The sequence below is a fragment of the Bradyrhizobium sp. USDA 3650 genome (assembly GCF_054057395.1).
The window spans coordinates 4827768-5053625 of sequence record NZ_JBSRZG010000001.1 but is presented as its reverse complement, the minus strand read 5'-3'; the positions used below and the strand labels follow the sequence as shown (position 1 = coordinate 5053625).

The following is a 225858-nucleotide window of genomic DNA, read 5'->3' as shown; positions in this document are numbered from 1 at the left end:
CGTCGAACGGCATGACCGAACCGGCCGCTACGCGATCGGCAACCAGGTGCCGGAGCTCGCGCTCGCACGGGCCCGGCCATCGCGGCTGCTGATCGCCGCCAATCCGTCGTTGCAACGCGCCTCCACCGAGATCGGCGACACGCTGTTCCTGACGGTGCGGACCGGCAACGACACGCTGTGCGTCGATCGCAGGATCGGAATCTATCCGATCCAGGTGCTGTCGATCGAGGTCGGCGCGCGCCGACCGCTCGGCGTCTCCAGCGCGGGCGTCGCCATCCTCGCCGCGATGCCGGCCCAGGACGCGCGAAAAATCGTCGCGGCCAACGAGAAGAGACTGGAGGCGTACCGGACCGACGCTGCGACGGTGCTGGGCCAGGTCACCGCCGCAAGACGGCTGGGATATGGCATGAGGGAAATTGGTCTCGTGCAGGGCACGAAATCGATCTCGACCTGGATCAAGACCCCCGACGGCCGCCCCGCCGCCGCGATGACCGTCTCCGCCGTTCGGACGAGGCTCGGCCCGCGCCGCGAACAAGAGGTCGCGGAGATCCTGCTGCGGGAGGCGCGGATCATCGAGCAGGCGATCCGGGGTTAGACAACGCTGTCAATGGGGCTGACGGTGCCGCTTCACCTCTCCCCGCTTGCGGGGAGAGGTCGGATCGCTCTTGCGATCCGGGTGAGGGGGTACAGGTCTCTCGACCATCTCGCGTGCGGAGAGAGGCCCCTCACCCCAACCCTCTCCCCGTAAGAACGGGGCGAGGGAGCGCACCGACGATACGGCGCTGTCAATGGGCTGACGTGGCACTCCGTTTTGTGGCACAAGAGCCGCCTCCCGCCGACCGAGCAACGAGGCCACGCATGCCCGCGCCAAAACCGCCCGCCTTCGAGACCCTGAGCCTGCATGCGGGCCAGCATCCGGATCCCGCGACCGGCGCCCGCGCGGTGCCGATCTACCAGACCACGTCCTACGTGTTCCAGGATTCCGATCACGCCGCCGCGCTGTTCAACCTCGAGCGCGCCGGCCACATCTACACGCGCATTTCCAACCCGACCACGGGCGTGCTCGAGGAACGGCTCGCGGCGCTGGAAGGCGGCGTCGGCGCGATCTGCACCGCGAGCGGCATGGCCGCGCTGCATCTCGCCATCGCGACGTTGCTCAATGCCGGTGACCATATCGTGGCGTCGAGCTCGCTCTATGGCGGCACCATCAATTTGCTGGCGCACACGCTGCCGCGCTTCGGCATCACCACAACGTTCGTGAAACCGCGCGATCTCGACGCATTCCGCGCGGCGATCAAGCCGAACACGAAGCTGGTGATCGGCGAGACCATCGGCAATCCCGGGCTGGAGGTGCTGGACATTCCGAAGGTCGCGACGATCGCGCATGACGCGAAGATTCCGCTGCTGATCGACAACACCTTTGCCACGCCCTATCTCAGCCGTCCGATCGAGCTCGGCGCCGACATCGTCATGCATTCGGCCACCAAATGGATAGGCGGCCACGGCATCGCGATCGGCGGCGCCATCGTCGACGGCGGCCGTTTCGACTGGCGTTCATCCGGAAAATTCGGCGTGCTGACCGAGCCCTATGGCGGCTATCACGGCATCGTCTTCGACGAGCAATTCGGCACCGCCGCCTTCATCATGCGCGCGCGCACCGAAGGCCTGCGCGATTTCGGCGCTTGTCTATCCCCGACCAACGCGTTCCAGCTGTTGCAGGGAGTGGAGACGCTCGGCGTGCGCATGGACCGCCACATCCAGAACACGCACCTCGTGCTGGAAGCGCTGAAAGCCAACAAGGCGGTCGATTGGGTGCTGCATCCCTCGCTGGAAGATCACGCGGACTACCAGCTCGCAAAACAGTTGCTGCCGCGCGGCGCCGGCTCGATTGTCTCCTTCGGCATCAAGGGCGGCCGGCCTGCTGGCCGCAAGTTCATCGAATCGCTGCGCATGATCAGTCATCTCGCCAATGTCGGTGACGCCAAGACGCTGGTGATCCACCCCGCCTCGACCACGCATCAGCAGATGGACGCCGAACAGCTCAAGGCCTCCGGCATCGGCGAGGAGCTGGTGCGGCTCTCGGTCGGCATCGAGACCGCAAGCGACATCATCGACGATCTCGCGCAGGCGCTGCGCATCTCGCAAAAGGTCTGACACCATGAAGCTCTCCGTCAACGGCGCCGAGGTGCTGGTCGCAACCGGCGGCCGCGACTTCGACAGATCCCTGCCCGCGGTCGTCTTCCTCCATGGCGCCGGCTTCGACCATTCGACCTGGGCGCTGCACACGCGCTGGTTCGCCCATCACGGCTTTGGCGTGCTGGCGCCTGATCTGCCCGGCCACGGCCGCTCGCCCGGACCGTCGCTCGGCAGCATGGCCGAGATGGCCGACTGGACGGCGGCGCTGCTCAATGCGGCCGGAGCGACGAAAGCGCATCTGATCGGTCATTCCATGGGATCGCTGATCTCGCTGGAGACGGCCGCACGTCATCCCGACAAGGTGTCCGCGCTCAGCCTGATCGGCACCGCCGCGACCATGACAGTCGGCCCGGATCTGCTGAAAGCGGCAGAAGCCAATTCGCAGGATGCGAACGACATGGTCTCGATCTGGGGCCTCGGCTTCAACGCCGAGCTCGGCGGCAGCCTCGCACCGGGCCTGTGGATGCATGGCGGGGCGCAGGCCGTCTTGAAACACTGCGAGCCGGGCGTGCTGTTCCGGGATTTGTCCGCCTGCAATGCTTACGCGAATGCGCTTGCCGCCGCCGGGAGCGTGAAGGTGCCCACGACGCTTATCCTCGGCGAGCGGGACATGATGACGCCGGTGAAGGCCGGCAAGGCACTCGCGGCGGCGATCCCGCATGCGAAGACCGTCGTGGTGCCGGGCGCCGGCCACATGATCATGGCCGAACGCCCGGATGAACTGCTCGCTGCGCTACGGAACTGACAGGATCAATCGTCCATCTTGCGCGTTGCGGTCAGATATCCCTGTGAATTCCAGAGGGAACTGGACCCATGCCAAGACAGGAAGTCATTCGCAAAGCCAGGCGAGACAAGCGTGCCGGCAAATCGGCAAGCACGCAGGCCGGCGAATTCGTCAAGGACCAGATCGACAAGATCCGCAAGGGCAAGCATGGCGCGCGCTCGACGAAACAGGCCATCGCCATCGGCCTCTCGGAGGCGCGCCGCGCCGGCGTCGATCTGCCGCCGCCGCGCAAGGGACGCGTCAAGAAGGCGACGCGTCGCAGCGCCAAATATGCCTATGAAGTCGGTCAGGGCAAGCGGCACCGCGAAACGCCGGCCGCGCGTGTCGCGGGCGGTCGAAAAGGTTTTGAAGAAGGAGCCGCGTTCGACCGCGTCGCGTAGCGCACTGTCGAAACAGGGCAAGCGTGCCGCGAGCCAGCGATCAGCCGCGTCGCGTTCAGCCACCGCGCGCAAGGCGAGCCGCACCAAGGGCGCCAAGGCCCGCTCCACCGCCGCGAAGAAGGCGGCACGCACCAGGGCGCCCCGCCGGAGTTGAGTCTCGTCCTGCTTAGGAACCCGGCGTCCACTTCCAGACGATGTCGGACACGTTGACCGGCCTCGGGATCAGGCCCAGTTTTGCAAAATGATCGGCGACCGCCTGCTGGCTCTTGGTCACCTCTGCATCCAGCGGCACCACACGATAGGTGGAGCGGTTGACGAAGCGCCTGACAGCTTCGATGTCGACGCCGGTTGCCTCGGCCTGGGCCTTCGCTACCTCCTGATGGTGAGATTCCGCCCACACGCCTTCGGAGGCGAAGCTCGCGTTGAGTTTTGCCACCAGTGAAGGATACTTCTCCACGAAGTCCGTGCCGGCGATGTAGAAAGCGTTCGGCTTGTGGACCTCCTTGTCGAAGACGATGACGCGGGCGCTCTCCTTCAACTCAGCGAGCGCCAGATACGGATCCCAGATTGACCAGGCATCGACCGAACCCTTTACAAAGGCGGCCGTCGCATCGGCCGGGGCGAGCGGAGCCGGCGTAATGTCGGACCAGGAGAGACCGGCCTTCTCGAGCGACGCGACGAGGAGGTTGTGCGCACTCGATCCCTTGGCAAACGCAACGCGCTTGCCCTTGAGGTCCGCGAGCGATTTGATCGGCGAATCCTTCGGAACGATGATCGCCTGAGTGTCGCCTTCCGACTTCACCGCTGCGACGTAGCGGATCCTGGCGCCGCCGGCTTGGGCGAAGATCGGCGGCGTATCACCGACGAAGCCGAAATCGACACTGCCGACATTGATCGCCTCCAGCAACGGCGGACCGAACTGGAAGTCGATCCATTTGATCTCGATGCCGAGCGGCTTAAAGGCGCTCTCGAGCGTTTGACGCTGGCGAACCGCCGGGAAGAAGCCGCCCTTCTGCGTACCGATGCGGATTTCCACCGGCTTGTCCTCCGCGCGCGCCGGTGCGGCTAAGGCGGTCGCGAGCAGCACCGTCATTGCGAGAATGTGTCGACGATTGATCATGACGTGGTCCTTTCGGTGGAATCAGTTGGCAAGCAGTGGAGAATTCGCGCGCCGGCTCCGCTCGGAGAATACGGCGCGGGCGGCGCGCTCCGCCTCGCGCGCCGAGCGGAACTGGCGACCTTCGAGGCTGTCGAACAGACGCTCGGAGGAGAAGAAGCGGAAGCCGCGCGTATCCTTCGTGACGATGCCGGCGGCGCGGTCGTGGATTTCGATGATGTAGGCATTCGATTGAATTCGGGACATGACTGCTCGTTCGCTGGGATCTCGGCGTTCCTGTCTCGGGATTGCTGGGTGAGGTGCTGCTAGGAGTCGGCGGTCAGCAACAACAACAGGCGCCGGTGGCCGCCGAGAAACAGCGCCACGTCATGCACGCAAGCATGTCGTTCCCGTTGCGCTGGTGATCGGTTCTCATATCGCGGCTTTGACTCGAGGAGCAGTTTCGATGCGTCGAATATCGAGCGTTTAGCGCGATCGGTCAATGAAATGGCTATCCATAATTGCCAGTGGCGCGCATCGGCACGTCTCCGGAGGGAAGCGACGGCAGACGGATTCAACTGGCGGCAAGTTCTTCCCTTCTCCCCTTGTGGGAGAAGGTGGCGCGAAGCGCCGGATGAGGGGTTGCCTCGGCGAATCCTGAAGCAAGAGAGTCGCGTGCGGAGAGAGACCCCTCACCCGTCTCGCCGCTGTTGCGGCGAGCCACCCTCTCCCACAAGGGGAGAGGGTAAGAGAGAGCTACCACATCGTCGCGGCGGCGCGCTCCGGCCAGGCGCGGTCATACTCCGCACCGCCGACCTTGTTCTCGCTCATCACGGCGAGGATCTGTCCGGGTGTCGGCAGCGTCTTGGAGTCGATGCGCTTGTCGGGATTCCAGAGGTCGGAGCGGACGATGGCGCGGGCGCACTGGAAGTAGATTTCGTCGACCGTCATCACCATGACGCTGCGCGGCGCCTTGCCTTCGACCTTGAACGAGGCCAGCAGCTCGGGATCGATGGAGAGATGGGCGCGGCCATTGGCGCGGACCGCGTTGCCGGAGCCGGGGATCAGGAACATCAGCGACACCCTGGGATCGCGCACGATGTTACGCAAGGAATCGACCCGGTTGTTGCCGCGGCGGTCCGGCAGCATCAGCGTCTTCGGGTCGTGAATGCGGACGAAGCCGGAGAGATCGCCGCGCGGCGAGCAGTCGATCCCCTCGGGCCCGATGGTGGCGAGCGCGGCGAACGGGGCCTTTTCGATGAAGACGCGATAGAGCGGGGTGACGTGATCGGCGACTTTCACGGTTGAGGCGTCATTGGTGACGCCGTAGATGGCCTCCAGCTGCTCGACCGTTTCGATCACCGACATTCCAGTCTCCTTGTTGCGCCGGCTATTCGTGCCAGCCCTGATTCTTGATCACGCGCAGAAGCTGGCGGCCGTGATACTCCGCATTGCCCGCGTTGAGGATGGTGACATCGGCCTGCGCCGATGCGTCTTCGACGCTGCGCGTCAACCGTTCCGCGATATTGCCGTCGCTGTGCCGGGCGCGGGCGGCGAGCCGCTGCGCCAGCACATCCGGCGGCGCCGTGATCGCGACCACCACGACGTTTGCATAGGTCCGGCGTAGCGCGCCGATCACCGTGCGCGAAACATTGGCCACGACGGCGCGTCCGGCACGAATATCGTCGTTGAGGTCGAGCGGCAGCGCGTAGGAATGCCCATGCGCCTCCCAATGCACGGCGAATTCGCCATGCCCGCGCGCGCGACGGAATTCGTCAGGGCTCACCGCGATATTGTCTTCGTCGGCCGAGGATTCGCGGGTCACGACACGGCGCGGGAAGACGATGTCCTGATCTTCGATGCATGCTGCCCGCGCCAGCCGCAGCAGCGTGTCCTTGCCGGCACCGCTGGGACCGACCACGAGCACGAGCCGTCCGGGCCCGATCGCGCCCTTCTGCGCTCCCGCCACGGTGACGGTCTCGCTCATGCGACGCGGCTCCCTTCGCGCCAGACGCTGCGGACCGCAGGGACGCTGCCCGCAACATGCACGCGGATCAGATCGGCACGCTTGCCGACCGCAATTTCACCGCGGTCGGACAGGCCGACGGCTTCCGCGGGGGCCTTCGTCACCGTGCGAATCGCCGCCGCAAGATTGATGGCGGGCACATGCTCGGGCAAATGCAGGGCGGCCATCAGAAGGCTCGAGGGAATGTAGTCCGAGGACAGGATGTCGAGCAGGCCTTCGCGGGCGAGATCGACCGCGGCGATGTTGCCGGAATGCGAGCCGCCGCGCACGACGTTCGGCGCGCCCATCAGGATGTCGATTCCGGCCTCGTGCAGGCCGCGCGCGGCCTCCAGCGTGGTCGGGAATTCCGCCACCGAAACGCCATCGCGCACGGCGTCCACGACGTTCTCCTCGGTGGTATCGTCATGGCTCGCCAGCGGGATCTTGTACTTGTGTGCCAGCGCCACGATCTCGCGCATGTTGGTCGCGGCATAGGCCTTCTGATACTCGAAACGCTTCGCGAACAGCTGGTCGAGCTCGGCATCGGTCTTGCCGCCGCCCTTGCCGCGATAATAGTCGCGCAGCTTGCCCTCGTCGCGGAACTGGCGCTGGCCGGGGGTGTGGTCCATCAGCGACATCAGCCGCACGTCGGGACGGTCGATCAGCTCCCTGGCCTCCTCGACCACGCTCGGCATCGGGATTTCGCAGCGCAGATGCAGGAAGTGATCGGCGCGCAGCAAATTGGCATCGCGCGCGGTCGTGATGGCGGCGGCGAGCACGCCGGCGCGGCCGTCAACTTCCTCGGCGCCGTCCTCGCGCCAGACCCGGAGCGAGTCGAACACCGTGGTGATGCCCGAGGTCGCGAGCTGGCCGTCATAGGAGACGACGGCGGCGACCGGATTCCAGAACACTTTTGGCCGCGGCACGTAATGCGCCTCGAGGTGATCGGTGTGGAGCTCGATCAAGCCGGGCATGATCAGATCGCCGCCGGCATCCTCGGCCCCCGCGGGCGCCCTGCCCTCACCGATCTCGGCAATACGTCCATCGGCGAGAGCAAGCCAGCCCTGCTCGATCACCCGCTCCGCCAGCACGATCCTGGCGTTGGCGATCACGATGTCCTTCTTGGCGTTCATGTCCATTTCCTTCAGGCCGCGGCGGCGAAGCTGGTGACGTCGACGATGCGGTCGGCAATCTGATGACGGATTTCGTCGTCATGGACAATGGCGACCATGGCGACGCCCTGGCGCTTCTTTTCGGCGACCAGCTCGACCACGACGGCGCGGTTGGCGGCGTCGAGCGAGGCGGTGGGCTCGTCCAGCAGCAGGATCGGCAGATCCGAGATGAAGCCGCGCGCGATGTTGACGCGCTGCTGCTCGCCGCCGGAGAAGGTCGCGGGCGGAAGCTGCCAGAGCCGCTCGGGGATGTTGAGACGATGCAGCAGTTCGCCGGCACGGGCCTGCGCCTCCGCGCGCGCCAGGCCGTTGACGATCAGCGGCTCCGCGACCACGTCGACGGTCGCGACGCGCGGCACCGCGCGCAGGAACTGGCTGACATAGCCGATGGTCGCGCGGCGGATGTTGAGGACCTGCCGCGGCTCGGCGGTGGCAAGATCGACCAGCGCGCCGCGATGGCGGATGCCGATGCGGCCGGAATCGCAACGGTAGTTGCCGAAGATCATCTTCAGGATCGAGGATTTTCCGGCGCCCGATGGCCCCGACAGCACGACGCATTCGCCGGGATCGACGTGAAAGGTCACGCCGCTGACGACAGGCAATTCGATGCCGCCCTGCAGGTGCATCGTAAAGGTCTTGTTGGCGTCGGCGACGTCGATCATGGCGGTCATTGGAAAACTCTTCTTGCAAGGCTCATGGCGTTGAAGCCTCATGGCGTTGAAGCCTCATGGCGGCAGAATCGAGGAGACCAGGAGCTGGGTGTAGGGCTCGCGGGGATCGTCGAGCACCTGGTCGGTGAGGCCGGTCTCGATGACGCGGCCACCCTTCATCACCATCACGCGGTGCGACAGCAGGCGCGCAACCGCGAGATCGTGGGTCACGATGATGACCGCGAGATGCAGCTCGGCGACGAGGCTGCGCACGAGGTCGAGCAGGCGGGCCTGAACGGAAACATCGAGGCCGCCGGTCGGCTCGTCCATGAACACCAGCCGCGGCTCGGTGACGAGATTGCGGGCGATCTGGAGCCGCTGGCGCATGCCGCCGGAATAGGTCCGCGGCGCATCGTCGATGCGTGCGATGTCGATCTCGACGCGGGTCAGCCAGTCCGACGCGGTATCGCGGATGCGGCCGTAGTGATTCCAGCCCACCGCCATCAGCCGCTCGCCGACATTGGCGCCGGCTGAGACCGCCATGCGCAACCCCTGCGCGGGGTCCTGGTGGACAAAGCCCCAATCGGTGCGAAACAAGAAGCGCCGCTCCGCCTCGCCGAGCGTGGCAAGATCGCGGGCGACGCCGTCGCGCATCCGGTAGGACACCTGGCCGCCGCTGGCCGCGAGCTGACCCGACAGGAGCTGCAGCAGCGTCGACTTGCCCGAGCCGGATTCCCCCACGATCGCCAGCACCTCGCCGGGATAGAGCGCAAAAGACACGTCGCGGCACGCCGCGATACGGCCATAGGACTTGCTGAGGGATTTTGCGACCAGCAGCGGCTCGTCGTTCTCGAGCATGTCTTGATCAGCCATTCGATGCCTCCTGCGCCTTGTCCTTGTACGGCGCGGCGCTGAGGCTGCCGTGATGGCCGGCGGCTTGGCGGCCCTCGCAATAATCGGTGTCGGAGCAGACGAACATGCGTCCGCCCTTGTCGTCGGTGACGATCTCGTCGAGATAGGAATTTTCCGCGGCGCATAGCGCGCAGGGCGCGTTGAAGCGATACGGCTCGAAGGGATGGTCCTCGAAGTCGAGCGACACGACTTGCGTATAGGGCGGGATCGCGTAGATGCGCTTTTCGCGGCCGGCGCCGAACAATTGCAGCGCCGGGCAATTGTCCATCTTGGGATTATCGAATTTCGGCGTCGGCGATGGGTCCATCACGTAGCGCGCATTGACCTTCACCGGGTAGGCGTAAGCCGTCGCGATGTGGCCGAAGCGGGCGATGTCCTCATAGAGCTTCACATGCATCAGGCCGTATTCGGCGAGCGCGTGCATGCGCCGCGTCTCGGTCTCGCGCGGCTCGAGGAAACGTAAGGGTTCCGGGATCGGCACCTGATAGACCAGCACCTGATTCGCGTGCAGCGACGTCTCGGGAATGCGGTGACGGGTCTGGATCACGGTCGCATCTTCAGTCGCGGTCGTCGTGGCGACGCCGGCGGTCTTGGCAAAGAACTTCCGGATCGAGATCGCGTTGGTGGTGTCGTCGGAGCCCTGGTCGATCACCTTCAGCACGTCCTCGGGCCCGAGGATCGCCGCGGTGACCTGCACGCCGCCGGTGCCCCAGCCATAGGGCATCGGCATTTCACGGCTGGCGAACGGCACCTGATAGCCCGGGATCGCGATCGCCTTGAGGATCGCGCGGCGGATCATCCGTTTGGTCTGTTCGTCGAGATAGGCGAAATTGTAGGCGGGCGCGTTCATTCCGCGGCCTCCTTCATGGCATCAGGCGCATTGGCTTCAGTGAATTCCTTGCGCAGCTTGCGCAACAGGCCGAGCTCGGACTGGAAGTCGACATAATGCGGCAGCTTCAGATGCTCGACGAAGCCGGTCGCCTGGACGTTGTCCGAATGCGACATCACGAATTCTTCGTCTTGCGCAGGGGCGAGTGCCTCTTCGCCGAGCTCGCGCGCACGCAACGCGCGGTCGACCAGCGCCATCGACATGGTCTTGCGCTCGCTCTGGCCGAAGGCGAGACCATAACCGCGCGTGAAGCACGGCGCTTCGGTCGCGGAGCCCTTGAACTGGTTGACCATCTGACACTCGGTGAGTTCGATCGAGCCGAGCGGCACGGCGAAGCCGACGTCTTCCGCCGAAAATTCGACATCGACCTCGCCGAAGCGGATTTCGCCGGCGAAGGGATGGTTGCGGCCATAGCCGCGCTGGGTGGAATAGCCCATCGCCAGCAAGAACCCTTCGTCGCCACGCGCGAGATTTTGCAGGCGCAGGTCGCGGTCCGCCGGGAAATTCAGCGGCTCGCGGGTGAGGTCGCCAACATTGGCGCCCTCTTCGGCCTGCGGCGAGGGCTCGATCAGGCCGTCGCGGCCGAGAATATCCGTCACGCGCGGCGTGGGCACCGTGGAGGCTTCGGCCGTCGCCGGCGCCTCCGGCACGAAGCCTTCGGCGAGCGAGGGATCGAGCAGGCGGTGGGTATAATCGAAGGTCGGGCCGAGGATCTGGCCGCCGGGAATGTCCTTGAAGGTCGAGGACACCCGCCGCCGCACCCGCATCGCGCCGGTCTCGACCGGCTCGCTGGCGCCGAAGCGCGGCAGCGTGGCGCGGAAGGCGCGGACCAGGAAGATCGCCTCGATCAAATCGCCGCGCGCCTGCTTGATGGCCAGCGCCGCGAGCTCGCGGTCATAGAGCGAGCCTTCGCTCATGACGCGGTCCACGGCGAGGCCAAGCTGCTCCGAGATTTGATCGAGCGTGATTTCCGGCACGCTTTGGTCGCCACGCCGTGCACTGGCGAGCAGGCGATGGGCGTTCTCGATGGCGCGTTCGCCGCCCTTGACTGCGACATACATGCTTAGCTTCCCTTGCTCACGAGGCGCGTGGTGCGCGGGATCGCAACCACGGCATTGTCGGCGACCAACACCACATCGATGCCGCGCGGAAACAGCGTTTCGTTGACACGCAGGCGCTCGAACAGGTCAAACGGCTTGATCGACGCCTGGAGCGTGGCGACGCCGTCGATGCCGGGACCGCGCAGCTCGAAGCTGCGTCCGGAATCCAGGCTCTCGACCTGAAGGATCAGCGTGGTCGACCGATCCGGATATTCGCTGGTGCCCAGCGCGAAGCGCTCGAGCGAAGGCAGCGCCCCACCGTCGCTGATCAGCGCGAAGCTTGCGATGGAAGAATCCTGCACCACCGGCGCGCCGGTGTGGAATTTCAGCCATTTCACGACGTCGGAACTCTCCGCCATCCGCCCATCGAGCCAGAGCGGTGTGTCGTGGTCGAACAGCGTCAACGCGATCGCGGCCGTGCCGCGCATCATCGTTTGAGGCGCTCCTGATGTCGGCACGATGCGCTGGACCGATCCCGGCCGCGCCATCGCGTCCATCACCGAACGAAAGGTCGATTGCGCCGACAGCACCTTATCGGCGAACCCCGGCGGCAGTTCCGCAATCGTGGTCATGAGCTCACCCCTCACCGCGCACCATGGTGTAGAAATCAACCTTCGTCGCAGCGGTCTCGGCCGCCACCTGTTCGCGCCTGACCATCAGCTGCTCACGCAACGGCCCGATGATTTCCCGTTCCACCGCGGCGCCGAAATCGCTGGACTGCACCAGCGCATCGCACAGCGCGATCAACCGCGCCTTCTCACCGTCGCGACCGAGCGTGTAACCGAAGCCGACCTCGCCGCTCGCGAGCCTGACAGCCGCGCGCGACACCGCGGCTTCGCCGAGGTTGAACGGCGCACCGTCGCCGCCGACCCGGCCGCGCAGCATCACGAGGCCGTTTTCCGGCGCGCGCAGATCCTGATGCGCCGGTAGGGCTAGAGCGCGGAGGCGAGCGGCGATCTCGCCCGCCTCCGCGTGCGCCAGCACGGCCATTGCGGCCTGGCGCTGGGCTTGCTGATTGTTGTGCTGGGTCACCACATCCACCGACTTTTCTGCAGAACTTGCCGAATCCAAGTTGTCTATGATACTAGACAACTTGATACCGGAGCGCCATGACTGTTTCGTGACAAAGGCGTGATTTCTGGAGTAGCTTCCAGGCCACATGAGCATGCAGGACACAGCCTCCTCCGGCGTCGCGTTGTGGCGCCTCGTTGCCGACGGCATCGAGCGCGGCATCGCCGACGGCCGCTTTGCGGCCGGCGACAAGCTGCCGGGCGAGGTGGAGATCGCCGAAACCTATCGCGTGAACCGCCACACCGTGCGACGCGCGCTGGCCGCGCTTGCGGAGCGCGGCATTGTGCGGGCCGAGCGCGGCAGCGGAACCTATGTCGAGGCGCAGAAGCTCGCTTATCCACTGCGCTCGCGGACCCGTTTCTCCGAGATCGTCGGCGCGGACGGCCGCGAACCGCATGGCCGGTTGATCGAGGCGTCCGATGATGTCGCGACCCGCGAACTCGCGCGGGAGCTCGGTCTCAAGGCCGGCGCACCATTGGTGCGCATCGAGGCGATGCGCCTCGCCGACCGCACGCCGATCTGCGTCTCCACGACGTGGCTGTCGGCGCAGCTATTCCCGGGTGCGGGCGACGTCTTTGCCGCGACCCGCTCGATGACGAAACTGCTCGAGCATTACGGCGTCCGCGACTATCGCCGCGGCGCGACCCGGATCACCGCCGGCATCGTCGACGCAACCGACGCCGCACGGCTCGATCTGGCGCTGGGACGGCCGATCCTGGTGGTCGACGCCACCGACCACGATCTCGACGGCAAGCCGCTGGTGACCAAGCATTCGCGCTTTGCCGCGGAGCGGGTGGAGTTTCTGGTGGAGAACGGGTGAACGGCTGCTCTCTGCCCCTCTCCCCTTGCGGGAGAGGGTGGCTCGCCGCGTTAGCGGCGAGACGGGTGAGGGGTATGTCTCCACACGCACTGAACTGAATCTGCGGATGCAGACCCCTCATCCGGCGCTTCGCGCCACCTTCTCCCACAAGGGGAGAAGGAAGAAAGTTACGCCACCGCCCTTCGGCCGATGATGGCGAAGCGGCGAGTTTGCCCGAAACAAAATCGATCGCCGCAACAGCGATCAGGATCATCAGGATCAGGAACGAGACCTTCTGCCATTCCAGCACGCGGATCTGCTCGGCGAGCTGGAGGCCGATGCCGCCGGCGCCGACGATGCCGATGATGGTGGCCGAGCGCGTGTTCGACTCGATGAAATAGAGCACCTGCCCGGCGATCACGGGCAGGACCTGTGGTAGCAGACCGAAGCGGATCTCGTGCAGCGCACTGCCGCCGGAGGCGCGGATGCCTTCGACCTGCTTCTGGTCGGCGCCCTCGATCGCCTCCGAGAACAGTTTTCCGAACGCGCCGAAATCCGACACGGCAATGGCGAGCACGCCGGCAAACGGCCCGAGCCCGACCACGTTGATCCACACCAGCGCCCAGATCAGCGTGTCGACGCCGCGGATCGAATCCAGGAAACGCCGAATCGGGAAGCGCAAAATGCTCGACGGCACGACGTTACGCGCGGCAAGAAGACTGACCGGCAGCGCGAACAGTGCGGCCAGCGTCGTGCCGAGTAGCGCGATCGACAGCGTCTCGCCCAGCGCCTTCAGATAGACCGGCAGTGACGAGCCGGGATCCGGCGGGATCATCATCAGGCTGATCCAGCCGAGCTGGCTGAGGCCGGCGACGAAGCGCGAGGGCGAGAAATCGAGATCGACCAGGCCATAGACCAGGATCGCGAACGCCGCGACGATCATCGCCGGCATCGCGAGCCGGGCCGAGGCCGGCCGGTCGAACACATCAGGGTAGCGCGCGCGAAGCGCGGCGGTGTCGATCTCCCGCGGTCCCGTCACGTCCGCGCCTCCTTGCCGAACAGACGGCCGCGCAGCCAGCCGGTGCTGATGTCAATGATGAAGACCGTGACGATGATGGTGAGCAGGATCGCGCTGACGTCGGAGTAATAGAACTTGCGGATGGCGACGACGAGCTCCTGGCCGATGCCGCCGGCGCCGACGAAGCCCATCACGGAGGCCTCCCGGACATTGATCTCGAAGCGCAGCAGCGCGTAGCTGGCATAACCCGCGGTGACCTGCGGCAGGATAGCGAAGCGCATGCAAGCGAGCCAGCTCGCGCCGGTCGAGCGGATGCCTTCGACCGGCTTCATGTCGGCGTTCTCGACGATCTCGGAGAACAGCTTTCCGAGCGCGCCGGTGGAGTGAATCGCAATCGCCAGCACGCCCGCCATCGGTCCGAGCCCGAAGGCGATCACGAAGATCAGCGCAAACACGATGCCGGGCACCGTGCGGGCGAATTCGAGCAGACGCCGCACCACGAAGCGCAGCCAGGGCGCGGGCGAGGTGTTTTCAGCCGCGAGGAAGTTCAGGCAGAATGCAAAAGTCGCGCCGATCAGCGTGCCGACATAGGAGATCAGCAGGGTCTCGCCGAGCATCTTCAGCCATTTCTGCCAGCCCCAGAGCCACTCGCCGACATCGGTCCAGACGCGCTGGCCGGTGTCGAGTGTGAGGATGCGGTCGAAATAGCTGATGAAATTGCCGTAATGGGTGAACAGCGTGCGCAGATTCACTTCGGCGCCGATCGCCGCCAGACACAGTGCAGCGGCGAACACCACGGCTCCGAACAGGAGGCGCCATCGCTTGCGCGCGACCGCCTGGCGATAGGCGGCGTTGAGTACGGCGAGCTGCTGCTCGGGGAGGATCGAAACCGCGACGGTCATCTGATCAGGAAAGGTGGTCGATCAAAGAGAAAGAGCCGGGTCCATCGACCCGGCTCCAGTGGCATCGTCCCGAAACTCAGGACGCCTTCTTCTTACGCAGCGCATCGACGAACTTGATCAGCTCGATCGTGCCATCCCAATCCTTGGTGGTCGCGGGATGAAAACCCTTCTTCTGGCCGTCCTGGAGGCGGTCGAAGGCCGCCTTGTCCTTGGCCGGCGCGTCGAAGAACGCCTTCGCGATCGCAGCTTTGGCGTCTTCCGGCAGGTCGGAATTGTAGGCATAGGGGCCGTTGATGATCGGCGCCGACTTGTGGATGATGCGGAAATCGTCCTTCTTCATCGCCGAGCCGTCGGCATTCTTCAGCATGCCCTTGGTCAGCATCTGCGCCAGGGTCGAATCGTCATCGCTGGTCCACTGGTTGGCGGCGACGTCGACCGTGCCCTGCGCCAGCGCCAGGATCGCGTTCTCGTGGCTGCCGGTGAAGACGACCTTGCTGAAATAGGTGTCGGCATCCGTGATGCCCATCTTGTCGAGCTCGAAGCGCGGCACGTTGTTGCCGGAGGTTGAGTTCGGGTCGACCAGGCCGAGGTTCTTGCCCTTGAGCTGGTCGATGCTCTTGTAGGCGCTGTTCGCCTTGACGAAGAACACCGAGTAATAGCCGGTCGAGCCGTCGGAATTGATGTCGTTGGCGAAGGCGTCGGTCTTGACGCCGGTCAGGCGGGCGCGAGCGAACGAGGCAGAACCGTAACTCGCGATGTGGATATTGCCGGCGCGCTGGCCTTCGATCACGGCCGCGTAGTCGTTGGCGATGCGCAGCGTGACTTTCACGCCCAATTCCTTGGAGAGATAGTTCATGAACGGCGCCCAGCGCTCGGTGACGCCCGAGGCGTTTTCCGCCGGAATGACCGCGAAGGTCAGTTCGGGATATTTGGTTTTCCAGTCCTCGGCGGAAGCCGAAGCCGTGAACGCGAGCGCGGCGGCGCCGGCAAGAATCAATCTGCGAGTAATCATGATAGCCTCTTCATGGGTTGAGGTCGGTTGACGCAAAACTGGTGGGTCCTGATGCGGCGCGGCTCAGGCGGCGGCCGCCGTTCCAAGCGCCGGAATGCCTTGTCGCACCGGTGCAGGCGTGCCGCCCATGACATCGGCGGCTTCGAGATCGTAGAGCTCGCGCGCAACGTGCTCGGTCAGCTCGGCTGGCGCGCCGTCGAACACGACGCGCCCCTGCGCCATACCGATCAGGCGGTCGCAATAGCTGCGCGCCAGGTCGAGCGAATGCAGATTGCAGAGCACGGTGATGCCGAAATGCTTGTTGATGCGCAGCAGCGCATCCATCACGATCTTGGTGTTGCGCGGATCGAGCGAGGCGATCGGCTCGTCGGCGAGGATGATGTCGGGCTGCTGCACCAGCGCGCGGGCGATCGCCACGCGCTGCTGCTGGCCGCCCGAGAGCTGGTCGGCGCGCTGGGCTGCGAGCGGGGCGATGTCGAACTGCTCAAGCGCGGACATCGCCAGCGCCTTGTCCTGCTCGGGCCAGGTCTGCGACAGCGAGCGCCAGGCCGGCATCGTCGCGAGCCGTCCCATCAGGACATTGGTGAGAACATCGAGCCGGCCGACCAGATTGAACTGCTGAAAGATCATCGCCGAGCGCGCCCGCCACTGCCGCAGCTCCTTGCCGCGCAGCGCCGTGACGTCGAGGCCGTCGAACAGGATGCGGCCCTGCGAAGGGGTCGCGAGACGGTTGATGGTCCGCAGCAGGGTCGACTTGCCGGCTCCGGACCGTCCGATCACGCCGACGAAGCCGCCGGGAGAGACTTGAAACGAGGCATCGTCCACCGCGGCTTTCACGCCGAAGCGACACGTCAGACCTTCAACCACCAGCATGCAGGGCTCCAGAGTAGCTGGGACCCACCGCTAACGCCGGCGCTTGACACTTGTGTGACACGGACGTTGCGGTGCGGCGATCCTACACACCTCATCCCCTGTCATCACGTCGTCATGACATTGTCATCAAGCCGCTCGAAGAGAAACGCCCGCCCTCTCGTTCGGATGCAACATGGCCGCCAAAGCTCTTTCGGTCCAGCCGACCATCGATCCCTCGGCGAAGCTGCACGACACCAGGCTTGGGGCCTATACCGAGGTCGGCGCGCGCACGATCCTGCACGAGGTGATGATGGGCGATTACTCCTATGTCGTGAACGACGCCCAGATCACCTACACCACCATCGGAAAATTCTGCTCGATCGCGGCGATGACGCGGATCAATCCGGGCAATCACCCGATGCACCGCGCCACGCAGGCGCACTTCACCTATCGGTCGAGCGCCTACTTCGAAGGCGAGAGCGACGACACGGAATTCTTCGACTGGCGGCGCCAGCATCACGTCCATATCGGCCACGACGTCTGGATCGGCCATGGCGCGATCGTGCTGCCGGGCCGCAACATCGGCACCGGCGCGGTGATCGCGGCCGGCGCCATCGTCACCAAGGACGTGCCGGCCTACACCATCGTCGCCGGCAATCCGGCGCGCATCGTGCGCCGCCGCTTTTCGGAAGACGTCGCCGGGCGGCTTGCGAGGCTCGCCTGGTGGGATTGGGATCACGACAAATTGCGTGCAGCATTGCCCGGTTTGCGCAAGCTCGGGATTGAAGATTTTCTCTCGACGTATGAAGCACGAGGAAGTTCTCTCAACAATTCTGTTGGCAGCAAATCAAGCGCGGTCGCGTGACAGACATTCTTCTTGAGGGCGGTCGGACCCTGATCGGCTCCGAGTTCGTCGAGACGTCCCTTGCCCTGTCCGGACAAGACATCGTCGAGATCGATGCGTCTCTCGGCCGGGCGCGGCTTGCGATCGACGCGCGCAACCTGCTGGTCCTGCCGGGCATCGTCGATCTGCATGGCGATGCCTTCGAGCGGCAGATGATGCCGCGCGCCGGGGTGGACTTTCCGATCGACGTGGCGCTCGCCGACAGCGACCGCCAGGCCATCAGCAACGGTATCACCACGGTGTTTCACGCCACGACCTGTTCGTGGGAGCCGGGCCTGCGCAGCGCCGACAATGCGCGCGGCCTAATGGAGGCGATCGAACGGCAGCGCCCGCAGTTTGCCGCCGACACCCGCTTTCACCTGCGCCATGAGACTTACAATCTCGACGCCGAAACCGAGATCAGCCAGTGGCTCAGCGAGGGCCGTGTCGACCTGTTCGCCTTCAACGACCACATGGACGGCACGGTTGGAGACATGGCCAAGCCGCGCAAGCGCAACCGCATGGTGGAGCGCACCGGCCTGTCGGGCGAGGAATTCGACCGGCTGGTCGGGCGTGTGCTCTCCCGCGCCGGTGAAGTGCCGGCTTCGGTGTCGCGGCTCGCCGCTGCGGCGCGCGCCGCCGACGTGCGGATGCTCTCGCACGACGATGCGACGCCGGTGATGCGCCAGGGCTTTCGCGCCATGGGCGTGGCGATCGCAGAGTTTCCGATCAACGAGGAGACGGCGCGGGCGGCGGCAAGCCATGGTGACGCCATCGTCTACGGCGCGCCGAACGTCGTGCGCGGCGGCAGCCACACGGGCTGGACCAAGGCATCCGACATGATCGCCAAGGGGCTCTGCTCGGTGCTGGCCTCGGACTATTACTATCCCGCGCAGCTGCTCGCTGCGTTCCGCCTCGCCGCCGATGGTGTGCTGCCGCTGACCGAAGCCTGGAACCTGGTCTCCGCCGCGCCCGCGCGCGCGACCGGCCTTGCCGATCGCGGCGTGCTCGCGGAAGGACGACGCGCGGACATTCTGCTGGTCGACGACAGCGTGCCGCTGCGGCCGCGGCTGATCGCCGTGATATCGGGCGGCAAGCTCGTGCATCTCACCGACGCGACACGGTTGCTTGGCATGGCAGCTACCCCGCGCGAAGCTGTCGCCGCGGCATAAACCCGTTATGCTCGGACGATGACAAGTTTCCCCCGTTACGCCATCTATTTTGCTGCAGGCAGCGACAGCGCCCTCTCCCACTTCGGCGCGGAGTTGCTCGGCTACGATGCCTATACCGGCAACGAGCTGCCCTTTCCCGCCGACGCATCGCATCTCGCGCCGGACTGGCGCGACATCACCGCCGATCCCCGCAAATACGGTTTTCACGGCACGCTGAAGGCACCGATGGCGCTCGCGCCAGGCAAGACCGAAGCGGAGCTCTTGGCGGCCTGCGCAGCCTTCGCCGGCGAGGCGCGGACGATCCCGGTGATCCGCCCGGTCGTCGATGCCATCAGCGGCTTCATCGCGGTCATTCCGGCCGAGCCGGTCGATGCGCTCCAAGAGCTCGCCGCCGATTGTGTCCGCGCGTTCGATGGCTTTCGCACCGCCCTGACGGCGGAAGATCGCGCGCGACGCAGGCCCGAGAAGCTCAGCGAGCGGCAGCGCGACTATCTCGATCGCTGGGGCTACCCGTACGTGATGGAGGAATTCCGCTTCCACATGACGCTGACGGGGCGGCTGGACGCGGAGCGTCGCGGGCCGATTCTGGAGATGCTGCGCGCGCGGTTCGCGGCGCTCCGTCTCGACAGGCTGGCAATCGATCGCATCGCGCTGTTCAGGCAGGACGAGGTCAACGCACGGTTTCGCATTGTCGGCGAGTCGATGCTGGCGAGATAGGCGAACGCTCGCGCGTCATATTCAATGTCGTCCCGGCGAAGGCCGGACCCATAACCCCAGGGAGGGGTTATGGGGCGGGCTGGTAACTCCGAGTCGTCGTCAAACTCTATTTCGCGGTTATGGGTCCCGGCCTTCGCCGGGACGACGGAGGGGTTACTTCCCCCACCGCAACGCCAGCGCATCACGCTCCTTGGCCAACTCCAGCAGCCCGGCCCGCGTCGCCGGATGCAGCGGTTGCAACGGATGCCGCACCGTGTCCGACTTGATCACGCCGCCGGCCTGCATCATCGCCTTGCAGGCGATCAGGCCGCATTGGCGGTTTTCGTAGTTGATCAGCGGCAGCCAACGTTCGTAAGCGGCTTTGGCCTCTTCACGCTTGCCGGCGAAATAGGGATCGACGATCTGGCGGATGCCGTCGGGATAGCCGCCGCCGGTCATCGCGCCGGTGGCGCCGGCATCGAGATCGGCGAGCAGCGTGATCGCTTCCTCGCCGTCCCAGGGACCCTCGATATCACTGCCGCCCGCCTCGATCAGGCTGCGCAGCTTTGCAGCCGCGCCCGGCACCTCGATCTTGAAATAGCGGATGTTGGAGAAGTCGCGCGCCAGCCGCGCGAGCAGCTCGACCGACAGCGGCGTGCCGGCCACAGGCGCGTCCTGGATCATGATCGGAATCTTGATCGCGCCCGACAGCACCTTGAAGAATTCGACGACGCCTTTCTCCGGCACGCGGAAGGTTGCGCCGTGATAGGGCGGCATCACCATCACCATGGCGGCACCGGCCGCCTCGGCCTGCTGGCTGCGCGCGGCGCAGACGGCGGAGCTGAAATGCGTGGTCGTGACGATCACGGGAACCCGGCCCGCGACATGCTCCAGCACCGCATGCATCACGGTCTCGCGCTCGGCATCCGTGAGCACGAACTGCTCGGAAAAATTGGCGAGGATGCACAGACCGTTCGAGCCTGCGTCGATCATGAAATCGATGCAGCGGCGCTGTCCGTCGAGGTCGAGCTCGCCGCGCGCGTCGAAGATGGTGGGTGCGACCGGGAACACGCCGCGATAGGGGCGCTGGGCCTTGTGTTGGGGCGTGACCGGCATCGAACTCTCCATCCCTGATATCTCTTACACCTGCCGCGACGCTCGCGCAGCGTCACAGATGTACCCGCCGCGTGCATCGGCAGCAATGCCGATCGCGCGACGGTGGGACGGAAGATTGTCGAAGTTATGCGGTCCTCACCGCGCCCAAAAAGCCCTCGACCGCCACGCGGAGACGATCGGCATCGGCCGACATTTTCGTCACGGATACCGACAGCACCGAACCGGCATTGCCTGTCTCCTGGTTGAGCCTGGCGACGCTACCGATGGTGTCGGTGACCTCGCGGGTTCCCTGCGCGGCCTGCTGGAAGTTGCGGGAGATCTCGGTGGTGGCCGCGCGCTGCTGTTCGACCGCTGCCGCGATCGCCGTCATCTTCTCGTCGATGCCGCTGATCGCGCCGCCGATCGCGCGGATGGCAGTGACCGCCTGGCCCGTCGCGCCCTGGATCTCCGCGACCTGGCGGGAGATCTCTTCGGTCGCCGTCGCCGTCTGAGAAGCGAGGCTCTTGACCTCGCCGGCAACCACGGCGAATCCGCGGCCAGCCTCGCCCGCACGCGCAGCTTCGATGGTGGCGTTCAACGCCAGCAGATTGGTCTGGCCTGCGATGGCGTTGATCATCTTCACGACCTCACCGATGCGGCCAGCGGTCTGATCGAGGATCTCGACCGTCGCATTGGTCTGCGCTGCCTGCGACACGGCTTCACGGGCCTCGCGGGCGCTGGCTTGCACCTGCGCGGAGATCTCGCCGACGGACGCGGAGAGTTCTTCGGTCGCGGCTGCGATGGTCTCGAGATTGTTGGTGGCCTGCTCGGCGGAGGACGAGACCGCCGCGGTCTGGCTGCTCGATTCCGACACCAGCGAGCGCACGTCGGTCGCGGTGGCATCGAGCTCCTTCGTCGACGCCGCAACGCTGTGAATGACGGCTTGCACGGTGTCGTCGAAACTGCGGCAGGCCGCATCGACGGTGCCGGAGCGGGCGAGCTGCAGCGCCTGCTGCGATTCGCGTTCCCGGCCCAGGCGTTCCGCGGTCGCCGCGCTCTCGCGCAGGCTTTCGAGCGCGGCCGCCATGGTGCCGAACTCGTCGGGATATCTGGATTGCGGGACGGGCGTCGCGTAGTCGCGGGCGCTGATCTTGGCGATGGCGTCCAGAATGGCGCGCACCGGGCGCATCAGGCGGTTGCGCACCACGTACACGCCGGCCAGGGTCACGGCCAGCGCGAGCAGGAACGCGAGCGACTGTACGACGAGATTGGTGAGCGCCTTAGCCTGCACCGTTTCGGCCCGGACGATCGACTGGTCGAGCGCCTTGTTCGCTACGGCGACAATGGACGCGAAGGGTGCCTGACACAGCGTATTCCATTCCGAGGCGGGCATCGCGGGCTTGCCGCTGCCGTCGAAATTCTTCGTGAGGTCCCCGATCTGCTTGAGGGCCCCGTCGGTCTTGGCCTTCGCGTCCGTCGCTGCCGTCACGAGCTCCGCCGCCACGTCCGGCGCAGCCAGCAAGTCGGACATGCCCGCCCAGCCGGAGGTGATGGTGCCATCCCATTGCGCCACTGACCGCTTCTGAGCGTCGTCGAGCGGCTTGCTGCCGTTGACGTTGGAGCGAAGGGACGAACAATGGATTCCATAACGGTCGCGCACCTGCCAGGCGAAGCGCCGGACCTGGATCATGCGGGCGATGAAGGGGTCGTTCGTCCAGGCACGGTTCGACACCGCGGTGGAGGCGAGGTTGGCCGTTTCGATCACCTTGGTGACGGCATCATACCAGGAATTGGTCCGCTCGATCTTGCGCTCCGCGCGCGGGCGCTTGGCTTCGTCGTAGAACAGCTGGAACTGCGGTGCGGCGGCGCTCCAGCCCTGCTTCAATGTGCCAGCGAGTTCGTCGCGGCGGGCGAAATCGACGGTGGCGAGCGCGGCGCCGATGGCGTCATAGCCGCCCTGCTCGGCCTTCTCCGCTGCCTCGAGTTTGGCACGCGGATCATCCTCGCCGAGGATCGCGCTCTGCGCATCGCCGCGATTGTTGCGCAGCGCCAGCACGCCATGGAAGATCGCCTTGTCGGCGGCGGCAAGCCGCGCGGTCTCGAGGCTGTCGCTATAGCGGCCGAACGCTCCGACCATCTGGATCGCCGTGGAGGCCAGCGCACCCGCGGCCAGCAGGGCCATCAAGGTCAGGAGAAGCGAACTTACCGATTTCTTAAACATTGCCATGGTGTCGGGGCCTGGGTCGGGGGCCTATTTTTTCGAGCGCCACCTTGCCCGCGACATGCCAATGTTCCGTTAAGGTTTTAATCGAATTGCGGTGAGTTTCCCGGCCCGGCAAACCTTCCTGCAGCCCCGGATCTCACGCAACCTTGGTGAAATCCGGCGGGCGGCGTTCCGCGAACGCCGTGAAGGCCTCACGCGCCTCGGCGGTGCGCAGGCGCAGTCCGAACTGCTCGCCTTCGGCATTCATCTGCGCGACCAGCGCCTCGCCATTGCGCATCAGCTTCTTGGTGGCGGTGAGCGCGCCGGCCGGCTGACGGGCAAGACGCTGCGCCAGCGCGAGCGCTTCGGCATCGAGCTTGTCGAGCGGCACCACGCGGTTGGCGAGCCCCCATTCCAGCGCGGACTTGGCCGGCACGGTCTCGCCCAGCGCGAACATCTCGTAGGCCCGCGCGTAGCCGATGCGCGCCGGCATCAGCAGGCTGGAGGCGGCTTCCGGCACCAGCGCAAGGCTGACGAAGGGCGTCGACAATTGCGCGTTGTCGGCAAGCACGACGAGGTCGCAATGCAGCAGCATCGTGGTGCCGACGCCGACGGCGCGGCCCTGCACCGCCGCAACCAAGGGCCGGGTGCAGCGCGCCAGCGACTGGATGAAGCGCACGACGTTGCGGCTTCCTTCCGACTTGCCCGCTGCGACCGCGGCGAATTCGCCGACGTCGTTGCCGGCGGTGAACATGTCGCCCTCGCCGCGGATCAGGATCACGCGGGCCGGCGCATCGGACTCGGCGGATTCGATGGCATCGGCGAGCTTGCCGTACATCGCATCCGTCAGCGCGTTCTTCTTGTCGGGGCGCGCCAGCGTGAGCGTGAGAATTCCGCCGTTGTTCTCGATCCGGACTTGGTCAGTCATTCGTACGCTCCTCTTGGGAATTTATCCTGAATGCTCGTCAGCCAGCGCGCGACGATGTCGATCTCCGCGCCGGTAAATCCTTCCGTCAATGCCGCATTGACCTTTGCTGCGCTGGCCTTCGCCTGCGCCAGCGCCGTTCGCCCCTTCGGCGTCAGCCAGACGCGCCAGGCGCGACCATCCTCGTGATCCGCGCGCCGCTCCACCAGTTTAGCCGCCGCCGTACGGTCGACCAGCCCCGAGATGCCGGCCGGCCCCATGTCGAGCGCCGCGCCGGCCTCGCCCATCAGGACGCCGTCCTGCTTGCCGAGGATGAACAGCAGGCCCGCTTGCGCCGGCGTGACCTCGCTCGAAGGCTGCGCCGCCATCCAGCGCTGCAAGCGCCGCTGTGCAACGCTCAACAGGTAGATCAGCCGATGATGCCCCGCGCCGGCTTCCTTATTTCGCATGCGAAATATATAATCGAAGCGGCTCGGACTGTCAAAGGAGGGCAGCTGGATCGATGTGCCGCGGCAGTCGTCGAGCAACAGGGCCGCACCGGGGCACCAGAACCTCACCCACCAATCGCAATTACTCGCCGCCGCGACCCTTGACGGCCGCTCCCATTTATGTTCCCTATTCGTTCTATTCAATCATAGATTGTCCCGGAGACCTTTCGTGATGAACAGTACGCGTGGCGAGAACCAGCCGACCCAGCTCGTAATTCATAATGACGATGATACGCCGGACCAATTCGTGATGGATTTGCTTCGGCAGGTTTTCGGCAAATCAGACCGTGAAGCGACCGCGCTCATCACCCAGATCGAGCAGAAGGAAAAAGCGGTTTGCGGACCGTACCCACAATCCGTCGCCGAAGCCCTTTTCAAGTCTGCGCAACAATCCATCAGCTTGGCCGGCCATCGACTTCAGGTCACGCTTGAGGAGGTCAAGACTCCCTGTGAACTCTGTGGCAAGCCGGAGGGACAGACCGACGTGCGTATCGGCGACCGAACGGTCTGGCTGTGCAGCGACTGCATGCGTGCGGCGGATGAACCCTCGAACGAACAAGAGGAAGATTTCGACTTTGCTTGCGACGTTCTCGATTGGCACCTTGCCAGCACCGCGCGCAGCAAACTCGTGACCACGATCCGCCAATTTCCCGGCCACATGCGGGTCGATCTTCAAGCCGCGGTCGATCGGCTCTTCGGCAAGGCCTTCCGGCTGGTGGGACTGAACGAGGAGCAGCGCTACGAAACGCTGTCGATTCCACGACTGCTCAAGGAGGGGCGCTATGCGATCGCGATTGCGCCGCTGCAATATTCCGACGTCGACGTCGGCGAGAAGAGCCCGGTCAAGTGTCTGGATAACGGACTATGGCTGTGTGAGCAGGATCATCTCCGCTACGCGGTTTTGCTCTGCGCACACCGCGAATACAGTCGCGAGCCCGGAATTCGGATCGAGATCCTGGTGCCTTCAGGTTCCGCAGGCGCGGCTCTGGTCCAGCAATGCTTCAATGAATTGGAAGAAGCCGTACAGGCTGCGCGGACCTATCGCGGCAAGATCCTGTCCCTCGATGCCGACTCCGACTATCGCGGTCGCTCGCGCGGCATCACGGTGCATCGCTTGCCGCAGGTCGCGCGCGACGAGGTGATCCTGCCGGAGCAGACTCTGCGGCTGCTCGATCGCAATGTTCTGACCTTCGTCAACACCCGAGACCAATTGCGCCGGCTGGGTCAATCGACACGCAAAGGCATCTTGCTGTACGGGCCGCCGGGCACCGGCAAGACCCACACGATCCGCTATCTCGCAACGCATTTGCCCGGGCATACGACGCTGATCATCACGGCCGAGCAGATCGGTCTGCTCGGCGCCTATATGAGCCTGGCACGGCTGCTCCAGCCGTCGATGGTGGTGATCGAGGATGTCGATCTCATCGCCCGCGACCGCGATGACATGGGGCCGTGTGAGGAATCCATGCTGAACAAGCTGCTCAACGAGATGGACGGGCTGAAGGAAGATGCCGACATCCTGTTCGTCCTGACCACGAACCGGCCGGAGGACCTCGAAGGAGCTCTCGCGGGTCGCCCCGGCCGCATCGATCAAGCCATCGAAGTGCCGCTGCCCGACGAGACCGGCCGCGGCAAGCTGGTCCGTCTCTACGGCAGGGGATTGCCGCTCGAGGGGGCGGTGATCGCGGAGGCTGCCCGGCGCAGCGAGGGCACGAGCTGCGCCTTCATTAAGGAGCTGATGCGGCGGCTAGCGCAAGGAAGCATCGCACGGGACGGCGGCAACACCGTGATCTCCGCCGATATCGACGAAGCCCTTGACGACATGCTGTTCTCCGGGGGCCGGCTCAACGCGCAGCTGCTCGGCGGCGCGCAGGCAATGGCCGCCGGGTGACGCTCCGAAGTGGCGCGCCTGCTACGGCGCGCAGGTGAAGCTCGACGCCTCCGTTACCGGACCGCTCTTGTAGTGCGGCCAAGCCGGCCAACGGCACAGCGGCAGCGCGCGAAGCGTTGCGAACGACGGCGCCTCGATCTTCTGCTCGGCGACTTCCAAATCGCCGGGCGCCTTGCCCTTTTCGACCCAGTCGACCAGCGCGCTCAGCATGTCGACATTGGCCGGCGCGCCGGAGCCGACATGGTCGACCCCGGGCGCGGTGTAGAGCCGCGCGAACTCGGCCGTCTCGGCCTTGCCGAGCTTGCGTTCGACGTTCTCGAAATAGCGGATGCCGGCATAGGGGCTCTGCGCATAGTCGGCCATGTGTTCGAGCATGATCAGCCGGCCGCCGCGGGCGCGGAAGCGGCTGAGGTCGGGGTCGGTGGAATCCATCAGGTTGGAGACCTCGAGCAGCCGCGCCTTGTGCTGTTCGGGCTTATACGTCGTCACGTCGAGCTTGGGATCGCGCGCGAACACATATTGGATGCCGCCGGCACCGTAGATCCAGGCGATGCCGTTATTGGGCGCAGGCGGCTGCGCGGGAGGCGCCGTGCCGAGCCACCACGCGACCCAGCCGCCGGTCGGGCCAACCGCCGGCGTATCCTCGCCCGATACGCCCCATCCTGGATAATCGTCGAGGCCGTTGGCGAGCGCGAACGGGAATTTGTAGGTCGCATGCAGGGTCTCGATCGCCTTGATCTGTGCGTCGGTGAGGCACTGATCGCCGGTCTTGCCGCTGGTGCAACGCAGCGTCTCCGCCTTGAACGCAGCCTTGCAGGAAACGGGATCCTGCACCAGCGCGTCATCGGAGCCATCGGCCTTGTCGCAAGCCGCTCGCACGGCATCGCCCACGAGCTTCACCTGCGCCGGGTTGATCCAGCCGTCACCCATGGTCACGAGCCCCGAGCGCGTGCCGGCATGCTGAAGGCCGACCCAATTGATGACGGGCACGCGGGCAAAGATGCCGTCGAAATCATCAGGGTAGCGCTGCGCCATGGTGAGGCCTTCGCGGCCGCCTTCGGACGACCCCATGAAGTACATCTTCTCAGGTCTCTTGCCGTAAGCGCGCTGCATCAGCGCGACGGCGGCATCGCGTACCTTCTTGTAGGCGCGATGGGCGAAATTCTCGAAGGCTTCGTCGTTGAGCGCGAACAGTTGCGGCGGTTCGCCCGGCTTGGACTCATGACCGGAATCGGTGCCGTAGGTGACGAAGCCGCGCGCGAGCGGCGACGGCTTGTCGAAGGGATAGGCCGGCGGCAGCGTCAGGCCCGTGATCAGCACGCCGTTGAATCCGCCACCGCCATATTGCAGCGAGCGGCCGTTCCATTCGACGGGAAGATTGACCTGAAATCTGATCGGCGGCGCCTTGGGATCGGTGGGATCGATATGGCCGAGCACCCTGCAGAAGCCGGGATTGGCGGGCGTGACGCGCCCCGACGGCGTCGGGCCGCGTTCGGCGACGGCCAATTGCGATGGCGCCAGCAACGTCGCCGAATCGATCTTCACGGCGTCAGCGCCGCCGACCAAGACCTTGCAGACGGCGTCCGCATCCTCAGGCAATGTCACTGCTAAAGCGGAATTCGCGCTCAGTGCAGTCACTGCGCCCACGAGCAATACACACAGCTTCGCACGCACTTTCGCCATCGTTTCCCCCTGCACTTTCTGTTCTCGTTCGTTCCGCCAGGAGGCTGTATTCAAGGCGCCTTCCGACCGGCCGTCAATGACGCTAGTGCTCAAACACCAGCCGCGCGCCGACGGTGCCCTCGAGGCTACGAATCTGCGCAAGCAGCGCGCCTGAATCCTGGCCGCCGAGGTCGGCATCGAGCACGACGTAACCGAGGTCGCCGGAGGTCTCCAGATATTGCGCGGCGATATTGATGTCGCGCTGGAGGAACACTTCGTTCAGCCGGCGCAGCATTCCGGGCACGTTGCGATGGACGTGGCTGAAGCGCGCGCCGGAGGGGCGCAGATGCAGCTGCACCTCCGGAAAATTCACCGCCCCCGTGGTCGAGCCGGTAATGAAAAAGTCGACCAGCTTGCGCGCCACCTCGCCGCCGATGCGCTCCTGCGCCTCCTCGGTCGAGCCGCCGATATGCGGCGTGAGGATGACGTTGCCGAGGCCCTGCACCGGGCTCTTGAAGCGGTCCGAATTCGAGGACGGCTCGACCGGAAACACGTCGATCGCGGCGCCCGCGAGATGGCCGTCGCGCAGAGCTCCCGCCAGCGCATCGAGATCGACGACGGTGCCGCGGCTGTTGTTGATCAGGAGGGAGCCGGGTTTCATCGCCCGCAACTCCTTCTCGCCGATCATCCCAGCGGTCTCCGGCGTCTCGGGCACGTGCAGGCTGACGACGTCGCTCTGCGCCAGCAGCTCTTCCAGCTTCTCGACCGGCTCGGTGTTGCCGTGGCGGAGCTTGTCGGTGCGGTCGAAGTAGATCACGCGCATGCCGATCGCCTCGGCCAGCGTCGAGAGCTGCGAGCCGATATTGCCGTAGCCGATGATGCCGAGGGTGCGGCCCCGCACCTCGCGGCTGCCAGTCGCCGACTTGTCCCAGCCGCCCTCATGGGCCGACACCGAGCGCGGGAAGATGCGGCGCAGCAGCATCACGATCTCGCCGATCACGAGCTCGGCGACGCTGCGCGTGTTGGAGAACGGCGCGTTGAACACTGGAATGCCGCGCTTGCGCGCCGCCAGCAGATCGACCTGGTTGGTGCCGACGCTGAAGCAGCCGACGGCGAGAAGCTGGTCGGCCGCCTCCAGCACCTCATCGGTGATCTGGGTCCGCGAACGAATGCCGAGCAGCGACACGCCCTTGAGCGCCCGCCGCAAATCCTCCCCGTCCAGCGCCTTGGTCAGGCGCTCGACATTGGTGAAACCCGCAGTCCTGAACAGGTCCACGGCGCTGTCGTTGACGCCTTCGAGCAGCAGCGCCTTCGCGTTCCGCTCAGGGCTTTGGCCTGGGGCTGGCATGAAATCTCCGTGGGTTACAGCTTCGCCGCAGCTCATAGACCGCGGGGGATGCGCAGCACAATAGGGTTTGGATACGGGGAGAACATGGCGGGGCGGTCGTCAGATCACGTAAAACCCGTGCGTTCCGTCAAGCCGCAACTGATCGACGAGGCCGTATTCCCAGTCGAGATAGGCCTGCATCGCGCGTTCGTCGACGCCGGTGCCTTCGTAGGGGCGGCGGTAGCGGTGAGCCGGGTCGAGCCTGGGCAGGACGCGCGGCGGACCGATTTCGAGCGCGCCGTCATAGCCACCTTCCTGCACATAGACCTCCCAGCCCATCTGCGCGAGCCAGGACGCCGTCATGTCGGCGCGGACGCCCTTGTCGTCGGTCAGCACGATGCGCGCGCCGCGCACCGGCGCCGCCATGTCCGTCTCCTGCACGAGCTGGCCGCCGGGATAGTGGCGGAAGCCCGGGAGATGGCCGGCTTCATATTCCCCGGCGTCACGGACGTCGAAGCGGTAGAGCGTGCGATCGGTCTGCGCGACAAGCGCAGCCATCTCGCTCGCGTCGATGTGGCGCACGCCGGCGCGATAGGCGACGTCGCGCGCATTGGCCGGGCCTCCCTCGAACGGCCCGATCGCGCCACGCCTGTTAGCACCATGGTCGAGCGTATGCCGCGCCAGCGTCCAGCCGATGGTGCCGTTGCGCAGTGAGCGGACCTTGTTCGGGACGCCGGCATTGATCAGCGATTGGGTGCCGATGATCGAGCGGGTGCGGCCGGCGCAATTCACGATGATGGTAGTGTCGGCATCGGGTGCCGCCTGCCCTGCCCGCAGCACCAGCTCCGCGCCGGGCACGCTGACCGAGCCCGGGATGTTCATGGTCGCATATTCGTCGAAGCGGCGAACGTCGAGGATGGCGATGTTGGCCTTGTCCGCGACGAATTTTGCCACCTCGTCGGCACTGAACGACGGCGTGTGCCGGCGCGACTCGACAAGCTCGCCAAAGGCTTTTGAGTAGGAGTTGACGTCCTCGAAGATTTGGTAGCCGGCGTCGCGCCACGCTTTCAGCCCGCCATCGAGCGCGCGGAGGTTGGTATAGCCGAGCGCGGCGAGCCGCTCGGCGCCGGCAGTGACGAGGCCCTCGCCGTCGTCATAGAGCACGATCGGCACATTCTTGCGCGGCAGCCTGACCTCGGCTTCGATCGCGATCCGGTCCGCGGCCATGTTCGCCGCGAAGAGCGGATGTCCCGTCGCAAAACCAGCCTCGTGCCTGAGATCGAGCAGCGCGATCTCCTCGCGGAGCAGCAGCGCGCGGCGGATGTCGGCGGGGCTAACGGTCGGGAGCGTCATGGCATAAACTCTAAGAAGTGGCCAAGAGCTTTTGAACCATTGTTGCGGCATTGGCTAGCCATGCCGCGCACAATCAAATTCGACAGCCCTTGTCAGACACATCATGGTCGAGGAGGAAGATCCTGCGCGCGAACGCCTCTCGACCCGGTCGCGAGTTCATCACGTCGGCGTCACCTCAATCACATTCGTATGTAGCGACCACCTTCGCGAAGTCGAGCCGATCGAGAGCATCGCGGTCGATCCAGAAATGAAGCGTGCATCCGATGTTGGCGTGCCAGTCAAGAAACGCGAGATCACCTTGCATCTGGAGCAATAATATATCCTCCAAGTGCTGCTCCGTCGCATCTTGCGGGCCGCTGCCATATCCCAGCATCTGATGCAGGGCGGTGTTGAAGTGGCGATATTGACCGTCTCTTAGGGTCGGGGTCTTCCAATGATTTCGACGCGCGAAATTCTTCAAATAGCTGAGAGGAACTTCGTCGGACACTTCGACGCTCTGCTCCGCCATGCATCGGATCGTATGATTGATGGCATTGCCGAGGTCCGACGCGATTGTGGACGAATACGTATAGACGTATTGTCGGATACTCTCGTAGGTGCGCACGACGTCGATCCACCAAGCCCGAAAGATCGCTCTTGTGTCCGCATCCACGTTATCCATCGGCGTCAGCGCCCGACAGCGCTCGAGCCATCCGATTGCGCCAGCCCGAAGGCGCTTCAATTCCGCGACTCCCTCGTCGGAGAGCGGCTTGTAGGAATATCCGGGTGTCAGGTCGCGAACGACGTGCGACAGCACAGACCGAACCACGTGATTGATCAGGAGCCAGTTGAAAGGCCATTGATCGTCCTTCTCGTATTCGGACGCGAGTCTGAATTGCAGCAAATCAGGTCCTTGCGGCTCACCGGGACCCAATGCCTTGCACAATTCTGCGATCATGAGTTCGCCGCCGACGTCGTCCTCGTGAAAATAGAAGTCCCGGAATACCTGGAAAGAAAGTGGATATTTGAATTCGACCTTGGAATGAAAATCGAGCGCCGGATCGAGCCATTTGACCTGGGCGTCACCGTCGGTCCCCGCCAGCGGCATCAAATCGGACGGTGGCGCGCGGTCGGGATATGCGTCACCCGCAGCAGTACCGTAGAGAACGCGACAAGGCGGACGTCCTTCGCCCACGAACACGGAGCTGCAGAAGAAATAGAGAGTGCCTCGTTTCGGCAGCGGCGACCAACCGGAGCCCGGGACTTCGGCCAGGTCGATCTGAGCGACGAAGGTGAGCGCGACGGTCTCCAAGGTTTTGTTCGCCCTGACTTCCGCCGTCGGCCACTCCAATTCTGGGGGCAGCCTGGGAAGTCCGCCGAAGAAACTTCGCGCCTATGCGTGAGCGGCACGGGCAGGTCACTGCGTCTCACCAGTACGGCAGGCAGCGCCGTCTCTTCGATCTCGTCGCGTTCAGACGACGCCATCAGATAACCACCACTCTAGGATGCACCTCGCCAATCGAACCATTTTGCGAAAGCTCCGACAAGTGCTTCTTACCCGCGGCGCCCAATGTGATTCGTTGTCACTGCTATTCGGCGATCGCCGAACGGCAGTCGACGCGATCACTCGCCGGGCACGAGCCGTCCGAGCTGCAGCTGCGCCGGGCGCCGCAGCTTGCGGCGCGACAGGTAGAGCGAAATGCCCGTGACCGCGAACAGCGGCATCAGCGCAGCCGCGACCATGAACGCGAGCTTGCCGGGCCAACCCAGAATCGCGCCGCGGTGGATGTCGAGCACGTTCGCGATGATCTTCTCGCCGAACGTCTTGTCGGCGTAGCGTTCCGCGGAGACCAGCTGACCGGTGACGGCATCGACGCGGAATTCGTCTCGGGTGGTGTCGAGGGTCGAGTCTTTCCCCCATGAGCGGATCCGGATCGTCGTCCCCGAACCGGCCGGCAGCGTCAACAGAGCCTTGGAGAAGCGGCTGCCCTCTTCGTGCAGGAAGGCGCCCCACGCGCGATCAAAGCCGATCGGCTGTGCCGTCTCGCTGGCGCCGGCGACACGCGACGCCTTTGCAGGCATCTTGGGCTGCATCTTAGCGGCAGCGACTTGCGGCCGCGACAGCAGCCAGACGACGCCGTCCTTGTACCAGTCGAACGAATACCAGAGTCCCGTCAGCGTCATCACCAGATAGACCGGCAAGACCCAGGTGCCGATCACCGCGTGCAGCGAGCGATGGAGGCCGCGTCCGCTGAGGCCGAGATTGGGCGTTCAGCCACATCTTCACGCTGCCTGCACGCCGCGGCCAGCGCAGCACGAGGCCCGAGATGAGCATCACGATCAAGCCGAGCGCGGCCACGCCCGTGATCTGGCGCCCCCAGCCCTTGGCGTCGCCGGGAATCAACAGCCAGCGATGCAGCTTGCGCACGGTCGCGAAAAACTCTTCGCCGCGCGGTGCGCCCAACGCGCGCGCGTCATAGGGATCGACATAGAGCGAGGACGGCCGCGCGCCTCGTTCGTCGCGGGCGAATCGCACATGCACCGCGGCGGACGGATCACTTGCTAGCGTCACGGCGGAGACCTTGCCGACATCCTGCGCCGCAGTCAGGCGCGCAACCAGTTCGTCCGGCATCAGCGCCGGTGCCTGGCGCGGCGCGACCTGCATGATGCCGGCGTTGAGATGATCGACGATCTCATCCTCAAAACTCATGATCGCGCCGGTCAACGCGATCACGGCAAGCAGCAGCGCGAGCACGAGGCCGGCGATGGAATGGATCTGGTGGAGGGCGACCTTGATGTGACGCCCCAGCAGCGCGGCCATCGCTAGAACTTCACCGTCGCCGACAGCGAGAAGCGTCGGGCATCGCCAATGGCGACATTCAAGGCGTTGCCGGTACTGGACGTATAGTAGAGCTTGTCGAACACGTTCTTGACGTTGAACTGATAGGTCACCGGCAGATTGTCGATTTTCGTGTCGTAGGTCGCAAAGACGTCTGCGACGGTGTAGGCCGGCAGGAAGAAGTTGTTGGCGGAGTCGCCCGGTCGGTCACCGACATAGTGCGCGCCGCCGCCGAGCCGCAGACGTCCGGGCAGCGCATCGCCGAAATCGTAGACGAGATAGAGCGAAGCCGTGTTCATGGCGGCGTTCAGGAGCTTGGCGTTACCGACAGCGGGATCATTGATCAGCCGGGCATCGGTATACCCATAACTTCCGATCAGGCTCCATTGATCAGTCAGTTTGCCGGTCACGTCCAATTCGACGCCGCGCGACTTGGCCGCGCCGGAGGCGCGCGCCGCCGACTTGCCTCCGCCGATGTCATCCAGCACCAGGACATTCTTCTTCTGGATGTCGTAGACGGCCAGGGTGCCCGACAGCCGCTTGTTGACATCGAACTTCAGACCGGTCTCCCATTGCGTTCCTTCTTCGGGCGCGATGGTGGAGTCGACGACAAAGCCGGAGGTGAACGCTGCGATGACCGATGTCGGCTTCAACGACTGCGTATAGCTCACGTAGTAGGAGAGCTGCTCGTTCAGCTTGACGACGACGCCGCCGAGCGGCAGCACCTTGTCGCCTGACAAATTGGTGTTCGTGACGAAGACGGGCCGGCCTTTTCCGGCGAGCTGCTCGTATTCCATCCAGCGCACGCCCCCGACCACGGACAGCCAGTTGGTCAGATGGAAGGTGTCCTGAGCGAAGAAGCCGCGGGTGCCGAGCTTGTCGGTCTGTTCGCTGTCCGTTGGCGAAACAGCCGTGCCCGGCGAGATCAGTCCGTAGACCGGGTTGTAGAAATTGAAGTTGGCGGTCGCCTGGCGGATCAGGTCGCGACGATCGATGGTGCGATACAGCGCTTCGCCGCCGAACAGGATCTCGTTGCGGAAGCCGCCCACCCAGACATCACCCTGGAGATAGGAGGTGCCGTAACTGGCGTTGCTTAGCGAGTTCTGGGTGCCATCGTTGCTGCGTTTCTCGACGCCGGTTTTAGCGTCGACGCTGGTGATGCGGAGCTGGTTGGCGCTATAGGTCTCGGTGTTGTAGCTGTAGGCCGCCGTGACCTTCCAATTGTCATCGAGCTTCTGCTCGACCGAGGCCTGCACCAGGTCGGAGGTGCCCCACATGTTGTTGAAGGGCTCGTCGAGCCGGCGCGTCTTCGGGATCGCCAGCGGAGCGCCGTTGACGAACGCGGTGCCGCGGTCGAACGGAGTGATGAATTCGCGGTGCTCGTAGGTGAGCTGGACCGTCGTGGTGTCGCCGTACCAGGCGAGCGACGGGTTCACCAGCATTTCCCTGTGACGACCAAAATTGCGCCAATAGTCCTCGCTGACGCCGTAGCCGATGAAACGATAGGCGAGACCGCCGTCGCCGATCGGACCGGTGATGTCGAGCGTGCCGTCGGCGCCATTGCGATTGTTCGCGAAGGTCGAGCCGAGCAGCGTGACCGAACCGTGCTGGTAGAGCTCCGGACGCTTGCTGATGGTGTTGACGATGCCGCCGGGATCCATGATGCCGTAGAGCAACGAGGCCGGCCCCTTCAGCACCTCAACGCTTTCGACCGCGGCGTTCAGGCTGCGCCCCTGCACCAGCGGCATGCCGTTGCGCATGATCGAGCCGTCGCGGTTGTCGCCGAAGCCACGGCGGATCACGGCATCCTGGGTGCCGGCGAGCGTGTTGGTCTGGGTGATCCCGCTGATGTTGACCAGCGCGTCGTCGATATTGCGCGGCAGCTGGTCCTTCAGAACTTGCGCGGGCACGACATTGACGGATTGCGAGGTGTCGAGCGGAGAGGCCCCGCTGCGCAGCGTCGTCGCGCTCGGCATCGCGCGGTAGCCGAGCTTTGCGGCTTGCTGCGCGGCGGCATCAGCCGCGGCGCGTTCCGATGACGTCGGAGCCGCGGGGGTGGTGGCATTGCGGCTGCGCTGACGCGCGGCCGCTTGCGTCCGGCGTTGAGATGTTTCCGATGCGCGCGCCGTTTTCGGCCGCGGCGCCGGCGCTTCCACCGTCACCGGCGGCAGCGCCGATTGGGCCTGCGCGGTCGCCGAGCTGGAGAGACACTCAGCGAGCAGCACGGCCGCTCCGATGAGAAGAGCCGCGCGGCTGTCGCCGGCAGGCGTTCGACGACCGCTGACGCGCTGGCCGTCCAGGTAAGCACGCACTTTCGATTCACTTCCAAGTCAGACGCAGAAGCTGGCGCGTCTAACAGCCGCTGTTCGTGAAGAGAACCGCAAGCGGACTTGAATCGCTCTAGTGTTGAATGGTTCTAGATTCCGATCCCGCTATTCGGCAATCCTCGATTGATTGCGCAGCGAGCGCGACACGCAGCGCGCGAATTCGCGGGCAACCTGTCGCGGTTCTGCGCGATCTCACGCGATGGCGGGAGCCGTCAGCTCGTCGAGCTTCCGCTTGAGCGCGGTGCCGTCGGACAATGCCCGGAGCGGCGGCCGCACGCGCAGCCAGCTCGCATCGCCCGTCTGTGCCGCGAGGATGGCTTTCAACGTCGTGAGGAAGGATGGTGATTTCACCACGATGTCCACGGCAGCCTGCATGCGTGCTTCGACATCCTTGCCGTCGATCATCGCCTTGACCAGCTCCGGCGCGATGTTGGCCATGCCGCAGATGGTGCCGGCACCGCCGGCGGCGATCGCGCGGGCGATGTCAACCTCGTTGCCGACGGTGATGGCGAGCTCGGGGGCCGCGGCACGGAACGCCTGGAACTGCTTGAAGTCGCCGCTGGAGTCTTTCAGGCCTGCAACGACCTTGCCGTAGCGCTTGCGCAAATTCGCGGCGACGGCGGTCGAGATCGCGACACCCGAGATCTGCGGGATATGATAGAGGTAGGCACGCAGGCGATCATCGGCGACGCCGTCGAGGATCGCCGCAAAGGCATCTTCGATGCCTTCAGCGGTGACGCTGCGGTCGAAGTAAGGCGGCAGATACAGCACGTGACGCAGGCCGAGGTCGAGCACGGTGCGCGTCAGCGCGATGCTGTCGCTGATCGCGGGGAAGCCGCCGCCGATTCCAATGCGGTCCGGCGCGACGTCGGCCTTGAGCACGGCTTCGATGGTCGCGACCCGTTCGGCGACATTGAACGAGGTGCCCTCGCCGGTGGTGCCGAACAGCACGACACCGTCGACGCCCTTATCGAAGAGTTGCTTGGCGTGGGCGGCGAGCTTTGCGGAGTCCACGCTGCCGTCCGTCGCCAGCGGCGTCGCCGACGCCACCCAGAACCCGCGAATTGCCTCGGTCATCACACTAGCCTTGTTTTTGCTTTACTTTCCGCCTTGTACCTTACATACAACAAACGCGCAAACCCTTTCCGCCGTCAAGGCGGACATAACACGCAGCCAGATTCAGAGGAGGTCTCGCATGAACATGGTGACCCCCATCGAGCGGCCCGACCAACTGCTCGCCGCCCTGCGCGACAGGCTCGGCGCGGCTGCCGTGCTTGTCGGCACCGACGTGCCCGCGCGCAATTGCAACGACTGGAGCGCGAGCCTGCCGCAAACGCCGCTGGCGGTGATCCGCCCGGTCGACGCCCAAGGCGTTGCGGATGCGATCGCGACTTGCCGGCAGGCGCATCTGCCGTTCGTGCCGCAGGGCGGATTGACCGGGCTGTGCCGCGGCGCATCGCCCGAAGCGGGCTGGGTCGCGATCTCGCTGGAGCGCATGAGCGGCATCGAGGAGATCGATCATGCCTCGATGACGATGACGGTGAAAGCAGGCACGCCGCTTCAGACGATCCAGCAGGCCGCCGACGAAGCCGGCTTCTTCTTTCCGCTCGATCTCGGCTCGCGCGGCTCCTGCGCGATCGGCGGCAACCTCTCGACCAATGCCGGCGGCAATCGCGTGATCCGCTACGGCATGACGCGTGAGCTGGTGCTCGGGCTCGAAGTCGTGCTGCCCGACGGCACCATCATCACCAGCCTCAACAAGCTGATGAAGAACAATGCCGGCTATGATCTGAAGCATCTGTTCATCGGCTCGGAAGGCACGCTCGGCATCATCACCCGCGTGGTGCTGCGGCTGTTTCCAAAACCGCGCTCGACCATGGCCGCGCTCTGCGCGCTCGAGGACTATGCCGCGGTGATCGCGCTGCTCGGCGACGCGCGAAGCGGGCTCGGCCCGCTGCTGTCGGCGTTCGAGGTGATGTGGCCGGATTACTGGCACGTGATCACGACTCGCGCCGGCGTCAAGCCGCCGGTCGCCGCAGGCCACGGCCTCTACGTGCTGGTGGAAGCGCAAGGCACCGACGAGAGCCTCGACGCGCCGCGCTTCCAAAGCTGGCTCGAAGAGCTGATGGAGCGCGGGCTGCTCGCCGACGCTGCGGTGGCGCAATCGCTGGCGCAGACGCAAAGCTTCTGGCGCGTGCGCGACATCTGCGCCGAGTTCGGTCAGGTGCTGGGGCCGCACATCTCCTACGACATCGGTCTCGCCGTGGCGCGGATGGACGAGTTCGTCACGCGCTGCAAGGCCGCGCTCGCGGATGGCATCGAGGGCTGCGAGAGCGTCTATTACGGCCATATCGGCGACGGCAATCTGCATCTCGTCTCCTGGGTGACCGGCCTTGCCGTCGAGCGGCAGCCGAAGGAAGCGATGGACGCAATCATCTACGGTCTCGTGCGCGAGATGGGCGGCAGCGTCTCTGCCGAGCACGGCATCGGCACGCTGAAGAAGAAGTGGCTGGGTCATGCCCGCAGCGAGGCCGAGATCGCGCTGATGCGGACGCTGAAGGCCGCGCTCGATCCCGATCATCTGCTCAACCCCGGCAAGGTGATCTGAGAGAGCCGATGCGATCGCTGAAGCTCGATGCACCGAAATCGCTGTCGCAGCGGGTGATGCAGCGGCTGCGCCAGGCCATCATCGACGGCGAATTCGCGCTGGGTGCAGCCATCTCGGAGGAGATGGTGGCAAACTCCTTCGGAGTCAGCCGCACCCCGGTGCGTGAGGCAATGGGCCAGTTGCAGGCGCAGGGCCTCGTCGTGATCCGGCCGCAGGTCGGCAGTTTTGTCTTTACGCCAAGCGCGGAAGACATCACCGCGCTCTGCACTTTCAGGATCGCGCTGGAGCCCAAGGCCGCCGAGCTCGCCTTCCACCATGATCGCGCCGGTGCGACCGCGACGATGAGCGAGGCGATCGCGGCGATGGAGCCGGCGATCGCGGCCAGGGACAACATCGCCTACGGGCGCGCCGATGCCGCTTTCCACGAGGCGCTGTTCGCCCATTGCGGCAACCGCTATCTCGCCGAATCCTATCAGCTTGCATCCAGCCGCGTCGCAGCACTGCGCACCAATCTGACCTCGCCGATCGACGTGCGCACCCGCACGTCCTTCGACGAGCATCGCAAGCTGCTCGATCTGTTCGCGCGCGGCGAGTTCGCCGCCTTCGCGACGCTGATGACCACGCACATCACCAATTCGGGCGTGGTCTACGCCAAAGCGCTGCAGATCGTTTGAGCGCTGCTACCGCGCGCCTTTCGTGCCGGGCCTGTCCAGAAAATCCAGCGCGGTGTTGATCTGTTCGAGCTGGTGTTCGATTTTGTCGCGGTCCTCGACCGTGGGCGCCTTCTCGAGCTGCTCAACCAGCTTCTGCTTTCGAAGCAGCAAGTTCTCTATGACTGTACTCACGGCTCCCCCATCCGCCCGAGGCGAACATCGAGGCAATATTAGACCCCGGAAGCGAGCGCGCGCCAGCCGGGCCCGGCGCAAACCCTGCATCAGAATGTTCGCGAGGGCAGTTGGTTCCTGCGCGTGACCCGAGAAGGTATACACAGCTGATGGCGGCGCCCGCGAACGGTTAACGCGGTCGCACGCCCGGGCTGCCGGCCGCGGAACCGCATCTTTCATGGGCCTGTCGGTTGTATTCGCCGCCCTGGAGTCCTATGCGTATGCACCATGGACATCCAGATCATCGCCGCCGAAAAGCCCCTGATGGCGCAGGCACGCCCGCACAAGCCGGCGCCATTCCTCCCGATGAGCCGCGCCGAGATGGATGCGCTCGGCTGGGACGCCTGCGACATCGTGCTGGTGACGGGCGATGCCTATGTCGACCATCCCAGCTTCGGCATGGCCATCATCGGCCGCCTGCTGGAGGCGCAGGGTTTTCGCGTCGGCATCATCTCGCAGCCGGACTGGCATTCGGCCGAGCCGTTCAAGGCACTGGGCAAGCCAAAAGTGTTCTTCGGCGTCACCGGCGGCAACATGGATTCGATGGTGAACCGCTACACCGCGGACCGCCGCATCCGCAGCGACGATGCCTATACCGCGGGCGGCGAAGGCGGCAAGCGGCCGGACCGCTGCACCGTGGTCTACGCGCAGCGTTGCCGCGAGGCGTTCAAGGGCGTCCCGGTCGTGCTCGGCGGCATCGAGGCGTCGCTGCGCCGGATCGCGCATTACGATTACTGGTCCGACAAGGTGCGCCGCTCGGTGCTGGCCGACGCCAAGGCGGACCTGCTGCTCTACGGCAATGCCGAGCGCGCCGTCGTCGAAGTGGCGAACCGTCTGGCCGCCGGCGAGGCGCCGCGCGAGCTCGACGACATCAGGGGCGTCGCGCTGTTCCGCCGCGTGCCTGAGGACTATAACGAACTGCACGCCGACGATATCGACTCCGCCGACGAAGGCGCTTCGCGCACCAAAGGTTTGACCGTGATCCGGCTGCCGGCGCTGGAGCAGGTCGAGCAGGACAAGGAAGCCTATGCGCGCGCGTCACGCGTGCTGCACCGGGAGAGCAATCCCGGCAATGCGCGGCCGCTGGTGCAGCGCCACGGCGATCGCGATCTCTGGCTCAACCCGCCGCCGATCCCGCTGACCAGCGAGGAGATGGACGCGGTCTACGATCTTCCCTACGCGCGCGCTCCGCATCCATCCTACGGTGACGCGAAGATCCCGGCGTGGGACATGATCAAATTCTCGGTGACGATCATGCGCGGCTGCTTTGGCGGCTGCACCTTCTGCTCGATCACCGAGCACGAGGGTCGAATCATCCAGAACCGCTCCGAGGGCTCGATCCTGCGCGAGATCGAGAAGATCCGCGATAAGACGCCCGGCTTCACCGGCGTGATCTCCGACATCGGCGGTCCCACCGCCAACATGTACCGGATGGCGTGCAAGGACCCGAAGGTCGAGGCCGCGTGCCGGCGGCCGTCCTGCGTCTTCCCCGAGATCTGCCCGAACCTCAACACCTCGCATGACGATCTGATCCGGCTCTATCGCAAAGTGCGCGAGACCAAGGGCATCAAGAAGGTGATGGTCGCCTCCGGCGTGCGCTACGACCTCGCGGTCGAGAGCCCCGAATACATCAAGGAGCTCGTCACCCATCACGTCGGCGGCTATTTGAAGATCGCGCCGGAGCATACCGAGCGCGGGCCACTGGACAAGATGATGAAGCCCGGCATCGGCGCCTACAACCAGTTCAAGCGGATGTTCGATGCCGCGGCCGAACAGGCCGGCAAGAAATATTATCTGATCCCGTATTTCATCGCGGCCCATCCGGGCACGACCGACGAGGACATGATGAACCTCGCGCTGTGGCTGAAGAAGAACCGCTACCGCGCGGATCAGGTGCAGACCTTCCTGCCCTCGCCGATGGCGACCGCGACCGCGATGTACCACACCGGCGTCAACCCGCTGCGCGGCGTGCGGCGCGGCGGCAGCGACAAGGTCGAGGCGATCAAGGGCCTGCGCCAGCGCCGCCTGCACAAGGCGTTCCTGCGCTACCACGACCCCGACAATTGGCCGGTGCTGCGCGAAGCCCTGAAAGAGATGGGCCGCGCCGATCTGATCGGCTCGCGCCCCGACCAGCTGGTCCCCGCGCACCAGCCACCCGGCACCGGCAAGGCCGCCGGCACGCGGCGGCCGGTTCGTCCCGGCGAAAAGACGCAGCGGTTCACGACCAAGAATCTGCGGGTGATGAAGTAGCGGGCGAGCCGGACCAGGTCCGGTTCAGCCTGCGGCTTTCGAGCCGCCCAAAACAAAAAACCTCGAAAACAACCCCATGCACAGTAGCCGGCATGAGCGGGATCAATGGCTTAGGCGCTTTGCGAACCCTTTGAAGCCGCCGGGCGAGATAGCGGAAAAACAGAAATTAGGTTTCGGCGAAATATTGACTCGTCGGGCAAAACAGGCGCAGGATGCCATTGTCGCGGCACGCGTGACAGGGCGAGCCCCAAGCGCTACTCCGTATCGATACCTCGAGCTTCACACCGTGTCCCGCGCGGAGGCCCGAAGCGATCGGTCCCCCCGACTGAATCCATTCAACACAGCAGGCATCGGTGCGCGCCCTGATGCGCTGCGCACGGCAGGTCAGCCAGGGCCAGAAGCGGAAGTCGCTCCAGTGTAAACAGGCGAGCGGGATGGGAGCGAAGGCTTGACCTTTTCTCTGCCTCGAAGCCGAACCATATTTTCGGCTAGCCGCCGCGCAAGTACTTCCCCGCGGTTGGTTAGGCCCGGCACCGGCTTACGGACGGCGACCGGGCCGCCTCCGAGTCGCGCGGTAGAAAGCTGTTGTCCGTCGATTTTGTAGCCCGGCGAGCGAGGGCCAATCTCCCGACCTAGCGTCTCAGCCTCCGGGCAAATGCTTGAGCATGCCTATCGGTATTCTGCACCATATTTGAGACCAATCGCGTTGATCTGCTCCCGCGTCAATTCCTTTCGAGGTTCGCCCGGTCGGCTGCAGGTTTCGCGGAAGAAACCGTCGAGACCCGGGGGCACCATGATCCACAGCAGAACCAGTTCCTGATCTGGACTGCTGAAACCATGCCACGTGTCCCTGGGTATGAAAATCGTTCCGCCTCTTTCGCAATGATGACGCACCTCGTTGAGGGTGACCGTGCCGCTGCCCTTCAGAACGTAGAAGGCTTCATCCCTTTCGAGGTGCCGGTGAACCGGAATGCCCGAGCCCTTGGGTAGCTGCTGCGTGCCCAGGCCAAGACTATGAGATCCCGTTACGGGGTCGAGCTTGATGAAGATGTTGCCGCCATCGCGAAAATGGATCAGGTGTTCACCCTCATCCGCACCAAGCACATAGCCTCGCGGCATCGGCTTGTGCGACTTCGCCTCGATCTCCTTGCTGTTTGGCATCGCGCGCTCCATTCCCCAATACTCAACGATGAAAACGCTACAATAGCAGAACGCTGCGCCACGAGCGACGGCCAGCCAAGGGCGGCTGCGGGTCATTCGCGTCAATTTGCCCGCGCCTTACCGATGTCCGGTTTGGCCTCGACTGCCGGCGTCACGGACACGGTCGCTACCTTCACCTTCCGGCCAGAAGCGGCCCCCGCGAGCTATTCGCGAAAACCCGCTTTCCCTCGCTCGCGTTGATATGCAAGGCACTCGACGGACGATCCATCATACTGAGATTTGCTGATCGGGAATGAAGCGAGCCGACGTTTGCCATCTTCCGCTGAATAGATGGTCACGGTGTATTCACGACCGCGTTGATCCGGCGTACAAGGAAGGGCAACGTACCTTCGGTGGTCACTACGCTGCCCTAAGAAAACATCGAGCACTTGGCCTACTTCAGCTCGTCCTTTGAGGGCTTCGGTGATTTTGAGGCGAGTGGCCCAGATGTCGTTGGTACAGAACTCACAGTGACGGCCGCCCATCCATATTACGGGCTCCTGCAAGCGAACTTTCGCAACGACAACGTCCTTAGCGTCGGGAGGCAAATTGCTCAGGGCTTCCATGAGGTCGTTAGGCGTCTGCTCTAAAAAATACACAATGGGCGTATTGTTCTCCGTCGTCGCAGAAAGCGGCGGGCCAACCGCGACCGCGCTCAGCAACGCGAGAAAGGTCGTACCCATCTTGACCGATTTCATCTCGGTTATCCTGCATCGACCGGTTGTGTTAGTGATCTAACCCAATCTTGAGAATCAGACCAGATCATGTCCGCTTCGGGTCACAAGCGGTCCTGCACCGGCTGCTCGCGGCAGGCCAGCTATGGGCCAAGAGGAGACTAACCAGTCTGGGCGCGAACATACGTCTCCGCCTGTTCGAGCAGGTGATCGAGCGAGCTAACGGCCGTATCGAGCACCAGGTGTTCTCGATCCCACGGTTCATAGTCTCGGTTCACTACCTCAGCCCACGTTGGCAGCTTGAGGCCGCTGATGTCTGAGGTGCGCGTTTCCACTCGTTGTCGATGCAAGATCGGGTCGCTGCAAACCACTTCGATCTCAACGACGCATGCCACCTTCTGAGCGGCGATCTGTCGCCATCCGACACGGCTTGCCAGGACTGGATTAACGCAGTCTATAACAACGATGCGACCAAGCTCGAGATTTTCAGCCGCGAGTGCGGTGGCTACCACATAGCCCATCGCGCCGACAGTATGACCTGCGGTTCGTAGCGTCTGCTCAACGGCATCGATACGAAGGTACGTGGCCGCGAGACGTCTGGTCAGCTCCCGAGAAACTGTTGTCTTGCCCGTGCCGGGAAGGCCGCCAAAGACTATCAGCACAGGTGGACGGCTTGTCATGCGACATCATCGGCCGGCATTCGGAAGTCCGCAATGGGTCATCAGCGGTCCCCACCGGCTGCGTGCGGCAAGTCAGCTAGCGGACAAGATGCGACATCCCGGGACGATGAGCTTCCAGTATGAACTGGCACAACAAGTCCTGGATCATGCCGGGGCTTTGGAATGCACAATGATAAGTCCTTCGCGATGGCGGAACCGCGGAACTCGTAGCTCAGACGCCCGGTTCCGGGGCAACATGGTTCCTCAATTAACAAATGACCAGAGCGCTCCTCAAGCAGATCGGCCACGTGTGTCTGGCGCGCTACAGCAAATTCAGTGAGTTGGGTTAGCGTTTGGCACACGTTATTTAAACCTGAGAGACTCGAAATGAAAAAGTTCCTTCTCGCTACTGTCGCTTTCGCTGCCCTAGCGGGTACAGCATCTGCGGCTGATATGGCCGCGCGTCCTTACACCAAAGCCCCACCGATCGAGGCCTCGCCGATTTACAACTGGACCGGCTTTTACATCGGCGGTCACGTCGGCGGCGCATTCGGTGGCAGCAACAACATTCTGGCCCCCGGCTTCACCGGCACCAGCAGCAACGACGGTGTGTTCATGGGCGGCGTGCAGGTCGGTTACGACCATCAGTTCTCGCCGAACTGGGTGCTGGGCATTGAAGCGAACTACAGCTTCCTCGACACCAATGACAATGCCTTCGTCAACCGTGGGCTCGGTTCGGTCACCGGTCGCCTCGGCTACACCTGGGGTCCGGCGCTGCTGTACGTCAAAGGCGGTTATGCCTGGGCTGACTCCCGCCTTACGAACGGTTTCGGCGGCGGCACCTTCACCAACAACGGTGGTGGTCGGGATGGCTACACCGTAGGCGCGGGTCTCGAATACATGTTCGCCCAGAACTGGTCGGGCAAGGTCGAATACCAGTACTACGACTTTGGCACGCGGAACGCTCTCTTCACCAGCGCCGGTGGTGTTGTTACCGCCGTTGGCTTCCGCAATGACGAGCACACCATCAAGGCCGGCCTGAACTACCGGTTTAATTGGGGTGCCGCGTCGGCTTCTCGTTACTGACGGCTTACATAATATCCTTAAGGGCCAGCCATACGGGCTGGCCCTTTCGGCTAAGCCGGAATAGCTGGCGCGAGTTGGCGCCTTGCATTGTTTGCCAAGCTCTCCAGAAACTACTTGAGGTCAGCGGCGGGTCACAAGCCGCCGTCGCTGCGGCTTAAGTGATACGGATCGCGCTCGGCTCGACCATCCCGCAAGATCGACCAAAATGGCTGCGTCTTGCAGTTCTCTTCAGGCGGCTAGGGTGAAATGCTACTGAACCTCGGCAGTGGCCAACATACCTGAGACGGCATAACTTCTGGCGAAACGATACGCGATACCGGTAGCCGGTAACATGAATGACAGTCAAAGGCGTAAGCCCGCGCGCGAAGCTCGACACGCTCGTGGTCTATGATCGCGCTGAGAGCTGTTTCGAAGATCACGCCCGCGACGATTTTCTCTAGGAGTTCTTTGAAGCGTCGCCGCGCGCGATCCTCGCGCTCTCCTGGCGCTCGACCAACGAAAGAAGCTCGAGCTGGCTCGCTAAGGCTAGATAGGCGTTGCAAACACTATAAAGGACATTGGCAAGACGCGTCGATTGTTCGTTGCTCGCGCGTTCTCGGTATTCTTCGGCTAACTCCCGGTAACCCTCGTCTTTGAGCATCCACCCACCTAAAAGAAATCTGAACGGCGGGCGGCGTTCTTCGTTCCAAGAGGGGCGACTCGTCTGGAGTCCGCTTTGGGTCACAAGCGGCCCTCGACAGATTGCGCGCGGCAAGTCAGCGAGGGGCCAGAAGCCGGCTCGTTCGTCGACCGCAGCCGGTCACGACCACCAAGGCATGCTCAATTCTTCATTGCTCTTGCCGCCTGTTCCAAACTGGCCGGAACGATCACGCGATGAAACGGTGCTATCGTCGCAAGATAGATGCGCCCCAGTCGGTTATGGCAATGCACCACCGTGCCCGCGACCAGCTCGCGCCCATTTGCTGCATCGGCGCGAAGTTGAATGGTGACGCGGAAGTCGAGATGCCGGTCATCCGCGCCCACGACCAACTCCGTCGCAGTCTTTGACAGCACCGGGAAGAAGCCGATAACCGGCCCACGCGCCGCCGCGGCAAGACCGACGGCGCGCGACGATTTGACAGCGAATGTCGCCATCACCACGTCGCGGACACGCGTGAGCGCACGAATCCACCACGCCTGTCGCTCGAGCGCGGCGCGTGCCAGCACCTCTACATCATCGCTGGCGCCCGCCGGCAGTTGAATTGCAAAGGCGTCCAAAAGGTCCGCGCCCGCGTAAAGCGGCGCAAGCACGCTGCTGCTGGGCATGGGTACGGCGCGCGCTTTTGTCATGGGATCAGGTACCGCATGCTGGAGAGGGGCGTAGCGCAGCTGGCTTTCAGACGATCTTGCCGCCGCAGTCCTTTTACATCCGCGCGCTCTGCATTCGCAACAATCCTGCGGCGCACCTGTCTCAGTTGGGTGAAAAGGGGCGCTTGCAGTGTTGCCTGCTTCGGTCCGCTTCCCCCTCGAGGAACGGCACTTACGCGTACATGCCTTCCCATGTTGCCATTTTTTTCCTCGATCCGAGGTGTCGCAAACTCTTCCCGTCATCCATATGTTGCCTCCATGAAAAAAATCGGATTCCTCTCCTTCGGGCACTGGACGCCCTCGCCGCAATCGCAGACCCGCTCGGCCGCGGACACGCTGCTGCAATCGATCGAGCTTGCGGTTGCGGCGGAAGAACTCGGCGCTGACGGCGCCTATTTTCGCGTGCACCATTTCGCGCGGCAGCTCGCCTCGCCCTTTCCGCTGCTTGCCGCCGTCGGCGCCAGGACCAGCAAGATCGAGATCGGCACGGCCGTAATCGACATGCGCTACGAGAATCCGCTCTACATGGCGGAGGACGCAGGCTCTGCCGATCTCATCGCCGGCGGGCGCCTCCAGCTCGGCATCAGCCGCGGCTCGCCCGAGCAGGTGATCGATGGCTGGCGCTATTTCGGCTACCAGCCGGCCGAGGGCGAGAGCGACGCCGACATGGGCCGGCGTCATGCCGAGGTCTTTCTCGACATCTTGCGCGGCGAAGGTTTTGCAAAGCCCAACCCACAGCCGATGTTCCCAAATCCGCCGGGACTGTTGCGGCTCGAGCCCCATGCGGAAGGCCTGCGCGAACGGATCTGGTGGGGTGCCGGCTCCAACGCGACGGCGGTCTGGGCCGCCAAGCACGGCATGAATCTGCAGAGCTCGACGCTGAAGAACGACGAGACCGGCGAAGCCTTCCATGTGCAGCAGGCCGCGCAGATCCGCACCTATCGCGCAGCCTGGAAGGAGGCCGGCCACCCGCGCGAGCCCCGCGTGTCCGTCAGCCGCAGCATCTTCGCGCTGATCGACGATCGCGACCGGGTCTATTTCGGCGGCGAGCGCGGCAGCGAGGACCAGGTTGGCTTCATCGACCCGCGCACCCGAGCGATCTTCGGCCGCTCCTATGCGGCGGAGCCGGATGTGCTGATCGAGCAGCTCCGGGCGGACGAGGCGATCGCCGAGGCCGACACGTTGCTGTTGACGATCCCGAACCAGCTCGGTGTCGACTATTGCGCGCACGCCATCGAGGCGATCCTCACGCATGTGGCGCCGGCGCTTGGGTGGCGCTGAGGTGAACCGTCGGCTTGGCGAAGCGCGCCTTCAAAACAAAGCGGCGCTGGCAGCCTGTCCGTAGATCATTGCGGCCACGAGAGAGAGCAGCAAGCCCGCGCCCGAGAAGATCACGAGAACTTTCAGAGTTTCGACATCAACGTTGGTTCTCGTCGCGCGGGATATCGCCTTTGCCAGTGCAGCCATCATCGCCAGCTCCGAACAGGCCGCGCGGAGGCGCGACCTTTTCCATCTAGCGTGATTGAGCGCGTTTGCGTGTGAAGCAGATTACAGGTGATCTCGCGTGCTGCACCTCACACCGCCGGCCGAGCGTGCCTGGATCTTACCATTGATAGCGCACCACGCCCTTGCCGGCGTAACAGCGCGTGACGTCGCCCTCGCGTAGGACGGGCGGCCGTTCGTCATGCATCTTCTGCGGGAACCAGCCGACTTGCTGCCATCTTTGCGATGCAGGCTCGCGGCGGTACCATTCTCAACTGATTCTCGTCTGACGAGGTACGGATGGCGCGGCCGGTCATCGGCGCGGTCCTGTCAGGGGGAAACGATCTTGGTGCCGAGGATGATTCGGCGTCGTCGGGGGAGGACAATTTGCGGGAACGCGAACGCGAACGTAAGTTCGGCTAGCGTCGGCCGAAATGCATCATCATGCGGCTTTTCACGATCCCGTTCTGGTCGCGTTATCGATTCTGATCGCGGCACTCGCCTCCTATACGGCATTGGACCTGGCGACCCGAATGCGAGCTGCTTCGGGAAGGGCCCGCCGATCCTGGCTGGTAGCCGCTGCGATCGCCATGGGCGGCGGCATCTGGTCCATGCATTTCGTCGGCATGCTGGCCTTCAGCCTGCCCGGAATCGAGATCTCGTACGATCCATTCCTGACTCTCCTCTCGCTTGTCATTCCGATCGTCGTCGCCGCTGCCGCCTTTGCCGTCGTCGGACGACGCCCACGGGCGCTGCTCGCCTCCGGCTTTGCGATGGGACTTGGTATCTCCGGCATGCACTACACAGGCATGGCCGCGATGCGAATGGCGGCCCTCATGGCGTACGATCCCCGATGGGTCGTGCTCTCGATCCTGATCGCGATCAGCGCCTCGGTCGTGGCGCTCTGGCTCGCCTTTCGCAACACCAACGCGGTCCAGCGGCTGTTCGCAGGCCTGGTGATGGGCCTTGCGGTCTCCGGCATGCACTACGCCGCGATGGAAGGCGCCATGTTCCTGCCGACGAACACCATCGCCCGGCAGGCAGGACATCTCGGCGTCGGTCAGGCGCCGCTCGCGTTCCTGCTCGCCGGCATCACCATTGTGATCCTGAGCATCGGAATCGCGGCTGCCGTCTATGACAGGGCTTCCGCGGAGCGCGCTCAACGCGAGGCCGACACCCTGAGGCGCAGCGAAGAACGCTTTCGGCTCCTTGTCGAAGGTATCGTCGACCACGCGATCTTCATGCTCGATCCGGACGGGCGCGTGGGCAATTGGAATCTCGGCGCGCACCGGCTGATGGGCTATGGCGATGACATCGTAGGGTCGAGCTACACGATCTTTCATACCGAGGAAGATTGCGCGGCCGGGACCCCGGCGCACGCCCTTGTCGAAGCCGAGCGGGAGGGGAAGTCGGCAATCGAAGGTTGGCGTGTCCGCAAGGACGGCAGCCGCTTCTGGGCGGAAGCAACGATCGTTGCGGTACGGAACGAGAGCGGCGCGATCGCCGGCTTTGCGAAGATCCTGCGCGACGTCAGCGAAAGGCGACGGGCCCAGGATGCGCTGGATCGGGCGCGCGAAGCACTGATGATGTCGCAGAAGATGGAAACCATCGGCCAGCTTACCGGCGGCGTGGCCCACGACTTCAACAACCTGCTCGCAGCCGTTCTCGGCAGCCTCGAACTTCTGAAGAGGCGCCTGCCGCCGGGCGATGCGAAGGTCCAGCGCCTGGTGGACAACGCGATGCTGGGCGCGCAGCGGGGCGCGTCCCTGACCCAGCGTATGCTCGCGTTTGCGCGTAAACAGGATCTGCGGCCGGCGGTCGTCGATATCCGCGAATTGGTGCACGGCATGGCCTCATTGCTGAAATTCGAGCCCGGAATTCGTGTCGAGACTCTGTTTCCGATGGACCTGCCGAAGGTGAGGGTCGACGCGAACCAGCTCGAACTGGCTGTCCTCAACCTGGCGGTCAACGCCCGTGATGCGATGCCGGGCGGCGGCCTGATTACCATTGCCGCTCGCGAAGAGCGGGGCGATGGCGTCCTTCGGACGAGCGACTACGTTGCGCTCTCGGTGAGCGACACCGGCTGCGGCATGGATGACGAGACCCTCAGGCACGCCCAGGAGCCGTTCTTTACAACCAAGGGGGTCGGCAAAGGCACCGGACTCGGCCTGTCAATGGTCCACGGACTTGCCGAGCAGTCCGGCGGCAAGCTCGCTCTGAGGAGCCTACCAGGAGAGGGCACGACCGCCGAAATCTGGCTGCCGATGGCCGGGGAGACCGCGGTGCCAGACCCGCGCGCGGAAGCTCCGACGCCCGTCCCGCGGGCCAGCCGACAGCTTTCCGTGCTTGTCGTCGACGACGACCTCCTGGTGCTCGAGAACACGGCAGCGATGTTGGACGACCTTGGGCACATCGTGGTCGAGGCGCGCTCGGGCGACGAGGCACTGGCTTTGCTCCGCCGCACGCGGACCGTCGACCTGGTCGTGACCGACTATGCCATGCCTGGGATGACTGGACTGCAGCTGGCCAGCGCTGTCGCCGCGGAGCGCCCCGGGACAGTCATCCTCCTGAGCACGGGATACGCAGAGATTCCCAGCGACGAACGATCCAGCCTGCCGCGTTTATCAAAGCCATTCGACCAGGCTGCGTTGGCGAAGGCCGTCGAAGCGGCAATGCGCGAAGACGAGCCAACCGGATCCATCGTCGCCTTTCGGCCGAAGAGCGCATGAATGCCGCGCTCGGTGCGGTCCCGGTTCGGAGGCTCAAGGCAATGGTCCGTCAAATCCCGCCGGGAAGCTCGACGCCCGCTTCCGTCAGGTCACGGAGGAATTTCCGCACCAGGAGCATGTTGGTTCTCTGCAGCTCGTGATTATTGCCGAACTTGAACTGGTTGGCTTCGGTTACGATCAGTCCCTGGTCGGTCTCGCGGAAAATGCCTTGCTTCTTCAAGCGATCGGCGCGCCGCCGGACGGTTTCTATCGGCAGACCGAAAAAGCGGGACAGGGCGGCACGGGAAACGCCCTGCTTGATCTTGTCCGGCTCGACCGCCTGGATACTGCCAAATTGCCGGTCCAGTTCGGGGTTCTTCATGATCTTGAGAACGTTGGCGTTCAAGACCGCATGAATGATCATCAAGTCCAGCGGATCGAAATCGTAGTGGCGAAACATCTCGCTGGCTGCGCACAGCATGTAGGCTAACGAGTGGCGAGAGACGGTTCGGATCAAATCCGCCGCGATGTCCTCGCCTTCAGTCGTACCAACCATGGCCAGTGCCCGCTTCTACGGATGTCCGGTTCGACGCCCACAAGCCGGTTCTATGTATCCGTGGCGCACCGCGCGTGAGGCAGGACCGGTCTGCTGTTTCCCCCAATATGGGTATGGTCGCGGTTTCATCGGGTCAATAGCTGGCTTGTCGGCAATATCATTTTCACCGATACGAGGTTGAGTTGCCGGGCGCGCAATTGGCGCGTGCCAATTGTGGTCATGGGCCAAATGACATTTATCATCGAAGCTATTAAAGACGACTGCCGCACCGTGGATTTCCGTGACAGCGCGATCGTTGCGGTGATCCTGGCCCGCAAGCACGCGGTGAATGGTTTTGTGGTTTCGATCACGGCTCCGGACGGGCAGCTTTTTTCAGCCGATCAGTTCAACCGTTTGCTGACGAGCAGGGGACTCGGTTCGGATCCGGCGGCGCAGGAAGTTGGGCGGCGCTAAAGCGGGCGTTGTTACGCGCCATCGTATCGATCTTGTGACGGAGTATCATCGGTGTGCGCGGATCCGCCTCCCGCGCGCGACATTGCACGCCGTTATTCACGCCGTCGTCGAGAGCCAGATTGCGGATCGCGAACTGCCGGTCCGAGCCGCGGCGCAACGGCTGATGTCAGAGGGGCTCGATCGTCACGAAGCCATCCATGCGATCCGCTCGGTGCTGGTCGGGATCTGAACGAGGCTTATTTCGCCGAGTTGGAAGCCTTGACCGCGGAAGGATGGCTTCGGTTCGCGTGACCGGGCGACAGTCGGTACCGAAATGGCGCGCCCGGAACGATTCGAACGTCCGACCCTCAGATTCGTAGTCTGATGCTCTATCCAGCTGAGCTACGGGCGCGTTTTTCGCTGACAGTGCGGGCGTGGCCCGCAGGCAGCCCCCGGCGACGCCGGAGGGGTGCGAAAGAGCGCTCTGACTAACCGCTCTTGCCCCGATTGGCAAGGTCCGGATTGGGGAGATTTTGCTGGGAAATGAGAGTTTCCGCACTCAACCGCGAGCCGACTATTGGTTTGAGCATGATCTTTTCGGAAAACCGCTTCGCACTTTTCCGGATCATGCTCTACGCCCGCGCCCGCTCGTTGCGGACGGAGAGCAGTTCCACGGGGCGGTCGGGGATGACGATCCGGAAGGTGGCGCCGATGGTGCCTTCGACCAGATGGATGTCGCCGCCATGGGCGCGGACCAGCTCGGCGGCGATGGCAAGGCCGAGACCGCTGCCGCCGGGGCGGCCGGAGGTCTGGAACGCCTCGAACAGGTGATCGCGGGTCCTCTGGGGCACGCCGGGGCCGGTATCGGAGACCTCGAGGATGGCGACCGCGCCCTCGCGTTTTCCCGTGATCCGGATCTGCTGCGCGCCGCCCTCGGCCGACGCATGGCTTTCCAGCGCCTGGGCGGCATTGCGGACGAGGTTGAGCAGCACACGAAACAGCTGGTCGGGATCGGCGTCGACCGCGAGCCCGCGCTCGATTGCGGCGACCCAGGAGATCGAGGCGTCGGAGGCCAGGCCGGCGGTCTCGCGCACCTCCAGCACCACCGGTTCGATCATGATCATGCGCCGGTCGGGCGCGGCTTCCTGGGCGCGGCCGTAAGACAAGGTCGACTGGCAGAAGGCGATGGCGCGCTCGAGCGAGCGCACGAGCTTTGGCGCAAAGCGCTGCACCCGCGGATCCGGCACGCTGGCGAGCTGGTCCGACAGGAGTTGCGCCGAGGCCAGCAGATTGCGCAGATCGTGGTTGATCTTGGACACCGCGAGGCCGAGGGCGGCGAGCCGGCTCTTCTGATGCAGCATCGACATCAGGTCGCGCTGCATGTCCGACAATTCGCGCTCGGCGACCCCGATCTCGTCGCTGCGCTGGCTCGGCACGATGATCCCCGCCGAGCTCTCGGGATTTTCGTGGAAGCCGACCAGGCTCGCGGTCAGCCGCCGCATCGGGCGCACGAACAGATAGTGCATGGCGAGATAGACGAGGCCCGCGGTCAGCACCGCGATGATCAGCGCGACCACCACGACGTTGCGGGAGAAGCGGTACATCGATTGCCGCAGCGGCAGCTCGTCGGTGACGATCTCCATGAACTGGGCGGTGCCGACGCCCGGCCCGACGATCCGGATGGCCTGGTTGCCGGTCTCCAGCATCATCCGGAACGAGCCGGTGATCGCCTCCCACGCCGTCATGTCGCGCAGGTCGATGTCGTGCTCGATGGCGGCCGGCAGATTGTCGCTGGCGAGCAGACGGCGCTGCTGGCCCATCTTGATGGCGACGGCGCGGGCGTTGATGCTCTTCAGGATCTCGCGCGAGAGCGAATCGGGGACCATGCCAAGCGGCGCGGCATCGAGCACCAGCGCCGCCGTGTTGGCCGCGGCGACGCGGTCGTTGAGCCGGTTGACCCAAAAATTGGCGATGGCGGGCACGTAGAGCAGGATGGCCGCGATCATCACCAGGGGAACGGTGAGCAGCAGCAGCTTGCCGGACAGCCCAAGCCCGCGCGTCCCCCGCGGCAGCGCCGCCGGCGGGTCCCGCTGATCCCCATCCTGGATCGGCTGGAGGTCTGTCGCTGCCACGAAATTCGCCCTCGCTGCCTTTACCGGATGAAAGATGTCGCCGGGTGAAGGGTCTTGGCGCGTATCAAGATGCGGCCCGCCCCCAGCGCGGTCAAATTACAGATCGTCAATCTGCCAAGGTCGGATGTAAGCGCAGATTTGGCGAGTCGCCACCTCAAGGGTTAAAAACCCCGCACGAACAGCGATATTCGCCGGAATTGAGCGCTTGTGCGGCGTTGACGAAAAGAAGGCGCTCGCTTATAAGCCGGCCAATTGTCCGCGATGACCCGGTGTGACCGCCGGGAGCGGCTCTCTTGGGGCCGAAAAAGGCCCGTTTTGGGCAGCATCTTCCGGACTTTATCATCAATTCTACAGGCAAATTGCCCGGTCAGCGGAGAAAAACCCGTGAAGCGGACTTATCAACCCAGCAAACTGGTGCGCAAGCGCCGTCACGGCTTCCGTGCCCGTCTCGCCACGGCCGGCGGCCGCAAGGTGCTCGCCGCCCGCCGCGCCCGCGGCCGCAAGCGTCTGAGCGCCTGAGCCGGACCCCCTTTTTGGGATTTCATCATGGATCGGCTGAGGCAGCGGGCGGATTTCCTCGCCGTTGCCAATGGCGCGCGGGTGAATAGCCCCGCGTTCGTCCTGCAAAGCCTTGACCGCCGAAGCCTTGACCGTGAGGACAGCGGCCCGATCCGGATCGGCTTCACCGTCACCAAAAAGAACGGCAACGCCCCCCAGCGCAATCGCATCCGGCGCCGGCTTCGCGAACTGGTGAAGCGGCTCGATCCGATGTCGATGCAGCCCCATCATGATTATGTGCTAGTCGGCCGAAGGGACGCGCTCTCGCGCGGCTTCGCCACCATGCTCGACGATCTGCGCATGGCGTTCGCGAAGCCCACGCGGCATACGCACAAGGGACGCGGCCCAAAAACCGACTCAAGAACCGACGGCTCAAAGCCCGGCCCCGCTCCTGCGACCAGCCGCAAACCGGATTGATGACGAGAGAATGATGACCGACAACCGCAATACCATCCTCGCCGTCATCCTGTCGGGCTTCGTGCTGATCGCCTGGCAATATTTCTACAACATGCCGGCGATGGAGAAGCAACGCGCCCTGCAACAGACGCAGGCCGAGCTGCATAAGACCACGCCGCAGCCGACGGCTTCCGGGACGCCGAGCGCCACGCCGCAGCCCGGCAGCGCAGGCGCGCCCTCCGCTCCCCAGATCGCCAATCAACCGGCCCAGCCGACCGTCAGCCGTGAGGCGGCGATTGCCGCCTCTCCGCGCGTCAAGATCGATACGCCCCGCTTGACCGGCAGCATTGCCTTGAAGGGCGCGCGCATCGACGATCTTGCGCTGGTGCAGTTTCGCGAAACGGTCGACCCGAAGTCACCGCCGATCATTCTCTATTCGCCGTCGGGCACCGCAGAGCCCTATTACGCCGAATTTGGCTGGGTGGCCGGAACAGCTGGCGCAAAGGTGCCCGACCGGACCACCGATTGGCAGCAGGAGGGCACCAACAGCCTGACGCCGTCCACGCCGGTCATGCTGAAATACGACAATGGCGAAGGCCTCACCTTCCGCCGCACCGTCACGATCGACGACCACTACCTCTTCAGCATCAAGGACGAGGTGACCAATGTCGGCAACGCGCCGGTCAAACTCTTTCCCTTCGCACTGATCTCGCGCCACGGCACGCCGCAGGTCTCGGGCTACTACATCCTGCATGAAGGCCTGATCGGTTACCTGGGCGAGCAGGGCTTGCAGGAGAAGGCCTATAAGGCTGTCGGCGAAGCGCCCGCGATCGGCAACGGCGGACACGGGTTCGAATTCAACAACGTCACCAATGCCTGGCTCGGTATTACCGACAAATATTGGGCGTCTGCGCTCCTTCCCGACACGTCGGCAACGCTCAAGGCCCGTTTCGTCGCCGAACCCGGCACCCAGATCCGATACCAGACCGACTATCTGCAAAGCGAGCAGACGGTCCCGATCGGTGGCACGACGACAACGAACGCGCGGCTGTTCGCGGGCGCCAAGGAAGCCGGCGTGGTCGGCATCAACTTCCCGCTCGCCGGCCATGGCGGCTACAACAAGGAGCTCGGCCTCAACCATTTCGATCTGTTGATCGATTGGGGCTGGTTCTACTTCATCACCAAGCCGATGTTCCTGGGCCTCGACTTCTTCTACCGCTTCTTCGGCAATTTCGGCATCTCGATCCTGCTCGTGACCGTGATCGTGAAGCTGTTGTTCTTCCCCTTGGCGAACAAGTCCTACGCCTCGATGGCGAAGATGAAGTCGGTCCAGCCGCAGCTTCAGGCTCTGAAGGAGCGCTTCCCCGACGACAAGGTGAAGCAGCAGCAGGAGATGATGGAGATCTACCGCAAGGAGAAGATCAATCCGGTCGCCGGCTGTCTTCCGGTGGTGATCCAGATTCCGGTGTTCTTCTCGCTCTACAAGGTGCTGTTCGTCACCATCGAGATGCGGCACGCGCCGTTCTTCGGCTGGATCAAGGATCTGTCCGCGCCTGACCCGACCAATCTGTTCACCTTGTTCGGGCTGATCCCGTTCGATCCGACCACGCTGCCGCTGTTCGGCCATTACCTCGCGCTCGGCATCTGGCCGATCATCATGGGCATCACGATGTGGTTCCAGATGAAGCTGAACCCGACGCCGCCGGATCCGACGCAGCAGATGATCTTCAACTGGATGCCGCTGATCTTCACCTTCATGCTGGCGGGCTTCCCGGCGGGCCTCGTGATCTACTGGGCCTGGAACAACACGCTCTCGGTGCTGCAGCAGAGCTTCATCATGCGCCGCAACGGCGTGAAGGTGGAGCTGTTCGACAATCTCAAGGCGACGTTCGCGAAGAAGGCGACGTAGCGGTCGTCATTGCGAGGAGCGACGCGACGAAGCAATCCAGAGTCCCTCCGCGGATGCATTTCTGGATCGCTTCGCTTCGCTCGCAATGACGCGGACAGACAGAAAGCTTTCGCATGACCGACGACAAAGATGCGAAGCTGATCGAGGTCGGGCGGAAGCTGTTCACGCGCGACTGGCAGTTCATCTGGGCTTCGCCCTCGACTGAAACGCTGCCGCCGATGGCGGGGCTGGAGATCGCCTTTGCCGGCCGCTCCAATGTCGGCAAGTCCAGCCTGATCAACGCGCTGACCGGCCGCAACGCGCTCGCGCGCACCTCGCATACGCCGGGCCGCACCCAGGAGCTGATCTTCTTCGAGGTCCCCGGGAAAGGCGAGCTGCGCCTCGTCGACATGCCCGGCTACGGCTATGCCAAGGCGCCGAAGAGTCAGGTCGCGTCCTGGACCGAGCTGATCCACAAATTCCTGCTCGGACGCGCCAGTCTCGCGCGCGTCTACGTGCTGGTCGACGCGCGGCATGGCCTCAAGGACGTCGATCTCGAAGTCCTGAAGACTCTCGATCGCTCCGCGGTCAGCTACCAGCTCGTGCTGACCAAGGCCGACCAGATCAAGGCCGCCGAGCTCCAATCGCGCATCGTCGAGACCGAGGCCGCGCTCGCCAAGCGTCCGGCCGCGTTCCCGAACGTGCTCGCGACCTCGTCGCGCAGCGCAACCGGCATGGCCGAGCTGCGCGCCGCGATCGCAAAGCTGCTGGAAGAGCGGACCTCGTAATGGCGGCATTCCGCCTGCTGACCGGGCTTGCCGGTGTGATGGGCGCCGCCGGCGTCGCGCTGGCCGCGGCTTCCGCGCATGGCGGTGATGCGAGCCGGCTCGCCGCCGCAAGCGCCATGCTGCTGTTTCATGCAACTGCCATACTTGCGGCCGTCGCCCTGCTCGGCCGCGGCCTTCTGCACGGCGGAATTGGCATCATCGCCGCGTCCGGCTTCGCAGCCGGCGCCGCGCTGTTCGCGGGCGATCTGACCTTGCGGCAATATGCCGGCCATTCGCTGTTTCCCTACGCGGCGCCGACCGGTGGATCGGTGATGATCTTGAGCTGGCTGGCGGTGACGCTCGCGGCGGTGGTGGTGAAGCGCAGTCCGTAGCCCGGATGGAGCGAAGCGCAATCCGGGACCGCGCTCGCCGCACCAACCCGGATTACGCTGCGCTCCATCCGGGCTACGCGGCGGCATGCCAGCCACACTTTGCGCCCCGCCCGCCAATCGGATAGAACGCGGCCGAGTATCCCGCCAGCGAGATCCGCCTCATGACCGAAATTTCCCCGCTCGACCAGGCCCGCATCCTGTCCGAAGCGCTGCCGCACATGCAGCAGTATGACGAGGAAACCATCGTCATCAAATATGGCGGCCATGCCATGGGCGACGAGGAGACCGCGAAGAATTTTGCCCGCGATATCGTGCTGCTCGAGCAGACCGCGATCAATCCGGTGGTGGTGCATGGCGGCGGCCCGCAGATCGCGACCATGCTCAAGCGCCTCGGCATCGTCTCGGAGTTCGCCGCAGGCCTGCGCATCACCGATGCGGCCACCATCGAGATCGTCGAGATGGTGCTCGCCGGCTCCGTCAACAAGCAGATCGTCGGCTACATCAACGAGGCCGGCGGCAAGGCGGTGGGGCTGTCGGGCAAGGACGCCAATATGGTGAAGGCGTCCAAGACGACGCGCACCATCATGGATCCGGACTCGCACATCGAGAAGGCGGTCGATCTCGGCTTCGTCGGCGATCCCGAGAAAGTCGATCTCACGCTGCTCAACCAGCTGATCGGCTACGAGCTGATCCCGGTGCTGGCACCGCTCGCGACCTCGAAAGAGGGCCAGACGCTGAACGTCAACGCCGACACATTCGCGGGCGCCGTGGCCGGCGCGCTGAAGGCAAAGCGCCTGCTGCTGCTCACCGACGTGCCGGGCGTGCTCGACAAGTCCAAGAAGCTGATCCCGCAGCTCTCGGTCAAGGACGCGCGAAAGCTGATCGCCGACGGCACCATTTCCGGCGGCATGATCCCGAAGGTCGAGACCTGCATCTACGCGCTCGAACAGGGCGTGGAGGGCGTCGTCATCATCGACGGCAAGATGCAGCATGCAGTGCTGCTCGAGCTCTTCACCAACACCGGCACGGGCACGCTGATCCACAAGTGATGAAGAGCGGGCCAAAGAAAGCCGTCATGGCCGGGCTTGTCCCGGCTATCCACGATCTTTTATCCCGCGCCAAGAACGTGGATGCCCGGGACAAGCCCGGGCATGACGAGTTGAGGACTCGGCGACACCGTCGCTCAGGCTTCACCCGTTTCCTGATGACGCTCCCTGCCGCGGCCGTCTCGTTTGTGTTCTCCTCCGCACCGGCCTTCGCCGACCTGAAGATCTGCAACCGCATGTCCTACGTCGTCGAGGCCGCGATCGGCATCGACGACAAGGCGGCGACCGCGACGCGCGGCTGGTTCAGGATCGACCCCGCTACCTGCCGCGTGGTGGTGCAGGGCACGCTCTCCGCCGACCGCATCCTGCTCAACGCCCGCGCGCTCGGCGTCTACGGCGCATCCCCGATCCCGCAGAACGGCAGCGACACGCTGTGCGTGGCGCAGGACAATTTCGTCATCGCGGCCGCGCGACAGTGCCGCAGCGGCCAGACCCAGGCCGCTTTCACCCAGATCACGCCGACGCAAGGCGCGGACGGCAATTTCGTCGCCTATCTCGCCGAGGATTCCGAGTATGACGACGAGCAGGCCCGCCTCGCCGGCATCCAGCGGCTCTTGGTGATCGCAGGTTACGACGCCGCGCCGATCGACGGCGTCGACGGACCGAAGACGCAGGGCGCGCTGGCCGCTTTCCTGAAGAGCCGCGGATTGTCGTCCGACATCCTGTCGTCGCCGAACTTCTTCAAGACCATGGTCGATGCGGTGCAGACGCCGTCTGCGACCGGCCTCACCTGGTGCAACGACACCGCGCACAAGGTGATGGCGGCGGTCGCCACCGACGACGGCAAGGCGGTGACGAGCCGCGGCTGGTATCGCATCGACCCGAAGACCTGCCTGCACCCTGATGTCAGCGGTCAGCCGAAGCAGATCTTCAGCTTCGCGGAAGCCATCGACGCCGACAACCGAATCGTCAAGCTGAAGGACAAGCCGCTGAACTGGGGCGGCGACAAGCAGCTTTGCACGCGCGAGACCAAGTTCGAAACCAACGAGCAGACCGACTGCGGCGCGCGCGGTTTTGCGGCGACGGGCTTTGGCGCGGTGGACATGTCGAGCGGCGGCAAGACGCTGCGCTTTGCGATGCCGTGATTGCTTTTGTGATGACGCAACAAACGCCATGGTCGTCCCGGCGAAGGCCGGGACCCATAACCCCAGGGTTGGGTTTTACGAAGAACGACGATCAGGATGCCCCATTGATAGATCACGCGGTATGGGTCCCGGCCTTCGCCGGGACGACAACGGAAAGCTGGGGCCTCTATCCGATAGCGAATAGAGAGCCGCAATGACCTCCCCCCGCGCCTTCGCCCATGTCGACACCTGGGTGTTCGACCTCGACAACACGCTCTATCCGCACCACGTCAATCTGTGGCAGCAGGTCGATGCGCGGATCACCGAGTTCGTTTGCAACTGGCTGAATCTGACACCGGTGGAAGCGCGCAAGATCCAGAAGGATTATTACCAGCGCTTCGGCACCACCATGCGCGGCATGATGACCCTGCATGGCGTCCGCGCCGACGATTATCTCGCCTACGTCCACAAGATCGATCACTCGCCGCTGGAGCCGAACCCGGCGCTGGGCGAGGCCATCGCAAAACTGCCGGGACGAAAGCTGATCCTGACCAACGGTTCGGTCGATCATGTCGATGCGGTGCTGGCGCGGCTCGGCTTTGCCACGCATTTCGACGGCGTGTTCGACATCATCGCCGCCGAATTCGAGCCGAAGCCGGCGCCGCAGACCTACCGCAAGTTTCTCGCCGACCATTCGGTCGATCCGACCCGCGCCGCGATGTTCGAGGACCTCGCCCGCAACCTCACCGTCCCGCACGAGCTCGGCATGACCACCGTGCTGGTGATACCGGATGGGACGAAAGAGGTCGTGCGCGAGGACTGGGAGCTGGCGGGCCGTGACGCCGCCCATGTCGACCACGTCACCGATGATCTGGCGGGGTTTTTGCAGTCGCTCGCGGTCGGCTGAGCCCCGCAGCAACGCAGGAGCGACCGTGCCCCAGAAGCCGACAGATTTGGCTGCGATCGAATGGGAAGATCTGCGCTACTTCCTGTACCTGGCTCGCGAAAAAAGCCTCTCGGGTGCCGCACGAAAGCTGGGCACCACGCAGCCGACAATGAGCCGGCGCCTCGAGCTGTTCGAAAGCAAGCTCGGTGCAATCCTGTTCGACCGCCTTCCCTCCGGACTTCGACTCTCCGACACCGGACGACAAATCCTTGATTATGCCGAGAGGATGGAGGACGTAGCACTGGCGGCGCAGCGGATCGCAGTCGGCAGCAGCGCTGGACTGACCGGAACGGTGCGCGTGACCTCACCCGAATGGCTCGGGGCACGGATCCTCTCGCCTTTGCTGGCGAAGTTCTGCGCGGCGCATCCGACCGTCACCGTCGAGCTGGTTACTGACGCCGAGGCCCTGAGCCTCACGCGGCGGGAGATAGATGTCGCCCTGCGCTTCGGGCGTTTCCAGCAGGACGGACTGATGCAGCGGAAGATCGGCAGCATTCCGTTCGAGCTTTATGCTGCTGCTGCGTATCTCAAGGTAAAGGGACCGCCCGATTTCTCGGGCGGTGGCGCTGACGCTGCGCTCATCACGATGAACGCGGCGCTCGCCGAAAGCGTTGCGGAGACGAAATGGCTGCGTGGCTATCTGCCGCTGGCACATGTTGGATTCTGCAGCAACAGCCGCGATGGTCAGGCCGCGGCAGCCGCCGCCGGCGCGGGGCTGGTTTGCTTGCCAACTCGCCTGGCCTCGGCCTATCCCACGCTTCGTTCCATCAAGACTCCGGCGCCCGTCCCGAGCCGCGAGCTGTGGCTGGGATTTCATCGCGACACCGGCAAGGTCCGGCGGGTTCGCGCCGTGGTGGACTTCATCGCTGGAGAATTCCGTCAATTCGCCTGACGCTTCGGCAAGCTGTATAGCGGCCATACGCCCATAGCTGATGGCTCCGGCGAGACCGCACGTCTATCTCTCGAGCTCGGCAACCCCTGCCGTTCGAGGAGAGAGACAATGATGATGGATTGGAGCGCCTATCGGAGCGACTTGCTGGCGCGGATCGGCGACATTGGCGCCCTAAGTCCGGCGACGCTGAAAGGCTATCGCGAACTTGGGGCGGCTGGCGCCCAGACAGGAAAGCTGGACGACAAGACGCGCGAGTTGATCGCACTGGCGGCGGCCGTGACCGCCCGCTGCGACGGGTGTATTGCGGTTCACGCCGACGCCGCCGCACGTCACGGCGCAAGCCGCGAGGAGCTCGCGGAGGCCCTCGGCGTTGCAATTGCGATCGGTGCGGGTGCTTCGTTGGTCTACTCTGCACGGACGCTCGAAGCGTTCGATGCGAGCAGGGCACCAAGGCCGGACGAAGGCTGATCCGATGTCGCAAACACTGCAATCCGTGGCGTTCTCCGGATGCGGTTTGGCCGCAAGCTCGTTTCAACGGTCGGTCTCATCTTCGCTGACCGTCGAAGAGGTGGTCGCCCGCTTGAAGCAGGGAATTATCGCGGCAGACCTCTGGATCCTGCACGAGATCGACCCGCAAATGCTGCTCAGTCGTGGCGGCTTCGCCATCGGGCCCGCGCGTCAGGTCCTGTTTTTCCACCCACGGCTGATGTCGCGGCTGCTGGCCGCCGATAGTGCGGCGCTGCTCGAGGCCCCCCTGAAGTTCGCCGTGATCGGCTTTCCCGACGGTCAAGCCGAACTGCGATGGCTTGATCCGGCTATCGCCTTCGCGCGCTACCGCTCGCCGGCCTTGACTGAACTCGGAAATGAGCTCGCCGGCCTCTGCGAGCGTATCGTGAACGGCATCGATCTCGCGGGCACATCAAAATAGCGGCCGGCCATGTCCCGGGCGCATCCGAACGCGCCGGGACATGGCCGACTGCGTTCTTGACTCTCTCGCTCCAAGTCCCGAAAAAGCGATCCAAATTCCCGCAAATACCGCTCAAGGATCGCCAAATGTCCCTGTCCGCCCTCGAATCCACCATCAACGGCGCCTTCGAGGCGCGCGACGGCGTCTCGACCTCGACCAGGGGCGAGGTCCGCGAGGCCGTGGATCACGCGCTGGAGATTCTGGACAAGGGCGAGGCCCGCGTTGCCGAGCGTGGGACCGACGGCAAGTGGAAGGTCAATCAGTGGCTGAAGAAGGCGGTGCTGCTCTCGTTCCGCCTCAACGACATGGGCGCCATCCCCGGGGGCCCCGGCAAGGCGGCCTGGTGGGACAAGGTGCCGTCGAAGTTCGACGGCTGGGGCGAGAACCGTTTTCGCGACGCCGGTTTTCGCGCCGTCCCCGGCTCCATCGTGCGCCGCTCGGCCTTCATCGCCCGCAACGTCGTGCTGATGCCGTCCTTCGTCAATCTCGGCGCCTATGTCGATGAATCCACCATGATCGACACCTGGTCGACCGTTGGCTCCTGCGCGCAGATCGGCAAGCGCGTGCACATCTCCGGCGGCGTCGGCATCGGCGGCGTGCTCGAGCCGCTGCAGGCCGAGCCTGTGATCATCGAGGACGATTGCTTCATCGGCGCGCGCTCCGAGGTCGCCGAAGGCGTGATCGTGCGCAAGGGCGCGGTGCTGTCGATGGGCGTGTTCCTGGGTGCGTCGACCAAAATCGTCGACCGCGACACCGGCGAGATCTTTATCGGTGAAGTGCCGGAATATTCGGTCGTCGTTCCCGGCGCGCTGCCCGGCAAGCCCATGAAGAACGGCCAGATCGGCCCGAGCACCGCCTGCGCCGTCATCGTCAAGCGCGTCGACGAGCGCACGCGCTCCAAGACCAGCATCAACGAGCTGCTGCGGGATTGATCCGCGTGTACGTCTACCTCTCCGACGTCGTCCCGGCGAAGGCCGGGACCCATAACCACGGGCGGTGGTTGGCGAAGATTTGCGGTTGGTACGCCGACCATCCACAATCGAGAGATTCCGCGGTATGGGTCCCGGCCTTCGCCGGGACGACACCCAGGGTCCATCGAACCCTCCCTCCCTCCATCGCGACCAACATCCGGGCGACCTCTCCCGCCCGGAGTCTTTGGCATGGACTGGGCCTGGTATCTGTTCCGCTTCGACGGCCGCATCAACCGCGCGCTGCTGTGGCAGGCGCTGCTGATCGTCATGTTGCTGGCCTGCATGCTCGGGATGATCGACCAGGCCATCAAGGTGCTGAACGGGGCCGCAACTTTCGCCTTCAACTTCAAGCTCGACTTCGATTTCGGTGTCGACGACCTCTTCAACGTGGTCGATCCCAGGGCCTATCGTCTGCTGGCTACGACTGATCGTCCGACCCTCATCCTCAAGGTGCTCGGCAGCTCGCTATTCCTGTGGATCTACCTGGCAACCGCGACCAAGCGGCTGCACGATCGCGACCGGAGCGGCTGGTGGCTGGTTCCGTTCTTCCTCGTGCCCGCGTTGTTCGACCAGTTCTCGGACCTGCTGCCGACCAATTCAAACTGGGCTGTTGCCCTCGCCTGGACCGTGCACATTCCGTGGTTTTGGGGCCTCGTGGAAATGTTCATTGTCCCCGGCACCTCGGGCGACAACCGGTTCGGCCCCGATCCGTTGGCCGAGGTTGAAGATGGCTCCGCGCCCGCCCCGCCTGCGGCGAAAAGCTGGGACCAGCAAAGCGAGATCGAATTTGTCCCGCCCAGTGCTAGCCCACCCGGCGGCATGCATGTTAAGCGGGGCGCATGACCGATGCTCTCTCGATTGCCCGCGATCTCATCCGCTGCCCCTCGGTAACCCCTGAAGATGCCGGTGCGCTGGGCGTGCTCGAACAAGCTCTCACCGTGGCCGGCTTCACATGCCACCGCGTCACCTTCAGCGAGCCCGGCACCGCCGACGTCGACAATCTCTATGCGCGGATCGGCACTGACGGGCCGCACATCACCTTTGCCGGCCATACCGACGTGGTGCCGCCGGGCGACGAGAGCGCCTGGAGCGTCGGCGCGTTCTCAGGCGAGGTGAAGGACGGCTTTCTGCATGGCCGCGGCGCGGTCGACATGAAGGGCGGCATCGCCTGCTCGGTCGCCGCGGTGCTGGAGCATCTCGCCGCGAACGACGGGACGCCGCGCGCGGACGGACAGGGCTCGATCTCCTTTCTGATCACCGGTGACGAGGAAGACGTCTCCATCAACGGCACCATTAAGCTGCTGCAATGGGCGGCGGAGCGCGGCGAAAAATTCGACCATTGCGTGCTGGGCGAGCCTTCCAATGTCGAGACGCTCGGCGACACCATCAAGGTCGGCCGCCGCGGCTCGCAATCCGGCACGCTCTACGTCGATGGCGTGCAGGGCCACGTCGCCTATCCGCACCGCGCCGCCAATCCGGTGCCTGATATCTCGCGGCTGATCGTGGCCATCTCCGACGAGCCGCTCGACCATGGCAGCGCGCAGTTCCAAGCCTCCAATCTCGAATTCACCTCGGTCGACGTCGGCAACACCGCCAACAACGTCATCCCGGGACAGGCCCGCGCAAAATTCAACATCCGCTACAACGACAATCACACCCAGGCGAGCCTGCGCGAGCTGGTCGAGACGCGGCTGACCAAAGCCTGCGGCAACCGCATCCGCGCCCGCATCGTCTGGGAGCCCTCGAACTCGAACGTGTTCGTGACCAAGCCCGGCCCGTTCACCGAACTCGCGGTGTCCGCGATCGAGGAGGTGACGGGCCGCAAGCCGGAGCTGTCGACCTCAGGCGGCACCTCGGATGCCCGCTTCATCTCGAGCTATTGCCCGGTGATCGAATTCGGCCTGGTCGGCCAGACCATGCACCAGGTCGACGAACGCGTGCCGGTCAGGGATTTGGAGCAGCTGACCAAGGTGTATCGCGGGATTTTGGCGAGGTATTTTGGGTAGGCTGTGAGGTTATCTCGCCGCCGCCAATCACTCCGCCGTCATGCCCGGGCTTGTCCCGGGCATCCACGTTCTTTGCGACCGCGAAACAAAGTTCGTGGATGGCCGGGACAAGCCCGGCCATGACGGCAGTGGCGGCATCAATCTCTAATAATCCACCTGCATCAGATACAGCCCGTCCGGCGGGGCGACGATGCCGCAGGCGGCGCGGTTGCGCGCGGCGAGCGCTGCGGAGAGATCATCGGCGGTCCAGCGGCCTTCGCCGACCCACATCAGCGACCCCACCATCGAGCGCACCTGGCTGTGCAGGAACGAGCGCGCCGAGGTGAGAATATTGATCTCGCGGCCGTCGCGCAGCACGTCGAGCTGGTCGAGCGTCTTCTCCGGCGACTTGGCCTGGCACTCGGTGTCGCGAAAGGTGGTGAAATCGTGCTTGCCGAGCAGGCGCTGTGCCGCCGCATGCATCGCATCGGCATCGAGCCGGCGCGGCACGCGCCAGGCATGGCCGGCGTCGAGCGCGAGATTGGCACGGGTGTTGACGATGCGGTAGCGGTAGTGGCGCTTCACGGCCGAGAAGCGCGCCTCGAAACTATCAGGCACGATCTCGGCTTCGAGCACCGCCACCGGATGCGGGCGCAAATGCGCATTCAAGCCGTCGCGAAAACGGCCCTGCGGAAACTGCTTGTCGATATCGACATGCGCGACCTGGCCACGCGCATGCACGCCAGCATCGGTGCGCCCGGCACCGTGCACGCGCGCATCGGCGCCGGTCATCGCCTTCACCGCCGCTTCCAACGCGCCTTGCACCGAGGGCAGCGTCTCCTGCACCTGCCAGCCGAAGAACGGCGCGCCGTCATATTCGATGATGAGCTTGTAGCGGGGCATCAGGCCAGCCGCATCGGCGGCTTCAACGGCACGCCGCGCAGGAAGTCCGCGGCCTGCATGCGCGCCTTGCCTTCGCGTTGGAGCTCGATCAGACGGATTGCGCCCTCGCCGCAGGCGATGGTGAGGTGATCGTCGAGCACCTCGCCGGGTGCGCCCGTGCCTTTCGCCAGCTCGCAGCGCAGGATTTTTATCCGCGCATTCTCAAGCTCGGCCCAGGCGCCGGGAAAAGGCGACAGGCCGTGGATATGGCGCAGCACCTCGCGCGCGGGCCGGGTCCAGTCGATCCGCGCTTCGGCCTTGTCGATCTTGGCGGCATAGGTGACGCCGTCCTCGCTCTGCTGCTTGAGTTGAAGCCCACCGCGATCGAGCGCGGCCATGGCGCGCACCATCAGATCGGCACCGAGCCGGGACAGACGATCGTGCAGATCGAGCGCGGTCATGGTGTCCGTGATCGCGAGACGCTCGGCCATGGCGACGTCGCCGGTGTCGAGGCCAACATCCATCTTCATCACCATCACGCCGGTCTCGGCATCGCCGGCCATGATCGCGCGGTTGATGGGAGCAGCGCCGCGCCAGCGTGGCAGCAGCGAGGCGTGCAGATTGTAGCAGCCGAGCTTTGGCGCATCGAGGATCGCCTGCGGCAGGATCATGCCATAGGCGACGACGACGGCCGCATCGGCGTCGAAGGCGCGAAATTCTTCCAGCGCCTCCGGCGTTTTCAATGTCTTCGGCGTCAGCACCGGCACGCCGAGCTTTCGCGCGGCCTCTTCCACCGGGGTCGGCTGCAATTGCAGGCCGCGCCGGCCGCCGGGCTTGGGCGCGCGCGTATACACGGCCACGATCTCATGGCCATGCGCGACGAGCTCGAGCAGCGTCGGCACGGAGAAATCGGGCGTGCCCATGAAGATCAGGCGGAGGGGCATGTGGCGGCGCTCGGTAAGGATGGTTTCTCCGTCATGCCCGGGCTTGTCCCGGGCATCCACGGTCTTGGCGACAAAGCAAGCAAGGCGTGGATGGCCGGGTCAAGCCCGGCCATGACGACGAGAGAGAACCCTACTCACTCCGCGCGCTTGGCGGCTTTCTCGAACTTCTTCAGCACGCGGTCGCGCTTGAGCTTTGACAGATAGTCGACGAACAGCACGCCGTTGAGATGGTCGATCTCGTGCTGGATGCAGGTGGCGTAGAGGCCTTCGGCGTCCTCCTCGTGCACCTTGCCGTCCAGATCCATGTAGCGCACCCGCACCTTCGCAGGGCGCTCGACCTCCTCGTAATATTCGGGGATCGACAAACAGCCTTCCTCGTAGACCGACAGGTCCTGCGAGGAGGCGATGATTTCCGGATTGATGAAGACGCGCGGCTCGGGCTTGGTCTCGCCGTCCTGGTCGGGCTTGGCGAGGTCCATGGTGATCAGCCGCAGCGGCTGCGCGATCTGGATCGCCGCGAGCCCGATGCCGGGCGCGTCGTACATGGTCTCGAACATGTCGTCGGCAAGCTTGCGGATCTCCGGCGTGACCTTCTCGATCGGCTTGGAGACCAGACGCAGCTGCTTGTCGGGCAGGATGATGATTTCTCTGAGGGCCATGGCCGCGATTTAAGCCGCGCGTTCGATGCGGTCAATCCGGCCGGGAACCCCGTTAACCCTCCGCTAACCATAAAACTTCGCCTTTCGTTAACCATAAAAATTAACGGGGCATTTACGCTAAATGTTCGCTATTCGTTCGTGTCCCCAAGCGAATCGGCTAGAAGCAGGGCATGAACGAGATCATTTTCATGCTCGGCGACTGGCCGGTGCGCACCGTAGACGCGCTGATCGGCTTCGGCGCCCTGGTCCTCATCCTGATGGTGGTGATCGCCGTCGTGATCGCGCGCTCCGGGCGGCGCGGCGCGGAACTCGCGATGGCCAACGCCATCCGCGCCGACGAACTCGAGGAGCGCATCAGCCAGATGCTGCATGCCCAGAGCGAGGCTTCGGGGCGGGTCGACGCCATGACCCAGACGCTGGCCGGCCGCCAGGCCGACATGGCACGCGCGGTCAACGAGCGGCTGGATTCGGTGACCCACCGCGTCGGCCAGTCCATGGAGCACACCACCCGCAATACCATGGAGAGCCTGCGCGCGCTGCACGAGCGGCTCGGCATCATCGACAGCGCGCACAAGAACCTCACCGATCTCACCACGCAGGTGACGACCCTGCGCGACGTACTCGCCAACAAGCAGTCGCGCGGCGCCTTCGGTCAGGCGCGGATGGAGGCGATCGTCCAGGACGGTCTGCCGAAGGGCGCCTACGAGTTCCAGTTCACGCTCTCGACCGGCAAGCGGCCCGATTGCGTGGTGTTCCTGCCCGACCAGCGCCCACTCTGCATCGACGCGAAATTTCCGCTGGAAGCGATGACCGCGCTGCATGACGCGCGCAGCGACGAGGAAAAGCGGATCGCCACGCAGCGGCTGCGCGGCGACGTCATGAAGCATGTCAGCGACATCGCCGAGAAATATCTCGTCGCCGGCGAGACCCAGGACATGGCGCTGATGTTCGTGCCGTCGGAATCGGTCTACGCCGAGATCCACGACGGTTTCGACGACGTGATCCAGAAGGCGTATCGCGCCCGGGTCGTGCTGGTGTCGCCGTCGCTGCTGATGCTGGCGATCCAGGTGATGCAGCAGATCATGAAGGACGCGCGCATGCGCGACGCCGCCGACCAGATCCGCACCGAGGTGATCAAGCTCGGCGACGATCTCGGCCGCCTGCGCGATCGCGTGCTGAAGCTGCAGAAGCATTTTGCCGACGCGAATGAGGACGTGCGCCAGGTGCTGATCTCCGCCGACAAGATCGAGAAACGCGCGGGGCGGATCGAGGAGCTCGATTTCAGCAAGAGCGATGCGCCGGAAGCGCCGCATCTGGTCGCGACCGGCGCTGCCGAACTGTTCCCGCGGAAGCTCCAGGCGGGGGAGTGATTATCCTCCACGATACAGTAAGCTGCCGCCTCAACACCGCTGTCGTCGCCCGGCTTGACCGGGCGACCCAGTATTCCAGAGACGGCAGATGGGCGAACGCTGCTACTACGTCTATATCCTCGCCAGCAAGATCGGCGGCACGCTCTACATCGGCGTGACGAATGATCTCATCCGTCGTGTGGCCGAACACAAATTGCAATTGGTGGAGAGCTTTACGAAGGAATACGGCGTCGTGAAGCTGGTTTATTTCGAGAAATTCGATGATCCCGAGAATGCGATCAAACGTGAGAAACGACTGAAGAAGTGGAAACGCGACTGGAAGATCGCGCTGATCGAGAAAGACAATCCGGATTGGAACGACCTCTATTCGAGGATCGCAGGCCCTCCCTAACTTCGGCCTCTGGAATACTGGGTCGCCCGGTCAAGCCGGGCGACGACAACCTCCCTTGTGGCCGGCAGTAACGACACCTCCCTTGTGGCCGCCAGAATCTGCTAACACCCTGCCATGACCGCACCCGACGCGACCTCCCCTGCCGGCTCCGGCACGGCCCCCACCTCCTGGCGTGACAGCCTTGCCGTTTACCTGCAACCGCGGGTGCTGATCGTGCTGTTCCTCGGCTTCTCGTCCGGGCTGCCGCTGGCGCTGTCGGGCTCGACGCTGCTGGTGTGGATGCGGGAATCCGGCGTCGATCTCAAGACCATCGGGCTGTTTGCCCTGGTCGGCACGCCCTACACGCTGAAATTCCTGTGGGCGCCGCTGGTGGATGCGATGCATGTGCCGCTGTTCACGCGCGCGTTCGGACGGCGACGCGGCTGGCTGCTGTTCTCCCAATTGCTGCTGATCATCGCGATCCTGCTGCTGGCCCTGACCGATCCCGCGCGCTCGCCGTTCTACGTCGCGCTCGGCGCATTGCTGGTGGCGACGGCCTCGTCGACGCAGGACATCGTGGTCGATGCCTTCCGCGTCGAGAGCCTGCCGGAAAGCGAGCAGGCCGCCGGCATGGCGTCCTATGTCGCGGCCTATCGCATCGGCATGCTGGTCTCGACCGCCGGCGCGCTGTTCATCGTCTCGGGCTTCGAGAGCACCGGCATCACCCGCACCTCCGCCTGGATGTGGGGCTATGTGGTGATGGCGGCGATGGTGCTGATCGGGACGATCACGGCGCTGGTCGCGACCGAGCCCGAGCAGTCGTTGCGGGCGGAAGCCGCGACGCAGACGCAGACCGCGTTCGCGCGCGTGCTGCACGCGGCGGTCGGCGCCTTCTCGGAATTCCTGACGCGCAAGGACGCGCTTGCGGCACTCGCCTTCGTCGTGCTGTTCAAGTTCACCGACGCCTTCTCCGGCACCATGACCGCACCGTTCGTGATCGACCTTGGCTTCTCCCGCAACGACTATGCGGCGATCGTGAAAGGCGTGGGCCTCGCTGCGACGCTGATCGGCGGCTTTGCCGGCGGCTTCGTCGCGCGGCGCTATTCGCTTGCGACCAGCCTCTGGATCGGCGGCGTGGTGCAGGCGCTTGCGAATCTCTCCTTCTCCTGGCTGGCCTTTGTCGGCACCAGCCAATGGGCGCTCGCCTTCGCCATCACCTGTGAGAACTTCACCAGCGCGATCGGCACGGTGATCTTCGTCGCCTATCTTTCGGCGCTCTGCCAGAACCCGCTGCACACGGCGACGCAATATGCGCTGCTCACAGCACTTGCCGCGGTAGGGCGGACCTATCTCTCGTCAGGCGCTGGCTTCGTGGCTGATACCACCGGCTGGCCGCTGTTCTTCGTGATCTGCATGCTGGTGGCGATCCCGAGCCTGGTGCTGCTGGCCTGGCTGCAGAAGCGCGGGCATTTTGATGCGCTGGGGCCGGTGAGGGTTTGACACTGCCGTAGGGTGGGCAAAGGCGCGACGCGCCGTGCCCACCATCGCGCTAACAGTTAGAGGAGGTGGTGGGCACGCTTCGCTTTGCCCACCCTACGGCATCCCAATCTGCTGCCCCCCTACTGCTTCTTGATCAGGCTCCACTTCGTGATCACGGCCTCGCTCATCTGGCCGGGGTCGCTGGCGCAGGCGATCTCGTCGACCTTGACCGAGATCTCCTTGCCGGCGAACGTCTTCAACTGTGCGGCCTGCGCGTCGCCGCTGGGAACGAGCTGGAAGGTTTCGGGGCCGGTCTCGAGATTGCACAGCCCGCTCGGCGGCGGCAGCCGGCGCGGCTCGGAGGTGATCTGGTAGGTCGCAACCCGCTTGCCGACGTTCTTGACGTCGCGCACTTTCATCGTGTTCAGCTCGCCCGAGAGCACCTCGCCGGCATTGATCGGCTTGCCGGGCTTCGACGGCGGCGGAGCCCCGTCGTCTTGCTGCGCGGAGATGGCCGGCGTCGCCAGCATCGCCAGCGTCGCAACCAAAGCCCATCGTGTGGCGAAAAGTTTCGTCATGTCGTCCGTTCCGTAAGTCTGGATGGCTAGAACAGGGTGCGCTGCCGCATCGCGGCCGATAGCGTACCTTCATCGAGATAATCAAGCTCGCCGCCGACCGGCACACCATGAGCGAGCCGGGTTACTTTTACGTTGGCGTCCTGAAGCAGGTCGGTGATGTAGTGTGCCGTGGTCTGGCCGTCGACGGTGGCATTCAGCGCCAGGATGACCTCATTCACCTGCGCCTCATGCGCGCGCGCGACCAGCGCCTCGATGGTGAGGTCCTGGGGGCCGACGCCGTCGAGCGGCGACAATGTCGCGCCCAGCACGTGATAACGCCCTTGAGTGGCATTGGCCCGCTCCAGCGCCCAGAGATCGGCAACGTCGGCGACGACGACGATGATCGAGGGATCGCGCTTCGGATCGGTGCAGACCGTGCAGGGACTTTGCGTGTCGATGTTGCCGCAGGTCTTGCAGACCTGGACCTTCTCGAGCGCAACCTGCATGGCCGAGGACAGCGGCATCATCAGCGCTTCGCGCTTCTTGATCAAATGCAGCGCGGCGCGCCGCGCCGAGCGCGGGCCGAGGCCCGGTAGCCGCGCGAGAAGTTGGACCAGCCGCTCGATCTCAGGACCCGCAACAGCGCCCATATTACTGGCCGAACAGCCCCGACAGCCCCGGCGGCAGGCCGAGCCCGCCGGTGAGCGACTGCATCTTCTCCTGCATGGCGGCTTCCGCCTTGCGGCGGGCCTCGCCGAACGCGGTGACGAGCAGATCCTCGAGCACCTCGCGCTCTTCCGCCTTCATCAGCGAAGGATCGATCTTGACGCCCTTGACGTCCATTTTCGCGGTCATGCGCACAGCGACGAGACCGCCGCCGGAGATGCCCTCGACCTCGACGTTGGCGAGCTGGTCCTGCATCTCCTGCATCTTGGATTGCAGCTGCTGCGCCTGCTTCATCATGCCGAAAATATCGACCATCGGTGCTGTCCTTGGTTGGCGCGATGGCTCATCGTCGCGCCCTTGGCTGATTGTTTTGAGCATGATCCAGTCGGAAAAGCGCTTCACGCCTTTCCGGACCATGCTCTAGAGATCGTCGCCGTCGGAACCGTCGGGCGGATCGTCACTGCCATAGTCGGCGTTAATATCGGATTCCGGCGCCTCGGGGGCAAGCCTGCGGACCTCGACGACCTTCGCACCCGGAAAACGCGACAGCACCTCGCGCACGCGCGGATCGGCCTCGGCGGTACGCGCATGTTCCTGCTTGGCCGCCTGGCTCACCGAGCGCAGCGTCGGCTGGCCCGGCTCGTTGGAGACGATCACGGTCCAGCGGCGCCCGGTCCAGAGCTCGAATTTGCGCGCGAGATCGGAAATCATGGTCTTGGAGGCGTTGGGCTCGAGCGCGACTTCCAGCCGGCCCTCTTCGAAACGAACGAGGCGCATGTCGCCTTCGAGCGCGCCCTTGGTCAGGAGATCGCGTTTCTGCCCGGCCAGTGCAACGAGCTGGGTGAAGCTCGTGACGCGCAATACGGGCGCGGCAGCTTGCGGATCCGGCGCGGGCGTTGCCATCTGCGGACGGGCACCGCCGCCGCCGAACGAGGACGGTGACGATGTCGGCATGCGAACGGGAGCCGCGGACGCCACCGGCCCCGCCGGCGCGTTGCGCGCGGCACTGCCGCCGCTCACGACCGGCGAACCCGCGCCGTTCTGCTCCAGCATCTTGATCGCTTCGTCCGGCGTCGGCAGGTCGGCGACATAGGCGATGCGCACCAGCACCATCTCGGCGGCTGCCGCCGGCCGCGTCGCGGCCTGCACCTCGGTGATGCCCTTGAGCAGCATCTGCCACATCCGCGACAGCACGCGCATCGAGATCTTCGAGGCGAAATCCCGTGCGCGTACGCGCTCGGTCTCGCCATAGGCGACGTTGTCGGCAGTCGCCGGCACGATCTTCACGCGGGTGACGAAATTGACGAATTCGGCGAGATCCGAGAGCACCACGATCGGATCGGCGCCGACGTCGTATTGGTCGCGGAACTCCTTGAACGCGGACGCGATGTCGCCACGCGCCAGAGAATCGAAAAGATCGATGACACGGGTGCGGTCGGCGAGCCCCAGCATCTGCCTGACGGCATCGGCCTTCACGGTGCCTGCCGCATGCGCGATCGCCTGATCGAGCAGCGAGAGCGAATCGCGCACCGAGCCTTCCGCGGCACGCGCGATGATGCCGAGCGCTTCAGGCTCGATCTCGACGTTTTCCTTGGCCGCGATGTTGGCGAGATGCTTCATCAGCACGTCGGCCTCGACGCGGCGCAGGTCGAAGCGCTGGCAACGCGACAGCACCGTCACGGGAACCTTGCGGATCTCCGTCGTGGCGAACACGAATTTGGCGTGCTCCGGCGGTTCCTCCAGCGTCTTCAGGAAGGCGTTGAACGCCGCCGTCGACAGCATGTGGACTTCGTCGATGATGTAGACCTTGTAGCGGGCGCTGGCCGGCGCGTAGCGGACGCTGTCATTGATCTGACGGACATCGTCGACGCCGGTATGCGAGGCCGCGTCCATCTCCAGCACGTCCATGTGCCGGCTTTCCATGATCGCCTGGCAATGCACGCCGAGCGTCGGCATCTGGACCGTCGGGCCCTTCACCGAGCCATCCGGCATCTCATAGTTGAGCGCACGGGCAAGAATGCGCGCAGTGGTGGTCTTGCCGACCCCGCGGACGCCGGTGAGGATCCAGGCCTGCGGAATGCGGCCGGTCTCGAAAGCATTGGAGACGGTGCGGACCACGGCCTCCTGGCCGATCAGATCGTCGAATGAGGAAGGACGGTATTTCCGCGCCAGTACCCGGTAGGGCGTGCTGGCCTGGCCGGCGCTGTCAGGGTTGGGAGGGGCGCCAGCGTCGGTCATCGGTCGATCCGCAATGAAGTGTCTTTCGGCCGGCTTTTGCGGAAAGGAGCGCGCTGGCGGCCCGAGCCACCGGCGCAATTCGCTCGGAAAAACAGGTAGGAGACTGACGAGCGACCCGATCCGGACCTCGTTAGGGCTGCTTCCTTCCGGACCTGACCCGGTTGGCGAGTGGCTCGTCCACCGCCAATCTCCCGGTCCCTATTTGGGGCCAAAAGGACCGGAAAGCAAGCGGGTATCGGCTTGAACGGGCTGGGCTTCATTGTGGCTTGCCCGGCATCCGGGCAATTCCCGGCCTGCCCAGCCGATAGGCTGTGCTTTCACTGCCGGAGGCGCCTTGGTAAGAACGCTGCTGGAACTCCTTCCAACAGAAAAGCGATTGATCCCAATGGTTACACGTCGTGATGTTGCATCGATTGTCGGGCTTGGCGCGATGGCTGCGGCGACGCTGGCCTCCCCGGCCGTGGCGCAGACCGCCGATACCAACGAATCGACCTTCGCCCGCATCCGCCGCACCAAGAAGATGCGGATCGGCGCGGTCGGCGGCGGCGCGCCCTATTACATGAAGGATCTTTCGACCGGCCAGTGGAAGGGCTTTTACGTCGACATCGCCAAGGCGCTTGCCGAGGACATGGAGGCCGAGCTCGAGATCACCGAGACCACTTGGGGCAATTCGGTGCTCGACCTGCAGTCCAACAAGATCGACATCTTCTTCGGCCTCAACCCGACCCCGAAGCGCGCGCTGGTGGTCGACTTCTCGGTGCCGGTCTTCAACAACGCCTTCGGCATCCTCTGCAAGAAGGACTTCAAGCCGAAGAGCTGGGCCGAGCTGAACTCGCCCGACGTCAAGATCGCGGTCGACCAGGGCTCCTCGCACGACCAGGTCGTGAGCCGCCTGACGCCGAAGGCGCAGATCTCGCGGCTGAAGACCGCCGACGACGCCACCGCCGCGCTCCAGACCGGCCGCGTCGACGCGCAGTGCCTGATCACCATGCTGTCGCTGACCGTGCTGAAGAAGAATCCCTCGCTCGGCCAGTTCGTGCTGCCGACACCGATCTTCGCGACGACGTCGAACGCCGGCTTCCGCCGCGAGAGCGACAAGACCTGGCGCGACTACGTCAACACCTGGATCGACTTCAACAAGGGCCTCGGCTTCATCCGCAACGCGATCATCACCAACATGGAGCTGGTGGGCGTGACCGAGGCGGACATTCCGCCGGGCGTTTCGCTGTAGGTGATGAGATCGGAGCGAGCTCGATCCGCACGCTCCGCCCTGCTCCCTCTCCCGCCTGCGGGAGAGGGTCGGGGCGAGGGTGTCTCCACAGTCGAGAACCCCCGTGTGGACAGAGCCCTCACCCGCGTCGCATCTTCGATGCGATGCGACCTCTCCCGCAAGCGGGAGAGGTGAAGCAAGAAAGCACGCATGTATCAGTGGGACTTCGGCATCCTCTGGAGCTATCGCTGGCTCTTTCTCAACGGGCTCGGCGTCACCGTCGGCTTCACCTTGGTCATCGTGGTGTTCGGCCTCGTCTTCGGCCTGTTCGGCGCGTTCGGCACCCTGTCGCGCTTTCGCGCGGTGCGCCTTCTCGCGCTCACCTTCATCGAGGCATTCCGCTGCACGCCGATCCTGGTGCAGCTGATCTGGTTCTATTACGCGCTGCCGATCCTGGCGGGTGTCGAGATGACGCCGATCACGGCCTCGGCGCTGGCGCTCTCGCTGTATGGCGGCTCGTTCTATTCGGAGATCATCCGCGGCGGCATCATCTCGATCGATCGCGGCCAGTCCGAAGCCGGCGCCGCGCTCGGCATGACGCCGGCCCAGAGCATGCGGCGCATCGTGCTGCCGCAGGCGATCAAGCGCATGATCCCGGCGCTGATGAACCAGTCGATCATCCAGTTCAAGAACACCTCACTGGTCTCGGTGCTGGCGGTGCCGGACCTCGTCTATCAGAGCCAGGTCGCCGCCCATGACAGCTACCGTCCGCTGGAAACCTACACCGCAGTCGCGGTCGCCTATGCGGCGATCCTGATTCCCCTGACCATCATGGTCCGGCGCGGCGAGAAGCGACTGGCGGTCGGCGAATGAGCGACACCTCTTCCAAGATCGAGATCCGGGCGCTGCGCAAAAGCTTTGGCAGCAACGAGGTTTTGAAGAGCATCAGCCTCGACGTCGCCAAGGGTGGTGTCGTGGCGCTGATCGGCCCATCCGGGTCCGGCAAGTCGACGCTGCTCCGCTGCATCAACCTCCTGGTGACGCCCGACGGCGGCAGCGTCCGCGTCGGAGAGACGCGCTTTGCTTTTGGAGAAGGCACAAAGCTGCCGGACGTGAAGACGCTGGCCAGATTCCGCGCCACCACCGGCATGGTGTTCCAGCATTTCAATTTATTCCCGCACATGACGACGCTGCAGAACGTGATGGAGGGACCGGTCACGGTGCGGCGCATGGCCAGGGCTGACGCGGAGAAGCTGGCGCGGGCCCAACTCGCCAAGGTGGGCCTTGCCGAGAAGGCCGACCAATATCCGGCAACGCTCTCGGGCGGACAGAAGCAGCGCGTCGCGATTGCGCGGGCGCTCGCGATGGAACCGGACGTGATGCTGTTCGACGAGGCCACCTCCGCGCTCGACCCCGAGCTCGTCGGCGAGGTGCTCGCCGTGATTCAGCAGCTGGCGTCGGAGGGCATGACCATGGTGATCGTGACCCACGAGATCGCCTTTGCCCGCGAGGTCGCCGACCGGCTCATCTTCATGCGCGACGGTGTCGTGGTCGAGGAAGGCCCGGCGCGGCAGGTGATCGACCATCCGCAGGAAGCCGCGACGCGCACCTTCCTCAGCCATTTCCACCGCACCGGCGCGCTGCCGCCGGTTACAACGGCATCGTGATGTCCGAAATCAATCGCGTCTATCTCATCACCGGCGCCGCCAGCGGCATCGGCCGCGCCACTGCAAAACTGCTCGCGGAGCCCGGCACCGCGCTGCTGCTGCACACGCGCTCCAACGCAGCCGGTCTCGACGCCACCGCAGCGGAAGCCGAAGCGCAAGGCGCGATCGTCGCGAAATGCCTCGGCGACCTCGCCGAGGAGGCCGCGGTCACCGACGCCGTCGCCGCTACGCAAAGCGCCTTCGGCCGACTCGATGGATTGATCCTCGTCGGCGGCCATGCCCGCCGCGGCAGCGCCATCGGTACGCCGGCGGATGAGTTCCGCAAGGCGATGGACGAATCGGCGCTGGCGTTCACGCGGTTGGTGGACGCGGCGCTCCCGCTGCTGCGTGCAGGGCGAGATTCGCGGATCGTGGCGGTGTCGTCCTTCGTCGCGCACGCGATCCGGCCGGAGTTCGCGCCCTTCGCAGCGACGGCCGCGAGCCGCTCCGCGCTCGAAGCGCTGGTACGGCTCACCGCAGTCGAGCTCGCCAAGGAGGGCATCACCGTCAACGCGGTCGCGCCGGGCCTCATCGTCAAGGACAGGCCCAGCGAAAGCCGGCTGTCACCCGAACAGATCGCCGCGACCGAGGCGCTGATCCCGATGGGCCGCCGCGGGCGGCCGGAGGAAGTCGCCGAGATCATCGCCTTCCTGGCCTCCCCGAAAGCATCCTACGTCACCGGCCAAGTCTGGCACGTCAATGGGGGCCTGACATGACCGAAGCGACCGTCGAACGCATCAGGCTGTTCCTGATCGAGAGCCCGATCAAGATGGCGCGCCTGCAAGGCGTCGGCAACGTCAAGGGCAAGGTGAAGCGCGTGCTGATCGAGCTCACTTCCAGCGACGGCGTGATCGGCTGGGGCGAGGCCGCACCGTGGGAAGTGTTCACGGGAACGCCGGAAGCGGCCTTCTCCGCGCTCGACATCTATCTGCGGCCGATCGTGATGGGCAAGCCGGTGCGCCGCATCCGCGCGCTGATGGCCGAGCTCGATCGCGCGCTGGTCGGACATGCCGAAGCCAAGGTCGCGATCGAAATGGCGCTGCTCGACATCGTCGGCAAATCGTCGGGACTTTCGGTCGCCGACCTGCTCGGCGGCCGCGTGCGCGACACGATCCCGCTGTCGTTCTCGATCGCCGATCCGGATTTCGCCGCCGATCTCGAACGCATGCGGAAAATGGTTCCGGACGGCAATGTCATCTACAAGGTCAAGACCGGCGTGAAGTCGCATCGCGAGGATCTCGATCATCTCGCGGCGATCCGCAACGAGTTCGGCGACAAGGTCGATCTTCGCGTCGATTACAACCAGGCCTTAGCGCCATTCGGCGCCATCAAGATCCTGCGCGACGTCGAGCAGTTCGCGCCGACCTTCATCGAGCAGCCGGTGCCGCGCAAATTTCTCGACGTGATGGCGCAGCTCACCGCGGCGCTGGAAACGCCGGTGCTCGCGGACGAAAGCTGCTTCGACCGCCGCGACATGATGGAGGTGGTGCGCCGCGAGGCGGCCGATGCCGTCTCGATCAAGCTGATGAAGGCCGGCGGCCTGTTCGAGGCGCAGGCGATCATGGCGATCGCCGACATCGCCGGCCTGCCGGGCTATGGCGGCACGCTGTGGGAGGGCGGGATCGGGCTCGCCGCCGGCACGCAGCTGATCGCGGCGACGCCGGGAATCTCGCTCGGCTGCGAATTCTACATGCCGCACCACGTGCTGACCGAGGACGTGCTGGAAGAGCGCGTCGCCAATCGCGGCGGCCACGTCGTGGTGCCCGAGGGCCCCGGCCTCGGCATCCGCGTCAGCGAAGCCTCGGTCCGCGCCAATGCGCGGGTGCTGGCGGAGGGGTAAGACGTCACCACGCATTCGCTGTCGTCCCGGCGAAGGCCGGGACCCATAACCGCAGGGAGATGTTTTGCGAAGATTGGTCGTTCGGGATTAGCATCAACCGCAATCGATAGACCTCGCGGTATGGGTCCCGGCCTTCGCCGGGACGACAACGGTGCATGCTGCCCCTGCGGGCTCCTAACCTTCCCCTCGCCAACTCCGTATCGTATGGTCCGGCCAATCGCGCCCGATCCCGTCGGGCGATCTGGAAACTCATATGTCCGAACCCGCCTGGTCGCTGCACTCCCGCCTGAAAGATGACACCATCGACATCGGCGATTTGCCGCTGTCCAAGGTCTTGGTCATCAAGGACGCGCATTATCCCTGGCTGCTGCTGGTGCCGCGGCGCGCGGATGCGGTCGAGATCATTGATCTCGACGAGGTGCAGCAGGCGCAGTTGATGACGGAGATCTCCCGCGTCTCGCGCGCGCTGAAGGAGATCACCGGATGCGACAAGCTCAACATCGCGGCACTCGGCAACCTCGTGCCGCAGCTTCACGTCCACATCATCGCGCGCCGCACCAGTGACGCCGCCTGGCCGCGGCCGGTCTGGGGCGTGATGCAGCCCTTGGCGCACGACGCCACCGAGGTGCAGACTTTTATCAGCGCGCTTCGCCGCAAGATCTGGTTGGGTTGAAAGAACAAGACATGTCAGCATTCGACTCGTTTCCGCTGGGGCAGCCGGCCTTCGTCACCAACATTCTCGACCGTGCCGCGCATCTGCGCCGCGATGACGAAAAGCTGTTCGCGATGGAGCAGAAGCCGTCGTCGCGCGCGTATGTCGTTTACCGCGACTCGCTGCTGGTGAAGCGCGAAGGCGACAAAGTGCGCGCGCTGCTCGGAATCGACGAGGCGCTGAAATGCGGCGCCAATCCCGGCACGATCTTCTTAGGCTTGCGCGACGGCGCCGCGATGTTCGGGATGGGCCTGTCGCAGGCCGCATCCGAGAAGCTGATCGGGCGCGAAGACTACGTCCTCAGTGAGCTGCGCGGCATGGCGATGCAGGGCGCGGTGCCGCCGCAGGAGCTGTCGGCGATCGCGATGGCGAAGTCGATGGTGAGCTGGCATCAGCGCCACGGCTATTGCGCCAATTGCGGCACGCGTACCGGGATGAAGGAAGGCGGCTGGAAGCGGGAGTGCCCGAGTTGCAAGGCCGAGCATTTCCCGCGCACCGACCCTGTCGTGATCATGCACGTCGCCTCCGGCGAAAAGTGCCTGCTCGGCCGCCAGAAGCAGTTTCCGTCCGGCATGTATTCGTGCCTCGCCGGCTTCGTCGAGGCGGCCGAAACCATCGAGGACGCGGTGCGCCGCGAGATCCTCGAAGAATCCGGAATCCGCTGCACCGACGTGCAGTATTACATGACCCAGCCCTGGCCCTATCCGTCATCGCTGATGATCGGCTGCAGCGCGCGGGCCGTGAGCGAGGACATCGTCGTCGATCACTCCGAGCTGGAGGATGCACGCTGGTTCACGCGCGAGGAGGCCGCCTTGATGCTGACGCGGACGCATCCGGACGGGCTCGCCGGCCCGCATCCGTTTGCGATTGCGCATCATTTGCTCGGCCGCTGGGTGCACGACAAGAGCTGACCGCCGATGGCGCCCTCTGTGATCGCGCCGCACATCCTCTGCATCGGCATTCCCGTGCGCGACCTGACGTTTCGGGTCGAGGCCGTGCCCGCGCGCGGCAGCAAGGCCAACGCCAGCCATCTCGCGGAGATTTGCGGCGGCAATGCGCTCAATGCCGCGATCGCCATCGCGCGGCTCGGCGGCCGCGTCGCGTTCGCAGGTCCGATGGGCGATGCGCAGGAAACGTCGAGCGGCTTCATTCTCGAGCGCATGACATCCGAAAATATCGACACAAGCCATATTGTGCGCATACCTGATGCGACCACGCCCGTCTCTGCCATCATCATCGATGCGACAGGCGAGCGAACGCTCACGATCTATCGCGATCCGGCCCTGTGGACAGTCGAGCTGCCCGACGCCGACAAGCTGCTCGCCGATTGTCAGGCGGTCCTCGTCGAGAGCCGCTGCGCTGCGTTCGCGACTTCGCTCTGCACTGAGGCACGCCGGCGCGGCATTGCCGTCATCGTCGGCGTCGATCGCGCGATGTCGTTGCAGGACGGCCTGCTCACGGCCGCCTCGCACCTGCTGTTCGCCAGCGAACAGGTGCAGGAGACCGCCGGCATCGCCGATGACGGCGAGGCGTTGCAGCGCTTGGCCGCGCTCACGCCCGCCTTCCTCGCCGCCACCCGCGGCCCGCGTGGCACGATCTGGCTGAACGAGAGCGGCAAACTGGAGCAGACGCCGGCGGTTCCGGTTCAGGCCGTCGATACGCTCGGCGCCGGCGACGTCTTCCATGGCGCCTTCACGCTTCGCCTCGCCGAAGGCGGCGGCGTGCGGGAGGCGCTGCAATTCGCCGCGGCCGCCGCAGCGCTGAAATGCACCCGTCACGGCGGCGGCCTGGCCGCTCCGCAACGCGTTGAAGTTGAAGAGCTTTTGCGAGGTGGGCAGCAGAGGGATTCCACTGATGCGGCGAGAATATAGGCTTGCCGTGGAAAGATTTTCTCTATATCAGTGAAATTAGCCCCGGATATGGAACAAAGTTCTTCAAATGACCGATCTCGCCGTCCCGCTCCCCGAGACCAGCCGCCGCCTCGACGCCATCGACCGCAAGATTCTGATGGTGCTGCAGAGATGATGCCTCCCTCTCCGTCGCCGAGATCGGCGACCGCGTCGGCCTGTCCTCGACCCCCTGCTGGAAGCGCATCCAGCGCCTGGAGGCGGACGGCGTGATCACCAAGCGGGTGGCACTGGTCGACCAGAACAAGATCGGGCTCGGCATCTCCGTGTTCGTGTCGGTCGAGAGCTCCGACCATTCCGACGCCTGGCTCAAGAAGTTCGCCGACGCCGTCAGCGCCATGCCGGAGGTGATGGAGTTCTATCGCATGGCCGGCGACGTCGACTACATGCTGCGCGTCGTCGTCGCGGACATGCAGGCCTATGACGTGTTCTACAAAAAGCTGATCAGCGCCGTGCCGCTGAAGAACGTCACCTCGCGCTTCGCGATGGAGAAGATCAAGTCGGTCACCGCGCTGCCGATCCCGGCGGTGGTGCCGGCTTAAGGTTCACCCACGAGTAAACTGTCATCGCCCGGCTTGACCGGGCGATCCAGTACGCCGTGACGACTGAAATCGATCGAGAAGCCTCGGCGTACTGGATGCCCCGCCTGCGCGGGGCATGACAGCGGCGTGCGTGGCGACTTGCTTACGCCTCAAATCTTCTGATTGTACTCGCCGACTTCGGGATGGGTGCGCAGCACGCTGTTCACCATCTCGAACATGTCGTGCATGCGCTGCTCGGAGACCGGGCTCTCGACCACGACGACGAGCTCGGGCTTGTTGGAGGAGGCACGCACCAGGCCCCAGCTGCCGTCCTCGACCGTGACGCGGACGCCGTTGACGGTGACGAGATCGCGGATCGACTGGTCGCCGATCTTGGCGCCCTTGGCCTGCAAGCCCTCGAAGTGCTTCACCACCTTGTCGATGACGCCGTACTTCACCTCGTCGCCGCAATGCGGCGACATGGTCGGCGACGACCAGGTCTTCGGCAGCGCGTTCTTCAGATCGGCCATCGACTTGCCGGAGGCGCGGTCGAGCATGTCGCAGATCGCAAGCGCCGAGACGAGACCGTCGTCGTAGCCGCGTCCATACGGCTTGTTGAAGAAGAAATGGCCGGACTTCTCGAAGCCGGCGAGCGCACCCGTCTCATGGGTGCGGCGCTTCATGTAGGAATGGCCGGTCTTCCAATAGGTGGTTTTCGCGCCCTGCTTCTGCAGCACCGGATCGGTGATGAACAGGCCGGTCGACTTCACGTCGACGATGAACTGCGCATCCTTGTGGATCGCGGACATGTCGCGCGCCAGCATCACGCCGACCTTGTCGGCAAAGATCTCCTCGCCGGTGTTGTCGACGACGCCGCAGCGATCGCCGTCACCGTCGAAGCCAAGGCCGACATCGGCCTTGTGCTGTAGCACCGCGTCGCGGATCGCGTGCAGCATCTCCATGTCTTCGGGGTTCGGATTGTATTTCGGGAAGGTATGGTCGAGCTCGGTGTCGAGCGGGATCACCTCGCAGCCGATCGCCTCCAGCACCTGCGGCGCGAATGCGCCGGCGGTGCCGTTGCCGCAGGCCGCGACGACCTTGAGCTTGCGCTTGAGCTTCGGACGGCTGGTGAGATCGGCGATGTAGCGCGCCGGATAATTCTCGTGGAATTGATAGGAGCCGCCGGCCTTGTTCTTGAACTCGGCGCCCAGCACGATCTCCTTCAACCGCGTCATCTCGTCGGGGCCGAAGGTCAGCGGGCGGTTGGCGCCCATCTTCACGCCGGTCCAGCCATTGTCGTTGTGCGAGGCCGTGACCATGGCGCAGCAGGGCACGTCGAGGTCGAACTGGGCGAAATAGGCCATTGGCGTCACCGCGAGCCCGATGTCGTGCACCTTGCAGCCTGCTGCCATCAGGCCGGAAATCAGCGCATATTTGATCGAGGCCGAATAGCCTCGGAAATCATGACCGGTGACGATCTCCTGGCTGACGCCGAGCTCCGCGATCAGCGCGCCCAGCCCCATGCCGAGCGCCTGGATTCCCATCAGGTTGATTTCCTTCTGGAACAGCCAGCGCGCATCGTATTCGCGAAAGCCCGTGGCCTTCACCATCGGCTCGGATTCGAAGGCATAGGTGTTGGGCAGCAACACGGATTTCGGCTTGGGGAACATTGAGACGGTCTCGTGAAAAAGAGCCAGATTAATGCAGCCTTAGCGAATGCCGGGCTGCAGCGGAAGGCGGGAATGGCAGCTTATGGATGATAATTGCGGCAGTTTGGTAACGGGGAAATCTGGCCGCGAGAGCGGCCGAAATAGTGATCTTCTTGAAATATGTGGTCGCCGGCGCCTTTGGGAGAACCTTTACTGCTCCAGCACCATCTGGCCGTTGGCGTATTCGAAGCGCTTGAGACGGGAGAGGAAGGAGAGGCCGAGCAGGTTCTCGGACAGCGCCTCGTCGGGCAGCACCATGGCATCGACGTCGCGCACGATAAGCCCGCCGACATCGAGCATGGCGATGCGGGTGCGCGCGGCCTTGATGGTGCCGTTGGCGGTGGAGACGGTGGCGTTGTAATCGCTGCGCGAGGGCCGCAGGCCGAAACGGGCGGCCGAGGTCTCGTTCAGCGCAACCACGGAGGCGCCGGTGTCGACCATGAAGCCGATGCGCTGGCCCTCGATCCGGCCCTCGGTCTGGAAGTGGCCGCGGCCGTCGCGGGGGATGTTGAGGCTGCGGCCGCCGGCCGGCGCGGTGGACGCGACTGCTACCGTGCGCGGCACCGCCGTCGCCGAAGCGGAGCTCATCCTGTCCGCCATCTGCGCCATGAAGGTGCCGAGGCCGATCATGATCGCCGCGAAGATCATTATGTTACGCATCACACCACTCGAAGCCGAAGCTCGATTTCACCACGCGGAGGCCGCTCCGCGAGCGACGCTGCGGCCAGAGCTGTGCTATTTTGACGAAAAGGATGAGCGGACGGTTAATGCGTGTTCGGAACGCTCACGTCCCCCGCGGCTTGACCCGCCGGGTCGGCAGCGCATTCGCCGGATCTTCTGGCCAGGGATGGCGCGGGTAGCGGCCGCGCAAATCGGAGCGCACGGCGCTGTAACTGCCGCGCCAGAAACCGGGCAGATCGCGCGTCACCTGCACCGGGCGCTGCGCCGGTGACAGCAGCTCCAGCACCAGCGGCACCTTGCCGGCGGCGATCGAGGGATGGGTGTTGAGGCCGAACAATTCCTGGAGCCGCACCGCGATGGTCGGCCCCTGCTCGGCTTCATAGTCGATCGCGAGCACGCTGCCTGTCGGAGCCTCGAAATGCGTCGGCGCCTCGCGGTCGAGCCGCGCGCGCATCTCCCACGGCAACAATGCCATCAACGCGTCGGAGAGATCGCCGGCGGAGATATCCTTCAGCGCGATCTTGTCGTAGAGCGCCGGCACCAGCCAATCGTCGCGCCGCGCGATCAACCCGTCGTCCGAGAGATCAGGCCAGCTGTCGCCCTCGGCCTTGCGCAAGAACATCACGCGATCGCGCCATTGTTTGGCTAGCTTCGACCAGGGCAACCGGTCGAGACCGGCTGCGATCAGCCCGTCTGCGAAGATGCGCGCGGTGTCCTCCGAGGGCGACACCGCAAGTGTCGCCTCGGAGAGCGTGATCGCGTGCAGCGCGCGCTTGCGCCGGGCCCGGAGCGCCATCGCGCCGCGATCGAACGATATCTCCTCGACGGATTCGATATGCTCGGCGAAATGCTGCTCGATCTCGTCCTGCGAGATTTGCGCTGCGAGCAGAATGCGCCCGCTCGCCGCCGTGCCGGTCATCTCGCCGATCGCGATATAGGGCGCGCGCGCGAGCGACGAGGTCTGATCCACGGCAGCGCCTCGACCGTTGGCGAGCACGAAGCTGCCGTTGCCGCGGTTGCGCGCGACGCGATCCGGGAAGGCGTAGGCCAGCATCAGGCCGGTCGAGAGATCACCTTCGCCGGTCGCCGCCTTCTCTGACGCCGCCACCTGCGAGGCCCAGCGCCGCGCGAGGTCGCGCGCGCTTGCGGCCCGCGGGGAACGGTCGCGGCGGAACTGATCCCGCCGGTGCTCGAGATCAACGCTGTCGCCGCCGAGCCCGCGCTCGGTGATGATGGCGGCGATCTCGGCGGCGGCTTCGCCCTCGCCGGCACGATGCGAATCCACGATCATGCGCGCGAGCCGCGGCGGCAGCGCCAGCGCGCGCAGGCTCTTGCCTTCCGCGGTCATGCGGCCATCGGCATCGAGCGCGTTGAGCTCGGCGAGCAGGCTCTTTGCTTCCTTCCAGGCCGGCTGCGGCGGCGGGTCGAGAAAAGATAATGCGGCGGGATCGGACACGCCCCATTGCGCGAGATCGAGCACCAGCGAGGACAGATCGGCGCTGAGGATCTCGGGCTGGGTGTAGGGCGCGAGCGAGGCTGTCTGAGGTTCGTCCCAGAGCCGGTAGCACACGCCCGGCTCGGTGCGGCCGGCGCGGCCGCGGCGCTGGTCCGCTGCAGCGCGCGAGACGCGCACGGTCTCGAGCCGGGTCAGGCCGATGTCGGGCTCGTAGCGCGGCACGCGGGCAAGACCGGAATCGACCACGATGCGCACGCCCTCGATGGTCAGCGAGGTCTCCGCGATCGAAGTCGCCAGCACCACCTTGCGCGTGCCTTTGGGCGCCGGCGAGATGGCACGATCCTGCACGGCGGCGTCGAGCGCCCCGAACAGCGGCACGATTTCAATGCTGGAATCCTGTATGCGCTCGCCGAGAAAATTCTGGGTGCGGCGGATTTCGGCGGCGCCCGGCAGGAACGCCAGCACGGAGCCGGCATCGGCGCGCAGCGCCGAGGCGATCGCATCCGCCATCTGCCGCTCGATCGGCGCGTCCGCCTTGCGGCCGAGATAGCGCGTCTCGACCGGAAAGGCGCGGCCCTCGCTTTCGACGACGGGCGCTTCGCCGAGCAACTTTGCGACGCGGGCCCCATCGAGCGTGGCCGACATCACGAGGATGCGCAAATCCTCGCGCAGGCCGGTTTGCGCATCGCGCGCCAGCGCAAGGCCCATATCGGCATCGAGCGAGCGCTCGTGGAATTCGTCGAACAGGATTGCGGCGATGCCCGACAGTTCGGGATCGTCGAGGATCTGGCGGGTAAAGATGCCCTCCGTCACCACCTCGATGCGGGTCGCGCGCGAGATTTTCGAGCCGAAGCGGACACGATAGCCGACGGTCTCGCCGGTGCGTTCGCCGAGCGATTTGGCCATGCGGTCGGCGCTGGCGCGCGCCGCGATGCGCCGCGGCTCCAGCACGATAATCTTCTTGCCCTTGGCCCAGGGAGCATCGAGCAGCGCCAGCGGCACGCGCGTGGTCTTGCCGGCACCTGGGGGCGCCACCAGCACGGCGGCATGATGCGCCTCCAGCGTGCGCGAGAGGTCGTCGAGCACGGCGTCGATCGGGAGGGGCGTGTCGAAACTGCGGGGCAAATATCTCGCTTCCGTCATCACCCGCCTTGTGCGCACTTGCGCACTGGTGCGGGTGATTCAGTAAACTCGGATCCCGGTTATTACGAAGATCGCAGATTACTGGATACCCCGCCTTCGCGGGGTATGACAATCATATGCCGCTATCAGCCCTGCACCGGCGGTCGTCCAATGCTCTCATACACGAAGCCAGCCGCAGCCATCTCCTCGGGACGGTAGATGTTGCGCAAATCGACGATGACGGGCTGAGCCATGGTCGCCTTCAGCCGGTCGAGGTCGAGCGCGCGGAACTGCACCCATTCGGTGACGATGACGATCGCATCGGCGCCTTCCGCGCAGGAATAGGCGTCCTCGCAATAAATGATGCTGGGCAGCTCACCCTTCGCCTGCTCCATGCCGACGGGATCGAACGCCTTCACCTTCGCGCCCATGTCGATCAGGCCGGTCACCAGCGGGATCGACGGCGCATCGCGCATATCGTCGGTGTCCGGCTTGAAGGTGAGGCCGAGCACGGCCACGGTCTTGCCGCGCAGCGAGCCGCCTAGCGCCTGGCTCACTTTTCGCGCCATCGCCCGTTTGCGGTTCTCGTTGACCGCCAGCACGGATTCGACGATGCGCAAGGACACATCGTAGTCCTGCGCGATCTTGATCAGCGCCTTGGTGTCTTTCGGAAAGCACGAGCCGCCGAAGCCCGGACCGGCATGCAGGAATTTGGTGCCGATGCGGTTGTCCAGGCCAATGCCGCGCGCGACCTCCTGCACGTTGGCGCCGGCCTTTTCAGAGAGGTCCGCGATCTCGTTGATGAAGGTGATCTTGGTCGCGAGGAAGGCGTTGGCGGCATATTTGATCATCTCGGCGGTGCGGCGTTCCGTGAACATCAGCGGCGCCTGGTTCAGCGACAGCGGCCGATAGATATCGCTCATCACCTTGCGGCCGCGCTCGTCGGAGGTGCCGACGACGATGCGGTCGGGGAATTTGAAGTCGCGGATCGCCGCGCCCTCGCGCAGGAATTCGGGGTTCGAGGCGACCACGACGTCCGCCTTGGGATTGGTCTCGCGCATGATGCGCTCGACCTCATCGCCGGTGCCGACCGGTACGGTCGACTTGGTCACCACGACGGTGAATCCGGACAGCGACTGCGCGATCTCTTTCGCAGCCGCATAGACGTAGGACAGATCGGCGTGGCCATCGCCGCGACGCGACGGCGTGCCGACCGCGATGAACACGGCATCGGCATCCGCGACCGGCTTGGACAAATCGGTGGTGAACTCCAGCCGCTTGGCCTTCACATTCGTCGCGACCAGTTCCTCGAGCCCGGGCTCGTAGATCGGGATCTCGCCGCGATGAAGGGCCGCGATCTTCTTCTCGTCCTTGTCGACGCAGATGACGTCGTGACCGAAATCCGCAAAGCAGGCCCCGGACACCAGTCCCACATAGCCCGTGCCGATCATAGCAATGCGCATGAAAAACCCTGTTTGGCTTGGTTAACGAAACCGCAATTCCAAGGCGGTTTAGCATTTTACCGGGGTGAGGGAACAGCCCGCGTACAAAAAACGGCACGGCACTTGTACCGGTAAAGAAATCGTAAGCAGCAAGGCGGCAAACTGCCCCGCGTTCGCGCAGAGATCCTGGCGGAACACGCCTCAAAAAGAGACACCATGGCACCATCAGGCACAATCGCCGCGAGCGGGGGACTCAAGGCCCCGGCTGCTGCGCGCGTCGATTGGGTCGATTACGCCAAGGGCATCTGCATCGTCATGGTCGTGATGATGCATTCGGTGCTGGGGGTCGAGCTTGCCGCCGGCGAGACTGGCTTCATGCATGTTTTGGTGGCCTTCGCAAAGCCGTTCCGGATGCCGGATTTCTTCCTGATTTCGGGTCTGTTCCTGCCACTGGTGGTCGACCGGCACTGGCGAACCTATCTCGACCGCAAGGTAGTGCATTTCGCCTATTTCTATGTCGTCTGGGTGACAATCCAGTTCGGCTTCAAGGCCCCCGCCTTCGCGGCGGAAACGAGCTGGCGCGAAGCCGGCTTGCTCTATCTGGAATCCTTCGTCGAGCCGTTCGGCACGCTATGGTTCATCTATCTCCTGCCGATCTTCTTCGTCGTCACGAAACTGACACGGCTAGTCCCGCCGCCCGCGATCTGGCTCATCGCGGCCGCACTGGAGACGGCGCGTGTCGCAACCGGCTGGACCGCGATCGATGAGTTCTGCGCACGTTTCGTCTATTTCTATTCGGGCTATCTGTTCGCGCCCTACGTGTTCGCGCTGTCGGACCGCGCGCGCAATCATCCCGCATGGGCGCTGACAGCGCTCGCGACATGGGCGCTGGTCAATGCCGGCCTCGTTGCGTTCGGGGCCAGCGAATGGAAAATCGTCTCGCTCGTGCTCGGCTTCGCCGGGGCCTGCGCCATCATCACGATGGGCACGCTACTCGCGCGCGCGCAATGGCTGAATGTCTTCCGTTTCTGCGGCGAGCATTCGATCGTGATCTACCTCGCCTTCTTCCTGCCGATGGCGGCGACACGGACGCTGCTCTTGCGCACGGGCATCATTCCCGACATCGGCGCGGTGTCGCTGATTGTGACTATCGCCGGCGTGATCGGCTCGCTCGCGATCTGGCAGATCGCTCTGCGTCTTGGCGGCAATTTCCTGTTCGAGCGGCCCGATGCGTTCTGGATCGCGCCGAAGAAGGCGGGAGCGGTGTTGCAGGCGGCGGAGTAATCCTGCCTCCACATCGTCGTCCCGGCGGAGGCCGGGACCCATACCGCGTGATTTATCGATAGATCGCGGTCTTCGTACTGCGGCACGATCGCTTAGCTGCCAGTCTTCGCCAAACTTCTCCCTGTGGTTATGGGTCCCGGCCCCCCGTGCGCAATTGCGCACTAGGCCGGGACGACATTTGAGTGTGGGCTCCGGCCAGATTTCCCACATCCAAGGCTGTCAAAGGCCGCAAAAATTCATACATTGCGGCCATGCCCAAGAGCTCCCCAAAGACCACCGCCCAAGCTGACACCAAGGCTGCCGCGCCCAAGGCCGCCGAAACCAAGGCCGCTGCTGCGACAGCTGCTGCCAAGCCCGTCGCCGCGAAGGCGGCCGGCAAGGGCGACCATGTCTTCCTGGTCGACGGTTCCGGCTACATCTTCCGCGCCTACCATGCGCTGCCGCCGATGAACCGCAAGTCCGACGGCTTGCAGGTCAATGCCGTGCTCGGCTTCTGCAACATGCTGTGGAAGCTGTTGCGCGAGATGCCCGAGGACAACCGGCCGACGCATCTGGCGATCATCTTCGACAAGTCGGAAATCACCTTCCGCAACAAGATCTATCCTGAGTACAAGGCGCACCGGGCGCCGGCGCCGGACGATCTGATCCCGCAATTTTCGCTGATCCGCGAAGCGGTACGCGCCTTCGACCTGCCTTGCCTGGAACAGGTCGGCTTCGAGGCCGACGATCTGATTGCGACCTATGTGCGGCAAGCCTGCGAGCGCGGTGCGAGCGCGACGATCGTGTCCTCCGACAAGGACCTGATGCAGCTCGTCACCGATTGCGTCACCATGTACGACACCATGAAGGACCGCCGCATCGGCATCCCCGAGGTGATCGAGAAGTTTGGCGTGCCGCCGGAGAAAGTGGTGGAAGTGCAGGCCCTGGCCGGCGATTCCACCGACAACGTTCCTGGCGTGCCCGGCATCGGCATCAAGACCGCGGCGCAGCTGATCGTCGAATATGGCGATCTCGAGCAATTGCTGTTCCGCGCCACCGAAATCAAGCAGCCGAAGCGGCGCGAGGCGCTGATCGAGAACGCGGAGAAGGCGCGCATCTCGCGGCAGCTCGTATTGCTCGACGACAAGGTCGACCTCGACGTCCCGCTGGACGATCTCGCCGTCCACGAGCCCGATGCGCGCAAGCTGATCGCGTTCCTGAAGGCGATGGAATTTTCCACGCTGACGCGCCGCGTCGCCGAGTTCTCGCAGATCGATCCGGCCAACGTCGATGCCGATCCGGGTTATTCCAGCGGCGCCAGCGTCTTCTCGCCGCTGCCGCCTTCGGACGTCGTGCCGGCCCCGGGAACCGGCGCGCCGACGCAAGCGCCAGTGGGCCAGCGCAACGCATCGGCGACCAAGGAGGACAAGGCTGCGAGCCCGAAGGGCGCGCCGATCTCTCTTGCCGCCGCGCGCGAAGAGGCTTTGCGGAAGCTCCCGGTCGACCGCAGCAAGTACCAGGCCGTCAAGACGCTCGCGGAATTGAACGCGTTCATCGCGCGCATCCACGATGCCGGCAATGTCGCAGTCGAGATCCGGGCAAACTCGATCGACCCGATGCAGGCCGATCTCTGCGGTATCGCGCTGGCGCTGGCGCCGAACGATGCGTGTTACGTGCCGCTGGCGCACAAACAGTCCGGCGGCGGCGCTGGCCTGTTCGACGCCGGCCTCGCGCCCGATCAGGTCAAGCACAGTGATGCGATCGAAGCGCTGCGGCCGGTGCTGGAATCGTCAGGCATTCTCAAGATCGGCTTCGACGTCAAATTCACCGCGGTGATGCTGGCGCAGCACGGCATCACATTGCGCAACACCGACGACGCGCAGCTGATCTCCTACGTGCTCGACGCCGGCCGCGGCTCGCACGCGCTGGAGCAGCTGTCCGAGCGCTGGTTCGGTCACGCCATGCTCAAGGAGAACGAACTGCTCGGCAGCGGCAAGGGCAAGATCACGTTCGACCAGGTGCCGATCGACAAGGCCGCGGCGCTGTCGGCGGAAGGCGCCGACATCACCTTGCGCGTCTGGCGCTTGCTGAAGCCGCGCCTTGTCGCCGAGCACATGACCACGGTCTACGAGACGCTGGAACGGCCCCTGGTATCGGTGCTCGCGCGCATGGAGCGGCGCGGCATCTCGATCGACCGCCAGGTGCTGTCGCGCCTCTCCGGCGACTTCGCCCAGACCGCGGCACGCGTCGAGGCCGAGATCCAGCAGATCGCGGGCGAGCCCGTCAATGTCGGCAGCCCGAAGCAGATCGGCGACATCCTGTTCGGCAAGATGGGACTGTCCGGCGGCACCAAGACCAAGACGGGCGCGTGGTCGACCACCGCTCAGGTGCTCGACGAGCTCGCCGAGCAGGGCCACGACCTCCCGAAGAAGATTCTGGAGTGGCGCCAGGTCTCGAAGCTCAAATCGACCTACACCGACGCGCTGCCGACCTACGTCAATCCCCAGACCCACCGCGTCCACACGACCTACGCGCTGGCCGCGACCACGACGGGCCGGCTGTCGTCGAACGAGCCGAATTTGCAGAACATTCCGGTGCGGACCGAGGACGGCAGAAAAATCCGCCGCGCCTTCATCGCAACGCCAGGGCATAAGCTGGTCTCCGCCGACTACTCGCAGATCGAGCTGCGGCTGCTCGCCGAGATCGCCGACATTCCCGTGCTGAAGCAGGCGTTCAAGGACGGCCTCGACATTCACGCCATGACGGCATCCGAAATGTTCGGCGTGCCGATCGAGGGCATGCCGAGCGAAATCCGCCGCCGCGCCAAGGCGATCAATTTCGGCATCATCTATGGCATTTCGGCGTTCGGCCTCGCCAACCAGCTCGGCATCGCGCGCGAGGAGGCCTCGGCCTACATCAAGAAATACTTCGAGCGCTTCCCCGGCATCCGCGCCTACATGGACGAGACGCGCGACTTTTGCCGGAACCACGGCTATGTCACGACGCTGTTCGGACGCAGGATGTACTATCCAGACATCAAGGCTTCGAACGCCTCGGTGCGCGCCTTCAACGAGCGCGCCGCGATCAACGCCCGGCTCCAGGGCACCGCCGCCGACATCATCCGCCGCGCCATGACGCGGATGGAGGCTGCACTGGCCGAGAAGAAGCTCTCGGCGCAGATGCTGCTCCAGGTGCATGACGAACTGATCTTCGAGGTGCCGGACGCGGAGGTCGAGGCCACGCTCCCCGTCGTGCAGCACGTGATGCAGGACGCGCCGTTCCCGGCCGTGCTGCTCTCGGTGCCGCTGCATGTCGATGCACGCGCGGCGAACAATTGGGACGAGGCGCATTGATTTCCTTACCTCGCCCCGCTTGCGGGGAGAGGTCGGATCGCTCTTGCGATCCGGGTGAGGGGGTGCAGGTCCGTCAGCGATCTCACTCGCGGAGAGAGCCCCTCACCCCAACCCTCTCCCCGTAAGAACGGGGCGAGGGAGCGCAGCCAGCGCGCGGCCGCACTAGAATTGTCCTCCGTGCAATTGCGCGATGGCCCCACCGCGCCACGCATATTAGAATCGTGCCGTCTCCCGCACCGGTTCAGCCATGCCCCACACCTCCGCCCTGCTCGGCTTCGCTCTCGTCTGCCTCGGCCTCGTGCTCACGCCCGGGCCGAACATGATCTACCTGATCTCGCGTTCGATCACGCAAGGCCCAGTGGCGGGCATCGTCTCGCTCGGCGGCGTGGCGCTCGGCTTCGTGTTCTACATGCTGTGCGCGGCGTTCGGCATCACGGCGCTGCTGCTCGCCGTTCCCTTCGCCTATGACGCGTTGCGCTTCGCCGGCGCCGGCTATCTGTTGTGGCTGGCCTGGCAGGCGGTGAAGCCGGGCGGGCGCTCGCCGTTCCAGGTGAAGCAGCTTGCGATCGACAGCCCGCGCAAATTGTTCGCGATGGGGTTCGTCACCAATCTGCTCAACCCCAAGATCGCGATGCTTTACCTCGCGCTGCTGCCGCAGTTCATCGACCCCGCCGCGGGCAGCGTGCTGGCGCAGTCGGTGGTGCTCGGCGCAATCCAGATCGCGATCAGCGTCAGCGTCAATGCCATGATCGCGCTCGCGGCCGGGTCGATCGCGCTGTTTCTCGCAAGCCGGCCAAGCTGGATGCTGGTCCAGCGCTGGCTGATGGGCACGGTGCTGGCCGGGCTTGCGGTGCGGATGGCGGTCGAAGCGCGGAAGGTGTGAGGGCCTTCTTCCTTCTCCCCTTGTGGGAGAAGGTGGCGCGAAGCGCCGGATGAGGGGTTCTCTCCTCAAGCACAGATGCGGGTGAGCTCGGCGAGACAGACCCCTCACCCGTCTCGCCGCTGCGCGGCGAGCCACCCTCCCCCACAAGGGGGGAGGGAAAGAAAGAACCTCAATCCAGCTTCGCCTCCATGCCCCGCTGCACCGCCGGGCGGGCCATCAACGCCTCGTACCAGCGCTTGACGTGGGGGAAGTCGGCCAGGTCAACCTTGTGGCGAGGGTGACGCCAGGCCCAGCCCAGGATGGCAAAATCGGCAACCGAGAGCTCGCCGGCGACGAAATCGTGGGCCTCCAGCCGGCGGTCGAGGACGCCGTAGAGCCGTCGCGTCTCCGCCATGTAGCGCTTGAGGCCGTAGGCGCGGTCCTGCTCGTTCTCGAGCGCAATGAAATGGTGCACCTGGCCCGGCATCGGCCCGAAGCCGCCCATCTGCCACATCAGCCATTCATAGACGGGGATGCGGCCTGAAAGCGATTTCGGCAGGAATTTGCCGGTCTTTTCGCCGAGATAAAGCAGGATCGCCCCCGACTCGAAGATGCTGACCGGCTTGCCGTCCGGGCCATCTGGGTCGAGGATCGCGGGGATCTTGTTGTTGGGCGAGAGCTTCAGGAACTCCGGCGCCATCTGTTCGCCCTTGCTGATATTCACCGGGATCACCTTGTAGGGCAGCCCCATTTCCTCCAGCGCAACCGAGATCTTGCGGCCGTTCGGCGTGTTCCAGGTGTGCAGCTCGATGGTCATTTGTCGTGTGTCCTTCCCGGGGATATCTGGCATCCACCTACTCCAGAAGGTTGCACCCCCACAACCGGCGGGCCGGGATGGCCGATCCCTGTTGACGGGGGAAGCCCCCTCTGGAATGTCGGGGCCGTCGCGGATAAATTCCGCCACTTCCAAAAACGCTCCCGAGGGCCCGCCGTGTCTAAATCAGCCTCCCGCGCCCGCCTGTTCGAGATCATCCGCCGGCGCTCTTTCGGCCGCGGCGAGGTGACGCTCGCGTCGGGTCGCAAGAGCGACTTCTACTTCAACCTCAAGCCGACCATGCTCGACCCGGAGGGTGCGACGCTGCTCGCCGAGCTGACCTATGAGGCGCTGAAGGACGACCAGCTCGATTTCATCGGCGGGCTCGAGATGGGCGCGGTGCCGCTGGCCGGCGCGCTGGCGCAGATCTCCTGGATCAAGGGCCATCCCATCGCGGCCTTCTTCGTGCGCAAGAAGCCGAAGGAGCATGGCGCGAAGCTCGCGATCGAGGGGCTGCCCAGGGGCGAGACGCTGGAGGGCAAGCGCGTCGTGATCGTCGAGGATGTCACCACCACCGGCGGCTCGGCGATGAAGGCGGTGGAGGCGGTGCGCGAGACCGGCGCGGAAGTGGTGCTGGTGCTGACCATGGTCGACCGCGAGGAAGGCGCCGACGACACCTTTGGCGCGGCCGGCCTGCCCTTCCGGTCGCTGTACAAGGCGTCGGAGTTCTTGAAGGCTTGAGCGGCCAAACTTTCTCCGCCGTCGTGCCCGGGCTTGACCCGGGCATCCACGCCTTTGCCGCACCAGAGATCGTGGATGGCCGGGACAAGCCCGGCCATGACGAGGTCCACTCCGTCCGGCGACACCGCTCCCCCTCAACCGCTCATTTACCATCCCGCCTTATGGTGAATCATGTGCTGAGACCTGAGGGTCCCGGCCGGTTGGGTAGCGTTCGGGTGGAGTAAGCGTTTGCGTACAGTCATGTCCCATGCGCGCCGGAATCGCGCGATGCTCGTAGCCGCCACACTGGCAGCACCGCTGCTCGCGGCTCCGGCCCCGGTTTCGGCCGAAGGCCTGTTCGATTTCTTCTTCGGCGGAATGCAGCCGCAGCAGCAGCGGCCGCAGCGTGAGGTGCCGCAGCAGGCGAGCTCCTACGCGGACCCTTTCACCGGCCAGCAGAATGCCGCATCCCCGCAATACGTGCCGCCGACACGTTCGGCCGCGGCCGGCGGCTCGGGCCCGGCGTTCTGCGTGCGCAGCTGCGACGGCAAATATTTTCCGCTGATGCGCGGTCTCACCTCGCCCGCGCAGATGTGTCAGGCTTTCTGTCCTGCGAGCGCGACAAAAATCTATTTCGGCTCGTCGATCGACGGCGCCGCGTCGCAGACCGGCGAGCGCTACGCCGATAGCGAGAACGCGTTCGCCTATCGCAAGGCGCTGCGCGCCGACTGCACCTGCAACGGCCGCGAGCCGGTCGGCCTTGCGCCGGTCGATCTGGCGCTGGATTCGTCGCTAAAACCCGGCGACGTGATCGCCACCAGCGACGGTCTGGTTGCCTATACCGGCATCCGCGTCGGCAACGACCAGGCCGCGGACTTCACCCCGGTCGCCTCTTATCCCGGTCTCACCGCGCAGGTCCGCGCGCGGCTCGGCGAGATGAAGGTGGCGCCGGTGCGCGCCGAGACGGTCGCGGCGGATGGCCCCGCCGCGGAGATCGTGCGCGAGACGCTGCCCGACGTGACGGTGCCGAAAACGCAGAAGCCGGCGAAGCGGGCTGGGCTGGAGTAAAGCCCAACTCTCACCAAGTCGTCATTGCGAGCGAAGCGAAGCAATCCAGAGTCTTTCCGGAGAGAGGCTCTGGATTGCTTCGTCGCTACGCTCCTCGCAATGACGAGATTGCTGCACTACCGTCCGATGATCACGCCGATCACATTCGGCGCCGCCAGATATTTCTCCTCGATCGCCGCGCGCGCGGCGGCGCGGTTATCTGCCGTGAGCAGGCCGCGCTTCTCGGCCAGGATCATCCAGCAAAAACCCCACCAGTCGGTGAGCATGCCCTGATCGTCGACGAGGTCATACCCCTGCTCGGCGGCGAAGATGCGCGCATGCGCTTCGTCCAGCGTGTCGAGGAACAGATGGTCCTCGGCCGAGAACAGATCGTCGCTGACGTCGTCGATGGTGTAGCCCCAGATCGACTGGCACACTGCGTTGAACTCGCGGTCGAACTGGTCGTCGTCGACCGCGTAGCGCCGCGCCGCCTGATGCAGCCGCGACAGCGAGCGCGCGAAATCGGCGATCCTGGTGAGGGCAAATTGATCGAAGGCAATGGTGGACATGTAGTCCTCGCGAAGTCTGGCAGACGCTAGATATTGTGTCGGCAACACGACGAATCACAATGATATATCAAAGACTTGCTAAAGTGTTCTTAATTTGTTCTGATGCCCGGCGCGGTTGTTGGAGAGCGTCGTCCTGGCGAAAGCCAGGACCCATTCCCCCGGTCAGCGTTGACCTTGCGAGCTGAGGCCATGAGCGCAAGCAGCTACTACGTCTACATCTTGGCGAGCCGCCATCACGGGACAATTTATATCGGCATTACCAACGACATCCGCGCGCGGCTTGAATTACACCGGTCGGGTCGAGGCTCCAAGTTCGTGCAAAAGTACAAGATCTTCCGCCTTGTGCACGTCGAAGCATTCGCGATTCCCCAGGAAGCAATCGCGCGCGAGAAGCAGTTGAAGTTCTGGAAGCGGGACTGGAAGATCAAGCTGATCGAGGAGGAGAATCCCGACTGGAATGACTGGTCGGGCCTCATCTGACAGTCGGGGTAATGGGTCCTGGCTTTCGCCAGGACGACACCTTCTTCGTTGCACCAGTCATGCTCAATTCGCCGCCGACATCAACTTATCCCCACACGCGCTCGCATAAAACTTGCCGCCGCATTGGCGCTTGATGGCGGCGCAGCGGGCGGCGGGGGATGCGTTTTGCGGGAGCGTGACCGCGCAGCTCAGGCCGTCGGCGCTGCGGCCGATCTTGCCGGCGGCGAAGGCGGCGCTGGACGCGGTGATGCAGACGACGAGGAAGGTGGCGGCGGCGATTTCGATCAGCCGTCGCATCACAGGTCTCATCAGAGAGTTCATGGGGCGTCTCCTCCACACTGATGGCTGAATTGGCCGCCATTCTAGCACCAAATCCACGTTTCCCCGTATGCGTCCGGGTTCCCAAATCGGCCCGTTCCTTGCATAATTTTACGCCAGCGCAGTGCACGGTCGCACCAGCAATGGTTCCGGTACAGAGGCAAGATGCGTAGGGTCAGTAGTGTTCTCGCGACCAGGAAGTGACGACTTTGCAAGATTCATCGTTCCAGCCCAATTTCTCCGCCCCCAACCAGCCCATCGACGAACTCGCGCTGGCTGAGATCAAGGGCGCGATCCTGGCGAAGCTGCGCCTTGCCATCGGCAAGGATGCGGGCATGGCCACCAAGCACGACTGGTACCAGGCCGCGGCGCTGGCGTTGCGCGACCGCATCGTGCATCGCTGGCTCACGGCCGAGAAACACAGCTACGATGCGGGGCGCAAGCGCGTCTATTATCTCTCGCTCGAATTCCTGATCGGCCGCCTCTTCAGCGACGCGCTGAACAATATGGGGCTGTTGAAGATCTTCGAGGTCGCGCTCGGCGATCTCGGCGTCTCCTTGCCGGAGCTGCGCAAATGCGAGCCGGACGCTGCGCTCGGCAATGGCGGCCTGGGCCGTCTCGCCGCCTGCTTCATGGAAAGCATGGCGACGCTGTCGATCCCCGCGATCGGCTACGGCATCCGTTATGATTACGGCCTGTTCCGCCAGATCATCAATCAGGGCTGGCAGCAGGAATATCCGGACGAATGGCTCGGCTTCGGCAACCCCTGGGAATTGCAGCGACCCGAAGTGATCTATGACATTCGCTTCGGCGGCGGTGTCGAGCATGTCGAAGACAAGGGCCGCGATCGCGCGATCTGGCATCCGTCCGAGACCGTGCAGGCGATGGCCTATGACACGCCGATCGTCGGCTGGCGCGGCCAGCACGTCAACGCGCTGCGGCTGTGGTCGGCACGCTCGCCCGATCCGTTGAAGCTCGACGCCTTCAACACCGGCGACTATGTCAGCGCCAGCGCCGAGCAGTCGCGCGCCGAAGCGATCTGTAAATTTCTCTATCCGAACGACGAGAGCCCGGCGGGCCGCGAGTTGCGCCTGCGCCAGGAATATTTCTTCGTCTCGGCCTCGCTGCAGGACCTGATCAAGCGGCATCTTGCATCCGACGGCCAGCTCCGCAGCCTGTCGAGCAAGGTCGCGGTGCAGCTCAACGACACCCATCCGAGCCTCGCCGTCACCGAGCTGATGCGGATCCTGATCGACGATCACAATTTCCGCTGGGACGAGGCCTGGAAGATCACGGTCGCCACGCTGTCCTACACCAACCACACGCTGCTGCCCGAGGCGCTGGAGACCTGGCCAGTCGAGCTGTTCGAACGGTTGCTGCCGCGGCATCTCGAGATCATCTACCGGATCAACGTGCAGCACCTCGCGCTCGCAGAGGCGCGCGCCCCCGGCGACATCGACTTCCGCGCCTCGGTCTCGCTGATCGACGAGCGGAGTGGCCGGCGCGTGCGCATGGGCCAGCTCGCCTTCGTCGGCTCCCACCGCATCAACGGCGTCTCGGCGATGCATTCGGACCTGATGCGCGAGACCGTGTTCCACGACCTCAACCATCTCTACCCCGGCCGCATCACCAACAAGACCAACGGCATCACCTTCCGCCGCTGGCTGATGCTGGCGAACCCGAAGCTTACCGATCTGTTGCGCGAGACCTGCGGCGATGCCGTGCTCGATGATCCGACGCAGCTCAGCCTCATCGAAGCCCGCGCCAGCGACGTCGAATTCCAGAAGAGGTTCCGCGCCGTCAAGCTTCACAACAAGACGGCGCTGGCCCGCCTGATCGGCGAGCGGCTCGGCATCAAGGTCGATCCGACCGCGCTGTTCGACGTGCAGATCAAGCGCATCCACGAATACAAGCGCCAGCTTCTCAACGTCATCGAGACCGTCGCGCTGTACCAGGCGATCAAGGACGATCCCAACGGCAACTGGGTGCCGCGGGTGAAGATCTTCGCGGGCAAGGCAGCGGCGAGCTACCGCTACGCCAAGCTGATCATCAAGCTGATCAACGACGTCGCGGAAGTCGTCAACAACGATCCCACGATCGGCGGCAAGCTCAAGGTCGTCTTCCTGCCCGACTACAATGTCAGCCTCGCCGAGGTGATCATTCCCGCGGCCGACCTCTCCGAGCAGATCTCGACGGCCGGCATGGAAGCCTCCGGCACCGGCAACATGAAGCTGTCGCTGAACGGCGCCCTCACGATCGGCACGCTCGACGGCGCCAATATCGAAATCCGCGACCATGTCGGCGCGGAGAACATCGCGATCTTCGGCATGGAAGCCGGCGATGTGATGATCCGGCGCAAGCAGGGGCTGGACGCCTCCGACGTGATCCGCAACTCGCCAAAGCTCCAGCGCGCCATCAATGCGATCGGCATCGGCGAGTTCTCGCCCGGCGATCCCGGCCGCTTCGAATCGATCGCGCACGCGCTGCGCTATCTCGACCATTATATGGTCAGCGCCGATTTCGATTCCTATTACGAGGCGCAGCGCAGCGTCGATGCGCGCTGGCAGGTGGCGCCGGCCTGGACTCGTGCCTCGATCCTCAACGTCGCGCGCATGGCGTGGTTCTCCTCCGACCGCACCATTCGCGAATACGCCGAGGAGATCTGGAACGTGCCAGTCAACCCGACCACGCCGTTGCTGCCTACCTTGCGTGACGTCGCGGGCTGAATTTCCGCGACGTGAAATCGGTTACCCACGAGGTAATTGCACAAGCCGGCGGCGGACGTGATATGACGTCCGTCATTGAACGCCGGATCGAACAATGCACGCCAAGCTCCCGCACCCTTTCGACGACGCCACCCGCGTCAGCGCCGGCGACTCCAGCTGGCAGGGGCACACCAGCGACGACTATTGGGCCTTTGTCGGCCCGTTCGGCGGCGTCACGGCCGCGACCATCCTGCGCGCGCTGATCGAGCATCCGGAACGTGCCGGCGATCCGCTGGCACTCACCGTCAATTATTGTGCGCCGATCGCGAAGGGGCCGTTCGATCTCGACGTGCGGCTGGTGAAGGCCAATCGCTCCAGCCAGCACTGGAGCGTCGAACTGTCGCAAGGCGGCGGCGAGGTCGCAACGCTCGCCACTGCCGTATTCGCCGAGCGCCGGTCGTCCTGGGAGCACAGGGTGGCGCAATATCCCGATGCAAAGCCGTTCGAAGAGACGATGCCGTTCCCGAAGATCGCGGCGTCCTGGGCCAACCAGTACGAATTCCGCTTCGTCGAGGGCGAGATGCGGATCGGCCCGCCCAAGCCCGAGCTCGCCAACACCTACTCAAAGCTCTGGATCAGCGATCGCGAGCCGCGCAAGCTCGACATGCCGTCGCTGATGTCGATGTCGGATGCCTTCTTCGGCCGAATCTTCCACGCGCGGCGCGAGCTTGTGCCGTTCGGCACGGTATCGCTGACGACGTATTTCCACACGGACAGCGAAGAGCTCGCGGCCGAGGACATCACCCGCGTGCTGGCGACCGCAGATTCAAAGATCATGCACAAGAGCTACGCCGACCAGAACGCCGAGCTGTGGTCGCCGAACGGAAGGCTGCTCGCGACCACGACGCAGATCGCCTATTTCAAGGCTTAGCTGCTCCCGCAAGTTCGTCATTGCGAGCGCAGCGAAGCAATCCAGACTGTTTCCGCGGAGGGATTCTGGATTGCTTCGCTGCGCTCGCAATGACGGTGGAGAGACATCTCGAAAAGCAAAAGGGCGGCCTCGCGGCCGCCCTTTCGAATTTCAAACGACGCAAGCTTACTCCGCCGCGAGCTTCACGTCCGGTGCAGCGGCGCGGACCTCGGCGTCGACCTGGGCTTCGAACTTGGCAAAGTTCTTCTGGAACATGCCGACCAGCGCGCGGGCGGTCTTGTCGAACTCGTCCTTGTCCTTCCAGGTGTTGACCGGGTTGAGGATCTCGCTCGGCACGCCCGGCAGCGCGGTCGGGACCGCGAAGCCGAAATATTTGTCGGTGCGGAATTCGACGTTGCGAAGCGAGCCGTCGAGCGCAGCGGTCAGCAGCGCGCGCGTCACCTTGATCGGCATGCGCGAGCCGGTACCGTATTTGCCGCCGGTCCACCCCGTGTTGACCAGCCAGCAGTCGACATTGTGCTGGGCGATCAGGTCGCGCAGCATGTTGCCGTAGACGCTAGGATCGAGCGGCAGGAAGGGCGAACCGAAGCAGGTCGAGAATTCCGGCTGCGGCTCGTTGCCGAGACCACGCTCGGTGCCCGCGACCTTGGCGGTGTAGCCCGAGAGGAAGTGATACATCGCCTGCGCCGGCGAGAGCTTGGCGATCGGCGGCAGCACGCCAAAGGCGTCGGCGGCGAGCATCACCACGTTCTTGGGCTGCGGCGCGCGGCCGGTGCGCGAGGCGTTCGGGATGAATTCGAGCGGATAGGCCGAGCGGGTGTTCTCGGTCTTGGAGCCGTCGTCGAAATCGACCACGCGGGTGTCTTCGTCGAGCACGCAATTCTCGAGCACCGCGCCGAAGCGGGTCGAGGCCGCGTAGATCTCGGGCTCGGCTTCCTGCGACAGCTTGATGCACTTGGCATAGCAGCCGCCTTCGAAGTTAAAGACGCCGTTCGGGCCCCAGCCGTGCTCGTCGTCTCCGATCAGCGTGCGGTTCGGATCGGCTGACAGCGTGGTCTTGCCGGTGCCGGACAGGCCGAAGAAGATCGCGGCATCGCCCTTGGCCCCGACATTGGCCGAGCAATGCATCGGCATCACGCCGCGCTCGGGCAGATAGTAGTTCAGCGTGGTGAAGACCGACTTCTTCATCTCGCCGGCATAGTAGGAGCCGGCGATCAGCACGATCTTGCGGGCGAAATCGATCGCGACGACGTTCTCCGACTTGCAGCCATGGCGCTTCGGATCGGCGCGGAAGCTCGGCATGTCGATGATGGTGAGCTCGGGCACGAACGCCGAGAGCTCGATCGCCTCGGGACGGATCAGCAGCGTGCGGATGAACAGCGAGTGCCACGCGAGCTCGGTGAAGACGCGGGTCTTGATGCGATAAGCCGGATCGGCGCCGCCATAGAGGTCCTGCGCGAACAGCGACTTGCCTTCGGCGTGCTTGAGGAAGTCCTGGTAGAGCGTCTCGAACTGCTCTGCGGTGATCGACTGGTTGCCGGCCCACCACATCTTCTTGTCGGTGGTGGCGTCACGCACCGTGAATTTGTCCTTGGGGCTGCGGCCGGTGAACTCGCCGGTGTCGGCGCAGAGCGCGCCATCAGCCGACAGCACCGCCTCGCCCGCGGAGAGCGAGTATTGATAGAGTTGCGGCGCACCGAGGTTCCAGTGAACCTGCTTGAGATTCTTTAAGCCGAATTTGTCGGCGCCGAAGGCACCGTTGCGCACGCCCGTCTCTTGCACGAAAAATCCTCCTAGAACCCACTCAGCGCGATCATGCTTGGCGCCGCCGCGGTCACCGTGATTACAGGCCGTCCGGCCTCGGTTGGAACGACCTAATACTGATGAACGCTGGCGTTGCCAAGCTGATCCCTTAGGATTTGGTTTATTCAAGGACCGCGCCAAACGTCGCGCATGTCAGCTCTGAGCAGGCGCATCAAAAATCAACAATGATCGCGCAACCAAATAGGCGTTTCGGCGTTTCCCGAGGTTATTGCGACGCACAACGCCGAATACAGTCTCGATGAAATTTCCAAGCCCACCCTATCTTACCGCGCCTTCGCCGATGAGCGCGAACGGCCCCCCACATTGCAGGATAGGCGTTGCGCGGTGACGAGGTGTCGTCAACATAGGTTAACATTGCGCGGCGCAAGGCTTCGGCACGCCCTATTTTTGGTTCGTTTTTGAGCAGCTCGAAAGTCATCGTGGTCAGGCGTGTGGCAGCTTCCGAATCCACGGCCCAATGCGAGACCAACAGTGCGCGCGCGCCGGCATAGAAGAACGAGCGCGCCAGTCCCGACAGGGCCTCGGCGCCCGGCTTGTCGCCCGCGATGGTGTTGCAGGCCGACAGCACAACCCAATCCGCATTGAGCTTGAGCTGAGCGACTTCACTCGCGGTGAGCAGACCATCGTCGAGCTCCGTGGGCTGATCGGGAATGGAGAGCGCGAGCGAGGGCTCGCCGAGTCCCTTGATGTCGCCGGCAACGAGGCCGTGGGTCGCAAAGTAGATGATGCCGTATTGAGCAAGCGCTGCACGCTTGAGCGTCGTCTCGCTGGCGTCGCGGCCGAGATGAATATCGGCCGCGGCAGCCCCGACATCCCGGGCCACCGCGTTCAACTCATCGGCGGTGTCGGGCAGTTGCGGCAGCGCCTGCGCAAGCCGCGCGCGATCGACGCCGGCACCGCGCCAGAAATCACTATAGGCGATGGTCGCGATGCTGCGCGCGGCGACCTTGCCGTTCGCGGCGCGCCGCTCGGCGGTCCCTTCCAGTGCAGGATTGAACACGGGATCGCCGAAGCCGGTCATCGGCTTCACGCTTTCGTCCCGGCGCGCGAAGGCGCGCAGCGATTTCAGACTGACCACCGAGGGCAGCACCGAGACAGCCTGGCGCCGCAGCAGCCAGGCGGCGCCGCGATAGCCATCGAGCGTGTCCGGGATCGCAGCCTGCGGCTTCTCGGTGACGAGCAGATGAAACGGCAATGCGGTCAGCGCAGCCGACGGCACCACCAGCAGGCTGCGCTTGTCCTTTGTCAACGCCTCGACCGGACCGAGCAGCGCGACATGGAGTTCGTTGGCGAGCGCGAGATCGAACAGGCCTGACTTGCCTGAGGCATCGCGCGCCTTGCCGACGTCGAGTCCCTTGCGGAATGCGGTCACCTTCTGCGTCAGCGCATCCGCGCCGAGTGGAATGGCCTTCCAATCGACGCCCTCGCGCGTGATCGCGATGACATAGCTCTGCCTGTCAACGACGGAGTAGAGCACCATCGCCTCGTCGGCCGACAGCAGCGACTGGATGTCCTTTGCCGTCAACGGCAGAGGATTGGAGAGCGACGCGTAGTCGGGAAACTCGACCGCGAGCGTTTTCTGCAAGCCCACACGCTCGTTGGCAATCGTTGCAATCCGCGCCCGGCTGCGCTGCTCGGTCGCGAGATCGCGTTGCGCGGATTGCTTCGACACCGCCGTGACGATCGCCTTGTCGAGTGCCTCGGACTCAGCTGCGAGATCCTGGTCCCGGCGCACCAGCTCGGCGAGGCGGTCGCTGCCGGCGGCAAGCCGAACCGCGAGCTTGTTCACGGCGGACGCCGCGGACGATTGTGTGCCGCGCTGGATCGCGGCGAGGGCCTCGTCCAGCGCCTTGTCGCCGGACAGCAGACCTTGCTGGCGTGCGGCAAAAAGGACCGGCAACACGACGCGCAGCTGGGCGCGATCGCCCCGAAGTGTCCTTTCCGCGAACGGCAATGCGTCCGCGGTGCGCCCGGCCACGTAGAGGAAATAAGCGAGATTGCTGGTCGAGGTCATGACGTCAGGATGATCGGGCCCAAGCGCATTTTCGCGGATGACCAGCGCGCGGCGATAGAGCGGCTCGGCGTCGCCGTAGCGCTGCTGGTGCTCGTAGAGGCCGGCGAGATTGTTCAGCGAGCGGGCGACGTCGGGATGATCCAGTCCCAGCACCTTCTCCCGGATCGCGAGCGAGCGCTTGATCGGAGCTTCCGCGTCCGCATCGCGGTTGAGATCGCGATAGACCTGGCCGAGATTGTTCAGGACGGTGGCCACCGCCGGATGCTCGGGTCCGCCGGCCTTCTGGTAGATCGCGAGCGCCCGCTGAAACAGCGGTTCGGCGTCGGCATAGTGCTGCTGCTTCACATAGAGCGTGGCGAGATTATTGAGGGACTGACCGACATCGGGATGCTCGCGCGACAGTCCCTTCTCGCGAACGGCGAGCGCGCGCCTGAACAACGGCTCGGCCTCGGCATAGCGGCTCTGCCGCTGGTAGAGCGCGGCGAGATTACTCAGTTCGGCGCCAAGCAGCGGGGTTTCGAGACCGAGCGATTTTTCCATCAACATGATGGCGCGCTTGTAGAGCGGCTCCGCCAGATCGTCGTGGCCCTGACCGGCATGAACCTGGCCGAGGTTGTTCAGCGCGGCGGCGAGTTCGCGACCGGTGTCGCTCTTCTCCAGGCTCGCGACCATGCCTTGCGCCAAAGGCAGTGCTTCCGAATATCTGCCGGCGCTCATGAGGGTGTTGATCCGCGCGCTCTCCGCGGCGAGACCTTTCTGGGCGACGCTGGGCGTGACAAGCGATGCGGTGATCGCGAGCGTCAAACCCGCAACCAGCGTCAGTCTATTCCATTCTGCCATGACGCTCTCGCCGCCGCCTTCTGACCGGTAACGGTACCGATCACGGACTTGGGTCGCTGCGATGGGCAGCAGCGTTCAATCTGTTGCGCTCTGGTCCATCCTGGTGCGCGCTTCGCCGGCGAGGCGAACCAGCATCTTGCGCAGCGCCGTGCCATCAGCGACCCGCTCCGGAAAATCCAGCCGCAAGGCGGTCTGGCCGTCCTGCATGTCCAGGCCCTCTGGATCGCAGCCGGTGCAGCGCCAGTCGCCCGCGGCAGCGCCCAGCAGTTTTGTTGCATAGAGCCCCATGGCCTCACGGTGGTCGGCATTCATGTGCTCCACCGCCCCCTCCTCCGCCGCCAGCAAGTCCTCGGCCCCCGTCAGGTCCGTGAGGAATTGCTCCGGCTTGAGATCGACGATCCGGCCGAAGCCGGCGACCAGATGGGTTCCCGTGGGCCGAATCCGGAAGAAGGAGAAATCCTTAAAGGAAACAAAAGCTTCCGCTGAGGGATGGGCATTGAGATACCGTCGCCGGAGCAGATCCTTGTCGGCATCGGCCGGCTCGGCATGGCCGGACAGCATGATTCGGGCACCTTCCAGCGGATCGCCCGCCGCGCGCTCGTCCAGCATCAGGGACACCCGGCTGTCGGCCAGGATGTTCCTGGTGTGCACGGCCAATGCCGAGATCAGCAGGATCGGAGAGCCATCCGGATGGCTGGCCAGATTGACCAGGGAGCAATAGGGATCGCCGCTGCCGGCCATCAACGTCGCCAGGGCCCCCTGCCGTGACCGCCGCAGCAGCGATTTGGCGAGCTTTCCGGGGTCGAAATCGGGGGTCGGTTGCATCGGCTTTCTCGGGTCAGGTGGTTGCATGGAGGGCCTTTTTTCGGGTAAACCGGGGCCCGGTTATGGGTCGAGATGCGGCGAATCTGCCGTGTTTCGTGGAACTTGGTCACACTTCAGCCTAGCTTGCATTGCTCGGTGACAAGGTTCGAATGCCAACATCGGCACCCATGTATGCGGCGCATCAGTGGATTGCTCGCCGTTTTCAAGCCACGACCCAAACGGAAAGCAGAAAGCAGAGGCTCATGCCCACAATCGCTTTGGTCGACGACGACCGCAACATTCTCACATCCGTCTCGATCGCGCTGGAGGCCGAAGGCTATCGCATCATGACCTATACCGACGGCGCCTCCGCGCTCGACGGTTTCCGCACCACCCAGCCCGATCTTGCCATCCTCGACATCAAGATGCCGCGCATGGACGGCATGGAGACGTTGCGCCGGCTGCGGCAGAAATCCGACCTGCCCGTGATCTTCCTGACCTCCAAGGACGAAGAGATCGACGAGCTGTTCGGCCTCAAGATGGGCGCCGACGACTTCATCCGCAAACCGTTCTCGCAGCGCCTGCTGGTCGAGCGCGTCAAGGCGGTGCTGCGCCGTTCGGCGCCGAAGGACCCGACCGTCACGCCGAAGGAGAACGACGCCAAGGCGCTCGACCGCGGCCTGCTGCGCATGGATCCTGAACGGCACACCTGCACCTGGAAGAACGAGCCGGTGACCCTGACCGTCACCGAATTCCTGATCCTGCAGGCGCTCGCGACCCGGCCCGGCGTGGTGAAGAGCCGCAACGCGCTGATGGACGCCGCCTATGACGACCAAGTCTATGTCGACGACCGCACCATCGACAGCCACATCAAGCGGCTGCGCAAGAAGTTCAAGGTGGTCGACAACGAGTTCGAGATGATCGAGACGCTCTACGGCGTCGGCTACCGCTTCAAGGAAGCCTGAGGCGCACGCGCCTCCACGAAAGACCGAGAGCATCGCCGGTTCTGATTCCATCGGCACCGGGATGGCTCTAGGATGCGGGGACCTTCGCACGAGCTGTCCTAACGCGGGCGTGAGCATTGCTTGACCGAACGCAGCCTGACGAGAACCAGAACGCCGAGGACCTCACCGCCCACGGCGCTCCGGATCAATTGGCCGAGGACAAGCCGGCCGTGCGGGGCTGGCGTCCGCTGAACTGGCTGAAGCGCGCCGGGCAATTCTTCTTCGCGCTGTCTTTCTCGAGCCTGACCCGCCGCATCGTCTCGCTCAACCTCGCCGGCTTGGTCGCGCTGGTGGCGAGCATCCTCTATCTGTCGCAATTTCGCGCCGGTCTGATCGACGCACGCGCGCAGAGCCTGCTGGTGCAGGCGGAGATCATCGCCGGCGCGATCGCGGCCTCCGCGACGGTGCAGACCAACGCCATCACCATCGATCCCGACCGGTTGCTCGACCTCAAGCCGGGCGAGACCTATGGCGGCTCGGACGAGTATTCCCCGCTGGATTTTCCGATCAATCCGGAGCGCGTGGCGCCGGTGCTGCGCACGCTGATCTCGCCGACCAAGACGCGCGCCCGCATCTACGATCCCAACGGCAGCCTGCTGGTCGACAGCCGCAGCCTCGATACCGTGGTGCGCTTCCCCCTGCCCTCGGTCGCCGCCGAGAAGCCAGGCATGGTCGAACGCGGCATGGTCGCGGTCCGCACCTGGCTCAATCGCGGCGACCTGCCGCTCTATCGCGAGCTCGGCCCCGAGAACGGCAATGGCTATGCGGAGGTGGGCGACGCGCTCCAGGGCCAGAAGCGCTCGATGGTGCGGGTCAATGCGCGCGGCGAGGTGATCGTCTCGGTCGCGGTCCCCGTGTTGCGCTCGCGCGCCATCCACGGCGCGCTGATGCTGTCGACGCAGGGCGACGACATCGACCAGATGGTCACCGCCGAGCGCCTCGCCATCCTCAAGGTGGGCGGCGTCGCCGCCGCGGTTATGATCATGCTGTCGCTGCTGCTCGCCAGCACGATCGCAGGGCCGGTCCGCCGGCTCGCCGACAGCGCCGAGCTGATCCGCCGCCGGATCAGAACCCGGGTCGAGATCCCCGACTTCACCCGTCGTCGCGACGAGATCGGCCATCTCTCCGGTGCGCTGCGCGACATGACCAGTGCACTCTACAGCCGCATCGAAGCGATCGAGATGTTCGCCGCCGACGTCGCGCACGAATTGAAGAACCCGTTGACCTCTTTGCGCTCCGCGGTCGAGACGTTGCCGCTGGCGCGCAACGAGAACAGCCGCGCGCGCCTGCTCGAGGTGATCGAGCATGACGTCAAGCGGCTCGACCGGCTGATCTCGGACATCTCCGACGCCAGCCGTCTCGATGCCGAACTGCAGCGCCAGGATGCGATCCCGGTCGACCTGCGCCGCCTGCTGACGACGCTCGTCTCCGTCGCCAATGAAACCAAGCTCGGCCATGACGTCGCGGTCGAAATGCGTTTCGAGGGCCGCGGCCCGACCGACAATTTCGCCGTGACCGGTCACGATTCGCGGCTCGGACAGATCGTCTCCAACCTGCTCTCGAACGCACAGTCCTTCTCCGAGCCCGGCAACAAGGTGCGCCTCACCTGCCGCCGCGTGCGCGGCGAGATCGAGATCGTGGTCGACGACGACGGCCCCGGAATCCGCGACGACGCGCTGGAGCGCATCTTCGAGCGCTTCTACACCGACCGCCCTCATCAGGGCTTTGGCCAGAACTCCGGCCTCGGCCTGTCGATCTCCAAGCAGATCGTCGACGCGCATGGCGGACGCATCTGGGCGGAGAACCGTCCCGGCCCGGCCGACGAGGACGGAGCGCCTGTTGTTGTCGGCGCGCGCTTCGTGGTGAGGCTGCCGGCGCTATGAGCCAAGGCAGCTTGGACGAAGGCGGCCCCAGCATTCACGCCTCGGCGGTCAAGGTTGGAGATCTGGCGGTACTGATCCGCGGGCCCTCGGGCTCCGGCAAGTCGCGCCTTGCCTTCGATTTGATCATGGCGGGGCGTAGCGGCGTGCTCGAAAGGGCCGTTCTGGTCGGTGATGACCGTGTCCATCTGGCGACACTCGGCCGCGAAATTGAGGTCCGCCCCGCCCCGGTCCTGGCCGGCCTGATCGAGATCCGGGGGCTCGGAATCCGCCGCTGCGACTTTGTGGAGCATGCGACCGTCGGCCTCGTGGTCGATCTGGACGCCGCGGATGCGGAGCGGCTGCCGCCGGCCGAATCCCTGAAAACAGTCATTTTAGGTGTCGAAATACCGCGAATTCCCATCGGCCGCGACTATTCGCCCCTCCCTCTGGTTGTTGCGGCCTTGACCACTACCAAGAGTTCATCTTCCGTTAACCCTTCAGGCGATTGTTTGAAGGGAAATGGTAACCATATGAACCCCACACTCGCGACCGAATAGACCGGCGCAGCTCCCCTTATCCATCCGTCTAGATTCAGGGAGATACGCAACATCCCCTCTTGCGCGGGGGCTCTGGATGGTCAAAGTGGCGCGTTCGTGCGGTGCACCAAAAGCGCCCGCGAGGAGTTTTCCGATGATTGGTCTAGTACTTGTGACCCACGGGCGCCTTGCCGACGAATTCAAGGCAGCGCTTGAACATGTCATGGGCCCACAAAAGCAAATCGAAGCGATCACGATCGGCGCCGAAGATGATTCCGATCTCTGTCGAAGCGACATCATCGAGGCGGTTAACCGCGTCGATTCCGGCGACGGCGTCGCGATCCTCACCGACATGTTCGGCGGCACGCCGTCCAACCTGGCAATATCCTGCATGAGCCGGCCGAAGGTCGAGGTGCTCGCGGGCATCAACCTTCCCATGCTGGTGAAGCTCGCCAAGGTGCGCGAGGAGCGTCCGCTCCCCGACGCGATCGCGATGGCCCAGGAAGCCGGCCGCAAATACGTCACCATCGCCAGCCGCGTCCTCGCCGGCAAATGAGCGACGAGGCGCCGCAAGCCGGGACGGGCGTGCCCGCGGGCGCGATCTCCAAGGACCTCCTGATCATCAACAAGCGCGGTCTGCACGCGCGGGCCTCCGCAAAGTTCGTCCAGGCCGTCGAGCGCTTCAGCGCGCAGGTCTGGGTGACGCGCGGCGGCGAAACCGTCGGCGGCACCTCGATCATGGGCCTGATGATGCTCGCCGCCGGTCCCGGCACCACCATCACGGTCGCCGCTGCCGGCGATGATGCCGAAGCCGCGCTGGCGGCGATCACCGAACTCGTTGAAAGCAAATTCAACGAGGAAGGGATTTAGGCGGCTTCGCCTCGATCAATTCCCCGGCGGCGCGATGTAGATGTTCCAGCTCATCGACGGACCGGCCTTGCCGTGGGTGAAACGGCGCGTCGTCATCACGATGCGCTCGGCGTTCGGCGCAACTTCGGACACCCATTTCTCGAACGCCGGCAGGCGACCGTCGGCCGGGTCGAACACGCCGATGAAGCCGTATCGCCTGACGTCATCGGGCGAAATCAATCCGGACCCCCAGGCTTCGAGCGGCGTGAACGCGGCCGGATGATCCGGGCTGTAGAACACCATCGGCTGGATCGACTCCATGGTGCCGGCGACGACCGCCCAGCGCGAGGCGAAGCGCGCGTGCCAGGCCTGCGTCAGCTCGCGCGCGAGATCCGAGCGCGCGCCGTAAGTCGCCGTGTTGCCGGCATTGGCCGCCATCTCGCGCGCGGCGATCCAGGGCGAGGCAGCGAGCGTGGCGACGCTGAGCACGAGCCAGATCGCGACAATGTTGAACAGCGCAGCACTCTGCACCCGCAACGCGGGGATCGCGACCAGAGCGAGCGGCACCAGGAAGAACAGCGAGATGCCCCAATCGGTCTTCATGTAGATGCTGAAGGCGAGCGCGCCGAGCGCGGGGCCGACCGCGACGATGATCTGGATAATCCAGACGTTGCGCGCCTGCGAAAGGTTCACGCTCGCATTCGCGCCGCGCGCCCAGGCCCGCGTGACGATGCGCCAGGGCGAACGCAGGAGCAGCCTGAACCAAGGCGGCACCAGCGCCATCGCCAGCGCGGCCAGCGCCACCGGCAATGCCAGCAGCGCGACATTGTGCAAGGCATAGCCGGCCACGAGCTGATGCACCTGGCCGCTGTCCTCGAGGCTGTAGGTGTCGCCGGCATAGGTCAGCGGCAAGAAATGCGCGTCCGCCAGCCAGACGATGTGCGGGATCATCGCCACCACTAGCGTCGCGATCGCAACCCATGGCGCCGGCGACGCCATGAACCTCATTCGCTCCGGATGGATCAGCGCGGCAAGCCCGATGGCGCCGATCATGGTCAGCACCCAATATTTGGTCATCAGCGCCAGCGCGCCGGCGAGGCCGAGCAGGACTCCGGATTGCCAGCTCCGCTTCTCGAACGCATTGAGATAAGCGAGCACGAGGAGCGGCAAGGTGACGAGCTGGAGCAGGTCGGGATTGTACTTGAAGCCCTTGAAATTGAAGATCGGGTAGAGCGCGACCATCACCACGACCAGGAACGCGCGCCGCGCATCCACCACGCGCAGCGCAATGAGCCAGCAGATCACCATGCCGGTGCCGACGGTCGCCATCGCCAGCGCATAGGTCGCCCAGTCCGTCGGCGGGAACATCGTGAACCAGAGGCCGGCGACCCAACCCGACAGCGGCGGGTGCTTGCCATAACCCCAGAGGAATTTCTGCCCCCAGCCCCAGGCTTCCGCGACGTCCATGTGAACGTCCTGCGCGGCCTTGAGATTGATCAGGATGAAGGTCCAGAGCACCGCATGCAGGATCGCGAGCTGGATCACCAGCCACAGGCGCGCCTCGGGGCGGGTCGCGCTGGCAACCAGCCAGGCCCGAAAGCGGGCATAGCTCACCCGGGTCTTCGCGCTGGCTCGGGCGGACGGGATCGAGGTCGTGGACATGGGCCTGGACATCAGGCGTTGCGTAGCGCGTTTCGGGCCTTCGTGGAATCAGCTTGGCGTGAACAAAGGCCCTGAAAATACAGCAATATGGTTGCCGCACGGGGGTGTGAGTGGTATCCCGCGCCCATGACGACCGTCCCCATTTCCAACATCCGCAATTTCTCCATCGTCGCCCATATCGACCATGGCAAATCGACGCTGGCCGACCGCCTGATCCAGATGACCGGCGGCCTCACCGACCGGGAAATGGCGGGCAAGGAGCAGGTGCTCGATTCCATGGACATAGAGCGCGAGCGCGGCATCACCATCAAGGCGCAGACGGTGCGCCTCGCCTACCGCGCCAAGGATGGCAAGGATTACATCTTCAACCTGATGGACACGCCCGGCCATGTCGACTTCGCCTACGAAGTCTCGCGGTCGCTGGCGGCCTGCGAGGGTTCCCTGCTGGTGGTCGACGCCAGCCAGGGCGTCGAAGCGCAGACGCTCGCCAACGTCTACCACGCGCTCGATGCGGGGCATGAGATCGTTCCGGTCCTGAACAAGGTCGACCTTCCCGCCGCAGAGCCGGAGAAGGTCAAGCAGCAGATCGAGGACGTCATCGGCATCGACGCCTCCGAGTCCGTGATGATCTCTGCCAAGACCGGCCTCGGCGTGCCCGATGTGCTGGAGGCGATCGTCACCCGCCTGCCGCCGCCGAAGGGCGACCGCGACGCGACGCTGAAGGCGTTGCTGGTCGACAGCTGGTACGACGTCTATCTCGGCGTCGTGGTGCTGATCCGCGTCGTCGACGGCGTCATGAAGAAGGGCAGCCGGGTCCGCATGATGGGCACGGGTGCTGCCTATGACATCGAGCGCGTCGGCTTCTTCACCCCGAAGATGACGCAGGTCGACGAGCTCGGCCCGGGCGAGATCGGCTTCATCACCGCCGCGATCAAGGAAGTGGCCGACACCCGCGTCGGCGACACCATCACCGACGACAAGAAGCCGGTCACCGAGATGCTGGCGGGCTTCAAGCCGGCCATTCCCGTGGTGTTCTGCGGCCTGTTCCCCGCCGATGCCGATGACTTCGAGACCTTGCGCGCGGCGATGGGCAAGCTGCGCCTCAACGATGCCAGCTTCTCCTACGAGATGGAGACCTCGGCCGCACTCGGCTTCGGCTTCCGCTGCGGCTTCCTCGGGCTGTTGCATCTGGAAATCATCCAGGAGCGTCTGTCGCGGGAATTCGATCTCAACCTGATCGCGACCGCGCCGAGCGTGATCTACAAGATGAGCCTCACCGACGGGCAGGAAATCTCGATTCACAATCCTGTCGACATGCCTGACGTGGTCAAGATCGCGGAGATCCAGGAGCCCTGGATCGAGGCCACGATCCTCACCCCCGACGAATATCTCGGCAGCGTGCTGAAGCTGTGCCAGGACCGCCGCGGCGTGCAGAAGGAGCTGACCTATGTCGGCTCCCGCGCCATGGTGAAATACGATCTGCCGCTCAACGAGGTCGTGTTCGACTTCTACGACCGCCTGAAGTCGGTCTCCAAGGGCTACGCCTCGTTCGACTATCATCTCACCGACTACAAGCCGGCCGATCTGGTCAAGATGCAGATCCTCGTCAACAACGAGCCGGTCGACGCGCTCTCGATGCTGGTGCATCGCACCCGCGCGGAGGGGCGCGGCCGCGCCATGGTCGAGAAGATGAAGGATTTGATCCCGCCGCACATGTTCCAGATCCCGATCCAGGCAGCGATCGGCGGCAAGGTGATCGCGCGCGAGACGGTGCGCGCACTGCGCAAGGACGTCACCGCAAAGTGCTACGGCGGCGACATTACGCGTAAGCGCAAACTTCTGGAGAAGCAGAAGGAAGGCAAGAAAAAGATGCGGCAGTTCGGCAAGGTCGACATCCCGCAGGAAGCTTTTATTGCCGCGCTGAAGGTGGATAGCTGAGGCGAACGCCTCGCCCGGCTCGAGCGAGACGACACAGGTCCGGTTCGGGACCTTTAGGGCCGGACAATAAAAAAGCGCGAAAACAACCCCATGCACAGTAGCCGGCCCTTTGTCGGCATTGGGTTTTTTCGAGCTTCCGATTTTACGAAACCTGTTTGACTCGTCGGGCAAAACAGGGGCATGATGGCGTCATGGCAGCGATGCGATCGACAGGCCGCGATGTCCCATCAAACCAGCCCAATCACGCTCGTACTCATGGCCCGAATACCGGCAGAGGGTATCGCGGACTTTCGAGCCTACGAGCGCGCGGTTCTGCCGCTATTGCCCGAGTTCAACGGACGTCTGGACCGTCGGCTTCGAACTCCGGATGGCACCATCGAGATGCACATCGTCAGCTTCGCATCCGATCAGGACTTTCAAAACTATCGGAATGACCCTCGGCGGACAGGTCAAGCCTCGTTGCTGGAAAAATCAGCAGCCAAGCTGGAAGTGTTTCCCATGGCGGACGTCTGAGGGACCTCACGCGAGGTCTTCGGTGCGATTGGAGGAAACACCGGCTCGACAAGGCATCTATGCACATTCCGGTCATTTGGACCAACGCACGATCAGCTCGTAGCTCGTAGGCCTTCAGGCGAATTGCTTCTACGCCGGAGGCAGCGTCACCCCCGTCAACTCGCCCAGCCTGTCGAGAAGCCTGTCCTGAAAGTCGGGATCGGTCGCTTCGTGGGCCGGCTCTTGTTGCCGGAGGTCATGCCAGTAGCGACCGCTGACCAGGGCGGCGGGATCATCGCTCGCGGCCAGCCAGGTCTGCGTCCGTTGTCCGGTGGCCACGCCGACCGGCGCGCCGGCACCGCCCATTTTGGTGCGCGCCCAGCCGGGATCGACGGCGTTGCTCAGCACCTGCGGCCAACGCCGCGCCAAGGCAAAGGCCAGTGCAACCACGTGCAGCTTGCTCTCCGCATACGCCTTGGCCGGATCCCAGGTTCGCCTGGTCCAGTCGAGATCGCCTAGCGATCCCTCTCCGCCGCGATGGAGTCCGCTGCTGAGATACACCAGCCGATCGGGGCGTTTCATCAGGGCGGTGAGCAAATAGGGCGCGAGCGTGTTGACCGCCAGGGTGGTGGCGTGGCCTTCGGGCGTCGGGCCGCGGTTGCGCTCGGTATAGACCCCGGCGTTGTGGATGACCGCGTCCATTCGTCCGATTGCGTTAACCTGGTCTGCCACGTGCCTCGTCTGGGCGGCGCTCTTGAGGTCGCCGATCACGACCCGTGCGGAATGCGATTCAAGCCCGGCGATTGCCGCCGCACGTTCCGCCGATCGTGCGTGCAGGACGACTTGGTGGCCCTGTTCGAGGAGAGACTGGGCAGCTGCGCGGCCCAGACCGTCCGTGCTGCCCGTGATGAAGACGATTGCCATGGCCACTCCTGTTCGATCCCCGCTTCGGCGCCTGCCTCGAAACCTCAAGGAGAATGCAACATGTTCGACTGATCATGCCGTGGCGCAAGGAGCGCCGAACGAAGACATCACAACCGAACAATCTTCCAGGATGCGCATTAACATTCGATAAGTTGGGAATGACCGCATGTCGAATTACGTCATGCTGCTGGTCGAGGACGACTCGCTCCAGCGCGAAGTTCTATCTGACCTTCTCAAGGACGAAGGGTTCGAAGTCGTCGAATGTGCCACCGCAGAAGCGGCGGAGCTCATCGTGGCGTCGACGGGCACGGAGCTACGGGCGCTCATCACCGATCACAACCTCGCGGGGAGAATGACCGGGCTCGAGCTCGCAGAGTACGCGCGCAGCGCTCATCCCGGGCTCAACATCGTGCTGATGTCCGGGACGGTGATGGCGCCGCTGCCGCCCAACACGATTTTTTTGCGCAAGCCGTTTGCGCCCGCACATTTGCTGGCGGCCGTGTAGAACCAGGATGCTCTCGAAGGTCATCCGCCCGAATTTTCCGCGCCAACGGCGTTGTCGCTCTCCGGCACCGTCAGCCGGACGGAGTGACCCTGCCGCATGGCGAGCGATGCCGCGGCCACAGCCGCCTCGAAAGCGGCTTCCTTGGTCTGGTACGTGTTCCGGATTTCACCATCGTGGTCGACGTGCCAGGCACCGTCCCTGCCAACAATATCATAGGCTGCGAGGCCCATAGACTAACCCTCCTTCACGCGTCCGGTGTTGCCTTGGACGCTTGGGTGCTGCTCACCGGGTCCGACGCCGGGAAACTGTTCTTCAAGCCCTTGTCCAGCTCGTCGTCCCTGGCCTTGTCGCGTCGGATGCCACGCTTGAGATCCTCCGCGTTCTTGTCCGGCGGTGCCGGATCGAATTTCTCAGTCATGCAGGTGTCCTTTCGCTACCTCAAACGCCTGGAGCTCCTGACCGTTCCTTTTCATGGAACCAATGCTGTCGCGGTTTGGTGTAGAATGGATAATTCAGAAAGCGCGCGCAGCTGGAGCGACCCATGGAATGCGCAATCCGACCCGCACTTCGAGATGACGCCGCCCATATCAGTGCTGTCATCGCGCGTGCACTGCGGGAAACGAACGCGAAGGATTATACGAACGAGATCATCGAAAGGATCGTGCGCAGCTTCAGCCCGGAGGCCGTGCGGCAGTTAATCGGACAACGCACCGTGTTCGTCGCCACCGTCCGCGGCCGCGTCGTTGGAACTGCGAGCCTCGACGGGTGCGTAGTCCGCACGGTGTTCGTCGCTCCACACGTTCAAGCACGCGGCATCGGCAAGCTGCTGATGGCCGAGATCGAGCGCACGGCGCGCGCACGAAACATTGCTTCGTTGACCGTCCCTTCTTCCGTCACCGCCGAGACTTTCTACGCGCGGCTCGGGTTCAAGGCGGTGCACGACAGCTATCATGGCGACGAACGCACGACCATCATGGAGCGCCTGCTAAAGGATCCGATCTAGATCCGGCTGGGGCTGTTCTCTGGGATTCAGCAGCCTGAGGGCTTATCGTATCGCCTAGCGCCGCGCGGCGAGCACGTTCAACGGAGCCGGCTGCAACGCCGCGCGCCTCTCGACGACGGCATGATTAAACAGTTCGAGCACCAGGGCGAAGGCTGCCAGCTCCTCCTCCTCGATGGCGCCGTCATCGTAGCAGCCAAGCGTTTCCTCGATGATAGCATCGACCTCCTGCTGCATGGCCAATAGTTCGTGGTCGAACTCCGCAGTGCGCACCTTGGAAACCAGCGCCAGAATCCTGTTGCGATGGCTGGTGTTCTCGTCCCTTTCATCCCGATTTAGGTATTGACGCAGCCAGGCGCCGGCCGAACCAATGCCGGAGAGAAGCAGGAGCGCAAACCAGAAATAGTCGCCGTATCTGTCGAGGAAGGTGCGCTCAGTGCCGTCGATCACGGCCGCCGCTCCCCGGTGTACCGGCAGCTCGGCTTCTTTCTCGGTGTCCGGCTTGGTGATTTGCGCAGCGCCAGGCACTTGCCTCGCAATCGCCTGGCGGAGGGCGAATTGCTGGCGGTAAAACGCCGCCACTGTCGTTTCGGACAAGGCATTCCGTGCGACAATCAAATGGCTGACGCTGACGGTCTCCACCTTGTCATCGGGCCAGGCTGGATTCGCATTGAAAATGCTTGGCGGAATTTCCTCCGATTCATAACGCGGATGCTTCAAGGCGATGGCTTCCGATGCGTCGATCGCGAGAAATTTCGGCTCGCCACGCGCCCGGGCGGTCGCGGCGACCGCGTCGGCGGTTATCTTGCTGTCGAGCGGACCGACAGCCATGAAGGCGTCGAGGCTCGGGTCGCGCGCCAGCTCCTCGAGCTGGCCCGTGCCGAATTGAGTGACCGTGACCTTGTCCGGCGCCACACCGGCGGCGCTCAGGATGACTCTCAGCAACGCGGCGTTCGCCGCCGTCGCGCCGATCACCCCCACCTTGTGCCCTGCGAGATCGGCGACCTCCTTGATTTTCGGCGCCGGCTTTCGCTTGGAGCCCTTGCCCGCAACTCCCGAAGAAGACCACAGCACGACGAAATTCTTGCGCAAGATGACGACCGTTTGCGCGTCGGCCGGCATTTCCAGATCGCCGCGCCCCACCGCAAGGTCAGCCTTGCCGGCACCGAGCAGAGCGAGAGCTTCGGCCGCTCCGGCGGTCGTGATCGGAGACAGCCTCACGGTCCTGCTCTCGTTGGCAAAGGCCTCGGTCATCGCCTCGATCACCTTGTGATCGTTGCTTCCCGGCGGTCCGACGGCAATCCGAAGCGTTATCGGACGCAGCGCGTAATACAATGTACCCGCAGCGGCTCCGAAAACGAGAAATCCGATGGCCAAAATCAGCAGCAGGGTCTTCGTCTGTCTCCGCCCTCGGCGAGCCGCGTCACTGCGTTTCATCGGAGCATCAGACGAGGACATTTGCCGCTGCCGGTTGGAGGCCAAAATCGCTGCCTGTTTCGGAACAGTATCATGCTGTTCTGGAAAACGATAATGTCCGAGCAGCACCAATAGTTTCTTGGGGCCAGCGTGAGCTCTTCGAGCTTGCGGCATCATCTCTGACTCCGCACTAGCGATTGCCGGATTGACGCCACACCACCTTGATCGTCTTCGCCAAATAGATCACCATCGCGCGATTGACCGCTCACGGCAGAATGGGCGAGGAAACGCGAAATGAACGAGCTTCCCGGAGCTGGCCTGACTGAGCCGCCGGCGCCGACCATGCAGATGCTCGCGCACGCGCCGATGAGCGACATCATCGATGCCTTGGCCGGCGGACGGATCACCGCGAGGGCGCTGGCCGAATTCTATCTTGCCCGCATCGCGGTCTATGACCGCGACGGGCCTAAACTCAACTCGGTTCGCGCACTCAATCCCGATGCGCTCGCGGGCACGCTCGACGGCACGAGGCCGTCGGCCCAGCGGCCGCTGGCGGGCGTGCCGATCCTGCTGAAGGACAATATCGCGACCGGCGACGAACAGCCGACCACGGCGGGCTCGCTGGCGCTGGAGGGCGCGCGCGCCAGGGATGACGCCACCATTGTCAAGCTGCTGCGGGGCGCCGGCGCGGTGATCCTGGGCAAGGCGAACCTGATGGAGTTCGCCAACATGCTCGCGATCGACATGCCCGCGGGCTATTCATCGCTGGGCGGCCAGGTGAAGAACCCCTATGCGCCGGCGCTGATGGACGATCGCGGGATTCCGGTGGTGTCTCCAGGGGGATCGAGCTCGGGTTCGGCGGTCGCCGTGACAGCCGGCCTCTGCGCAGCCTCAATTGGCACCGAGACCTCAGGCTCGCTGCTGCACCCCGCCAGCCTGAACGGCCTCGTCACCGTGAAACCGACCGTCGGGCTGATCAGCCGCGCCGGCATCCTGCCGATTGCGCACAGCCAGGACACCGCCGGTCCGATGACGCGCACGGTGCGCGATGCCGCGATGCTGCTGAATGTGCTGGCTGCCAAGGACCCGCTCGACCCAGCGACGCGAGAGCAGCGGCGGCCGACCGACTACACCGCCGGCCTCGTCACCGACGCGATGAAGGGCGCGCGCATCGGCGTGCCGAGCGACCCCGCTGACCCGCTGAACGATTGCTATTACGGCAAGCTGCCGCCGAAGTCGGCCAAGCTGATGGCCGAGGTGATCAAGGTGCTGGAGGATCTCGGCGCCGTCATCGTGCGCGCCAGCATGCCGACACTTGGCTGGATCGGTGGGCCGGGCACGACCATGGCCGTGCTCAACCGCAATCCGCTGAGCGCCCGCAAAGGTACGGTCGCAAGACCGCCGGTCGTCTTTCTGTATGAGATGAAGCACGGTCTCAATCTCTACCTGAGGGATTGGGCGACCAACACTGACATCAAGACCATGGCCGACATCGTGGCCTTCAACGCAGCGAACGCCGACAAAGCGCTCCGTTTCGGACAGGACCACTTTCTCGCCGCTGACTTAACCAGGGGCGATCTGAGCGAGCCCGAGTACAAGTCCGCACGTGCCATGGACCTGCTCTCCGCAAGGACGCACGGAATGGACGCCTATATGAACCAGCACGAGCTCGATGCGGTGCTATTCCCCGGCGCCTATGGCGCCGCAATTGCCGCCAAAGCAGGTTACCCCGGCGTCATGGTGCCTGGCGGCTTCGTCTCGGGCACAGACGACGGCAAAGACACGCCCGACTATCCGCTCGGCGTCACTTTCGCAGGGCGCCCTTGGAGCGAGCACAAGCTGCTGCGTCTGGCGTATGCCTTCGAGCAAGCAACCAACGCACGCAAGCCGCCGCCGGGTTTGTCCGAGCTGTGATATCGCCCGCGTCAGCGCGAGCTCGAGAGATCGAACCGTCATTCCACGGCGCGCCAAATGGCGCGGGCGCGGAATGACGGTGGGACCAGCTTGATCCTCCCCGCCAGATAGACCACCATTGCCTCCTTACCGCTCACAGCAAGAATGGGCGAGGAAACGCGAATGAACGCAACTCCCGGATTTGGCCTCGTCGAGCGGGCACTGGCGATCGCACCGCTGATCGCGCGCGAAGCCGACAAGATCGAGCGGACGCGGCGGCTGACGCCGGCCGTCGTCTCCGCGCTGATCGAGAACGGGCTCTATCGCGCGCTGCTGCCGCAAAGCCTCGGCGGCACTGAAGCTGCACCGGAAGCCTTCATGCAGATGCTGGAGGAGATCGCGAAAGCGGATGCCTCGACCGCCTGGTGTCTCGGCCAATGCAGCGTCTGCGCGATGATCGCGGCCTCGCTCGACCACGACACCGCGCAGGAGATCTTCAACACGGCGCCGGGCATCCTCGCCTGGGGTGCAATCGCGCATGAGGCGCGGGCAGTCGAGGGGTGGCTATCGCGTCACCGCCCGCTGGGATTTTGCCTCGGGCTCGCGGCAGGCGAGCTGGCTCGGGGCGCATGTCCGCATCGTCGGAGCCGACGGCACTCCGCGCAGAAATGCCGACGGCTCGGCGGAGCTGCGCACCATCCTGTTTCCGGTCGCGAGCGCCGTGCTGCACGACGTCTGGCAGGCGATCGGGCTCGCGGGCACCGGCACCGATTCCTACGAGGTCGCCGACCTGTTCGTCCCCGAGCGCTTCACCGCGTTTCGTGACGTGCCGTCCGCGCTGCGCGAGCAGGGCCCACTTTACAGGATCGGCACCGGCTCGATGTTCAGCCTCGGCTTTGCGGCGGTGTCGCTCGGCGTGGCGCGCGCCACGCTGGATGCCGCGATCGAGCTGGCGCGCGGCAAGCATCAGTCGCTGGCGGCCAGCGCCATGCGCGACAACGGGGCGGTCCAGGGCCTGATCGGCCGCACCGAGGGCGATCTTCGCGCTGCGCGCGCCTATCTCTATGCGACGGCAAGTGCGATGTGGCGCGATCTCTGCGCGACCGGCACGTTCAGCGCGGCGCATCGGAGCTCGGTTCGCCTCGCCGCGACCTGGACCATCCACCAGTCGGCCAAGGTGGTCGACACCGCCTATCACATGGCCGGCGCCACCGCCGTCTTCCGCAGCAATCCGTTCGAGCGCCGGTTTCGCGACATGCACGCCATCGCCCAGCAGATCCAGGCGCGTGACACGCATTACGAGGACGTCGGTAAGATGATCCTTTCCGGAGACCGCTGATGTCGACCAGTTGCGACAGTGCACGCACGCTGACCTATATTGAGCTCACCATCCGGCGTCTTCGTCGCTGAACCTTTGCGGATTTTCCCGGACCAATTTCTATAGCTACAAAAACGACGGCTTTTCCGCCGTGACCGCGCCGACCATTTGGAAGTGATAATTCGAATTGTTTCTAGCGCGCTGCATTTGCGCAAGAGAGGTCCGTTATGGGCCGAACAGCTGGCAGGAACGTCAGTTGCCATGCCATACGGCGTCATTCGCCGGGATGGCACCAAGGTGGCATTCTCGTAATTGCCATCCTCTGCGTCGCATGCACTGTCCTGTTCGCGAGCGAAGCCGTGGCTCAATGCTCGGCGCGAGACGTGCTGCGGAATCAGCTGAAGCTCAAGCAGGCGCCGTCTGATCGGCCGCAAGTCCCAATCAAATCCGCCGTCGATCACCCCGCGTGGAAGACGATCCGGATCGGGACGTTTGCAACTTTCTTCGCCCTCAGTAACGCATTGGATGCGGCAGGTTGTGGCATCGGAAACTCGGCTGGCGAAATCCTCGCGCGGCCGACGTTTACCGTTAGCGGCACGAAAACGAGCGTAGAGCTTTTCACGGTGTCGGCTGCCGAACTAGGCTTTCGAACCGACACGGCGTTGCTGGCGGACATCTATGCGCGTGCCAAACAGTTAGGTTTCGGCCTCGCGGCTGCAGAAGTCGGACCACAACTGAGGCTTCAATATTTTGACCAGCCGATCGGCGAGTTTCTCATCATCGGAATGGAGCCAATCAGGACCTGGCAAGGCGCGCCCGTCATCTTGAATGTCGCCAATGGCGGCGCGGGACTCGTCCTCATCGGCCAGGATGGCAGCGCCGACGCACAGATCCCCGCGGCATCCCGCTTCGTATTCGTGCGGTCCCATGAAACCGCTCCTGCCGAGGCAGTAACACTTGTCGGCCACTGAATTTCAACTGTGCCCAACTCAAGACGCAAGCCGGCATCCCGCAGCCTAGGCCACCAGCGCGGCGTCCTCGCCTGCACCGTCGATCCCGCGCTGTGCCGCGAGCAGGCTAACGATCTCCGCATTCGGCCGGGCCTTGCTGAACAGAAAGCCCTGGCCTTCGTCGCAGCCCTCAGTGCGCAGACAGCTCAGCTCGGCTTCGGTCTCGACGCCTTCGGCGGTGATGGTGACGCCGAGGCCTTTGCCGAGGCTGACGATGGAGCGAATGATCGCCTGGGCCTCGCGATTGGCGCCGAGATCGCGCACGAAGGACTGGTCGATCTTGATCTTGTCGAAGGGGAAGCTGCGCAGATAGCTCAGGCTGGAATAGCCGGTGCCGAAATCGTCCATCGAGATGCGCACGCCGAGCGCGCGCAGCGCGTGCAGCGTCGCCAGCACCTGGGCGCTTTTCTCCAGCAGCAGCGTTTCCGTGATCTCGAGCTCGAGCCGCCGCGGCGGCAGGCCGGAATGCTTCAGCGCATCCGTCACCACCGAAAGCAGATTGCCGCTGCGGAACTGGAGCGGCGACAGATTGACGGCGACGCGGACGTCGTCCGGCCAGGTCGCGGCATCGTGACAGGCCCGGCGCAGCATCAGGCCGCCGAGCGGATTGATCAGCCCGGTTTCTTCCGCGACCGGAATGAACTCGGCCGGCGAGACCATGCCGCGCTCGGCATGCGGCCAGCGCACCAGCGCCTCGAAGCCGGTGATGCGGCCGCTCTGGAGGTCGATCAGCGGCTGATAGTACGGCCGCAGCACGTCGTTCTGGATCGCGTCGCGCAGCTCGACCTCGATCTTGCGGCGGGTCTGCGCTCTCGCATCGAGCGCCGCCTCGAAGAATGCGAACGAGCCGCGCGCATCCAGCTTGGCGCGCGACAGCGCCATGTCGGCGCTCTTGAGCAGCTTTTCGGAATCGTCGCCGTCGCCCGGCGCCATCGCGATGCCGATGGAGGCGCCGATCACCACGGAATGGCCGTCGAGCAGATAGGGATCGGCGATGGCTTCGAGCAGGCGCTTGGCCAGCAGCACCGCATCCTCGGGACGCGTCAGGCCGCTCTGCACGATTGCGAACTCGTCCGAGTTCAAACGCGCCAGCGCGTCGTCCTCGCGCAAGGTCGAACGCAGCCGCTTGGCGACGCCGCGCAGCAGCTTGTCGCCGACCGCGTGTCCCAGCGTGTCGTTGACCGCCTTGAAATTGTCGAGCCCCAGCATCAGCAGGGCGACCTTGTCGGTACTGCGCCTCGTATGCAGCAACATCTCGTCGACCTGCTGGCGCAGCAGATTGCGGTTTGGCAGACCGGTCAGCCCGTCATGCTGGGCCATGAAGGCGAGCCGCGCCTCGGCGCGCTTGCGCTCGGTGATGTCCATCAGCGCGAGCAGCACCGCGGGCCGCTCGTCATAGGTCAATTCGCGGGAATAGATCGCAAGGTCGATCAGGGCGCCGTCGGCCTTGACATGCTTCCAGGTGCGCCCGGCCTGCTCCTCGCCGGCCGAATCGGCGGTCCAGGGCGGCTCGCTGTCGAAGGCCTGAAGGGAACGGATCGTCAGCCGCTCGAACTCGGCGCGGCTGTAGCCGTAATGGGCGACCGCGGCATCGTTGACGCCGAGGATGCGCTCGTCGTCCAGTGCGCAAACGATCATGGGGACGGGATTGCCGTCGAACAGCAGGCGGAACGAGGCCTCGCGCTGCTTCAACTCGGTGATGTCGACGCGCAGGCCGACGACGCCGCCGTCCTCGGTCAGCCGCTCGTCGATCAGGATGACGCGGCCGTCCGCCAGCTTCTGCTCGTGGCGCGAGCCGGGCTGATAGAGCTTTTGCAGCCGCTCGGCGATCCATTCGTCCTCGTGGCCGGCAGCCTCGGGATAGTCGCCGCGGGCGACGCCGATGCGCAGCGTGTCCTCGAGGCGCGCGCCCTCCTCGAACAGATCGGCGGTCTTGCTGTAGATCTCCGCGTATTGCTTGTTCCAGAGCACATAGCGGCCCTCGGCATCGAGAAACACGATGCCTTGCGGCAGGATCTCGATGGCCTGGCGCAGGCGCTCATGGGATTTGCGCGCTTCCGCGATGGCGGCCTCAGCCTCGGCACGGCTGCGCAGAACTTCGCCGCGTTCGGACGGAGGATGAGGGGCGCGCGCAAAGCGCGGCTTGCGCGGGTGCAGGCCGGACCTGCCAAGCACGCTGCCCTTTCGCTTTTTCGGCTTTCGAAACCCCAAACTCAACTTCACTCGTCCCAGTCGCGCCCAGCGATCGCAACTCTTGGGGCAAGTGTCTGAAAAAAAGGTAATTTTGGGTGGCATGGCGATGGGACGCACGGTCTGGCAGTCTCGAAAAAAAAGCCCTCATTGCCCGTTTGCAAGGCGCGGCAGTGCCGATGGGCGCTCCAGGCGCATCGCATTGTCGTCATCGGAGAACGAGATGACGCAAAATTGCGCGCCGCCTTGAATCATTTCCGGGATCGCACGCGATTGCATGCAGAAGGGCGTGAGCACGCGTCCCGCGCACGAATTTTGGTCAATGCATGAGAGGGTTATCGCGTCGTTAAAAAACGGCCGGCCGACGCCGCGGAACTGCGACTTTTGAACGAATTTCAGCCGAGGGACTGTTTCTTAACCCTGGCGCGGTGTTGGGCTATAAGGATGTCAACATGAGTCCCCGCCGCTTCGCCCCTCTCCTGCTCGTCATGACGCTCCTGGCCGCCGGCGACGCGCTGGCCCAGGACAAGGGCAGCATCAACCCAAAACCGCTGCCGCCGCTCGCCAATCCGAACGATCCCAATATCGGCGCCAAGGAGCTGTTCGCGCGCAAGCTGCTGCCGTCGACCGGACCGGCGCACGTCATCGGCTCCTATGTGAAGGGCTGCATCGGCGGCGCCGAGCAGATGCCGCTCAACGGCGACAATTGGCAGGTGATGCGGTTGTCGCGCAATCGCAGCTACGGTCACCCCGCGATGATCGCGCTGATCAAGAGGCTTGCCGCCAGGGCGCACAAGGACGCGGGATGGCCGGGTATCCTGGTCGGCGACATCGCCCAGCCGCGCGGCGGGCCGGCGCTGTCCGGCCATGCCAGCCACCAGATCGGCCTCGATGCCGACATCTGGCTGACGCCGATGCCTGACCATCGCTTGTCGCGCGAGGAGCGCGAGGACATGTCGGCGGTGATGATGGTGCGCCCGGATCGGCTCGACATCGATCCGAAGGTGTTCACGCCGGGCCATGTGCTGGTGCTGCGCGACGCGGCGCAGGAGCCGGCGGTGCAGCGCATCTTCGTCAATGCCGCGATCAAGAAGGCGCTGTGCCGCGAGGCCAAGGGCGACCGCTCCTGGCTATCGAAGATCCGGCCGTGGTGGGGCCACGACTATCACTTCCACATCCGCATGCACTGCCCGGCGGGCGCGAGCGACTGCGAGGGCCAGCCGTCGCAATCCGAGGACGAAGGCTGCAAGCCCTCCGATCTCGCCTACTGGTTCAGCGACGGCGTGCTGCACCCCAAACCCCCGCCGGAGCCACCGAAGCCGAAACCGCCGATGACGCTGGCGCAGATGCCGGCGGCGTGCAAGGCCGTGCTGCACGCGGGCAATGCGAAGCCGTAGGCACCACTGCTATCGTCCTGGCGAAAGCCAGGACCCATTACCCCAAGGAGGAGTCGTGGGGCGAAGTCATAACCACGAGTCTTCGCCAAACTACTCGCTGTGGCTATGGATCCCGGATCTGCGCTCCGCTTCGCTGCGCTTGTCCGGGATGACGCATGGAGTTTGAGCCGACGGCTAGTTCGCACGACCCAAATGCGATAGAATGCGCTGCCGCCGTGCCGTAAGCCCGCGGCCCTCCCGGGATGCGCATCCCTTTCAACAAGCCTGACCGCCAGCCCGCATCTACGCGTGGTCAATGACGAGATTTCACATGCGCATCCTCGCCTTTCTCACCGCGCTGTCGCTCGGCGCAAGCTCGGCCTTCGCCGCCGAAGAACCCAGCGGCTGCGACAAGTTCAAATGGCCGATCCACAACGAACGCGCCGCACTGACTGCGCCGGACCTTGCCAAGCTGGCATCGGGAAGTGAGCAGGCTGCGGTCCCGTCATCGGCCATTAAACTTGGGCTGGTCGCGCCTCAGGAGGCCAAACTGCCGACGCCTCCGGAGCGCGCGCCAAAGGACGGCACATTTGCCGGCTTCACTGGCATCAAGGCCCCGAAGGCCGGGCTCTACACGGTCAGCCTGTCCTCGGGCGCGTGGATCGATTTGGTCCAGGACGGGCATGCCCTCAAGCCCGTGGCCTTCAGCGGCGCGACCGATTGCGATGGCATCCGCAAGACGATGAAATACGAGCTGTCGGGCCAGCCGGTCGTGCTCCAGGTCAGCGGCGCGAAGGACAATTCGCTGTCGATCGCCATCCTGCCGGCGCAATAAGCCAAACGGTCGCCTTTGACCTGAGGCCCTGGCCTGCTATCTTCGAGAGCAGCGATATCCCTGCCGGCCGTAAGCCGCCGCCGGGACCCCGTGGAACAGCGCTTCCGCCCGTCGCCCAGACCCACCAACGCCGGATTTGCGCGTGCTTGTTGCGCGCGCGATCTCGCACGGAGCGCATCCATGATTCGTATTGCCGGACTTTTCACCGCCTTCGTGATCCTCGCGGCCGCGGGCCTTCCGCCTGCTAGAGCCGAGGACAAGACCATCACCGTGTTCGCGGCAGCCTCGATGAAGAACGCGCTCGACGAGGTCGACGCGGCCTACACCGCCAGGACCGGCGTCAAGTTCAGCGTCAGCTATGCCGCAAGCTCCGTGCTCGCCAGGCAGATCGAGCAGGGCGCGCCGGCCGATGTGTTCGTCTCCGCCGACACCGACTGGATGGACTACGCGATCTCCAAGAAGACCATCAACGAGGCGACCCGGGTCAATCTGCTCGGCAACAGCATCGTGCTGATCGCGCCGAAGGAGTCCAAGCTCGACAACGTCGCGATCGCGCAAGGCTTTGACCTCGCAAAACTCGTCGGCGACGGCAGGATCGCGACCGGCGACGTCAAATCGGTGCCGGTTGGTAAATATGCCAAGGCGGCGCTGACGAGCCTGGGTGCCTGGCAGGCCGCGGAGCCGAAATTCGCCATGGCCGAGAGCGTGCGTGCCGCGCTGACGCTGGTCGCGCGTGGCGAGGCCAATCTCGGCATCGTCTATTCCACCGATGCCAAGGTCGAGCCCGGCGTGAAGATCGTCGGCACCTTCCCGGCGGATTCGCATCCCGCGATCATCTATCCCGTCGCTGCAACCACGACAGCAAAGGGCGAGACCAGCGACTATCTCACCTTCCTGCGCTCGACCGCCGCCAAGACCATTCTGGAAAAATACGGTTTCAAGTTCCTGATCAGCCCCTCCACTTAATTTTGCGATTTGATGCTCGACATCTCTCCCGCCGAATGGACGGCGATCCTGCTCTCGCTCAGGGTTGCCGTGATCGCGACACTGGTGGCAACGCCGTTCGGCATTGCGCTGGCGTGGCTGCTCGCGCGGCGTGATTTCTGGGGCAAGTCGGTACTCGATGCGCTGGTGCATCTGCCGCTGGTGCTGCCGCCTGTCGTCACCGGCTATCTGCTGCTGCTGACCTTTGGCCGCCGCGGCCTCGTCGGCGGTTTTCTGGCCGATACTCTCGGCATCGTCTTCGCCTTCCGCTGGACCGGTGCTGCGCTTGCCTGCGGCCTGATGGCGTTTCCGCTGCTGGTGCGCCCGATGCGGTTGTCGATCGAGGCGATCGACCGCCGGCTCGAGCAGGCCGCCGAGACGCTCGGCGCCACTCCTTTCAAAGTGTTCTTCACGGTGACGCTGCCCTTGGCGCTGCCCGGCGTGCTCGCCGGCATGGTGCTCGGCTTTGCCAAGGCGATCGGCGAATTCGGCGCCACCATCACCTTCGTGTCCAACATTCCCGGCGAGACCCAGACGATTTCGTCCGCGATCTATTCGCTGATCCAGACCCCGGACGGCGACGCCGCCGCGGGACGGCTCGTGGTCGTCTCGATCGTGCTGGCGCTCGGTGCGCTGATCGCCGCCGAATGGTTCGCCCGCCGCGCCACCGCGCGCCTGCACGGGAATTGACCATGCTGCGCGTCGACATCGAAAAGCAGCTCGGCGAGTTCTCGCTGTCCGCGTCCTTCGCGAGCGAAGGCCGCGTCATCGGACTGTTCGGAGCGTCGGGCGCCGGCAAGACCTCACTGGTCAACATGATCGCGGGGCTGCTGCGGCCCGACCGCGGCACCATCGTGATCGACGGCGAGACCGTCGACGACAGCGCGGCCGGCATTCATGTGCCGACCTGGCGCCGCCGCATCGGCTATGTGTTCCAGGATGCGCGGCTGTTTCCGCATCTCAACGTCGCGCAAAATCTCGACTATGGCAGACGGATGAACGGCCTCGCGCCCGACCCGGCGCAGCACAAGCGCGTCATCGAGCTGCTCGACATCGGCGCGCTGCAGGGGCGCCGCCCCGGAAAGCTCTCCGGCGGCGAGCGCCAGCGCGTCGCGCTCGGTCGCGCGCTGCTGTCGCGGCCGCGCCTGCTGCTGCTCGACGAGCCGCTCGGCGCGCTCGACGAAGGCCGCAAGCTGGAGATCCTGCCCTATCTGGTCCGGCTGCGCGACGAAGCCAACGTCCCCATGGTCTATGTCAGCCACGATGTCGCCGAGCTGCGCCAGCTCGCGACGCAGATCGTGATGCTGAAACAGGGCCGCGTGACGTCGTTCGGCGGGGTGAAGGTGCTGACGTAGCCATACCGGCCGTCACACCCACCGCCGTCGTCCCGGCGAAGGCCGGGACCCATACCGCGTGCTTTATCGGTAGGCGGCAGTGGGAGTACCGGCGAAGAATAACAGACAGTCTTCGCCAAATGACTTCCTGTGGTTATGGGTCCCGGCCTTCGCCGGGACGACATTGAGGAGACAGCGGGGGCTAACGCGACTTCCGCCGCTTCGGCTTCACCGCCGCGAACACCGCGGTCAAATCCTCGCTCGCCGGCACCGCATCGTCGTCCAGATGCAGCCGGCTCTCCACATGCAAAAAATGCTCGCGCGAGACCGCAATCGCTCTTGCCACATCGCGGGCGCGCAGCGCTTCGATGATGGCGCCGTGCTCATCCACGGCGCAGATCGAATCACTGGCGGGTTCGTAGACCGAGACCATCACCGAGGACCGGCTGAGCAGATCGGCGAGGAAGTGCGTCAGCTCCGCATTGCCGAGCGCCTCCACCAGATGAACGTGAAAGGCGCCCGACAGCCGCACCGAGGCGGCGCGGTCGCCGCGCGTGGCGGCGGCGCGCTCCTCGGCGAGATGCGCCGTCAGCCGCTCGATCAGGGCATCGTCGACACGACGCACGAGCTGCGTCAGCACGCCGGCCTCGAGCACGCGATGCGCCTCGTAGACGCTGCGGACGTCGTCGAGCGTCGGACGCGGCACGCGAGCGCCGCGGTTGGGGATCATCTCCAGCCGCCGCTCGGCGCCGAGCCGATGCAGCACCTTGCGGATGCGCTCGCGCGAGACGCCGAAGATCTCGGCCAGCGGCGGCTCGGCGAGCTTGGCGCCGGCCTTCAGCTTGCCTTCCAGCAGCGCGTGCAGGATGGCCTGATAGACCGCCTCGTCCTCCGCCGGATTGGCCTTGCCGTTCCTCTTGCCGCTTCCCTTGTCGTCTCGCCTACGCTGCGTCGCCATGGTGGTAGCTAGGCCCAAACACTGCGCAGCGTCACCTCCAAAAAATGTGCACATTTGCCTTGTCGGCATGCAGGCGCCGCGCAGGGGGCAGGATCACCATCCGCTCAGCCCATTGATACAACTCATAATAATAAAATGTGCACATTTGGCACGCCGCTTGCTGCGTCCTCGCTGCAAGCTTTACGCACAACAAACGGGACATGCCCATGCACACCCCCTCCCGACGCAGCGTTTTGACATCCGGCGCGGCCCTGGCCGCGATCATTGCCGCCCCGGCGCGGCTGCGCGCCGCGCCCAGGGAGATCGTCATCGGCGGCCCCGCGGGCGCCGCGAAATATTTCAGTGCCGATTTGTTTCCCGTGCTGGAGAAGAAGCTCGACTGCAAGGTGCTCTATGAGGGCACCAACTCGCTGACCAATCTCCAGAAGATGCAGGCTGACAAGGCCGCGCCGAAAATCTCCGTCGTCATCATGGACGATCCGGTGATGCTGCCGGCAGCCAGCGACGGCCTGATCACCAAGATGTCGGCAGCGGCGATCGCCAACCTCGGCAAGCTGGTCGACGGCTCGGTGCATCAGGACGGAATGTGGGCGAACTATCAGCGGCCCTGGGCCGGCATCGCCTATTCGACCAAGCGCATGAAGACGGCGCCCGCAAAGTGGTCCGACCTGTGGGACGCGAAATATGCCTCCAAGGTGATCGTGCCGTCGCTGTCGAACACCGAAGGATTCTGGACGCTGCTCGCGGCCGCCCATCTCGAGACCGGCAAGCCCTACAAGGAGGCGCAGTACGAGATCGACGCCGCCTTCAAGAAGGTGAAGGAGCTGAGGGCCAACCTCTTGAATGTCTACACCAACGCGCCGCAGGCCATCAATCTGATGGAGCAGGGCGAGGCGTGGATGATCGGCGGCCAATTCTCGGCCTACACGCTGATCCGCAAGGCGGAAGGATCACCGGTCGATCTCGCCGTTCCGCAGGACGGCGGCTTTGCGATGCCGTCGGGCATCGCGAAGGTGAACGGCGCACCGGCCGGCGATCTCGCCGATGCCGTGATCGACTTCTTCCTGAGCCCGGAAGCGCAGATCATCCTCGCCGACAAGGCTTTCGTCGCGCCCACCAACAAGGGCACGCCGACGCCGGCGGGCTTCCCGGACCCGGCTTCGCTGTTCGCGCCGGACTGGGCATTCGTGGCCAAGAACCGCGCCTCCTGGGTCGACCGCTGGAGCAAGGAGATGACATGAGCGAGGCCGCCCCGCATCTCGTCGTTCGCGGCGTCTCCAAGACATACGGACCCACGACAGTCCTCGACCACATCGACCTGACCATCCGGCGCGGCGAGCTGGTCACGCTGCTCGGCCCGTCCGGTTGCGGCAAGACCACGCTGCTCCGTGCCATCGCCGGCCTGGCGCAACCAGACACCGGCAAGGTCGAGCTCGCCGGGCGCGACGTCACCCACGTGCCGCCACACAAGCGCAATGTCGGCGTGGTGTTCCAGAGCTACGCGCTGTTTCCGCATCTCACCGTCGCCGGCAACATCGCATTCGGGCTGAAGGTGCGCGGCGCGGCGAGGCGCGAGATCGACGCCGCAGTGGAACGCGCGCTGTCGCTGGTCAAGCTGGGCCATCTCGCCAGCAGGCGCATCACGGCGCTGTCGGGCGGCCAGCAGCAGCGCGTGGCCCTGGCGCGCGCCATCGCTGTCGAGCCCGATGTGCTGCTGTTCGACGAAGCGCTGTCGGCGCTCGATCGGAAGTTGCGCGAGGAGATGCAGGTCGAGCTGCGCCGCCTGCTCCAGGACGTGAAGGCCACCGCGATCTTCGTGACGCATGATCAGGACGAGGCGCTGACCATGTCCGACCGTGTCGCGGTCATGAACAAGGGGCGCATCGAGCAGCTCGCCGAGCCGCGGGAGCTGTATCTGCGTCCCGCAAGCCTGTTCGCACTCAACTTCGTCGGGCTCTCGACACGGATTGCCGGCACGGTGCTGGCGGCTGGCAACGGCCAGGTGGAGGTCGAGACCAAGGTCGGCCGCTTGTCGGCGGTCGGCAACTTCCGGGCGGGTTCGCCTGTCATCGTCGCAGCGCGCCCCGAACAGCTTCGGATCGGCGCGCAAGGCGAAGCGAATACGGCCGCGGGCCGGGTCCGCTCCGTGGTGTTCCAGGGCTCGCGCACGCTGGTCGAGGTCGATGCCGGGGCCGGTGAAAGCCTGCTCGCAGAGCTCTCCGGGCGCGACGGCACGATTCCTATTGTGCATGACGAGATTCGCCTGAGCTGGCCGGTGGCGGAGACCTTTGCATTTCCGATCGAGGCGCAGGCATGACCGAGGCGGCCCTTCCGGCACCCATGGCCGCGCCATCGGTCGATCGCGAGCGGCTCGCCGCGATCGGATTCGTGCTGCCGTCCTTCGTCATCATCGCCGGCGTGTTCGCGCTGCCGCTGGTGCTGCTGCTCGGCGTCAGCGTCGTCGATGCCAACGGACTGACCTTCGCCAACTACAGGCGCCTACTCGGCACGCCCTATTATCTCGGCGTGGTCTGGAATTCCCTGCGGCTCGGGCTGCTGACGACGCTGATCGCTTTTCTGATCAGCTATCCCGCCGCCTTCGCGCTGGCGCGCGCCCGCGGTGCCTTGCGCTCCGTGCTACTGGCGACGCTGTTTCTGCCGCTGGCGGCCAGCGTCATCGTCAAGGCGTTTGCCTGGACGATCCTGTTGCGCAGCGACGGCATCGTCAACGAGACGCTGATCGCGCTCGGCATCATCGAAGACCCGATCCGGATGATTTTCACCGAGACGGCGCTGATCGTCGGCGCTGTCAACATCTTCCTACCGTTCATGATCCTGCCGATCTATGCGATCGTGGCGCAGCTCGATCCGCGCTATGCCGAAGCCGCCGCCACGCTCGGCGCCTCGCCGGTCGTGACGTTCTTTCGCGTGATCCTGCCGTTGACCTTGCCCGGCATCGTCGCCGGCGTGGCGCTGGTGTTCTCGCTCTCGGTCTCCGCCTATGTGGTGCCAACGCTCCTGATTGGCGAAAAATACCCGACGCTCGCGACTGCCATTGCAAAAGCCTATCTGCTGGCGCGCGAACCCGGCTTCGGTGCCGCCGCCGGCGTCGTGCTGCTGGCGATCGCGATCGCGATCGTTGCGCTCAGTGCGCGCCTGTCGCGGGAGCCGAAATGATGACGCGCGCCGCAATCATCGTCTGCTGGGTGATGGCGATCGGGCTGGCCCTGTTCCTGATCGCGCCGCTGCTGGTGATCGCCGCCGCGAGCTTCTCGCCGACACCGGTGTTCGACCTGCCGCTGACCGGCGCATCGACGCGCTGGTACGGCAAGATCGGCCGGCTCGACGGCTTCTGGCCGTCGCTGCTGCTGTCGCTTCAGATCGCGCTGCTGTCGACGGCGATCTCGCTGATATCAGGCACGCTCGCGGCGATCGCGATCGCGCGCGGAAAGCTGCCGGGCGCCGGCATCTTTGCGACCGCGCTGGTTTCGCCGCTGATGATGCCGGGCCTCGTGCTCGGCATCGCGCTGCTGCAGGGCTTTCGCGCCGTCGGTTTCACCGCGCCCTGGGCGACGCTGCTGGTCGCACATCTCGTCATCACGCTACCCTATGTCGCGCGCACGATGATCGCGGGTCTCGCGCGGTTCGACTTCACGTTGATCGAGGCGGCGCGAACGCTCGGCTGCACCTATCCCGGCAGCGTATTGCGGGTGATGGTGCCGGCGCTGGCGCCGTCATTCCTGATCGCGGGAATCTTCTCGTTCCTGGCCTCGTTCGACAATTATCCGGTATCGATCTTCCTCGCCGACGTCCGCACCAAGACGCTGCCGATCCGCATGCTGCAATATATCGAGGAGGCGCCCGACCCGACGCTCGCGGCGCTCTCCACCCTCATCCTCGCGGGCACGGTGATCCTGCTGTTCGTCAGCGACCGTGTCGTCGGCCTGCATCGCATGGCCGGAACCACGGACTGATTCCATGAGCGAAGCAAAGCAACCCGTCTCACATCGCGACTTCGTCGGCTATCGCGGCAAGCCGCCGAACCCGCACTGGCCGAAGGGCGCGCGCGTCGCGGTGTCGCTGGTGGTAAATTTCGAGGAGGGCTCGGAGTTTTCCGTCAACGACGGCGATGCGGCCAACGAGGCGATCTACGAAGTGGTCCACAAGCTCGACGGCCCGGATTCCTGCATCGACAGTCATTTCGAATACGGCACGCGCGCTGCATGGTGGCGCATCATGGCCCTGTTCGACGCCTACGGCGTCAAGGCGACAGTGAGCTCCTGCGGCCGTGCGGTCGAACGCTCGCCGGAGCTGGCGCGCGATGCCATTGCCCGCGGCCACGAGGTCTCGGCCCATGGCTGGCGCTGGCAGAGCCACGCCGACATGGATGAAGCGAGCGAGCGCGAAATCATTGCCAGGACCGTGGCGGCGATCGAGCGCGCCACCGGGCAGCGCCCGGTTGGCTGGCACACGCGCTCGGCGACCTCACCGAACACGCGGCGGCTCCTGGTCGAGGACGGCGGCTTCCTCTACGACAGTGACGCCTATAACGACGACTTGCCCTACTACAAGGAGGTCGCCGGCAAGCAGCATCTGGTGCTGCCCTACGCTTTCGACACCAACGACATGCAGTATTACAACGCCGCGCGTTTCAGCGGAAACGACTTCGCCGACTACGTCATTGGCGCCTTCGAATGGCTCAGGCGCGAGGGTGAGACATCACCGAAGATGATGTCGGTGGGGCTGCATCTGCGCATGATCGGCCGCCCCGGCCGCATCAGCGCGCTGGAGCGGATCCTGGCACACATCACCGGAAGCGGCGCGGCGTGGATCGCGCCGCGAGCGGCGATCGCGCGGCATTGGATGCAGGAGGTGCCGGCGGGGGCGTGATCTCCGGCCGTCACCACACAGAAGATGTCATGCTCCGCGCACGCGGGACATCCAGTACGCCGCGGCGCCTCGGCTCTATCACGACTGCCTCTGGAATACTGGATTGCCCGCCCCAGTGCGCAATCGCGCACAAAGGCGGGCGATGAGAGCGAGGGTGTGGGAGCGGCTCGCAAAACGGCGCGAGCGTTAAACCCCAGCCACCGAGCTCCACAAATCCGCCAGCTTGCGCCGCAGGACCTGTGTCCGCGTCAGTGGCGCGGGCGTTTCCTCGTCTTCCGGCAGGCGCAGGCCGACGACGTTGACTCTGCCACCGGAGATCGAGCGCGCCACGAGCACGATCGGATCCAGCGCAAGCTCCGCGCCCTCTTTCGGCGCGCGGTCGAGATGGACGTCGAAATAGTCGGCCAAAGTGAGCTTGCTCTCGTCTTCGCCGGCCTTCACGCCGTAGATCTCTGCGAGCTCGGCGAGGGTGTGTTCGCCGGAGACCATGAAGTCGCCCAGCAGATGCGGGTCCGGCGCCGAGCTCGGCTGCATGTCGACGAAGAAGCGGTCGAGCGATTCGGCCTTTTCCGGCGGCGCCAGCAGATAGATGTAATCGCCGGGCGCGATCGGCTCGGCTTCCGCCGGCGTCAAAATGTTCTCCTTGCGGATCACGAGCGTCGGCTTCGACCAGGACGGGATCAGGCCGCGGCGAAAATACAGGCTCTTGGACCGCACCGGATAGCCGACGAGCTGCTGCTCGAGCTGCCCAGGCAGATCCAGTTCGACACGGCGAGGGCCGCGTTCGGCGCGCGGCAGCGCCACATGCAGCTTGCGCGCGGCCGGCCCCAGGGTCCAGCCCTGCAGCAGGAGCGAGATGATGACGACGACGAAGGCGACGTCGAAATAGAGATAGGCCTTCGACAGCCCGACCAGCATCGGGATCGAGGCCAGGAAGATCGCGACCGCGCCGCGCAGGCCGGTCCAGGCGATGAAGATCTTTTCGCGCCAGTTGAAGCGGAACGGCGCCAGGCAGACGAACACCGCGATCGGCCGCGCCACCAGCATCAGGACGAATGCGATCCCCACCGCCGGCAGCACGCTGCCGCCGAGCCGGCTCGGCGAGACCAGCAGGCCCAGCAGCACGAACATCACGATCTGCGCCAGCCAGGTCGCGGCGTCCAGGAAGGCCACCACCGAATTGTGCGCGCGCGTCGGGCGGTTGCCGATGATGATGCCGGCGAGATAGACCGCGAGGAAGCCTGAGGCGTGCATGATCTGCGAGCCGCCGAAGATGACGAGCGCGGCGGTGGTGACGAACGGCGCATGGAGGCCCTGCGGCAGCGCGACCTTGTTGAGCGCGATGACGACCAGACGCCCGCCGATCACCCCGACGACGGCGCCCAGCACGGCCTCCCGGGCAAACTCCATCAGCACATGCGCGGCCGTGCCCGTTCCCAGCGAGATATATTCGACCAGCATCAGGGTCAGGAAGATCGCGAAGGGATCGTTGGTGCCGGATTCCACCTCCAGCGTCGCGCCGACGCGCGGGCGCAGGCGCAGGCCCTGGGTATGCACCAGCAGGAACACTGCGGCCGCGTCAGTCGAGGCCACCACGGCGCCGACCAGCAGCGACTCCGTCCAGTTGAGGTCGAGCGCATATTTCGCGAACGGCGCCGTGATCAGCGCGGTCAGCAGCACGCCGACGGTCGCCAGCACCATGGAAGGCGCGAGCACGGTGCGGATGCTGGCAAAGCGGGTCCGCAGGCCGCCGTCGAACAGGATCAGTGCGAGCGCAACCGAGCCGACCAGATAGGTGGATCGGACGTCGTCGAACTGCAGCTGCCCGGGACCGGAATCGCCCGCAAGCATGCCGATCGCGAGGAAGACGAGCAGAAGAGGCGCGCCGAAGCGCAGCGCAAGCAGGCTTGACAGGATCCCGGCCAACACCAGGACGGCGCCGAGCAAGATGGCGAGGCTGACAGTGTCGAGGGAAGCCATGCGGTGCTGCGGTTACTCCGGGAGATCGACGATTTCAGTCAGGGGGCCACCGGCCGGGTACTCCCTCGCCCCGCTTGCGGGGAGAGGGTGGGGTGAGGGGGAGCCTCCGCGGGGGTGGTGACAGTGGGACTCGCGGAGAGTCCCCCTCACCCGAAATTCAAGCTGCGCTTGAATTTCGACCTCTCCCCGCAAGCGGGGCGAGGTGAAGTGTGCCGCGACCAACAGATTTGCCCGTCTCGAAAACATGCGCTTCAGCATCCTTATCGTCGCCGCCCCTGCACGCCAACCCATTTTCTCCCGCTCGCGGCAATCTGCCCGCATTTTGCGGCCTTAACGCACTTCACTTGGCGGTGTATCGGTGGTCCGGCCGGGCCGTTTGTGGGATTCTCCGGCGCGCTCGAATCAACATCTCCCGCCCGCTCCCCGACGAGACCGATAGACATGGACCTCAAAGACTTCATGGAGTTCGTGCAGACCACCGCGCGCAGCGTCGGGGCGGAAATCTCCTCGCCCTGGTTCTACCTGCAATTCGGGCTCATTCTGGCCGCGGCGGGCATCGCCTATGCCGCGGAAGCCGCCGTTCGCAGCCGCGTCGACATGACCTCGCTGGCGATGCGCTGGCCGCTGCCGCTCCGGCACTTCGCCCGAGTGATGGTCTCCAGCGCCTCGACGGCCGTGTTCACCCTGCTCGTGATCGTCTCCCGCGTGGTGATGTACCACGCGACCTGGCCGAGCCGCAGCTATCTCCTGATGGTCGCCGCCAAGCTGGGCCTGGCCTGGCTCGCGGTCCGGCTCTTGACCTCGGTGCTGCGCAACGCCTTCATCGTCAAGCTGGTGTCGATCACGGCCTGGTTCGTCGCGGCGCTCTCGATCGTGGGCCAGCTCGATGCGACGGTCGACCTGCTCGACTCCTTCGCCATCGTGCTCGGCGGCCTGCGGCTGACGCCGCTGCTGGTGATCAAGGCCGGCGCGCTGCTGCTCATCGCGCTCTGGCTCACCAACATCGCCAGCAATTTCGCCGAGAGCCGGATCAACTCGACCACCGATCTGACGCCATCGGTGCAGGTGCTGCTGGTCAAGATCATCCGCATCGGCCTGCTTGCGGTCGCGATCGTGATCGCGCTCGGCACGGTCGGCATCGATCTCTCGGCGCTCGCGGTGTTCTCCGGCGCGGTCGGCGTCGGCATCGGTATCGGCCTGCAGAAGATCGTCGCCAATTTCATCTCGGGCATCATCCTGCTCGCCGACAAATCGGTGAAGCCCGGCGATCTCGTCACCATCGGCGACAACACCGGGCGGATCAGCGCGATGAAGACGCGCTATATTTCCGTCGCGGCCGGCGATGGCCGCGAATTCCTGGTGCCGAACGAGGATCTGGTGACGCAAAAGGTCGTCAACTGGACCTACACCGACAAGAACACGCTCGTGAAGATCGCCTTCGGCACCAATTACGAGGCCGACCCGCGGCTGGTCTGCAGGCTCGCCGCCGAGACCGCGGCAGCTCATCCGCGCGCACAGAAGGGCAAGCCGCCGAATTGCATCCTGACCGAGTTCGCCGAAGCCGGGATGAAGTTCTCGCTGACCTTCTGGATCGCCGACCCCGACGGCATGGACAACGTCAAGAGCGACGTAATGCTGGCGCTGTGGGACGCCTTCAAGCGCGAGGGCATCCGGGTTCCCTACCCCGTCCGCGAAATCCGCGTCCGCGGCGGCGCCCTGCCGGTGGAAACCATCATGGAAGTCCCGAATTAGGCCCGCTTTCAGGCGCAAGGCAGGGAGGCTCGGCTTGCATGCAGGCCCGCAATCATTAAATTAGGGCCTTAAATCAGACCCTTGCGCCCACCTCGATACCGGCCCCGTGCCGAGAAGACCGCATCCGCATGAGCTACGTCGAAGCTACCGATACCTCGCTCCGCAAGACCGGACAGATCAAGCTGCATGGACCAAGCGCCTTTGCCGGCATGCGCAAGGCGGGCGCGCTGGTGGCGAAGTGCCTCGACGAGCTCACCGACATCGTCGGGCCCGGCGTTCCGACCGACCGCATCGACCAGTTCGTCCGCGACTTCGCCTTCAGCAACAATGCCTATCCGGCGACGCTGATGTATCGCGGCTACCGCTATTCGACCTGCACCTCGCTCAACCACGTGGTCTGCCACGGCATGCCCGGCGACCGTCCGCTGAAAGAGGGCGACATCGTCAACATCGACGTCACCTTCATCGTCGATGGCTGGTACGGCGATTCCAGCCGGATGTATGCGGTCGGCCCGATCGCGCGCAAGGCCGAGCGGCTGATCGAGGTGACCTATGAGGCGATGATGCGCGGCATCGCGGCGGTGAAGCCCGGCGCCACCACCGGCGACATCGGCCACGCCATCCAGAGTTTCGTCGAGCCGCAGGCCATGAGCGTGGTGCGCGATTTCTGCGGCCATGGCCTCGGGCGCATGTTCCACGACGAACCGAACATCATCCATATCGGCCGGCCCGGCGAAGGCGTGCAGCTCAAGCCCGGCATGTTCTTCACCATCGAGCCCATGATCAATCTCGGCAAGCCGCATGTGAAGATCCTGTCCGACGGCTGGACCGCCGTGACCCGCGACCGCTCGCTGTCGGCGCAGTTCGAGCATTCCGTCGGCGTCACCGCCACCGGCGTCGAGATCTTCACGCTGTCGGAGCGGCACGGCGAGAAGCAGATCGGGTGAGGGCGCGGCCGATCCGCCCGCAGACTCTGGAACACGCAAAAGTTGTCTGATAGGACATCGCGGCGCCGGGCGTAACCGGCGCAACGGGGGTTCGTTGGACATGTGGTTCAGGGTTGAGCAGGAACGCTCGTCAGCAGGCCAGAAATATGCCGTACGCTGCAACTCAGAGATCGCCGGCAAGCCGGTGATGGAGGAGCGGCTGGTCAAGGGCGTGACGGAGGCCCGCAAGACCGCCGAAATCCTGGCATCGTCGCTCAACGTCACGGCGACCGTCTATGGCACCGATACCGCCGGGGAATTCGTCTACGGCGTCTACGAGGTCAGTGAAGGGGCCGCCGTCGCCACCGACCCGCTGATCAAGAAGCTCTACGCCGAATCGGCCGCGGCATCGCTCACGCTCCAAAACCAATTGCTCGCCGAGATACCCGAAGACACCATCAAGGGCTTTGCGACGATGTCGGCTGCCCTTGGCTACATCGTTGCCCAGCACAAGCAGATCAAACGCTCGGCAACGCCTCAGATCGGCTATTCGACCTTGTTCCGCATCTTTTGCGGCGGCAAGGACCCAAGTACGCTGTCGCTTCCCACTGACGATGCCACGATCGCGATCCTGACCAGGAAGCTGGCCGACCTTGCAGGCTGGATGTGGTTGAGCGAGCTCCCCGGGTGCGGCTCGGCCGAGCGCAGCGCCGTCATTCCGGCCTGGCGCGCGAACAAAGTCACGCTCACCATCGACGGAGAATTGCAGGTGATCCGTCCGGGCAGTGTGTTCCGCGGCACGGTTCCTGACACAGGCGCGCAGTTCATGCTCGTCGTTCAAATGGCCGAGCGTCGGTCCTACGGCCAGAGCCCGCTCGACAGCGTTGGACTGATCTATAGCGAGCAGGACGAGGCGGCCGTCGTCGCGCTGGTCCGCCAGTTGCTGCGCGAATCGACGCCTTTCAAAGGCAGGGTGGTGCTGATCAACCGTGATCTGCGCACCGTCCGCTCGCGCATGTCGGATCGCTCCTGGAATGACATCGTTCCGCACGAACACGCCCGCCGCGAGCTCGATTTCATTGCTGCCTCGATCCGCAACCGCGACATGCTGAAGGCTGAAGGCCTCAGCATCCGGCGCGGACTGCTGCTGTCGGGCCCTCCCGGCGACGGCAAGTCGACGGCGATCGAATGCTTCGTCAACGACATCGCTGGTGAGGCCACGATCCTGATCGTCGAGGCGGTCGAACACATCCGCGCAGTCTATCATCTGGCGCAGACCCTGGCCCCGACTGTCGTCATCTTGGAAGACCTCGATCTCATGACCAAGAACCGGCAGAACCCCTATGCGGGCGTGAACAAGGACGACGTCACCGGTGAGCTGCTTCAGGTCCTGTCCGGCGGTTCCGCCTATGACGACATCATCACGATCGCAACGACGAACCACCCTGAAGCCATCGACGAAGCGCTCGCAAAGCGCGCCGGGCGCTTCGATGCGCATATCCGGATGGGTTATCCGAGCGACGACGACAAGCTGCGTATTCTCGAGCTCTATCTCGACCGCTTTGGTGTCAACGACGAATTGACGCGGCGCCGACTGCAACAGACCCTGATCCGTGATTTCGGCCGCCTTCACCTCGTACCCGCGCATATTGAGGAGTTCGTGAAGGCCGGCATCAAGCGGGCCCGCCTGGCCCGCAGGCCGCCCGAATATCTGGATTTCGAGCCGGGCATCGAGGCTACCAAGTCGATCGCGACGCAGAAGCCCACGACGGCTTGAGTAAGGTCACCTCCGCCGGGCGAACTCGCGCACTGCAGTGCCGCGCCCGCGGCGGCGAAATGACACTTCTCGGTTGCAAAACGCGCACGGTACGGCATGCTTGTGCGCAATGCCCGCCAAGCCCGACCACGACAAGAGCAAGCCCGAAGAAGCGCCGCACTATCTCGGCCATCGCGAACGGCTGCGCGAGCGCTTCTACAGCGCGGGTGCGGACGCGCTCAGCGACTACGAGCTTTTGGAGATGGCGCTGTTTCCGGCGCTACCGCGGCGTGACACCAAGCCGCTGGCGAAATCGCTGATCAAGATTTTCGGCTCGTTTGCCGAGGTCGTGCATGCGCCGGTGGCGCGCCTGCGCGAGGTGGACGGCGTCGGCGAATCCGCGATCCACCAGCTCAAGCTGCTCGCGGCGGCGGCGCATCGCGTCGCCAAGGGCGGGGTCAACAGCCGCAACGCGCTGTCGTCCTGGAACGAGGTGATCGACTATTGCCGCACCAGCATGGCGTTCGCCGACAAGGAGCAGTTTCGCCTGCTGTTCCTCGACAAGCGCAACCAGCTGATCGCCGACGAGGTGCAGCAGACCGGCACTGTCGATCACACCCCGGTCTATCCGCGCGAGGTGATCAAGCGCGCACTGGAATTGTCCGCGACCGCGCTGATCCTGGTGCACAACCACCCCTCTGGCGATCCCTCCCCTTCACAGGCCGACATCCAGATGACCAAGGCGATCATCGACATCGCAAAGCCGCTCGGGATTGCGGTGCACGACCACATCATCGTCGGCAAGAGCGGGCATGCGAGTTTGCGCGGGATGCGGCTGATTTAGTAGCAGTATCGCGGATCGACCGGAACGTAGGAGCCGTCCCGGCGCTGCATGTAGCAGCCGCGCTGATAGGCGTAATAGCCGGAGCGGCGGCGTTCGCCCTCGGAGGCGATTGCAGCGCCCGTGCCGGCACCGACGACGGCGCCGATGGCGGCGCCACGGCCTCCGCCGATGGCGCCCCCCACGATCGCTCCACCGACGCCGCCGAGGATGGCACCGCCAATGGCGTCCTGCGCTGCCGCCTCATGAGCCGGCATCGCCATCACAACCGTCAGACATGCCGCGATAGCGAAACTTCCAATGCGAAGACCTCGAAGCATGCTCGCCCTCCCCTGTGGTCAGACAAGTCATAGCGCCGCAGCCGGATTCGGACCAGAAGAATCACCACGCCGGGACCCGGCACTTCTCGCGGTGGCGTCGGAGGCTCGGCTGGAAGGCGGCTCAGGCCATGCCGCGCGCGCCGCGGGCCAGCCGATTCATCTCAAGCATCGATCCAGCGCTGCACCGCCTCGGCGGTGTCGGCCGGCGTGGTGTTGAAGCAGATCGCAGCGTCGGGCGCCAGGCGGTGGACGAGGTTGAGCACCTTCTCGAACAGCAGCAGGCGCTCCCTGGGCTCGCGCAGGCCCGCGCCGATCACGATGCAGTCGAAATTCTCCTCGCGCAACGTCGCCGTGACGGCGGCTTCCGCCGCGGCATCGAGATCGATCAGGCAACTCGTGACCTCGTAACCGAGATCGCGCAGGCGCAGCAGCTGCGCATCGATATAGTTGCGCACGAGCTCCGGCGTGAGCTGCGGGAATGCGCTGTAGTCCGCGTTGCCGGGCTCGATGCCGATCGCGAGGACGCGCGTGGTCATGCAGGACTCCTTAGCCGGACTGCCTCGTCTCGCTAACGGAGCAGCGGCCCTGCCGGTTCCCTCGCGGGCGGCCGCCCTGATCCCGGTCGTGCCGCTCATTTTTCCCAGCGAGGCTGTAACCCACTTCACACGCACCGCGCCGGCGGCCTGCCAGACTTGCGGGAGATCACGCTGGGCTCACGCCCTGTCACGGCACCTGGTTCACCTCATCTGACGCGGAGTTGCGATAATCCATTTATTGCGGGAGCGGAAAATGATTTCATTCGAGAGTCTGAAAAGCGAATACGAGCGAAATTGGGCCAATCTCGAGATCCGGCCTTCACGCCTCTCCGACGCGAACGCAGTCGCGCGCAAGGCCATTAACGGCAAGGCGACCTATCAACAGATCGAGCGATTGACCGGCGTCCCCTGGTATTTCGCTGCCCTCTGCCATTACCGCGAGTCCAATTTCGATTTCGACACTTATCTCGGCAACGGCGAAACGCTTCATCGCGTGACGACGCTCGTTCCGAAGGGGCGCGGCCCGTTTGCCACGTTCGTGGACGGCGCCGTGGACGCCTTCAGGATTGAGAATTTCGTCGGCGCGCACGACTGGGGGATCGCGCGGATTCTGTTCCGGCTCGAAGCGTTCAACGGCTTCGGCTATCACGCCAAGGGCTGCAATTCGCCCTATCTCTATGGCGGTTCGACGCTGTATGGCCCGCCCGAGGCAAGGGCCGGCAAATTCGTTCGCGATCATGAGTTTGATTCGAACCATGTCGATTCCCAGCTCGGCGCGGCTGTGATCCTGCATGCGATGATGTCGCTGGATTCCTCGATCAGCCTCGACGGCAGCCCGCAATTTGCGAGCCGCGCCGAACCGGAGGACGACGCCGCGTCGACGATCGTTCTCATGCAGCAGGCGCTCAACAAGCTCGGCGCCAATCCGCCGCTCGCCGAGGACGGCATCAGCGGACCGAAGACCAGAACCGCGGTCTCGCAGTTTCAGCAGCAGAACGGCCTGAGGGATACCGGACTTCTCGACGGCGCCACCGTCGCCGCCCTCACCCGCGCTGTGCAGTCGCGCGCCACCGGATCGAGCGGCGATGTGTCCAGGATCATGAAGCGGCTGGAGGATCTCGCGCAATTGCTGCGGCCGCCGGTCGGCGCCGTGATCCCGGCAACGACGACATCGGGCAATACGCTGCCCGCCACCAATGATCCGATCAGCCTGTTCGAACGGCTCTTCTCCCTCGTCAACAAGACAGCTCCCATGCCAGGACCCCTCACCCCGACCAGCCCCGCCCCCGTCGATCAGTTGAAGCAGGTCGTCGACCTGCTCGGCACCTTGCTCAACCGAGACGACAAGCCCGTCCTCGGCCAGGTCAATGGCGCGCTCGGCGATACCATCGGCAAGATGCTCGACGGCAAGAAGACTGCGCTCGGCATCGGCGGATCGCTGATCACGGCGCTGCTGTCGTCGGTGACGGCGAGCCCCAACGCTGGCGGTCTTGCCGGGTTGCTCGGGACGCTCGTGTCGGCGGTGCCGGGCCTCGGCCAATTCGCGATGCCGATCTCGCTGGCGCTCACGGCCTGGGGCGTGCTCGGCAAGATGGAGAAGTGGGCCCAGGGCACCGCGCCGCCGCCCAAGCCGACGACCTAGCCTGCGGCCATCCCTACGAGACGCGCGCCTATGACGGGCGCTCAGGATGAGGTCGCGTTTCGCGGCGCCTACTGACGCAGCATGATCAGGGGATCAGCGGTATCAGGGACGCGCCGCCATTGCGCATTGTCGTCGGCCTCGAACTGCCAGGCCTCACCGGCCTTCGACAGCAGGATGATCTGGCCGCGCTCGAGCCGCCATTGCGTCGGGTTGAACTGCGCGATGGCCGCGTCGCATTTCGGCTTGAGGAAGACCTGGAAATTGTCCGGCCCGGCTTCGGTGTTGGTCAGCGTCAGCCCGCAGACCGGCTGGCCGTTGCCCCGCACGATCGACCAGTCGCCGATCATCTGGTCCATCGACTTCGCCATCGAGCGGGCGGCGGCGAGGTCCTGCAGGATGTAGACGCCCTCGCCCTGCCGCAGACCTTCGAAGATGCCGGCCTCGACCTCGGTGAAGTCGATCACCGCTTCACCGCTCGCATCCTGCAAGCGGACGATGTCGAGACCCCTGACGCTCCAGGCGACGATGTCCTTGGTGAAGGGCAGCGCGGCCTTGCAGGCCGGCTCCAGCTCGAGCTTGAAGCCTTGAGCAGCAGTGTCGGCCTTGAGCGTGACGACGCAGGTCTTGCTGCGCTCGGTGGTCGAGAGCTCCCACTGCCCGGGCATCTCCTTCTTCAGGGTCGTCGTATCCTGCGCCTGCGCGATGCCGATCGCGGCCAAGGAGGCCGCGACGGCGAATGCAACGACCCGAAGAACTCTCATCAGCGCCCCTTGAAAGGCGTTTCCGCAACCGGCGTCAACGGCGCCTTGCCTGAGAACCAGGACTTGAGATTGTCGACCACGAGCTGGTCCATCGCGTTGCGCGTCACCACCGAGGCCGAGCCGATATGCGGCAGCAGCACGACGTTCTGCATGGTCTTGAGCTCGTCGGGCACGTTCGGCTCGGCCGCGAACACGTCGAGGCCGGCGGCGAGGATGGTGCCAGACTTGAGCGCCTGGACCAGCGCCGGTTCGTCGATCACCGAGCCGCGCGCGACGTTGACCAGCACACCGCGCGGGCCGAGCGCCTTCAGCACCTCGGCGTTGATCATCTTGTTCGTGCTGGCGCCACCGGGCACGATCACCACCAGCGTGTCCACCGCCTTCGCCATCTCGATCAGGTCGGGGTAGTGCTTGTAGGCGACGTCCTTGGACGGATTGCGGGTGTGATAGACCACCGGCACCAGCGAGGCATCGAGCCGGCGCGCGATCGCCTGTCCGATCCGGCCCATGCCGACGATGCCGACCTTGCGGTCGCGCAGCGAGCCGACGCTGAGCGGATAGTTCTGGGTCTGCCAGAGACCGGAGCGCACATAACGATCGGCCTTGATGAATTCGCGCACCGTGGAGATCAGAAGGCCCATCGCGACGTCGGCGACCTCCTCGGTCAGCACGTCGGGCGTGTTGGTGACGATGATGTTGTGCTCGGCAGCGTATTTGGCATCGACGTGGTCGTAGCCGACGCCGAAGCTCGCCACCATCTCGATCTTGGGCAATTGCGACAGCGAATCCCGGTCGGCACGCACGGTGTGATAGGTCACGGCCACGCCCCGGATCTGTTCGCGAACCGCCGGCGTCAGCCGCTCGAGGTCACCTCGCGTCTCCGCCTTGTGCACGACGAAATGATCGGAAAACCCGTTCTCGAGGATCGGCCGGACCGGCCCATAAATCAGAAGGTCGATCTTTTCGGACGAAATCGAACCGGTGGTCATCAGTTGTCCTTTCCAAGCGCGCTCTCGTGCCAGCGCCGTAAAACGAGGTGGGAAACTAGCGCCAGCACCCCATAGATGACAATCCCGGCCAGCGACAACAGCAGCAGCGCTGCGAACATGCGGGGTATGTTCAATCGGTAGCCGGATTCCGCGATCCTGTAGGCGAGCCCGGATCCAGCGCCGGCCGTTCCCGCCGCGATCTCGGCCACGACCGCGCCGATCAGCGACAGGCCGCCGGCAATGCGCAGGCCGCCGAGAATGTAAGGCAGCGCCGCCGGCAGCTTGAGAAAGCGCAGGATCTGCTGCGGCGAGGCGCCATAGAGCTGGAACAGGCCAGCGAGGTTGCGATCGACCGAATTGAGCCCGAGCGTGGTGTTCGACAGCACCGGGAAAAAGGCGACGATGAAGGCGCAGACCACGACCGCGGTCTGCTGCTCCAGATAGATCAGCAGCAGCGGCGCAATGGCGATGACGGGCGTGACCTGAAGCACCACGGCATAGGGGAATAGCGATGCTTCGACCCATTTGGACTGGTTGAACAGCAGCGCCAGCGCGATGCCGCCGACGCTGGCCGCGACAAAACCTTCGAGCGTGGTCAGCAGCGTCGCCGCAAGCGATTGCGACAGCACCGCCCAATCCTTGATCAGGGTCAGGAAAATGACGGAGGGCGCCGGCAGCACGTAAGGCGGGATGTCCTTGATGCGGACCACGAGCTCCCAGGCGAGCAATCCCGCCGCGAACACGATGACCGGCAGCACGAAGCGCACCGCGCGTCTTGCGCCGGACGGCTTCGCAGTGACGGAAGCTTGCGCGTTCATAGCGTGGACTGCCCTGCATAGGACGGCGCCAGCGCCGCCGACACTTTCCGGCAATAATCGGAATAGGCGACTGAAGTGCGAAACTCCTCGCCGCGCGGCTCGACCGTCTCGATGCGGAAGTCGGCCTGGATGCGGCCCGGCCGCGCCGTCATCACCACCACGCGCTGCGACAGATAGACGGATTCGAACACCGAATGCGTGACGAAGATGACGGTCTTGCCGAGCCTGCGCCACAGCGCGAGCAAATCGTCGTTGAGGCGGAAGCGCGTGATTTCGTCGAGCGCCGCGAACGGCTCATCCATCAGGAGGATATCAGGGTCGGTGACGAGCGCGCGCGCCAGCGACACCCGCATCTTCATGCCGCCAGAGAGCTCGCGCGGAAAGGCGTCGGCGAAATCGCCAAGCCCGACGCTCGCCAGCGCCTCATCGGCACGCGCGCGCGCTTCCGCCTTCGGAACGCCTGCGAGCTTCAGCGGCAGCCGCACGTTCTCGCGCGCGCTGGTCCAGGGCATCAGGGTCGGCTCCTGAAACACGAAGCCGATGCCATGACCTGGTTGAATATGACCTGGCTGAACAAGACCTGGCTGGGGTCCGCCCTCCCGACGCGCCAGCCTCACGATTCCTGATGACGGCGCGCTGAGCTCGGCAATCAGCCGCAGCGCGGTGGATTTGCCGCAACCTGACGGTCCCAGCAGCGAAATGAACTCGCCCTTGCGCACCGCAAGATCGAGCGGGCCGAGCGCCAGCACGCCGTTGTCATAGGTCTTCGTCACGCCGCGCAGGCTCACAGCCAGGGCCGTCAGGCCGGTCTCGACCCCCGCCGACGTTTGGACTGATGACATCGGCCTTGCGTTACGGTTTGCTCGGGCGCAGCTCGGCGCCGACGCCCTTGTTGACGAAGCGCAGCGTATAGGATTTGCGGAAATCGAGGTCCGCCTTCACCACGCCCGCCTTCACCATCTTGTTGAAGAAGGAGGTGTAGCGCTCGTCGCTCATCGCGCCGATGCCGTTCCTCAGCGAATCGCCGGAATCGACGATGCCGTACTCCTTCATCTTGGCGACGGAATAGGCGAGCAGCTCGTCGGTCATCTCCGGATTGAGCTTCTTGATCATGGCGTTGCCCGCGGAATTGTCGCGGTAGATGTAATTGTACCAACCGACCATGGAGGCATCGACGAAGCGCTGCACCAGGTCGGGCTTCTTCTCGACCACGTCGCGGCGGCTCTCGATCAGGGTCGAATAGGTGTTGAAGCCGTAATCGGCGAGCAGCAAGACGTTGGGCTTGAAGCCGGCGGCCTTCTCGACCGCGAAGGGCTCGGAGGTGACGTAACCCTGCATCGCGCTCTTGGGATTGGCGATGAAGGGCTGCGGATTGAAATTGTAGGGGCGAACGTTCTTCTCGCTGAAACCGTATTCGGATTTCAGCCACTGGAAATAGCTGGTCATGCCCTCCTTGGAGACGAACAGCGTCAGCGGCTTGAGGTCCTCGATCTTGGCGACCTTGGCATCGGGCTGCGTCAGCATCACCTGCGGATCCTTCTGGAACACCGCTGCGATCGTGACGACCGGGACGTTATTGGCGACCGCGTCGAACGACATCAGCGTGTTCGCTGCCATGAAGAAATCGATCTTGCCGGCGATCAGCAGCATCCGGTTGTTCTCGTTGGGCCCGCCGGGGACGATGGTGACGTCCAGCCCATATTTCTTGTAAGTGCCGTCGGCGACGGCCTGGAAAAAGCCGCCATGCTCGGCCTCGGCCACCCAATTGGTGCCGAACATGACCTTGTCCAGGGTTTCGGCGCGCGCCGGGACGACCGAGACGAAAGCGGCCATCAAGCCCGCCGTTAAGGCTCGCCGCAGATGAGAAGGGCTCATGATGGGACTCCGTCGATCGCTTCTAGCCGATGTCCAAGCAACGCGATAAAACCGCAAGACATTCAGGGACGCGAGCCGGCCTGGCCCGCGTCCCCTGATAACCCAAACTACGTGACAAATTCGGGCAAAGAAACCTTGATGACGCCTTCCCGCGACTGGACCGAGATCCGCTGGGCCGATGCCAGCCCCGCCGAGGTGTCGCGCTGGATCGCAGTGCTGCCGCTGGCGGCGACCGAGCAGCACGGCCCGCATCTGCCGCTCGAGACTGACGTGCTGATCGCCGACGCCTATCTGGCGCGGGTGCGCGAGCTCCTGCCCGAGAGCGCTCCGGCCAGTTTCCTGCCCGTTGAACCGATCGGGATTTCCACCGAGCATATCGACTATCCGGGCACGCAGACGCTGCCGACCGACATCGCGTTGAAAAAATGGACCGCGATCGGCGAAGACATCGCGCGCCGCGGATTGAAGAAGCTCGTCATCATCACCAGCCATGGCGGCAACAGCGCGGCCATGATGCTGATCGCGCAAGATCTTCGCGCGCATCAGAAGCTGCTCGTGGTGACGACGTCGTGGTCGCGGCTGTCGGGCGCGGACCAGCTGTTCCCGGCCGACGAAGTACGGCACGGCATCCACGGCGGTGCAGTCGAGACCTCAATCATGCTGGCCCGCTATCGCGATCAAGTGCGCGTTGATGCGATCGCGGATTTTCCCGCGAGCAGCATCGCGATGGAGCAGCAATATCGCTGGCTGTCGACGCAGCGACCCGCACCGTTCGCCTGGCAGGCGCAGGATCTCAACCCAAGCGGCGCCGTCGGCAATGCGACGTTGGCCGTGGCCGCGAAAGGCGAGCGGCTGATCGACCAGGGCGCTCGCGCTTTTTGCGAGCTGCTTGCCGAGGTTGATAACTTCGACGTGAACAGGCTCGCCAAAGGCCCTCTCGGTTAGCGCCTATCCCACTGGAAGCATTCGGGAAAGAGCCAGACTCGACCTCCGCTTTTGCCGGTTTCGAACCGGACGCGCGGAGCCTCCGTCCAACTCGGTACGCGGGCCACAACGGACCGCCTCAACCCGGATGGAGTTTCACATGTCGATCAAGACCAAGATTTTTGCAGTTGCCCTCACCGCGCTCACCCTGACTGGCAGCGTCGTCGCCACCACCTCGCAGGCGCAAGCCAAGCCGCTCGGCTGGGGCGTCGGCGTCGGCCTGGGCATCGCCACCGCCGCCGTCGTCGGCTCCGCGATCGCCGCTAGCAACGACCCCTATTACAACGGCTATCACCGCTGCGGCTGGGCCGCCCAGTACAACGCCTTTGGCCAGTACGTCGGCCGCGTTCGCACCTGCTTCTGATTTGAGGCCCTGAGGCCGATCTCACGTGGATCCTGCGTCCGACACGGGCGCCTCATCCACCCCGTGTCGTGCCCCCGACCCCGCCCGGATGTCCCCCCGGGCGGGGTCAACTGTTTTAGCGCCTCGGGAATTTGTTGCAGTCCCGTCACACAGCGGTGCGAACCACCCCCTGCGGCAATCTGAACTAGTTGCTATTGCGAATTAATCGCAATAACGTTGGCAACAGGTTCAGGGGCTTGGGAAGAAGTCGCGCCGGATCGAGATCATCTCGTTCGCTCGCGGAGCACCTAAGCCTGATGACAGGGTCGCCGCGAATCGGCAGGGATAGTGCGGCGAGTGGACACACTCGCTTTGGGGGCGTGCGTTTTGACGTTGAGGGGTCACCGTTACAGGTATTTGCGGACGGCCGCGGCGATTGCCACGGGCGTCTTGGCTTTGCCCGCCAGCAGCCGCGCGGCCGATCTGCCGCTGAAGGCACCGGCGCTGAAAGCCCTCTATGACTGGACCGGCCTCTACATCGGTGCGCATGCCGGCTACAGCCTCGGCTCGTCGCGCTTCGCGCTGAACGACGGCACCGGGATCAACGACAGCGGCGTCTTCAGCGGCATGATCGGCGGCGTGCAGGCCGGCTACAATTACCGGCTCAACTCCGGTTGGCTTGTCGGCGTTGAAGGCGATTTCTCGTTTCCGAACTACATCACCTCCAACTCGATCGTGTCCTTTCTGGCGACACCCGCCAACACCGTCACGCAGCAATGGGATTACACCGCGAGCCTGCGCGGCCGCGTCGGCTACACCAGCGGTCCCTGGCTCGTCTACGCCACCGGCGGCTTTGCTTGGATGGGTGAGCGTTATTTCGACACGCCTGCCGCAGGGGAAGCAGTCCCGAAAATCCTGAACACGCGGCCCGGCTGGATCGCGGGTGGCGGCATCGAGTACGGCTTCGCGCCGCATTGGAGCGCGCGGATCGAATATCTCTACAGCCGCTTCGACGGCGCCAATGTCGCCTTCTCCACCGGCGCCCAGTACACCTCGTCGTCGCTCGACTTCCAGTCGGTCCGGCTCGGCCTCAACCGCAAGGTCGATTGGCCGGGCATGCCGAGCTACAATCCCAAGAGCTCGGGGATCGGCTCGCTGATCGACACGGAATCGGATCGCTGGGAGATCCACGGCCAGAGCACCTATCTGCCGCAAGGCTACCCGTCGTTCCCCGCCCTCTACACCGGGCCGAATTCGCTCTCGCCATCAAGGCAGGCCAAGGCGACCTGGAGCAACAGCCTGTTCCTGAATGCAAAGCTGTGGGACGGCGGCGAGGTCTATTACAATCCCGAACTGCTGCAGGGATTTGGATTGAACGACACGGTCGGCGCGGCCGGTTTCCCCAACGGCGAAGCGCAGAAGTCGAACTTTCCCTATCCGCACTACAACACCTCGCGCCTGTTCGTGCGCCAGACGTTTGGCTTTGGCGGCGAGCAGGAAGAGCTCGCCAGCGGCCAGTTGCAGCTCGGAAAGAAGGCCGACGTATCCAGGCTCACGGTGCAGGCCGGCAAATTCCCGGTGGTCGACGTGTTCGACGGCAACGCCTACGCCAAGGACACCCGCAAGGACTTCATGAACTGGTCGCTGTGGGCGCCAGGCGCCTTCGACTATTCCGCCGACAAGGTTGGCCTCACCTACGGCGTCACCGCCGAGCTGAACCAAAAGCAGTGGGCGTTGCGCGGCGGCTACTTCCTGATGGTCGCCGAGTCCAATTCGAATCATTTCGACACCAGGGTCGGCGAGCGCGGCCAGTACGTGCTCGAGCTCGAAACGCGCTTCTCGCTGCTCGGCCAGCCCGGCAAGCTCAGGACCATAGGCTGGCTCGACAGCGCCAATATGGGCAGCTTCCGCGAGACGCTGAACAATCCCGCGCTCAACCTCGACATCGCGCAGACTCGGCGCGGCCGTCTGAAGTATGGCTACGTGCTCAACCTCGAGCAGGCGATCACCGAGGATGTCGGTCTGTTCGGGCGTTGGAGCTGGAACGACGGCAAGACCGAGACGCTGGCCTTCACCGACATTCACCGCAGCCTGTCCGCGGGATTGTCGATCAAGGGCACGAAATGGGGCCGGCCCGATGACGTGATCGGCGTCGGTGGCGCCATCAATGCCATCTCGCAGGATTACCGCGACTTCCTGGCCGCCGGCGGCCTCGGTGTTCTCATCGGCGACGGCGCGCTCAACTACCGCCGCGAGCGCATCCTCGAAACCTATTACGCCTACGCGCTGAACAAGAGTCTCACCCTCACCGCCGACTACCAGCTGATCGTCAACCCCGCATACAACGCTGATCGCGGCCCAGTGTCGGTATTCTCGGGACGGCTGCACGGCGAGTTCTGAGCGCGGCTCAGAACAACAGCGCGACGCCCGAGACGAACAGCAGCGCAAGCACGATCTTGCGGAACGTGGCCTCGTCGATGCGGCCGAACAGTTTCAGCCCGAGCCACGTTCCCGCAAAGAGAAACGGCAGGCCGAGCGCGAACAGCTTTGCGGTCTCGAACGTCAGCGCTCCCTTGGCCCCCAGAAAGAGCGCCGCCGTGGCGAACACCACGACTGCGACGGGCTGGAACGTGGCGCGCTGGACCTCCTTGGGCAGGCCGCGCAGATTGCACCAGATGGTGACGATGATGCCAGCGAGGCCGGTCAGCCCACCAAGCACACCGTTGACGAAACCGATCGTCATGTCTGCGGCCGGCGGCACGATTGTCGCGACCTTGAGCTGCGGCCTGAAGAACGCATAGAGGCTGTAGACGATCAGGATCGCCCCAACCGCGATGCGGACGCTCTTGGGATCGGCCGAGGTCAGGAGTGACACGCCGACCGGCACGCCCACGACGGCACCGATCATGAAGGGCCATAGCCGGCGCCAGTCGAGCGCGCTGCGCAGCTTCCAGACCGAGTAGCCTTGCACCAGGAGGCCGAAGCCGACGATCAGGCTGGCGCTCTGAAGCGGCGTCAGCACATAAAGCCACAGCGATGCCGCGACGAGGCCGAAGGCAAAACCGGAGAGGCCGGCGACGAACGCACCGGCGAAGGTTGCCAACAGGAAAAGCGGTAGTTCGATTGTGATCCCGTCCATTGCTCGCTCCAAACATCAGCGAGCAGCGCTTGCGTGGGATCACCACTTCACGGGGAGGCTGCGATATCCCCGGTGGTGCAAGCCTAGGTGAAGCCACTTCCCTCCACAATGATCTTCTTAAGCCGCCCGGATCGCGTCCAGGAATTTCCCGACCTCGACCTTGAGGCGGCTGCTCTCGCCGGAGAGCGACTTCGCTGACGCGAGCACGGTGGAGGAGGCCGATCCGGTCTGGCTCGCGCCGCGCTGCACGTCGACGATGCTGGCGGAGACCTGCTGGGTGCCGCGGGCCGCCTGCTGCACGTTGCGGGAAATCTCCCGCGTCGCCGCGCCCTGCTCCTCGACCGCGGAGGCGATCGCCGATGCGATCTCGGACATGCGGGTGATGGTGTCGCCGATCGACTTGATGGCGCCGACCGAATCCTCCGTCGCGCTCTGGATTCCCGTGATCTGCTGGCTGATCTCGCCGGTGGCCTTGGCGGTCTGCTCGGCCAGCGCCTTGACCTCTGAGGCGACCACGGCGAAGCCGCGCCCGGCCTCGCCGGCGCGCGCCGCCTCGATCGTGGCATTGAGCGCCAGAAGATTGGTCTGGCCCGCGATCTGACTGATGAGCTCGACCACGTCGCCGATCCGGCCGGCAGCCTTGGCGAGCTCGCCGACATAGTCGTTGGTCCGCGCTGCCTGCTGCACCGCTTCGCTGGCCACGCGCGCGGAGTCCTGAACCTGCCGGCCGATCTCGTCGACCGAGGACGCCATCTCTTCCGCGGCCGCGGCAACGGTCTGCACGTTGCTGGAAGCCTGCTCGGAGGCGGCCGCGACGGTTGCGGTGACCTTTTCCGATTGATCGGCGGTGCTCGTCAGCGTTCCCGCCGACACTTCCAACTCCGACGATGCCGACGACACCGTGTTGATGACGTCGCCGATCAACGCTTCGAAATCGCGCGCGATCTGGTCCATGCGCTGGCTGCGCCGGAGTTTTGCCTCGGCTTCGACCGCAGCGGCCTCGTCGGCGGCCTTCTTGGCGGAGAGCGAGTCCTTGAAGTGCTGGAGCGAGCCCGCCACCTGGCTGATCTCGTCATTGCGGCCCGTCACGGGAATCTCGACCTCGTGCTGTCCGGCGGCAAGCGTTGCGATCACGTCCGCGAGCCGGCTCAGCGGCGTCACCACGCGCCGGCGCAGCATCATGGTCACGCCACCGAGAGTCCCCAGCAACGCCAGCACCGCCACGCCCGCGAGCGCGAACATCGCCAACGCGCCGTCGCGCGCGGCCGAGGCGCGCTCGGCCGCTTCGGCCAGGGCGGCATCGCGCACGCCGTAGAACATCTGGATGGCGGGTACGATGACGTTGGCCAGCTCTTCGGCGTTGATGCCGTACTTGCCGTCACCACGGGCCGTGGACATCTCCTTGTCCACGGCAGCGGCTGCTATCCCGAAGTAAGAGTCGGTCGCCGCCCTCAGCGCCGTGGCGATGCGGGGCGGGCTTCCGAGTTCGTCGATGCCGGCCTCGATGCGCTCGCGGTCGGCCTCGACACGCCCCTGCATACGATCCATCAGCGAGAATTCGGGAGCCGTGAGCGGTCGGCGTGCGCTCAGCGCAGGGGACAGCGTGGCGGCGCGGCTGCCGGCCGAGACGCGCAGATCCTGCGCCGTTCGCGCCAGGCTCAGCAGCGCCGCAAGCGAGGAATCAGCATTGATGACCTTCGCTTCGAGCCGGTTCATGATCGGCTCGATATTGCCGATGACCTCGGCAACGCCCGGAAGGAAGCCCTTGACCACAGCGCTGTCGCGTGCCGCCAGGGGAAGGCTCATCGCGCGGTCTGCCGCCGTGGTGATGTCCTTGAGCCGCCGCGCGGTACGGTCCAGGTTTTCGATCATCGGTCCGGAATCATCCAGCACCATGATGGCACGCCTGGCCCCCTCGAATGCGGCATCGACCGCTTTCGCGGCCTTCGCGGCGGCTTCGATCTGGACCTGCGTCGCAGAATTCTCCTGGAAGATCGGGGAAATGTAGGGAGCACGAAGGCCGGCAACGTGCTGACTGACCATCAGGGTCGCGCCAAAGGCGTCGACCGTCTTGATCGCGTCGGAGCGGTTCGTGAAGATGCGCGCCTGGGGTATGAGCACCTCGGCGCCAAGGATGACTGCAAACACCGTCACCGTCAGCATCGACAGCGCAAAGAGCTTCCCGATCCGCATCTGATCCCCCGAATACATTCCTGCAAATGCCGAAAACTTAGCCGGTTGCCGCTAAGAGCCCGTTAAGCAACGGCATGCCCGTAGTTCCGCGGGGTATCGGGGATTGCCTTCCGGGACGGGGTCGCCGAAGTTCCTTCGCGATGCCCAATGCGACAGAATCGTCGGCATTTCTTCCTCGAATACCTATATCAATGCCTGTGCCGCCATCCGGGCCACACTCCCTTACCTCGGAACATCAATGCTCTCGGCCGAACTCGCCATCGTCGTCGTCCTGATCGTCATCAACGGCTTGCTGTCCATGTCCGAGCTGGCCGTGGTCTCGTCGCGCCCGGCCCGGCTGTCGATGCTCGCCGCAAAGGGCGTCCGCGGCGCCGAGCGGGCGCTGACGCTCGCGGCCGATCCCGGCAAGTTTCTCTCGACGGTGCAGATCGGCATCACCCTGGTCGGCGTCCTCTCCGGCGCGTTCTCGGGCGCGACGCTCGGACAGCGGCTGACGCAATGGCTGCTCGAGCTCGGCCTGTCCGCAGGAATTGCCGACATCGTCGGAATGGGCCTGGTTGTCACGCTCATCACCTACGCCACCCTGATCGTTGGCGAGCTGGTGCCGAAGCAGGTGGCCCTGCGTGACCCCGAGAGCATCGCGGTCAGGGTCGCACCCGCGATGCACGTGCTTGCGAAGGTCTCGCTGCCGCTGGTCTTCCTGCTCGATCTCTCCGGCAAGCTGATCCTCACGCTGCTCGGCCATGGCGGCAAGTCCGAAGAGAAGGTGTCGGAAGACGAGATCCATCATCTCGTCAGCGAGGCCGAAAGCGCGGGCGTGCTCGAGTCAGGTGAAAAGGAGATGATCGCGGGCGTGATGCGGCTCGGCGACCGGCCGGTCGGCGCGATCATGACGCCGCGCACCGAGGTCAACGAGATCGACCTCAACGATACGCCGGAAAGTATTCAAGCGATCATCGCCAAGAGTCCGCATTCGCGCTTTCCCGTCTCCGACGGCGACCGTGACAAGCCGATCGGCGTGCTCCAGGCCAAGGACCTGCTGGTCGCCTTCATGAACGAGCGCACGCCGGATTTGCGCGTGCTGGTTCGCGAGGCGCCCGGCATTCCCGCGTCGGCCGATGCCCGCGACGTGCTGGCGATCCTCAAGGCTGCGCCGGTGCATGTCGGCCTCGTCTACGACGAATACGGCGCCTTCGAAGGTATCGTGACGACGGCTGACATTCTGGAATCGATCGTCGGCGCATTCCATTCCGAGGAGGGCCCGCCGGAACCGGCCTATGTCAAGCGCGCGGATGATTCGCTGCTGGTCTCAGGCTGGATGCCGGTCGACGAATTCGGCGAGCTGCTCGGCATCGAACTGCCGCCGCACCGCTACAACACGGTCGCCGGTCTCGTGCTGCAACAATTCAACGTGCTGCCTGATGTCGGCGACGCCTTCGACTTCGGCGACTGGCACATCGAGGTGGTCGATCTCGACGGACGGAGGATCGACAAGATTCTCGCGAGCCGACGGAGCGAAGTAGAGACGGGATGAGCGCGCGAAGACGTGTTGGATGCAGATCGCCGCACCAAGCTCCACTCGTCGTCCCGGCGAAGGCCGGGACCCATAGCCACAAGATTGAATTTTGCGAAGACTGGTAGTTGCGTGGTACTCCTACCTGCGCATTGTCGATAAATCACGCGGTATGGGTCCCGGCCTTCGCCGGGACGACAGTGGAATTTGTTGCGCTAGACCCTCACCCCAAACCTCACCCCGATCCGCTTCTCCTTGCGCCAGATCACGGTGCAGGCGAGATGTGTTCCGTCGGCCTTGGACGAACAGGCTGAAATGGTCGGGGATGCCGACGGGACTGCTGACGTCGAGCGCGGCGCCGGTATCGGACAGGTTGCGGATAGTGCAGTCGATCGCGCCGCCGCCGCCGAACTCGATCGTTCCGGCCTTCAGCACGCGATGCCTTGCCTTGTCGCGCCGCTCGTCCATGGGGACAATCTACACCCAAAGTTGAACCAAACGTTGAACGCAGCCCATGTTGTGATGCCTTTGCGCGCGGGGGCCTGCGGCCTTGCAAGTGGACCGGCGCCTACAGCGCAGGCTGGAACGTCTCCGTCCGCGCCATCCGCCAGGCATCGCGGAAGCGCGGGTCTTCGGTGCCTTCGAGCAGCTCGCCCGGACGCAGCGACGGATAAAGCTGCGCGAAGGATCTCACGTCCGTCGTCGAGGTGCGCTGGGAGAAGTGGATCGGGCGCAGCTGCTGCGGATGTTCGAGACCGGCCGCGGCGATCAGCTCGGTCAGCGAGTGCAGCGTCGCAAGGTGATAATTGTGCACGCGGTCGATCTTGAGCGGCACATAGAGCGCGCGCGCCCGCGTCGGGTCCTGGGTCGCGACGCCGGTCGGGCATCGGTCGGTGTGGCAGCTCAGCGACTGGATGCAGCCGAGCGAGAACATGAAGCCGCGCGCCGAATTGCAGTAGTCCGCACCGATCGCCATGGCGCGTGCCATGTCGAAGGCGGTGGCGATCTTGCCGGAGGCGCCGATCTTGATGCGGTCGCGCGCGTTGATGCCGATCAGCGCGTTGTGGACGAAACTGACGCCCTCCCGCATCGGCATGCCCAGATGGTCCATGAACTCCAACGGCGCGGCGCCGGTGCCACCCTCGTTGCCGTCGACGACGATGAAGTCGGGATAGATGCCGGTCTCGATCATCGCCTTGCAGATCGCCAAGAATTCCCAGGGGTGGCCGATGCACAACTTGAAGCCGGTCGGCTTGCCGCCGGAGAGCTTTCGCATCTCGCCGATGAACTGCATCATGCCAACAGGCGTCGAGAAGGCGCGATGCGAGGCCGGCGAGATGCAATCCTCGCCCATCGCGACCCCGCGGATCTTGGAAATTTCCTCCGAGACTTTCGCCGCCGGCAGCACGCCGCCATGACCGGGCTTGGCGCCCTGGCTGATCTTGAGCTCGATCATCTTGATCTGGTCCTGGCTCGCGACGCGCGCGAAGGCTTCGGGATCGAAGGCGCCGTCGAGATGACGGCAGCCGAAATAGCCCGAGCCGATCTCCCAGATGATGTCGCCGCCCATCTCCGCGTGATAGGGACTGAAGCCGCCCTCGCCGGTGTCGTGCGCGAAGCCGCCCTTCCTGGCGCCGGCGTTCAGCGCGCGCACGGCGTTCGGGCTGAGCGCGCCAAAACTCATCGCGGAAATGTTGAACACCGAAGCCGAATACGGCTTGGCGCAATCCGGGCCCCCGATGGTGACGCGGAATTTCTCCTCGGCATGCGTCTTCGGCGAGACCGAGTGATGCATCCACTCATAACCCTCGCGGTAGACGTCCTCTTGCGTACCGAACGGACGCTTGTCGAGCTGCATCTTGGCGCGCTGATAGACCACCGCACGGATGTCGCGCGAGAACGGCATGCCGTCCTTCTCGCTCTCGAAGAAATACTGCCGCATCTCCGGGCGTATCTCTTCGAGCAAAAAACGGATATGCGCCGAGATCGGGTAGTTGCGCAGAACGGCGTGGCCCTTCTGCATGAGGTCGCGGACGCCAAGAGCCGTCAGCGCGCCGAAGATCAGGATCGGGATCAGCAGAATGTCGAAAATCTTGCGGTCGGCGATGCCGATGCCGATCAGCAGCGCGGTGACCACCGCGCAGATCGTCAGGACGATGAACCGTGGGGAGAATGGCAGCAGCAGGGTTTCCATGATCCCCTCCTCCGCCAGCGGCAGCCGTTTGGGCGATAAGTTGGGCGATTCCTGCGTCTTATTCTCGTCGGCCACGATTCCCACCCTCTCGCCAGCATGAGGCGGTACGATACGCCCGCGCCTGTCATACGGATATGACGCGGCGGTTGTTTCAGGCTAGCGAATTCGGCGGGGACAAATCAATCAGCCCGATGGGCGGGCTGCTGCGGTGCAGCAGGGCTCGGGAGGGACGGGCCTTAACCGGTCAAGGCGCTTTACCCAGGCATTCGTCCTGGCTTTCGCCAGGACAACGTCGAGAGGGCCTACCGCTCGACGAACGCCTTTTCGATCACGAAATGGCCGGGCTTGTTGCCGGAGCCCTCGACGAAGTCGCGGCCCTCGAACATCAGTTTCAGCTCTTCGAGCATCGCCGGGCTGCCGCACATCATGATGCGGTCGGTCGCGATGTCGAGCGGGCCTTGGCCGATGTCGTTGAAGATCTGCTCGGAGCTGATGAGGTCGGTGATGCGGCCGCGGTTCTTGAACGGCTCGCGGGTCACGGTCGGGTAGTAGATGAGCTTGTCCGCGAGCAACTCCCCGAACAATTCGTCCTCGCGAAGACCGGCGACGAGCTTCTCGCCATAGGCGAGCTCGGAGACCTGACGGCAGCCATGCACCAGCACGATGCTGTCGAACTGGTCGTAAACCTCGGGGTCCTTGATCAGGCTGGCGAAGGGCGCCAGGCCCGTGCCGGTCGAGAGCAGCATCAGCCGCTTGCCGGGAATGAGATTGTCGGTGATCAGCGTGCCGGTCGCCTTGCGGCCGACCAGGATGGTGTCGCCTTCCTTGATCTTCTGGAGACGCGACGTCAGCGGGCCGTCCTGAACCTTGATCGAGAAGAACTCGAGCTCTTCCTCGTGATTGGCGCTCGCCATGCTGTAGGCGCGGAGCAGCGGGCGTCCCTCAACCTCGAGGCCGATCATCGCGAACTGGCCGTTCTGGAAGCGGAAGCCGGAATCGCGGGTCGCGCGAAAGCTGAACAGGGTGTCGGTCCAGTGCTGGACGGAAAGAACCTTCTCTCGGTAAAACGCGCTCATGATTTTCGATATTCCGAATAATTGCGGTTTTAGGGCAAAAGCGTTGCCCGGCCCCTGAAAGCGGAGCGGACACCATTGCCATGGCGGAGGATTTCGCGTGTGTGATCTACGCCATTGAGACCAATAATCAACCTCGTTCCGGATGCAATTGATGCCGGTCAAACCGGCATTTGCGGCGGAAATGGTCACATCATTAATGGATCTGCTGTCCGGCGCATGTGGAGGGCAATTTCTTTTCCCCCCGGGGCTCGAATACAGCACTTAATTTCCGTGGCGCTCGCGAGAATTTCATTAAGAATAGCTCTGATTTCACTCCCATTTGGCGCCGTTTCGCGGATTTTTGCGGCTTTTGGCGCCAACTGGAACTGGCGACTGGGCCGGGCGACTGAGACACATGGCGAACGGCGAGCGGATTTTCGTCCAGGCGATCAAGCGCTATTGCGCCACCCATGGCATCGCGCTCGATGTCCGCGCCGATGGCTGGCTGCTGGCGATGCGCCGGGGCGGGCAGCGCCGCTTCGCGTTCGGCTACGACATCGGCCTCAACAGCGCCATCGCGCACCGCCTCGCCAACGACAAATCGGCCACCGCCGAGGTGCTGGCGCTCGAGGGCGTGCCCTGCATTCCCCATCGCCTCTTCCTCAATCCGAAGTTGGGCGAGAAGGTTGTCGGCGTCGCCTGGCGAGAGCCAATGCTGGCGCTGCTTCGCGACAATCCGCAAGGGGTGGTGGTGAAGCCGAACGAGGGGACGTCGGGACGATCCGTCTTCAGGGTCACGACGGAAACAGAACTCGATCATGCGGTTGGCGAAGCCTTTTCGATGAGCGCCGGACTCGTGATCTCGCCCTATGTCGTGATCGAGGATGAAGTTCGCGTGGTCCTGCTCGATGATGTGCCACTCGTCGTCTACAGCAAGCAGCGCGGCTCGGATTGGCGGCACAATCTCGATGTGGGTGCAAAGCCCGTGCTGATGCAGGACGGCGATCTACGCGCAGCCTGCGCAAAGCTCGCCATCGACGCCGCCAATGCCATCGGCATCGCCTTCGCCTCGATCGACCTCGTCTACGTCGACGGCGTCTGGCGCGTGCTTGAGATCAATTCCGGCGTGATGATGGAGACGCTGGCGAAGCTGCATCCGGAGCTGGTGCAGAGGACGTACGATGCAGCGCTGGATCGGGTGTTCGGGGACGAACGCTGAGCAACACGCACGCTGTCGGCTTCAACTCACCGCCAACCGATACGCGGCCTTCGCATTCACGCCGAACGCCTTCTCCCGCACCTGCGGCCCGAGCTTCATCAGGCAGCTCTCCAGCGCGCCCTTGATCTCACCATAGCTTCCCGCGAGCAAACATACCGGCCAGTCCGAGCCGAAGATCAGGCGATCTTCGCCAAAGCATGTCGCGGCGTGCGCGACGAACGGAAATAGCCGTTCCGCATCCCAATCGCTCCACACCGCTTCCGTCGCCAGCCCCGAGACCTTGCACCAGACATTGCCGCAGGCCGCGAGTGCCGCGATGCCATTGGACCATTCAGTGCTTCCGCCATCGGCGATCGGCGGCTTGGCGGCGTGGTCAAGCACGAAGCGCGCCTGCGGGAAGGCCTGTGCGGTTGCGATCGCGGCCGGCAGCTCGCGGGTGCGGACCAGGAAATCGTAGGCGAGATCGTGCGCGAACACGGCCGTGAGGCCGCGCTGGACGTCCTCGCGCAACAACCAATCCGGGTCGGCCTCGTCATGGACCTGGTGGCGGATGCCGACCAGCTTGTCGCCGCCGGGTAAAGCGCGCAGCCGGTCCAGCGTCTCGCCAAGTGCAGCGTCGGTCAGATCGGCCCAGCCGACGACGCCGATCACCGAGGGCGTCGCATGCGCGATCCGTAGGAATTCCTCGGTCTCCGCCAGCGCGGAACGGCACTGCACCAGGATGCTCGCGTCGATGCCGTCGGCTTTCAGAAGCGGCGCGAGATCGGCCGGACCGAAGGCACGCCGGATCGGCGTGAGCTCGGGCGCGCCCATCCAGGGATAGTCTGCGCGCGAGGGATCCCAGAAATGCTGGTGAGCGTCGATGATCATGCCTTACGCTCCGCCCGGCAATGGCGCGCGGGCATCGACGAGTTTTCGCGCACGCAGCTCCTGCCAGAACGCCGCCGGCACCGCCATCTCCGACATCGCGATGTTGTCGGCAATTTCCGCGGCGTTGCGCGCACCCATCACGGCGACCGTGACCGCCGGATGGGCCATGCAGAACTGCAGCGCGGCGGCTTTCAGTTCGGTGCCATGCTTTCGGCAGAGCTCGTCGAGCGCGAGCGCGCGGGCGACGAGTGCCGCATCGGCGTCCTGATAGTTGAACTTCGCGCCCGTGTGCGGATTGGCCAGGATGCCGCTGTTGTAGATGCCGCCGAGCAGGATGCCGATGTGCTTCGACGCGCAGAGCGGGAACAGTGCATCCAGTGCGCCCTGATCGAGCAGCGTGTAGCGGCCGGCGAGCAGGAAGCAGTCGACCGGAACGGCCTCTGCAAACCGGACCAGCATGTCCGACTGGTTCATGCCGGCACCGATCGCCTTGACGGTACCGTCCGCGCGCAGGCGCTGGAGCGCGCGGAAGGCGCCGGCGACGGCGTCGTCGTAATGGTCGTCGGGATCATGCACGAGCAGGACATCGACGCGGTCGAGCCCAAGCCGTGCCAGGCTTTCCTCAAGCGACCGCATCACGCCGTCATAACTGAAATCGAACACCGGCCGCTCGCGCGACGTGCCCTTGTAATGCTCGTCCTCAGCAGCAGCGCCATTGGGCGCACGCAGCAGACGGCCGACCTTGGTCGAGATCGTGTAGGAGTCACGGGGCTGTTGCCGCAGAAATGCGCCGAGGCGTCGCTCCGCGAGGCCAAAGCCGTAGAGCGGCGCGGTATCGAAGAAGCGGATTCCGAGCGACCAGGCGCGGGCGATGGTCGCCTCCGCATCGGCATCGCTGACGGGGGTGAACAATCCGCCGAGCGGCGCGGAACCGAGGCCGAGTGAGGTGACGTCGAGAGAGCCGAGCCGCGACCTTTTCATTCCCATTGCCTCAACAGTCTTCCCCAATAGCCAATTCATCTCTCCCGCTTGCGAAAGGCGCAAGCGGGAGAGGCACGCAGGAGCGCGGGGCTGGCGACGCTCCTACTTCAACATTTGCGCAACGTTGTCCTTGGTGACGAGATCGAGGCCGGTATAGACGATCTCCGGCACCTTCTCGCCCTTCTTGATGGCGAGCAGCGTGTCCATCGCCTTCTCGCCCATCTCGAACGGACGCTGACCAACCAGCGCATTGGCATAGCCATCGCGCAACAGCTCGAGCTGCATCTTCAGCGTATCGGCGACGACAAGCGTGAACTTGCCGGAATCGATATCCTTCTTGTATCTGGACGCGAAGGCCTTGAAGCCTTCGGGGGCGAACATCGGCCAGCCGCCGATGGGAACGATCGCGGCGAGGTCGGGCGTCGCGGTACGCATGTCAGTCATCTGCTGAACCGCCAGCGCGGGATCGTCGTTGCAGAACGTCGGAGAGCCCGCGACCTCGGTCCATTTCGAGCCCTTCAGCGCCTCGCGGACGCCGTCGACCCGTTCGGCGAGATTCTTGGCGCCGGGACCACCCGAGACCATGGCGTATTTGCCGCCGTCGGGCCGCAGCTTCAGGAGCTGCTTGCCGAGGGCCACGCCGAACTCCTTGTTGTTGGTGCCGATATAGGCGATGCGCTTGGCGCCGGGCGCATCGGCGTCGAAGGTGATGACGGGGATGCCGGCCGCAGTCGCCGCGTCGATCGACTTGGTCATCGCCGCGACGTCGGCAACCGATATGGCGAGGCCATCGACCTTCTGGGTGACGAAGTCCTGGATGATCTGGGCCTGCGTCGCCGGCTCGTGCTCGACCGGCCCCTTGTAGATGCACTCGATATTGCCGAGCTCCTTCGCACGCTTCAGGCAGCCGTCGCGCGCGAAGTCGAAGAACGGATTGTTCATCGCCTTGGGCACGATCACGAACCGGTAGTTTGCGGCAAACGCCGGCGTAGCCATCATCGCGACCGCGATGCCGGCAAGTAGAAATTTCCTCATCGTCTCCTCCACCCTTCTTTGGCGCCTGTCCTCTTGAGATCGTCCGGGAAGCGGACAGGCGGCATTTTCGTTGCCGTCCCGGAACGATTTCGTTTCAGATCATCCGCGAGCGGATGCGGTCGACCAATACGGCCAGGATGATGATCACGCCCACCAGCGTCTGCTGCCAGTAGGAGCTGACCTGGGCGAGCACGAGGCCGTTGCGGATCACTTCGAGCAGCACGCAGCCGACGATGGCGCCGAGCGGACCGCCGATGCCGCCGGCGAGATTGGCACCGCCGATGACGGCCGCAGCGATCACGTTGAGCTCGTAGGACGTCGCCATGTTGGCCGGCGCCGACCCGAGCCAGCCCGAGATGATGATGCCCTGGAGGCCTGCGGCGAGCGCGCAGATCACATAGACCTCGATCTTCACCCGCACGACCGGGATGCCGGTGAGTTCAGCCGCCTTCTCGTTGCCGCCGAGCGCGAACACGTGACGGCCGAACGCGCTGTGGTGCAGCACCACGGCCATCGCCAGCGCGAGGACGATCAGATAGATGAACGGCACGGGCACGCCGAGCACGTCGCCCGAGGTGAGCGCGTAGAAATAATTGGCATCCGGCCCGCCCGGAAAGCTGCCGCGTCCGTTGGAGACGACATAGCCGAGCCCGCGCACGATCGAGAGCATGCCGAGCGTGGTGACGAACGGCGACAGGCCGAGCACCGCGATACAGAAGCCGTTGACGAGGCCGGCGAGCAGCGCGACGCCGAGGCCGGCGAGGAGCGAGACCACCAAGATCAGGCCGGGGACATTGGCGAGCACGGTCTTGCCGTCGGCCGCCATGTGCACGAACAGGGAGCCCGCCGGCGAGCAGGGCGCGGACAGCTCGGTCATCACCATCGAGGTGATCATGGCGGAGAAGCACATCATCGAGCCGACCGACAGATCGATGCCGCCGGTGATGATCACGAAGGTGACGCCGAGGGTGGCAATGGCGATGAAGGAGAAATTCTTCGCCACGTTCTGCATGTTGCCTTCGGTGAAGAAATACGGGCTGGCGAAATGCATGACCACCAGCAGCACTGCCAGCGCGAGCAGGACATAGCCGGTCTGGGACGCGAAGATGCCGCGCTGCCACCATCTGATCTTGCCGACATTCGAGAAGGTGATCGGGGATTCCATGGGCATGGCCATCACGCCGCCTCCTTCGCGCCGGTGATCAGGGCGGTGACTTCCTCGGGGGAGGTCTGGTGGATGGGCTTGTCGGCCCGCTTTTCGCCGCGGCGCATGACGATGACGCGATCGCAGACCGCGAACACGTCGGGCATGCGGTGCGAGATCAGCATCACGGCAACGCCCTGCTCCTTCAGCCGGTGGATCAGGCCGAGCACCTGCTCGACCTGGCGGACCGAGATCGCGGCCGTGGGCTCGTCCATCATGACCAGCTTCGCGTTGGAGAGCCGCGTCCGCGCGATCGCAACCGCCTGGCGCTGGCCGCCCGACATCTGCTTGACGAGATCGTCGGGCCGCGTTTCCGAGCGCAGCTCGCTGAACAGCTCCAGCGCACGCGCCGCCATTGCCTTGTGGTCGAGCAACGCGAACGGCCCGATCCTGCGCTTCAGCTCGCGGCCGAGAAAGACGTTGGCCGCTGCGGTGAGATTGTCGGCGAGCGCAAGGTCCTGATAGACCACCTCGATGCCGACGCCGCGGGCATCGATGGGCCGGTTGAAATGAACCGCGCTGCCCGCGAACTTGATCTCGCCGTGGCTGGGGCGGAAATTGCCGGCGATGATCTTGACCAGCGTCGACTTGCCCGCGCCGTTGTCGCCCATCAGGCCGACGACCTCGCCGGGGAGGACCTGCATGTCGACATCATGCAGCGCGCGGATCGCGCCGAACTCCTTGCCGATGCCGGTCAACTCGAGGACCGGTGTCGCTTGTGCATTTGTCATCAGCGGCCTTCCTCAGACGTAGCGGTTGACGAGGGATTCAAGATATTCCTGCCGGCCCGAGCGCGGCTGCGGGTCGAAGCCCGGGCCGTGCGCGCGGTCGGCAAGGTCGGCGAGCGAGCGCTGGCCGTCGAGAATGGCGCAGCCCTCGGGCCCGGCCCATCCCTCGTAACGTTTCGCAAGCGGTGCAGTGAGCACACCGGAATCGAGCATGTCCGCGGCGGCGAGCAACGCACGCGCGCAGGCATCCATCGAGCCGACATGGGCATGGATCAGATCGTCGGGATCGATCGACTGGCGGCGGATCTTGGCATCGAAATTCAGCCCGCCGGAGCTGAAGCCGCCGCGGCCCAGGAGCTCGTGGAACACCAGGGCAAGCTCGGGCACGTTCATCGCGAATTGGTCAGTGTCCCAGCCGAGCAGATCGTCGCCGCGGTTGATGTCGAGCGAGCCGAACACACCCAGCGCCTCCGCGAGCGCGACCTCGTGATGGAAGGAGTGGCCGGCGAGGATGGCGTGGTTCTGCTCGATGTTGAGCTTGACGTCCTTCAGCAGGTCGTAACGCGCGAGGAAGCCGTAGCAGGTGGCGACGTCGAAATCATATTGATGCTTGGTCGGCTCCTTCGGCTTCGGCTCGATCAGGATCGGTCCCTTGAAGCCGATCTTGTGCTTGTGCTCGACGACGAGCGAGACGAAGCGGCCGAGCTGGTCGAGCTCGCGCTTGAGGTCGGTGTTGAGCAGCGTCTCGTAGCCCTCGCGCCCGCCCCACAGCACGTAGTTCTGGCCGCCGAGACGGTGCGTCACCTCCAGCGCGGCGCGGACCTGGCCGGCGGCATAGGTGAATATCTCGGGGTCCGGATTGGTGGCCGCGCCCGCCATGTAGCGGCGATGCGTGAACAGATTGGCGGTGCCCCAGAGCAGGCGCACTTTGCTTGAGGCCATCTTCGCTTCGAACAGATCGGCGATAACATTGAGGTTGGCGACGGATTCCGCGAGTGAGTTCCCTTCCGGCGCCGCATCGACGTCGTGAAAGGTGAAGAAGGGCACGTCGAGCAGGCGAAACAGCTCGAAGGCGACGTCGGCCTTGGCGCGCGCCTGCGCCATCGCATCGGCGCCGTGGTGCCAGGGCCTTAGGAACGTCTCGCCGCCAAAGGGATCGCCGCCGGGCCAGCACAACGAGTGCCAATAGCAGACTGCAAAGCGCAGATGGTCTTCCATCCTGCGACCATGGACGAGGCGGTCCTTGTCGTACCAGCGGAAGGCGGGCGTGTTGCCCGCATCCTTGTCGGCGAAGGCGACAGGTACGCTTGTATCGAAGAATTTCGCTGACGCATTCACTTAGGCACACTCCTTCAACGCAGGATAAAGCTCGCGCCAGCGGCGATAGGCCTCGTCATAGGCCGCGCTGACAGATGCGCGAGGCGTAAAACTCGCGAGCCGGCGCGGACGGGTGCAAACCGCAGCCGCGTCTTCGCCGGTGGCGGCGAGCCGTCCGAGCCTGGCGGCGCCGAGCGCCGCTCCGACCTCGCCCTCTTCGACCCGGTGGACGGGAATGCCGAGCACATCGGCGCAGATCTGCGCCCACAGCGGCGAGCGCGAGCCGCCGCCGACGAGATCGACATCGGGAAGCGGCCCGCTGGCCGTGCTCAGCGCCGCCAGATTGTCGCGCGCGGCGAAGGCGACGCCTTCGAGCACGGCCTGAACGATCTGGGAGCGCCCGGTCGCACCGCGCAGGCCGACAAAGGCGCCGCTGGCGGCGGCATCGTTGTGCGGCGTGCGCTCGCCGTCGAGATAAGGCAGGAATTTGACTGGGCTCGGTCCATCGACGCGCTCGCCGAGCGGCGCCAGCAGCGCTGCGGCCGGAACCTCCATCACGCCCGCGAGCCAGGCCAGTGAAGCCGCAGCCGACAGCATCACGCCCATCTGATGCCAGCGGCCGGGCAGTGCGTGACAGAACGCATGCACGGCCGAGGCCGGCGCCGGGGCGAACCGATCCGTGACGCGGAACACCACACCTGAGGTTCCCAGAGACAGAAACGCATCGCCCGGCGCGATGGCGCCGAGCCCGATCGCGCTCGCGGCATTGTCGCCGGCGCCGCCGGCGACCACGACATTCCTGGCCATGCCCCAGCGTTGCGCGTAGTCCGGCGCGAGCGTCGCGCTGACCTCGCTGCCCTCGACAAGGCGCGGCATGTGATGGAGATCGAGCCCGGTGGCATGCAGCAGCAGGGGCGACCAGCGGCGCAGACCGACGTCGAGCCACAGCGTGCCGGCCGCATCCGACATGTCCTCGACCATCTCGCCGGTCAGGCGATAGCGGACATAGGCCTTCGGCAGCAGCACCTTTGCGACGCGCGCGAAGATTTTTGGCTCGTGCCTGGCGACCCAGAGCAGCTTCGGCGCAGTGAAGCCGGGCATGGCCAGATTGCCGGCGATCGTGTGCAGCGACGGGCAGCGCCGCTCCAGCGCGACGCATTCGGCGTGCGAGCGGCCGTCGTTCCAGAGGATGGCGGGACGCAGCGGCGCTCCGTCCTCGTCCAGCAGCGTCGCGCCATGCATCTGGCCGGATAGCCCGATGCCGCGCACCCGCGCGACCTCGCGCGGATGGCGGGCGGCAAGATCGTCGACCGCGCCGACCGCCGCATCAACCCAGCCATCGGGATCCTGCTCGGACCACAGCGGCGCGGGATGCGACAGCGCAAGCTCGCGCGCCGCCGTCGCGACAACCGCGCCGGCTTCGCTGACGAGCACCGCTTTCACACCTGATGTGCCGATGTCGATTCCGAGATACACGCCGTCCTCCCTTTCGCCTGTTGCGGTGCGCGAGCTAAAAGTCGCCTTATCCGCAACGGGTCGTTTTGAATTCCACCTGCCGCTAAGGCAGATTGTCCCGCATCACGATGTCGATCCTGATCTTCTCCTGTTCGCGCAAGATCGGCTCACCACGGGCGAGCGCGAGCAGCACGCGCACGGCGGCGCGCGCTTCGTGTCCCGGGTTCTGCGAGATCGCGGCATGCATCACGCCCTGCAGCAGCAGCCGACGCGTCAGCGCGGTGAGGTCGTGTCCGACGAACACCACCTGCTTGTCGCGACTGGCATCGCTCAACGCCTTCTCGTTCAACGCGTTGGCTACGCCTTGCGTACCGGCGCCGACATTATAAAGGCCGACAATGTCAGCATGCCTGCCCAGCAGCCGCGCCAACAATTGTTCCGAACGCGCGTCCTCGTCGCGTCCTTCGAGCACCGGCAGCACGCTGAGGCCGGGGAATTCCGACGCCATCACCTGGTTGAAGCCAAAAATGCGCTCGGCATGATCGCGCAGGCCCTGCGAGCCCGCGACGATCGCGATCTTGCCTGACTTTTGTCCGACCAGCCGCCCGACCAGCGCGCCGGCGGTGCGCCCCGCGGCAATGTTGTCGATGCCGACATAATGGTGCCGGCGCGACGAGGGCACGTCCGAGACCAGCGTCACGACACTGGTGCCGGCATCGACGAGATCGTCGATCGCGGCGCGGACGCTCGGATGGTCCAGGGCCACCACGGCGATGCCGTCGAAGTCGTCCGAGAGCCCTTCCAGGGAAGCAGCGAGCACGGACGGATCGAACACGTCGGTTGCGACCGTCTCGACGCCGAGGCGGCGGGACGACAACCAGCCCGACATCTCGCCGAGATAATCCTGGATCTGCTGCATGAACGGGTTCGGCCCCGACGGCATCACGAAGGCGAAACGGCGGGCGCGGCCGCGGGCGAGCTCGGCGGCGGCCACATGCGGCTGGAACGAATTGCGCTCGATCGCCTCTTTGACGCGCCGGACCGTATCCGGCCGCACGCCCGGACGATTGTGCAGGACGCGGTCCACCGTCGCGAGGCTGACGCCGGCCTGGCGGGCGATGTCCTTCAGCGTCAGCGCGGTCGTGGTGAGCGTCTCGGCCATGGCTGAAGGCTAGCAGAGGTGTTTTGAGGTACGCAACTCATTTTGAGGGGCAGCGAGCATTTTCCCTCGGCTGAGCCCAGGAACAGCCTTTCCCGTCCGCCGTTGCTGCCCCGTGCGTAACGATATCACCCATGATCCCGGCGAGGGATTGAGCCCGACCCTCGAGCGCAACATCCAGGCGTTGGTTGAGCGCCGCCGCCGCGAGCAGCGCGCGGCCAAGGGTCAGGAAAGGGTTGCCGATGCGATCACGGCGTTCACCGGCAGCATGGCTTTCGTCTATCTCCACGTCGCGGTGTTCGGCTTCTGGATCATCGCCAATCTGCACTGGCTGCCGGGAATCCCGGCCTGGGACGAGAGCTTCGTGGTGCTGGCGATGATTGCTTCGGTCGAGGCGATCTTCCTGTCGACATTCGTGCTGATCTCGCAGAACCGCATGAGCGCAGCAGCGGACAAGCGCGCCGATCTCGATCTCCAGATCAGCCTGCTCGCCGAGCACGAATTGACCAAGGTTGCCCGCCTCCTCACGCAGATCGCCGAGCGGCTCGACGTCCAGCCCGATTCGAAGCGCGATCTGGAGGAGGCAAGCCGCGACATCGCCCCCGAACGCGTGCTCGACAGGATCGAGCAGACGCGTTCCTGAGCTATCGGCTCGCCGACAGATCCAGGGTCAGGAACAGGCTGTTGGGATCGTCGACATAGCCTTGGAACGGGCCGCAGAGGACAAAGCCATGCGACCGGTAGAGCGCGTGCGCCGGCTTGAAATAGTCCCACGAGCCGGTTTCGAGGCTGAGCCGCGCCATGCCGCGCGCGCGGGCTGCCGTGATGATGTGGCGGAGCATCTCACCGCCAAAGCCGCGCCGCCGCGTGGTCTGGAGCGTGTGCATCGACTTCACCTCGCTATGCTCGGCTGACAGCATCTTCAGCGCACCGGTCGCGACCAGTGTCTCGCCGTCCCAGCCGGTCCAGAACGCGACTCCCGGGGCACGAAGCCCGGCGAGATCAAGCGCATGCGCACTGCCCGGCGCGGTCTGTGCTCGCGCCGCCGCAACGTGATGGTCGAGCAGCGCGATGACGCGTGGATCAAAGGTGTCGCCGGTGCGGATCTGCATCGTCAGCGTCTCACATCTTGCCATAGGACGCGCCGCGGCGCGTGATGATGACGTAGCGCGCGTCCTGTCTGGTCTCGTTCTCGAAGATCACCGCGCGCATCACGTCGAAATCGAGACAGTCGCCTTCGCGCAGGCGAACCGCCTTGGCGTCGATGTGCACGGCGATCGCGCCCTCCAGCATCAGCAGTTGCTGCGTGAAGGCATTGCGCCCCCAAGGGCTGTATGGCACCCGCGCACCCGCCGGCAAATCGACGACGATGATCTCGATGCCGCTCGCCGCGTCCGTCGGCGAAGCGTGGCGGCGGCGATAGCCGCTGTCGGGATCGCGCCAGTGCGGCTGGTCGGCGAGCCGCACCAGCCGCTCCGGCGGCTTTTCGGCCAACGCGACGACGTCGCTGAGCGACACGTCGAGCGCGGCGCAAAGTTTACCCAGCAGCGCAGCCGTTGCGCTGCTCTGCGCCCGCTCGACCCGCCCGATCATGGCCCGGCTGACGCCGGAGCGGCCTGCGAGCTCATTCAGCGTCATGCCGGCCTGCGTCCGAAGCGTCTTCAAGCGACGACCGATCGCGCGATCGAGCTTTTGCTGGTCCATGGTCTTCATCCGAGCGTTGTCCGGCAACCGGACCGTTTCCGCAGGGCGAGAGCAGCTTAGCTGGGGAAACGGCGAATGCCGGAATCGAAAGGATAATATATTAGAATTTTCCTCAACAATGCACTCGCGCACGCCAGCAGCCAAGGCTCGTATCCAGCGGGTAAGTGGTCATGAGGTTGGGAAGGTGATCTCTAGCTGTCAGATCGAGAGACTGGCGCACTAGACGTTGAGGCGTCGTAGAGGAAGCGAGTGGCCGGGTCCCCTGCAATCTGGCTCAGCGCGTACTCGAAGCCGTGAAGGGGAATATTTGCGGCGGTTGCAGCTAGAGGCAACACAGCCTCAGCCTTGGCCTTTATGCCTGCAACATTACTAGCTAGGTCGTCGGCCAAGACCTTCATCTCAAACGCCCCACGCAGCCCGAGTGGTCTCAGCGCGGGCAGCTTATCTGTGAGATAAACCCACGCCAACGCCTGGCTAACGATGTCAACCACGAAGTCAAAACCCAAATTCGCCCGTACCGAAAGCTGTATAGGATCGCACCATGCCAATTGCGGAATCGTAGTAATGTCCGCGTCTTCAATTCGATCTGCAATCGATCGATCGACTCCCGATAGAGCTGTAACTTGATCAGGCGCGGTATCGGCGCCTAGCCCGAGCCCAAGCTTGTCGTTGGCAAGCCGCCGTAAGATTGTCCCGATTGTGCTGATTGGAAAAACACCCATCGCAAAGGCTATAAACGGAACAAGCCCCTTTTGCAGCAACGAGCCGAAAGCATAGCCTACCGGGACAGCCACCGCCAATCTGAGCGCATTTCGAAGGATATCCGCTCTTGCAAGGTTTCGCTGCTGCACGCGGCTGAACAGATCCCACGTCACGAAGGTATAGGCCCCTGCAATTGCAGCGGTGGCGCCACCGAGCTCTTCGCCATCCCACACTAAAGCTACGAGTTTCACACCTAGATAGAAATTCTGCAGTGCAGCGATGACAACAAGTATTATGATCGGAGCAATAAATCGTCTTCGCCCGTACCAACGCTGATAGAGTTCATCGAACTCGGCATCTACATCTGACTTGGTCTCTATGACCGGATCAACAGTGGCGGCCTCAGGCGCTCGATTCCAAAAGACGGCGAGATATGTGCGCTTAGCTTGAGTGTCCAAGCTATTGTTTACCTCCTCCTGCTTACGCCTCCACTCGTGAACGACGAAATGATTGAGGGGTTGAAGAAGAAGCGCCGTCAACAAGATGTCGATAAGAAGCGGAACTACGACATCATGTGAAGGTATGAGGTGTCCAAATAAGATCATTTTGAAGCCTCTCAGCCCCTGAAATCAATAAAAACGCGCAGGCAAAATTCTGCTTTTCAAAACAAGCAGTGATCACAATCTGAGGAGCTATATCAAAAGCACGCTACCGATGGTAGCGATAAGTGCGGCTCGACCATGAAGCGATTGGAGCGGGCGAAGGGAATCGAACCCTCGTATGCAGCTTGGGAAGCTGCCGTTCTACCATTGAACTACGCCCGCGGATGCGCAGCCTGCGCCCGCTCTGATTAGCCGAGACGGCGCATCTCGCCAAGCGCTTTGGCGCAGCCCGCCTGACCCTTCTTGAGTTTCCGCTAAGATTCCAGGTGCGCCGGATTGTGGCGGTGTTATGATCGCCTGTCTGGGGAGACGTGCACTGAGTGGGGCGTGTGCATGGTGGGGCGTGGCTACGCGATATTCGACACGACCATAGGGCGCTGCGGCATCATCTGGAGCAGCACCGGTATCGTTGCCGTCCAATTGCCGGAGGCGCGGGAGATTGACACCCGCCGCCGGATTTTTCAGGTCCATCCCGAGGCGCGCGAGCAGCGGCCGTCCGCGAACGCCGCGTTCGCGATCGAGGGCATCGTGGGCTTGCTGCAAGGCAGCGATGCTGATTTTTCCGAGGTCAGCCTGGACGCGAGCGGGGTGCCCGGTTTCAACCGGCGGGTCTATGAAGCCGCCTGCGCCATCCCGCGCGGGGAGACGCGCACTTATCACGAGATCGCCAAGACGCTGGGCGCCTCCGGCGCCGCGCATTCGGTGGCGCAGGCGATCGCGAGAAATCCCTACATGCTGATCGTGCCCTGCCACCGGGTGCTGGAGGCCGGCAATTACACCGACCGGCTTTCGCCCTATGGCGGGGTGATCTCCAAGCGGCGGCTGCTGTCGCTGGAGGGCGCCCATCCGATCGCCAGCAAGACGCTGTTCGACGTCCTGCTGCCCGTTGCCCCGCCCCGAGCGCCCACCTAGATAGGCGGGATGGATGCAACCACGCTGCTGACCACGCCCTCGATGACCGTCTCCGAGTTTCGCTGCGACGCGGGACCGGACGACAGCCCGTTTGCGGAGTGTCGCACCGGCCATTCCATCGCCTATGTCCGCGCGGGCAGCTTTGGCTGTCATTGCCGCGCCGGCTTCTTCGAGCTGGTCGCGGGCTCGATGCTGGTCGGCGCGCCGGGCGAGGAGTACACCTGCACGCATGAGCATGTCGCCGGCGACGTCTGCCTGTCCTTTTTCCTCAGCGAGGATCTGGTCGAGGCGCTCGGCGGCCGGCAAGACGTCTGGCAGGTCGGCGCGACGCCGCCGCTGCCCGAGCTGATGGTGCTGGGCGAACTCGCCCAGACGGCGGCAGATGGCAACAGCGATCTCGGTCTCGACGAGGTCGGTCAGATCCTCGCCGGCCGCTTCGTCGATGTCGTCTCGGGCAAGGCGCGCAAGCCGACGACACCGACCGCACGCGACCGCCGCCGCGCCGTGGAAGCCGCGCTGTGGATCGACGCCAATTCGCACGCCGAGGTCGACCTCGAACAGGCCGCGCGGCAGGCTGGTCTCAGCCCCTTCCACTTCCTGCGGCTGTTCTCCGCCGTGCTCGGCGTCACCCCGCATCAATATCTGGTGCGCTCGCGGCTGCGGCATGCGGCGCGGCTGCTCACCGACGACGACATCGCCGTCACCGACATCGCCTATGACGTCGGCTTCGGCGACCTCTCCAACTTCGTCCGCACCTTCCACCGCGCCGCCGGCGTCTCGCCGACCAAATTCCGTCAGGCCTCGAAGGGGGAGCGCAAGATTCTCCAAGAGCAACTCGCCCTCAACTGACTAGGTTCGTCTCCGGCGCGCGCCGATTGCGGCGCGCTTTGGCAATGGAGACGACCATGTACGACCATATCGGATTGCGCGTTACCGACCTCGACGCCGCCACACGCTTCTACACCGCGGTGCTGGCGCCGCTCGGTTACGTCCTGTGCTCGAGTGGCGATGGTTATGCCGGCTTCGGGCCGAAGGGCGCGCCGGCGCTGTGGCTGCACCTGAACAAAGGGCGCAAGGCCGATGGCGCGCATATCGCGTTTCGCGCTGGGGATCATGATTCGGTCAAGGCATTCCATAGCGAGGGCTTGAAGAGCGGCGGCCGCGACAATGGCGGCGCCGGCCCGCGCAAGGACTACAGCCCGACTTACTACGCGGCGTTTTTGATCGATCCCGATGGCAACAATGTGGAGGCGGTCTGTGTGTGAACCACAGGCTCCGTCATTGCGAGGAGCCCTTGCGACGAAGCAATCCAGACTGCCTCCGCGGAATCGTTTCTGGATTGCTTCGCTGCGCTCGCAATGACGGCGTGCTTGGCAACCACCGTCGCAAATCAAGGATACTTACCAATGGCCTCCATCCACAACGACATTCCCCTCCCCGCCCCGGCTCACGAGGTGTGGGATGCGGTGCGCGATTTCGGCGCGCTGCATCGGCGGCTGGCGCCGGGCTTCGTCACGGCCTGCACGCTCGACGACGACGCGCGCATCGTCACCTTTGCCAACGGATCGGTGGCGCGCGAGGTGCTGGTCGATTGCGACGACGGGCGGCAGCGGCTGGTCTACGCGATCAACAACGAGCGTCTGAAGCATTACAGCGCCTCGGTGCAGGTGATCGCCGAGGGCGAGGGAAGATGTCGTCTGGTCTGGATCATCGACATGCTGCCGAACGAGCTCGCGTCCTATGTGCAGGGACAGACCAAGGACGCCGTCGCCGCCATACACCGAGCGTTTCCGGCCGCGGCTGCGTGATCTTTCTCACGGAGTTCAACCCTCGTCCGCACTAACCATGGCGGCGTGCGTCCGGTTGGCTCCGCTCTCCCGGCGGCGCCCCGCACGCGAGGAGCAGGCCATGAGAGGTGCGGACAAGGTGATCTGCCAGGCGGCCGCCGTGCTGCTGATGTTTTCGATTTCGAGCGGACCGGCAAAGGCGCAGTTCCTCGGCGGCGGCGGTGCCGGCGGCGAGGACATGATGACCCAGATGGCGCCGATGCTGGAGATGATGAAGGCCAAGATGGGCAAGCGCCGCTTCGGCATGATGATGCAGACCATGGGCCCGATGATGAGCCGCATGATGGAGAATGGCGGCGGTGGTATTGGCGGCATGATGGGCGGCGGCAATCTCGGCGGCGGTTTCGGTGCGCCCAATTACGGCGGTTACGCGCCGATGGCCGGAGGCGGCTACATGCCGACCGCAGTAGCCGGCATCGGCGGCGGCGATATCATGGGCATGCTCGGTGGCGCCGGCGGCGGCGACATGATGGCGATGATTCCGCAACTGATGAGGCTCGCCAATGTCGGCGGCAGTGGCGGCCATCGCCGCCACAGGCATCGCTAGTCCGCAGCGGCCGACAGAGCCGGCCTGATCGCAGGTTTGGTTTGGCGCGGTCCCCAGCGCGTCAGCACCACGCTGGAGCACGAGAGCAGGCCGAGCACGACCATCGAGCTCGCCGCCAGCCAGAAGAAGTTTTGCGCGGTGGCATCATGCGTCGACAGCCACCAGCCGACCGCCGAGATGTAGATCAGCCGCGCAGTCTGCGCCAGCACCGGTCCGATCACCTTCGCAGCGCCCTGCGACGAGAAATACATCGTCGAGGCGAGGCCGATGAAGGCGTAGAACGGCGCCACCGTCGACAAATATTGATGGCTGGTGGCGCGCACGGTCGCGCTGTCGGTGAAAATGTTGACCCAGAGATCGGGGAAGGCCGCGACCAGGCACGCCGGTGCACCGACGGCGACGAAGGCGCTCGCGGCCGCGATCCAGGCGATGCGCCGGGCGCGGGCGATGCGGCCGGCGCCGACCGCCATGCCGATCATCGGCACCGAGGCGATGCCGAACGAGAACGCGATCGAGGTCAGCAGGAATTCCAGCCGCGCACCGATGCCGTAGCCGGCGAGGATCGCGGTGCCGAATTTCGCAAGCAGGTGGGTGAAGATCGAGATCGTCAGCACCGATTGCAGCGGCGAGAAGCAGGCGATGGCGCCGACCTTGAGGATGTCGAAAAACATCGCCCATTGGATGCGAAGTCCGCGCAGCTTCGGCGTCACGCGGGCGCGGCCGGAGAACAGGTACCAGCCCATCACGCCGATGTTCATGCAATACGCAATCAGCGCGCCGGCGGCCACGCCGCGCATGCCGAATTGCGGCACCGGACCGAGGCCGAGGCCAAGCGTGCCGCCGAGCACGATCTGCCAGGCCGCGGAATTGAGGATTAACAGCGACGGCAGCTTCATGTTGCCGGTGCCGCGCAGGACGCCGGCCATGGTGTTGAGCAGCCAGGGCAGCACCGCGCCGCCGAAAAACACCTGGGTGTAGGCGATCGCATGCGTCAGCACGTCGCCGCGGCCGCCGAGCATTTCCAGAACGCGCGGCCCGAAGATCAGCATGCCCAGCATGAAGACGAGGCCGAAGCTGATGCCGATCAGCAACGCGTGCGCAGCAAGCGTCCCGGCACGCTCGCGATCGCCGGCGCCAAGCGCGCGCGCGATGGCGGAGGCCACCGCGCCGCCCATCGCACCGCCCGACATGGTCATGGTCAGGATCACTGTCGGAAACACCAGCGCCATCGCGGCCAGCGCTTCCACACCAAGACGTCCGATATAGGAGGTCTCCGCAATCACGGTGCAGGTGCCGGCGGAGAGCGCGACCACGTTGGGCCAGGCCAGCCCGAGCAGTGTGCGCAGGATCGGCCCGTCCATCAGCGCGCTCCTCACGGGCCGCGGAGGCGGCGGCAGCGGACGCTCCTGTTCATCGACCGGGATTTCGGCGATGTCTGACATGTCCTCTCCGGGCGAAAGCGCCATTTGCGGCGCAGCAATGCTTAGGTGTGCCAATGAATTGGTTCGCGCGCAGGGCGCAACGAGAGGCTTGTTAGCACGATGCGCAGCGATTCCTCCTGCGCCAGGTGCAGGCGTGCCCTGCGGCAGCGCATTTCGTGGAGGAATTAACCGATGCGCCAGAGCAATGGCGGACGGCCGGGCGGTGTCGGGGACAGCTGCACGCCGATGTGCCGCCCGCATCCGGCCGCGAGTCCTTCGAACAACCCCGCCAGCACCTTGGCGCAGGCAGGGTGGTGATCGGCGACGCCGTCCATCAACTTCCAGCTCTGCTGACGGATTTCGAACGTGCCTTCGGATTGCGTCGTCTCAGCCACATCGTCCTGCGCGACCAACAGCGCGTTGAGGAACGTCGCGAATTCACTCGCACCGCCGCGACCCATCGACAGCGCCGCAGCGATCTCATCAAAATATTGCATCCCGATCAGCTTGCCCGTGAGGTGCAGGAGATAGCCGGCGTCCTCCGGTCCGAACAGCTGCACCATCACGGGCGCGGCGGTGCGGACATATTCCATGGCGTAATTGCGATAGGCTTTTTCCAGTCGCGGTCTTGGCCAGCTTGCGACCGGCAACGCCGGAGCCGCGGCTGCATCGAACAGCGGCGCTTCGAGATGCCGCGCGAACACGAGGCGCTGGTCGAGTTCGAGCGGTTGGTCATATTGATGATAGTAGCCTTCGAGCCCATCCTGGCCGTCGACGCTCTGCTTGGTGCAGACGAACCCCAATCTGGTATCGCCGAGCGCCACGCCGTTGTTGGCGTGCCAGCCGCGCAGCATCGCGCGCGAGACTTCGCCCGGCACGCCGCAGATGGCAGTGCCCTTCCAGATCCAGCGCGGCGGCGGATAGCGGATCCAGGCTTTGCGGTCGCTCTCATGCATGTATTCGACGTGCACGCCGCCGATCCAGTTCGAGAGGTAGTGATATTGCGCGGCTGCGACTGCTGGCGGCAGATGGGTCAGACCGAGCTTCTCCAGCCCCGGCAGGAAGCGCTCCTGCTGCTGGCGGCGGAACACGCGAAAGACGAACTCCGCAGCATCCGCCGTACCGCGACGCGTGACCACGGTGAGGATCAGACCGGTGAAATAGGCGTGATAGAGATCGGCAACGGCGCGCCAGCGTTTCCATTGAGCTTCCTGCGCGGGGTCTGATGCGGCGGTCATGTTCGCTCCCGATCGTTATTTTGATCGAGTGTGTCACTGCAGCCGGCGACGGACAAGCTGAGCCGCATGCAGGGCGCCCTGCACGCCGGCTCGCCAATTCCGCATCACGAATTTTGCGCAGGCTTAGTTTTGCGCAGCTTTGGCGGCACGCTCGCGCTCGACGCGCTCGGTCACGTCGCGCGCCATCGCCACCGATCCCTGCACCACTCCAGCGGCGTCCCGCACCAGCGCGAAGGTCATCTCGATGTAGAGCTTGCGTCCGTCCTTGTGCAGCGCGCGGGTCAGTGTCGGCTTGCCCGCAAGCTTCATCGCTCCGCTGGCAAGCGCGGCCTCGAAGCCTTTCCAGTGCGCGGCGCGCAGATGTTCGGGAATGATCAGGTCGAGATTCTGGCCCAGCGCTTCGTCCACGGAGAAGCCGAACAGTGCGGACGATGCGCGATTCCAGCGCATGATGGTGCCGGAGCGATCCGAATAGATCAGCGCGTCCGCGACGTCGTCGAGGATGTTTGCGTCGAGTTGGGATGAATTGGTCATGTCAGCACCTGGCGGTCCGGATGGAGCACAGCGTAAGCCGGGATCGTGCCACAAGTGAGACTTTCCCGGATGACGCTTGCGCTCCATCCGTGCGACGGATGATCGCTACACCCGGAAATGCTTGCTCAGCTTCAGGCCCTGGGCCTGGTAGTTTGAGCCGATGCGCTGGCCGTACATGGCGTCGGGGCGGGCCAGCATCTTCTCGTAGACGAGGCGGCCGACGATCTGGCCGTGCTCGAGGATGAACGGCACCTCGCGCGAGCGCACTTCGAGCACGGCGCGCGACCCCAGCCCGCCGGCGCCGGCATAGCCGAAGCCGGGATCGAAGAATCCGGCATAATGCACGCGGAACTCGCCGACCAGCGGGTCGAACGGCACCATCTCTGCGGCGTAATCCGGCGGCACCTGCACCGCCTCTTTCGACGCGAGGATATAGAACTCGCCGGGATCGAGGATCAGGCTGCCGTCGGGACGGGCCGAGATCGGCTCCCAGAACTCCTCGACGGAATAGCCAGCGCGGCGATCGACGTCGATCACGCCGGTGTGGCGCTTGGCGCGGTAGCCGACGAAGCCGCCGCTCTTTTCGCCGGAAAGATCAACAGAGACGGCGACGCCGCCGGTGAGATCGGCATCGTCGATATCGACGAGACGTTCGGTCGCATGCAGCGCCTCGAGGTCGTCGATGTTGAGGATGGCATCGCCGGTGCGGAAGCGCACCTGGCTCAGGCGCGAGCCCTCGCTGACCAGCACCGGGAACGTCTTCGGGCTGATCTCGGCATAGAGCGGACCGTGATAGCCGGCACCGATCATGTCGAACCGGCGGGTGCCGTCGGCGATCACGCGGGTGAAAACGTCGAGCCGGCCGGTCGAGCTTTTCGGGTTGGCGGCCGCGACGATCTCCGGCGGCAGCGCGAGGCTTTCGAGCAGCGGCACGATATAGACGCAGTTGGTCTCCAGCACCGCGCCGTCGGCGAGACTGAACTCGTGCAGCTTCAACTCGTCGATGCGCTCGGCGGACGGTGGCGCCGGGACCGGGCAGGAAGCTGGCGCGAACGCGATAGGCGATGTCGCCGAGGCGAAGGTCGAGGCTCGCCGGCTGGATCTGGCTTTCGACGAAGTCGTAAGCGGGCAGGATGAGACCGCCCTCCGCCATCGCCGCGATCATGCGGTCGGGCAGGATACCATTGGCGTCGGCGGCGACCGTGAACGTCAACCCGGGGTCCTCATCAGGGATCAAACACATCCCGACATGCGGGAAATATGAGCGTTTTACGGCTATCCGATGGACGTCTTGACGGAAAGGGCATTGCGGAATATGAGCATGACTTATCCCGTGGTGATTTGAGCCGGCCGGCTTGCAGCCACGTTAAATAAGTCGCTAAACAGGCCGGGGACCTCTGTGATCCCGGCCCGTGGAGATATTCCAGGCCGGTTTTTTTGTGACCATTTTCGATGGTCACTTCAGGAGGTCCTATGTCGAAGTCCCCGGCGCCAACCGCCCACTACCGTCCCGAAACTCGCCTGGTTCATTCCGGAACCTTACGCTCGCAATATGGCGAGACCTCGGAGTCGCTGTTCCTGACCCAGGGCTACGTCTACAACAGCGCCGAGGAGTGCGAGGCGCGGTTCAAGGGCGAGGACCCCGGCTTCATCTATTCACGCTACTCCAATCCGACCATCGCGATGTTCGAGCGGCGCATGATCGAGCTCGAGGGCGCCGAAGCGGCACGTTCGGCGGCGACCGGCATGGCCGCAGTGACGACCGCGATCCTGGCGCCGCTGAAGACCGGCGATCACGTCGTGGCTTCGCGCGCGCTGTTCGGCTCGTGTCTCTACGTCGTGCAGGATTTGCTGCCGCGCTACGGCATCGAGACCACGCTGGTCGACGGCCTCGATCTCGACCAGTGGCAGCGCGCCATGAAGCCGAACACCAAGACGTTCTTCCTGGAGAGCCCGACCAACCCGACGCTCGACGTGCTCGACATTCCCGGCATCGCCGAGATCGCGCACAGCGGCGGGGCGCGGCTCGTCGTCGACAACGTGTTCGCCACTCCGATCTGGCAGAGCCCGCTCGCGCTCGGCGCCGACGTCGTGGTCTATTCCGCGACCAAGCATATCGACGGCCAGGGCCGCTGTCTCGGCGGCATCATCCTGTCCTCGGAAGCGTTCATCGCCGAGCACATCCACAATTTCATGCGCCAGACCGGCCCGTCGATCTCGCCGTTCAACGCCTGGGTCCTGCTCAAGGGGCTGGAGACGCTCGCCGTGCGCGTGCGCGCGCAGACCGAGACGGCGGCGCGCATTGCGGACGTGCTGGCGAGCCATCCGAAGATTTCGCGGCTGGTGTTTCCCGGCCGCGCCGATCATCCGCAGGCTGCATTGGTGAAGAAGCAGATGCGCGGCGGCTCGACGCTGGTCGGCCTCGAGGTCAAGGGCGGCAAGCAGGCGGCGTTCCGCGTGCTCAACGAGCTCAAGCTTGCCAAGATCTCGAACAATCTCGGCGACGCCAAGAGCCTCGTCACGCATCCGGCAACCACGACGCATCAGCGCCTCAAGCCGGAGGACCGCGCCGCGCTCGGCATCAGCGAGGGCTTCATCCGCTTCTCGGCGGGGCTGGAGCACGCGGACGATCTGATCGAGGATCTGACCGCGGCGCTGGAGAAGGCGTAGCCACGCATTCGACATCGTAGGGTGGGCAAAGCGAAGCGTGCCCACCATTCACGATGGCGGTGCCGATAGATGGTGGTCACGGCGCGCGAAGAGCGCGCCTTTGCCCACCCTACGCACCGATGCTCACATCGGCCGGTACGTCCGCACGTCCGCGGGCACGTTCACGCCGAGCTTGATCTGGCCGACGGAGCGGATGATGTCGTCGCCGAGGAGCTGGGCGAAGCAGGCATAGCCCCAATCGTTCATGTGCAGTCCGTCGGCGATCACGAAACTCTCGACCGGAAGCGATTGCTTCTCGTGCCAGTCGCGCATCACCTCGAAGCGCGGGAAGATGCCGACGTGACGGAGCTCGGCGACCTTGCCGAGCAGCTTCACCATCTTGCCGGCGCTCTCGGCGCGCTGGTTGACGGCGGGCGAATATTGCGGATCGACCAGCACGACGTCGGTGCCGCCGGCAGCCTGGATGCGGCTGATGCCGTCCTCGACCAGCTTGGCGGTATCGCCGGGATCGAGATTGCGCAGCACGGCATTGGTGCCGACCTGCCAGATCACCAGATCCGGATGCACGTCGATCACCTCTTTCTGGAGGCGCTTCATCATCTCGGGCGCGTCCTCGCCACCGACGCCGGCATTGACGACGGTGATGTCGGCGGTCGGATAGTGCCGGTGCAGCTGCGCGGCAAGGCGATTGGGATAGTTGAACTCCGGCGAGCTCGCGCCGAATCCCGCGGTCGACGACGAGCCGAACGCGACGATGACGACGGGCTGGCCGGCGACGAGCTTGCCCGCGACATGCGGGAGCGAGCCCATTGCCTTCGCGCCGCCCTTCGGCGACAGGCAAGGCACGCGGCTGAAGACGTCGCCGGCGGACTTCGCGACCTGCTTCACCTTGTCGATCGCGCGCGCAGTGATGCCGCGCTGCTCGGGGGACGTCGCTGCGACAGCGGTTTGGGACGGTGAAGCGGGAGCCGGATTAGCCGACTGCTGCGGGGCCGGCGTTGCCTGCGCGGCCTGCGTCTGCGCGTGCGACTGCGAGGCCGGACTCAGCAACAGCAGCAGCGCTGCTGCGGGCACAGCCAGCCATGCCGTCAGGCAAAAAGGGCGGAGAGAACTCATTAACGCTAGACCTCAATTTTGCTGCTGGGCCGGCTCCAGATGGGCAGCGTCGATCACAAACTGTGCCAACGCCCGGCCAAGGCAATCATGGACCTGTTTCGCCAACTCAGGCCCGCGCGACGGGCTGAACAGGTCGAACTGCCCCTGGTCATTCCACTGCCGCATGATCGCGAAACGATCGAACAGCGGAATATCGTGCTCCTGCGCCACCACCCGCATATTGTCGAGGTATGGCGGCACCGAGATCATGGTTTCGGTACGCGGACTGTACTGCAAATTCATCAAGACGACGTCAGCCCCTGCCTTTTGCAACGCAACAACCCCTTCGGTCACCGCACCGCGAAAATCATCGGGATCGATGGCTCGAATAGCATCGACAGTCCCGGTCTGCCAGATGACCAAAGTAGGCGCTTTTGCTTCCATGAGCTTAACGAAGCTGGCGGCCGCCTCCTCGGCCGTCTTCTTGCTCTGTATTTCTACGGAGACGTGCACAGTCTCGGACGGCGGCAGCTTGTCCTTCAGAATAGCCTGCATCCGCGCCGGATAAGAGGCGTCCTCGGAGGCCGGAATCGTGCTCGAGCGGCTGCCGATGACCAAGATTTCGAGCGGTTTGCCGGCCTTGATGGCATCGGCGACCTTGGGAAGCTGGCTTTCGCTGGTGAGCAGATAGGACGGCACTTCGCAGGCTGCGGGCGCGGCTGAAGCAGCAGGTGCCGCCGAAGCAGCAGGCGCAGCATCGTCCGCACGCGCCGGAGGCGCGGCGAGACCACCGCACAGCAGGATCAGGCTCAGGAAAACCTTCGCCTTCATCAGCCCCCTCCCGCCATATCGGCGCTGCCGACGGCGCTTTTGGTTTTCGAACCGCTCTTGTCAGCCACCCGCTTGTACCACGAAATCAGCCAGGCCATGGCCCACATGATCAGGATTCCGGAGAGACTAATTAGCGCATGCATGACCGGGCCGCCCGAGACTTCGGCCAGGATGAAATGGCCGGCAAAGGCGAGGAAGACGCCGAGACAGAATATCTCCAGGGAATGCGAGCCGCACAGGATCAGCGGCCGCAGCCAGGGCGATTTCAGGCCCGGCCAGTCCCGGGGCAGGACGCGCACGGTGAGCGCGGCCAGCGCCAGGAAATGCGTGAAGCGCAGCACGTCAAGGTCGGCCTTGTCGATCGGATACATCCACTGCTCGAGCCGCTTCGGCATGAAGTGGGAGAGCTGCGGCACATACCAGGTCAGCGTCACGTAGAATGCCGCGACCAGATAGGCGATCGCGATCCACATTGTCACCCGCGATGCCAGAATGTGCGACATGCGTCGCGCACCCCCGAGCGCGCACCATGCCCCGAACACGAACAGCAATTGCCAGGCAAAGGGATTGAAGGCCCAGAAGCCGTTCGGATAGGCCGACAGATAGAGGTCGTATTCCCAGGTCACCGCGTAGAGCCCGACCGAGAGGCCGAGCGTCACGTCGGGGCGCCATTTCATCAGCCACAGGATCAAGGGCAGCGCCAGCATCAGCACGATGTAGAGCGGCAGCACGTCCATGTTGACGGGGCGGAAGCGCAGCAACAGCGCCTGCACGATCGTGACGTCGGGCTGCTTGAGGAAATCCATGATACCCATCTCTTCGGTGTAGAGCGGGTTCTCGAACCTGGTCGCGACGTAGGAGATCTCGGCAAGGAAGATCGTGAACAGGAAGACGTGGGCGACATAGATCTGCCAGACGCGCCGCAGGATGCGCGCGGTGGCGACGACGATGCCGGACTCCAGCATCGCCCGACCGTAGACGAAGGCGGCGGTATAGCCGGAGATGAAGATGAAGATCTCGGTGGCGTCGCTGAAGCCGTAATTGCGGATCGTGAACCAGGTCAGAAGGCTCGGCGGCAAATGGTCGATGAAGATCAGCCACAGCGCGAGGCCGCGGAACAGGTCGAGCCGGAGCTCTCGCTCGCCGATGGCGGGCAGCGAAATGGCCGGCGCGGCCGCGCGCCGCTTCGTCCCCGCGGATTTGACCTCCACAGGCTTGGCGGTTCCCGCGATCGTCGATCCCGTCACTTGGTCGGCAATGGTCATCGGGGGCCTAAAAACCCTTCCGCAAATCGCGACGTGGCAAGGAGTGTACCGGTCCGGCCGTCATCTCGCAAAGCCACCGGATCACATGCAAGTACGTTTGGACCTACACTTGGACGTGTACTTCCCTGCGAATTCAGGCGGGACGATGTCGCCAAGGCCGCCTCCGGCGTTTGGTTCCCGGGCGGTTTTCGGTATGATGGCAATCATGTACCGCGCCGTGACCCGCCAGATCGAAGTGACCGTCGAGCCGAACTTTGTTCCGGAGCAGTCGTCGGCCGACCGCTCCCGTTATTTCTGGGCCTACACCATCGTCATCACCAATTCCGGCGACGAGACCGTGCAGCTCAAGACGCGGCACTGGATCATCACCGACGCCACCGGCCGGCAGCAGGAGGTGAAGGGCGAGGGCGTGGTCGGCGAGCAGCCGACGCTCGCCCCCGGCGAACGCTTCGAATACACCTCCGGCGTACCGCTCACGACCGCCTCGGGCTTCATGACCGGCCGCTATCAGATGGTCAGCGCAACCGGCGAACGCTTCGAGATCGACGTGCCCACGTTCTCGCTGGACAGCCCGGACAACAAGCGGGTGTTGAATTAGGGTCTGAGATGGTGGGCACGCTTCGCTTTACCCGCCCTCCGGCACTACAGCACCGCGCTACGCGTCTTCCACGCCCGCCTCATCCGGTGTGAACTCGTACACCGAGCTGCAGAACTCGCAGGTCACGACGACCTTGTCGTCCTTGACCATCGCGGCACGGTCGTCGGACGAAAAGCTCTTCAGCATCGATGCCACCGCATCGCGCGAGCAGGAGCACTGCGCCTTCAAGGGCAGCGGATTGAACACGCGCACGCCGCGTTCGTGGAATAGGCGGTAGAGCAGCCGCTCGCCGGACAGCTCCGGATCGATCAGCTCGACGTCTTCGACGGTCTCGATCAGCGAGCGCGCCTCGACCCAGGCATCGTCTTCAGCGACGGCATGCACCTCAACGCCTTCGGGCGCATCGCCGGGATGCAGATCGGCCTGCCGCGCGCGCTCGGGCGCCTTCGGCAGGAATTGCATCAGCATGCCGCCGGCACGCCAGCGATGCTTGCCTCCGTCATTCGAACGCCATTCCTCGCCGACGGCAAGACGCACACGGGTCGGGATCTGCTCGGAGCGCAGGAAATATTCGTGAGCGGCGTCTTCGAGGCTGCCGCCGTCGAGCGCGACCAGGCCCTGGTAGCGGCTCATGTCGGGACCCTGGTCGATGGTCATGGCGAGATGGCCGTGGCCCAGCAGCGCGCCGGAATCTTTTGCATCGCCGAGGCGTGCAGCGTCGTAGCGCGCATAGGCGCGCAGGCGATCCGGCGCCTGATAGTCCACGACCAGGAACGACACCGGACCGTCGGTCTGGGCCTGGAGGATGAAGCGGCCCTCGAACTTCAGCGCCGAGCCGAGCAGCGTGGTCAGCACGATGGCCTCGCCGAGCAGCTTGCCGACCGGCGCCGGATAATCGTGCTTGGTCAGGATCTCGTCGAGCGCCGGACCAAGCCGCACCAGCCGACCGCGCACGTCGAGCGCGTCGACCTCGTAGGGCAGCACGGCGTCATCGATGGGAACCGCGGATGGCGCGCGAACCGGGCCCTCGGGTCCGGTTTTCATGTCAGGGGATTGGGAAACCATGGCGCTTTATCTGGGGTCGGAAGGCGGAATTGGAAGGGGTTCGGAGCAGCCCATCTGGACACTGGTTTGATCACGATACAGCAAATTCAGTGTCGTCCTGGCGAAAGCCAGGACCCATTACCCCAGGGAGAAGTCGCGGCATGGGATGGCAATTGCCGATCTTCGCCAAACCACTGCCGGTGGTAATGGGTCCTGGCTTTCGCCAGGACGACGATCCAAAACTACTTCACCGGCCCGCGTTACTTCACCGCGTCGAAGCACCAGGCCAGAATGCCCTTCTGCGCGTGCAGGCGGTTTTCGGCCTCGTCGAACACGACGGATTGCGGACCGTCGATCACCTCGTCGGTGACCTCCTCGCCGCGATGGGCGGGCAGGCAGTGCATGAACAGCGCATCGGGCTTGGCCAGCGACATCAGCTGGGCATTGACCTGATAGGGCTTCAGCACGTTATGGCGGTGCTCGCCTTCCTTGTCGCCCATCGACACCCAGGTGTCGGTCACGACACAATCGGCCCCACGCACGGCGGCTTCGGCGTCGGTGCCGAGCATGATCGGCGCGCCGGTCGCCTTGATGAAGTCGCGCATCGCCTTTTTCGGCGCGAGCTCCGGAGGCGTCGCGACATTGAGCTGGAACTTGAAGCGCTCGGCGGCGTGCGCCCAGGACGCCAGCACGTTGTTGTCGTCACCGGTCCAGGCCACGGTCTTGCCCTCGATCGGGCCGCGATGTTCCTCATAAGTCATGAGGTCGGCCATCACCTGGCAGGGATGCGAGCGCCGCGTCAGGCCGTTGATGACGGGCACGGTGGCGTTCGCCGCGAGCTCCAGCAGGGCATCGTGATTGAGGATGCGGATCATGATGGCGTCGACATAGCGCGACAGCACGCGCGCGGTGTCGGCGATGGTCTCGCCGCGGCCGAGCTGCATCTCGGCGCCGGTGAGCATGATGGGCTCGCCGCCGAGCTGGCGCATGGCGACATCGAACGACACCCGCGTCCGCGTCGAGGGGCGCTCGAAGATCATCGCCAGCGTCTTGCCTTCGAGCGGCCTGACCGGCTGATGCGCCTTCTGCTTCGCCTTCATCGCGGTGGACGCGGCCAGCATGCGCTTGAGCTCCGACAGCGGCAGCTCGTTGATGTCGAGGAAGTGCTTCGGTGTTTTCTTCGGTGCTTTATCGGGCGACTTGCTCATCAGCTTGCCGCCCGCTTGTTGCCGGACAAGGCCGTGCAGGCGCGCTCGAGCCGCCCGACGCTGTCCTCGATCTCGGCTTCGGTGACGATCAAAGGCGGCAGGAAACGCACGACATTGTCGCCGGCGCCGACCGTGAGCAGCTTCTCTGCGCGCAAGGCGGCAACGAGATCGCCCGAAGGCACCACGGCCTTGATGCCGATCAGGAGGCCCTCGCCGCGCACTTCGCTGACGACATCGCTATGACGGTCGATCACGGAGGCGAGCTTCTGCTTCAGCAGCAGCGACATCCTCTGCACGTGGTCGAAGAAGCCGGGCTTGAGCATGACGTCGAGCACGGCGTTCGCCGCCGAGATCGCGAGCGGATTGCCGCCGAAGGTCGAACCGTGCGAGCCCGGCGTCATGCCGGACGCCGCTTCCGCGGTCGCAAGGCAGGCGCCGATCGGGAAGCCGCCGCCGAGCGCCTTGGCCAGCGACATCACGTCGGGTTCGACGCCAAGGCGGCGGTATGCGAACAGATCGCCGGTGCGGCCCATGCCGGTCTGCACCTCGTCGAAGGCGAGCAACAGACCCTTCTCGTCGCAGAGCTGGCGCAACGCCCTGAGGAAGGCGGGCGTTGCCGAACGCACACCGCCCTCGCCCTGGATCGGCTCGATCAGGATGCCGGCGGTCTGCGGACCGATCGCCTTTTTCACCGCATCGAGATCGCCATGCGCAACCTGGTCGAAGCCCTCCATCGGGGGGCCGAAACCTTCGAGATATTTTGCCGAACCCGTCGCGGCCAGCGTCGCCAGGGTGCGGCCATGGAAGGCGCCTTCGAAGGTGATCATGCGATAGCGGTCGGGATGGCCCTTCGCGGCGTGATAACGGCGCACGACCTTGATCACGCATTCCAGCGCTTCGGCGCCGGAATTGCAGAAGAACACGAAGTCCGCGAAACTTTCATTGCACAGGCGCGCGGCGAGCTTTTCGCCGTCCGGGCTCTGGAACAGGTTCGACATGTGCCAGAGCTTCGTGGCCTGCTCCTGCAACGCCGCGACCAGCGCCGGATGGGCATGGCCGAGCGCATTCACCGCCACCCCGGAGGTGAAATCGAGATAGCGCTCGCCATTGGTCGCGATCAGCCAGCAGCCTTCGCCACGCTCGAAACCGAGGTCGGACCTGGCGAAAACGGGGAGCAAATGCGGCGCTGCGCTGTTAGTCATGACGGTCACTTGAATGTTGCGGACGGTGTGAGCGTGCATTGCGCAACGCACCATCGACCGGCCCGGAAAACGAAACGTGCCGCCTCTTGAGGGCGGCACGTGCGACTATCTTAGGCCTGGTGAAACGGGTGTCAATGCCGCCCGGAAAGCCTCGCGAAACGCTGAATCCGTAGTCTTGCGGTGCCGATTTTGCGGGATTTAGCCACGGAACATGTGGAAGCGAGTCGGCGGACTCTTGCGCGGGAGTCACGCCATATTGTAGCGTTTGGATTGTCAGATACGACATCTCGTGCAGTGGTTCTGATCTTTAAGTCCTTATGTACCGGCGTAAACGTTCGGGCGTTCAAGACGCGCCCGGCGAGCCTTAAGGGATTCTGACGGCACGGGTTTTTGAAGGCTTAGGCATTCGCTGCGAGGCCCCAGGATGGCTGGCGCGCAGCGAGGGAAAGGGTGCAATGACGGTTTTGACCTGGTCCGATGATCGCGTCGAGCAGCTGAAAAAGCTCTGGGAGGCCGGACTTTCGGCCAGCCAGATCGCGGCGGAGCTCGGCAATGTGACCCGCAATGCCGTGATCGGCAAAGTGCACAGGCTCGGCCTTTCGGGCCGCGCCAAGAGCCCGTCATCGGCAGCGCCGCGGCCGCGCAAGGCGCGTCCCGCGCAGCACATGATGCGGGTGAGCCGCCCGATCTCGCGCGGCAACACCGCGCTGGCGCAGGCCTTCGAGGTCGAGGCTGAGCCGGATCCGGTCACCTACGACAACGTGGTGCCGATGAGCCAGCGGCTGTCGCTGCTGGAATTGAACGAGGCGACCTGCCACTGGCCGGTCGGCGATCCCTCGAGCCCGGACTTCTTCTTCTGCGGTGGACGGGCGCTGTCCGGCCTGCCCTATTGCGCCCAGCACTCGCGGGTTGCGTACCAGCCGGCGTCGGATCGGCGCCGCGCACCGGTGAAGCCGGGTCCGCGGTAAGCTAGCGCACGATCAGTCATCACGCGCGGCGCCTCAATAAATGCAGTGTCGTCCCGGCGAAGGCCGGGACCCATACTCCGAGCACTTAGTTGTTGTGCGAAAGGGTAACTCCGAGTCTTCGCCAAACCGCGCCCTGTGGTTATGGGTCCCGGCCTTCGCCGGGACGACATCGGACATGTCACGGCAGTTAGTAACCTAACCGCAGAAACCTACACCTGCTCCGCCTTGGCAAACCGATCATCCAGCGCGTAACCGGCGCCGCGGACGGTGCGGATCGGATCCTGCTCGCGCCCGAGATTGAGCAGCTTGCGCAGGCGGCCGATATGCACGTCGACAGTGCGCTCGTCGATATAGATGTCGCGGCCCCAGACGCTGTCGAGCAGCTGCTCGCGCGAGAACACCCGCCCCGGGTGCTCCAGGAAGAACTCCAGCAGGCGATATTCGGTCGGACCGAGATCGATCGGCCGGCCCGAGCGTGCCACGCGGCGCTTGTCGCGGTCGAGCTCGATGTCGCCGAAAGCAAGGACGGTGGCGAGCCGCTCGGGGCTTGCGCGCCGCAGCAGGCCTTTCACGCGCGCCAGCAGCTCCGGCACCGAGAACGGCTTGACGATGTAATCGTCGGCGCCGGTCGCAAGACCCCGCACCCGCTCGCTCTCCTCGCCGCGCGCGGTGAGCATGATGATCGGGAGCTGCTTGGTCTCGGGACGGGTGCGAAGCCGCCGGCACAATTCAATGCCTGACAGGCCCGGCAGCATCCAGTCGAGCACGATCAGGTCGGGGATGTGCTCCTTGAGGCGGGTGTCGGCGTCGTCGCCGCGCATCACCGTCTCGACGTCATAGCCGTCGCCTTCGAGGTTGTAGCGGAGAAGCTCGGTCAGGGCTTCCTCGTCCTCAACCACCATAATGCGTGCGCCCATCGGGTCGTCGCTCCTTAAGTCTTCAGGTGTTCGGTACCGTGTTGGCAAAGGTCGTCATGTCGCCCTTCGGCCGCTTGTCGGTGATCGCCTGGCCCTCGATCATGTAGAACACGGTCTCGGCGATGTTGGTGGCGTGATCGCCGATCCGCTCGATGTTCTTGGCGCAGAACATCAGATGGATGCAGAACGAGATGTTGCGCGGATCCTCCATCATGTAGGTGAGGAGCTCGCGGAACAGCGAGGTGCAGATGGCGTCGACCTCCTCGTCGCCCTTCCACACCGCCATCGCCGCCGGCAAATCATGCGCGGCATAAGCGTCCAGCACCGACTTGACCTGCTGCTGCACGAGGTCGGTCATGTGCTCGAGGCCGCGGAACAGCTTGAGCGGATGGAAGTCCGTCTCCAGCGCCGCGACGCGCTTGCCCATGTTCTTGGCGAGGTCGCCGATGCGCTCGAGATCGGTCGCGACGCGCATGGCGCCGACGATCTCGCGCAGATCGACCGCCATCGGCTGGCGACGTGCGATGGTGAGCACCGCGCGCTCCTCGATGCGCTTCTGCAGCGCGTCGAGCTCGGTGTCGATGGCGACGACGCGCTGGCCGAGCGGGACGTCGCGGCGGATCAATGCGTCGACGGACTCGACGATCATGCGCTCGGCGATGCCGCCCATCTCGGCAACCAGGCGCGTGAGTTCCTGGAGGTCGGTGTCGAAGGCCTTTGCGGTATGTTCAGAACCCATGTCGCGTCTCCTAGCCGAACCGGCCGGTGATGTAATCCTGCGTGCGCCGGTCGGTCGGCGACGTGAAGATCTTGCTGGTGTCGTCGAACTCGATCAGCTCGCCGAGATACATGAAGGCGGTCTTGTCGGAGACGCGCGCCGCCTGCTGCATGTTGTGGGTGACGATCGCGATCGTGTAATCCTCGGACAGCTCCTGGATCAGCTCCTCGACCTTGGCGGTCGAGATCGGGTCGAGCGCCGAACAGGGTTCGTCGAACAGGATCACCTCGGGCCGCACCGCGACGGTGCGGGCGATGCAGAGGCGTTGCTGCTGGCCGCCGGAGAGCGACAGGCCGGAGGCGTTGAGCTTGTCCTTGACCTCGTTCCACAGCGCGCCGCCGCGCAGCGCCTTCTCGACGCGGCCGTCCATCTCGGACTTCGAGATCTTCTCATAGAGACGGATGCCGAACGCGATGTTCTCGTAGATCGTCATCGGGAACGGCGTCGGCTTCTGGAACACCATGCCGACGCGGGCGCGCAGCAAATTGAGGTCCAGCTTGCCGTCGAGGATGTTGGTCTGATCGAGCATGAGCTGACCGGTGGCGCGCTGGCCGGGATAGAGGTCGTACATCCGGTTGAAGATGCGCAGCAGGGTCGACTTGCCGCAGCCCGACGGGCCGATGAACGCGGTGACACGGTTGGCGCCGAGCGTCAGGTTGATGTTCTTCAGCGCGTGGTGCTCGCCGTAATAGAAATTCAGGTTGCGTACGGTCACCTTGGGCGGCGCCTCCGGCAGCACCGGCGCGTGCGGCAGGCCACCGGACGCGCTCATCGATACGGAAAGATCACTCATTTTGCGGTCCTCTCGGCGCCAAGGATGCGCGCGCCAATATTCAGGGCAAGAACGGTCAGGGTGATGAGCAGCGCTCCGCTCCAGGCCAACTGCTTCCAGTAGGCATAGGGGCTCTGCACGAAGTTGTTGATGGTGACAGGCAGGTTCGCCATCGTCTTGTTCAGGCCGAGGCTGAAGAACTGGTTCGACAGCGCGGTGAACAGCAGCGGCGCGGTTTCACCGGCGACGCGAGCGGTCGCGAGCAGCACGCCGGTGATGAGACCCGATCGGGCAGCCCGATAAGCGATCCGCTTGATCACCAGCGAGCGCGGCAGGCCGAGCGCCGAGGCCGCCTCGCGCAACGCGTTCGGCACCAGCAGCAGCATGTCCTCGGTCGTGCGCAGCACCACCGGGATCACGATGACCGCGAGCGCGAGCGAGCCTGCGATCGCCGAGAAGCCGCGCATCGGCACCACCACCGCGCCGTAGATGAACAGGCCGATGATGATCGAGGGCGCCGAGAGCAGGATGTCGTTGATGAAGCGGATCACCGAGGTCAACCGGTCATTGCGGCCGTATTCGGCGAGATAGGTGCCGGCGAACATGCCGAGCGGCGCGCCGATGCCGACGCCGATCACGGTCATGATCAGCGAGCCGACGATGGCGTTGAGCAGGCCGCCCTCGTTCGATCCCGGTGGCGGCGTGTTCTCGGTGAACAGCTGGACATTGAGTCCCGCTACGCCATTGTAGAGCAGCGTAATCAGGATCAGCGCGAGCCAGGTGACGCCGAAGGCGGTTGCGGCGATGCAGAGCCCGCGGACGACGATGTCCTTGCGGCGGCGGCGTGAGTAGATCGGATTCATGGCGCTAGTTCCCCGCCTTCTTTTCCAGCCGCATCAGCATCAGCCGCGCCGCCGCGAGCACGAAGAAGGTCAGCACGAACAGCAGGAGGCCGAGCAGGATCAGGCCGGACTGGTGCAGGCCGTCGCTCTCGGCGAACTCAGATGCGATCGCCGCCGAGATCGTGGTACCCGGCGCGAAGATCGACGACGAGATCCGGAACGAGTTGCCGATGATGAACGTCACCGCCATGGTCTCGCCGAGCGCGCGGCCCAGCGCCAGCATGACGCCGCCGATGACGCCGACGCGGGTGTAGGGGATCACCACGCTGCGGACGACTTCCCAGGTGGTGCAGCCGACGCCGTAGGCGGCTTCCTTCAGCACCGGAGGCACCGTCTTGAACACGTCGACCGAGATCGAGGTGATGAAGGGCAGCACCATGATGGCGAGGATCAGCGCGGCATTGAACAGGCTGAGATAGGACGGCGGACCTGCGAAGATCGCGCCCAGCACGGGCACACCGTCGAAGATCTTGATCATGAAGGGCTGGAACGTGTTGGCGAGGAACGGACCCAACACGAAGAAGCCCCACATGCCGTAGATGATCGAGGGAATGCCGGCGAGCAGCTCGATCGCCATGCCGATCGGACGGCGCAGCCATTGCGGGCAGAGCTCGGTGAGGAAGATCGCAATGCCGAGACCCACGGGAATGGCGATCAGCATCGCGATGAAGGAGGTGACGAGCGTGCCGTACATCGGCCCGAGCGCGCCGAGCACCGGCGGATCGGCGGACGGCGCCCAGCGCTGCGTCCACAGGAACGAGATCCCGAATTCCTTCATCGCCGGGAAGGCGCCGACGATCAGCGAAATGATGATGCCGCCGAGGATCAGAAGCACCGAGATCGCGGAAAGCCGCGTGATCCAGTAGAAGGTGACGTCCCCGAGCTTGAACGCGCTCAAAGCCTTGGCGCGATCATACGGTCCGGCGTCGTCGATTACATCGCTCTGAACGGCCATCTCTGCCACGCCGATCCCCTGTACCAAATAGTATACGTTTTTTGTTGGTCCCGCGCCCCGGATGCGGCGCAACGCATCCGGGGCACGAGCGTCGCGAGCCTAGCTCTTGATTTCGGCAGCCCAGGTCTTCTCGATCAGCTGAACGACCGGGTCCGGCATCGGGATGTAGTCGAGCTCTTCAGCCGCCTTGCCGCCGCTCTTGAAGGCCCAGCGGAAGAACTTGATGGCTTCCTGCGAGGCCGCCTTGTCGGTGGCGTCCTTGTGCATGAGGATGAAGGTCGCCGCCGTGATCGGCCAGGACTTCTCGCCGGGCTGGTCGGTCAGGATGACGTAGTAGCCGGGAGCCTTGGCCCAGTCGGCGTTGGCGGCGGCCGCCTGGAAGGCTTCGACGGTGGGCTGCACCGGCTTGCCGGCCTTGTTGACGAGACCGGTGTAGGTCAGCTTGTTCTGCTTGGCATAGGCGTACTCGACATAGCCGATCGAGTTCTTGGTCTGGCTGATATTGCCGGACACGCCTTCGTTGCCCTTGGCGCCGACACCGACCGGCCACTCGACGGCGGTACCTTCACCGACCTTGCTCTTCCAGTCCGCGCTGGCCTTGGCGAGGTAGTTGGTGAAGTTGAAGGTGGTGCCCGAACCGTCCGAACGGCGGACCACGGTGATGGCCTCCGAGGGCAGCTTCACGTTCGGGTTCAGCTTCTTGATCGCGGCGTCGTCCCATTTGGTGATCTTGCCGAGATAGATGCTGGCCAGCGTCTCGCCGTCGAACACCATCTCACCGGGCTTCACGCCCTCGATGTTGACGACGGGAACGATGGCGCCCATCACCATCGGCCACTGGACGAGGCCGTCCTTCTCGAGCTGCTCGGCCTTGAGCGGCGCGTCGCTGGCGCCGAAGGTCACGGTCTTGGCCTGGATCTGCTTGATGCCGCCGCCGGAGCCGATCGACTGGTAGTTCAGACCGTTGCCGGTCTCCTTCTTGTAGGCGTCAGCCCATTTGGAATAGATCGGGAACGGGAACGTGGCACCGGCACCCGTGATGTCGGCAGCAAAGGCCGCCGTCGTCGATGCGGCGACGATGCCAGCAGCGACGAGTGTTTTGAGGAAATTCATGCTGGTCTCCATACAGGGGAGCGAAGCGCCATCAGCGCCCGATCGCGCTCCCCGTGCCGCTCCTTTAGGAGTGGACAGCTGAGCTTTTACGAAGGTTTGGTGACAGTCGGATGACAGTCTTAAGCATTTGAAAATGCTGGTGTTTAGCTCAAAGCCGCAGGCTTGCCCTGGGGAAAACAAGCGGTGAAAGTGGCGCCCTGTTTGGGCACGCTTTCGATCAGAAGCCGGCCGCGGTGCCGGTTAACAATATGTTTCACCAGCGATAATCCGAGGCCGGTGCCGCCCTGCGAGCGGCTGTCGCCGACATCGACCCGGTAGAAGCGCTCGGTCAGCCGCGGCAAATGCTCCGGCGCGATGCCGGGGCCGAAATCCCGGACCAGGACCCGGATTTCCTGAGTTCCATCAGGGGCGGAACTGGACGTCAGCGACACGATGACGCGACCGCCCGAGGCGCCGTATTTGAGCGCGTTCTCGATCAAATTCTCGAACAGGCGGAGCAGCTCCTCACGGTCGCCCGCGATCAGCACCGGGGTCTCGGGCAGCTGGGTCTCGACCTCGACCTGGCGTTCCCGGGCCAGCGGCTCGAGCCCGTCGGCGACCTGCAAGATGATCGGCAGCAGGTCGACCAGGGTGTCGGGCCGCACATGGGCCGACAGCTCCACCCGCGACAGCGAGAGCAGATCGTCGATCAGGCGGGGCCATCCGGGTGGCCTGGTTGTGCATGATGCCGAGGAAGCGCTCGCGCGCCTTGGGATCGTCCTTGGCCTGGCCCTGGAGCGTGTCGATGAAGCCGGACAGCGCGGCCAGCGGCGTGCGCAGCTCGTGACTGGCATTGGCGACGAAATCGGCCCGCATCTCCTCGACCCGGCGCAGCGGCGTCTGGTCGTGGAAGGTCATCAGCATACATTTGTCGGCGCCGCCGAAGGTGGTCGGCACCGGCACCGGCGTGATGGTCAGCTCCATCCAGCGATCGACCGGGACATGGTCGAGATAGGTCGCGCGCCGCGGCTCGGTGGTCGCGATCGACTCGCGCAACGCCGTGATGATCTCGGGCGAGCGCAGCGCGAACTGGGCGAGCTCATTCCGGCGCAGCGCCGGCGCGAGCTGGGCGGCCGCGGCGTTGAGATGGATGACGCGGCCGGCGCGGTCGAGCAGCACCGCGGGATCTGGCATGCCGGCGACAACAGCGGCGACCGCCGCGCTCTCGACCGGGTTGACGCGGCGGGTCTCTTCGCGCGAGGCGGCGGTATCGTGCAGGCGCCACGGGATCAGCGCTGCGGCCGCGATGCAGAGCAACACCGCGATCGCATGCAGTGCCGACAATTCGCCCAGCGAGACCACCACCGACAGTGCCAGCGCCGCGGCGATCAGGATGACGGTCGAGTGCCGCAGCCGGTCGGACCACGGCTGGGAGGAGGGAGAAGATGGGGCGTCGATCGCCATCGGGGCGGGCTTCTCCAAAGGACCTTGCGCCGGTCAGGCGCCGCTGTCGCTGCGCTTTCTCACGTAAGCGGCTTCAGGTGCGGGGCCGGGGTCGAGCTTGAGCGCCGCCTGCTGCAGGCGTTTCGATCGTGCGCCGATGATAACTTCGCGAAACGTCAGCAAGATTACAGAAATGACGAATGGGGACAGATAATAGAGGACGCGGAACAGCAGCATCCCACCCAGCAGCTCCTCGCGGTCCATCTGCCAGAGCCCGACCAGCATGGCCGCGTCGAACACGCCAAGGCCTCCGGGCGAATGGCTGGCAAAGCCAAGCAGCGTGGCCGAGACGAAGATCACCGCGACCACCACGAAGCCGAGATTGGGCTCGTCCGGGACCAGCACGTACATCGCCAGCGCGCAGAAGCCGAGATCGATGATGCCGATCGCGATCTGGAGGAGGGTCAGCGGGCCGCCCGGCAGCATCACGGTCCAAGGCCCGCGGCCAACCATCCGCGGCTGGGTCCAGACCCAGACCACGTAAGCAACCAGCCCGACGATGATCATCATCGCCAGCGTCCGGTTCAGCCACGGCGGAAGCATGTCGATCGAGGCCGCAGCCTCCGGATGATAGGAGATGCCGAGGCCCAGCACCGCGGCGTTGCCGAGCCAGAAGGTCAGGCCGGCGAGGAAGCAGATTTTTGCGACGTCGATCGCGTTCAGCCCATAGGCCGAATAGATGCGGTAGCGCACCGCGCCGCCAGTGAAGACGCTGGCGCCGACATTGTGGCCGATCGAATAGCTGGTGAAGGCGGCGAGCGCGTTGATCCGATAGGGCACGTGGGGATGGCCGATCGCGCGCACGGCGAACAGGTCGTAGAAGGTCAGCGTGAAATAGCCCGCGGCGACGAACAAAGCCGCCAGCGCAATCTGGCTCGGCTCGGTGCTCTTGATCGCTTCGAGGACCTCGTTGACATCGATGCCGCGCAGCATGTGGTAAAGCACATAGCAAGCGATGCCGATGACCGCGACGCTGATCACAACTCCAAGCTTATGCAGGATTTGCTTCTGGCGCAGAAACGACATCGCCCTGCGTATGGCTTCCAGCATCTAAACCTCGAACAACGCTTCAGCGGCCAGGGTGGCCGACGAACAGGCGGACGACACGCAGGCACCCGACGAACCCTCGCTGCCGGTCCCGGCATCGCGCATACCCGCTATCCCTCCACTAGCGCGTTTCAGGGCGGAGTGGAATTCGGCAATTCGAACAAAAACTCGTGCCTTCAATATTTTAGGCAGGGTTGCGGGCTCCTGATGCACGGTTTGGCGCTTTCGGCGGCAAGACTGACGCGAATCTCCATGGCAATCCTGCGCAGAGGCCATGAAGTTTTGATGATTTCCACCGCACAATGTTCCGTCACGACTTAAGCCGAAATCAATCTATGGGTCGCCCCCGCCTGTTGAAAGAGGGGTGGCCGGCGCGTTTGTTCGCGGTTTTCGATGGGCCGGGAAGGCCGCGCAGCCACGCTCCTGACGTCCGCAGTCAGGGTGCAGGGCAACATCACAGAGCGGCAGGCGGCATGCTGCGCGAGACCACCCGGTCGCGCAGCCAGGCGCCGATGGCGCCGCCGACGAGGTAGCAGGCGAACATGATCAGGCCGAGGTCGAGCCAGTAGCCGAAGCGACCGGGGACCACATGCGCGAGCGAGGCCGCGACCAGGCCGGCAACAAGCACGGCGAGCCAGCGCGCCGTCACCTTCGAGGTGCCGTTGCCGCGTTGGACCACCGAGATCCAGCCCATGCAGAAGCCGAGCAGCAGCGAGCCGATCAGCCAGCCCAGATGGAACGAGACGAGATAGGGCATCGTCACCTCACCAGAAATTCGATGCGGCGGTTCTGCGCCTTGGCGTCTTCGCTGTCGTTGCCGGCGACGGGCTGCGTGCTGCCGTAGCCGACCGCGGTGAAGCGGCTGGCAGGCAGGCCGGCCTTGACCAGATAGTCGACCACCGCCTGCGCGCGCTTCTCCGAGAGTGCCTGGTTGAAGGAATCCTCGCCGTCGGCATCGGTATGCCCGGCGACCTCGATATTGGTGGTGGGACATCGCAATGCCGTCTCGATCAGATGATCGAGAATACCGGCGGAATCCGGGTCGATGTCGGCGCGCTTCGCCGCGAAGCGAATCTTGGCTTTGGCCAAGAGCTCGGAGAACAATTGCTGGCACACGGTGCCGTCGACCGGGCCGGCTGCGGGTTTCACCGTGATTTCCGGCTTGTATTGCCAGTTTTTCGGAAAGTCCTTGCCAAGGCCTGCGCGGATGTCGTTGGCGGCACCTTCATAGAGCGCATCGCCCGACAGCTTCACCTCGCGGTCGGACACGACGAGTGTGCCGGTCGACAGTCGCGACAGCGCGCCGAGCGCTGCGACCACGGCGGGGCTGAAGGCACCGGGCGCGCCGACGCTGGCCTTGAGATTGTCGACGACCTTTTCGTTGAAGAATTTCCGCGACGCGCTGGTGGCGATGGCGGCGTGGACATTGTTGTCGGGAACATAGCCGGTCAGCGTCACCGTCGCGGCCACCGGATCCTTGTAGGCCTGGAAGACGTAAGGCGGCGCCTTGACGTCGTTGGCGGCGATCGAAAAGCCCTCGGGCAGATTTTTGAGCGCCGCTGCGACGGCTTCGCGGCCGCCGAGATCGCGCGCCATCCCCGACAGCGTGACTTTGGTGTCCGTGATCGTGATCTTGCCGTCCTTGAGCTTGCCGATCTGGTCGAGCAGCAGCATCGCAGCCGCCTCGAACCGCGGCGGTGCGCCGCGCGCCAAACCCATCTGATCGGCCACCTCTGTACCGGCGACCTCCTTGCGGGCCGCCTCGGTCAGGCGGCCCTTCATCGACGGCAGGGGCGCGGAGCCTGACAGCGTCACCCGCACCACGTCGCGTTCGGCGTTCCAGACGAAGGGCTTTGCCTCGGGAACGAGGCGGGTCCGGTCGTCGACCAGGCGCACGCCGGGCACGGTCTCGACCGCCACAACAGCGTCGCGGCGCCCCTCCTCGGAAAAGGCCTCCGCAGCCAGGCTGACGTCGCGGCCGTCCACCGCGATCCGGGTCTTGTCCAGAACGGTATCCTTTAGCGCCGCCGAGCTGCGGGCGGAAAGGTCCGCCTCGACCGGCAAAGTGTTATTCCAGGCCGCAAATCCCCACATGACGGCCAGGGGGATGAGCCCCGGCCACCATTTGCTGGCCCACCTGAAAAGCTTCTGCATTCGACGACCCGAACTCTGGAACCGGAGACAAAACAAACCCTTGGCGGGCTGTCAAACCGGAAATGACGCCCTTCCGAAGGCCGGGCGTGACAATTGGAATAACTTTTTCTTCAAGGGTTCTTCCGTAAGTTGAAGGCGGAATGCCAAAGTCCGCCAGCGGGTCATGAAACAACTTCGTAACAACGTCATCCGCGCCGGGCTGGAAGCACTCTATTTCAGCGGCGCCCACCACCTGTTGCGCCCGCTTTTGTCGGGCGTCGGCGCCATTTTCATGCTGCATCACGTGCGGCCGGCCCGCGCCGCGGCGTTTCAGCCGAACCGGCACCTCGAAGTCACACCCGAATTCCTGCGCGCGACACTGTGCCATCTGCGCTCGCGCGAGATCGACATCGTCAGCATGGACGAGCTGCATGAGCGGCTGGTGCAGCGCCGGTTCGACCGGCGCTTCGCCGCCTTCACGCTCGACGATGGCTATCGCGACAATCTCGATTTTGCGCTGCCGGTTCTGCGCGAATTTGACGCGGCCTTGGCGGTCTATGTCGCCAGCGACTTCGCGGAGGGCACGGGTCGGCTGTGGTGGGAGGCGCTGGAGGCCGTGATCGCCAAGGCCGAGCAGATCGAGGTGACGATCGGCAATGCCGCGCTGCGGCTCGATGCGACGACGCCAGCCGCCAAGCAGGCGGCGTTCGACCGCCTGCACGACTGGTTGCGCGCATTGCCCGGCGAGCACGATCTCAAGCGCGAGATCGAGGCGCTCTGCACGAAGTACGGTGTCGACATGGCCGCGCTGTGCCGCAGCCTCTGCCTGTCCTGGGACGAGGTGAAGACATTTGCTGCCGATCCCCTGGTCACCATCGGCGCGCATTCCGTCAGCCATTGCAATCTCGCCAAGCAAAGCGAAGCGATCGCCACGCAGGAGATGGCCGTGAGCCGCGCGCGGATCGAGCAGGCGCTCGGCCGCAATGTCCAGCATCTGGCCTATCCCTATGGTGATCGGGAGGCGGCGGGCGAGCGTGAATTCGCGCTCGCTGCATCCGCCGGTTTCAAGACCGCGGTGACGACGCGACCCGGCATGCTGTTCGCCGAAAACGCCGGCCACATGACCGCGCTGCCACGGGTCTCGCTCAACGGCAATTACCAGGACACGCGGATTCTGCCGGTGCTGACCTCGGGCGCCGCGACCGCGATGTGGAACGGCTTCCGCAGGATCGCGGCGGCTTAAATCTCTCCGTCTTCGCTGCCCGAACTCAGACGTCGTCCTGGCGAAAGCCAGACGACGATGCGGCGCCTTTCTTGACTCCCCTCCCCACCCGCGCTCAAAACGTCGCCAAACACCAAGGGAGGCACCATGTTCAACGATCTGTTCTCGCTCAAAGGCCGCGTCGCGCTGGTGACCGGCGGTTCGCGCGGCATCGGCAAGATGATCGCGGCGGGATTTCTCAGCGCAGGGGCCGCGAAGGTCTACATCACCGCGCGCAAGGCTGGTCCTTGCGAAGCCACCGCGAACGAGCTCTCCGCGCAATATGACGGCGAATGCATCGCGCTGCCGATCGACCTCTCGACGCTGGCCGGCGCCGAGCTGCTCGCGAGCGAATTCGCCAAGCGCGAGCCCAAACTCGACATCCTCGTCAACAATGCGGGCGCGGCCTGGGGCGCGGAGTTCGACGAGTTTCCGGAGAGCGGCTGGGACAAGGTGATGAATCTCAACGTCAAGGCACCGTTCTTCCTGACCAAGGCGCTGGCGCCCACGTTGCGCGCGGCGGCATCAGCAGAGCGGCCGGCGAAAGTGATCAACATCGCCTCGATCGACGGCATCTTCGTCAATCCGGGCGAGACCTATTCCTACGCGGCGAGCAAGGCGGGGCTGATCCATTTGACGCGGCGCATGGCCGTGAAGCTGATCGGAGACCACGTCGTGGTCACCGCGATCGCACCGGGCCCGTTCAAATCCGACATGAACCGGGCCGCACGCGATCATGCCGACGAGGTCTCGACCCGCGTGCCCGCGGGCCGCGTCGGCACCGACGAGGACATGGCGGGCGCTGCGATCTATCTCGCCTCGCGCGCGGGAGATTATGTGGTGGGCGCCACCATCGCGGTGGACGGCGGCATTGTCTATGCGAACCCGGGAATCAAGGGGAGCGGCTGGGATAGTTGAGGCATCGCGCTGCTCGCGGCGTCAGCGGAGCGCTCCCTCGCCCCGCTCTTGCGGGGAGAGGGTTGGGGTGAGGGACTTCTCTCCACACGTGAGATTGTCGCCGCACCTGTACCCCCTCACCCGGATCGCAAGGGCGATCCAACCTCTCCCCGCAAGCGGGGAGAGGTAAAGAAGTTACGATTCGATCCTCACATACTCGAAATCGCCGGGCTTGTTGTCGATGCCGACTTTCGGCGGCGAGATCCAGGAGGCGAACTGGCCGGTCTCGGTGACGGGCTGCATCAGCGAGGTGATGAAGTCGCCGTCGGCGGTCGAGGGCAGCCATTCGTCCTTGCGCTTCGCCCAGGTTGCGTCGTCGATCAACAGACCATCCGGCGTCGCGTGGATGCTCTTGAACTCGCCGATATGGCGGTGGAAGGCGACGTTGGGCAGCTTGAGCTGAAACAGGTAGCCCGCGGTCGAGATCACCTTGTTCCAGCGCAGCATGCCCTTGACGCAATCCTGGCTGTAATCGTCGCGCAGGCGCATGTTGAGCGCGGTCAGCGCCGGCTCGTCCACCAGCTTGATCTCGCCATCGATGAACTTCAGCACCGGATAGGTCGCGTTCTTGAGCTGATGATCGTCGTCGATCTGGGTCTCGTGATAGCGCCCCTTGATGCCGGTGTTGAAGGCGTTCGCCGCGTTGGTCGAGACTTCCGAGCCAAACAGATCGAGCGACAGCGTATAGTGCAGGTTCAGCTTCTTCTGGATGGTCGGCAGGTCGATCACACCGAGCGCGCGGACCTTCGCGATGTCGGTGGGATCGGTGATGCCGGCTTCCCGCATCGCATCGCAGGTGCGCTGCACGACACGCGTGATGCCGGTCTCGCCGACGAACATGTGGTGCGCTTCTTCCGTCAGCATGAAGCGGCAGGTGCGCGACAAGGGATCGAAGCCGGACTGCGCCAGCGAGTGCAGCTGCATCTTGCCGTCGCGGTCGGTGAAATAGGTGAACATGAAGAAGGACAGCCAGTCCGGCGTCGCCTCGTTGAAGGCGCCCAGCATGCGTGGCGAGTCGGCGTCACCCGAGCGGCGGCGCAACAAATCGTCAGCCTCTTCACGTCCGTCGCGCCCAAAGTACTTTTGCAGCAGGTACACCATCGCCCAGAGGTGACGGCCTTCCTCGACATTGACCTGGAACAGATTGCGCATGTCGTACAGCGAGGGCGCGGTCTTGCCGAGGTGGCGCTGCTGCTCGACGGAGGCAGGCTCGGTGTCGCCCTGGATCACGATCAGACGGCGCAGCATCGCGCGATATTCACCCGGGACTTCCTGCCAGGCCGGCTCGCCAAAATGCTCGCCGAACGGCACGACGCGGTTCTCTTCCTGGGGAGCAAGGAGAATGCCCCAGCGATACTCGGGCATCCGCACATAGTCGAACTTGGCCCAGCCGCGCGGATCGACCGAATAAGCGGTGCGCAAGTACACCAGCGATTCCTGGAAGCCTTCCGGCCCCATGTCTTTCCACCAGTCCATGTAGCCGGGATGCCAGCCTTCCAGCGCCTTGAGCACTTGGCGGTCTTCGGCCAGATTGACGTTGTTCGGAATCTTGGTCGAGTAGTCGACGTTCATGATGTTCATGGAGGACCTCCCGTGTGGGACTAGTTCATTAGATCGCGGGCATCGAATTGTGGGCTCGCGAATAGCGAGTGGCGAATGGCGTCTCTATTCGCTATTCGCCACTCCCCATTCGCCCTCTACACCCGCGTCATATCGAATTTCGGCTTCTGGCCGCTGCCGTAGCGGCGCAGCGCGCCTTCCTCGCCGACCGCGTTCGGGCGCTGGAAGATCCAGTTCTGCCACGCGGTGAGGCGCGAGAAGATTTTCGATTCCATCGTCTCGGGGCCGACGAAGCGCAGGTTGGCTTCCATGCCGGTGAGGCTGTCCGGCGAGAAGCTGGCGCGTTCCTCCAGGAACACGCGGACCTCGTCGTCCCAGTCGATGTCGTCGAGCGCGAAGGTGACGAGACCGAGCTCTTCGGCCTGCTCGGCGTCCAGCGCCGTGCCCATCGTGGCTTCCGCGCGTTCCACATCGGCCGGATCGGCCTGGAAGCGCGACTGAAGCCGCGTCAGGCCGTGGCTCATCGGATACGGACCGAAATTCAGCGCTGACAGTTCGATCGACGGCGGCGGGCGGTTGTCACCCTGGCGCGTGCCGATCAGCATGTAGGAGCGGTCGGCGGCGAAGACGAGCTCGGCGAGCGTGCCTGCGAAGCAGGAGCCGGGCTCGACCAGCGTCACCAGCGTGCGCGAGGTGACGTCGATGCGCTTCAAGACGCGCTTCCAGTAATGCCTGATCTCGTTGACCAGCCAGTGCGCCTTGTTGGCCTCGAGGAAGGCATCGCAGGCGAGCACATGGGCGCGGTCGCCATGGCTCTTGAACACCAGCATGGCGATCTCGAGCTCGTTGATGCGCAGATGCAGGATGGCGTCGTCGAGTTCGCGCGCAACCTGGAGCGGCCAGAACGCGACACCCTGCGCCATCATGCCGTCGATGTCGCCGGGCGGCGCGGCCTCAGGCGCCTTGATCGAGATCGTGGCGATGCGGGCGGCGCGGTCGATGTCGACGGTGACAAAGCCGTAGCGGATGCTGGTCTCATCGATGATGCGCTTGAGCGGCGTCAGCGCGATGCCCTTGCCGCTGCCCTTGCGCTTGGAGGCGTCGGCGAATTCTCTCGCGCGCTCGGCAACCACGCCTTCGAGCTTGCTGTTCGGCGCGATCTCGTCGACCAGGCGCCATTGCACGGCGCGCTTGCCCTTCACGCCTTCTTCGATGGTGCAGAAGAAATCGGCGTGATCGCGGCGCACTTTGCGCTTGTCGACCACACGCGTGAGGCCGCCAGTGCCCGGCAGCACCGCGAGCAGCGGCACTTCGGGCAAGGCGACGGCGGACGCGCCGTCATCGGCGAGCATGATGTAGTCGGTGGCGAGCGCGAGCTCATAGCCGCCGCCGGCGGCCGAGCCGTTCACGACGGTGATGAAGCGCTGGCCGGAATTCTCCGACGAATCTTCCATGCCGTTGCGGGTCTCGTTGGTGAACTTGCAGAAATTGACCTTGTGGGCATGCGTCGAGCCCGCGAGCATGCGAATGTTAGCGCCGGCGCAGAACACGCGGTTCTTGGCCGAGCGCATCACCACGACCTTCACCTCGGGGTGCTCGAAGCGCAGGCGCTGGACCGCGTCGGCAAGCTCGATGTCGACGCCGAGATCGTAGGAATTGAGCTTGAGCAGATAGCCCTCGAACAGGCCGCCATTCTCGTCGACGTCCATGGTCAGGGTGGCGACGTCACCGTCGACCGCGAGCTTCCAGTGCCGGTAGCGGGACGGCTCGGTCTGGAAATCGATGAATGTCGCGCCGCCTGCGAGGCGCCGATCTTCCCCGGCCATGGGCCACCCTTGAGTTCGTCTTGTTTTACCGTTAGATGCACAATAATGCATATTATTGCGTGCGTCTAGTCCTTAACGGCTACCACATGCATTTTGTTGCATGTCTTCGCGCAGGGCCGCTGCTGCAAATTGCTCAATCGCATCAAGCGTCGCTGCCGGAGCTTCGCGGTGCGGAGAATGCGCGGCGCCAGACATGACTTTCAAATCGACCGGGCAATAGCATTCTTGCTGCGCGATCTCGGCCTGATGCAGTGTCCCGTATTGGTCGTCCACGCCTTGAAGGATCAGGACAGGAACGCGGATATAGGCGAGATATTCCGAGATATCCCAGTCGCGGAATTTCGGATCGAGCCAGGCGGCGTTCCAGCCGTAGAAGGCGTTGTCGACGTCCGTGTGCCAGCGCGCGAGCTTTGACTTCAGGTCGGTGGTCTCGAAGGTGGTCTTGATGTCCGCAATCGACTTCACCGAGATGTCCTCGACGATGAAATGCGGCGCGATCAGCATGAGGCCGTTGAGGCGATGATCCTGATGCGCGCCCGCATAGATCGTCGCGATCGAGGCTCCGTCGGAATGGCCGAGCAGCAGGCCGCGCCTGAAGCCGATCGCATCGAGAATCTTCGGCAGCACGTCCAGTGCCTCGCGCTGCATGTAGTCGAGCGGCCGCGGCAGCGCGACCTTGCTCGACTGGCCGTAGCCCGCGCGCGAATAGGCAAAGATGCCGGCGGAGGTCCCCTGCTGCAGCTTTTCCGGGAAGTCACCCCAGAGCCCGACCGAGCCGAGGCCTTCATGCAGCATGACGATGGTGGGTGCATCGGCACTCTGCGGCGCCAGCCATTTGTACTCGAGACTGGCGCCATCGATGCTGAGAAAGCCGGTGGGGGCGAGATTGGTCATGCTGTCACTCTTCTCTCCGTCGTCATGCCCGGGCTTGACCCGGGCATCCACGTCGTTCCTCAATCGCAGTCGCGCGTGGATGGCCGGGACACTTTGCTCAAGACGCGCTTCGCAGTTTTGCCCGGCCATGACGGCTTGTTCTAGTTCGCCCCGTCCCGCAGCTTGAACCGCTGGATCTTTCCCGTCGCCGTCTTCGGCAGCGAGTCCACCACCTCGATCCAGCGCGGATATTTCCATGGGCCGATCTTCTGCTTGACGTGGTCCTTGAGCATCTCCTGCAGGCCCGTCGTCGTCGCGCTCGGGCGCAGCACGACGAAGGCCTTCGGCTTCAGCAGACCTTGCGGATCGGCCTCGGGCACGACCGCGGCTTCCAGCACCGCAGGATGCGTGATCAGCGCGCTCTCGACCTCGAACGGCGAGACCCAGATGCCCGAGACCTTGAACATGTCGTCGGCGCGGCCGCAGAAGGTGTAGCGGCCCTCGGCATCCCTGACATATTTGTCGCCGGTGCGGGTCCACGGCCCCTCGAACGTGCGGCGGCTCTTGTGGCGCTGGTTCCAGTAGCCCTCGCCGGCGGAGGGCGCATCGACCAGCAGCTCGCCGACCTCGCCGTCGGCGACATCCTGTCCGGCCTCGTTGACCAGCCGCACCGCATAGCCCGGCACCGGCTTGCCGGAGCAGCCGTATTTGATATCCCCGGGCGCGTTCGACAGGAAGATGTGCAACAGCTCGGTCGAGCCGACGCCGTCGAGGATGTCGACGTTGAAGCGCGCCTTCCAGCTGTTGCCGACGGACTCCGGCAACGCCTCGCCGGCCGAGGTGCAGATGCGCAAATTCTGGCCGCCACGCTCGCCCTTCATGGTCTCGTCGTTGAGCATCGCCGCGAACAGGGTCGGCACGCCGTAGAAGATCGAGGGATTATAGCGGTTCATCAGGTCGAACATGCGCGCCGGCGTCGGCCGTTCGCTGTTGAGCACCACGGTGGCGCCGACCGACATCGGAAAGGTCAACGCATTGCCGAGGCCGTAGGCAAAGAACAGCTTTGCCGCGGAAAGACAAACGTCGTTCTCGCGAATGCCGAGCACCTGCTTTGCATAAGTGTCCGCGGTCGCCTGCATGTTCGAATGGATGTGGCGCACGCCCTTGGGCATGCCGGTCGACCCTGACGAATACAGCCAGAACGCCGGCTCGTCCGGATGCGTCGCGGCGGTGGTGAACCGGTCGCTCTCGTCCGCAATCTCCTCGGCAAGCTGCTTGTGGCCATTCTGCTTGGCGCCGGAGACCACGACATGCTCGAGATCCGGCATGCGGCCGACGACGTCCTTGATGACGGGATAGAGCGCTTCCGAGACGAACAGCACGCGCGCGCGGCAATCGGCGAGGATGTAGGCGTATTGATCCGACGTCAGCAGCGTATTGAGCGGCACCGGCACGATGCCGGCGCGGATCGCGCCCAGAAACAGAAGCGGAAAGTCGATCGTATCCAGCATGATCATCGCCACGCGCTCTTCGCGGCGGACACCGAGCCGGCGCAGCATGTTGGCGGCGCGCCGCGTTTCGCGCTGGAGCTCGCCATAGGTGAGCCGTGAGACGGTGTCGTCGAAGGCGAGCTTGTTGCCGCGTCCCTCCTCGACGTTCCGGTCGAGCAGCCAGGTCACCGCGTTATAGGATCCCTCGCTCACGGACTTCTCCCCTGAATTTAGAATTATAATTCATAGAAAGACATCGCATTGGCTTGCTGTCAATGCCAGCAGGCACTATGTTTCATTAATACGCGCCGCAGGACCTCTTTAAAAGAAGACATCCGCTCAAGCAGGCCCATGATCCGTAGTCCATGACCGACAGTCCCGACGCCGAATCCCGATTTCTCGAACAGCTCGGCCAGCGCGTGCGCACCATGCGCGCGCTGCGCGGCATGTCGCGCAAGGTGCTCGCCAAGGTGTCAGGAATATCGGAGCGCTACATCGCGCAGCTCGAAAGCGGCAAGGGCAATGTCTCGATCGTGCTGCTGCGCCGCGTCTCCGACGCGATGGGCGCGCATCTCGAAGACCTGCTTCCCTCGGCCGATCCGACCCCGGACTGGCAGATGTTTCGCGATCTCCTGCGCAAGGCGACGCCGAGCCAGATTGCGCAGGCCAAGGATCTGCTCGCGGGCGGCAGCGCCTCCGCGCCACGGCGCGCGCCGTTCTGCGGCATCGCGCTGATCGGCCTGCGCGGCGCCGGCAAATCGACGCTTGGGCGGATGCTGGCGAAGAAGGTCGGCTGGAGTTTTGTCGAGCTCAACAAGGAGGTCGAGCAGCAGAACGGCCTGTCGGTCGCCGAGATCATCGCGCTCTACGGCCAGGAAGGCTTTCGCCGCATGGAGCAGGCGGCGCTGCAACAGCTGCTCGCGCGCAACGAGCTGATGGTGCTGGCGACCGGCGGCGGCATCGTCTCGGAGCCCTGGACCTTCGACCAGATCCTGTCGTCGTTCTACACGATCTGGCTGAAGGCCGAGCCCGAGGAGCACATGGCCCGCGTCCGCCGCCAGGGCGATTTGCGCCCGATGGCCGACGACCGCTCCGCCATGGCGGAGCTACGCAACATCCTCTTGAGCCGCGAGCCGCTGTATGCGCGCGCGACGGCGGTGGTGGACACGGCGGGACTGTCCGTCGATGCCGCCGCGGCGCGCCTGGTTGATGCGGTGCGGCCGGTGCTGCAGAACGAAGCGCGCAGCTTCGGGCTGCGCAGCGTGGCGCTGTAGGTCCGAACTCCCATGAGCGACGGCGACGTTGCAATCTCCATGTTCGAGCGGATCGGCGGCAGCGCCACGATCGACCTGTTAGTCGATCGCTTCTATGAGCGGATGGATACGCTGCCGGAGGCGAAGATCATCCGCGCGATGCATGCGGACGACCTCGGCCTTATCAGGGACGTGCTGAAACGCTATCTCACCGAGTGGACCGGCGGCCCGAAACTCTATTCGGTCGAGAAGGGCCACCCACGGCTGCGCCAGCGCCACATCGGCTTTGCCATCGGCGATGCCGAGCGCGACGCGTGGATGCTCTGCATGCGCGGCGCGCTCGAGGAGACGGTTATGGACGCCGCCGCGCGGCAGGACCTCGACAAGGCGTTGTCCGGCCTCGCCGACTGGATGCGCAACCGGCAGTGATTTTTGCACAGGCGCGTAGCCCGGATGAGCGAAGCGACATCCGGGTCTTCACGATGACTTTCCCGGGTATCGCTTCGCTCACCCGGGCTACAACAGTTGCGACCGCACCGCTTCAGCGCCCTCACGCAACAGCGGCAAAAATCGCTCGATCAATTCCTGCGCCGGCACGCGGTCGACATGGGCGCCCATGTTGATGGCGGCGACGATCACGCCATCGTAACGGCGGACGGGGACCGAGATCGAGCGGAAATGCGGCTCGGCCTCGCGATCGACCAGCGAATAACCCTGCGCGCGGTCGGCAACGATGCGCGCGAGCAAGACCTTGGGATCGGTCTCTGTCTGCGGCGTCATCGCCTCGCGCTTCGTCGCCGTCAGGCGCGCGGCAAGCTCGGCATCATCGAGCTGGCCGAGCATGGCGCGGCCGACCGAGGTGCAGAAGGCCGGCAGGCGGTAGCCGATGTCCAGCCCACCTGAAAACATGCGCGCCGGACTACTGCGCGCGATGAACACAACCTCATCGCCGTCGAGGACCGCGAGCGAGGAGATTTCGTTGGCCGCTATCGCAACACGGTCGAGCACCGGTTGCAGGACGGTGACGAGCTGGCTCGACCGCAGATACGACGCAGCCAGTGTCAGCACATGTGGCGTCAGCGAGAACAACTTGCCGTCGCCGCTGACGAAGCCGCCGCGCTGGAGCGTGAACAGCATACGCCGCGCGGTGGCGCGTGGCAGCTCCGCGGCACGGGCGAGATCGCTGAGTGTCATCGGGCCGGCAATGGCGCCGAAGCATTGCAGCAGGCGCAGGCCGCGATCGAGGCTTTCGACGAAATCGGTCGCGCGCTCGTCGTTCTCGTTCCGCTTCAGCTTGGGCATGGTCTCGGGACGATCTTGCAAAATAGTGCTTGCCGCGTGTCTAAGGCATGGCATAATTCGCCCATTCGTTCAATAGGCGAACAATCGCCACTCCACAAAGGATGCGACTGCCATGATGAGCCAGGAGCAGAACGACCTCATCACCCGCACCGGTCCAAAGGATCCCTGCGGAAAGCTGATGCGAAGCTACTGGCAGCCGGCGGCCCTGGTGGACGAGCTCGACGGCGATCGACCGATCCGCCCCGTCAGATTGCTCGGCGAAAACCTGGTGCTGTTCCGCGACGAGAGCGGACGTTACGGCCTGATCGATCGCCACTGTGCGCATCGCGGCGCCGATCTCGCCTTCGGACGGCTCGAGCATGGCGGCCTGCGCTGCGCCTTCCACGGCTGGCTGTTCGACGCCACCGGGCAATGCATCGAGACTCCGGCCGAGCCAAAGGATTCAAAACTCTGCCAGAACATCCGCCAGCGCTCTTATCCCGTGGTGGAGAAGAGCGGCATCCTCTGGGCTTATCTCGGCGAGGGCGAGCCGCCGGCATTTCCCGAGCTCGACTGCTTCGTCGCCCCCGGCACCCACACTTTCGCGTTCAAAGGCCATATGGCCTGCAACTGGCTGCAGGCGCTCGAAGTCGGCATCGACCCCGCGCACGCCTCCTATCTGCATCGCTTCTTCGAGGACGAGAACACCTCGACGGCCTACGGCAAGCAGTTCCGCGGCGCATCGGCAGGCTCCGACTTGCCGATGACGAAGATTTTGCGCGAATACGACCGCCCGATCATCAATGTCGAGCACACCGAATATGGATTGCGGCTGATCGCGCTACGCGAGATCGACGAGGAGCGCACCCATGTGCGCGTCACCAACCAGCTCTTCCCACACGGCTTCGTCATCCCCATGAGCACGGAGATGACGATCACGCAGTGGCACGTGCCGGTCGACGACGAGAACTGCTACTGGTACGCGATCTTCACCAGCTATTCGAACCCGGTCAACAAGCAGAAGATGCGCGACCAGCGGCTCGAGCTCTACGAGCTGCCGGATTACAAATCGCGCAAGAACAGGACCAACGATTACGGTTTCGACCCGCACGAGCAGCAGACGGCGACCTATACCGGCATGGGCACCGACATCAACGTCCACGACCAGTGGGCTGTGGAATCGATGGGCGCGATCCAGGACCGCACCCGGGAGCACCTCGGCACGAGCGACAAGGCGATCGTGCAATACCGCCGCCTGCTGCGGCAGGAGATCGAGAAGGTCGCAGGCGGCGAAAAGCCGATGCTGCATCTCGACGAGGCCACCGCACGTTCGATCCAGGGCCCGGCGACCATGGACGGCATCGGGCCGACGCGAGGCTGGGAGATCTACTGGATGGAAGTCGACGTCAAGCGCCGCCGCAGCGCGCCGTGGACGGCGCCGGTGCCGAAGGAGATTGCGGACAACGTGCATCGGCTGACGGCGGCAGAGTAGCGCAGAATGCAGGTCCCTCCTTCGTCATTGCGAGCGAAGCGAAGCAATCCAGACTGTCTCTGCGGAGGGATCCTGGATTGCTTCGCTGCGCTCGCAATGACGGAGAATGTGGCGCATGCTTCGCCTTTCACGGATAGAGGAATGAAAAAGTGACTTTCGTCGCGCGTCATGCGCTGTGGTCGGATGAGCAGAAGGACGCTGCATTGCGCATGCGCCGCATCGTCGAGGAGAAGAACCTCGAGGTCATCCGCCTCGCCTTCCCCGACCAGCACGGCATTCTGCGCGGCAAGACCATCATTGCATCGGAGGCGCTTGCGTCGCTGGAGAGCGGCTGCTCCATCACCACCACCATGCTCGCCAAGGACACCTCGCATCGGACGGTGTTTCCGGTGTTCACGTCGGGCGGCGGCTTCGGCATGAAGGAGATGGAGGGCGCGGCCGACGTGCTGATGGTCGCTGATCCCACGACGTTTCGCGTTTTGCCCTGGGCGCCGACCACGGGCTGGGTTCTCTGCGACCTCTATTTCAACGACGGCCGTCCCGTGCCGTTCGCGACGCGCGGGCTCTATCGCAAGGTGCTCGGCGAGCTCGCGAGTCGCGGCCATGATTTCGTCGCGGGCCTCGAGGTCGAATTCCACATCTTCAAGCTCGACGATCCGCATATGCGCCCGGAAGATGCCGGCCAGCCCGGCACGCCGCCTTCGGTGAGCCTGCTCAGCCACGGCTATCAATATCTCACCGAGCAGCGCTTCGATCAGATGGAGCCGGTGCTGGAGATTTTGCGGCGTGACATCGTCGCGCTCGGCTTGCCCTTGCGCTCGGTCGAGGTCGAATTCGGGCCGAGCCAGTGCGAGTTCACGTTCGCCCCGAAGAAGGGCCTCGAGCCCGCGGACAACATGGTGTTGTTTCGCTCCGCTGTGAAGCAGATCGCGCACCGCCACGGCTATCATGCCACCTTCATGTGCCGGCCGAAGCTGCCGAATTTGTTTGCGAGCGGCTGGCATCTGCACCAATCGGTGGTCTCACGCGCGAGCGGCGAGAACCAGTTCATGGCGAAAGACGGCGGCGAGCCGCTTAGCGCGTTCGGCCACGCCTGGCTTGCCGGCCTGCTCGACCACGCCCGCGCATCGACCGTGTTCACCACCCCGACCATCAATGGCTACAAGCGCTACCGCTCCTATTCGCTGGCGCCGGACCGCGCGATCTGGGGCCGCGACAATCGCGGCGTGATGATCCGCGTGCTCGGCGCGGCCGGCGACGCCGCCACGCGCCTGGAAAACCGCATCGGCGAGCCCGCCGCCAATCCTTATCTCTACATGGCCTCGCAGATTCTCTCCGGCCTCGACGGCGTCGACCGCAAGCTCGATCCCGGCCCGTCGGCCGATACGCCCTACGAAACCAAGGCGCCGCTGTTACCGAAGTCGCTGCGCGATGCGGTCAGCGCGCTGAAGGACGATCCGTTCTTCCGGGAAAAGCTCGGGCCCGAGTTCGTTGATTATTACACTCACATCAAGAACGCCGAGATCGACCGCTTCCTGTCCGAGGTGACCGATTGGGAGCACCGCGAATATTTCGAGGTGTTTTGAGCCGCCGCCAACGGGCCGCTGATCCCCGCAACACGGCCGGATTTTCCAGGAGTACCATGATGCGGTTGCGCCCGGCGGTCCTGCTATTTTCCCTGACCCTGTCCGCGCCAGCCCTGTCCGCGCCAGCCCTGGCCGACTGGCAGGCGAGCACTGTGCGCGCCCCCGGCCGCGTCAGCGAAATTGATTTAGCGGATAGCGACGTCCGAATTGCAATCGGCACGAATTGGTATCAGTTCGACGCGAAAGGGATGCGCATGGTGCCGACCCCGGCGCTCGAACGTCCGGCGCCGCCGCCGGGGGCCCTTGCGGATGGGCGCGTCGCGACAGGCCGCGATACCGTCGCGCGTGCCTGGCTCGCTGAGCCGACCGAACGATATCACCACGGCGTCCTCGGCGATGCCATCGAGGCCGGCAGCCTGGTGATCGAGCCGCGCGGGGGCGGACAACGCACGCTGCGCCTGGATGGTGACGCCGTGTTCGAAGACCTCGAGCCGCGCGTCGCTGCGATCGGCGGCCGCGAAAGGATTGTGCTGGTCAAATCCTATCTGAAGCGCGGCTCCGCGCTGGCTGTCATCGATCCCGCCTCGGCGGCCATCGTTGCGGAGACGCCTCCGATCGGCCACGCCCATGCTTGGCTCAATCCGGCCGGTATCGCCGATTTCGACGGCGATGGCACCACGGATATTGTGCTTGTCCGCCAGCCTCATGTGGTCGGAATTCTCGAAATGTGGTCGTGGCGGCATGATCGTTTGGAAAAATCGGCGGAAATTTCCGACGTATCGAACCATTTCATCGGCTCGCGATCGCTGCACATGAGCTTTACGGCCGATTTTGATGGCGACGGCCATCCAGATCTCGCGGTACCGGACCTCGAACGGCGAACGCTGCGGCTCATCGGGTTCGTCGCTGGCCCGCATGACATCGCGCGCATCAGGCTTCCGGCAAGGATCGCGACGAATATCGGCGGCATGAAATACCGCGATCGTCCCGCACTCGTGTTCGGCCTCGAGGATGGCCGGCTGATGTTGGTCCACGATTAGGATCGCCGGGGCGCCGAGCCAACGACCGTTATGCCGACCCCTCACGGCGCCGTGAGCTGGTTTCGCGCCGGTGCTTGCGACGAAACCTTTGACCTTGCCGACGAAGCCATTTTCCATCCGCGCGAAGATGGCCGGAAACGGTAGAGGGTCACATTGCCCCGACTGATCAACAACGGAGTTCGATCATGTGGGGCCATCTGTTCAGCTTGATCTATCGTCTGTCCTGCCGTGCCACCTTGATCGAAATCGGGATGGGCCGTTCGGCGCGATAGAGGAAGCGAGTTAGGTAAGACGGATTGTCCAGATAACGGAGGGTGTCATGCGAAAGCTGATTCTGATCGCGGCAATGTCGCTGCTGGCAAACCAGGCCGTTGCCGGCGGACCGCGGAGCCTTAGCCTTGCAGCGACAAATGCGAGCCAGCAGACCGCCGACCCGGCAACGACAGCAGCAACGCCGCCACAAGCTCCGGCGGCAGCGCCCACGAATATCGTGACGGCGACGACCGCCCCAACTTCAACGCCTCCGGCAGCGACTACCGCAACAGCCGCGACCGCTCCGGCCGCAACTCAATCCAGCGCCGCGCCGGCTGCCAGCACAACCCAGACGACCAAGCCCAAACGTCGCCAGCCATCCACCGAGGCGCGCGTGATCCGCGAACTGCATCGGCACGGGATTTACTGGTGATTGCCAACGTCGTCCTGGCCTAGTGCGCAATTGCGCACTAGGCCAGGACGACATCGAGGGAAGCGGCCACGGCGTACCTCACCTCATCGCCCAGCCTCAAATCCCCAGATATTTGTGCTGCAGATCCGGCTCGGCCATCAACTCGTCCGAGGTGCCGCTCCACACCGTCTTGCCGCGCTCGATGATGGTGTGGCGGTCGCAGATGCGGGCGAGGTGGTCGACGTTCTTGTCGACGACCAGGATCGACTGTCCCCGGCTCTTGAGCAGCGACAGGCAGCTCCAGATCTCTTCGCGGATCAGGGGTGCCAGGCCTTCGGTCGCTTCATCCAGGATGAGAAGCTTCGGGTTGGTCATCAGCGCACGGCCGATGGCGAGCATCTGCTGCTCGCCGCCGGAGAGCTGGTTGCCCATATTGGACGCGCGCTCGGCGAGGCGCGGAAACATCACGTAGATCGCCGCCAGCGTCCAGGGATTGCTGCTGTCGAAACGATCGGCGGCGGCCGCGACCAGGTTTTCGCGCACGGTGAGGTTCGGGAAGATCTGCCGCCCCTCGGGGACGAGGCCGACACCGAGTTGCGCGATCCGGTAGGACGGTTGCGTCCGCACTTCGGAGCCCGCAAAGCGGATGCTGCCTGCGCGCGCCGGCGTCAGGCCCATGATGGAGCGGATGGTCGTGGTCTTGCCCATGCCGTTGCGGCCCATCAGCGAGACCATCTCGCCTGATTTGACAGACAGCGACAGGCCGAACAGCACCTGGGACAGGCCGTAGCAGGTCTCGATGCCGTCGACCTCGAGCAGCGTGTCACCCATCCCTTTTTCAGACATGGTGCGTCACCACATGCGCCTCGCCGAGATAGGCGCGCTTGACATCCTCGTTCGCGCGGATCGCGGCCGGATCGCCGGAGGCGATGACGCGGCCATAGACCAGCACCGAGATGCGGTCGGCGAGCGCAAACACCGCCGGCATGTCGTGCTCGACCAACACGATCGAGACCTCTTTGCGCAGCTCCTGGAGCAGCTGCACCATGCGCTGGGACTCGGTGACGCCGAGGCCCGCCATCGGCTCGTCGAGCAGCAAAAGCTTCGGCTTGCTTGCCAGCGCAACCGCCAGCTCGATCTGGCGACGCTCGCCATGGCTGAGCCTGGACACCAGCACATCGGCACGATGGGCGAGACCGACGCGGTCGAGCGCGGCATGCGCGGCATCGCGCAGGCCCTTCTCCTTGCGTGCATCGGCGAAGAAGCGGAACGAAGTGCCGGCATGCGCTTGCGCCGCGAGCGCGACATTGTCGGCGGCGGTGAAATCGAGCAACAGCGAGGTGATCTGGAACGAACGTGCCAGGCCCAGCGCGCAGCGGCGATAGGCCGGCAGATAGGTGATGTCGCGCCCCGCCAGCGAGACACTGCCGGAATGCGGCTCCAGATGCCCGGTGAGCTGGCTGATCAGCGTGGTTTTGCCGGCGCCGTTCGGGCCGATGATAGCGTGCAGCTCGCCTGCCGCGACGTCGAGCGAGACGTTGTCCGTCGCAACGATGCCGCCGAAGCGGCGCACCAGCTTGTCGACACGGAGCAGCGGTTCAGCCACGGTTGAGCCTCCCGAGCAGGCCCATGATGCCGCCGCGGCCGAACAGCACGATCAGCAGCAGCATCGGCCCCATGATCAGCGCCCAGTATTCGGTGAGCTGCGACAAGAACTCTTCCAGCAGCAAATACACCACCGCGCCGATGACCGGACCGAACAGCGTGCCCATGCCCCCGAGGATCACCATCACCATGAGGTCGCCGGAACGCGTCCAGTACATCGCGGCCGGGCTGACGAAATCGGTGTTGTTGGCGAGCAGCGCGCCGGCAAGGCCGCACATCATGCCCGAGATGACGAAGCAGACCAGCTGGTAGCGCTTCGAGGGAAAGCCGATCGCCTGCATGCGTTGCTCGTTGGAGCGCAGGCCCTGCAGGACGAGGCCAAAGCGCGAATTGGCGATGCGCCAGATCAGGAAGACCACGCCGAACAGGCAGGCGAGGCAGAGATAATAAAACTGCGTGCGGTTCGACAGATTGATCAATCCGGAGAAGTCGCTGCGCTTGTAGACGGTGAGGCCGTCATCGCCGCCATAACGCGCCAGCCCCGAGGCGACGTAATAGGCCATCTGCGCAAACGCCAGCGTGATCATGATGAAGTAAACGCCACGCGTACGAAGCGAGAGCGCGCCGATCACGACGGCGTAAGTCGCGGAGGCCGCAAGCGCGACCGGAAACTGGATGAAGCCGCTTCCCACACCTTCCTGCGCCAGCATGCCGACCGCGTAACCGCCGATGCCGAGATAGGCGGCGTGGCCAAAACTCATCATGCCGCCAAAACCCATGATGAGGTTGAGGCTCGCGGCCGCCAGCGCCAGGATGACGATGCGCGTGAACAGCGTCAGGATGAAGATGTTGCCGGAGAGTTGCGAATAGAGCGGCAGCAGCACGAGGCCCGCCAGCATCAGGGCCGTGACGGCCTTAGCTACAGTGAAAGTCTTCATCGACGGTTGGCCGGAAACAGCCCCTCCGGCCGCACCACCAGCACGATCGCCATCAGCAGATAGATCAGCATGGACGACAGCGCGGGCGCGGCGGTGGAGGCCGCGGCGCCGCTCAGCACCTGCCGCAGCAGATTGGGCAGGAAGGCGCGGCCGAGCGTGTCGATCATGCCGACGAAGATCGCGGCCAGGAACGCGCCGCGGATCGAACCGATGCCGCCGATCACGATGATGACGAAGGCGAGGATCAGGATGTTCTCGCCCATGCCGATCTGCACGGTGAGGATCGGCGCCTGCATCAACCCGGCAAGACCGGCGAGCGCGGCACCGAGGCCGAACACCAAGGTGTAGAGCAGCTTGATGTTGATGCCGAGCGCGCCGATCATCTCGCGATTGGAGGCGCCGGCCCGGATCAGCATGCCGATGCGGGTGCGCATCACGCCGAGATAGAGCAGCAGCGCAACCAGCAGCGCCACGACGATGATGGCGAGGCGATAGGCGGGATAGTGAATGCCGGGCAGGATCGGCACCGGCACGGTGAGCCAGGCCGGCAGCGGCAGCGCAAGCCCGGCCGGGCCCCAGATCAGCCGCACCGCTTCATTGAAGAACAGGATCAGACCGAAGGTCGCGAGCACGTGGTCGAGATGGTCGCGGCCGTAGAGGTGCCGCAGTGCGGTCATCTCGAGCACGATGCCGAGCACGAGGGTTGCACCGAGCGCCAGCAGCGCGCCGAGCAGGAAGCTGCCGGTCCAGGCTGCGAAGGTCGCGGCGAAATAGGCGCCCATCATGTAGAGCGAGCCGTGCGCGAGGTTGACGAGATCCATGATCCCGAACACCAGCGTCAGGCCGGCGGCGAGCAGGAACAGCAGCAGGCCGAACTGCAAACCGTTCAAGAACTGTTCGACGACGAGCAGCATCAAAACTCTTTCAGGCGCACGCAGGTTCGCGCCGATGTTCGAACACGGTCGCCATCAGTGAAAGAGCTCCCCCTGCCTGTACAAGGCGGAAAAATGGGTAATGGCAGTATCGTTCCGAGGCAAGAGCGATTCGACACCCAACATGCACTTTGTTGCATGCCGATGCATCCGATCGATCCTGCCCGTGCAATCGGCCCTGCAAGAAGGCTGCCGCGCAGGATGGGTCAACCTGCCGCACCCAAAGCGGATCACCCCTCCCTCCGTTGCCGGAGAGAGGGTGTGAAATTCGTCGCAACGTATGGATGGAGACGCCTAGTGCGACGTCATCTGCCGGGGAAGGTCATCCGGCTCGGCAAGCACGCTATTGGCCGTCGAGGCCTCCAGCGCCGCCATCCGGAACAGATAGGCGAGCGTCGCCAATCCGGTGTCTTCCGCCATCTGCGCGAGTTCGAGCGCCATGTCGGACATGTAGCCGAGATTTTCGTCCTTGATCTGCGCCATGATCTGGCTGTCCCGCATCATGTTCGACATCTCAGGCGCTCTTTCGTTGCGCGGCAGCGAGGCCGCAGAGGTTGGCAAGGGCGATGCAATCGATACGCGGACCGTCCTGATGCACGACGTTTGTCATCCCGATACGGTCACACACGGCATCCAGCGACTCCTGACGGATCTCTATCGTGGCCGCCATCGTCCAGGAATTCTCGACCAGCGCCGGCAATCCCAGCGGCGTGACGATGAATCCGATCTCGTGGAAGCGCGGCAGCCACCAGGTCTCCATGACAAGACAGAGACGCTCGATGCCCTGATCGAGACAGAACTCCTGCGCCGCTGCCATCAATTGCCAATTGAATGCGCCGTCGCGGCGCTCGCGCGAAACGAAGAAACGTGACCACTCCCATACCAGCGGGTTCGAGGGGCAACCGCGCACCGCGGCGAGATGCGGGAAGACCTCGCTCATCATCGTCGGCTTGGTGGTAGGATAGAGGCGGGAGCCGCCGAGCACCCGGCGATTTTCGAGCGCCAGCAGGTAGACCGCGTCCTCATTGTCGTAGGTATCGGCCTCGCGGCCATCGGGTTTGCGCAGCGCCTCCCATTTCCGCTCCTCGACAAAAATCTCGTGACGCACCCTGAAATGCTGCTCGAGAACGTCCTCGTAGAGGTGCCGGTTGGCGGCAGAAATCACATGAATCATTTATTCCCCCATTGTTCGAAATAAGGGGAACACTCACGGAAAACGGCCAAAGCGACTATTGGGAAATTTCCCAGTAGGCGCGGATTTCAGGGGGTGATGATTCTATGGCGGATTGCGATCGCAACCGCATGCGTCCGGTTGACTGCACCAAGTTTGCGCGCGGCAGTTGCAAGATGCTCTTCGGCGGTGCGCTGCGTGATGTGCAGGATCTCGCCGATTTCCCAAGCCGACTTGCCCTGCGAGGCCCAGGCGAGCACCTCGCGCTCGCGCGGGGTAAGGCGCATCGATCGATGCGGCGCCGGATCGAGCAAGCGGCGAATGTGATCGAAGCCGTACATGCCGATCAGGTGCAGCGCCGGCTTGCTGCGCGCATTGAGATCGAGGTGAACGCCACCGAGCGAGACGCCGGCCTCGTAGCCGGTCAATCCGTGGATCGGCACGACGAAGCCGCGCGACATACGGAAATCGGCAGCGCGCCGCATCACCTCCACCGCGCCCGGCTCCAGCTCTGGATCGTACGGCGCCTCGGACCACTCGAAAGGGTTCACCGTCTGCCGGCATTTGCGGATCACGGGATCGACACGGTCGTAGCCTTTTTGGGTATAGAGGCTGAACCACTCCGCCGGCCACTTTTTAGCGAGCACCATCTGAGAAAAGTGCTGATCGGGATTTGGCAAGCCGGTTACGATGATGTGCTCGAAACCGTAGCGCCCGAACGCGGTCGCAAGCGCATCCATGGCGTCCGGAACCTTGGTACAGGCTCCAAGCCCTTCAATGAAGTCGAGCGCTTCCCGGCCATAATCCACGGCGGACATCGGTGCGTTTCCTGACCCTCGCTGTCGCTATAGCACGTCCTGGCGACTGCCTCAATTCGCCGCTTCCGTAGTTTCCGGTATCCCATTGACCCTGAAGGTTTAATCTACTTGTGGAAGAAGTGACGTCAAGATACACCTATAATGTCTGAAGCGGGGAAACCACGATGGAAGACGAGAACATCGCCCTCAACAGCGTGCTCGGCCTGGAACTCAACCGCGTATTTTTCGCCGTCCGCGAAACGGCAAACAAGCAGAAGATCATCGAGTTCGCGCGCGGGGTGCTGCAAAGCGAGCGCAGCAAGCCGGCAGAGAGCGCCACGCCGGACGGACCGGCGAGCTAGCACGCAATTGCTGTGAGCGCACGAACGGTCCGTTCGGTGCCATGCCTTGCTCTGATCTGAACCGAACAACCGAACGCGAATGTTTCCTTCCTTCCCCCCTTGTGGGAGAAGTGGCATAGGGGGCTTTCGGCCGCCGTTCTTAAAACAAAACGCCGATGCTTCGCATCGGCTATGGCGCCGGATGAGGGGTTGTTTCCACGCGTTCAAATGCGCGAGGCTCGCGCGGGGAGAGAACCCCTCACCCGTCTCGCGCTATCGCGGCGGTCCACCCTCCTCCCCACAAGGGGAGAGGGAAAGGCAGCGCCGACCACGATTATCTTTCGGATGCCCAGGACATGATGACGCTGCGCCAGGTTGAAGTGATCCGTGCCGTGATGGTGACGGGCACGATCGGCGGCGCGGCGAAGCTGCTGAACGTTTCGGCGCCGGGCATCAGCCGCCTCGTCAAATACACCGAGCGCTCGCTCGGCATCCGCTTCTTTCAGCGCCAGAACGGCCGCTATTTCCCGACGCCGGAAGCCGAGAACATCTTCGAGCAGATCAACGGCGTCTACAAGAAGGTCGACGACCTCTCCGAGATCATCTCCAAGATCGGACGCGGCGGATTGTCGGAATTGCGCATCGGCTCGGTGCCGAGCATTTCGCAAGTCATGGTGCCGCGCGCAATCGAGCGGGTCCGGCGGCGCTATCCGGATTTGGGCATCGACATCAACATCCTCAAGCTCGAGGAAGCCATCGACTATCTCATGCTCGGCCGCGGCGAGTGCGTGGCGATGAGCTACCGGCTGGAGCATTCCGGGCTCGACTTCATGCCGCTCGCCTCGGGCGAGCTCTACTGCATCGTGCCGCCGGGCCACGAGCTCGCCGGCCGCAAGCAGGTCTCCGCCGCCGAGATCACCCGCTATCCGCTGATCGGCATCGATCCCAACGATCCCTACGGGCGGATCATGGCCGAGATCTTCGCGCGCCACCGCCTCGAGTACAACATCACCATCCGCGCCCGCTTCGGCACCACGGTCTGCGCGCTGGTGAAGGCGGGGCTCGGCATCGCCATCATCGACCAGTTCACGGTGGCCCATGGGGGCTATCCCGGCATCGAGCTGATCAAGATCACCGAGCCGACGCGATTCGACACCTATATCGCGGTGAAGCGCGGCGCGCCGCTGTCGCTTCATGTCGAGTATTTCATCGAGGCCCTGCGCGCGGAGATGCGCGCGGTCGAGCCGTCGCGGGGCAAAGGCAGGGCCGCGCCGCCACGGCGAAAGAGATAACATTACGTTAGGTTTGCAGGACAAAAGGGTAATTGTGTTAGGCCGAGGAAAGGCTATCGTCCCTGGTGGAAGCCCCTTGGAATTGGGCGGATCTCCCCGCTAATGGCCGGGACCAAACGCTCCCAACGAGACGATAGCGAACCATGTCAAAGCGCGGACCTGCCGCATCCAAAAAGCTCCTGACCGGCCTGATCGGCGCACCCATCGCGCATTCCGCCTCCCCTGCCATGCATGAGCGCGCCGCGGAGGGGCTTGGCCTGCGCGGACATTATCAGCTCATCGAAGTGGCCGGCGCCGATGCGGCCGGGCTCCGGCTGATGTTGGAAGGCGTGCGGCGGCTCGGCTTTGCCGGCGTCAACGTCACCTTTCCCTACAAGGAGGCAGTGGTCCCGCTGCTCGATGAACTGGCACCGGGTGCGGCCGCCATGGGAGCGGTCAACACTGTCGTCGTTAGCAACGGCCGGCTGATCGGCCACAACACCGACACGACGGGCTTTGCGCGCGCCGTCGCGCCGCTGCTGGCGGCCTCTGGAAACGCGGTCGCCGTGATCGGCACCGGCGGCGTCGGCAAGGCGATCGCCTTTGCGCTGGCGAGCCTTGACGTGACCGACATCCGCATCTTCGACAGCGAGCCGGCACGCGCCGAAAAACTCGCCGCGCTGCTCGTCAAGCAGGGGGGCGCCAGGGTCGCCGCAAGCGTCGAGGACGCGCTCGACGGCGCAACCGGCCTCGTCAACGGCACGCCGGT

The 225858-nt window shown here is 64.6% G+C and carries 210 protein-coding genes, 2 tRNA genes, 1 other RNA gene, 9 pseudogenes and 1 riboswitch (2 of these 223 running past the window's edge); of the genes and pseudogenes, 104 read left to right on the top strand and 118 right to left on the bottom strand.

The features are described 5' to 3' along the window. The 4 genes from ACVIN2_RS23535 to ACVIN2_RS23520 all read left to right on the top strand — a co-directional run. Positions 1-595 carry the 3' portion of an IclR family transcriptional regulator gene (locus tag ACVIN2_RS23535; protein WP_456767366.1) on the top strand. 206 nt of this gene lie to the left of the window's left edge, so 595 of the gene's 801 nt are visible here — the last part of the coding sequence; its start codon lies off the left edge, out of view; its stop codon occupies positions 593-595. 263 nt (positions 596-858) lie between these two features. Further along, on the top strand, positions 859-2154 hold the full coding sequence (locus tag ACVIN2_RS23530; protein ID WP_456767365.1) for an O-acetylhomoserine aminocarboxypropyltransferase: 1296 nt from the start codon (positions 859-861) through the stop codon (positions 2152-2154). Between the two features lie 4 nt (positions 2155-2158). Further along, positions 2159-2941, top strand: coding sequence for an alpha/beta fold hydrolase (locus ACVIN2_RS23525; RefSeq protein WP_456767364.1), 783 nt, complete (start codon positions 2159-2161; stop codon positions 2939-2941). 68 nt (positions 2942-3009) lie between these two features. Then, positions 3010-3360, top strand: a complete 351-nt coding sequence (locus tag ACVIN2_RS23520; protein WP_456767363.1) for a DUF6496 domain-containing protein — start codon at positions 3010-3012, stop codon at positions 3358-3360. Between the two features lie 166 nt (positions 3361-3526). Here ACVIN2_RS23520 and ACVIN2_RS23515 read toward each other — a convergent pair whose 3' ends face one another. The 11 genes from ACVIN2_RS23515 to phnG all read right to left on the bottom strand — a co-directional run bounded on the left by ACVIN2_RS23515 (position 3527) and on the right by phnG (position 12225). Next, positions 3527-4480 (bottom strand): aliphatic sulfonate ABC transporter substrate-binding protein, encoded by a 954-nt coding sequence (locus ACVIN2_RS23515; protein ID WP_456767362.1) that lies wholly within the window; start codon positions 4478-4480, stop codon positions 3527-3529. Positions 4481-4501: 21 nt separating this feature from the next. After that, on the bottom strand, positions 4502-4723 hold the full coding sequence (locus ACVIN2_RS23510) for a hypothetical protein (protein ID WP_456767361.1): 222 nt from the start codon (positions 4721-4723) through the stop codon (positions 4502-4504). 489 nt (positions 4724-5212) lie between these two features. Continuing rightward, positions 5213-5824 carry a pyridoxamine 5'-phosphate oxidase family protein gene (locus ACVIN2_RS23505; protein WP_456767360.1) on the bottom strand — a complete coding sequence of 204 codons (612 nt, stop codon included), beginning with the start codon at positions 5822-5824 and terminating at the stop codon, positions 5213-5215. 22 nt (positions 5825-5846) lie between these two features. Next, complete coding sequence (gene phnN, locus ACVIN2_RS23500; RefSeq protein WP_456767359.1) at positions 5847-6443, bottom strand: phosphonate metabolism protein/1,5-bisphosphokinase (PRPP-forming) PhnN; 597 nt, start codon at positions 6441-6443, stop codon at positions 5847-5849. Further along, positions 6440-7594 carry an alpha-D-ribose 1-methylphosphonate 5-triphosphate diphosphatase gene (locus ACVIN2_RS23495; RefSeq protein ID WP_456767358.1) on the bottom strand — a complete coding sequence of 385 codons (1155 nt, stop codon included), beginning with the start codon at positions 7592-7594 and terminating at the stop codon, positions 6440-6442. The genes phnN and ACVIN2_RS23495 overlap by 4 nt, the downstream gene beginning before the upstream one ends. Before the next feature lie 11 nt (positions 7595-7605). Continuing rightward, positions 7606-8304 (bottom strand): phosphonate C-P lyase system protein PhnL, encoded by a 699-nt coding sequence (gene phnL, locus ACVIN2_RS23490; protein ID WP_456767357.1) that lies wholly within the window; start codon positions 8302-8304, stop codon positions 7606-7608. Positions 8305-8358: 54 nt separating this feature from the next. Next, positions 8359-9156 carry a phosphonate C-P lyase system protein PhnK gene (gene phnK, locus ACVIN2_RS23485; RefSeq protein ID WP_007615531.1) on the bottom strand — a complete coding sequence of 266 codons (798 nt, stop codon included), beginning with the start codon at positions 9154-9156 and terminating at the stop codon, positions 8359-8361. Beyond that, positions 9149-10045: an alpha-D-ribose 1-methylphosphonate 5-phosphate C-P-lyase PhnJ gene (locus ACVIN2_RS23480; RefSeq protein WP_247285659.1), complete on the bottom strand. Its 897-nt coding sequence runs from the start codon at positions 10043-10045 to the stop codon at positions 9149-9151. The genes phnK and ACVIN2_RS23480 overlap by 8 nt, the downstream gene beginning before the upstream one ends. Then, on the bottom strand, positions 10042-11145 hold the full coding sequence (locus ACVIN2_RS23475) for a carbon-phosphorus lyase complex subunit PhnI (RefSeq protein WP_456767356.1): 1104 nt from the start codon (positions 11143-11145) through the stop codon (positions 10042-10044). Before ACVIN2_RS23475 ends, ACVIN2_RS23480 begins: the two co-directional genes overlap by 4 nt. 2 nt (positions 11146-11147) lie before the next feature. Next, positions 11148-11756, bottom strand: a complete 609-nt coding sequence (gene phnH, locus ACVIN2_RS23470) for a phosphonate C-P lyase system protein PhnH (RefSeq protein ID WP_456767355.1) — start codon at positions 11754-11756, stop codon at positions 11148-11150. 4 nt (positions 11757-11760) lie between these two features. Further along, positions 11761-12225 (bottom strand): phosphonate C-P lyase system protein PhnG, encoded by a 465-nt coding sequence (phnG, locus tag ACVIN2_RS23465; protein WP_456767354.1) that lies wholly within the window; start codon positions 12223-12225, stop codon positions 11761-11763. Between the two features lie 118 nt (positions 12226-12343). On the opposite strand from phnG, the gene phnF reads away from it, so the two are divergent. Continuing rightward, a complete protein-coding gene (gene phnF, locus ACVIN2_RS23460; protein ID WP_035993736.1) occupies positions 12344-13075 on the top strand; it encodes a phosphonate metabolism transcriptional regulator PhnF in 732 nt (243 codons plus the stop codon). A gap of 167 nt (positions 13076-13242) precedes the next feature. Here the strand turns inward: phnF and phnE (ACVIN2_RS23455) are convergent. The 4 genes and pseudogenes from phnE (ACVIN2_RS23455) to phnC all read right to left on the bottom strand — a co-directional run bounded on the left by phnE (ACVIN2_RS23455) (position 13243) and on the right by phnC (position 16859). Continuing rightward, a pseudogene (gene phnE / locus ACVIN2_RS23455) lies at positions 13243-14093 on the bottom strand (phosphonate ABC transporter, permease protein PhnE). Next, the gene (phnE, locus tag ACVIN2_RS23450; RefSeq protein ID WP_456767353.1) at positions 14090-14974 is read right to left on the bottom strand and encodes a phosphonate ABC transporter, permease protein PhnE; all 885 of its coding nucleotides are present in this window, start codon (positions 14972-14974) and stop codon (positions 14090-14092) included. The pseudogene phnE (ACVIN2_RS23455) and the gene phnE (ACVIN2_RS23450) overlap by 4 nt, the downstream one beginning before the upstream one ends. A 76-nt stretch (positions 14975-15050) precedes the next feature. Next, the gene (gene phnD, locus ACVIN2_RS23445) at positions 15051-15986 is read right to left on the bottom strand and encodes a phosphonate ABC transporter substrate-binding protein (RefSeq protein ID WP_456767352.1); all 936 of its coding nucleotides are present in this window, start codon (positions 15984-15986) and stop codon (positions 15051-15053) included. A gap of 63 nt (positions 15987-16049) precedes the next feature. Next, positions 16050-16859 (bottom strand): phosphonate ABC transporter ATP-binding protein, encoded by an 810-nt coding sequence (gene phnC, locus ACVIN2_RS23440; protein WP_007597623.1) that lies wholly within the window; start codon positions 16857-16859, stop codon positions 16050-16052. 172 nt (positions 16860-17031) lie between these two features. Here phnC and ACVIN2_RS23435 point away from each other — a divergent pair, with 172 nt between their 5' ends. The 3 genes from ACVIN2_RS23435 to ACVIN2_RS23425 are packed head-to-tail and all read left to right on the top strand — an operon-like array spanning position 17032 to position 19610. Beyond that, the gene (locus ACVIN2_RS23435) at positions 17032-17703 is read left to right on the top strand and encodes a chloramphenicol acetyltransferase (RefSeq protein WP_456767351.1); all 672 of its coding nucleotides are present in this window, start codon (positions 17032-17034) and stop codon (positions 17701-17703) included. Then, positions 17700-18893 (top strand): alpha-D-ribose 1-methylphosphonate 5-triphosphate diphosphatase, encoded by a 1194-nt coding sequence (locus ACVIN2_RS23430; RefSeq protein WP_456767350.1) that lies wholly within the window; start codon positions 17700-17702, stop codon positions 18891-18893. The genes ACVIN2_RS23435 and ACVIN2_RS23430 overlap by 4 nt, the downstream gene beginning before the upstream one ends. Positions 18894-18911: 18 nt before the next feature. Beyond that, the gene (locus tag ACVIN2_RS23425; protein ID WP_456767349.1) at positions 18912-19610 is read left to right on the top strand and encodes a DUF1045 domain-containing protein; all 699 of its coding nucleotides are present in this window, start codon (positions 18912-18914) and stop codon (positions 19608-19610) included. 153 nt (positions 19611-19763) lie between these two features. Here the strand turns inward: ACVIN2_RS23425 and ACVIN2_RS23420 are convergent, their stop codons facing one another. The 4 genes from ACVIN2_RS23420 to ACVIN2_RS23405 form a co-directional block, all read right to left on the bottom strand. Then, positions 19764-20705, bottom strand: a complete 942-nt coding sequence (locus ACVIN2_RS23420; RefSeq protein ID WP_456767348.1) for a dihydrodipicolinate synthase family protein — start codon at positions 20703-20705, stop codon at positions 19764-19766. Between the two features lie 124 nt (positions 20706-20829). Next, positions 20830-22911, bottom strand: coding sequence for a methyl-accepting chemotaxis protein (locus ACVIN2_RS23415; protein ID WP_456767347.1), 2082 nt, complete (start codon positions 22909-22911; stop codon positions 20830-20832). Between the two features lie 133 nt (positions 22912-23044). Then, positions 23045-23815, bottom strand: a complete 771-nt coding sequence (locus ACVIN2_RS23410) for an enoyl-CoA hydratase (protein ID WP_456767346.1) — start codon at positions 23813-23815, stop codon at positions 23045-23047. Then, positions 23812-24261 carry a MarR family winged helix-turn-helix transcriptional regulator gene (locus tag ACVIN2_RS23405; protein ID WP_456767345.1) on the bottom strand — a complete coding sequence of 150 codons (450 nt, stop codon included), beginning with the start codon at positions 24259-24261 and terminating at the stop codon, positions 23812-23814. The genes ACVIN2_RS23410 and ACVIN2_RS23405 overlap by 4 nt, the downstream gene beginning before the upstream one ends. Before the next feature lie 211 nt (positions 24262-24472). Between ACVIN2_RS23405 and ACVIN2_RS23400 the strand changes: the two are divergent. Continuing rightward, positions 24473-24667: pseudogene (locus ACVIN2_RS23400) on the top strand (ATP-dependent Clp protease adaptor ClpS); the annotation flags it as partial. Here the strand turns inward: ACVIN2_RS23400 and ACVIN2_RS23395 are convergent. Continuing rightward, entirely contained in the window at positions 24581-24976 is a 396-nt protein-coding gene (locus tag ACVIN2_RS23395) for a hypothetical protein (protein WP_456769893.1), read from the bottom strand. The pseudogene ACVIN2_RS23400 and the gene ACVIN2_RS23395 sit on opposite strands and share 87 nt — an antisense overlap. On the opposite strand from ACVIN2_RS23395, the gene ACVIN2_RS23390 reads away from it, so the two are divergent. After that, positions 24959-26191, top strand: coding sequence for an AAA family ATPase (locus ACVIN2_RS23390; RefSeq protein WP_456769790.1), 1233 nt, complete (start codon positions 24959-24961; stop codon positions 26189-26191). The genes ACVIN2_RS23395 and ACVIN2_RS23390 overlap by 18 nt on opposite strands. A 21-nt stretch (positions 26192-26212) precedes the next feature. On the opposite strand, the gene ACVIN2_RS23385 is transcribed toward ACVIN2_RS23390, so the two are convergent. From ACVIN2_RS23385 to ACVIN2_RS23355, 7 genes and pseudogenes are all read right to left on the bottom strand, one after another. Then, positions 26213-27874, bottom strand: coding sequence for a tannase/feruloyl esterase family alpha/beta hydrolase (locus ACVIN2_RS23385; RefSeq protein WP_456767344.1), 1662 nt, complete (start codon positions 27872-27874; stop codon positions 26213-26215). Between the two features lie 82 nt (positions 27875-27956). Then, positions 27957-29201, bottom strand: a complete 1245-nt coding sequence (serA, locus tag ACVIN2_RS23380; RefSeq protein WP_456767343.1) for a phosphoglycerate dehydrogenase — start codon at positions 29199-29201, stop codon at positions 27957-27959. Between the two features lie 99 nt (positions 29202-29300). Beyond that, positions 29301-30533 carry a rhodanese-like domain-containing protein gene (locus ACVIN2_RS23375; protein WP_456767342.1) on the bottom strand — a complete coding sequence of 411 codons (1233 nt, stop codon included), beginning with the start codon at positions 30531-30533 and terminating at the stop codon, positions 29301-29303. A 175-nt stretch (positions 30534-30708) separates the two neighbouring features. Continuing rightward, the gene (locus ACVIN2_RS23370; RefSeq protein WP_456767341.1) at positions 30709-31863 is read right to left on the bottom strand and encodes a DUF1963 domain-containing protein; all 1155 of its coding nucleotides are present in this window, start codon (positions 31861-31863) and stop codon (positions 30709-30711) included. Positions 31864-32135: 272 nt separating this feature from the next. After that, positions 32136-33333: pseudogene (locus ACVIN2_RS23365) on the bottom strand (PepSY-associated TM helix domain-containing protein). Positions 33334-33335: 2 nt separating this feature from the next. Next, positions 33336-35663, bottom strand: a complete 2328-nt coding sequence (locus tag ACVIN2_RS23360; protein ID WP_456767340.1) for a TonB-dependent siderophore receptor — start codon at positions 35661-35663, stop codon at positions 33336-33338. A gap of 207 nt (positions 35664-35870) precedes the next feature. Next, on the bottom strand, positions 35871-36755 hold the full coding sequence (locus ACVIN2_RS23355) for a dihydrodipicolinate synthase family protein (RefSeq protein WP_456767339.1): 885 nt from the start codon (positions 36753-36755) through the stop codon (positions 35871-35873). Between the two features lie 118 nt (positions 36756-36873). Between ACVIN2_RS23355 and ACVIN2_RS23350 the strand changes: the two genes are divergently transcribed. Together ACVIN2_RS23350 and ACVIN2_RS23345 are read left to right on the top strand one after the other, a co-directional pair. Beyond that, complete coding sequence (locus ACVIN2_RS23350) at positions 36874-38286, top strand: FAD-binding oxidoreductase (RefSeq protein ID WP_456767338.1); 1413 nt, start codon at positions 36874-36876, stop codon at positions 38284-38286. Positions 38287-38294: 8 nt separating this feature from the next. Next, positions 38295-38960, top strand: a complete 666-nt coding sequence (locus ACVIN2_RS23345) for a GntR family transcriptional regulator (RefSeq protein ID WP_456767337.1) — start codon at positions 38295-38297, stop codon at positions 38958-38960. Positions 38961-38966: 6 nt separating this feature from the next. Here the strand turns inward: ACVIN2_RS23345 and ACVIN2_RS23340 are convergent, their stop codons facing one another. Next, positions 38967-39131, bottom strand: coding sequence for a hypothetical protein (locus tag ACVIN2_RS23340; protein WP_007597654.1), 165 nt, complete (start codon positions 39129-39131; stop codon positions 38967-38969). A gap of 267 nt (positions 39132-39398) precedes the next feature. Between ACVIN2_RS23340 and ACVIN2_RS23335 the strand changes: the two genes are divergently transcribed. Then, a complete protein-coding gene (locus tag ACVIN2_RS23335; RefSeq protein ID WP_456767336.1) occupies positions 39399-41420 on the top strand; it encodes a YgiQ family radical SAM protein in 2022 nt (673 codons plus the stop codon). A gap of 669 nt (positions 41421-42089) precedes the next feature. Here the strand turns inward: ACVIN2_RS23335 and ACVIN2_RS23330 are convergent. From ACVIN2_RS23330 to ACVIN2_RS23320, 3 genes are all read right to left on the bottom strand, one after another. Next, positions 42090-42581 (bottom strand): cupin domain-containing protein, encoded by a 492-nt coding sequence (locus tag ACVIN2_RS23330; RefSeq protein WP_456767335.1) that lies wholly within the window; start codon positions 42579-42581, stop codon positions 42090-42092. Positions 42582-42784: 203 nt separating this feature from the next. Beyond that, entirely contained in the window at positions 42785-43318 is a 534-nt protein-coding gene (locus ACVIN2_RS23325) for a hypothetical protein (protein ID WP_456767334.1), read from the bottom strand. 137 nt (positions 43319-43455) lie between these two features. Continuing rightward, a complete protein-coding gene (locus tag ACVIN2_RS23320) occupies positions 43456-43974 on the bottom strand; it encodes an AAA family ATPase (protein ID WP_456767333.1) in 519 nt (172 codons plus the stop codon). A 366-nt stretch (positions 43975-44340) separates the two neighbouring features. On the opposite strand from ACVIN2_RS23320, the gene ACVIN2_RS23315 reads away from it, so the two are divergent. Beyond that, on the top strand, positions 44341-45039 hold the full coding sequence (locus ACVIN2_RS23315; protein WP_456767332.1) for an outer membrane protein: 699 nt from the start codon (positions 44341-44343) through the stop codon (positions 45037-45039). Between the two features lie 819 nt (positions 45040-45858). Here the strand turns inward: ACVIN2_RS23315 and ACVIN2_RS23310 are convergent. Then, complete coding sequence (locus ACVIN2_RS23310; protein ID WP_456767331.1) at positions 45859-46368, bottom strand: DUF2867 domain-containing protein; 510 nt, start codon at positions 46366-46368, stop codon at positions 45859-45861. 276 nt (positions 46369-46644) lie between these two features. Between ACVIN2_RS23310 and ACVIN2_RS23305 the strand changes: the two genes are divergently transcribed. Continuing rightward, the gene (locus ACVIN2_RS23305; RefSeq protein ID WP_456767330.1) at positions 46645-47667 is read left to right on the top strand and encodes an LLM class flavin-dependent oxidoreductase; all 1023 of its coding nucleotides are present in this window, start codon (positions 46645-46647) and stop codon (positions 47665-47667) included. Positions 47668-47697: 30 nt separating this feature from the next. On the opposite strand, the gene ACVIN2_RS23300 is transcribed toward ACVIN2_RS23305, so the two are convergent. Next, positions 47698-47856: a hypothetical protein gene (locus ACVIN2_RS23300; RefSeq protein ID WP_247357684.1), complete on the bottom strand. Its 159-nt coding sequence runs from the start codon at positions 47854-47856 to the stop codon at positions 47698-47700. Positions 47857-48302: 446 nt separating this feature from the next. On the opposite strand from ACVIN2_RS23300, the gene ACVIN2_RS23295 reads away from it, so the two are divergent. After that, positions 48303-50597 carry an MHYT domain-containing protein gene (locus tag ACVIN2_RS23295; protein ID WP_456767329.1) on the top strand — a complete coding sequence of 765 codons (2295 nt, stop codon included), beginning with the start codon at positions 48303-48305 and terminating at the stop codon, positions 50595-50597. Positions 50598-50646: 49 nt separating this feature from the next. On the opposite strand, the gene ACVIN2_RS23290 is transcribed toward ACVIN2_RS23295, so the two are convergent. Further along, positions 50647-51132, bottom strand: a complete 486-nt coding sequence (locus ACVIN2_RS23290; protein WP_007597670.1) for a hypothetical protein — start codon at positions 51130-51132, stop codon at positions 50647-50649. A gap of 228 nt (positions 51133-51360) precedes the next feature. On the opposite strand from ACVIN2_RS23290, the gene ACVIN2_RS23285 reads away from it, so the two are divergent. Both ACVIN2_RS23285 and ACVIN2_RS23280 read left to right on the top strand, forming a co-directional pair. Continuing rightward, positions 51361-51585 carry a hypothetical protein gene (locus ACVIN2_RS23285; protein ID WP_456767328.1) on the top strand — a complete coding sequence of 75 codons (225 nt, stop codon included), beginning with the start codon at positions 51361-51363 and terminating at the stop codon, positions 51583-51585. Positions 51586-51667: 82 nt separating this feature from the next. After that, positions 51668-51814 carry a hypothetical protein gene (locus tag ACVIN2_RS23280; protein WP_456767327.1) on the top strand — a complete coding sequence of 49 codons (147 nt, stop codon included), beginning with the start codon at positions 51668-51670 and terminating at the stop codon, positions 51812-51814. 85 nt (positions 51815-51899) lie between these two features. On the opposite strand, the gene ACVIN2_RS23275 is transcribed toward ACVIN2_RS23280, so the two are convergent. Beyond that, a tRNA-Arg gene (locus tag ACVIN2_RS23275) sits at positions 51900-51976 on the bottom strand. Between the two features lie 220 nt (positions 51977-52196). Next, positions 52197-53696, bottom strand: a complete 1500-nt coding sequence (locus tag ACVIN2_RS23270) for an ATP-binding protein (RefSeq protein ID WP_456767326.1) — start codon at positions 53694-53696, stop codon at positions 52197-52199. 384 nt (positions 53697-54080) lie between these two features. Here ACVIN2_RS23270 and rpmH point away from each other — a divergent pair, with 384 nt between their 5' ends. From rpmH to dapE, 14 genes are all read left to right on the top strand, one after another. After that, positions 54081-54215 carry a 50S ribosomal protein L34 gene (gene rpmH, locus ACVIN2_RS23265; protein WP_008542748.1) on the top strand — a complete coding sequence of 45 codons (135 nt, stop codon included), beginning with the start codon at positions 54081-54083 and terminating at the stop codon, positions 54213-54215. A gap of 27 nt (positions 54216-54242) precedes the next feature. Then, a complete protein-coding gene (rnpA, locus tag ACVIN2_RS23260; protein ID WP_456767325.1) occupies positions 54243-54671 on the top strand; it encodes a ribonuclease P protein component in 429 nt (142 codons plus the stop codon). Between the two features lie 13 nt (positions 54672-54684). Beyond that, a complete protein-coding gene (gene yidC / locus ACVIN2_RS23255; protein WP_456769789.1) occupies positions 54685-56559 on the top strand; it encodes a membrane protein insertase YidC in 1875 nt (624 codons plus the stop codon). A gap of 113 nt (positions 56560-56672) precedes the next feature. Further along, entirely contained in the window at positions 56673-57326 is a 654-nt protein-coding gene (gene yihA / locus ACVIN2_RS23250) for a ribosome biogenesis GTP-binding protein YihA/YsxC (protein WP_027514321.1), read from the top strand. Continuing rightward, complete coding sequence (locus ACVIN2_RS23245; RefSeq protein ID WP_456767324.1) at positions 57326-57697, top strand: DUF423 domain-containing protein; 372 nt, start codon at positions 57326-57328, stop codon at positions 57695-57697. Before yihA ends, ACVIN2_RS23245 begins: the two co-directional genes overlap by 1 nt. A gap of 161 nt (positions 57698-57858) precedes the next feature. Beyond that, positions 57859-58746 carry an acetylglutamate kinase gene (gene argB / locus ACVIN2_RS23240; RefSeq protein ID WP_007597683.1) on the top strand — a complete coding sequence of 296 codons (888 nt, stop codon included), beginning with the start codon at positions 57859-57861 and terminating at the stop codon, positions 58744-58746. A 155-nt stretch (positions 58747-58901) separates the two neighbouring features. Beyond that, positions 58902-59888, top strand: a complete 987-nt coding sequence (locus tag ACVIN2_RS23235; protein ID WP_456769788.1) for a DUF1036 domain-containing protein — start codon at positions 58902-58904, stop codon at positions 59886-59888. Positions 59889-60081: 193 nt separating this feature from the next. Beyond that, positions 60082-60774 (top strand): pyrimidine 5'-nucleotidase, encoded by a 693-nt coding sequence (locus tag ACVIN2_RS23230; protein WP_456767323.1) that lies wholly within the window; start codon positions 60082-60084, stop codon positions 60772-60774. A gap of 25 nt (positions 60775-60799) precedes the next feature. After that, on the top strand, positions 60800-61705 hold the full coding sequence (locus ACVIN2_RS23225) for a LysR family transcriptional regulator (protein ID WP_456767322.1): 906 nt from the start codon (positions 60800-60802) through the stop codon (positions 61703-61705). A 108-nt stretch (positions 61706-61813) separates the two neighbouring features. Beyond that, a complete protein-coding gene (locus tag ACVIN2_RS23220) occupies positions 61814-62173 on the top strand; it encodes a carboxymuconolactone decarboxylase family protein (RefSeq protein WP_456767321.1) in 360 nt (119 codons plus the stop codon). Positions 62174-62177: 4 nt separating this feature from the next. After that, a complete protein-coding gene (locus tag ACVIN2_RS23215) occupies positions 62178-62633 on the top strand; it encodes a DUF302 domain-containing protein (RefSeq protein ID WP_456767320.1) in 456 nt (151 codons plus the stop codon). A gap of 125 nt (positions 62634-62758) precedes the next feature. Next, a complete protein-coding gene (dapD, locus tag ACVIN2_RS23210; protein ID WP_456767319.1) occupies positions 62759-63604 on the top strand; it encodes a 2,3,4,5-tetrahydropyridine-2,6-dicarboxylate N-succinyltransferase in 846 nt (281 codons plus the stop codon). 228 nt (positions 63605-63832) lie between these two features. Further along, positions 63833-64486: a DUF805 domain-containing protein gene (locus ACVIN2_RS23205; protein ID WP_456767318.1), complete on the top strand. Its 654-nt coding sequence runs from the start codon at positions 63833-63835 to the stop codon at positions 64484-64486. Next, entirely contained in the window at positions 64483-65649 is a 1167-nt protein-coding gene (dapE, locus tag ACVIN2_RS23200; RefSeq protein WP_456767317.1) for a succinyl-diaminopimelate desuccinylase, read from the top strand. Before ACVIN2_RS23205 ends, dapE begins: the two co-directional genes overlap by 4 nt. A gap of 144 nt (positions 65650-65793) precedes the next feature. On the opposite strand, the gene truA is transcribed toward dapE, so the two are convergent. The 3 genes from truA to def all read right to left on the bottom strand — a co-directional run bounded on the left by truA (position 65794) and on the right by def (position 68113). Continuing rightward, the gene (gene truA, locus ACVIN2_RS23195; protein ID WP_456767316.1) at positions 65794-66531 is read right to left on the bottom strand and encodes a tRNA pseudouridine(38-40) synthase TruA; all 738 of its coding nucleotides are present in this window, start codon (positions 66529-66531) and stop codon (positions 65794-65796) included. After that, positions 66531-67454, bottom strand: a complete 924-nt coding sequence (gene fmt, locus ACVIN2_RS23190) for a methionyl-tRNA formyltransferase (protein WP_456767315.1) — start codon at positions 67452-67454, stop codon at positions 66531-66533. Before fmt ends, truA begins: the two co-directional genes overlap by 1 nt. Positions 67455-67588: 134 nt before the next feature. Next, entirely contained in the window at positions 67589-68113 is a 525-nt protein-coding gene (gene def / locus ACVIN2_RS23185) for a peptide deformylase (protein ID WP_456767314.1), read from the bottom strand. A gap of 170 nt (positions 68114-68283) precedes the next feature. Here def and ACVIN2_RS23180 point away from each other — a divergent pair, with 170 nt between their 5' ends. From ACVIN2_RS23180 to ACVIN2_RS23170, 3 genes are all read left to right on the top strand, one after another. Next, a complete protein-coding gene (locus tag ACVIN2_RS23180; protein WP_456767313.1) occupies positions 68284-69483 on the top strand; it encodes a DNA recombination protein RmuC in 1200 nt (399 codons plus the stop codon). Positions 69484-69571: 88 nt separating this feature from the next. Beyond that, positions 69572-69874: a GIY-YIG nuclease family protein gene (locus ACVIN2_RS23175; protein ID WP_456767312.1), complete on the top strand. Its 303-nt coding sequence runs from the start codon at positions 69572-69574 to the stop codon at positions 69872-69874. 114 nt (positions 69875-69988) lie between these two features. Beyond that, entirely contained in the window at positions 69989-71353 is a 1365-nt protein-coding gene (locus ACVIN2_RS23170; protein WP_456767311.1) for an AmpG family muropeptide MFS transporter, read from the top strand. Between the two features lie 119 nt (positions 71354-71472). Here the strand turns inward: ACVIN2_RS23170 and ACVIN2_RS23165 are convergent, their stop codons facing one another. The 5 genes from ACVIN2_RS23165 to ffs all read right to left on the bottom strand — a co-directional run bounded on the left by ACVIN2_RS23165 (position 71473) and on the right by ffs (position 74985). Then, positions 71473-71910 (bottom strand): hypothetical protein, encoded by a 438-nt coding sequence (locus ACVIN2_RS23165; RefSeq protein WP_456767310.1) that lies wholly within the window; start codon positions 71908-71910, stop codon positions 71473-71475. A 26-nt stretch (positions 71911-71936) separates the two neighbouring features. After that, positions 71937-72539 carry a recombination mediator RecR gene (gene recR / locus ACVIN2_RS23160; RefSeq protein ID WP_456767309.1) on the bottom strand — a complete coding sequence of 201 codons (603 nt, stop codon included), beginning with the start codon at positions 72537-72539 and terminating at the stop codon, positions 71937-71939. Between the two features lies 1 nt (position 72540). Then, the gene (locus ACVIN2_RS23155) at positions 72541-72870 is read right to left on the bottom strand and encodes a YbaB/EbfC family nucleoid-associated protein (protein WP_007597704.1); all 330 of its coding nucleotides are present in this window, start codon (positions 72868-72870) and stop codon (positions 72541-72543) included. A 105-nt stretch (positions 72871-72975) separates the two neighbouring features. Then, positions 72976-74793 carry a DNA polymerase III subunit gamma/tau gene (locus ACVIN2_RS23150; RefSeq protein WP_456767308.1) on the bottom strand — a complete coding sequence of 606 codons (1818 nt, stop codon included), beginning with the start codon at positions 74791-74793 and terminating at the stop codon, positions 72976-72978. Positions 74794-74888: 95 nt separating this feature from the next. Next, positions 74889-74985: signal recognition particle sRNA small type (gene ffs / locus ACVIN2_RS23145), an RNA gene on the bottom strand. A 193-nt stretch (positions 74986-75178) separates the two neighbouring features. On the opposite strand from ffs, the gene ACVIN2_RS23140 reads away from it, so the two are divergent. The 9 genes and pseudogenes from ACVIN2_RS23140 to ACVIN2_RS23100 all read left to right on the top strand — a co-directional run bounded on the left by ACVIN2_RS23140 (position 75179) and on the right by ACVIN2_RS23100 (position 82710). Continuing rightward, positions 75179-76024 (top strand): transporter substrate-binding domain-containing protein, encoded by an 846-nt coding sequence (locus ACVIN2_RS23140; protein WP_456767307.1) that lies wholly within the window; start codon positions 75179-75181, stop codon positions 76022-76024. A 189-nt stretch (positions 76025-76213) separates the two neighbouring features. After that, on the top strand, positions 76214-76876 hold the full coding sequence (locus ACVIN2_RS23135) for an amino acid ABC transporter permease (RefSeq protein WP_456767306.1): 663 nt from the start codon (positions 76214-76216) through the stop codon (positions 76874-76876). Further along, on the top strand, positions 76873-77670 hold the full coding sequence (locus ACVIN2_RS23130) for an amino acid ABC transporter ATP-binding protein (RefSeq protein WP_456767305.1): 798 nt from the start codon (positions 76873-76875) through the stop codon (positions 77668-77670). The genes ACVIN2_RS23135 and ACVIN2_RS23130 overlap by 4 nt, the downstream gene beginning before the upstream one ends. Continuing rightward, a complete protein-coding gene (locus ACVIN2_RS23125; protein ID WP_456767304.1) occupies positions 77670-78425 on the top strand; it encodes an SDR family NAD(P)-dependent oxidoreductase in 756 nt (251 codons plus the stop codon). Before ACVIN2_RS23130 ends, ACVIN2_RS23125 begins: the two co-directional genes overlap by 1 nt. Next, positions 78422-79549: a muconate cycloisomerase family protein gene (locus ACVIN2_RS23120; RefSeq protein ID WP_456767303.1), complete on the top strand. Its 1128-nt coding sequence runs from the start codon at positions 78422-78424 to the stop codon at positions 79547-79549. Before ACVIN2_RS23125 ends, ACVIN2_RS23120 begins: the two co-directional genes overlap by 4 nt. Before the next feature lie 253 nt (positions 79550-79802). Continuing rightward, positions 79803-80222, top strand: coding sequence for an HIT domain-containing protein (locus ACVIN2_RS23115; RefSeq protein ID WP_456767302.1), 420 nt, complete (start codon positions 79803-79805; stop codon positions 80220-80222). A gap of 11 nt (positions 80223-80233) precedes the next feature. Next, entirely contained in the window at positions 80234-81172 is a 939-nt protein-coding gene (gene nudC / locus ACVIN2_RS23110; protein ID WP_456767301.1) for an NAD(+) diphosphatase, read from the top strand. Between the two features lie 6 nt (positions 81173-81178). Beyond that, a complete protein-coding gene (locus ACVIN2_RS23105) occupies positions 81179-82132 on the top strand; it encodes a sugar kinase (protein WP_456767300.1) in 954 nt (317 codons plus the stop codon). A 67-nt stretch (positions 82133-82199) separates the two neighbouring features. Beyond that, positions 82200-82710, top strand: a pseudogene (locus tag ACVIN2_RS23100) (Lrp/AsnC family transcriptional regulator). Positions 82711-82859: 149 nt separating this feature from the next. On the opposite strand, the gene ACVIN2_RS23095 reads toward ACVIN2_RS23100, so the two are convergent. The 4 genes from ACVIN2_RS23095 to ACVIN2_RS23080 all read right to left on the bottom strand — a co-directional run bounded on the left by ACVIN2_RS23095 (position 82860) and on the right by ACVIN2_RS23080 (position 89120). Further along, complete coding sequence (locus tag ACVIN2_RS23095) at positions 82860-84359, bottom strand: phosphomannomutase/phosphoglucomutase (RefSeq protein WP_456767299.1); 1500 nt, start codon at positions 84357-84359, stop codon at positions 82860-82862. A gap of 189 nt (positions 84360-84548) precedes the next feature. Beyond that, a complete protein-coding gene (locus tag ACVIN2_RS23090) occupies positions 84549-85058 on the bottom strand; it encodes a TIGR02281 family clan AA aspartic protease (protein WP_456767298.1) in 510 nt (169 codons plus the stop codon). 124 nt (positions 85059-85182) lie between these two features. Next, positions 85183-87660 carry an ATP-dependent helicase HrpB gene (gene hrpB, locus ACVIN2_RS23085; protein WP_456769787.1) on the bottom strand — a complete coding sequence of 826 codons (2478 nt, stop codon included), beginning with the start codon at positions 87658-87660 and terminating at the stop codon, positions 85183-85185. Between the two features lie 143 nt (positions 87661-87803). After that, the gene (locus ACVIN2_RS23080) at positions 87804-89120 is read right to left on the bottom strand and encodes a UDP-glucose dehydrogenase family protein (protein ID WP_456767297.1); all 1317 of its coding nucleotides are present in this window, start codon (positions 89118-89120) and stop codon (positions 87804-87806) included. A gap of 195 nt (positions 89121-89315) precedes the next feature. Between ACVIN2_RS23080 and ACVIN2_RS23075 the strand changes: the two genes are divergently transcribed. From ACVIN2_RS23075 to ACVIN2_RS23065, 3 genes are all read left to right on the top strand, one after another. Further along, positions 89316-90383, top strand: coding sequence for an acyltransferase family protein (locus ACVIN2_RS23075; protein ID WP_456767296.1), 1068 nt, complete (start codon positions 89316-89318; stop codon positions 90381-90383). A gap of 251 nt (positions 90384-90634) precedes the next feature. Then, entirely contained in the window at positions 90635-93715 is a 3081-nt protein-coding gene (gene polA / locus ACVIN2_RS23070) for a DNA polymerase I (RefSeq protein WP_456767295.1), read from the top strand. 247 nt (positions 93716-93962) lie between these two features. Beyond that, positions 93963-94598 carry a LysE family translocator gene (locus ACVIN2_RS23065; RefSeq protein WP_456767294.1) on the top strand — a complete coding sequence of 212 codons (636 nt, stop codon included), beginning with the start codon at positions 93963-93965 and terminating at the stop codon, positions 94596-94598. A gap of 169 nt (positions 94599-94767) precedes the next feature. Here ACVIN2_RS23065 and ACVIN2_RS23060 read toward each other — a convergent pair whose 3' ends face one another. Next, complete coding sequence (locus ACVIN2_RS23060; RefSeq protein WP_456767293.1) at positions 94768-95394, bottom strand: glutathione S-transferase family protein; 627 nt, start codon at positions 95392-95394, stop codon at positions 94768-94770. Positions 95395-95568: 174 nt separating this feature from the next. Between ACVIN2_RS23060 and pyrE the strand changes: the two genes are divergently transcribed. Further along, on the top strand, positions 95569-96132 hold the full coding sequence (pyrE, locus tag ACVIN2_RS23055) for an orotate phosphoribosyltransferase (RefSeq protein WP_018460046.1): 564 nt from the start codon (positions 95569-95571) through the stop codon (positions 96130-96132). 267 nt (positions 96133-96399) lie between these two features. After that, positions 96400-97179 (top strand): DUF2865 domain-containing protein, encoded by a 780-nt coding sequence (locus tag ACVIN2_RS23050; RefSeq protein WP_456767292.1) that lies wholly within the window; start codon positions 96400-96402, stop codon positions 97177-97179. A gap of 116 nt (positions 97180-97295) precedes the next feature. On the opposite strand, the gene ACVIN2_RS23045 is transcribed toward ACVIN2_RS23050, so the two are convergent. Beyond that, on the bottom strand, positions 97296-97727 hold the full coding sequence (locus ACVIN2_RS23045) for a hypothetical protein (protein ID WP_027514353.1): 432 nt from the start codon (positions 97725-97727) through the stop codon (positions 97296-97298). A gap of 189 nt (positions 97728-97916) precedes the next feature. Between ACVIN2_RS23045 and ACVIN2_RS23040 the strand changes: the two genes are divergently transcribed. Then, complete coding sequence (locus ACVIN2_RS23040) at positions 97917-98207, top strand: GIY-YIG nuclease family protein (RefSeq protein ID WP_456767291.1); 291 nt, start codon at positions 97917-97919, stop codon at positions 98205-98207. Between the two features lie 63 nt (positions 98208-98270). On the opposite strand, the gene ACVIN2_RS23035 is transcribed toward ACVIN2_RS23040, so the two are convergent. Next, a complete protein-coding gene (locus ACVIN2_RS23035; protein WP_456767290.1) occupies positions 98271-98504 on the bottom strand; it encodes a hypothetical protein in 234 nt (77 codons plus the stop codon). Positions 98505-98734: 230 nt separating this feature from the next. On the opposite strand from ACVIN2_RS23035, the gene ACVIN2_RS23030 reads away from it, so the two are divergent. Together ACVIN2_RS23030 and ACVIN2_RS23025 are read left to right on the top strand one after the other, a co-directional pair. Continuing rightward, positions 98735-101251 (top strand): glycogen/starch/alpha-glucan phosphorylase, encoded by a 2517-nt coding sequence (locus ACVIN2_RS23030; protein WP_456769786.1) that lies wholly within the window; start codon positions 98735-98737, stop codon positions 101249-101251. A 94-nt stretch (positions 101252-101345) separates the two neighbouring features. Continuing rightward, positions 101346-102161, top strand: coding sequence for an acyl-CoA thioesterase (locus tag ACVIN2_RS23025; protein WP_456767289.1), 816 nt, complete (start codon positions 101346-101348; stop codon positions 102159-102161). A 165-nt stretch (positions 102162-102326) separates the two neighbouring features. Here the strand turns inward: ACVIN2_RS23025 and ACVIN2_RS23020 are convergent, their stop codons facing one another. The 3 genes and pseudogenes from ACVIN2_RS23020 to ACVIN2_RS23010 form a co-directional block, all read right to left on the bottom strand. Next, a complete protein-coding gene (locus ACVIN2_RS23020; RefSeq protein ID WP_456767288.1) occupies positions 102327-103943 on the bottom strand; it encodes a phosphoenolpyruvate carboxykinase in 1617 nt (538 codons plus the stop codon). 300 nt (positions 103944-104243) lie between these two features. Continuing rightward, positions 104244-106839: pseudogene (locus ACVIN2_RS23015) on the bottom strand (CHAT domain-containing protein). Between the two features lie 75 nt (positions 106840-106914). Beyond that, positions 106915-107664, bottom strand: coding sequence for a HugZ family pyridoxamine 5'-phosphate oxidase (locus tag ACVIN2_RS23010; protein ID WP_456767287.1), 750 nt, complete (start codon positions 107662-107664; stop codon positions 106915-106917). Positions 107665-107906: 242 nt separating this feature from the next. On the opposite strand from ACVIN2_RS23010, the gene ACVIN2_RS23005 reads away from it, so the two are divergent. From ACVIN2_RS23005 to ACVIN2_RS22985, 5 genes are all read left to right on the top strand, one after another. Then, positions 107907-108608 carry a response regulator transcription factor gene (locus tag ACVIN2_RS23005; RefSeq protein ID WP_007597749.1) on the top strand — a complete coding sequence of 234 codons (702 nt, stop codon included), beginning with the start codon at positions 107907-107909 and terminating at the stop codon, positions 108606-108608. Between the two features lie 116 nt (positions 108609-108724). Then, on the top strand, positions 108725-110530 hold the full coding sequence (locus tag ACVIN2_RS23000; RefSeq protein ID WP_456767286.1) for a stimulus-sensing domain-containing protein: 1806 nt from the start codon (positions 108725-108727) through the stop codon (positions 110528-110530). Positions 110531-110541: 11 nt separating this feature from the next. Continuing rightward, entirely contained in the window at positions 110542-111066 is a 525-nt protein-coding gene (locus ACVIN2_RS22995) for an HPr kinase/phosphorylase (RefSeq protein WP_456769785.1), read from the top strand. 133 nt (positions 111067-111199) lie between these two features. Further along, positions 111200-111601 (top strand): PTS sugar transporter subunit IIA, encoded by a 402-nt coding sequence (locus tag ACVIN2_RS22990; protein WP_007597752.1) that lies wholly within the window; start codon positions 111200-111202, stop codon positions 111599-111601. After that, entirely contained in the window at positions 111598-111915 is a 318-nt protein-coding gene (locus ACVIN2_RS22985; RefSeq protein WP_007604995.1) for an HPr family phosphocarrier protein, read from the top strand. The genes ACVIN2_RS22990 and ACVIN2_RS22985 overlap by 4 nt, the downstream gene beginning before the upstream one ends. Before the next feature lie 15 nt (positions 111916-111930). On the opposite strand, the gene ACVIN2_RS22980 is transcribed toward ACVIN2_RS22985, so the two are convergent. Beyond that, positions 111931-113556 (bottom strand): glycosyltransferase family 39 protein, encoded by a 1626-nt coding sequence (locus ACVIN2_RS22980; RefSeq protein WP_456769784.1) that lies wholly within the window; start codon positions 113554-113556, stop codon positions 111931-111933. A gap of 126 nt (positions 113557-113682) precedes the next feature. Here ACVIN2_RS22980 and lepA point away from each other — a divergent pair, with 126 nt between their 5' ends. Beyond that, positions 113683-115494 (top strand): translation elongation factor 4, encoded by a 1812-nt coding sequence (lepA, locus tag ACVIN2_RS22975; protein ID WP_456767285.1) that lies wholly within the window; start codon positions 113683-113685, stop codon positions 115492-115494. A gap of 219 nt (positions 115495-115713) precedes the next feature. Beyond that, positions 115714-116007 carry a hypothetical protein gene (locus tag ACVIN2_RS22970; protein WP_456767284.1) on the top strand — a complete coding sequence of 98 codons (294 nt, stop codon included), beginning with the start codon at positions 115714-115716 and terminating at the stop codon, positions 116005-116007. A 129-nt stretch (positions 116008-116136) separates the two neighbouring features. Here the strand turns inward: ACVIN2_RS22970 and ACVIN2_RS22965 are convergent, their stop codons facing one another. Continuing rightward, a complete protein-coding gene (locus ACVIN2_RS22965; RefSeq protein WP_456767283.1) occupies positions 116137-116910 on the bottom strand; it encodes an SDR family NAD(P)-dependent oxidoreductase in 774 nt (257 codons plus the stop codon). A gap of 181 nt (positions 116911-117091) precedes the next feature. Here ACVIN2_RS22965 and ACVIN2_RS22960 point away from each other — a divergent pair, with 181 nt between their 5' ends. Further along, entirely contained in the window at positions 117092-117415 is a 324-nt protein-coding gene (locus ACVIN2_RS22960) for a response regulator (RefSeq protein ID WP_456767282.1), read from the top strand. Positions 117416-117435: 20 nt separating this feature from the next. Here the strand turns inward: ACVIN2_RS22960 and ACVIN2_RS22955 are convergent, their stop codons facing one another. Beyond that, positions 117436-117645 carry a hypothetical protein gene (locus ACVIN2_RS22955; protein ID WP_456767281.1) on the bottom strand — a complete coding sequence of 70 codons (210 nt, stop codon included), beginning with the start codon at positions 117643-117645 and terminating at the stop codon, positions 117436-117438. A gap of 14 nt (positions 117646-117659) precedes the next feature. Then, positions 117660-117833 carry a hypothetical protein gene (locus tag ACVIN2_RS22950; protein ID WP_456767280.1) on the bottom strand — a complete coding sequence of 58 codons (174 nt, stop codon included), beginning with the start codon at positions 117831-117833 and terminating at the stop codon, positions 117660-117662. A 123-nt stretch (positions 117834-117956) separates the two neighbouring features. On the opposite strand from ACVIN2_RS22950, the gene ACVIN2_RS22945 reads away from it, so the two are divergent. Further along, positions 117957-118418: an N-acetyltransferase family protein gene (locus ACVIN2_RS22945; RefSeq protein ID WP_456767279.1), complete on the top strand. Its 462-nt coding sequence runs from the start codon at positions 117957-117959 to the stop codon at positions 118416-118418. Between the two features lie 54 nt (positions 118419-118472). Here the strand turns inward: ACVIN2_RS22945 and ACVIN2_RS22940 are convergent, their stop codons facing one another. After that, complete coding sequence (locus ACVIN2_RS22940; protein ID WP_456769783.1) at positions 118473-119873, bottom strand: TAXI family TRAP transporter solute-binding subunit; 1401 nt, start codon at positions 119871-119873, stop codon at positions 118473-118475. 252 nt (positions 119874-120125) lie between these two features. On the opposite strand from ACVIN2_RS22940, the gene ACVIN2_RS22935 reads away from it, so the two are divergent. The 3 genes and pseudogenes from ACVIN2_RS22935 to ACVIN2_RS22925 all read left to right on the top strand — a co-directional run bounded on the left by ACVIN2_RS22935 (position 120126) and on the right by ACVIN2_RS22925 (position 124013). Beyond that, positions 120126-121745, top strand: a complete 1620-nt coding sequence (locus ACVIN2_RS22935) for an amidase family protein (RefSeq protein WP_456767278.1) — start codon at positions 120126-120128, stop codon at positions 121743-121745. A gap of 162 nt (positions 121746-121907) precedes the next feature. Beyond that, a pseudogene (locus tag ACVIN2_RS22930) lies at positions 121908-123063 on the top strand (acyl-CoA dehydrogenase family protein). Positions 123064-123269: 206 nt separating this feature from the next. Continuing rightward, the gene (locus ACVIN2_RS22925) at positions 123270-124013 is read left to right on the top strand and encodes a hypothetical protein (protein ID WP_456767277.1); all 744 of its coding nucleotides are present in this window, start codon (positions 123270-123272) and stop codon (positions 124011-124013) included. Positions 124014-124058: 45 nt separating this feature from the next. Here the strand turns inward: ACVIN2_RS22925 and ACVIN2_RS22920 are convergent, their stop codons facing one another. Continuing rightward, positions 124059-126227 (bottom strand): putative bifunctional diguanylate cyclase/phosphodiesterase, encoded by a 2169-nt coding sequence (locus ACVIN2_RS22920; RefSeq protein WP_456767276.1) that lies wholly within the window; start codon positions 126225-126227, stop codon positions 124059-124061. A gap of 467 nt (positions 126228-126694) precedes the next feature. Between ACVIN2_RS22920 and mepA the strand changes: the two genes are divergently transcribed. From mepA to modC, 5 genes are all read left to right on the top strand, one after another. Beyond that, positions 126695-127639 (top strand): penicillin-insensitive murein endopeptidase, encoded by a 945-nt coding sequence (gene mepA / locus ACVIN2_RS22915; protein WP_456767275.1) that lies wholly within the window; start codon positions 126695-126697, stop codon positions 127637-127639. A gap of 310 nt (positions 127640-127949) precedes the next feature. Continuing rightward, positions 127950-128453: a hypothetical protein gene (locus ACVIN2_RS22910; RefSeq protein ID WP_456767274.1), complete on the top strand. Its 504-nt coding sequence runs from the start codon at positions 127950-127952 to the stop codon at positions 128451-128453. A gap of 180 nt (positions 128454-128633) precedes the next feature. Further along, complete coding sequence (gene modA, locus ACVIN2_RS22905) at positions 128634-129419, top strand: molybdate ABC transporter substrate-binding protein (protein WP_456767273.1); 786 nt, start codon at positions 128634-128636, stop codon at positions 129417-129419. 12 nt (positions 129420-129431) lie between these two features. Further along, positions 129432-130127 carry a molybdate ABC transporter permease subunit gene (modB, locus tag ACVIN2_RS22900; RefSeq protein ID WP_456767272.1) on the top strand — a complete coding sequence of 232 codons (696 nt, stop codon included), beginning with the start codon at positions 129432-129434 and terminating at the stop codon, positions 130125-130127. Between the two features lie 2 nt (positions 130128-130129). Then, positions 130130-130792 (top strand): molybdenum ABC transporter ATP-binding protein, encoded by a 663-nt coding sequence (modC, locus tag ACVIN2_RS22895; protein ID WP_247463567.1) that lies wholly within the window; start codon positions 130130-130132, stop codon positions 130790-130792. A 181-nt stretch (positions 130793-130973) separates the two neighbouring features. Here modC and ACVIN2_RS22890 read toward each other — a convergent pair whose 3' ends face one another. After that, the gene (locus tag ACVIN2_RS22890; RefSeq protein ID WP_456767271.1) at positions 130974-131729 is read right to left on the bottom strand and encodes a GntR family transcriptional regulator; all 756 of its coding nucleotides are present in this window, start codon (positions 131727-131729) and stop codon (positions 130974-130976) included. Positions 131730-131935: 206 nt separating this feature from the next. Between ACVIN2_RS22890 and ACVIN2_RS22885 the strand changes: the two genes are divergently transcribed. Genes ACVIN2_RS22885 through ACVIN2_RS22865 form a run of 5 tightly spaced genes read left to right on the top strand, consistent with a single transcriptional unit; the run spans position 131936 to position 136619 of the window. Further along, positions 131936-132970 (top strand): extracellular solute-binding protein, encoded by a 1035-nt coding sequence (locus ACVIN2_RS22885; protein WP_456767270.1) that lies wholly within the window; start codon positions 131936-131938, stop codon positions 132968-132970. Further along, positions 132967-134046 carry an ABC transporter ATP-binding protein gene (locus tag ACVIN2_RS22880; RefSeq protein ID WP_456767269.1) on the top strand — a complete coding sequence of 360 codons (1080 nt, stop codon included), beginning with the start codon at positions 132967-132969 and terminating at the stop codon, positions 134044-134046. The genes ACVIN2_RS22885 and ACVIN2_RS22880 overlap by 4 nt, the downstream gene beginning before the upstream one ends. Further along, complete coding sequence (locus ACVIN2_RS22875; RefSeq protein WP_456767268.1) at positions 134043-134906, top strand: ABC transporter permease; 864 nt, start codon at positions 134043-134045, stop codon at positions 134904-134906. The genes ACVIN2_RS22880 and ACVIN2_RS22875 overlap by 4 nt, the downstream gene beginning before the upstream one ends. Then, positions 134903-135703: an ABC transporter permease gene (locus ACVIN2_RS22870; protein WP_456767267.1), complete on the top strand. Its 801-nt coding sequence runs from the start codon at positions 134903-134905 to the stop codon at positions 135701-135703. The genes ACVIN2_RS22875 and ACVIN2_RS22870 overlap by 4 nt, the downstream gene beginning before the upstream one ends. A 4-nt stretch (positions 135704-135707) precedes the next feature. Then, entirely contained in the window at positions 135708-136619 is a 912-nt protein-coding gene (locus ACVIN2_RS22865) for a polysaccharide deacetylase family protein (RefSeq protein ID WP_456767266.1), read from the top strand. A gap of 186 nt (positions 136620-136805) precedes the next feature. Here the strand turns inward: ACVIN2_RS22865 and ACVIN2_RS22860 are convergent, their stop codons facing one another. Further along, positions 136806-138599 (bottom strand): potassium/proton antiporter, encoded by a 1794-nt coding sequence (locus tag ACVIN2_RS22860; RefSeq protein WP_456767265.1) that lies wholly within the window; start codon positions 138597-138599, stop codon positions 136806-136808. Positions 138600-139034: 435 nt separating this feature from the next. On the opposite strand from ACVIN2_RS22860, the gene ACVIN2_RS22855 reads away from it, so the two are divergent. The 4 genes from ACVIN2_RS22855 to radC all read left to right on the top strand — a co-directional run bounded on the left by ACVIN2_RS22855 (position 139035) and on the right by radC (position 143877). After that, positions 139035-140351, top strand: a complete 1317-nt coding sequence (locus ACVIN2_RS22855; protein ID WP_456769782.1) for a mechanosensitive ion channel family protein — start codon at positions 139035-139037, stop codon at positions 140349-140351. Between the two features lie 128 nt (positions 140352-140479). After that, a complete protein-coding gene (gene map / locus ACVIN2_RS22850; RefSeq protein WP_018460078.1) occupies positions 140480-141298 on the top strand; it encodes a type I methionyl aminopeptidase in 819 nt (272 codons plus the stop codon). 100 nt (positions 141299-141398) lie between these two features. After that, positions 141399-143054: an AAA family ATPase gene (locus tag ACVIN2_RS22845; RefSeq protein WP_456767264.1), complete on the top strand. Its 1656-nt coding sequence runs from the start codon at positions 141399-141401 to the stop codon at positions 143052-143054. 109 nt (positions 143055-143163) lie between these two features. Then, a complete protein-coding gene (gene radC, locus ACVIN2_RS22840) occupies positions 143164-143877 on the top strand; it encodes a RadC family protein (protein ID WP_085352015.1) in 714 nt (237 codons plus the stop codon). Here radC and ACVIN2_RS22835 read toward each other — a convergent pair. Next, the gene (locus tag ACVIN2_RS22835; protein ID WP_007604950.1) at positions 143874-144194 is read right to left on the bottom strand and encodes a glycine zipper domain-containing protein; all 321 of its coding nucleotides are present in this window, start codon (positions 144192-144194) and stop codon (positions 143874-143876) included. The genes radC and ACVIN2_RS22835 overlap by 4 nt on opposite strands. Before the next feature lie 161 nt (positions 144195-144355). Continuing rightward, positions 144356-144730: a hypothetical protein gene (locus tag ACVIN2_RS22830; protein WP_456767263.1), complete on the bottom strand. Its 375-nt coding sequence runs from the start codon at positions 144728-144730 to the stop codon at positions 144356-144358. 253 nt (positions 144731-144983) lie between these two features. Here ACVIN2_RS22830 and ACVIN2_RS22825 point away from each other — a divergent pair, with 253 nt between their 5' ends. Further along, complete coding sequence (locus ACVIN2_RS22825) at positions 144984-146372, top strand: peptidoglycan-binding protein (RefSeq protein ID WP_456767262.1); 1389 nt, start codon at positions 144984-144986, stop codon at positions 146370-146372. Between the two features lie 68 nt (positions 146373-146440). Here the strand turns inward: ACVIN2_RS22825 and ACVIN2_RS22820 are convergent, their stop codons facing one another. From ACVIN2_RS22820 to ACVIN2_RS22800, 5 genes are read right to left on the bottom strand one after another with little or no spacing between them, the layout of a single operon-like run. Continuing rightward, positions 146441-147133 carry an AprI/Inh family metalloprotease inhibitor gene (locus tag ACVIN2_RS22820; RefSeq protein ID WP_456767261.1) on the bottom strand — a complete coding sequence of 231 codons (693 nt, stop codon included), beginning with the start codon at positions 147131-147133 and terminating at the stop codon, positions 146441-146443. After that, a complete protein-coding gene (locus tag ACVIN2_RS22815; protein ID WP_456767260.1) occupies positions 147133-148122 on the bottom strand; it encodes a 2-hydroxyacid dehydrogenase in 990 nt (329 codons plus the stop codon). The genes ACVIN2_RS22820 and ACVIN2_RS22815 overlap by 1 nt, the downstream gene beginning before the upstream one ends. Next, positions 148122-148940 (bottom strand): ABC transporter permease, encoded by an 819-nt coding sequence (locus ACVIN2_RS22810; RefSeq protein ID WP_456767259.1) that lies wholly within the window; start codon positions 148938-148940, stop codon positions 148122-148124. The genes ACVIN2_RS22815 and ACVIN2_RS22810 overlap by 1 nt, the downstream gene beginning before the upstream one ends. After that, positions 148937-149782 carry an ABC transporter ATP-binding protein gene (locus tag ACVIN2_RS22805; RefSeq protein ID WP_456767258.1) on the bottom strand — a complete coding sequence of 282 codons (846 nt, stop codon included), beginning with the start codon at positions 149780-149782 and terminating at the stop codon, positions 148937-148939. The genes ACVIN2_RS22810 and ACVIN2_RS22805 overlap by 4 nt, the downstream gene beginning before the upstream one ends. Before the next feature lie 10 nt (positions 149783-149792). After that, positions 149793-150815 carry an ABC transporter substrate-binding protein gene (locus ACVIN2_RS22800; protein WP_456767257.1) on the bottom strand — a complete coding sequence of 341 codons (1023 nt, stop codon included), beginning with the start codon at positions 150813-150815 and terminating at the stop codon, positions 149793-149795. Positions 150816-150953: 138 nt separating this feature from the next. Between ACVIN2_RS22800 and ACVIN2_RS22795 the strand changes: the two genes are divergently transcribed. The 3 genes from ACVIN2_RS22795 to ACVIN2_RS22785 all read left to right on the top strand — a co-directional run bounded on the left by ACVIN2_RS22795 (position 150954) and on the right by ACVIN2_RS22785 (position 154542). Beyond that, positions 150954-151760, top strand: coding sequence for a creatininase family protein (locus ACVIN2_RS22795; protein WP_456767256.1), 807 nt, complete (start codon positions 150954-150956; stop codon positions 151758-151760). A gap of 139 nt (positions 151761-151899) precedes the next feature. Beyond that, positions 151900-152163, top strand: a complete 264-nt coding sequence (locus tag ACVIN2_RS22790; RefSeq protein ID WP_007597808.1) for a hypothetical protein — start codon at positions 151900-151902, stop codon at positions 152161-152163. Between the two features lie 396 nt (positions 152164-152559). Then, positions 152560-154542, top strand: a complete 1983-nt coding sequence (locus tag ACVIN2_RS22785) for a carbohydrate porin (protein WP_456767255.1) — start codon at positions 152560-152562, stop codon at positions 154540-154542. 7 nt (positions 154543-154549) lie between these two features. Here the strand turns inward: ACVIN2_RS22785 and ACVIN2_RS22780 are convergent, their stop codons facing one another. Both ACVIN2_RS22780 and ACVIN2_RS22775 read right to left on the bottom strand, forming a co-directional pair. After that, entirely contained in the window at positions 154550-155281 is a 732-nt protein-coding gene (locus ACVIN2_RS22780; RefSeq protein WP_456767254.1) for a sulfite exporter TauE/SafE family protein, read from the bottom strand. Between the two features lie 117 nt (positions 155282-155398). Then, entirely contained in the window at positions 155399-157474 is a 2076-nt protein-coding gene (locus tag ACVIN2_RS22775) for a methyl-accepting chemotaxis protein (RefSeq protein ID WP_456767253.1), read from the bottom strand. 238 nt (positions 157475-157712) lie between these two features. On the opposite strand from ACVIN2_RS22775, the gene ACVIN2_RS22770 reads away from it, so the two are divergent. Next, entirely contained in the window at positions 157713-159008 is a 1296-nt protein-coding gene (locus ACVIN2_RS22770; RefSeq protein ID WP_456767252.1) for a hemolysin family protein, read from the top strand. A 194-nt stretch (positions 159009-159202) separates the two neighbouring features. Here the strand turns inward: ACVIN2_RS22770 and ACVIN2_RS22765 are convergent. The 3 genes and pseudogenes from ACVIN2_RS22765 to ACVIN2_RS22755 form a co-directional block, all read right to left on the bottom strand. Further along, positions 159203-159455, bottom strand: a pseudogene (locus ACVIN2_RS22765) (PilZ domain-containing protein). A gap of 100 nt (positions 159456-159555) precedes the next feature. Next, the gene (locus ACVIN2_RS22760; protein ID WP_456767251.1) at positions 159556-161256 is read right to left on the bottom strand and encodes an FMN-binding glutamate synthase family protein; all 1701 of its coding nucleotides are present in this window, start codon (positions 161254-161256) and stop codon (positions 159556-159558) included. 227 nt (positions 161257-161483) lie between these two features. Continuing rightward, on the bottom strand, positions 161484-162257 hold the full coding sequence (locus tag ACVIN2_RS22755) for a ferredoxin--NADP reductase (protein WP_007597827.1): 774 nt from the start codon (positions 162255-162257) through the stop codon (positions 161484-161486). A gap of 394 nt (positions 162258-162651) precedes the next feature. On the opposite strand from ACVIN2_RS22755, the gene ACVIN2_RS22750 reads away from it, so the two are divergent. Continuing rightward, on the top strand, positions 162652-163455 hold the full coding sequence (locus ACVIN2_RS22750; RefSeq protein WP_456767250.1) for an ATP-grasp domain-containing protein: 804 nt from the start codon (positions 162652-162654) through the stop codon (positions 163453-163455). 21 nt (positions 163456-163476) lie between these two features. Here the strand turns inward: ACVIN2_RS22750 and ACVIN2_RS22745 are convergent, their stop codons facing one another. The 8 genes from ACVIN2_RS22745 to ACVIN2_RS22710 all read right to left on the bottom strand — a co-directional run bounded on the left by ACVIN2_RS22745 (position 163477) and on the right by ACVIN2_RS22710 (position 172207). Then, a complete protein-coding gene (locus tag ACVIN2_RS22745) occupies positions 163477-164325 on the bottom strand; it encodes an amidohydrolase family protein (protein WP_456767249.1) in 849 nt (282 codons plus the stop codon). A gap of 3 nt (positions 164326-164328) precedes the next feature. Beyond that, positions 164329-165306 (bottom strand): aldo/keto reductase, encoded by a 978-nt coding sequence (locus tag ACVIN2_RS22740; RefSeq protein WP_456767248.1) that lies wholly within the window; start codon positions 165304-165306, stop codon positions 164329-164331. 102 nt (positions 165307-165408) lie between these two features. Then, a complete protein-coding gene (locus ACVIN2_RS22735) occupies positions 165409-166341 on the bottom strand; it encodes a sugar-binding protein (protein ID WP_247426944.1) in 933 nt (310 codons plus the stop codon). A gap of 94 nt (positions 166342-166435) precedes the next feature. After that, positions 166436-167518, bottom strand: coding sequence for an ABC transporter permease (locus ACVIN2_RS22730; RefSeq protein ID WP_456767247.1), 1083 nt, complete (start codon positions 167516-167518; stop codon positions 166436-166438). Then, positions 167518-168276: an ATP-binding cassette domain-containing protein gene (locus tag ACVIN2_RS22725; protein ID WP_456767246.1), complete on the bottom strand. Its 759-nt coding sequence runs from the start codon at positions 168274-168276 to the stop codon at positions 167518-167520. The genes ACVIN2_RS22730 and ACVIN2_RS22725 overlap by 1 nt, the downstream gene beginning before the upstream one ends. A gap of 12 nt (positions 168277-168288) precedes the next feature. Beyond that, positions 168289-169611, bottom strand: a complete 1323-nt coding sequence (gene xylA, locus ACVIN2_RS22720; RefSeq protein ID WP_456767245.1) for a xylose isomerase — start codon at positions 169609-169611, stop codon at positions 168289-168291. Then, positions 169612-171066 (bottom strand): xylulokinase, encoded by a 1455-nt coding sequence (gene xylB / locus ACVIN2_RS22715; protein WP_456767244.1) that lies wholly within the window; start codon positions 171064-171066, stop codon positions 169612-169614. Between the two features lie 82 nt (positions 171067-171148). Continuing rightward, the gene (locus ACVIN2_RS22710; RefSeq protein ID WP_456767243.1) at positions 171149-172207 is read right to left on the bottom strand and encodes a LacI family DNA-binding transcriptional regulator; all 1059 of its coding nucleotides are present in this window, start codon (positions 172205-172207) and stop codon (positions 171149-171151) included. Positions 172208-172319: 112 nt separating this feature from the next. Here ACVIN2_RS22710 and ACVIN2_RS22705 point away from each other — a divergent pair, with 112 nt between their 5' ends. Further along, positions 172320-172847, top strand: a complete 528-nt coding sequence (locus ACVIN2_RS22705; RefSeq protein ID WP_456767242.1) for a DUF1003 domain-containing protein — start codon at positions 172320-172322, stop codon at positions 172845-172847. 1 nt (position 172848) lies between these two features. On the opposite strand, the gene ACVIN2_RS22700 is transcribed toward ACVIN2_RS22705, so the two are convergent. From ACVIN2_RS22700 to ACVIN2_RS22685, 4 genes are all read right to left on the bottom strand, one after another. Further along, the gene (locus tag ACVIN2_RS22700) at positions 172849-173316 is read right to left on the bottom strand and encodes a GNAT family N-acetyltransferase (RefSeq protein WP_456767241.1); all 468 of its coding nucleotides are present in this window, start codon (positions 173314-173316) and stop codon (positions 172849-172851) included. A gap of 10 nt (positions 173317-173326) precedes the next feature. Next, positions 173327-173908 carry a helix-turn-helix domain-containing protein gene (locus tag ACVIN2_RS22695; protein WP_018460106.1) on the bottom strand — a complete coding sequence of 194 codons (582 nt, stop codon included), beginning with the start codon at positions 173906-173908 and terminating at the stop codon, positions 173327-173329. A 191-nt stretch (positions 173909-174099) separates the two neighbouring features. Then, entirely contained in the window at positions 174100-175215 is a 1116-nt protein-coding gene (locus tag ACVIN2_RS22690; RefSeq protein ID WP_456767240.1) for a hypothetical protein, read from the bottom strand. Positions 175216-175360: 145 nt separating this feature from the next. Continuing rightward, a tRNA-Gly gene (locus tag ACVIN2_RS22685) sits at positions 175361-175434 on the bottom strand. A 171-nt stretch (positions 175435-175605) separates the two neighbouring features. Between ACVIN2_RS22685 and ACVIN2_RS22680 the strand changes: the two genes are divergently transcribed. The 5 genes from ACVIN2_RS22680 to ACVIN2_RS22660 all read left to right on the top strand — a co-directional run bounded on the left by ACVIN2_RS22680 (position 175606) and on the right by ACVIN2_RS22660 (position 178578). Next, entirely contained in the window at positions 175606-176184 is a 579-nt protein-coding gene (locus tag ACVIN2_RS22680) for a methylated-DNA--[protein]-cysteine S-methyltransferase (protein WP_456767239.1), read from the top strand. A 9-nt stretch (positions 176185-176193) separates the two neighbouring features. Then, positions 176194-177033 (top strand): helix-turn-helix transcriptional regulator, encoded by an 840-nt coding sequence (locus ACVIN2_RS22675; RefSeq protein WP_456767238.1) that lies wholly within the window; start codon positions 176194-176196, stop codon positions 177031-177033. A gap of 56 nt (positions 177034-177089) precedes the next feature. Then, a complete protein-coding gene (locus ACVIN2_RS22670) occupies positions 177090-177449 on the top strand; it encodes a VOC family protein (protein ID WP_456767237.1) in 360 nt (119 codons plus the stop codon). 141 nt (positions 177450-177590) lie between these two features. Next, positions 177591-177992: an SRPBCC family protein gene (locus ACVIN2_RS22665; RefSeq protein WP_456767236.1), complete on the top strand. Its 402-nt coding sequence runs from the start codon at positions 177591-177593 to the stop codon at positions 177990-177992. Between the two features lie 100 nt (positions 177993-178092). Beyond that, positions 178093-178578: a hypothetical protein gene (locus tag ACVIN2_RS22660; protein WP_456767235.1), complete on the top strand. Its 486-nt coding sequence runs from the start codon at positions 178093-178095 to the stop codon at positions 178576-178578. Here ACVIN2_RS22660 and ACVIN2_RS22655 read toward each other — a convergent pair. The 4 genes and pseudogenes from ACVIN2_RS22655 to ACVIN2_RS22640 form a co-directional block, all read right to left on the bottom strand. Continuing rightward, on the bottom strand, positions 178575-180020 hold the full coding sequence (locus ACVIN2_RS22655) for an MATE family efflux transporter (RefSeq protein ID WP_456767234.1): 1446 nt from the start codon (positions 180018-180020) through the stop codon (positions 178575-178577). The two genes, ACVIN2_RS22660 and ACVIN2_RS22655, sit on opposite strands and share 4 nt — an antisense overlap. 164 nt (positions 180021-180184) lie before the next feature. Beyond that, positions 180185-181237, bottom strand: coding sequence for a hypothetical protein (locus ACVIN2_RS22650; RefSeq protein WP_456767233.1), 1053 nt, complete (start codon positions 181235-181237; stop codon positions 180185-180187). 123 nt (positions 181238-181360) lie between these two features. Then, positions 181361-181771, bottom strand: coding sequence for a PAS domain-containing protein (locus ACVIN2_RS22645; protein ID WP_456767232.1), 411 nt, complete (start codon positions 181769-181771; stop codon positions 181361-181363). 105 nt (positions 181772-181876) lie between these two features. After that, positions 181877-183014: pseudogene (locus ACVIN2_RS22640) on the bottom strand (2'-deoxycytidine 5'-triphosphate deaminase). 80 nt (positions 183015-183094) lie between these two features. Continuing rightward, positions 183095-183174, top strand: a riboswitch (SAM riboswitch). Positions 183175-183244: 70 nt separating this feature from the next. On the opposite strand from ACVIN2_RS22640, the gene ACVIN2_RS22635 reads away from it, so the two are divergent. Next, the gene (locus tag ACVIN2_RS22635) at positions 183245-184441 is read left to right on the top strand and encodes an O-succinylhomoserine sulfhydrylase (RefSeq protein ID WP_456767231.1); all 1197 of its coding nucleotides are present in this window, start codon (positions 183245-183247) and stop codon (positions 184439-184441) included. Between the two features lie 123 nt (positions 184442-184564). Here ACVIN2_RS22635 and ACVIN2_RS22630 read toward each other — a convergent pair whose 3' ends face one another. The 3 genes from ACVIN2_RS22630 to ACVIN2_RS22620 are packed head-to-tail and all read right to left on the bottom strand — an operon-like array spanning position 184565 to position 187632. Next, entirely contained in the window at positions 184565-185557 is a 993-nt protein-coding gene (locus ACVIN2_RS22630; protein ID WP_456767230.1) for an SGNH/GDSL hydrolase family protein, read from the bottom strand. Positions 185558-185569: 12 nt separating this feature from the next. Beyond that, complete coding sequence (locus ACVIN2_RS22625; protein WP_456767229.1) at positions 185570-186367, bottom strand: SGNH/GDSL hydrolase family protein; 798 nt, start codon at positions 186365-186367, stop codon at positions 185570-185572. Continuing rightward, positions 186367-187632, bottom strand: a complete 1266-nt coding sequence (locus tag ACVIN2_RS22620; protein WP_456767228.1) for an OpgC domain-containing protein — start codon at positions 187630-187632, stop codon at positions 186367-186369. Before ACVIN2_RS22620 ends, ACVIN2_RS22625 begins: the two co-directional genes overlap by 1 nt. Before the next feature lie 205 nt (positions 187633-187837). Between ACVIN2_RS22620 and apaG the strand changes: the two genes are divergently transcribed. Further along, positions 187838-188230: a Co2+/Mg2+ efflux protein ApaG gene (apaG, locus tag ACVIN2_RS22615; protein ID WP_027514422.1), complete on the top strand. Its 393-nt coding sequence runs from the start codon at positions 187838-187840 to the stop codon at positions 188228-188230. A gap of 57 nt (positions 188231-188287) precedes the next feature. Here the strand turns inward: apaG and ACVIN2_RS22610 are convergent, their stop codons facing one another. The 3 genes from ACVIN2_RS22610 to ACVIN2_RS22600 form a co-directional block, all read right to left on the bottom strand. Then, positions 188288-189295: an Hsp33 family molecular chaperone gene (locus ACVIN2_RS22610; RefSeq protein WP_027514423.1), complete on the bottom strand. Its 1008-nt coding sequence runs from the start codon at positions 189293-189295 to the stop codon at positions 188288-188290. Positions 189296-189534: 239 nt separating this feature from the next. Continuing rightward, positions 189535-190482: an ornithine carbamoyltransferase gene (argF, locus tag ACVIN2_RS22605; protein WP_456767227.1), complete on the bottom strand. Its 948-nt coding sequence runs from the start codon at positions 190480-190482 to the stop codon at positions 189535-189537. Next, positions 190482-191684: an acetylornithine transaminase gene (locus ACVIN2_RS22600; RefSeq protein WP_456767226.1), complete on the bottom strand. Its 1203-nt coding sequence runs from the start codon at positions 191682-191684 to the stop codon at positions 190482-190484. The genes argF and ACVIN2_RS22600 overlap by 1 nt, the downstream gene beginning before the upstream one ends. Positions 191685-192139: 455 nt before the next feature. Here ACVIN2_RS22600 and ACVIN2_RS22595 point away from each other — a divergent pair, with 455 nt between their 5' ends. Further along, positions 192140-192652, top strand: coding sequence for a GcrA family cell cycle regulator (locus ACVIN2_RS22595; protein WP_007597869.1), 513 nt, complete (start codon positions 192140-192142; stop codon positions 192650-192652). A 209-nt stretch (positions 192653-192861) separates the two neighbouring features. Here ACVIN2_RS22595 and phoB read toward each other — a convergent pair whose 3' ends face one another. From phoB to ACVIN2_RS22545, 10 genes and pseudogenes are all read right to left on the bottom strand, one after another. Beyond that, entirely contained in the window at positions 192862-193569 is a 708-nt protein-coding gene (phoB, locus tag ACVIN2_RS22590) for a phosphate regulon transcriptional regulator PhoB (protein WP_007597871.1), read from the bottom strand. A gap of 22 nt (positions 193570-193591) precedes the next feature. Then, a complete protein-coding gene (gene phoU, locus ACVIN2_RS22585; RefSeq protein ID WP_018456067.1) occupies positions 193592-194308 on the bottom strand; it encodes a phosphate signaling complex protein PhoU in 717 nt (238 codons plus the stop codon). 10 nt (positions 194309-194318) lie between these two features. After that, positions 194319-195140: a phosphate ABC transporter ATP-binding protein PstB gene (gene pstB / locus ACVIN2_RS22580; RefSeq protein WP_456767225.1), complete on the bottom strand. Its 822-nt coding sequence runs from the start codon at positions 195138-195140 to the stop codon at positions 194319-194321. Continuing rightward, positions 195137-195982 carry a phosphate ABC transporter permease PstA gene (pstA, locus tag ACVIN2_RS22575; protein WP_106941291.1) on the bottom strand — a complete coding sequence of 282 codons (846 nt, stop codon included), beginning with the start codon at positions 195980-195982 and terminating at the stop codon, positions 195137-195139. The genes pstB and pstA overlap by 4 nt, the downstream gene beginning before the upstream one ends. 4 nt (positions 195983-195986) lie before the next feature. Continuing rightward, positions 195987-196976 carry a phosphate ABC transporter permease subunit PstC gene (gene pstC, locus ACVIN2_RS22570; protein ID WP_027565897.1) on the bottom strand — a complete coding sequence of 330 codons (990 nt, stop codon included), beginning with the start codon at positions 196974-196976 and terminating at the stop codon, positions 195987-195989. A gap of 99 nt (positions 196977-197075) precedes the next feature. Beyond that, positions 197076-198089 carry a phosphate ABC transporter substrate-binding protein PstS gene (gene pstS, locus ACVIN2_RS22565; RefSeq protein WP_456767224.1) on the bottom strand — a complete coding sequence of 338 codons (1014 nt, stop codon included), beginning with the start codon at positions 198087-198089 and terminating at the stop codon, positions 197076-197078. Positions 198090-198232: 143 nt separating this feature from the next. Continuing rightward, a pseudogene (locus tag ACVIN2_RS22560) lies at positions 198233-199532 on the bottom strand (ATP-binding protein). A gap of 33 nt (positions 199533-199565) precedes the next feature. Continuing rightward, on the bottom strand, positions 199566-200621 hold the full coding sequence (locus tag ACVIN2_RS22555) for a UPF0104 family protein (RefSeq protein ID WP_456767223.1): 1056 nt from the start codon (positions 200619-200621) through the stop codon (positions 199566-199568). A 451-nt stretch (positions 200622-201072) separates the two neighbouring features. Beyond that, the gene (locus ACVIN2_RS22550) at positions 201073-201375 is read right to left on the bottom strand and encodes a hypothetical protein (RefSeq protein WP_456767222.1); all 303 of its coding nucleotides are present in this window, start codon (positions 201373-201375) and stop codon (positions 201073-201075) included. 2 nt (positions 201376-201377) lie between these two features. Continuing rightward, positions 201378-202772, bottom strand: coding sequence for an OmpA family protein (locus tag ACVIN2_RS22545; RefSeq protein ID WP_456767221.1), 1395 nt, complete (start codon positions 202770-202772; stop codon positions 201378-201380). A gap of 163 nt (positions 202773-202935) precedes the next feature. Between ACVIN2_RS22545 and ACVIN2_RS22540 the strand changes: the two genes are divergently transcribed. Beyond that, positions 202936-203994, top strand: a complete 1059-nt coding sequence (locus ACVIN2_RS22540) for a polysaccharide deacetylase family protein (RefSeq protein WP_456767220.1) — start codon at positions 202936-202938, stop codon at positions 203992-203994. 126 nt (positions 203995-204120) lie between these two features. Continuing rightward, positions 204121-204930: an SDR family oxidoreductase gene (locus ACVIN2_RS22535; RefSeq protein WP_456767219.1), complete on the top strand. Its 810-nt coding sequence runs from the start codon at positions 204121-204123 to the stop codon at positions 204928-204930. Positions 204931-205104: 174 nt separating this feature from the next. Here the strand turns inward: ACVIN2_RS22535 and boxB are convergent, their stop codons facing one another. The 4 genes from boxB to ACVIN2_RS22515 form a co-directional block, all read right to left on the bottom strand. After that, complete coding sequence (gene boxB / locus ACVIN2_RS22530; RefSeq protein ID WP_456769781.1) at positions 205105-206541, bottom strand: benzoyl-CoA 2,3-epoxidase subunit BoxB; 1437 nt, start codon at positions 206539-206541, stop codon at positions 205105-205107. Between the two features lie 125 nt (positions 206542-206666). After that, positions 206667-208355, bottom strand: a complete 1689-nt coding sequence (gene boxC, locus ACVIN2_RS22525; RefSeq protein WP_456767218.1) for a 2,3-epoxybenzoyl-CoA dihydrolase — start codon at positions 208353-208355, stop codon at positions 206667-206669. A gap of 72 nt (positions 208356-208427) precedes the next feature. Continuing rightward, a complete protein-coding gene (locus ACVIN2_RS22520) occupies positions 208428-209249 on the bottom strand; it encodes an alpha/beta fold hydrolase (protein WP_456767217.1) in 822 nt (273 codons plus the stop codon). 140 nt (positions 209250-209389) lie between these two features. Then, a complete protein-coding gene (locus ACVIN2_RS22515; RefSeq protein WP_456767216.1) occupies positions 209390-210931 on the bottom strand; it encodes a benzoate-CoA ligase family protein in 1542 nt (513 codons plus the stop codon). 152 nt (positions 210932-211083) lie between these two features. On the opposite strand from ACVIN2_RS22515, the gene ACVIN2_RS22510 reads away from it, so the two are divergent. Together ACVIN2_RS22510 and ACVIN2_RS22505 are read left to right on the top strand one after the other, a co-directional pair. Further along, positions 211084-211992, top strand: coding sequence for a helix-turn-helix transcriptional regulator (locus ACVIN2_RS22510; protein WP_456767215.1), 909 nt, complete (start codon positions 211084-211086; stop codon positions 211990-211992). 12 nt (positions 211993-212004) lie between these two features. Then, positions 212005-212400 carry a group II truncated hemoglobin gene (locus ACVIN2_RS22505; protein ID WP_456767214.1) on the top strand — a complete coding sequence of 132 codons (396 nt, stop codon included), beginning with the start codon at positions 212005-212007 and terminating at the stop codon, positions 212398-212400. Between the two features lie 87 nt (positions 212401-212487). Here ACVIN2_RS22505 and ACVIN2_RS22500 read toward each other — a convergent pair whose 3' ends face one another. Continuing rightward, on the bottom strand, positions 212488-213273 hold the full coding sequence (locus ACVIN2_RS22500) for an IclR family transcriptional regulator domain-containing protein (RefSeq protein WP_456767213.1): 786 nt from the start codon (positions 213271-213273) through the stop codon (positions 212488-212490). Between the two features lie 112 nt (positions 213274-213385). On the opposite strand from ACVIN2_RS22500, the gene ACVIN2_RS22495 reads away from it, so the two are divergent. The 4 genes from ACVIN2_RS22495 to ACVIN2_RS22480 all read left to right on the top strand — a co-directional run bounded on the left by ACVIN2_RS22495 (position 213386) and on the right by ACVIN2_RS22480 (position 218055). Then, entirely contained in the window at positions 213386-214744 is a 1359-nt protein-coding gene (locus ACVIN2_RS22495; protein ID WP_456767212.1) for an aromatic ring-hydroxylating dioxygenase subunit alpha, read from the top strand. Positions 214745-214893: 149 nt separating this feature from the next. Continuing rightward, complete coding sequence (locus tag ACVIN2_RS22490) at positions 214894-216330, top strand: glutamine synthetase family protein (protein ID WP_456767211.1); 1437 nt, start codon at positions 214894-214896, stop codon at positions 216328-216330. 56 nt (positions 216331-216386) lie between these two features. Beyond that, the gene (locus ACVIN2_RS22485; RefSeq protein ID WP_456767210.1) at positions 216387-217370 is read left to right on the top strand and encodes an FG-GAP repeat domain-containing protein; all 984 of its coding nucleotides are present in this window, start codon (positions 216387-216389) and stop codon (positions 217368-217370) included. A 319-nt stretch (positions 217371-217689) separates the two neighbouring features. Next, a complete protein-coding gene (locus tag ACVIN2_RS22480; protein WP_456767209.1) occupies positions 217690-218055 on the top strand; it encodes a hypothetical protein in 366 nt (121 codons plus the stop codon). 96 nt (positions 218056-218151) lie between these two features. On the opposite strand, the gene ACVIN2_RS22475 is transcribed toward ACVIN2_RS22480, so the two are convergent. The 7 genes from ACVIN2_RS22475 to ACVIN2_RS22445 form a co-directional block, all read right to left on the bottom strand. Further along, complete coding sequence (locus ACVIN2_RS22475; protein ID WP_456767208.1) at positions 218152-218880, bottom strand: ABC transporter ATP-binding protein; 729 nt, start codon at positions 218878-218880, stop codon at positions 218152-218154. After that, a complete protein-coding gene (locus tag ACVIN2_RS22470) occupies positions 218873-219640 on the bottom strand; it encodes an ABC transporter ATP-binding protein (protein WP_027514445.1) in 768 nt (255 codons plus the stop codon). The genes ACVIN2_RS22475 and ACVIN2_RS22470 overlap by 8 nt, the downstream gene beginning before the upstream one ends. Continuing rightward, positions 219633-220577 carry a branched-chain amino acid ABC transporter permease gene (locus ACVIN2_RS22465; protein WP_456767207.1) on the bottom strand — a complete coding sequence of 315 codons (945 nt, stop codon included), beginning with the start codon at positions 220575-220577 and terminating at the stop codon, positions 219633-219635. The genes ACVIN2_RS22470 and ACVIN2_RS22465 overlap by 8 nt, the downstream gene beginning before the upstream one ends. Next, the gene (locus ACVIN2_RS22460; RefSeq protein ID WP_007615745.1) at positions 220574-221491 is read right to left on the bottom strand and encodes a branched-chain amino acid ABC transporter permease; all 918 of its coding nucleotides are present in this window, start codon (positions 221489-221491) and stop codon (positions 220574-220576) included. Before ACVIN2_RS22460 ends, ACVIN2_RS22465 begins: the two co-directional genes overlap by 4 nt. Positions 221492-221803: 312 nt before the next feature. Then, the gene (locus ACVIN2_RS22455; RefSeq protein WP_027514447.1) at positions 221804-222022 is read right to left on the bottom strand and encodes a hypothetical protein; all 219 of its coding nucleotides are present in this window, start codon (positions 222020-222022) and stop codon (positions 221804-221806) included. Position 222023: 1 nt separating this feature from the next. Next, complete coding sequence (locus ACVIN2_RS22450) at positions 222024-222683, bottom strand: acyl-homoserine-lactone synthase (protein ID WP_456767206.1); 660 nt, start codon at positions 222681-222683, stop codon at positions 222024-222026. Positions 222684-222769: 86 nt separating this feature from the next. Beyond that, a complete protein-coding gene (locus tag ACVIN2_RS22445; protein ID WP_456767205.1) occupies positions 222770-223498 on the bottom strand; it encodes a helix-turn-helix transcriptional regulator in 729 nt (242 codons plus the stop codon). Between the two features lie 164 nt (positions 223499-223662). Between ACVIN2_RS22445 and ACVIN2_RS22440 the strand changes: the two genes are divergently transcribed. From ACVIN2_RS22440 to ACVIN2_RS22430, 3 genes are all read left to right on the top strand, one after another. Continuing rightward, on the top strand, positions 223663-223839 hold the full coding sequence (locus tag ACVIN2_RS22440; RefSeq protein ID WP_456767204.1) for a hypothetical protein: 177 nt from the start codon (positions 223663-223665) through the stop codon (positions 223837-223839). A gap of 335 nt (positions 223840-224174) precedes the next feature. Beyond that, a complete protein-coding gene (locus ACVIN2_RS22435; RefSeq protein WP_247426864.1) occupies positions 224175-225110 on the top strand; it encodes a LysR family transcriptional regulator in 936 nt (311 codons plus the stop codon). Positions 225111-225253: 143 nt separating this feature from the next. Then, on the top strand, positions 225254-225858 hold the 5' portion of the coding sequence (locus ACVIN2_RS22430) for a shikimate dehydrogenase (RefSeq protein WP_456767203.1). It continues 274 nt past the right edge of the window; only the first 605 of its 879 coding nucleotides appear in the window; the start codon lies at positions 225254-225256; its stop codon lies beyond the right edge, outside the window.

Coding starts and splice junctions, on each gene's coding strand:
- ACVIN2_RS23530 (WP_456767365.1), top strand. CDS start 859: ATGCCCGCGCCAAAACCGCCCGCCTTCGAGACCCTGAGCCTGCATGCG.
- ACVIN2_RS23525 (WP_456767364.1), top strand. CDS start 2,159: ATGAAGCTCTCCGTCAACGGCGCCGAGGTGCTGGTCGCAACCGGCGGC.
- ACVIN2_RS23520 (WP_456767363.1), top strand. CDS start 3,010: ATGCCAAGACAGGAAGTCATTCGCAAAGCCAGGCGAGACAAGCGTGCC.
- ACVIN2_RS23515 (WP_456767362.1), bottom strand. CDS start 4,480: ATGATCAATCGTCGACACATTCTCGCAATGACGGTGCTGCTCGCGACC.
- ACVIN2_RS23510 (WP_456767361.1), bottom strand. CDS start 4,723: ATGTCCCGAATTCAATCGAATGCCTACATCATCGAAATCCACGACCGC.
- ACVIN2_RS23505 (WP_456767360.1), bottom strand. CDS start 5,824: ATGTCGGTGATCGAAACGGTCGAGCAGCTGGAGGCCATCTACGGCGTC.
- phnN (WP_456767359.1), bottom strand. CDS start 6,443: ATGAGCGAGACCGTCACCGTGGCGGGAGCGCAGAAGGGCGCGATCGGG.
- ACVIN2_RS23495 (WP_456767358.1), bottom strand. CDS start 7,594: ATGAACGCCAAGAAGGACATCGTGATCGCCAACGCCAGGATCGTGCTG.
- phnL (WP_456767357.1), bottom strand. CDS start 8,304: ATGACCGCCATGATCGACGTCGCCGACGCCAACAAGACCTTTACGATG.
- phnK (WP_007615531.1), bottom strand. CDS start 9,156: ATGGCTGATCAAGACATGCTCGAGAACGACGAGCCGCTGCTGGTCGCA.
- ACVIN2_RS23480 (WP_247285659.1), bottom strand. CDS start 10,045: ATGAACGCGCCCGCCTACAATTTCGCCTATCTCGACGAACAGACCAAA.
- ACVIN2_RS23475 (WP_456767356.1), bottom strand. CDS start 11,145: ATGTATGTCGCAGTCAAGGGCGGCGAACGCGCCATCGAGAACGCCCAT.
- phnH (WP_456767355.1), bottom strand. CDS start 11,756: ATGACCACGATTGCGGAACTGCCGCCGGGGTTCGCCGATAAGGTGCTG.
- phnF (WP_035993736.1), top strand. CDS start 12,344: ATGAGCATGCAGGACACAGCCTCCTCCGGCGTCGCGTTGTGGCGCCTC.
- phnE (WP_456767353.1), bottom strand. CDS start 14,974: ATGACCGTCGCGGTTTCGATCCTCCCCGAGCAGCAGCTCGCCGTACTC.
- phnD (WP_456767352.1), bottom strand. CDS start 15,986: ATGATTACTCGCAGATTGATTCTTGCCGGCGCCGCCGCGCTCGCGTTC.
- phnC (WP_007597623.1), bottom strand. CDS start 16,859: ATGCTGGTGGTTGAAGGTCTGACGTGTCGCTTCGGCGTGAAAGCCGCG.
- ACVIN2_RS23435 (WP_456767351.1), top strand. CDS start 17,032: ATGGCCGCCAAAGCTCTTTCGGTCCAGCCGACCATCGATCCCTCGGCG.
- ACVIN2_RS23425 (WP_456767349.1), top strand. CDS start 18,912: ATGACAAGTTTCCCCCGTTACGCCATCTATTTTGCTGCAGGCAGCGAC.
- ACVIN2_RS23420 (WP_456767348.1), bottom strand. CDS start 20,705: ATGCCGGTCACGCCCCAACACAAGGCCCAGCGCCCCTATCGCGGCGTG.
- ACVIN2_RS23415 (WP_456767347.1), bottom strand. CDS start 22,911: ATGGCAATGTTTAAGAAATCGGTAAGTTCGCTTCTCCTGACCTTGATG.
- ACVIN2_RS23410 (WP_456767346.1), bottom strand. CDS start 23,815: ATGACTGACCAAGTCCGGATCGAGAACAACGGCGGAATTCTCACGCTC.
- ACVIN2_RS23405 (WP_456767345.1), bottom strand. CDS start 24,261: ATGCGAAATAAGGAAGCCGGCGCGGGGCATCATCGGCTGATCTACCTG.
- ACVIN2_RS23390 (WP_456769790.1), top strand. CDS start 24,959: ATGCGGGTCGATCTTCAAGCCGCGGTCGATCGGCTCTTCGGCAAGGCC.
- ACVIN2_RS23385 (WP_456767344.1), bottom strand. CDS start 27,874: ATGGCGAAAGTGCGTGCGAAGCTGTGTGTATTGCTCGTGGGCGCAGTG.
- serA (WP_456767343.1), bottom strand. CDS start 29,201: ATGCCAGCCCCAGGCCAAAGCCCTGAGCGGAACGCGAAGGCGCTGCTG.
- ACVIN2_RS23375 (WP_456767342.1), bottom strand. CDS start 30,533: ATGACGCTCCCGACCGTTAGCCCCGCCGACATCCGCCGCGCGCTGCTG.
- ACVIN2_RS23355 (WP_456767339.1), bottom strand. CDS start 36,755: ATGACCGAGGCAATTCGCGGGTTCTGGGTGGCGTCGGCGACGCCGCTG.
- ACVIN2_RS23350 (WP_456767338.1), top strand. CDS start 36,874: ATGAACATGGTGACCCCCATCGAGCGGCCCGACCAACTGCTCGCCGCC.
- ACVIN2_RS23345 (WP_456767337.1), top strand. CDS start 38,295: ATGCGATCGCTGAAGCTCGATGCACCGAAATCGCTGTCGCAGCGGGTG.
- ACVIN2_RS23335 (WP_456767336.1), top strand. CDS start 39,399: ATGGACATCCAGATCATCGCCGCCGAAAAGCCCCTGATGGCGCAGGCA.
- ACVIN2_RS23330 (WP_456767335.1), bottom strand. CDS start 42,581: ATGCCAAACAGCAAGGAGATCGAGGCGAAGTCGCACAAGCCGATGCCG.
- ACVIN2_RS23325 (WP_456767334.1), bottom strand. CDS start 43,318: ATGAAATCGGTCAAGATGGGTACGACCTTTCTCGCGTTGCTGAGCGCG.
- ACVIN2_RS23320 (WP_456767333.1), bottom strand. CDS start 43,974: ATGACAAGCCGTCCACCTGTGCTGATAGTCTTTGGCGGCCTTCCCGGC.
- ACVIN2_RS23315 (WP_456767332.1), top strand. CDS start 44,341: ATGAAAAAGTTCCTTCTCGCTACTGTCGCTTTCGCTGCCCTAGCGGGT.
- ACVIN2_RS23310 (WP_456767331.1), bottom strand. CDS start 46,368: ATGACAAAAGCGCGCGCCGTACCCATGCCCAGCAGCAGCGTGCTTGCG.
- ACVIN2_RS23305 (WP_456767330.1), top strand. CDS start 46,645: ATGAAAAAAATCGGATTCCTCTCCTTCGGGCACTGGACGCCCTCGCCG.
- ACVIN2_RS23300 (WP_247357684.1), bottom strand. CDS start 47,856: ATGATGGCTGCACTGGCAAAGGCGATATCCCGCGCGACGAGAACCAAC.
- ACVIN2_RS23295 (WP_456767329.1), top strand. CDS start 48,303: ATGCATCATCATGCGGCTTTTCACGATCCCGTTCTGGTCGCGTTATCG.
- ACVIN2_RS23290 (WP_007597670.1), bottom strand. CDS start 51,132: ATGGTTGGTACGACTGAAGGCGAGGACATCGCGGCGGATTTGATCCGA.
- ACVIN2_RS23285 (WP_456767328.1), top strand. CDS start 51,361: ATGACATTTATCATCGAAGCTATTAAAGACGACTGCCGCACCGTGGAT.
- rnpA (WP_456767325.1), top strand. CDS start 54,243: ATGGATCGGCTGAGGCAGCGGGCGGATTTCCTCGCCGTTGCCAATGGC.
- yidC (WP_456769789.1), top strand. CDS start 54,685: ATGACCGACAACCGCAATACCATCCTCGCCGTCATCCTGTCGGGCTTC.
- yihA (WP_027514321.1), top strand. CDS start 56,673: ATGACCGACGACAAAGATGCGAAGCTGATCGAGGTCGGGCGGAAGCTG.
- ACVIN2_RS23245 (WP_456767324.1), top strand. CDS start 57,326: ATGGCGGCATTCCGCCTGCTGACCGGGCTTGCCGGTGTGATGGGCGCC.
- argB (WP_007597683.1), top strand. CDS start 57,859: ATGACCGAAATTTCCCCGCTCGACCAGGCCCGCATCCTGTCCGAAGCG.
- ACVIN2_RS23235 (WP_456769788.1), top strand. CDS start 58,902: ATGACGCTCCCTGCCGCGGCCGTCTCGTTTGTGTTCTCCTCCGCACCG.
- ACVIN2_RS23230 (WP_456767323.1), top strand. CDS start 60,082: ATGACCTCCCCCCGCGCCTTCGCCCATGTCGACACCTGGGTGTTCGAC.
- ACVIN2_RS23220 (WP_456767321.1), top strand. CDS start 61,814: ATGATGATGGATTGGAGCGCCTATCGGAGCGACTTGCTGGCGCGGATC.
- ACVIN2_RS23215 (WP_456767320.1), top strand. CDS start 62,178: ATGTCGCAAACACTGCAATCCGTGGCGTTCTCCGGATGCGGTTTGGCC.
- dapD (WP_456767319.1), top strand. CDS start 62,759: ATGTCCCTGTCCGCCCTCGAATCCACCATCAACGGCGCCTTCGAGGCG.
- ACVIN2_RS23205 (WP_456767318.1), top strand. CDS start 63,833: ATGGACTGGGCCTGGTATCTGTTCCGCTTCGACGGCCGCATCAACCGC.
- dapE (WP_456767317.1), top strand. CDS start 64,483: ATGACCGATGCTCTCTCGATTGCCCGCGATCTCATCCGCTGCCCCTCG.
- truA (WP_456767316.1), bottom strand. CDS start 66,531: ATGCCCCGCTACAAGCTCATCATCGAATATGACGGCGCGCCGTTCTTC.
- fmt (WP_456767315.1), bottom strand. CDS start 67,454: ATGCCCCTCCGCCTGATCTTCATGGGCACGCCCGATTTCTCCGTGCCG.
- def (WP_456767314.1), bottom strand. CDS start 68,113: ATGGCCCTCAGAGAAATCATCATCCTGCCCGACAAGCAGCTGCGTCTG.
- ACVIN2_RS23180 (WP_456767313.1), top strand. CDS start 68,284: ATGAACGAGATCATTTTCATGCTCGGCGACTGGCCGGTGCGCACCGTA.
- ACVIN2_RS23175 (WP_456767312.1), top strand. CDS start 69,572: ATGGGCGAACGCTGCTACTACGTCTATATCCTCGCCAGCAAGATCGGC.
- ACVIN2_RS23170 (WP_456767311.1), top strand. CDS start 69,989: ATGACCGCACCCGACGCGACCTCCCCTGCCGGCTCCGGCACGGCCCCC.
- ACVIN2_RS23165 (WP_456767310.1), bottom strand. CDS start 71,910: ATGACGAAACTTTTCGCCACACGATGGGCTTTGGTTGCGACGCTGGCG.
- recR (WP_456767309.1), bottom strand. CDS start 72,539: ATGGGCGCTGTTGCGGGTCCTGAGATCGAGCGGCTGGTCCAACTTCTC.
- ACVIN2_RS23155 (WP_007597704.1), bottom strand. CDS start 72,870: ATGGTCGATATTTTCGGCATGATGAAGCAGGCGCAGCAGCTGCAATCC.
- ACVIN2_RS23150 (WP_456767308.1), bottom strand. CDS start 74,793: ATGACCGACGCTGGCGCCCCTCCCAACCCTGACAGCGCCGGCCAGGCC.
- ACVIN2_RS23140 (WP_456767307.1), top strand. CDS start 75,179: ATGGTTACACGTCGTGATGTTGCATCGATTGTCGGGCTTGGCGCGATG.
- ACVIN2_RS23135 (WP_456767306.1), top strand. CDS start 76,214: ATGTATCAGTGGGACTTCGGCATCCTCTGGAGCTATCGCTGGCTCTTT.
- ACVIN2_RS23130 (WP_456767305.1), top strand. CDS start 76,873: ATGAGCGACACCTCTTCCAAGATCGAGATCCGGGCGCTGCGCAAAAGC.
- ACVIN2_RS23125 (WP_456767304.1), top strand. CDS start 77,670: ATGTCCGAAATCAATCGCGTCTATCTCATCACCGGCGCCGCCAGCGGC.
- ACVIN2_RS23120 (WP_456767303.1), top strand. CDS start 78,422: ATGACCGAAGCGACCGTCGAACGCATCAGGCTGTTCCTGATCGAGAGC.
- ACVIN2_RS23115 (WP_456767302.1), top strand. CDS start 79,803: ATGTCCGAACCCGCCTGGTCGCTGCACTCCCGCCTGAAAGATGACACC.
- nudC (WP_456767301.1), top strand. CDS start 80,234: ATGTCAGCATTCGACTCGTTTCCGCTGGGGCAGCCGGCCTTCGTCACC.
- ACVIN2_RS23105 (WP_456767300.1), top strand. CDS start 81,179: ATGGCGCCCTCTGTGATCGCGCCGCACATCCTCTGCATCGGCATTCCC.
- ACVIN2_RS23095 (WP_456767299.1), bottom strand. CDS start 84,359: ATGTTCCCCAAGCCGAAATCCGTGTTGCTGCCCAACACCTATGCCTTC.
- ACVIN2_RS23090 (WP_456767298.1), bottom strand. CDS start 85,058: ATGCGTAACATAATGATCTTCGCGGCGATCATGATCGGCCTCGGCACC.
- ACVIN2_RS23080 (WP_456767297.1), bottom strand. CDS start 89,120: ATGCGCATTGCTATGATCGGCACGGGCTATGTGGGACTGGTGTCCGGG.
- ACVIN2_RS23075 (WP_456767296.1), top strand. CDS start 89,316: ATGGCACCATCAGGCACAATCGCCGCGAGCGGGGGACTCAAGGCCCCG.
- polA (WP_456767295.1), top strand. CDS start 90,635: ATGCCCAAGAGCTCCCCAAAGACCACCGCCCAAGCTGACACCAAGGCT.
- ACVIN2_RS23065 (WP_456767294.1), top strand. CDS start 93,963: ATGCCCCACACCTCCGCCCTGCTCGGCTTCGCTCTCGTCTGCCTCGGC.
- ACVIN2_RS23060 (WP_456767293.1), bottom strand. CDS start 95,394: ATGACCATCGAGCTGCACACCTGGAACACGCCGAACGGCCGCAAGATC.
- ACVIN2_RS23050 (WP_456767292.1), top strand. CDS start 96,400: ATGCTCGTAGCCGCCACACTGGCAGCACCGCTGCTCGCGGCTCCGGCC.
- ACVIN2_RS23045 (WP_027514353.1), bottom strand. CDS start 97,727: ATGTCCACCATTGCCTTCGATCAATTTGCCCTCACCAGGATCGCCGAT.
- ACVIN2_RS23040 (WP_456767291.1), top strand. CDS start 97,917: ATGAGCGCAAGCAGCTACTACGTCTACATCTTGGCGAGCCGCCATCAC.
- ACVIN2_RS23035 (WP_456767290.1), bottom strand. CDS start 98,504: ATGCGACGGCTGATCGAAATCGCCGCCGCCACCTTCCTCGTCGTCTGC.
- ACVIN2_RS23025 (WP_456767289.1), top strand. CDS start 101,346: ATGCACGCCAAGCTCCCGCACCCTTTCGACGACGCCACCCGCGTCAGC.
- ACVIN2_RS23010 (WP_456767287.1), bottom strand. CDS start 107,664: ATGCAACCGACCCCCGATTTCGACCCCGGAAAGCTCGCCAAATCGCTG.
- ACVIN2_RS23005 (WP_007597749.1), top strand. CDS start 107,907: ATGCCCACAATCGCTTTGGTCGACGACGACCGCAACATTCTCACATCC.
- ACVIN2_RS22990 (WP_007597752.1), top strand. CDS start 111,200: ATGATTGGTCTAGTACTTGTGACCCACGGGCGCCTTGCCGACGAATTC.
- ACVIN2_RS22985 (WP_007604995.1), top strand. CDS start 111,598: ATGAGCGACGAGGCGCCGCAAGCCGGGACGGGCGTGCCCGCGGGCGCG.
- ACVIN2_RS22980 (WP_456769784.1), bottom strand. CDS start 113,556: ATGTCCACGACCTCGATCCCGTCCGCCCGAGCCAGCGCGAAGACCCGG.
- lepA (WP_456767285.1), top strand. CDS start 113,683: ATGACGACCGTCCCCATTTCCAACATCCGCAATTTCTCCATCGTCGCC.
- ACVIN2_RS22970 (WP_456767284.1), top strand. CDS start 115,714: ATGTCCCATCAAACCAGCCCAATCACGCTCGTACTCATGGCCCGAATA.
- ACVIN2_RS22965 (WP_456767283.1), bottom strand. CDS start 116,910: ATGGCAATCGTCTTCATCACGGGCAGCACGGACGGTCTGGGCCGCGCA.
- ACVIN2_RS22960 (WP_456767282.1), top strand. CDS start 117,092: ATGCTGCTGGTCGAGGACGACTCGCTCCAGCGCGAAGTTCTATCTGAC.
- ACVIN2_RS22955 (WP_456767281.1), bottom strand. CDS start 117,645: ATGGGCCTCGCAGCCTATGATATTGTTGGCAGGGACGGTGCCTGGCAC.
- ACVIN2_RS22950 (WP_456767280.1), bottom strand. CDS start 117,833: ATGACTGAGAAATTCGATCCGGCACCGCCGGACAAGAACGCGGAGGAT.
- ACVIN2_RS22945 (WP_456767279.1), top strand. CDS start 117,957: ATGGAATGCGCAATCCGACCCGCACTTCGAGATGACGCCGCCCATATC.
- ACVIN2_RS22940 (WP_456769783.1), bottom strand. CDS start 119,873: ATGTCCTCGTCTGATGCTCCGATGAAACGCAGTGACGCGGCTCGCCGA.
- ACVIN2_RS22935 (WP_456767278.1), top strand. CDS start 120,126: ATGAACGAGCTTCCCGGAGCTGGCCTGACTGAGCCGCCGGCGCCGACC.
- ACVIN2_RS22925 (WP_456767277.1), top strand. CDS start 123,270: ATGGGCCGAACAGCTGGCAGGAACGTCAGTTGCCATGCCATACGGCGT.
- mepA (WP_456767275.1), top strand. CDS start 126,695: ATGAGTCCCCGCCGCTTCGCCCCTCTCCTGCTCGTCATGACGCTCCTG.
- ACVIN2_RS22910 (WP_456767274.1), top strand. CDS start 127,950: ATGCGCATCCTCGCCTTTCTCACCGCGCTGTCGCTCGGCGCAAGCTCG.
- modA (WP_456767273.1), top strand. CDS start 128,634: ATGATTCGTATTGCCGGACTTTTCACCGCCTTCGTGATCCTCGCGGCC.
- modB (WP_456767272.1), top strand. CDS start 129,432: ATGCTCGACATCTCTCCCGCCGAATGGACGGCGATCCTGCTCTCGCTC.
- modC (WP_247463567.1), top strand. CDS start 130,130: ATGCTGCGCGTCGACATCGAAAAGCAGCTCGGCGAGTTCTCGCTGTCC.
- ACVIN2_RS22890 (WP_456767271.1), bottom strand. CDS start 131,729: ATGGCGACGCAGCGTAGGCGAGACGACAAGGGAAGCGGCAAGAGGAAC.
- ACVIN2_RS22885 (WP_456767270.1), top strand. CDS start 131,936: ATGCACACCCCCTCCCGACGCAGCGTTTTGACATCCGGCGCGGCCCTG.
- ACVIN2_RS22880 (WP_456767269.1), top strand. CDS start 132,967: ATGAGCGAGGCCGCCCCGCATCTCGTCGTTCGCGGCGTCTCCAAGACA.
- ACVIN2_RS22875 (WP_456767268.1), top strand. CDS start 134,043: ATGACCGAGGCGGCCCTTCCGGCACCCATGGCCGCGCCATCGGTCGAT.
- ACVIN2_RS22870 (WP_456767267.1), top strand. CDS start 134,903: ATGATGACGCGCGCCGCAATCATCGTCTGCTGGGTGATGGCGATCGGG.
- ACVIN2_RS22865 (WP_456767266.1), top strand. CDS start 135,708: ATGAGCGAAGCAAAGCAACCCGTCTCACATCGCGACTTCGTCGGCTAT.
- ACVIN2_RS22860 (WP_456767265.1), bottom strand. CDS start 138,599: ATGGCTTCCCTCGACACTGTCAGCCTCGCCATCTTGCTCGGCGCCGTC.
- map (WP_018460078.1), top strand. CDS start 140,480: ATGAGCTACGTCGAAGCTACCGATACCTCGCTCCGCAAGACCGGACAG.
- ACVIN2_RS22845 (WP_456767264.1), top strand. CDS start 141,399: ATGTGGTTCAGGGTTGAGCAGGAACGCTCGTCAGCAGGCCAGAAATAT.
- radC (WP_085352015.1), top strand. CDS start 143,164: ATGCCCGCCAAGCCCGACCACGACAAGAGCAAGCCCGAAGAAGCGCCG.
- ACVIN2_RS22835 (WP_007604950.1), bottom strand. CDS start 144,194: ATGCTTCGAGGTCTTCGCATTGGAAGTTTCGCTATCGCGGCATGTCTG.
- ACVIN2_RS22830 (WP_456767263.1), bottom strand. CDS start 144,730: ATGACCACGCGCGTCCTCGCGATCGGCATCGAGCCCGGCAACGCGGAC.
- ACVIN2_RS22825 (WP_456767262.1), top strand. CDS start 144,984: ATGATTTCATTCGAGAGTCTGAAAAGCGAATACGAGCGAAATTGGGCC.
- ACVIN2_RS22820 (WP_456767261.1), bottom strand. CDS start 147,133: ATGAGAGTTCTTCGGGTCGTTGCATTCGCCGTCGCGGCCTCCTTGGCC.
- ACVIN2_RS22815 (WP_456767260.1), bottom strand. CDS start 148,122: ATGACCACCGGTTCGATTTCGTCCGAAAAGATCGACCTTCTGATTTAT.
- ACVIN2_RS22810 (WP_456767259.1), bottom strand. CDS start 148,940: ATGAACGCGCAAGCTTCCGTCACTGCGAAGCCGTCCGGCGCAAGACGC.
- ACVIN2_RS22805 (WP_456767258.1), bottom strand. CDS start 149,782: ATGTCATCAGTCCAAACGTCGGCGGGGGTCGAGACCGGCCTGACGGCC.
- ACVIN2_RS22800 (WP_456767257.1), bottom strand. CDS start 150,815: ATGAGCCCTTCTCATCTGCGGCGAGCCTTAACGGCGGGCTTGATGGCC.
- ACVIN2_RS22795 (WP_456767256.1), top strand. CDS start 150,954: ATGACGCCTTCCCGCGACTGGACCGAGATCCGCTGGGCCGATGCCAGC.
- ACVIN2_RS22790 (WP_007597808.1), top strand. CDS start 151,900: ATGTCGATCAAGACCAAGATTTTTGCAGTTGCCCTCACCGCGCTCACC.
- ACVIN2_RS22780 (WP_456767254.1), bottom strand. CDS start 155,281: ATGGACGGGATCACAATCGAACTACCGCTTTTCCTGTTGGCAACCTTC.
- ACVIN2_RS22775 (WP_456767253.1), bottom strand. CDS start 157,474: ATGCGGATCGGGAAGCTCTTTGCGCTGTCGATGCTGACGGTGACGGTG.
- ACVIN2_RS22770 (WP_456767252.1), top strand. CDS start 157,713: ATGCTCTCGGCCGAACTCGCCATCGTCGTCGTCCTGATCGTCATCAAC.
- ACVIN2_RS22755 (WP_007597827.1), bottom strand. CDS start 162,257: ATGAGCGCGTTTTACCGAGAGAAGGTTCTTTCCGTCCAGCACTGGACC.
- ACVIN2_RS22750 (WP_456767250.1), top strand. CDS start 162,652: ATGGCGAACGGCGAGCGGATTTTCGTCCAGGCGATCAAGCGCTATTGC.
- ACVIN2_RS22745 (WP_456767249.1), bottom strand. CDS start 164,325: ATGATCATCGACGCTCACCAGCATTTCTGGGATCCCTCGCGCGCAGAC.
- ACVIN2_RS22740 (WP_456767248.1), bottom strand. CDS start 165,306: ATGAAAAGGTCGCGGCTCGGCTCTCTCGACGTCACCTCACTCGGCCTC.
- ACVIN2_RS22735 (WP_247426944.1), bottom strand. CDS start 166,341: ATGAGGAAATTTCTACTTGCCGGCATCGCGGTCGCGATGATGGCTACG.
- ACVIN2_RS22730 (WP_456767247.1), bottom strand. CDS start 167,518: ATGGCCATGCCCATGGAATCCCCGATCACCTTCTCGAATGTCGGCAAG.
- ACVIN2_RS22725 (WP_456767246.1), bottom strand. CDS start 168,276: ATGACAAATGCACAAGCGACACCGGTCCTCGAGTTGACCGGCATCGGC.
- ACVIN2_RS22710 (WP_456767243.1), bottom strand. CDS start 172,207: ATGGCCGAGACGCTCACCACGACCGCGCTGACGCTGAAGGACATCGCC.
- ACVIN2_RS22700 (WP_456767241.1), bottom strand. CDS start 173,316: ATGCAGATCCGCACCGGCGACACCTTTGATCCACGCGTCATCGCGCTG.
- ACVIN2_RS22695 (WP_018460106.1), bottom strand. CDS start 173,908: ATGGACCAGCAAAAGCTCGATCGCGCGATCGGTCGTCGCTTGAAGACG.
- ACVIN2_RS22690 (WP_456767240.1), bottom strand. CDS start 175,215: ATGATCTTATTTGGACACCTCATACCTTCACATGATGTCGTAGTTCCG.
- ACVIN2_RS22680 (WP_456767239.1), top strand. CDS start 175,606: ATGGTGGGGCGTGGCTACGCGATATTCGACACGACCATAGGGCGCTGC.
- ACVIN2_RS22675 (WP_456767238.1), top strand. CDS start 176,194: ATGGATGCAACCACGCTGCTGACCACGCCCTCGATGACCGTCTCCGAG.
- ACVIN2_RS22670 (WP_456767237.1), top strand. CDS start 177,090: ATGTACGACCATATCGGATTGCGCGTTACCGACCTCGACGCCGCCACA.
- ACVIN2_RS22665 (WP_456767236.1), top strand. CDS start 177,591: ATGGCCTCCATCCACAACGACATTCCCCTCCCCGCCCCGGCTCACGAG.
- ACVIN2_RS22660 (WP_456767235.1), top strand. CDS start 178,093: ATGAGAGGTGCGGACAAGGTGATCTGCCAGGCGGCCGCCGTGCTGCTG.
- ACVIN2_RS22655 (WP_456767234.1), bottom strand. CDS start 180,020: ATGTCAGACATCGCCGAAATCCCGGTCGATGAACAGGAGCGTCCGCTG.
- ACVIN2_RS22650 (WP_456767233.1), bottom strand. CDS start 181,237: ATGACCGCCGCATCAGACCCCGCGCAGGAAGCTCAATGGAAACGCTGG.
- ACVIN2_RS22645 (WP_456767232.1), bottom strand. CDS start 181,771: ATGACCAATTCATCCCAACTCGACGCAAACATCCTCGACGACGTCGCG.
- ACVIN2_RS22635 (WP_456767231.1), top strand. CDS start 183,245: ATGTCGAAGTCCCCGGCGCCAACCGCCCACTACCGTCCCGAAACTCGC.
- ACVIN2_RS22630 (WP_456767230.1), bottom strand. CDS start 185,557: ATGAGTTCTCTCCGCCCTTTTTGCCTGACGGCATGGCTGGCTGTGCCC.
- ACVIN2_RS22625 (WP_456767229.1), bottom strand. CDS start 186,367: ATGAAGGCGAAGGTTTTCCTGAGCCTGATCCTGCTGTGCGGTGGTCTC.
- ACVIN2_RS22620 (WP_456767228.1), bottom strand. CDS start 187,632: ATGACCATTGCCGACCAAGTGACGGGATCGACGATCGCGGGAACCGCC.
- apaG (WP_027514422.1), top strand. CDS start 187,838: ATGTACCGCGCCGTGACCCGCCAGATCGAAGTGACCGTCGAGCCGAAC.
- ACVIN2_RS22610 (WP_027514423.1), bottom strand. CDS start 189,295: ATGGTTTCCCAATCCCCTGACATGAAAACCGGACCCGAGGGCCCGGTT.
- argF (WP_456767227.1), bottom strand. CDS start 190,482: ATGAGCAAGTCGCCCGATAAAGCACCGAAGAAAACACCGAAGCACTTC.
- ACVIN2_RS22600 (WP_456767226.1), bottom strand. CDS start 191,684: ATGACTAACAGCGCAGCGCCGCATTTGCTCCCCGTTTTCGCCAGGTCC.
- ACVIN2_RS22595 (WP_007597869.1), top strand. CDS start 192,140: ATGACGGTTTTGACCTGGTCCGATGATCGCGTCGAGCAGCTGAAAAAG.
- phoB (WP_007597871.1), bottom strand. CDS start 193,569: ATGGGCGCACGCATTATGGTGGTTGAGGACGAGGAAGCCCTGACCGAG.
- phoU (WP_018456067.1), bottom strand. CDS start 194,308: ATGGGTTCTGAACATACCGCAAAGGCCTTCGACACCGACCTCCAGGAA.
- pstB (WP_456767225.1), bottom strand. CDS start 195,140: ATGAGTGATCTTTCCGTATCGATGAGCGCGTCCGGTGGCCTGCCGCAC.
- pstA (WP_106941291.1), bottom strand. CDS start 195,982: ATGAATCCGATCTACTCACGCCGCCGCCGCAAGGACATCGTCGTCCGC.
- pstC (WP_027565897.1), bottom strand. CDS start 196,976: ATGGCCGTTCAGAGCGATGTAATCGACGACGCCGGACCGTATGATCGC.
- pstS (WP_456767224.1), bottom strand. CDS start 198,089: ATGAATTTCCTCAAAACACTCGTCGCTGCTGGCATCGTCGCCGCATCG.
- ACVIN2_RS22555 (WP_456767223.1), bottom strand. CDS start 200,621: ATGCTGGAAGCCATACGCAGGGCGATGTCGTTTCTGCGCCAGAAGCAA.
- ACVIN2_RS22550 (WP_456767222.1), bottom strand. CDS start 201,375: ATGCCCTATCTCGTCTCGTTCCATCTGGGCTGGCTGATCGGCTCGCTG.
- ACVIN2_RS22545 (WP_456767221.1), bottom strand. CDS start 202,772: ATGCAGAAGCTTTTCAGGTGGGCCAGCAAATGGTGGCCGGGGCTCATC.
- ACVIN2_RS22540 (WP_456767220.1), top strand. CDS start 202,936: ATGAAACAACTTCGTAACAACGTCATCCGCGCCGGGCTGGAAGCACTC.
- ACVIN2_RS22535 (WP_456767219.1), top strand. CDS start 204,121: ATGTTCAACGATCTGTTCTCGCTCAAAGGCCGCGTCGCGCTGGTGACC.
- boxB (WP_456769781.1), bottom strand. CDS start 206,541: ATGAACGTCGACTACTCGACCAAGATTCCGAACAACGTCAATCTGGCC.
- boxC (WP_456767218.1), bottom strand. CDS start 208,355: ATGGCCGGGGAAGATCGGCGCCTCGCAGGCGGCGCGACATTCATCGAT.
- ACVIN2_RS22520 (WP_456767217.1), bottom strand. CDS start 209,249: ATGACCAATCTCGCCCCCACCGGCTTTCTCAGCATCGATGGCGCCAGT.
- ACVIN2_RS22510 (WP_456767215.1), top strand. CDS start 211,084: ATGACCGACAGTCCCGACGCCGAATCCCGATTTCTCGAACAGCTCGGC.
- ACVIN2_RS22505 (WP_456767214.1), top strand. CDS start 212,005: ATGAGCGACGGCGACGTTGCAATCTCCATGTTCGAGCGGATCGGCGGC.
- ACVIN2_RS22500 (WP_456767213.1), bottom strand. CDS start 213,273: ATGCCCAAGCTGAAGCGGAACGAGAACGACGAGCGCGCGACCGATTTC.
- ACVIN2_RS22495 (WP_456767212.1), top strand. CDS start 213,386: ATGATGAGCCAGGAGCAGAACGACCTCATCACCCGCACCGGTCCAAAG.
- ACVIN2_RS22485 (WP_456767210.1), top strand. CDS start 216,387: ATGATGCGGTTGCGCCCGGCGGTCCTGCTATTTTCCCTGACCCTGTCC.
- ACVIN2_RS22480 (WP_456767209.1), top strand. CDS start 217,690: ATGCGAAAGCTGATTCTGATCGCGGCAATGTCGCTGCTGGCAAACCAG.
- ACVIN2_RS22475 (WP_456767208.1), bottom strand. CDS start 218,880: ATGTCTGAAAAAGGGATGGGTGACACGCTGCTCGAGGTCGACGGCATC.
- ACVIN2_RS22465 (WP_456767207.1), bottom strand. CDS start 220,577: ATGAAGACTTTCACTGTAGCTAAGGCCGTCACGGCCCTGATGCTGGCG.
- ACVIN2_RS22460 (WP_007615745.1), bottom strand. CDS start 221,491: ATGCTGCTCGTCGTCGAACAGTTCTTGAACGGTTTGCAGTTCGGCCTG.
- ACVIN2_RS22455 (WP_027514447.1), bottom strand. CDS start 222,022: ATGTCGAACATGATGCGGGACAGCCAGATCATGGCGCAGATCAAGGAC.
- ACVIN2_RS22450 (WP_456767206.1), bottom strand. CDS start 222,683: ATGATTCATGTGATTTCTGCCGCCAACCGGCACCTCTACGAGGACGTT.
- ACVIN2_RS22445 (WP_456767205.1), bottom strand. CDS start 223,498: ATGTCCGCCGTGGATTATGGCCGGGAAGCGCTCGACTTCATTGAAGGG.
- ACVIN2_RS22440 (WP_456767204.1), top strand. CDS start 223,663: ATGGAAGACGAGAACATCGCCCTCAACAGCGTGCTCGGCCTGGAACTC.
- ACVIN2_RS22435 (WP_247426864.1), top strand. CDS start 224,175: ATGATGACGCTGCGCCAGGTTGAAGTGATCCGTGCCGTGATGGTGACG.